We start from the raw sequence: 230,686 nt of genomic DNA, 5'->3' as shown, positions 1-230,686 counted from the left end.
ACCAAAGGGATACATAAAATCAGATCCTTTCCTATGTGGCTTTTATCATTGCTCTTAGTATGCCAAAGGAATGTGAAAAACCTATGAAGTACCCTTATCTTTTTTATGAAAGAATCAAGAAAAAAATGTGAAATTGATGGAAAAAATCTGAAATGAACTAAAAATAGTTTAAATGCGGGCCACATTGGTACGTCGAGCGGCCTCGGCTACGGCTTTCGCAACCTCCGGCGCGACGCGTTTATCTAGAGGAGACGGGATGATATATTCTGCGGAAAGCTGCTCGTCGGCAATCATAGATGCAATGGCATACGCTGCCGCAAGCTTCATTTCATCGTTAATATCCTTTGCACGCACGTCCAACGCTCCACGAAAAATCCCCGGGAAAGCCAGCAAATTATTAATTTGGTTCGGGTAATCAGAGCGCCCGGTACCAACTACAGCAGCACCCGCAGCCAATGCCTCATCAGGAAATATTTCGGGCACAGGGTTTGCCATAGCAAATACAATCGGCTGCTGTGCCATGCTTTTTACCATCTCTGCACTCACGCAGTTGGGAGCGGAGACCCCTAAAAAGAAATCAGCATCTTTCATAACATCGGCAAGAGTTCCTTTTCTATGGTCGCGGTTCGTAACCTTTGCCATTTCAGCCTGTGCCGGATTCAGCCACTCTTCGCCCTCACAGACGGCACCATTGCGATCGCATAGAGTCAAATTTTTCACACCAAGAGACAATAGGAGCTTTGCACAGGCAATCCCTGCGGAACCAGCACCATTTACTACACCGCGCACATTCGCAATGTCTTTTTTCACTACCTTTAACGCATTAATTAGCGCAGCGCCCACTACAATTGCTGTTCCATGCTGATCATCATGAAAAACGGGAATATCCAGTGACTCTTTTAAACGGCGCTCAATTTCAAAACAACGGGGAGCGGCAATATCTTCTAAATTAATACCGCCAAAGGAGCCCGCCAAAAGCTCCACTGTGCGCACAATTTCGTCCGTATCCTTTGAACGAATGCAGAGCGGAATCGCATCCACATCTCCAAACGCTTTAAATAAAACCGCTTTGCCTTCCATAACGGGCATTCCGGCCTCCGGACCAATGTCACCCAGCCCAAGCACAGCGGTACCATCTGTAACAACAGCTACAATATTGCCACGGCGCGTATATTCGTAAGACTTCTCCACGTCCTTGCTAATTTCTTTGCATGGCTCTGCCACGCCGGGCGTATATGCTATGGAAAGGTCATCTTTGGTTTCTACCGGGCAATTTACCTTTATTTCTATTTTTCCTTTCCATTCTTTATGCTTTTTTAATGCCTCTAATGCATAATCCATTTCCATTTCCTCCAATTTATGCGCATTTCGTTTAGTATAACATATTTTCTGCAACTTTCAAGAATAGTTCTTGCAAATCATTGCAAAACGGAGCGAAATATGGTTAGATAGATATTGTAAGCAATATTTCAGATACCATAAAGAAAGGAGATTGCTTATCATGTACCAAGCATGTATTTTTGACTTGGATGGGACCTTAGCCGATACGCTGGATTCCATTGCGTATTTCGGCAATTCTGCACTGGAGGAATGCAGATACCCGGCAATTGACCGCGAGAAGTACCGTTACCTAGTTGGGAAAGGCTCGGAGCGTCTCATGCGCGGAATGCTGCAAGAGGTTTCTCCGAAAGGATACACCGAAGATGACGTGATGATGCTTCGTAAAATTTACGAAAATCTCTACGAGCAAGACCCCATGCACTTTGTAGACCAATACACCGGAATGGAAGAAGTGCTGCGGGAATTGAAGGAACACGGAATGAAGCTGGCGGTGCTTTCCAACAAACCTCATAATATTACCTCTCGCCTGATTACCATGTTGTATTCACCCGATATGTTCGACATTTGCTATGGTCAACGTTTCAATGTGGAACGCAAACCATCCCCCGTAGGTGCATTGCAGATTGCAAAAGAGCTTGGGGTAGAGCCGAAGGATTGTCTTTATATTGGTGACACCGACATAGATATGCAAACCGGTGAAGCCGCCGGAATGGATACGGTAGGCGTGTTGTGGGGATTCCGATGCCGCAATGAGTTAGAGCAGAGCCATGCAAAACACATTGTGCGCGACCCGAAAGAGATACTGCCCATTGCAATGGGAAAAACCGTGGCAGTTTAAGTAGGGGTAACATAGTAAATTGACTGTAAAAAAAGAGAACAGGTGCCGCAGCGCAATGCTGCGGCACCTGTTTTGTCATTATTTGTTAAAATGTGAAAATATAGTTGGTTTTCTTGACGCAACTAATTTATAATGAATATACCCAAAGGAGTGATAAATAGTGTTAATATGCGGTATGGCCATACAAAACGATGAAGATCGTTGCGTCGTAGAAAGATTATACAATGACTACCACCGTTTAATGCTCTACATAGCCAAAGGAATTTTGAACGACCAAGAGAAAGCAGAGGATGCCGTTTCTCAAACGTTTCTAAAAATAATTGATAATTTACAAAAATTTTCTTTTGAAGACTGTAACAAAACGAAGGGTTTAATCGGTATATTAATTAGGAATATATGTTTTGATATGATAAGAAAAGAAAATCGCAGTGCTACAATCCCCTTGGAGGACATTGAACTAAGTTACGATATTACCGATCTTCCTTATGAGGCTTTCGCATCGGATGAGAGCTACCAGGCAATTCTGAACGATATTTCGGATTTAAACGATAAATCTGCCAGTGTACTAAAGCTAAAGTATGTTTTCGATTATTCCGATCATGAAATTGCAGATTTATTAAACATTTCTCACGATAACGTGCGTGTGAGGCTCCACAGAGCCAAATCCGCTTTGATGAAAAAGCTGAAAGAGAGGGGCGACAGCAATGAGTAATCAAGAAATGAAAAATCAAATTTTCGAAGTGATGCTTCAGGCAGCTATAAAAGAAAGCTTTGAGAAAGAAGTACGAGCATACCCCTCAGCAGATATTTTAACACAAGAATACGATTTATCACTAACTACCCATCGAAAAATAGAAAGAATGATTCGGAATTCTCAACATAAACTAGCACAGCTTCATATTCAAAAAGCTGCAAAAAAAGCAGCTGTTATTGCGGCTATTACCATTCCTGTTTCTATTTTCGGCCTATTTAGTGTAGATGCGTCGCGCAATGCAATCTTCAATGCTCTTTTAGAATGGAAGTCAGATCATATCGACATTAAGTATCAGGATAATAATCATCCAGATGACAAAAAACCATTAAACATACCTATTAATTTAAAACCCAAATATCTTCCAAAAGGTTTTGTAGAGAACGAGAATTTAAATATTGAAAATAGGATAATTATAAAATATCAAAATGATAAAGATGATATTATTCTATTAGAATTAACACCTATTTCAGATGAGGGAATTAATTCATTAGATATAGAACGTACTACAAAGAAAGAAATTAGTATAAAAGGAAAAAATGCTATATTGTTTTCAGCCAAAGATTTAGGTGATAAATCTTATCTTGCATGGAATAATAAAGATTTTCACATCTTGCTAAATTCAAAAATTCGACCAGAAGAATTAGTTAAAATTGCAGAAAGTATGCAATAATAAAATAATTTGGAAAATATTGTAACAAAAGGGACAGGCTAAACGTTTTATTATATAGAATATAAAATAGAGGAGAATAGAATATGAAGAAAAAAATTGTTGCTTCACTCTTAGCACTGTCTATGATGATTTCCGTAAGTGCTCCTGCTTTTGCTGTAGAACAGATGGATGCCCCTAAACTAAATTCTAACTATCATGTTATGTGGACCAATACGGATCGAGTAAATTCAACAATTAATATTAACAGCAATGGTCGTGCTGGTTGCGTTGGTATTATTGAAGCAAGAGAAGGTACCACAAAAATACAAGCAACCTTTTTACTAAAACAAGTAAAGTCGAATGGTACGGGTACTAAAACTGTTAAGTCATGGACTAAAACTGTATCTGGCGATTACCTTTTATTTGATGGTGCTTATTATGTATCCAAAGGATACGAGTATGAATTTGAAGTATATGCCAATGTGTATCGTGATGGCATTGTGGAAAACGTCAGTGTCAGTGACTATGAATATTTCGGCTAATCCCTACATAGCGTAACAACTCACTTAACAAGCCTCCCATTTTAATTCCCTCCATACCATAATATAACCCCCACACACCCACAATCACAATTCCTCCATACCATATTATAACCCACACACAAACCATTTGTTTCGGTTTACCATCCGTTTGATTCACGGATGGTAAACTGACTCAAAGGTACTGTCTCGAAATTTAAAGAATTAATCTTAAAAACTTATTTACTATAATGATGGACAAGGGGAGATTGTGTGCAAATACATTTGTATAAAGAAACCAGTCCCGCCTTAAAGATTGCGCTCATCTGTCTTGTTGCTCTCCTTTTTTCACTCAGCAGCTGTGCGCCAATGAGCAGTTCATCTGCATTATCCGATAAAAACACGGTAGAAAAACAATTAACGGTTGTACTCGATAATACCTTTTCGAACGGCTGGCTCGATAAATGCTCTTCTCTACATAGAATTGCAGAAATTGCAACCAGCAAAGAAAACAGCAAAACTTCTCCCGATTATCTTCTCGGGTATGTAGAAGGGAGTGCTGCCGACCGGGTTGGCTACTTTCTTCAAAATATATATTCCAATCAATCTGAACTGGAAGAACCACTGATTACACGAGAAGTAAAGCAGTCATTAAATACCTTCGCTTCTGCGGAATCCGATTATTTGCAGCAGCTCCAATATAGGCTGAAAACAGATCGGAAAATTCCGCAAGAAAAAGCATTCCAAAACAATACCAAACAATTAGCCGAGCTAATTGTTCCACTGAGCATCCAAGCCAGTGATTTAAAAAAGGAAGCAGAAACAAAAGCCTTTCAGCAAAATTTACAAACCGCAACCCAGCTGATGAAAACTGCTTTCCCAGAATCGAAATCAACTGGAGCTTTTGCTCCTTCTGATAATATTATTATTTTACCAGGTTAACTCCTACTCATTTTCTATGCTTTCATGTTAGATTCTACCCTATCTAATCTATTCTATTTATCCCGAAAAAGGCAAACGCCCTTGTGTTTATAACACAAGGGCGTTTGCCTTTCTATGCTCGATTAAATTAAGCCTAAATTTTTCAAAAATGCTGGTATCTCCATCTCAAAGTTTACTCCAAAGCGAATGTCCGTTTTCGCCATCTTGGTTCTGCGAATCGCACCACACGTAAAATCAACCGCAAGCTGCATGGCTTTCTGCAACTCAAATCCATTTAGTAAACCTGCAAGCAAAGCACTGCCATAAACATCGCCAGTACCGTGGTAAGAGCCTTCAATGCGTTCTGAAAACGCATAGCTAATCTCACCCGTAGTGCTGTCATAACCGGCGGAGCCAAGCTCACTTTCCTCAAACCACACTCCGGTAAGCACCACTTTTTTGGGGCCAAGCTCCGCGAGAGCTTTGAGCAGTTCCTCAATCTCTTGCTTTTCATAAGGTCCCTCTTTATACTCTCTTCCTAATAAGAAAGCGGCTTCCGTAAGGTTTGGCACAACCAAATCTGCACTCTTACACAGGCGTGCCATCCCCTTTGCCATTTCAGGAGTATAGATGGAGTAAAGCTGACCATTGTCCGCCATAACAGGGTCAACCATAATAAGGTTGCTCTCTGTTTTAAACTGGCGGAAAATATCTTCTACCATATCAATCTGCTCAAAGGAGCCCAAAAAACCGCTGTACAATGCATCAAACTGAAGGTCAAGACTCTTCCAGTGCGCTGCAATCGGCGGAAGATCCTCCGTTAAATCACGGTAGGTAAAGCCGGTAAACCCACCCGTATGGGTGGAAAGCACTGCTGTGGGTATCACACTGGTTTCAATACCAGCGGCCGAAATAATTGGCAGTGCCACGGTAAGGGAACACTTTCCGAACCCAGAAATATCATGAATTGCCGCTACTCTTTTTTGTCGCTCCATACGAAAGACTCCTCTATTTCTTATCTGCAATTTCACCGGCACATTTGTAAATGCTTTTGGGCGGTATGACTCCACGCACCATGGAGAGCGGGTATACCGTGCTTTCAGCCCCTATCACCGTACCGGGGTTTAAAACGGAGTTACACCCAACCTCAACCGAATCTCCCAAAACAGCTCCAAATTTTTTCAGCCCTGTTTCCAGGACACCATTTTCACCGCGTACGGTTACCAAGGTTTTATCGGACTTCACATTAGACGTAATCGAACCAGCCCCCATATGGGAACGGTAGCCCAAAATAGAATCTCCCACATAATTGTAATGTGGAACCTGTACGTTATCAAACAGAATTACATTTTTTAGTTCGGTGGAATTACCCACCACACAGTCGGCTCCCACTAATACACTGCCACGAATAAACGCGCAGTGGCGCACCTCGGTACCAGGCCCAATAATGGCAGGCCCCGCAATAAACGCCGTAGGGGCAACCTTTGCACTGCGAGCAACCCATATATCTTCCCCACGCTGCTCGTATTCATCCTTCGAGAGTGCTGCACCCAGCTCGCGAATCCATCCGCTAATTTGAGGAAACGCTTGCCACGGGTACTGGCAGTTCCGTAAATACGGCGCCGCCAACGTATGCGATAAGTCAAATAAATCGTTCGTTTCAATTGTTAACATACTGCTGATCTCCTGAACGTTAGCAAAATAATATTTTGTAACCTCATTGAAAACAGAAGTTTATTGCGTAAAAAACTACTTAATAAAGCCCAATAATAGTTTTCTTCTATTTTCAACTGTACCTTCTATTTTTATCTTATTCCCAGCAAATGTCAAGAAGATTTTTTAAGCTCCTTCTTTAAAATGAGTAAGTCCGCTGTTGTTATTTTGCCATCGCCGTCCATATCTGCCGCCGCAAAGGAGGCTTCCTCCAATTCTGCAGTACCGCTAAGTACTCGGTAGAGCAATTTGCTGTCTGTTTGTGTTAAGCGACCCGTACCGCTCAAATCCCCTTGCACCACCACGGTAAGGCTATCGCTGATTTCACCCTCATCGTTTTGTGCAAGCAGAACCGCACCTGTCATCACATACCCGCTTACAAAAGCCACTCCATTGGGCTTTTGTGCCTCCAAAGTTCCCTCTTGTACACGTATCACATTTTTGAGTGCCGCATAGGTAGTATTGGCGGGTAAATAGATTTTTTGCGCACTTCGATCAATTCGAGCCGATTGACTCAAAGATATAATTTCTACCTTTTCGGGCATTTGGGAGGAATTATCATCGGGATGAGACGACTCTTCATTTTTAGAGGATTCTCCCGGTTCAGATGAAACTTCCTCGCTGCTCTCCTCCTGTGAGGAAGAGGTCTCATCCTCTAAAAGCTCCTGAGTAATTGGCAGAAAAATCCAATCCTCTTCCCGCTGTACAATCGCTGCTGCACGGTCCCCATTTGCAGCAATTGAAATCAAATCACCAGGTACACGATATGCCCCCGTATTCTCATCGTCTACATACTCTAATAGTCGCGAATCATCTGTTTTCACCAGAACTTTACTGGAGGATAGCGCAGCGGCACACTCCATATCTCCGCCAGTTTCTGTATAGCGGTGTAACAAACCCGAGTCTTGCTGCACACGGTACAAATTTCCACTTTCGTCCATTACCATATTTTTATTTAAGAAGCGGTATCCATCCTGCGGAATATCACTATCAAACAGCGGTGGTTCTTCTAGCGTCGTTTCCTCTCGAATGGAATCGGGCATCGCTTTTATGCCAAGCTTACTCTCCCCATCGTACTGTGTGTACAACACGTTGTTTGGTGAAAGCGCCACGGAGGTAACCGGACCTCGGGTAGATGCAATTTGGTTAAGCAACCAACCGGAGGGTTCAAAAATTAAAATAGAATCCTCCATTGGTGTATGTATGGCGTAAAACCGCCCTTTGGAATCCATTGCAAAATCGTTTTTTCCTTCTACATAAATCTGCGGAAGATCAATAGATTGATTTGTATCAATTTCATCCCGGCGAACCGTATAGGTATATACACTTACCCCAAACTCCTCTTGATTGCTACTGCGGTACGGGCATACCAAAGCAAGCCTCCCATCCTGATACAAGGGAAACTGCATGTGTAACGAGAGCACCTGTTTATCCAATAGCTGTCCATTTTCATCCAATAGCAAAACAAAAGAACGATTATCCTGTGTTCCACAAAGCAGGTAATGGTTGTCACCTGCTGGCAGAAGCTCTACCCCCTGGGGGTCATCAAAACCGGAGGGAAACTCCAACGAAACCGCCACATAAGATGTACCTGCAAGAATAGAACGTGTACCTATTATTGTTAATAACAGTACCGAAAATAGCATAAGTATGCCCATAGCACTGTTTTTTCGACTTAATTCCAAGTTTTTCCCCTCCTTTTTTATTATTATAATCAAGGAAAGGAAATATGTACCAAATATGTGAAAAAAGACCATGCTAATTAGAAGAACCAGTGCATTCAAAATGCACTGGTTCTTCTAATTTAGGAGGAATTTATCACGTAAAAAAGTGTTAAAAACAATATTCTTCTACTTCTTGTAAAACAGGAATTGACGGAGCGGCACCGTGGCTCGTAACCGCAATGGCAGAGGCCTTTGAAGCCAGCTCCAACGACTGTGGCACACTAAGCCCACGGGCTACACCAGCCAAGAAATACCCGGTAAACGTATCACCTGCCGCAGTGGTGTCTACCACGGGAACGGTATAAATGCCATGAGTATGGCGTTCGTTTTTATCACGGTAAATAACACCCTTACTCCCCAAAGTTAATACGACGGCTAGGTCTGGGTATCGTTTGGCAAGAGCATTTAATATATTGTCGGGTTCTTTCTCCCCGGTAATTTGCCAGCCTTCAATTTCATTTACTAGTAATATCGAAACTTTGGTAAGGTCGCATTCTTCCATTACCGCATGGTAGGGTGATGGATTTAACACAATTTGCATTCCACGCGAGTCGGCTTCTTCAATTAAGCGGGGAACTCCGTTGATTTCATTCTGCAATAGGAGCATATCCCCTTTGCCAAAAGAAGAAAGCACCTTACTCGCATATTCCTCTGGTATGCTTTGATTCGCACCACCAAATAGCAGTATACTGTTCTGACCATGCTTTTCCACCTGAATGACCGTGTGCCCGCTTTTTCCGGTTACCGTGCGAATCCAATCGGTATTTACCCCGTTGTCGCGGCATATTTGCAGCAGCTGCTCGCCCTCTTCTCCCACTTGGCCGGCATGCCAAACCTCTGCTCCTGCACGTGCAAGGGCAATGGATTGATTGAGACCTTTCCCGCCAATATAGGTATCCATACGCAAGGCGGCGTTGGTTTCTCCCGGTAAGCCAATATGGTCAACGGTGTAAACGTAATCGTAATTCAGGGAACCAAAATTCAGAATCTTCATAACAAACTCCTATTCATTGGAGAAAGCCACTCCGGCTTGCAAAATCACATTGGCATACGGTGTGAATTCACCGGTTCGTATCGCAAATTTTACGTTCTCCGTCTGCTGCTTGAGTTCTGTATGGGGAACCTCTTGTACCGGTAACCACGCAAGCTTACTATGAAGGTACCTTGCCATTCTTGGGTTTTCTTGCTGCATTTCTTTGGCAACAACATACCCCTCCACAACCGTCTCCTCTAGCACGGCATCCACTACTTGCTGAAAGCTTGGAATTCCGCCGCACAGAACCAGGTCAACAATGGGAATTCCTTTCGGCACGGGCATTCCTGCATCTCCGATTAAAAATTGCTCCTTATGTCCCAGCCCAGCTATATACCCTGCCAGCTGCGCGTTCAGAATACCAGTCTTTTTCATGCCATATTCCCTCCCGGATTCGAAGCCGCCGCTTCTTTTTCTTCTCCACGTGCCTGAAGTGCCATTTTAGCTTGCAGGTTTCTTTGGAACTGGTCAATAACAACTGCAAAGACAATGACGAGTCCTTTAATTACCATCTGCCAAAACTCCGAAACACCGCACATAACCATGCCGTCGTTAATAACACCAATCACAAATGCACCCACAATGGTACCGCCGATGGTTCCAATGCCGCCCGCCATTGAGGTTCCGCCCAAAACAGCCGCTGCAATGGCGTTCATTTCCCAAGATTCGCCGGAGGCCGGGTGGGCAGCCACCAACTGCGCTGAGTTAATAATGCCAACAATTGCAGCGCAGACGCCGGAGAGTATGTATACCATAATTTTCACTTTGTTTACTTTGATGCCGGAAAGCTTTGCGGCTTTCTCGTTACCGCCAATGGCGAACACATGCCAGCCAAAGGGGGTAAATTTGAGCAGTATCGCGGTAATGACCGCAATCACCAGAAGAATAACCGCACCAACCGGAATCCCCAAAATACTACTGCCAAAGAAATCATACCCTGTGTTACCAAGTGCCGGTTTTCCTACAATGTTTGAGTAGGTTGCACCGTTCGAGTGCAGCATGGCAAGGCCTCGCGCTACATACATCATACCCAGTGTAGCAATAAACGGCGCTACGTTAAATCTTGTAATTACCAAACCGTTTACCCAGCCAACCAACGCACCCACCAGAATGGTAATGAGTACAATAAGCGGAACATCAAAGTATAGGGTAACGCCGAACATTGGTAAGGTAAGGCCCTTGTTTATCAGGCCGCCCGCCACCATTCCGGAAAGGCCAACCACAGCACCAACCGAAAGGTCGATTCCGCCTGTAATAATAACGTAAGTCATGCCAATTGCAAGAATCCCATAGAGTGCCACATGCTTAGCAATTAACAGCATTGTGTTTTGCGAAAAAAAGTTGGGTGCCGCAAAGCTGAAAAAAATCAGCAGTACAATCAGTACAATGAAGGTTCTTCCCTTTAGGAGCGTCATGGCAAGCCCATGATTTGATTGATTCAGTTTCATACCTGCATTCTCCCCTTTAAATTCCCGATGCCTGCAAATGATGCCCCTGGTAGGACGCCATTACTAGGTTATCTTCTGTAATTTCATCCCCTGCCAGCTCCGCCGTTTTCTTCCCGTTTGAGAGAACCACAATTCGGTCGGCGATTGCCAGTATTTCTTTCAGCTCTGAAGAAATTACGAGGATGGTCAGCCCCTGCTCTGCGTACTGATTGATAATATCAAATACTTCCGCTTTTGCTCCAACATCAATTCCACGGCTTGGTTCATCCAACAGCAGAATTTTGGGATTTGTTAGTATTCCCTTGCCAATAACAACCTTTTGCTGGTTGCCACCGGACAAAGATAAAATCGGCAGGCGTTTATCTGCAACCTTAATATGAATGTCTGAAATTTGCCGCTCCACCTGCTCGTCTTCTGTTTTCTTATCAATAAAAATCCCTTTAACGCAGTTCTTCAGGTTCGAAAGGGAGATGTTTTTGGCAATATTTAAAGTTTGCACCAGTCCCTCACGCTGCCGGTCCTCCGGCACCAAAGCGAACCCACGCTGAATTTGTCCGGCTACACTATCGATTGGAATCTCTTGCCCATCAAGCAAAACCTTGCCGGTGTGCTCGGGGTGAAGGCCCATAATGCACTCGAATAGCTCCGTGCGTCCCGCTCCCAGTAAGCCATAAATACCGAGGATTTCCCCCTTTTTCACCTGAAAGCTCACTTTGTCGAGCAAATACCCGCCGCCGCTTCTGGGCAGCGAGATGTCGCTTACCTCCAGCACAGTAGGGGTGCTTTCCCAATCGACATTACGCTCCCGGTGGGCATAGCCCTTTTCTTCACCCACCATTTGCTTTACAATCCACGGAACATTAATATTCGAGACCTCTTCGTCTGCAACGTATTTCCCATCTCGCAGAATTGTAACATGGTCGCCAATCTGCATAATTTCTTCCAAACGGTGCGATATGTAAACAATAGAGATACCCGCCGCTGTAAGCTCACGCATTATTTTAAATAAAATTTTTACTTCCTGAGCGGAAAGAGAGGAGGTCGGTTCATCCATAATCAAAATCTTTAAATCATCTTGAATTAAGTTGCGAGCAATTTCAATAATCTGCTGTTGGCCAACACGAAGGTTACTAACCAAGGTCTCCGGAGGAATTGGGTGCTCCAATCGCTTGAGCACTTTATCGGTAAGCTCTGCGTGCTGTGCATTATCCAACCCAATTTTATGCTTTGTCTTTTCCCGTGCCATAAAGACGTTTTGATATATATTCAGGTTCGGGAATAAGCTTAACTCCTGGTGTATAATTCCAATTCCATGCGAGCGTGCCTCCGTTGTATCGCGAAAAGAGACCTCCTTGTCATCCATGAATAGCTGGCCGGAGCTAGGCTGCTCAATACCCGCTATAATCTTCATTAGTGTCGATTTTCCCGCTCCGTTTTCTCCAATTAAAACATTCACCTTACCCCGCAGAACCTGGAACGAAACATCGTCCAGTGCCTTGGTGCCGGGGTAAATCTTACAGATATGCTCCGCCCGAAGGCAAACCTCTTGATTTTCCATAAGCAACCCCCTATTTTACTGTTAATTGCACCGGGGTTATGAGCAGCTTGTCGTTGCCATCTACGGTAAAGCATCCAACAAACTCCACGGTTTTACCGGTAAGGGACGAAACGTTCAGCGGGTCGATTACCTGCTTTTGAATAATCGTGTGAATACTTTGAGACACATTTGCCCACTGCACCTGATTTTTATAATCTTCATATTTAATAAAGCTGATTGAGTCACGAACGGCGGAACCCCGGAAAACCGAGCCAATTTGAAGCTGAATGCTTTCAGGACCCTCATAGCCTTGTAATTTCAGTTCCATTACGCCATTTTTCTTAGTTGTGTCTACCTTTGTAATCTCTGCAGTACCTTTTACCACATAGTTCAGCTCACCGGTGGAGCCCATGGAATATTTTCCGTATTTTTCCGCCAATGTTTTTAAATTCCCCTTTGATTCGGTCAGGAACATATTCAGGTCTTTTGCTTTTTCGGTTAAATCTGGTACTGCGTTAGACTGCCAAATGGTTTCTACATTACTGTCTGCATTAAAAGCAATCTCTCCGGTTATTTTTCCTTCTTCCCCAATCTTCACTACTTTTACGCAGCCGGTTAGGGAGGAGGCGGTAAACGCCAAAACCAGAAGCAGTGCGGCGAATTTTCTTTTCAACTTGCACTCCCCATTTCTCAAACCCCTCGGGCTCTAAATTGAATTTACTCTATGTATACCAAACGTATTTGGTATCTCTGTCAGGCACTACTGCCCTCATAAGCCTATTTTATATGTACGCTTTTAAAGCAATGAGGATAAGGGAAAGTGTTTTCATTCCTCTTTCTCCTTACCCTCACTCTCCATCTTTTATAACGAACTCACACAGTATTGTTTGCTGTTATGAACGGTCTTCTGAATGATTAACCTGCGTATACAAAGTTCTTCAGCTTGCTTACATTTTCCTTTGTAATTGCAATGCAGTCTACCAGCTGCTTTTCATCCTTGCCGGTGGTACCATTCTTCAGGTACTGGTCTGCCTGCTCTACGCCCATCTGTGCCATCAAAGCTGCCTGCTGCAGTGCCGTGCCAACCATGTTGCCAGCTTTAATTTGCTCTGCTGCTTCGTCGGAGCCGTCAACGCCAACAATGGCAATGTCTTTCAGGCCAGCTGCTTTAATTGCTGCAGCAGCGCCAACTGCCATGGTGTCGTTACCGCATACGATACCCTTAATTTTGGGGTTCGATTGCAGGATGGTCTCAACCTTCTGGTACGCTTCGGTCTGCTCCCAGTTTGCGGTCTGCTGAGCAACCATCTTCATTTCGGGGTACTGGCCAATAATCTCATGGAATGCAGCGGAACGCACACCTGCGTTGGTGTCGGACTCTTTACCGAGCAGCTCAGCATATTCGCCTTTCTCACCCATTGCTTCCACAAACTTTTCAGCAATGGCTTTTGCGCCCTGGTAATTGTTTGCTACGATTTGAGAAATCGCCACACCAGATTCGTTGATTTCACGGTCAATGAGGAAGGTAGGAATGTTATTGTCGCGTGCTTTTTTCACAGCCGCAACGGTTGCATCCGCACCGGCATTGTCGCAAACAATGGCAGCTGCCTTGTCGGCGATTGCATTGTCAAAAAGGTCTGCCTGCTTTGCCGCGTCATCATCATGAGAAACAAGTTTTACTTCATAGCCAAGCTCCTTAGCCTTTGCAGATGCAGCCTCTGCCTCCGTTTTAAAGAAAGGATTGGAATGCGAAGGAGTAATGATGTACATAATTTTGGAGCCGCCACCAGTAAGGGGCTTCGCTGCCGCTGCCGCAGAAGAGGCTTCTTCTGCTTTGCTGGGTGTTTGCGCTGCCGAGCTGTTCGAGGTATTCCCTCCGCAACCCGCCATGCTCGCTGCCATTGCGAATGCTAAAAGACCTGCTGCCAGTTTTTTGCTGTGCTTCATTTTGTTTCCTCCCAATTTGTATTTTATTCGAGGCCGCCCTAGCTTATTTTAAGGCTGGCCCCAATAGAGACCCGCAGAACCCCAAATTTTCCTGCGTGCCTACTATTCGTGGTTTAGTGCCGTTTTTACGGCTTGCTTCCAACCATTGTACAACTCTCGGCTTTCTTCCTGCGGCATGTTGCAACGGTAATCGGTTCGTTCCACGCAGGAAAAAATGGTTTCTGGTTCGTAAATCCCCGCCGATATTCCGGCGGCATACGCAACGCCCATACCAGAAAGCTCCTGCCACTGGGGCACGCATACCGGTATACCCAGAATGTCGCTTTGGCGCTGCATTAAATACGTGCTTTCGGTTGGCCCACCGTCTACCCGCAGCTCACGAATGGCAAGGCCAGACTCCTCTCGCATTAGGTTTACAATGTCGGCTACCTGGTAGGCAATGCAATCTACCCCTGCCTTTACCAGCTCTGCACGGCCGGTAAGGCGGGTAATACCGGTAAACAAACCGGTTGCGGCACTGTCCCAATACGGTGCACCAAGCCCTGTAAACGCGGGTACAAAATAGGTTTTATCCAGCGGATTCGCAGCTGCGGCAAGCTCATGTGCCTCCTGTACCGTTTGTACAAACTGCAAATCATTTTTTAGCCAGCCAATTACCGAACCCGTATAATTAATATTTCCCTCCAAAACGTACTGCACCTTCCCCCCCATACACCACGCAAGGGACGTAACCAGCCCGTTTTGACTCATAATTCGCTCATCGCCCGTGTTGAGCATCACCGAAGAACCCGTGCCATAGGTCGCTTTTACCAGCCCCGGTTCTCGGCAGTTCTGCCCAAACAGTGCCCCGTGGGAATCTCCCATTACCGCATGAATGGGGATTGGAGATTCAAAATAACCATCAAAGTCGGTTTCCCCAAAATAATCATCTGAGCTTCGCACCTGTGCCAAACAATCCAGCGGAATCCCAAACAGCTTGCAAAGCTCGGGGTCCCAAGAAAGTGCCGCAATATGGAACAGCTGTGTGCGAGACGCATTGGAGTAATCCGTTGCAAAGGTTTTCCCTTTGGTCAAGCGGTATAAAAGCCAAGTGTCGATTGTGCCACAGCAAATACTACCGGCTCTTGCAAGCTCTTTTACACCGTCTACATTGCGAAACACCCACGCAATTTTCGCCGCCGAAAAGTAAGGAGAAAGCGGTAACCCAGTGCTCTCACGAACACTCTCCGCATAGCCTGCCTTACGAATCTCTTCGCAGATTTGCTTTCCACGTGCACACTGCCACACAATTGCATTGTACACTGGCTTCGCGCTTTCCCGCTCCCATACAACGGCTGTTTCGCGCTGATTGCTGATGCCAACTGCCGCAATCTGATTTTTATCGATACCAGCTTTTTCAACCACATCTCTTACCACGGCAATGGTGTTGGCGTAAATTTCTTCTGGGTCGTGTTCCACCCAGCCTTGCTCATCGATAAGCTGCGCGTGGGAGCGGTCACAACGGGCGGTCAGCCGTCCCTCTTGGTCAAACAGCATCCCTTTGGTTCCCTGTGTGCTTTGGTCTATTGCAAGCAAATAGGTTTGCCGCATTATTGAATCAACTCCATTGCCGTCTTTACAATGCCCTCGGCATTCAGGCCGTAATAATCGAATACCTGCTGTGATTTACCCGTAATCACCGGTTCATCCGGCAATGTAAGGCTTTTCACCCGTGTGGGGTGCTCCGCACACACAATTTGGCTTACTTGTGCACCAAGCCCGCCATATGCGGTATGCTCCTCTATGGTTACTATCCCCTTTGTTTCGCGAGCGGCCTTTCGAACGGCTTCCCGGTCAATGGGTTTGATGCAATACATATCAAGCACACGAGCGGAAATGCCTTTCTGCTCCAACAACTCACCCGCCTCTTTGGCGGCAGACACCATTTCCCCGCACGCGATGATGGTTACATCCGTACCATTACGTAATAACGTCGCTTTATTCAGTACAAAGGGGACATTCCCCTCTTCGTAAACATCTACAACCGCATTTCTGCCTACCCGAATATAAGCAGGCTCTTCATCCTTGAGCAGTTCCCCAATCAGGCTCTCCGTCTGCAATCGGTCACTGGGCAAGTACACCCGCATATTTACAATGGATGCCATCGCCGCTATATCATTCGTCGAGTGGTGAGTCAATCCTAGAGCACCATAACTTACTCCTCCAGAGATACCGATCAGCTTTACATTGGCGTGATTATACGCTACATCTACTTTTGCCTGTTCAAAGCTGCGAGTTGAAAGGAAACATGCCGGAGAAACTGCAAATGCCTTTTTCCCGCATTTGGCGAGCCCCGCACTGATGGTAACTAGATTTTGCTCGGCAATGCCAGTTTCCACAAATTGTTCGGGTCTCTGCTCCGCAAAGGGAGTCATGGAGCCGGAGCCGCGGGAGTCACTGCATAGCACGACAATATCCCGGTCGTGCTCCGATTCCTTGAGCAGCACGTCGCAAATGACCTGCTTATTCGCAATTTTGTTCATATGCTGCCGCCCTCCTTTGTTCTAGCTCACGAATCGCAACTTCAAAATGCTCGTCGTCTAAAGCCTTATGATGCCAAGAGACTTGGTTCTCCATAAAAGAGACCCCACAGCCCTTGGTTGTGTTAGCAATAATCATGGTCGGCTTGCCTTTAATCTGCTTTGCCTCCTGTATGGCAAAATCAAGCGCTTTGGTGCTGTTGCCGTCTATTGAAATAACATGCCAGCCAAACGCACGCCAGCGCTCTTCTTGGCTGTCTTGTGCCATTACGAATTCTGTGGAGCCGGAGATTTGCAGGCGGTTGCGGTCTATAAAAGCGGTAAGATTATCGAGTTTATAATGTGCCGCCGCCATGGCGCCTTCCCAAACAGAGCCCTCTGCCAGCTCACCGTCACCCATCACGGTGTATACACGGTAAGGTGCGGCGTCCATTTTACCTGCGAGTGCCATCCCCACGCTGTATGGTAACCCATGCCCCAAAGAACCGGAGCCAATCTCCACACCGTTTACCTTTGCGCTGGGGTGACCTATGTATGGGGAGAGGTATCCCGAATAATTATCAAGCTCCGATTTTGGAAAGTACCCTTTGTCTGCCAGTATGCAGTACAATGACTCTACGCAATGCCCCTTGCTCAAAATAAAGCGGTCGCGGTTTGGGTCATTCTGATTTTCAGGCGAACAGTTCATGTGCTTGTAATACAGCGTTACCAGAATATCGGTCACGCTCATATCTCCTCCAATGTGGCCGCTGCCCGCTGTATAAATGAGCGTTACAATGTCTTTTCGTATCTGCCATGCCTTTTCCTGCAAATGTACCATTTCTATTCCCCCCTGAGATAGGCGCGCACCTGCTCCTCAATCGGGTCATAAAAATCGGGCGTTACATGAATGTATTTGCACGCCTCATACAATACCGGAACCACATTTTTGTGGATGCCCACACAGTGGTGGATATACGGGCCGCATACGATTTTTTCTTCCAGGCGCTTTATGTTTTCCACTTCAATCCAAAGGTAGGTTCCCATACAATTCGGGCCTTCCACACCTTTTGCATTGCCTAATAGCATTGAGTATTCACCGTTGTCGCCGTCGAATCGGCACAAAGTCAGCTCGCCGTGCTTTGCTTCGGCAGTCAGGCTCCCCGGGTGTTTAAAGGCTAGCGGATAGCCCAAAATTGGTTTTTGCTGGGCAACAGAAATCGGCCATGGGCCGCAATGCTGTAATAGTTCTCCATTTTCAATATCCGGGTGTCGCACCGTCCAATCTGCAAAGAACGAGCGAGTTTCTCCCATACCGGAGGCCTCTACCAAAAGGGCAGTAATGGCACCGTGAATATCGGTTTCACACACTACGGGAATTCCCTCGTCATTCATGAGTGCATTTGCCGCGCAGGGCATAATTCCAATCTCCTGCTGCAAGGCGTTCCAACACTGAATTGCCACCGCGTTGCATCCATATTTTTGTACCAGATGTTTCATTGCAACCTTGAGAGCCGCCACATTTTCGAGCGCCTCCTCCGCAATGCGAACATCCATGTTTTCTTTTATGTATTCGAGTACCTGCTGTACCTCTTGTGGGGCTTTCTCTTTTGCCAGCCGCATTTCCTGCGTTAGCTCTGGCATTGGGATGGGAGAAAGCTGAATGTTAAAGCGCTCGAGCAGCTCGCCCTCATTGCACATTGTCGTCCAAAAATCAAACGGGCGGGTGGAGATTTGCAAAATTCGAATATGGCGAAATGTTTTTACTACATTACACACTGCCATAAAGTCTCGCAGGCCTCGCTCAAATACGGGGTCATTGAGCCGACAGTTTGTCATGTACGTAAATGGAACCTGAAAGCGCCGCAGTACCTTGCCAGTTGCAAACAGGCCACACTGGGTGTCGCGCAAACGCACACCGTTTGGCTCTGGGCGTTCATCGAGGGGGCCCCAAAGCAGCACCGGAACATTTAGCTCCTTGGCAAGCCTAGCACACACATATTCGGTACCAAAATTACAGTGCGGCAAAAACAAACCGTCTATTTTCTCCGCTCTGAATTTCTCAGCTATTTTCTGCATATCCGTGTCATCAAACAACAGTCCCTCGTCGTTGATGTCCGTAATATCCACAAAATCTACATCCAGCTCACGCAGGCGATCTGCCGTGAGATTCCGGTACTTCAGTGCATCCGGTGCACTGAAAATGCTTCTTCTGGTCGGCGCAAACCCCAGCTTGATTTTCTCCATACATTACCCTCCCTATTTATGTTGCATTCAAATCCCGAACACTCTCACGTTCCACAAATTCCGTACAAACCTGTATCTTTGTTTTCACTTTACTCTCCTGGCGAATATGGTCATTTAAGCGGCGAACCGCAATCTCACCCATCTCTTGCTTAAACACATGGATGGTACTCAGACGCGGAGTAGAAATCTCACAATATGGGATATTGTCAAATCCGATAATAGAAACATCCTCTGGTATACGGTAGCCTTTTTCTTGTAGCGCGCGCATCGCACCAAGAGCAATGACATCGTTATCCGCAAAAAAAGCAGTAGGAATATCGTTTTTCTTCTCCAAAAACTCCACCATATCTCGGTAAGCAGATTCTGTGGTGGTTCCCAGTGTAACAGTATACTGCGGCTCAATTGCCAGCCCGGCTTTGGTAAGTGCCCTCCTATAACCAATGCCACGGTAAGAAAACGCTTTAATGCGGAACCTGCCTTTTAGGTAACCGATTTTTCTGTGCCCCTTTTCAATTAGGTATTCCACCGCGTGGAAAGCGGAATCGGTATTGCTGATTAAAACACTGTCAAAAGTAATGCTGTCACACCAGCCATCGAGCAAAATCAAATGGCATTTATGGTTGCGAAAGAGCTGAAAATCCTGCTCTGTCATCTCCGTACCCAGAAGAATTACTGCCGCACTGGCATCCTCCAAAATCGTATGTACCTGCTCTGCACAGTCTTGGCTGCTGCTGTCTATATTGCAAAACATCGTTTCAAACTGTAAATTTTTTGCTTGGCGTTCCACACCCTCTATCACTGCCGGAAAAAACGGACTGTCGTTAATAATCAGGCCATTTTTCTTATAGATTACGAACTTAATTTTTGATATTCTGGGTTTTATAGAATACCCAATTTCCTCTGCCACCTGCATCACACGCTCCACCGTCAGCTTACTGACCCCACGTTTGTGGTTAAGCGCATTTGATACGGTTGCAGGAGAAAATCCGGTTATTTCGCTAATCATTTTAATGGTTCCCTTCAATGGAATCCCCCGTTTCTTTCCTGTTGTTCACCATTATACACATCAATTAAACATTTACAACCAAATTTTTAGCTATTTTTATAACAACTCCTATTTTTATGCTATCATACTAAATTTGCAGTCTTTGATTTAGATAATAAAGCAATGAATTGTTTAAAAATAAACGATAATTTCAATTTTTATATCGATATTTATATAAATATTTATATAAATGTTTATCACTATTTTTGATTTTATATTAGAAATTACTATGTAAACTAGCAATATACAAGTCCAAATTAAATAATGAACTGCTTTTTTTAAAACCAATTATTCTCCAAAATCAAATTTGAACATACCATTTGATTTGAAAGCGATTAGACATGGTGTTATAATATTTATCGTGCTGTAAACGCACCTAAACTTTAGTTTGCAGTGTAAAATATAGAATTTAACGCGACCCTCCGGGTCGCATTTTTCTGAACGGGAGCTGTATTTCACTTGGAAAAAGCAAAAACCAGAATCTATCGTATTCTTTCTGGAATGAACCAGCTTAAATGGAGTCTAACCCTAAAAGGAATTGGAGTTGGGGTACTGGCAGGCTTTCTCTCCATCTTTTATCGAATGGGCATTGAACACGGAGTAGACCTCTCTATTAAAATATACGCCTACCTAAAAACACATACCCTGCTACTGCTGCCATGGCTTGCCTTGATTGTGGGAGTCGGTTTTCTTCTAAATTGGATGATAAAGCTAGAACCAATGGCTTCTGGCAGCGGTATACCACAGGTGAAGGGTGTCGTGCTGTTCGGTTTGAAAATGAAGTGGAAATCGATCTTGGCCATACGGTTCATCGGCGGCATTCTGTGCTCCCTTTTTGGCCTCTCTCTAGGGCGGGAAGGTCCCTCGATTCAAATAGGTGCGGCGGCAGGGCAAGCTGTGGCAGAACGCTGCGGCCGTCATGGTACACTGGAGGACGACTACCTGATTACCGGAGGCGCAGCGGCGGGACTTTCGGCAGCATTCAGCGCTCCTCTTTCTGGTATGGTTTTCGCACTGGAAGAAATCCACCGCAGTTTTTCTCCGCTTATTTTGATTTGTGCAACTGCTGCCTCTCTTACTGCGGACTTTTTATCGAAAAACTTTTTCGGACTAAGACCTGTTCTTGATTTTACTGATGTACCTGTCTTGCCCATCCCTTTTTATGGATGGCTGCTGCCACTTGGTATTGTTGCGGGGCTGATTGGTTCTCTTCTTAACCGTACACTACTTGATTTTCAGCAGTTATATAAGAAGCTTCCCGCATCTGCGCGTCCTTGTGTGGCGCTGTTAATTGCTCTGCCCTGCGGACTGTTTCTACCGCTGACGCTGGGCGGCGGGCGTGATTTAATCCGCCTTTCCGAAGGTACACAGCTCGGTCTTGGTATGCTATTTGTTTATCTAATCGTCAAGCTGCTGTTTACTGGCGCCAGTTTTGGCAGTGGCGTGCCCGGGGGAATCTTCTTCCCCATTCTCACTATAGGAGCACTCTCTGGCAGCATTGTAGCCCACATTGCTGACGGAATGGGTCTGCCGCCGCAGTATAGTTCAAACTTTGCCATCTGTGCAATGGCCGGCGCGCTTGCAGCCTCTGTAAAAGCACCTGTTACCAGTATTCTGCTTACGGCAGAGATGTCTGGCTCACTGGTACATCTTCTGCCGGTGGCAGCCTGTGCATTTATTGCACTTCTGGTTTCGGATATGCTGAAAATCGAGCCAATCTACGATTCCCTGCTGGAGCGTTATATGGAAAAGAGCGGAAGTTCCTCCCCTCATCCCGAACAAGGCGGCCTGATTGAATTCCCTGTGGAATATGGCAGCACAGCCGCAAATCGTACGGTAAAAGAAATTCAGTGGCCACAGGGGCTTCTGATTGTGGGCCTGCGACGCGGAACCAAGGAACTGATTCCCAGCGGTAAAACACGGATTCTTCCCGGAGATTACCTGGTCATTCTTTCTTCAGAAACGCAAGAGAGTACCATTCGTGAGCAGATACGTTACCTGTGCCAAGCGATACAGGAACAAACCCAAACATAAAGTAGAAAGCCACCGGTAAACCGGTGGCTTTCTACTTTCGCTCCATAAAAGGTGATTCCCTAAGCTTTTCGTATTCTATTATTATTTCACAATGTTTACGAAGGGTTTAAATAGTTCGCCCTCCGCTGATCGCATCATTTCAAAGAGTGCCATTTCTGTGCTGGTAATGACTGCACCCATTTCACGCATACGCTCTAGGCCAATCCCTCTGTTCCATTCGGTGCGGGAGGAAGTTGCATCAGATGCTACATAAAGCTCATAGGGCTGCTTTAGTAAATCTCTCACGGTTTGGTATACACAAACATGCGTCTCCACACCGGCGACCAAAAGCTGGCTTCGCCCTGCTTCGCTCAGTTTTTGCTGGAACTCCTCGTTGTCACAGGCACTAAAAGAGATTTTCTCTATCGCTTTCTGTTCACCTAGCAGCTCACGCAAGGTAGGGGCAGTTGCGTCAAGTCCCTTTGGGTATTGCTCCAAATACAGAATTGGCATATGAAATAGCTTTGCCGCCTGAACTAGCTTTTCGCAGTTTTTAAGTACCTGCTCAGCATCGTGTACACTTTCCGCCAGCTTCCCCTGCATATCTATCAGCAGCAACGCTGCATTACCCTTAACCAACATAGACAAATTCCTCCTTATGGCTTTTCCTCCTATTCTATTGGAATCTAATGTTGAAATCAAGCAGCATGACCATTTTGGTACAAACGTTTTTTCTTTTTTACTAAGTAGATTGCATTATTTTCGTTTATTTGCATGAATTTGTATCTATAATACATTTGCACTCTATACTTTTTGTGCTTGCTCTGATATAGTATGTGACAAGCACTTGATTCCTTTATTAAGCTACCACTCTATAACATTAGGAGGATGCCGAATGAAACTAAAAGATAAAGTTTGTATTGTGACCGGTGCAAGTTCTGGTATGGGACGCGCAATTGCAAGATTATTTGCGGCTGAAGGCGCAACCGTGATTGCAGTGGCACGCAGAAAAAATCGTCTCGATGAATTAGCTGCTGAAAACTCGAACATCCATCCTCTCGCTGCAGATATGATGGAAAAGAATCAGGTCATCGCGATGGTGAGCGACACCATTAAAACCTATGGTAAGCTCGACGTATTAGTAAACAACGCTGGTATCATGGATGACTTTACCATGATGGCCGATATATCGGATGACTTGTGGGACAAGGTAATGCGTGTAAACGTAAACGCACCTATGTATGCCATTCGTCAGGCACTGCCTACTATGGTTGAGCAGGGCGGCGGCGTTATTTTGAATATTTCTTCCATTGGTGGTTTGCAGGGAGGAAGGGCGGGTACCGCTTACACTGCCTCCAAGCATGCACTTAACGGTATTACCAAAAGCGTAGCGTTCCAGTACGCACCAAAGAAAATTCGCTGCAACGCAATTTGCCCCGGTGGAGTAGATACCGAAATCATCAGCGACCCCTCTCACCTCCATAAAGAGGGGATGGAACGTGCCATGGCCGGAACCGGTGCAAACTACCGCAGCGGCAGTCCGGAAGAAATTGCAGCCGCGGCACTCTTTTTAGCCAGTGACGACTCCAGCCTGATTAACGGCGCCTTATTGGTAGCTGATGCAGGCTTTACCGCTTATTGAACACACACAATCATTGCGCGTCTTCCCATCACACACGGAAGATGCCAAGAAAAAGGGCAAGCCATTACGGCTTGCCCTTCTTCATCCTGTTTTTTTGTTTTCACCCGGCAGGTTTTCCACCTGCACCTTTAGGTACGAAATCATTTTCTCCAGAAACGGCGGTAGCTGTACTCCGGTTTGCGAAATATTCTCTAGCACCGATAGCAATTCATTACAAATAAGCCATATAGCCGCCAGTGACGCCGCAGCGTAACCAAATGGCAGTGTAATTCCCGCCTGTTCGGCAGTGTAAGCGGCTAAAATATCAATAATCGCTCCAACCGCAACTAATAGCCACATGCACACCTTCTTTATAATTCCACGTATGCCCCGGCAAGAACTAACTGCTTCTTTTCGGCACACCGAGGCCGCAATGCCGGTGGCATAATCGATTACATTGGTTACAACCAGCAAATAAACCGGTACTGCTAAAACTCCCATCCATGCAGAAAGCACGGTAAAGCCTGCAATCGCCGCCGCCTTGATTCTTTCCATACTTTACTCTCCCTTCCGAATTTTATTTTATGTGGCAACCACTCTCCCCCGTATTTCTTGCAATAAGAGAGAAAATCCCCTCTCTTCTATAAGCAAGTGATGAGCCTTAAGGGAGCTATTGTTAAACCACAAAACACCTTCATACACCCTACCAAAAAAGCCGGAACTTTCCCTTTAATAGGAAAGTTCCGGCTTTTCTTTTTTCTGCCTATGTTAGCCCTCTTCCTCCGGGCAAATGTAATTGAGCTGACCAACCGGCTTGCCGCTGCGCAAGAACACGCGCGGCACTCGTTTACCTACCAAGCAAATCATTTCATAGTGAATGGTTCCATCCAGCTTGGCAATTTCGTCTACGCTTACTTCGTCCTCGCCGTCGCGACCCCATATGGTAACCGTCATTCCCGTGTGCACACCGGGAATATCCGTTACATCCAGAATCACTTGATCCATGCAAACTCGGCCTACCACACGGGCACGTTTCCCGCATACGAGCATATCTGCTTTATCGTGCAAACGGCGCGGGTAACCGTCAGCATAGCCAATTGGCACAGTGGCCAAAATGGTTTTCCGTTCTGTTACGAATTCTCTGCCATAGCTAACGCTGGTCCCCGGTTCCACAGTTTTCAGCTGCGATATTACGGTTTTCAGTTCCATCGCCGGGTGTAAATCCAAACTGCGCTGCATTTGGTCAGACGGCAACAGACCATATAAAATCACACCCGGGCGCACCATGTCTAAATCAAGCTGCGGGTAATCCACAACGGCACCACTGTTCGAGCAATGGCGAATTTCAAAGGTGATGCCACGCCGCTGCAATTCTTTCACCGCACCATCGAAGCAGGTGTACTGCTGCATGGTGAAATCTTCCCCGGGTTGCCCGTCATCCGCAACGGAAAAATGCGTAAAAATCCCTTCGGGAATCAAGCCGGGTTCCTTACAAACCGCTTCTATTTCAGCGAGCGATTCGCTGTCTCTCTCCGGGTTCTGGTATAAAAAGCCGATGCGGCTCATGCCGCTGTCCAGCTTCACGTGAATACGAACACGAACTCCGGCGGCAATGGCGCAATCGGAAAGCTCTTTGGCATATTCCGTAGAAAATACAGACTGCGAAATGGAAAGCTCCTGAAGCCGCTCTGCCATTTGGGGTGGTGTATACCCTAATATTAAAATAGGGCGCAAAATTCCGGTACGGCGAAGCTGAATCGCTTCTTCTAAATTGGATACCGCAAACCAGTCGGCGCCTTTTTTTTGGAACTCACGCGACACATACGACGCACCATGGCCGTACGCATCTGCCTTAACCACACAGCATATTTTGGTTTTGGGGCTTACTGCAGCACGGATCACATCGTAATTATGATCCAGAGCATTCAGGTTTACCTCTGCCCAAGTACGTTTTAAAAAATCATTCATGAAACACCGGTTCCTTACTTTAAAATAAATGATTGCTCCAATAATATAGAAAAGAGCGCAGGCCGCTGTAAAATGCAAACCGGCGCAATGTTTAAAATAATACTCTCCTCACCGAGAAAATTACTCGGTGTTTATTATACGAATATGGCTTCTATTATAGTACCGCACCATAAAATAATCAACTCTGTGAAAAAAGTTAATATTTAGGATAGAACTAAAAGGATTGATTTTAAATATTGATGTTTTATTCGTCAATCTTCCGGAATTTTTTTAAGTGTTAGGGCATATACTGGTAGAACACTTTTTAAAACAGAAGAGATTGGGGAGGCGATGACATGGAACAGACCATGCAGCTAAATCGCCCTGAAAATCTGGATGATGAATTATACCGTTGCTTGTTCAGCGGGCTAACCTCCGGTATCGACCTGGATGATCTGATTTTCAATGGCGAAGAATGGTACGAGAGTGAACGATAGGCCTATTGAGTAGTAAGCTGCGTTTTAAAGTTAAATTGTGCCGGGTTATGAAAAACACAAATTTCTGTTTCTGAATACGGCGCAATTTTAACTCAAACCAATTCTATTCAAGCAACAAACAAAAATATAATATGGAAAACATACAAAATGGCTGCCGCTAAGCCCCTATGGGAAGCTTGCGGCAGCCGTAGTTGTGTGGAAATTTATTTAAAATAAGCGACCCCAGACTCAAAGATACGCTGATCTTTTGCACCTGGAACATTTTTATACAAAAACTCACCCTTACGCTCTGAGTGGCCCATTTTACCCAAAATACGTCCATCAGGGCTGGTAATGCCCTCCACCGCCCAAATAGAACCATTGGGGTTCCACTGGGTTTCGCCGCTAGGAACACCGGCGGGTGTTGTGTACTGGGTAGCAATCTGGCCATTTTCCATCAGCTGGCGCAGTGTCTGCTCATCCGCTACAAAGCGGCCCTCACCATGAGAAACTGGCACACAGAACACTTCTCCGGCCTGAACGCCAGCAAACCAAGGCGATTTTACAGAAGTAACACGTGTGTATGCCATGCGCGAAACGTGGCGGCCCAGCTCGTTAAAGGTTAAGGTAGGCGCTGTCTCCTCTGTGGTGACAATATGCCCAAACGGTACAAGCCCCAGCTTGATCAGAGCCTGGAAGCCATTGCAAATACCGAGCATCAAGCCATCGCGGTGATATAGCAGTTCCTCCACCGCCTGTGAAAGACGTGGATTGCGAAACGTAGTCGCAATAAACTTGCCGGAGCCATCTGGCTCGTCACCGCCCGAAAAACCACCGGGAAGCATAATAATCTGCGCGTTTTGAATGGCCTTCTCCAACCGCTCAATGGTTTCTTCGATAGCAGAGGCAGTCAGATTGCGCACGATGAGAACCTCCGGCTCTGCACCTGCTATTTCAAACGCCCTCGCCGTATCGTACTCACAGTTCGTACCCGGGAATACCGGAATCACCACACGCGGTTTCGCCGCCTTAATGGCAGGAGCCGCGGTAAAGCGCTCTGTAAATAGCGGTACTTCCTCTAGGGGCGCCTCTTTTGTTTGTGTTGGGAATATCTTTTCCAGCGTCCCAGTCCAAACAGAAAGCAGATGCTCCAAAGAAAGTGTGTCGCTGCCGAGTACAACCTCCGGCTCCTTTGCAATGCTGCCTAACAGTGCAGCACGCAGTTCCTTCGGTAATTGTGCATTGGGAGTAAGCTCTAGCACCAGTGCGCCGGACTGCGGCGCAAACAGCAGTTTTTCATCCAAAGCGCCATCTTCAAAATGAAAGCCAACGTGGTTGCCAAAGCACATCCGTGCAATTGCGGCGGCAGCACCGCCCTCTCGTACAACAGAAGCAGAGGCAACATCGCCCTGTTCCATCATTGCATGAATAGAACGGTAGAACTCTTGCAAGGCGGGGTAATCCGGTAATCCAGTCTCTTTTTGCTCTGGCAGCGGCAGCAAATACACCTTATTGCCTGAAGCGGAAAACGCAGCCGAAATCGTACGGCTCGCCTTGGTCATTGCCACAGCAAAGCTGACAAGTGTAGGGGGAACATCCAGCTCTTCAAAGGAGCCAGACATACTGTCTTTTCCGCCGATGGCGGCAACACCCATGCCAAGCTGCGCAGAAAAGGCACCAAGCAAAGCAGCAGCAGGCTTGCCCCAGCGTTCCGGGTCTTTGCGCAGGCGTTCGAAATATTCTTGGAAGGTCAATCTAGCACTTAGCGGGTTTGCACCAACGGCAGCCAGCTTAGAAAGGCTTTCTACTACTGCCCATGCGGCACCGTGGAACGGGCTAAAGCGTGAAATGCCGGGTATAAACCCATAGCTCATTGCGGTGGCATCATCCGTTTTGCCGTTCAAGACCGGCAGCTTTGCAACCATTGCTTCTTCGGGGGTACGCTGGTATTTACCTGCAAAGGGCATGAGCACCGTAGCGGCACCGACGCTGGCGTCAAACCGCTCCGCCAAGCCCTGCTGGGAACTCACAGACAAACGCGACAAATTCTGCTCAAATGCCTTTGCAATCGGCTGCCCCTCCAGCTCAGCGGGAAGAAGCTCGCGATAGTTCTGAGAAAGATCCGGTGCCGAAATGCTTGCCTTTGCGGTCAGTGTCACACCGTTTGTATCTAAGAACGCACGGCTGAGGTCCACAATTGTGTCGCCCCTCCACTCCATGCGCAGGCGGGGCAGTTCGGTAACCCCCGCCACAACAACAGCCTGCAGGTTTTCTTCCTCAGCAAGTGCACAGAAACGCTCTACATCTTCAGCGGCGAGTACAACCGCCATACGCTCCTGCGACTCTGAAATGGCAAGCTCTGTGCCATCAAGACCTTCGTATTTCTTCGGCACAGCATCCAATTGAATTTCGAGCCCGGCAGCAAGCTCACCGATGGCAACGCAAACACCGCCTGCACCAAAATCGTTGCAGCGCTTAATCAGCTTTGCAGCCTCGGGGTTGCGGAACAAACGCTGTACCTTACGCTCGGTAGGTGCATTACCCTTTTGTACCTCTGCTCCCGCCTCCTTTACGGATTCGAGAGTATGTGCCTTGGATGAGCCTGTTGCTCCACCACAGCCATCGCGCCCGGTACTGCCGCCCAAAAGAACAATTTTATCCCCTGCAGCAGGAACATCACGCACCACATTCTCTTTGGGGGAAGCGCCAATTACCGCGCCAATTTCCATACGCTTTGCAACATACCCGGGGTCATACAGCTCGGTTACCTGACCCGTAGCAAGGCCCACCTGATTCCCGTAGGAGCTGTAACCCTGCGCCGCACCTACCGTAATTTTACGGGTGGGCAGCTTACCCGGCAGTGTATTCGTATTGCGCGGGTCACCAGAACCGGTTACTCGCATTGCCTGGTACACATAAGCGCGGCCGGAGAGCGGGTCGCGAATGGCACCGCCAAGGCATGTGGCTGCACCGCCGAACGGTTCAATCTCCGTTGGGTGGTTGTGTGTTTCGTTTTTAAACTGTACCAGCCATTTTTCGGTCTTTCCGTCAATCTCAACGGGAACCTCAATGGAGCAAGCGTTGATCTCTTCGCTAACATCCAAATCGGGCAAACGGCCGCGGCGGCGAAGCAATTTCATTCCCATAACCGCAATATCCATTAGGCAAATGGGCTTGGTTGTGCCTGCAATCTCCACGCGGGCGTCATAGTAATCCTTTAACGCTTTATCAATTGCCGGGGCACCCGGCTCTACCCGAATCTCTTCCAAACGAGTAGCAAAGGTGGTATGGCGGCAGTGATCCGACCAATAGGTATCGATGACCCGCAGCTCCGTAATGGAGGGGTCACGATGCTCCGTATCTCGAAAATAGTCACGGCAGAACAGTAAGTCTTCCAGACTCATGGCAAAGCCCATGGAGTCGTAGTATTCAGCTAACTTCGTGTTATCCCAAGTAATAAGTCCCTCTACCCGCTCCACCGCAGCAGGCTCCTGAACCATCAACTCCAATGACTCTGGCTTGTCCAAAGAAGCTTCGCGAGATTCCACTGGGTTAATTAGGTAACGCTTTATTTCAGAAAGCTCTTTCTTGCTTACGCTTCCCTGCAATACAATCATTTTTGCCGTTGCTACCTGCGGGCGTTCACCTTGGGTTAGCAACTGCACACATTGAGCCGCCGAGTCAGCACGCTGGTCGTACTGGCCAGGCAAAAATTCCATTGCAAAAACCAGAGCACCTTTCGGTACCGGGTATTGCTCATCGTATATATTGTCTGCATTAGGCTCTGAAAAAATCGTTCCCCGTGCCGCCTCGAATTCCTCCGGTGTAAGGCCAGAAATATCGTACCGGTTCACAATACGAACCTCTTGCAAACCAGTGATTCCCAAATTCCGCTGTAAATCCTCTTTTAGATGCTGTGCTTCCACATGAAAGCCCGGTTTTTTCTCCACAAACACCCTGATTACCGCCATTGAATCCCCCGTTCCGGCCGCCCGAGCGGCCTTTCATAATTCCTGTTCTATTCTAACATAGTTTATCACCGGATAAAATAGAAAAATCCCCTAAAAAACGAGCCGGCATCGATTCGCTTTCCGCATAATATGCCCCTCTTCCTTTTTCTTTTTTAGAATAAGCAAAAAAGAAAATAAAATTGTTGATTACTTAACGATATTTTTGTAACAAAAATCGACTGCTTACCCCCAATTTCTTGCCATTTTGCGTTTAACATGTTATACTAATATCTAGCTAAATCAAGCTCCTTACCGTATTTGGAGGAGGTTACACACTCAGTGGCACAAACAAAACCCGAGAGCGAAACAATATGGATTCAAACACTTGGCAAATTTAGTATTCAGCGTGGCAAACATGTTCTAACACAGTCGAACGGAAAGCCGAAACAGGTATGGCTGTTAATTGAATACTTAATTGCCAACCGCAGTGACGGCCCGAAAATTGAGCAGTTAATAAATGCTCTGTGGGCGGATTCTCGCGCCAGCACTGACCCCATGAATGCCCTAAAAAACCTGGTGTACCGCGCCAGAGATTTATTAAAAAAGGGATTACAGGACAGCGACACCGAATATATTATTTATTCGCACGGCTCGTATCTTTGGAACCCCAATTTGACTTGCGTGGTAGATGAAGAGGAGCTTCGGCATTTATCTTCCCTAGCCGATTTGCCCGGACAAAAGCCAGCGCGGCAAGTCGCACTACTCCAGCAGGCCATATCGCACTACAAAGGCGATTATCTTCCAAACTCGAGCTATTCTACTTGGGTGCTTGCCTACCGAAAAGAACTCGCTGCTTTGTACCTGCGTTGTGTACACAGCCTTTGTTTTCTGTTGGAAGAGGCACAAGAGTACGGGGAAATTATTACCCTTTGCGAATCCGCTATTGCGCTGGCTCCCTTTGAAGAAACGCTGCACAAGAACTTAACAAGCGCTTACCTGTGTACGGGGCAAAACAATAAAGCTTTGCTACATTACCATTATGTAACAGAGCTGTTTTACCGTGAGCTTGGCGTGAATATATCGGAAAATCTTCGCGATTTATACCGCCAAATAACCAAAACAGTTCACAAGTCTGAGCTGGATCTCACCGTAATTAAAGAGAGCCTTCGTGAAGAGCCCGACAATGCGGGCGCATATTACTGCGATTACGAAATCTTTAAAAATTTATACCGTATTCAGGCCAGGTGTATGAAACGAACGGGGCAATCCATTATAGTTGCACTTATGACTCTAATGAATGAAAAAGGAACCATTGTAGATGGAGCAAAGGCCGTTTCCTCTGTAAACCTATTTCGGGAGGTCATTGTGCAGAGCCTTCGAAAGGGTGACGCTGTTTCTGCGTACAGTTCCTCCCAGTTCATACTAATGCTTCCTCTTACAAACATAGAAAATGCCGAGAGAGTGATGCAGCGCATCACCCGTAAATTCGAGGCATTTTATAAAAAGAAAGACTTACAAATTTTATTTACTCTGCGGCCAATAGAACCTTTGGAAAAGTAACCGTTTATTCGAAATCCGTGCTTTTTCATGGCATTAGTAAGGTTATAGAGCCGAGAAGGGATATATCTACATGATTCGATTGCAGGAAATACTTTCTGCACAAAATGAGATTCATTGTTACGAAATAAATTATATTCACATTGCATCATACCGCAACCGCACCTTACAGGGAGCCTTTTATAATCCCTACTTACAAAAAACTGCTCTATTTTTCAGTGAGTTAGAGCTAATAAAACTGCTAAGCATATGGATGGACGCAAAGGACATTCCGCAGTGTACTACTCGGCTTCGCAGATTCAACAAAAAAACGATCGGTGAGCGGGCAAGAGGGGGTTCCGCAATGAAACATTCAACCCAGCAGCCTTGTGAGATTTTTAAAAAGGAAGATAATTGGAACCTGCAAGAAACAACGGAGGATGGCGCAACCTTTATTGTGCAAATTACTATGCGGCAAAACTCTACCTGGCAGGGTCAAATACAACGAACCGACACAAACCAGGTTTGTTCGTTTCAAAGCACGCTTGAGCTGCTCCTACTTCTAACGAGCGCTCTGGATGACCCAATGTCTTCCGCTTGGGCAAATGTTCAGAATGAAATTGTAGAAGCGCGATAAGCTTTTCTTCTTTTCATTTTTACAAACTACATACCACTTCTACAATCAAATGTTGTGCCCGGTTACAGGAACCTCCTGCAACCGGGCACTTTTAATGATAGCTAGTTTCTTTTCCAACAAAGCTTTTCCTATGCAAACTTGTATTACACTCTTCACTTGCTGGATGCCACAGAAGAATTCTCTGTGAGGGACTTGCCTCCCTGTGATGGCGGCGAAGCTCCAGCTGCATTGCCAGAAGCATCAGGTGCTTTCTCGGTATTCCGGTTGGGTCTGCCTCCGCCTTGCCCCCCTCTGCCTCCTATAGTAGCAGCTTCCCCATTGCTAGAGATAACCGTTTGCACACCCGAAAGAGTTACATCGGTTAACTGAGTGCCACCAGAATAACTTTCGGCACTGCTAAATCCGTCTTCATTCACATCACTACTCCCCCCTGTATTAATGGTATAGGTACTGCCTTGCTTTAGGTTTGGCGCGCTCACGACTATCGACTGAAATTTCTTACTGGGAACAAATGTAAGAATCGATTTTCCGGTAGAATCCGTAACATTTACCGGCGTATTTGCTTCCTGCGTATCGTCAAATAAGACTGTGAGTGAATTTTGTTTTGAATCAGAATCGGGAGCCTGTGCCATCCCTGAACTTCCTGCGGCTACTAGAATTCCTCCAGAAATTTGATAGCTGCCATTAAAGTCTAACGCTCCATTTCCAGAGCTCACTGGGCCATTTACTAAAACCGCACCTCCCGCTTGTACTACATTTCCGTTGGAATCAATACCGTCACCCGAGGCATTAATTACAACATATCCGCCGGAAAAACGTATCTCATTATTCTCGTTTGCCTGAAACATGTCTCTTGAAGCAGTGTCATCGTCGCTTCCTCCTGCGGCATTGATTCCGTCATCACTCGAGGTAATATGAATGGTTCCTCCGCTGATAGAGACCGTAGAGCCTTCCAGCCCTTCGTAGCTCTTGCTTATGGTGATTGTTCCATCCTGTACGACTAAGTCTGCATCCGCATGCATTCCATCGTCTCCGGTTGAGATATTTAGTTCGCCACCCGTTACAATTACAGAACCATTCGAATGTACGGCATCATCGGCTGAATCGATTTGGAACTTACCGCCACTAAGAAATACCCTACTTCCCCCTTTCAGAGCTTTGGTGCTAACTGTTTCTGTATTCTCTTCTGTGGCGGCTGAACTACTCTCACTTTTTGTATCTGCTTGATTTTGAATGATACTTGAACTGGAGTTTGTTTTATTGTCTGATTCCTTCTGATTGTCGGCAGGAGGCGTGCCATCGGGTCGTTGTGGCCGACCATTTCCTTTTTGCTCTATATTGGAAGAAGTATTGTCTGTACCCCCGTTGGCAGGAAATCCACCAGCTCCTTCCATTCTTCCCCAGGGCCCGCCTGGCTCATCTTGGCGTATTGGTGCATTTGCGCTCCCTCCACCAGAAACAATCTGGAATGTGCCGCCTGTTACTTGTAAAATAGTTTCGGCCTGCACGGCGTCCTGCTCGCTCGTTATGGTAAAGTTTCCTCCCTCAATGGCAATCCAGCCCTTGGCTGTATCCTCATCGTTATTTGAGCGAATGGCATCCCCTTTCGACACTACCGTAATCGTGCCGTCCTTAATTGCTACTGCATCTCGTCCCTTAATTCCGTCATTGGCGGCGGTAACATCAACACTGCCGCTTACAATTTTTAATGTATCTTTACAGCCAATTCCATTTTCAAAATTCCCGATTACGGTTAATGAGCCAGTCCCATTAATTGTCATGTCTCCCTTACTGAAAATAGCTGCATTGGGTTCGTCTGTATCCGCACTATCGAATTGATAATTTGCAGCATCTGTAACTGTATTTTTGCTTCCCTCTGCCAGCACAATTACTGTTTTACCCGCTTGCATGGAGTAAATAGGAGCGCTTACTGAGCTAGAAAGCGACACACCATCTAAAACCAAACGAACCAAATCCTCTTTTCCTGCATTTACTAGGATTTGTCCTTTTGTCAGCTTGCCACGAAGCAAATAGGTTCCCGCTGCATTTATGGTTACAGTGCTATCCTTTACCGCTGCTCCGCTGCCCTGAACGGTTGCGGTAGCATCACTTAGCGTAATTGTGGTGGCGGCAGCTTCGCTCCATGCCGCATCCAAATCGTCCTTTGCGTATTCCACAGTAATTGGTTTTTCTGTGGAAACATCTCCCACTGCACTGCTGGTAGTATTGTTTTGCGAGGAACAACCAACCACTATATTGAGCAGCAATATGGCAGATAAAATTGCTGCCCAAAGTGCTTTCCTCTTTTTTCTCATAATTATTCCCCCATTACAGCTCATCACGAAGATTTGAAACCTGCCCGCAAGAGATACTAAGGTTACCGTTGCGGCAGCGGAGCGCATCCATAAATTCTTTCTCTACAACGGGAGAGGGTAAAATCACATGGTATCGCAGTTCATAAAGGCTTCCCATATTTACCGTTTTCACCTGTATCAGTTCTGCTCCCTTGGTATATTTATCAAATAAATCGTCAAATACCCCGCTGTAATCACGATCTTCAGGTAATGCAATTTTTAGCTCTTTGCGAATTTGCTTCGGCGCAGCAAAGGAAGTTGAATATAAAACGATTGTAATAACCCCCACCAAAACAAGGAATACCGTGGCAAACACTAGGTACCCCGTACCGGTTGCAAGGCCAATTGCCATTGCTAAGAATATGCTGCCTATCTCTCTGGCACTGCCAGGAATTGAACGGAACCGTACCAAATTAAACGCTCCCATTACAGCAATTCCCGTTCCTAAATTTCCATTTACCAGAATAATAACGGTTTGAACAATCACAGGCATTAGCACGAGAGTGACCACAAAGCTTTTGCTGTACGTATTTCGGAACATATAGCACAACGCGACTCCCAACCCCAGTAGAATGGATGCCAGCGTGCAATAAAATAATTCAGTCATTCCAACCGTGGTGGTAGTAGCTGCGGAAGACAATAAAATACTGTTAAGCACAAATGATTCCTCCTAATTTCTTTTCATATGCTTCTCTTTTGGGCGAATTACTACAATGGGGTAAAAACGTACCCGAACAAGCCAAAAAATCTTTATAGCAGCTCCCATACTTTGAAAAGGAAACCGGGTAAATCTCCAGCTCCGAAAGCAGGTGGCAAAGCCACAAGGGCATGGCACCGGGTGCTTTAATTTCCAGCAAAATCTGCTCTGGTTTAATTATATAAGAACCATAGTCACCGCTGCTTAAATCTAAAAAAGAATCTCGCCAGCGTAAATTCCGGTCAAAGGTCATCCGCAGTTCCGCATCTTCACGGCCAAACAATGCGGTTCGGTCATACCCAATAAAAACCTTTGGCTTTGGCTGGTAATTCTCTAAAAACCACTGAATCTCTTTTACGATTTGAGAATTCTCCTGCGGTTGTACCCCATTATCCAAAAAGCGCATTGCATCTGTTAACGGCAGAGAAACTCTCCGTTTATAAACCACACCCTTGTACTTCTTTTTCAACTCTAAAAATACGGTATCATCCTGCTGTGGCACACCATAGCTGCGAACGCGTATCTTTTCTTTATATAGTGGCTTTTCTAAAGAAGTACGAATCAGCTGGTAATCGTCGGTATCCAAATACAGGTTGCAAATGGTATGCTGGCCATATTGGTCTTGCTTCATATAAGGTGTCAGCCCCGCTTCCAGTGCAGCGTACTGCATTTGGCTGAGCAAATACTTTTTTTCGTAACGCTTAAACACATTTTGGTACTGGTTCATAATCACTTTCCTCCATCCAATTGTTTTTTCAATACACAAGCATCTTTAACTAGAACAATTTATTTTGATATGCTACACTGAGCAAAACGCTTGAAGTAATTGCTGTGCAACCAGAATATAACAAAAGGCTGAAATTACTCTGAAAGTGCTGCTTCAGAGTAATTTCAGCCTTACCGATTACAATAAATAACGGTACGATTATCATTATTTAAATCATTTGCAATAAGTGTGGGGAGGGGTAACTGTGAACGTATTAATTGTAGAAGATGAGGTTCGCTTAGCGGAAGCACTCGCTCAAATTATGACCGAACAAAAATATACGGTAGATGTGGTTCATGACGGAGAAGACGGCCTTGCATATGCAGAAATGGGAGATTACGATGTAATCGTATTGGATGTTATGTTGCCGAAGCGAAACGGCTTTGAAGTGGTTCGCGCTTTGCGTGCCAAAAAAATAGCAACCCCCGTTCTTCTGCTCACGGCTCGCGATGAAATAACGGACAAGGTGACTGGGCTGGACTGCGGGGCAGATGATTACATGACGAAACCATTTTCACCCGAGGAGCTCTTTGCCCGAGTACGTGCGCTTACCCGCCGCCAAGGTGATGTTATATTAGAAGAAATGAAATTTTCAGATGTTACACTGAATTTATCCTCCTATACCCTGCAAAGCAATTCGAAATCGGTACACCTTGGTTTTAAGGAATTTGAAGTGATGCGGCTGCTTCTCAACAACCCTTCCATGATCATGCCGAAAGAAGAGCTGATAACAAAGGTATGGGGTACGGAATCCGGTGCAGAAGACAATAACGTAGAAGCATATATTTCCTTTTTAAGAAAGAAACTAGCTTTTATCGGCTCAAAGGTTACTATTGGTACGGTACGCAAAGTAGGCTACCGTTTGGAGGAGACTATTTTATGATTCAGAAGCTGCGGCGAAAATTTATACTGATTAATATGTCTCTTGTGTTTTCGGTTCTTCTTATTGTTTTTTCTGTTTTACTCTATACCAGCTTTCAGCGTCTGGAAAACAACAGCATAAACGACATGAAGATGGCACTATTCCGTTCTTCAGAAAAAGTACCGCCTAAATTTGAAATTGGAGCAGGAAAACCCCAAAACCTTCCTCCCGCTACACCCATTGTTTGCGTAATTCTTGACAGTGATTCAGAAATTCAAAAGACAGTGGGGCAAAACACAGAAATTTCAGAGCAAATATTAGAGCAGGCAGTACAGCAGGCTCTACAAGCAAATTCACAAGAAGGAACCATTTCGTCGCTTGACCTGCGTTTTTTAAAACAGAATACGCTAAGCGGTACCAAAATCGCCTTTGCAGACCGAGGTCACGAGCGCGATTCCATCCGCAGTCTTTTAGTAACGGCCTTGCTTGTGGGGCTAGGCGGATTACTGGCCTTTTTCCTGATAAGCGTTTATCTTTCACGCTGGGCGCTGCGACCGGTGGAGCACGCATGGAAGCAACAGCGACAGTTTGTGGCGGACGCCTCCCACGAGCTGAAAACCCCGCTAACCGTTATTTTAGCAAATATCGGAATTCTACTTTCCCACCGTGACAGCACAATTGAGCAACAGCTTAAATGGGTGCAGTACACCCATACAGAGGCAACACGTATGAAAGATTTGGTTGATGACCTGTTGTTTCTTGCGAAATCCGATTCCAAACGCCTTCCCGCACCACAAACTCCCGTGGACTTCAGCAATATTGCTTGGAGCAGTCTCTTGCCTTATGAGTCTGTTGCGTTTGAGCAGGGTGTTACACTCAACAGCAACATTACACCAAACCTGATCGTATTGGGGGATTCCGCCCGTTTGCAGCAGCTTATGGTGATATTATTGGATAACGCTTGCAAATATGCAGGCGAGCGGGGAGTCGTTACGGTAACCCTTGAGCAAGCACAGGGAAAAGCAAGGCTGTTGGTGCATAACACCGGCGAGATTATCCCCACCGAACAACTGGAGCATATTTTCGAGCGATTTTATCGGGTAGACCAATCTCGCGCACGAAAAACCGAGGGCTATGGCCTAGGGCTTTCCATAGCCAAAACAATTGCAGAAGCACATGGTGCAAAAATTAGCGCGATAAGCACCACAGGTTCCGGCACCACATTTCTTGTTTCGTTTCCTCTTCAAGTATAAACCGCTATCTTCTACCCAGTAATCATTTGCAATAATAAGCAAATTCTTATGTTTATATGCAAATTGCATTATTCCCCCTTTTAAAACCGCATGTTTTTTAGGATAAAATTGACTTTTTGCCCAAAATTAATTATGATAGAAGAAGTCAATAGTGCCTTTAATAATTGCGGTTAGGTAAGTGAGGGTAAACATGCAATTCCAATATTTGAACAACCCGGCGTATACCACCATCAAGAATTATATCATCTATGAAAATTGCAAACCGGGAGAGGCCATTAGCGAAGCTCAGGTTCGAAGTAAGTACCCAGATTTCAGCCAAAAGATTATTCGGGAAGCTTTTCTTATTTTAGAGTATGAAAAGCTGATTGTGAGGGAATTTCGCAAGGGTCACCGAATTGCCCATATTTCCCCAAGGCGCCTGCAAGATGTATACGAACTGCGGCAAATACTGGAACCGCACGCACTGGAAAAGGGAATGCAAAACATTGACCGCAGCTGGCTTTTGGAAACACGCAATAAGTTTATCACCATTTGCACTTCTCCCACACAGGAATCTCGTGAGCTCGTGCAGCTCGATAATGAATTCCATATGGTATTGATGTTAAGTGTAAACAATCAATATGCAGCCAGGCTGCTGGAATGTTGCCTGGACTATTTAACGCTGATTCGAGTGTTTATGCTGGAACAAAATAAAAAATGCAGACCACGCTACCAAGAACATACGGAATTAATCGATGTCATATTGAAAAATGATCGTCAAAAAGCGGTCAAGCTGATGAGCGAACACCTAGATGCCTCTTACCAGCAGGTTTTACGGCTAGTGTTGGCGGTTCTATAAATCTTACTTAAAAATTAATTAAAAAGGGAGCTGAATAAATTCAGCTCCCTTTTTCCATTCTTATAATACTTTTTAAAGCGCGCTTACAGAACACTATCTATCACACGCAAAGCATTCTTCCAACAAATTTTTTCGATTTCTTCGTCTGTAAATTTCGCGGCAGTCAAAGCGTCTGTCAGCTTGCCGAATTGGGTGCAATCGCGAACTTCACATGGGCCGGAGAAACCGTCAAAATCACTACCCAGTGCAATTACATCAATTCCCGCAACCTTGCGAATATGCTCGATATGGCGAACCATATCGGCTACACTGCCTTGTCCGTCCTCTCCTAAAAACTTATGATAAAAATTAATCCCAGTCACTCCGCCCCGCTCCGCGAGGGCACGTAGCATATCATCCGAAAGATTCCGGCGAAAATCACGTACGGCTCTGGCGTTGGAATGAGATGCCACAAAGGGCCCCTTTGTAAGCTCCATTACATCCCAAAACCCACCGTCAGACAAGTGAGAAACATCCACCAGCATATGCAGCTCATTCATCCGCTCCACAATCTCTTTGCCAAAGGGCTTTAATCCGGCATTCATAACCGTGGGGTCGTCTGAATTAGGGTACCCCAGTGCGTTTTCGTAGTTCCATGTGAGTGTAATGAGCCGCACACCCATGTCGTGCAGCTCCTCCAGGCGCTCGAGTTTCTCCCCTATCACACCGCCCTCTTCCACTGTAAGAATGGAAGAAATCTTCTTCTCTGCCCTGTTTTTATGTAAATCCTGTGCACATAAGGCCGGGCGAATAAACTCTTTATTTTCTTCCAGTTCCCACAGGTAATGAGCATGCATTTTCTTTAGGTAATCATACGCGCCATCCACATCCTCAAAGTTGGTTAAACAAATGTACATGGCAAAGAATTGGCACAATACATCTGCAGATCGCATTTTTTCTATACTTACATTTCGGTCGCTGGAGAGGAGCGGTTCTTTGCTCTCCAGTAAAACGGAAATGGTGTCGCAGTGCAAATCGATGATAGACATACTTCTCCTTCTTTCCGGTCAGCTTCCCCGCCCCTCATCCTTTTTGGAGCGGGGAGCCTCTTTTCTCACAACTGCGGAACGCAAATTTAAACAGCACCGCAGTGTACATAACCTTCTTCCCAAAATAAATAAATCGAAATCTTAGTCCCTTGGTATGCCAATATGAATCGTTATTTTACTTTCTTTTCGCTCTTTATGCCGGTGTGCCAATCTCTTTTGCTTTGGTTAAAGAATCAAGCCAAGAGGTACCATTTGCCCGGCGAACCGTAAGGTCGTTGAGCACGACACTGCGAATTCGAGTGGTGGGTGTAGCACCGGTACCCTCGGGGGCAAAGCCTCCCGTAGAGTTTATCACATAATAACGGCCATCCACTTTTCCTAAATAGAGCGTAATGTGCCCAGGCTGCTGCAAAATAGAACCGGGTTTTAGTTGGTCTAATATTTGTTTGCGCTGGGCAGTCGATTTACCCGCAAAATCATACGTTAAGCATGGTATCTTCGCTTGATCGCCAGAGTTGCGGGGAAGCTGGAAACCAAAGCAGCGGTAAACCTCGTAGGTTAAGGAAGAGCAATCTCTTGCGTTGAGCATCCCTCCCCACCCGTAAGTATCGCCTAGCATTTTAAAGCTTTGCACTATTACATTTGCCCGGGTATAAGGCAGGTACCCTACGCTGACATCGCGATTCACAGGGAGAAGCGCATATTCGTACTTCACCATACCGTCAGCTTGCCGAACCGGAAGCTTAACCACATAATTGTTCATTGGTTTGCGCTCCGCTACCTTAGCCGGTATTTCCTCTTTGTTAACCAGATCAATGATGGTACCCATAGAGAGCTCTAGCTCAGACAACGCTTGTGAGTAAGGCGTTTGCTCCAAACGAACCCGATTGCCTGTTACTACTAGAAAATCTTTGTGAACACGAGCCTGCTCCCATTGCATTTTGTTTTCAAAGAGGGCAATATCCGAAACGGGAATCCACCCCCGGTAATAAGCAGATACTACATAGTACCACAGCCTGTTTGTGGATTCATGAAGAACAACCACCGGCTCATTGCACAGCACTGCCGTCTCCTGAAGAATATCGTACGCTAAATCCGTCGCTTCATCTGTAACAACGGATTTGCTGGGAAAACTGCGAATGCTGGAGCGGAGAACCGTAACCCCAAAACGAACTGGGTTTGCAGTGGCAATGCTTTCCGTATTCGTCTGTTCCTTCAGGCCTTGCCAGTCGGAGGGCTCCAGCTTTCTGCCATCTACAAACCAATCGCCAGAAGGGACAGAAGCCTGCGACTCAATCAGCTTTTTGAGTTCTGAACCGGCAAAAGTGTCTCCATACGAACTTAAATCATATAAAACTCCGGTACCGAGTGTTTCCCGTGCGGTACTATTGAACGTCCGGATTTGATCTTGAGACAGAACCACTGCGTTGGCATTTGGTATACGGTTAATCCAATAGGAAGCCTGCTGCATCTCGGCAGTTACGTTTTGCGCAGTAGGCACTTGCAGCAGATTCTGTGCTGCATCCTTGGGGGTGACTGCAAACGCAGTGGTAGCAGGGTATGCAATAACTGTACATGCCATCATTGCACTCATGGTAAGGGCGCACAACTTTTTCATAGAACCGGTATCCCCTTTCCTATATAAAAGCTTCTGGCTCAATTCCGGGTAGGCTTTCGTTGCCTTAATTAAAGTTATTTTTGATATAATATAGTATTAATTTTTTCAAAATAATTCTTCTGCGGAACAGGAGTCCATGCCAAAACCGTCGGCTACATTAAAGCAGGTACAAGTACCATTATAGGTATTTACCGACGAGTATAGAACCGAATTCTTTCGGCATGCCTGCTCCAAACCATATTCTGCAATTTGCAAGCCATAACGCAACGTTGCATTGGTCAGCGCGATGGTAGAGGTTCTGGGAACGGCACCCGGCATGTTACCAACACAATAATGCACCACGCCGTCTACGGTATACACCGGGTCATCGTGGTAGGTAACATGTGTAGTTTCGCAGCAACCACCCTGATCCACCGCTACATCTACAATCACACTACCGGGGCGCATGTTCTGAAGATAAGAGCGCCGTATAATTTTCGGTGCCTTTTTTCCCGGAATCAATACCGAGCCAATCACGAGGTCTGCTTTGGCAAGCTCGTTTTCCACTGCGGTATCAGTACTGTAAATGGTTTGTATCCGCGCACCAAACACGTCGTCTAAGTAAGCAAGGCGCGGTAGGCTAACGTCGGTTATTGTTACATCGGCTCCCATGCCCACCGCAATTTTACAGGCATTGGTTCCAACCGTTCCCGCACCAAGAATAACCACCTTTGCTTTTGGTGTGCCGGGAACACCGGAGAGTAAAACGCCAGAGCCACCCATCGGCTTCTCCAGGTACTTTGCTCCCTCCTGAACACTCAGGCGGCCAGCAATTTGGCTCATAGGTGCCAACAGGGGAATGCTGCCGTCCCGCTCAATTAGCGTTTCATATGCCACACCCTTTACGCCCGCGTTTAAAAGAGCATCTGTTAAAGCACGGTCAGCCGCAAGGTGCAGGTACGTATATAAAATCAAATCTTTGTGAAAAAATCCGTATTCCGCTTCCAGCGGCTCCTTAACTTTCACCATCATATGGGAGGCGTCCCACACTTCTTTAGCCGTATCTAAAATTGCAGCTCCTGCACGGGTGTATTCCTCATTTGAAAAACCAGAGCCGATTCCGGCATCCCTTTCAACATATACGGTATGCCCCGCACAACTATATGCTTTTACATGGTCGGGAGTAAGCCCTACTCGGAATTCATTATTTTTTATTTCTTTCACAGTTCCAATTATCATAAAAGCAATGCCTCCTGATTTTGTGTTCTACCCATTTACTTGCTGGGTAGACAAAATATCTCGCAGTCTTCCGTTTGCGTCACGCAGAGCTGCTACCAAGGCTTTTTGTGAGGAACCAAAATACCGGCTTCGCACCCGGTGTATTGCCTCATCAAGCCCATCCAGAAGGTCACAGCCAACAAGCATGCTACGAATAAAATCTCTGCTGATATCCAGAATTGCATTACAAGATACATCTATAATCTGGTGGGTATGCAAATCCACAACAAAAGGCAGAAAGAAAATTCCATAGGAAATGCTAATTGGATTATCGCTGGCCACCTTCGCGTGACCAACCAGATACACTGTGTTCTCGGGATATTCCATACCCAAGCCCCTTTCATATGCCCCGGTCTTTTCCAGCAATTGCAACACTCTGCGGACGTTGAATGATTACAGCGGCCTTTGCCTGCCACTGTATGGGGACTCGTTGTTTACTTCGTCCCTTATTTCACTCATATTAAGCCAAAGCTCCCTTTGGCTAAGCACACGCAACGGGCTCCCACTTTCTACTGCAATGCAGGTTTGCTGCCTTACTGAAAATAAAACCGTTGTTTATCATCCCGAAAAGTACCCGCAGCACATCGGCACTCCTTGCGGCAATACCAGAACGTGCTGCGAACGTACATTTCGGTACATTCTTATCTTTACAATATCACATTAGTATCATTGGCCCAATGAGTGCCCAAATGACTACAAAAGCGATAGCGGAACCGCTGGCAATCCAGTTTGCCTCCAGCATTTCACGGGTATTTTCGCTATGCGCAATACCGAGCTGACCCATCATATTGCTGGTGGGGTAAATGCCGCCGGTCAAACGAGTTGCCGACAAAATCGCGATAGCAAACATCGTCATGGGAAGACCACTCGTAATGGCCGCTGCACCGAACATTTCAGAAATGATCTTAATTTCGGCAACTGCCGCCGCTTCAATTCCAAAGCCGCCCACTACGGAAGCAATTAGCATAACTGCCGTAGCGCTGGAACCTGCTACACCGCCCAAAAGGTTCGAAATCGCATCAAAGCCGCCGCCAAGGGTAACCAAATTGAGCAGAACGTCGATCGTTACAAATACTACAAACATTTTTGCCTGCGACGCAATACCCTTCGACATGGATTCGACCACATGGTCTATGTTCATGCGGCTCAAAATGCCAACCACCGCAGAAAGAATAATCATAACAATTAGCGCATAGCTTGTGCCCTGCTTTGTCATAATCCCGTACGCAATTAGAAGCAAGAATGCAGCCAAAAATGCAATGGTCGTTGTACGCTCTCTGGGCGTTACAACAATCTCATTAATGTCCTGCATATCATCCAGCTTATAGAATTCCTTGCCCTCGGTACGCTTCTGGGTGCGTTTTACAGCAAACCACATGCCACCCAGCCAGAACACTGAAAACGGAATAACGGCACCAACCATGAGCTGACCATAGGAAAGTCCAGTCACCTCCATGGTAATTAGCGTAACACCAGTTAGGGGGCCTACCATCAAGCCCACTTCACCAGATACCTTAAACAGTGCGGCAACCACAGTAGGCGTTACACCTAGTGCTGCCATCAAGGGAATTAGAATGGGGGCAATTACCGCATTGCCGCCGCCCAGAGTACCAAGCAAACCGCACACCAAAATGGAACAGATGATGAGCGTAACCTTGGCTTTTGTTTGAGTGTTTACTCCAATCCTCTTTACAATCCAATATACGAGCGTATGTGTGACCCTTGCCTCCGTCATCAGAACGCCAAGGCCAGCACCCGTCATAATAATTACACCGATGAGGGCAGTACTTGAGCCAAGGCTTGCTGCAAATGCAGATGCAAGCATTTTTAGGTTTTGGCCCATCATCAGCGCGCCAATGGCGATACCGACAATGATACCGGATGTATTGTCTTTTCCCCTAAACACCATGATGATGTATACTGCGAGCGGAATTAATGCCAGCAACGAAGGGGCCTGAATAATCGACCAGCTACCAAGTTCCATAAAATAACCTCCTCAGTTTCATTTTCCGTTGATTCCGTTGTTCGCGACCCGTACCACAATGAAAGCAAACGGCAGTGCCGCTTGGCGCCGCTCCCATTCATACCGTGGCACTAGAATATACTTCTACCGATTCACCCCCCCTTTTAAATTGCATAGATTCCACTCTTTCAACACATTGCTTTTGCAAGATTTTTCTCTGCATGATTCATATGCTTTGGGGTACGATTTTTATTTCACTCTGCTTAGAAAAACACAAAGGGAACCCACTGAATTGCACTTCACCATGCAAAACAACGGATTCCCTTTACAGACAGAGCCGGAGAACGTCCGACCCCCAATAAATAAAATCGTGTATTATGTTCCCATTACCGCTTTTTAATTGCCAGTATCTTTGAGCAAAAAGGTTCCCGGCAAACCATTGGCAGTTCTGCAGAAAATCCCACAAAGGCAATTTGTTGATTTCTGCAATTATTATAATTGAATCCTGCACAAGTTGTCAATGCGTTTTTCGGGTATAAATACAGATTTGTTTGAAATGACGACTGAATCACTCAAAAAACTTCAAAAATATATCGATTTGCGAACTTGTCCCACCACATATGGATTAGAAGCTGCCGTTCCCCTTTGCCTTATTCATAAAGCGGAAGCGCTCAAACAGCTTGAGCAGGGAATACAGGAGCACAGTATCGATGGGGAACATGATAATATTCTTAATGATGCGTGCACCGAGCAATACAATAAAGCCATTGCCGTACATCAGTGAAAGCCATACGGTATTGAGCAGCCAATTAACCAAAACCGTGTTTAGCACACTAACCATCACAACACGCTTTACGGTAACCTGCTTACGGTATAATAGCATGCCATAAATAACACCGGTTGCAATTGCGCTTATGGTAAAGCCGGGAAAGAAGGGACCCGAGGGGCGAATTACAAAGCCCGCAACGTCACTAACGGCACCAATTACACCACCGACTACCGGCCCAAACAGCATTCCGCCGCCTGCAATCGGTAAAAATGCAAAGCTAACTTGGAGTGTTTGCGTTAAAGCAAGCTTAAAAAAGGTTAAAACAACACTGATTGCCACCAATAATCCGGCAACCGAAATGGTAGATACTTGTTTCATTTCATTTGCGGAAGACTTAAATTGTTCCATCCAGTTTTTCAAGAAAATGCCCCTCTCGTGCCACGCTGCTTGTTTGGAAAACGCGCGGTCTCATTAGTTTCAAAAATTGTCTTTTCTCTTCCACTATTATAATGGAGAAAACCTTCTGTCGCAATTAAAAGTAACACAAACGCGTCGATTTTTCGTCTTACTAGCATGTTATAAGTACTCATTTATCGTCGCTTTTCCATTTTGAAACCTCTTTTTCCTTCTATTTCCGTTTTAATTTCATCGAATACCGTCTAATAGAACTCCCATTTCGCAACAAAAAAAGTTTTGCAAAATAGTTCAGATATGCTATACTAGTGCCGCAATACGCGTGGAACGCCGGAGGAAAATACCCCCGGGTATCGGAACAGGAACTAAGGGGAGGAATTTCAACCGTGTATCTTTTTTTAACACATGTTGTTGGGGGCGTCGGAGGTTATTGGGGAAACAAGAAGAAAATCCCCGCAGGAGTAATGATTGGCGCTTTGCTCGCTATCACACTAATGAACACAATAGTTGGGTATGCGGCGGAATACCCGCCGAACCTACGGGTGATGGTTCAAATATTATCTGGCCTCGTAATTGGGAGCCGCTTTCGTAAAGAAGACATAAATGAACTTCGTAAAATGGGAAAACCGATTTTAATTCTTCTCATCATGATGTTTACATTCACCATTGTTTTTTCGTTTCTGATGCACGCTATCTCCGGTTTATCCTTCATGACTTCTCTGTTTGCCTGTGCGCCCGGAGGAATGTCTGATTTAACGCTGATTGCGGTCGATTTCGGCGCTAGTACAGACAAAGTAATGCTTCTGCAATTGTTCCGCTTTTTGGTTGTGGTTGTGTTTTTCCCCAATATTATCAAAAAGCTTTATTTAAAACAGCCTGCTGTTTCTCTCTCAATAAACGAAAGTGAAGTGGAGGATGAAAAAGAAAAACCCGCTTCCCCACCTATGACCAAAGATAAGCTCACAAAATTTGCAATCTCTCTGGCTGCGTCTACCGCAGGAGCGTTGTTGCTACGCACACTAGGGGTTCCAGCAGGTGCCATTATCGGCGCCATATTGGGAACGATTGTATTAAGCGTTGCTACCGATTTGCTCTCTTACCCATCCTTTGTAAAGATTCTTTCCCGTGTTCTGGCAGGCTGTTATATCGGCAGCCAAATCAACAGAGCCACTTGGGCAGCTCTGGGGGAACTCATAGTGCCAATGCTGATTATGGCAGTTGAGGTTTTTGTTATGTCGTTTGCAACGGCATACCTCTTAAGCAAATTTACAGGTATGAACAAGGCCACCGCGCTGTTCTGCTGCACCCCCGGCGGTATTACAGAAATGGGGCTGATTGCCGATGAGCTGGGACTTGATACTCCCAAAATTGTGCTCATGCACTCGTTTCGCTTGATTTCTGTTATTTGCCTAATTCCTATTCTTGCTCATCTTTTCATCTAATTCAAAACATAAATTGATTATAAAGTTATAAAAGCGTGTTTCCATCACTCCTACTGAGCGAAATGGAAAACACGCTTTTTTAATTAAAAATAATTTAATTACTAGAATTACAACTCGGAAGTTGAGAGAAACCGGTCTGGGAACTCCTGCTCCAGCCAATGCGCTAAAAACACAATGGAAAGCATGTCCGCCGCACCGCCCGGACTCATGTATTTGTTTATAAATTCCTGATCCATCCGGCTAGATTCATTTAAGACCAGCTCCGGTGTTAACGCAGGGCTTTGCAGTAAAGCAGTAAGTTGCTCGCGCACCTGTTCCTGTGTTTGCAAGTCGGAGCGGCTGATTAAGTTGGTATCCTCCAAATGCGCCATAATGTGAAACAGAGCATATACGCCAGCCGCGTCTGTGCTCCACCCCATCGCCTCTGCTTTACGCAGAGCGGGCAAGCCATGCAGCCGCGCAGAGGGGAACCCATTGGCCGCCTCCCCGCGCACTCCTTGAATTTGATATTGGCGGTATAAACGCTCGCCGTTTGTATCGGCTTTTTCTTTTGGGGGATGGTCACCACGGGCGATTTTGGCGCACAAAGAAAATATCCGCTCCACCGGTACACGACGCAGCTGAAAAAACAAAAGACCGCATGCAGCGCAGAAAATACCCATGGAATACACAATCCCTTTGTGGGTATTCACGCCACCTGTGGCAAGAAACATCTCTTTTTCTGCTCGAATACCTGGCTTGCGTAAATAGGGCAAAAGGCGCTCCGCCGGTATTCGCCGAAGCCGCATTGCCTGTGCGGTAATCTCCCGAAAATAGCTGGACAGCGCACAAGCGCTGTCCAAAAACATAAATAAATCCATATCTCGGTGAGCACCGTTATTAAAACGGTCTACCAAACCGGGCTTGGGCGCAATGCACACCTCATACAGCAATGCACGAACCGCCAGCTTTGCAATTTGGTCGCAGTATTCCATTTGAGCCGCTTGCAACCCGGTGCGCCGGGCAAGTACAACTCTTTTTGTGCGAATTCGATTTTGCCGTGTCATTCCATCCTCCGGTACAGGTCTTTTAAATCGTCCTGCATATTTTCTTGCGAACGAATAATTTCACGCATCACGAATTCCTTTGCATGGTTTACATGCTCTCTTACAATCAGCGTAATCAGTTCTTTGTCCTTTGTTTGCATGCTGCGGTATATCAAATTGTGTTCTTTGATTGCCAAAGCACGCCTTTCTTCATCATAGAGCGAAATATCGCGGAAACGCGATACATATTCCAGCATATTACTGACAACGTTTTCCAGTCTTTGCATACGGGAAAAACGGTATATCAGCGCACTGAAATCGGTAAAATACTGAATAACCACTCTTACCTCGCCCTTTTCGTTGGCTTCATCGGTCTTTGATAGCAAATCCCGCATCTCCTGGTGGTTTTCCGGTGTCATACGATTCATGGCCGCAATGGTTGCCATTGTCTCCAACGCAATGCGAATTTGATAAATCTCCTCCGCATCTTCGAGTGTGACCCGTTTTACCACAACACCATATTTGGGGATGTACTCCACCAAATCTTCTTCCGTAAGCCGTTTGATTGCATTTCGAATGGGAGTACGGCTTATGTTCATGTAGTCTGACAAAACCTTTTCGTTGAGCCTTTCCCCAACTGGAATCACACCTTGAATAATCGCTTTTCGCAAACCCTCATATACCATGTCGTTGAGCGGTCTGTTCTGCGATAAATTGATGATCTGCACTAACTTGCTTAAATACTCATGCACAAAACCACCGTCCTTTATATGCTAATCATTATAAATGGATTTGACATTGTTTGTCAATTTTATTTGCGAAGGGAAAGTGCAGCAAAAAAACACCGAGGACATCAAAAGCACACCTATCCTGCGATATATTCATGTATAATATACACAGACAAAGCAAAACAGCGTAAAAAACCTTTGACTAATTCAGATAAACTCTTTTTAAATTCGCGTGAAATTTGCAAGATTTTCACGAGACATGGTAAATTGAGTTTTTGTTCTGATGTAGGAGCAAAATGATGGAGTATGAAATCAGGCGTTTGTGGATCGACCGTGACCCCCGCCAAAAACAACTTTGGCTTGATCTGCTGAACAAAGGCGGTATTCGCCCGGAGGCCGCCGTTTCTTACTGTGCAGGCCTGTTTTTTCATGACGAGCTTGCAGCAACTGGCTCACTATACCAGAACATCATCAAGTGCGTGGCGGTAAGCCCGGAACACCAGGGCGGTAAAGCAGTAAGCATTTTGCTTTCGCACCTGCTGAGCACTGTGATGGAAAATGGCAGCTCCTCCTGTTATGTGTATACCAAGCCTCAGGCAGCCCGCTCCTTTGGGGAGCTAGGCTTTCGTGAGCTGGCTCGTGTAAACGACCAATTGGTATTTATGGAAAAAGCCATCTACGGCTTCCCCCAATACTTAAAGGAGCTGGAGCAGCAGCGCACACCCGGCGAAGCGGCAGGTATTGTAATGAATGCAAACCCGTTTACACTTGGGCACCGTTACTTGGCGGAAACAGCCGCCAAACAAAACGATACGCTGCATTTGTTCGTATTGTCGGAGGATTTATCCGCGTTCCCAGCCAATACAAGGCTGGAGCTTGTCCGGCGCGGCGTTCAGCACTTGCCGAACGTTCGGGTTCACCCCACAGGGGATTATATGGTTTCTGCCAAAACGTTCCCCTCCTATTTTTTGAAGGAGGACGTTCAGGTGGCAAAGGTTCAAGCCACACTCGACGCGATCCTGTTCCGGGATCATATCGCCCCCGCCGCGGGTATTACCCGCAGGTTTGTTGGCGAAGAGCCCTTATCTCCAGTGACACAACTCTACAATGATTCTATGAAAGAGGTGTTTCACGGGGTAATTGACTTAGTCATCATCCCCAGAAAGGAACAAGGGGGAAACGTGATCAGCGCTTCTCGCGTAAGAGACCTTCTTAAGCGAGGGAAAACAGAAGAAACAAAGAGCCTTGTGCCGGAAAGCACCTACGACTACTTTTTTTCTGCTGAAGGAAAAGCACTGATACAAAAAATGCAGCAGGAGGGATAACACAATGCCGCTTTATCAAATTCAAAAACCGGCTATCGCCGGAACGCTGGAATCTTCCGACATTCAAATCATGATCGATAAGAACGACAGCGAGGGAATCGACATTAATCTAACCAGCAGTGTCGCACACCAGTACGGCAGGCAGATTCGTGACACGATTCAAAAAACCCTTTCAAACATGGGGGTTGCCAACGCGAAGTTAACCGTTGTGGATAAAGGCGCGCTGGACTGTACCATTGTTGCCCGCACCATTGCGGCGGTACATCGGTCGTGCGGAATTACCGAGCACTATGATTGGGAGGCGATCGATTCATGGAACGTTTAAGAAGAACAATGATGTTTTTGCCTGCGAGCAACCCCGGCATGCTGAAGGACGCGATTATTTACGGTGCGGACTCCATTATGTTTGACCTGGAAGACTCGATCTCCCTGGCGGAGAAGGATACTTCCCGTTTTCTTGTTTTTCAGGCGGTAAAAACCTTTGATTTTTCCTCTACGGAAACCGTAGTCCGCATCAACTCGCTGGACGCTGGCGGCGTAGATGACGTGCACGCGATGGTTCGTGCCGGCATCGATGTCATCCGTTTGCCCAAAACAACCTGTGCGCAAGATGTTCTTGATACAGAGGCTGTTATTTTGGAAGCGGAAAAGGCTTGCGGCCGCGAACCCGGCTCCACCCGGATGATGGCGGCAATCGAAGACCCCCAAGGCGTTTTGAACGCGCTTTCCATTGCAAACTCCAGCAAGCGCCTGATTGGTATTGCTCTTGGATCGGAAGACTATGTAACTGCAATGAAAACCAAGCGTTACGCTGACCGAAACAGTGAAGAAATTTTCTTTGCCCGTTCTATGATCGTTCACGCCGCCCGTGCAGCCGGAATCGCCGCGCTAGACACCGTATTTGCAGACGTGAATGACTCTGAGACCCTGCGTAAGGAGACCGAGTTTGTTCGTCAAATCGGTTTTGACGGAAAATCCGTCATTCATCCCCGCCAGATTGCAGTGGTCAATTCGGTTTATACTCCGAATCAAAAAGAAATTGATAAGGCACTCGATGTTATCCGCGCCATTGAAGAGGCCAATGCCAAAGGCTCCGGTGTTATCGCCCTGAACGGCAAAATGATCGATAAGCCCATTGTAGAACGTGCGGAGCGCGTAATTGCGCTGGCAAAAGCCGCCGGCGTTTATTCCGGGCCGGAAGGACAGGAGGGTTAAACAATGGAAACGGTTAAAAATGCAGTGGGTCGTGAAATCCCGAAGGAGTACGCTGATCAATACGGCGTATTTGAGGGGCAGTACGCCCGCAAAAATGAATACACAAGAGCAGCCGGCAAGGTGGTTCCCGCTCTCCCCGGTGAGACAAAGCTCCTTTCTTCTATTCAAGAAGCAATTGAGAAATGCGGCCTGAAGGACGGCATGACCATCTCCTTCCACCATCACTTTCGTGAGGGTGACTATGTTTTGAACATGGTAATTGATGAGATTGCAAAAATGGGTATTAAAAACCTAAAGCTTGCTGCAAGCTCCATCGCCAATGTTCATGAACCGCTCATTGAGCATATTAAAAACGGTGTAATTACCGAAATCACCAGCAGCGGTCTGCGCGACAAGGTCGGCTCCGCCATCTCTCATGGATTGATGGAAAAGCCGGTTGTTATCCGTTCCCACGGCGGTCGTGCCCGTGCAATTGAAGCTGGCGATATTCATATAGACGTTGCCTTCCTCGGCGCTTCCAGTGCTGACCCCTACGGCAACGCAAACGGCTCCCACGGCAAAGCTACCTGCGGCTCTTTGGGCTATGCAAAAGTTGACGCCGAGTATGCCGACAAGGTAGTTATTATTACCGACAATTTGGTAGACTACCCCAACACGCCAATCAGCATCCCGCAAAATCATGTGGACTACGTTGTAGTAGTAGATGCGATTGGTAACCCCGACGGGATTGCAAAGGGTGCAACCCGCTTTACTTCAGACCCCAAGGAGCTTTTGATTGCGGCAAATGCCTGCAAAGTCATTACTGCCTCTCCTTATTTTAAAGATGGTATGTCCCTGCAGTCCGGCTCTGGCGGCTCAACCTTGGCCGTTACCCGTTTCTTGGCAGAAAAGATGCGTGAAACCGGCATTACCGCTGGCTTCCTGCTCGGCGGAATTACCAGCAACATGGTAGAACTGCTGGAAGAAGGCCTCGCCAAGAAGATTTTGGACACCCAAACCTTTGACCGCGGTGCAGCGGATTCTATCTCTCGCAACGAAGACCATTATGAAATTTCGGCTTCTTTCTACGCAAACCCAGGCAATAAGGGTGCTGCTGTGAACCAGCTGGATGTTGTAATGCTCTCCGCTCTTGAGGTTGATACCGACTACAACGTAAACGTAATGACCGGTTCCGACGGTGTTATTCGCGGCGCTTCCGGCGGCCACAGTGATACAGCGGCTGGCGCAAAGCTAAGCCTGATTCTGTGCCCCCTACTGCGCGGTCGTATTCCCACCATCGTTGAGCAGGTTAATACAGTGATTACCCCCGGTGAGGGAATCGACGTTGTTGTTACAGAGGTCGGCATTGCTGTGAACCCCCTCAGGAAAGACCTGATGGAGGCTATGAAAAATGCCGGAGTAAAAATCTTTACTATGGAGGAGCTGAAAAACAAAGCCTACGCATTGGCCGGTACTCCCGACCCCATTGAGTATGGCGACAAGGTTGTGGCACTCATTGAGTACCGCGACGGCAGCTTAATCGACGTGGTAAAGCAGGTAAAGCGCTGAGATGAACGCGGCTGAAATGTTTGCACATGGGGAAACCCCTACGCTCGATGAGGTTCTTCTGAACCGCGAGCGGCGGGTACACTTTATTGAGGAACTGCTTCATCGCTTTCCACAATGCTGTGTTATTTCTTTAAAGTGCAACATTCCCGGTCCTATCAAAAGCAATGGGGAAATTCTGGCCTTGTTTGAATATGGAGAAAACCGAATGCAGGAGCTCCTGGTTCATTGCGGCTGGAAAGCGGATTACCATAAGCGGATGAACCTGCGAACAGGTCCGGAAGCTTTTTGGGTCATCTCAGGGGATTCCCTTGAGGTGAAACAACAAATGATTCTATTTGAGGAAGAAACACTGGGCAGATTGTTCGATGCTGATGTGTTGGTACAAAAGGAAGGGCTTGTGCAAACCCGTAGCAGAGTAGAGCTCGGGTATGAGCCGCGGCGGTGCCTTATTTGTAATGAGGACGCCCGAACCTGTGCAAGCAGACGTATACACCCGGTTCCTGCATTGCAGCAAAAGCTGGTTGAGCGAATGCTGGAATATGCGGATGAGCTGGAAAAGTGTATATCCTTGCCGCAATAAAAGAATAATAGCGCAGTAAGCGGACTCATTTTACTTTGGGAGGTCTCCCGGCAACGGGAGCTTCCGCTTACATATTACAGTCGGCATGCGATAATTATTTAAATCAACATATCCGTTAAGAGCACGCCTAAAAATGAGGAGGATTGCTTATGTTTTTAACAATTTTAGCCTGGACGATGATCATTGTGTTCCTTGCATTGGTTATTTCCAAAAAAATGCAGCCATTTACCGCATTGGTACTGGTACCTATCGTTTTTACCGTAGTCGGTGCTCTGGGTAACCAATACGTCGCAAAAGTTGCTAAGGCAAACGAAATTGCTGCGGAAAGCGTTACCATTTGGGATCAAGTTCAAATTATTGGTAAATGGACAGTAGCCGGTCTTACTAAGACCTCCACAACAGCCATCATGCTGCTGTTCGCTATTCTGTTCTTCTCCATCATGCTGAATGTGGGTCTGTTTGATCCCGTCACCAAGTTCATCATTCGTGCTGCTGGTGGCGACCCAATGAAGGTTTTAATCGGTACCGCTGCTGTTTCCGCTGCTGTTTCTTTGAATGGTGACGGAACCACTACCACACTGATTGTTTGCACCGCTTTTATCCCGATTTACAAGAAGCTGAACCTAAAGATAATGAACCTCGCTGTTCTACTAATTTTGATGAACACGATTATGAACCTGTTGCCTTGGGGCGGCCCCACCGCACGTGTAATCTCAGTCTTGGGCGATGTTTCAGAGCAAAGCATTTTGAACGCACTGTTACCCGGCATGGGTGTTGCCATTATCTATGTTCTGTTTGTTGCCTACTATCTCGGCCTCAAAGAGCGCAAAAGAGTTGGTATTCAGCACCTGAGCCTGGCTGAGATTGATGCTCTTACCAAGCCTGCTTCCGAAGAAGAAGAGGCTCTTAAGCGCCCGAAGCTCATTTGGATCAACGCAATTATGACCATTGGCGCAGTTATCATGCTCGTTCTCGGCACATTCCCCTCCGTATTCATTTTCCTTGTTGGTACTGCTTTGGCAGTTCTTATCAACTACCGTTCTCTCAAAGACCAGAAAGCTCGTATTTCTGACAACGCCGGCGACGCTTTGCAGGTATCCATCCTGGTTATGGCAGCTGGTATCTTCATGGGTCTGTTTACAAACTCCGGTATGTCCGACGCTTTGGCTTCCAGCATGATCTACATGATTCCCGATCAGCTTGGCCGCTTCTGGGGTCTGGTTACCGCAGTTATCTCTGCACCCGGTACCTTCTTCCTGTCGAACGATGCTTTCTACTACGGCGTTCTGCCCGTATTTGCTGAGGCAGGCTACCGTTACGGCTATACCGCTCTTGAGTTGGGTACTGCGTCCCTCTTGGGCCAGGCATTCCACCTTTTGAGCCCCCTGGTTGCTTTCATTTATCTGTTGCTGAACCTGACCGGTCTAGACATGGGCGAGTGGCAGAAAGAGTCTGCAAAATGGGCTATTGGTATTTTCGTAATCTTTATTGCTATGGCTGCAATTACCGGCTCTGTACCACTATTTAAATAACTCTCCCTACAACAATTTTTATATTACCTCACGAAAGGAGCGGTGCGAAAGCACCGCTCCTTTCTATTGCTGTGGGTTGCAATCGCCAGAAAGACATGCTATTCTAAAGCAGGCGAGCCTATGGGCACGCTTTTAGTATTAAAGGAGGTTTCCTATGTCTGTACCAGAGGAAAAGAAAAAACTGCGCAATGAACTAAAAGAACGGATTGCCGCACTGCCTTTGGAGTATATTCAGGAATCGGATCAGGGCATTGTAACGAACATACTTGCTCACCCATGCTACCAAAAGGCGAACACCATTTTTTGCTTTGTTGGCACTCCCAGTGAAATTAACACCAGCCTTGTAATAGAGCAGGCGTTCGCAGACGGTAAACGCGTTGCGATTCCCCTTTGCCTTGGTAAAGGCATAATGGAAGCAAGAGAGATTCATTCTCTCTCAGAGCTGCACAGCGGGATGATGGGCATTTTAGAGCCTGCCGCAGAAAGCAAGCTCGTTTACCCAGATGAAATCGATTTTGCTATTTTGCCCTGCGTTTCGTGTGACCGCAAAGGCAACCGGCTTGGTTACGGCGGCGGCTATTACGACCGCTTTTTAGAGCAGGCAACCTTCTGCTCGATTCTGATTTGCCGCGAACGCCTGCTGTGTGAGAAAATTCCCACGGAGCCGCACGATATTGCCGTTCGAACCGTAATTACGGAGGCCGGCTGCTTTAACAGCTAAACATACTATAATGAATGCAGGCAGCCTTTTGGCTGCCTGTTTTATATATAAGTAATTACTAATCTATTTGATAAAATAAATATATTTTACTTATATATTAATTGGGGTTATAATAAGCAGGCTTAAGAAAACACATGTGTTTCCATACAAGTTTTGTTTAACATCAATTGAGGAGTGGTATCTCATGGAATCCATACGAAAAAAGCTGCCGGGCATCTCTCTGGCGGCAATCATAGCTGTGCCTGCGTGGATCATCGGCCAGCAATTTCCGGTAATCGGTAGCCCGGTACTTGGCATTTTATTTGGAATGCTGTTGGCTTTTTGGAAGCGCCCGGCATCCTTTCAGCCCGGCATCACCTATACTTCAAAAAAGCTGCTGCAATACTCAATTATTTTACTGGGGTTCGACATGAACCTGTTTCAAATCTTCAAGGCTGGCAGCCAAACGCTATTGCTGATGGCATTTACCCTCACGGCTACCTTTGTAGGGGCATACCTAGTGGGAAAAGCATTGAAGGTAGACCGCGACACCAACATCCTAATTGGTGTGGGCACCGCAATTTGCGGCGGCTCTGCCATTGCGGCTACTGCCCCAGTGATTGGGGCAAAGGATGAAGACGTGGCGCGCTCCATTTCTACCATCTTCTTTTTTAATGTAATTGCCGCATTTCTGTTCCCGTTTTTGGGTCACGCCATGCAAATGTCCGATTTTCATTTCGGGCTTTGGGCAGGAACCGCAATTAACGACACTTCATCGGTTGTTGCGGCGGGTTATACCTTTAGTGATACTGCAGGCAATTTAGCTGTTATCGTAAAGCTAACACGCACCCTCATGATTATCCCGGTTACTCTGGTACTTGCATTCTATACCGCAAAGCGGCAGTCTCGCGCGGGGAATGCCGACTACAGCTTTGCTAAAATCTTCCCTTGGTTTGTGTTAGGGTTTGTTGCTGCGGCGGTGATCAATACCTTTCTTCCTCTTCCAGTGGGTGCTGGTAAGGCACTTGCTACCTTTGGCAAATTTGTTATCGTCATGGCGATGGCAGCAATTGGTCTGAATACCAATTTAGTAGACCTTGTAAAACACGGCTGGCGCCCCATTGCTCTGGGTCTTTCCTGCTGGGCGATTCTCGCCCTTACCTCGCTGGCAGTGCAATACAGCCTGCTCAATACCATCTTCTCATAAAGAAGGAGCGTACAGCCATGTGCTGTACGCTCCTTCTTTATGAAGCTACCCCAAACATATTTGTTAATTCATCATTCTGTTTAGTGACAGCAAGAGTCACCATGACAAGAATGTTCTTCCCCTTCATGGTGCTCATGGTGATGATTGCAAGTTGCACCTTCCGTGACCACCAAACGGTCTGCAAGGTAATCCTGCGTCACTTGCTTTACCTCACCCTGCACTCCTGCAAATACGCGAATCCCCCACTGAGAAAGTGCCTGCTTGGCTCCGTCGCCAATTCCGCCGCATAGGAGTACCGTCACCCCTTGCTTCCCCAAAAGGTCCGCCAGGGCGCTATGCCCACTCCCTTCATTTGAAAGGATTCGCTCCGCTTGAATTACTCCGTTTTCAATCTCAAATAGCTGAAACTCCTTGCTTTTCCCAAAGTGCTGAAACACTTCTCCGTTTTCATATGGAATTGCTAGAATCATGCTCGTTTCCTCCTGTTTTCATTTTATGACACGGCTTTTGGGCATGGCAGCAACCACAGCCACAGGCAGATGCCCCACCGTAAATGACAAAATCGCCACCCTCAATTTGCAGTTTTTTTCCGTTTACAATACAATCGGCTAACTTTTCACGTGCACTGGCATAAATCGCCTGGGCCGTAGTTCGAGCAACACCCATTTGTTTGGCACATTCCTCCTGCGTCATTCCCGCCAAATCGATAAGCCGAATACATTCAAATTCATCCACGGAAAGTATCACCAGTGGGCTTTCATTCGCGGTTCCATCCAACGGCCCAAAGCTTTGCCGCGCCGGCATGGTACATACTCGCCTGCACTTTCTGGGTCTTGGCATAGTTCTGCCTCCCTCTTTACCCGATTCTATTATTGGCATATGTCAATTACATCATACTCTTTTTTCGGCATATGTCAATATAAATTTAAAATAAAAAGCCTTGACATTTTGCCTTTAATTCAGTATATTAGTATTTACTAATATACTGATAGGTGGTATTGTATGGGTAAAAGCAAAAAAACAGCTACCATTCTCCCCGACTGCGTGGCCTGCGGCTGCTGCGTTAAGGTTTGCCCACTAGGAGCCATAACCGTTTGGAACGGAATCCGCGCTCAGGTAAATCCCTTGCGCTGCGTGGGGTGCGGGAAGTGCGCACAAGCCTGCCCTGCCGACGTAATCGTAATTACCAATAAGGAGGAGAATCATGAAGAAGCAAAAGCGGTGGTATGAATTTCTTTGGATTTTTTCCGCACTCTACCTTACATTGGGTATTTTTAATATTCTGTTTGCTTGGCTGGGCTTACTTTGTTTCTTTATCCCTCTGGCAATTTCTATTATTGGGGGGAATAAGGCCTACTGCAATAAATACTGTGGGCGTGGGCAGTTGTTTGAGCTACTGGGTGGCAGATTTGGTTTTTCGCGTAAAAAAGCGCCGCCTAAATTCTTGCGCTCCAAGTGGTTTCGCTATGGCTTTCTCACATTTTTCATGACGATGTTTGGCCTGATGATATATTCCACTTGGCTTGTTTTTTCCGGTGCAACCTTGCAGCAGGCTGTTACGCTGCTATGGGTTTTCCGCCTGCCTTGGAACTGGGTGAACACCTCTTTTGTAGCCCCTGCTGTTGCACAATTTGCATTCGGATTTTACAGCGTAATGCTTACCTCAACGGTACTTGGGCTTGTAACCATGATTTTGTTTAAACCGCGCTCTTGGTGTGTTTATTGCCCCATGGGTACCATGACACAAGGAATTTGCCAAATAAAGCACAGAAAGGACGTTTTGTATGGAGGAGAAAGCCAAAAAACTGGCGGAGCTGCTGAAGGTACTTGCCAATGAAAACCGCCTTTTAATTTTATGCCAATTAATAGAAGGGCCTAAAACGGTAAGCCGCATTGCTGAGCATATACCCAACATCACGCAATCTGCCTTATCACAGCATTTGGGGATACTCAAGGCACACGGAATTTTGGACTGCACGAAAAACGGCCAAAACATTACCTATCGCCTGGAAGACGAACGAGTTGAAAAAGTAATTGAGGTATTAAAAATTTATTACTGCAAAGAGGAATCCGCATGAAAATCATCATTTATGCCACTCTTCTAATCGGTGCTATGCTCGCCGCCATTCTCTATTTGGGAGAAAGGCGTTCTCAAAAGGGCGGTACATCCGCTTACCATCGAATCACCGCGGAAGAAGCAAAAAAACAAATGGAGAATACCGCAGAATTTATTTTGCTGGATGTTCGCACACAAGATGAATTTTTCGAGCAGCATATTCCCGGTGCTGTTTTAATACCGGATTTTCAAATATCGGCTCAGGCCGAGAAAACGCTTCCAAAAAAAGATACTCCTATATTGGTATACTGCCGAAGCGGACGGCGCAGTGCCGGTGCGGCAAAACAGTTGGTTCGAATGGGCTACACGCAGGTATACGATTTTGGCGGTATCCTAAGCTGGCCTTATGAAACAACAAGTGGGAGTGGAACCGTATCACCGTAAAGAAAATAAAGATGGATAGCAATAAATAAGGAGTGGAGATTATGATTGAAAAGCTGGAACGCAAAGGGCGAATAGAAGAGCTTAGTCCACCCCAAACACTTCAAAAAATTGGGTTTACCGCGCGGGAATCTATTTGTGATATTGGCGCAGGAACAGGAATCTTTACCTTTGCGGCGGCATCTTTTACAAAAGAAAGCGTTTACGCAGTCGAAATATCGAACCAGCTATTGGAGCATTTGCAGAAGAGAAAGCAAGAGCTAGGCGCCGATAATGTTACGATAGAAAATAACATCTCCCATGTACCCAGTGCATCCTGCGACAAGGCATTGCTTTGCACGGTTTTTCACGAATTAGAGGACACCGGTGAAATGCTTGAGGATATTTGGCGTGTCCTGCGGCCATGCGGCACCCTCGCCATCATCGAGTTTTTACCGAGGAAAACGCCTTACGGCCCTCCCGTAGAACACCGGTGGAGCCCGCAGGCAGTGGCAGAACAGCTTACTACCCACCGGTTCGAGCAATCGGATGTATTCGATTTGGGCGAGAATTTCTATGTTTTACTTGCAACAAAACGTTAAAAACGTTTAAAAAGCGTCGAAAAAGGTCGACTCGAAATCGGTTTTTTCGGGTCGACCTACTTTATTATTCTTTCAAACTATTAAAATGGGTTTTTCTTTCTTTTTTGTACATTATACTGTCTTGTGACTTTTTTTTGATTCTTCTATAATGAAGATTTGAAAAGGGTGGCTGCAAAATCGGCCCACAACGGCAAACCACAGCGCAACAGGAGGAAACCCAATGGCTCGAATCATCGCAGGAAAAGAAATCGTTACATCTATGAACGGCACTCTGAAGCAAGAAACCGCTTTGTTAAAGGAGAAGGGCTGTACCCCCACTCTGGCCATTGTGCGTGTGGGTGATCAACCGGAATCTGCTGCGTACCAAGCGGGCGCAACCAAGCGTTGCGAAAAGCTTGGAATTGCAGTGCAGGCACTTATACTGCCGCAGAGCAGCTCGTTAAACGAGGTGCTTGAGGTTATTGAAGCACTCAATCACGCGCCCAGTGTGCATGGCGTTCTACTCCTAAGGCCATTCCCAGCACATTTGGATGACCGTGCGATTCGCGACACATTGTGCTGTGAAAAGGATGTTGACGGTGTAACGAGCCTTTCGTTGTACGGTGTCTTTACCGGTGTTGCGCAAGGGTTCCCACCCTGCACGGCCCAAGCCTGCATCGATATTCTCGATTATTGCGGGATTCCCCTACGGGGAAAACGAGCGGTTGTGGTAGGTGCCAGCCTTGTGATTGGCCGCCCCGTGGCCATGATGCTACTGGCGCGAGGCGCTACGGTGACCCTCTGCCACATAGATACCGTAGACCTGCCATCAGAATGCCGCCGGGCCGAGATTATTATTGCAGCGGCAGGGGCGCGTTCCCTTATTAATGAAAGCTGCCTTTCTCCCGGGCAGGTAATCTTAGATGTTGGCGTAACCGTTGGTGCTGACGGTCGCCTTTACGGCGATGTAGATTTTGAAGCGGCAAACGCAGTGGCTGCAGCACTTTCTCCGGTACCGGGCGGGGTAGGCACCGTTACCACTACCATATTGGCAAAGCATGTGATTGAAGCAGCCAAACGAACCATGCCGCTCATTTAAAAACAGCCTCTAAACCGAAGGAAAAACAATTCCCGGTATTAGAGGCTGTTCTTTTTATAGAATGACAATAGAGTTACCCGTCTGCTCCTTACTTTTCTTTTTTGCAAGTGCAACAGTATTGGATAAAAGCTCTGTATTTGAAAAATTGATTTCTGAATTGGTCACCGCAGCGATTGAAATGGTTACAATGGGGAAGTTTTCGGAAAATCCATTCCGGTTTTTCGCAACAATATACCCACGTTCCCAATCCTCCCTAGAGTAAAGGGGCTGTATTTCTTTTGAGAAAGTGAAAATAATACGATTACACAGCTCTTTGACCTTTTCCGTATTGTGGGTAAGAATCATAAAGTCATCTCCCCCAATATGTCCCTTAAAGTCGGCTGCTGAGCAGCATCGGTTCATGGTTTGAGCCATCAGCCGAAGCATATCATCTCCACAAGAAAAGCCGTACGCATCATTATATGCCTTAAAATGATTCAAATCCAAATAGATAATGGCACAGGGTCGCTCATCCGTTATCAGCTCTTCCATTGCGCTGTAAATGGCATTGCTGCCCGGCAGGCCCGTAAGGGGATTCGCTTCCGCTGCGTTTTTTACCCGTATTTGAATTGCCGTGTTCAGTAAATCCCGAACCGTTACAATACCAAGGTACTGCTTGCCTTCAGTAATGACCACTGCATCATACACATTCTTCTGTTCCCGCTCCATCGCCTGTGCCGCCACATCGTCTATGGGGGTTGCGGAATCTACCGATAAAAAATCATCGCGTATTAGCTCCTTCACTGTTTTGCGGTAATACATATTGTAGCCGTACTGGCCACTGAATTTTCCCAGCAAATACTGGCGAGTTAAAAGCCCGCACACAGTACCATCATGGTTTAAAATACAAACCTCTGTTAATGCGGGATCTGCGCACATATCACGGTAAACAGTAAGAGCGGGAGTATCTTCCGGCAAGCCCTTTTTTTTATTGCAGATTGTACCCACGTGCCCAAGCACCAGCCCTTTGTTGCGAAGGCTAAAGGAATCGGCTCTTGTTTGCTTTATCAGTACTTTTATTTCACCGCTTAACCGCTGAAATTTCTCATTTGGTCTTGCGAGGAAGAAACCCTGCCCGTAATCAACACCAATTTGTATTAACGTGGCGAGCTCTTCTCTGTTTTCAATTCCCTCTGCAATAACACGAATGCCGGCCTCTTTGCAGAACTTTACAATTCCAAGCATCACCGATTTTTTTCTGCTATCTTTATGAATATCTCTCACAATGCCCATATCAACTTTTAAGTAATTGGGTGAGAAAGAGCAAATACGCACTAACCCTGAATATCCAGAGCCAAAATCATCAATAGCTATTTGAAACTTTTGTTTTTGATAGTGTTCTATTGAGGATATAAATATTGGAATGGTGCTTACCGCACTTTTTTCTGTAATTTCAAAAATGACTTCTTCGGGGTTAATGCCAAACCTTAGCAGTGTTTGGCTGGTAAAGCCACGTATAAATTCTGAGTCATATATTATATTGGGATCTACATTTAAAAAAAGCCGAGTGCCAACCGGTTTGTCTACGGCATTTTTGAGTGCCTGAACGCGGCAAAGGCGCTCTAACTCCCACTGCCTTTGTGTAGATGTTGCTATGTCAAACAGTTCTTCTATATTTACTTCACAACCGGGGAGAGAAATGCGACTAAGCGCTTCATACCCCAAAATACTGCCATCCTTTAAAGAGGCAATCGGCTGATAAACCGGCTTAATATATCCTCCCCTGAGTATTTCAAGCAAAGAATTATCCGACTTCATCCATTCCGTCACTCCTCGTTGCCCATTTCCATAGATTATATCATTAGAATTGAAAAACATCTACGCTTTACCAGAAAATGTATATAGAATTATATATATCTTCCACCATTAAGAGTGAATATCAGGTTTTAAATCCTATTCAAAATATCTGAAAAACCGAACATTTTATCTAGTAGCTACTACTTATTTATAAGAGAAAGAACCCCTCCAATATTACACAAACTGAAAGGGTTCTTTGCTTATTATTTCTGCTATTTGCGGATCCTTTTTCTCTCTTATAGGAACGAGTTAGAATTACTATGCAACCCCTAGTGCCTATTAAAGAGCACTAATTTCTTTCCATGTTCCGTAATCCGCGCCAATTTCTTCTGCACTGGATTTCCCGTTTATAAGAACCTGTGCGCTGCAATCTTTTACAACTGCATTATTGTGTACGTATCCGGCGACCGTACCTACATATTTACCGCCGTCTATTTTACCAGAGACGGTGCAGCCTATTACGTCGTACATGGTGGGCTCTGCGTAATACTTACTGTAAGCATTTAGATAAAACCCACCGCCAACGATACCGCCAATTCGGTTTGCCGTCTCTGCTGCATGAATGGTAAAATCCTTTGCTTTGCAGTTGGTAATTTGAGTCGCTGCGCCGTTCGTTGTTCCGGCATGCCCTGTTAGTCCACCGATTAACGAACTTTTTTCACCGGCAATAATTGTAACGGAATCCACTGAGCAATTTTTTGCATACTCACTGTTGTGAAAGCACCCAGCTAACCCGCCAATGCTATAACAACCCGTACCCTTAGCTTCTACTGTTCCGGTAGCTTCGCAGTTTTCTACATTGCAATCCTCTGCTCCACCAACGATTAAGCCCGCCCCCTGTGTGTTATCTCCGCTGAGGATTACCGTACCGCTTGCCTTGCAGTCTTTAATGCCCGCATGGCTTGCACCAACGATACCGCCCACCAAAAAGTGACCGGTCACACGGCTATCTCCACGAAGATTCAAACCGTTTAGCTCTTTTCCGTTTGCATAGCCAACCAAGCCGCCTACATACATTTGAGATGCCGGAACAACTATGTTCTCAACTGTTACATTCTTTAGCTGTGCATTCTCACCGCTAATGCAACCAAACAGGCCAACCCCATTTTCGTACTTGTCGCTAATCGTTACGTTTGAGATTTTATACCCCGCTCCATCAAACGTACCACTAAACGCTGCAGCATCGTTTGGGGTCTCCGCATCCTCTTCTTTGTCCGATTTGGGTGCAAAAGTACCAATGGGGTCAAAGCTTTTTATGGATGACAAATCAATATCTGCTGCCAGCACATAGCTGCTGGTAAGCGATTCCTTTACCAGATTCAATTGCTCTGCCGTCTTAATTATCCATGGGTCACTTACCGTTCCGCTTCCACCGGCAAAGCCCTCCGCTTTTGTGGTAGTTGACGACGTTTGTACCGATTTCACCTGGTTTTGCTGCTGGCCCTGGCAGCCGGTAAACATAGAAATAGATAGCATTAACGCGCAGGCAAGTGCAAGACTTCTCTTCTTAAGGTTAGGTGTCACCCTCATCTGTGTTTCTTTATTCATAATCTTCCTCCATCTTTCTAGATTCTCATCTCTAAAGTTAGGTTAAACTAACTCGCGAGGTAAGAAATGGCACGCAATATGCGCGCAACTCTTTCAGAAGATGATTATACTCTGCAAAACTAGCTTGTTCTACTCCACATAGACAATTTTTGCTCCATAAAGTCGGTGTTTTTTTCGGTATTCCATAGGGGAGGAACCCATCTCCTTTTTAAATGCCGAGGCGAATTTACTTGCGTTTACATACCCAAGCCTCCATGCTACGGAAGAAACACTCTCGTTGCCCTGGCACAACAAAACAGCCGCGCGCTGCATGCGATAAGAACGCATATACGCATAAATTGAGGTACCATATACCCCCTTAAAGCACTGCTTCATGGTGGTTAAAGGCAGCTCAAATTGCTCGGAGAGCTCTACTAAAGTGAAGTGGGACTCTGGGTGGCAAACCATGTGATTTTTAATGCGCTTCACACATTCCACTTGTTTTTTCTCAAAGTATCGAGGAGTATCCAAGTGCTCCTCCGGGTTAAGTACACTGAGAAACAGCAAAAGCTCCAATACCTTGAGCTTAAAATAACCAAATTTTACGGAATCCTGCACGGTATACAGCTCCGAGAAAATATGCTGAATGGAATCGGTGGCACGCATAATAAAGCACCGATATCCATTGCCATTGCACAGCTTTTCTCGCAATGAATATAAATCGATAGATATATCTTTAAGAACCTGTGAGATAGAGTGCTCCGCGCGAACAAGGTCAATCATAATAGATACCCCATTGTAGCGCTCCAACGGGAAACAAGGATTTTTTGTTTGATTGGCTAGCATATTAACCGACAAATCCCCCTCTTCCAGGTAAACGCAGGTTCCATCCATTAAATCACATTCAAAACGACCCATTCGGCAATGGTTTATCTCCATTAAATGGGAGGAAACACCTTTTCCAGAAACACAATAGGGTGAATGAAAGTCGTTATAAATCAGCTCCACACCCTCAAATACCTCATAGCTTGTCATGGTGCCCACGCCGCCGATATTACTCATGCGGTAAACGGTGCAATCCGGCTCGTAATCCACCGTGATGTAATCTGGGTGAGCCAATTCGAATTCTTCCATACTACGCAAGAAAATCCCCTCCTATCTTACGAGACCACGCTATGTTGCTTATAAAGTGTAAGAGCAAAACATCTCTTAACATGTTAGCTTAATCTAACCCAAAGCGTAACAAATCCGAAAGGGAATGTCAAGCTCTCTTCAAATTCCATATATAAAGAAAAAAGACGAGAAAACAGAACCGTTCTTCTCGTCTTTTCATTAGTATTATAGGGAAGGGAAAGCACTTTTGCAGTCGTCGCCAAACTTGATTTGCAGCGCCTGTACAATTAGCTCTACACATTGGTCGATACTCCACCGTCCGCTGTTGAGCGTTAAATCATAATTCACCGGATTCGTCCAATAATTACCACCTGTGTAATACTTGTAATATTCGGCGCGATATTTATCCGTTTTGGCAATTAGGCTATGTGCCTCTGCCTCGGTTACATTCATGGTTTTCATTACGCGGTCTACACAATATAACCGGCGAGCCTCCACATACACACTTAGCACATGATCATAATCGCGCAGAACATAGTCCGCACATTTCCCAACGATTACACAGCTTTCCGTACGTGCCAGCTCTTGAATGATTTTACTTTGAAACTCAAACAGGCGGTCATCTGACTCAAACGGATGAGTATACGGCAATGGAGTCAGCCGCTTTTGCAGAGACATCAATTGTTGGCGCAGGTAACCATACCGCAGGCGTTCATCTACCTCAACAAAATCGTGCTCATCTCTGCCGCTGTACTGGGACGCAAGCGTTAAAATACGGTTGGCGTAGCTGTGAATCCCCAAACGGTCAGCCAGTCTTGCGGCCATTTCGCGCCCACCCGTTCCAAAACCGCGGGCAACCGTAATAACAATAGGCTTCATTAGCCACTCCCTCTTTCCTCCATAACTTCTCTCGAAATACCACAAAAACACTCCAAAGTGCTTGGTACTTTCTAGCTTCACAAATCACCGAGCAATTACACCATGGTTCTAAGTGGAGCCGGATGTATCTCTTCCGGAATGGGAATATACGTTTTTCCTTGTAGGGCAAGTGCGTGTTCCTCTTTTGCCTGCGCGAGCAGCTCGGGCTGCTGCATCAGTCGCATAGCAGAAAGCGCAACGACTCTGCCAGCCAAAAGCATTGCCTTTTTTGCCTGCGTCGATTTCCCCTGCGCAACTACCTGCCACGAATGCCCCGGTGTTCCGGCCGCCCATGCGGCGGCGTAGAGCTGTGCCGTCGGGCACATCCAGCTTACATCGCCTACATCGGTGGAACCGGCCTCCACCCGCACCAAATGCAACGGCTCGTAAGGCGTGATAAAATCATAGATTGCATTTGATTTGCGCTCCAGTAAAAAGCGCTTGTTCTTGGGGTCCATCCGCTCCTGAACGGCTTCTAAATATTTGCGGTCTGCACCTTCCGGAGCGGTTTCAACATAACGCTGTGCCAGCTCATATTCCTCCGGTGTATATTCCGGCGCGCCGATGTCGGTAAATGCATCAAATAAAACCTGCTCGAGTACTTGATTCGATACAAAGTTGGCGCAAGACTTAATAAATTGGTACTCAACTGTGGTTTCCGTCATCATTGCCGCACCTTCCGCAATTTTCTTAACACGGTTGAGCAGCTCATACGCCTGCTCTTGCTCGGGTGCACGTACCAAATAAATCGCTTTTGCCAGGTTCTGTACCACGTTGGGCGAATAACCCCCAGTGTTGGTAATTGCATAATGGATTCGTGCTTTTTCAACCATGTGCTCCCGCAAAAAGTTCGAGCCCACATTCATTAGCTCCAGAGCATCCAGTGCGCTGCGCCCCATTTCAGGGCTGCCGGCAGCGTGGGCACTAATTCCGTGAAAGGTAAACTGTACCTGAAAATTAGCCAGAGAAGTATTTTGGCACACCATATTTACACTCGCCGGGTGCCATGTCAGTGCGCAATCCAGCGTTGAAAAAGCACCGGCTCTTGCCATGTACGCCTTACCGGAGCCGCCCTCTTCACCGGGGCAGCCAAAGTATGTTATTGTTCCGGGGAAGCCATCTTCCAAATATTTTTTTACTGCCAGTGCCGCTGCAACAGAACCAACACCGAGCAAGTTATGGCCGCAGCCATGTCCGTTTGCATCGGGGTTATCTGTCTCTTTGCTGACAACGCCTGCCCTTTGGTTCAGTCCGGAGAGCGCGTCGAACTCTCCCAGAATACCAATGTGAGGGCTTCCCGAACCATAGCTAGCGGTAAAAGCGGTCTTTATTTCGAACGCTCCACGCTGTACCACAAAGCCCTCTTTCTCTAAAAAATCAGTGAGTGCCTGAGCGGATTGGAACTCTTCAAACTGCGTTTCTGCGTATTCCCATATTTGATCGCTCAAGGTACCGAGCGAGATTGCTTTCTCATCAATTTCTGCAAGATAACGATGCAGATTTAATTCTTGTTTCATTTCGTCATCTCCCGGTTCTACAAAAAATAGTCCAGCACGCTTTCCATTACAACCCGATACCCAAGCGGCAAAGAATCGATTTCTACATATTCTTCTCTGGTATGTGCACCGCTCCCGTAGTACGCCCCATAGCAAATACTGGGAATCCCCTGTGATAAGGGGATGTTGCAGTCAGTGGAAGAGGAAGCGGCGCTGGGTCGCTTGCCCGTAACCTGCTCAATAATATCTGCCGCCCTTTTTACCATTCGGTCGCGTTCTGCGGAAGCAGATTCCGTTAGAGCCTCACCCGGTCGGCTCCCGACCTGTTCCAAGGTAAGCTCCACTCCCTTTTTGCGGTGTGAGGTGAAAATTCGTTCGAACTCTTCTCTCATATATTGCAGCCCGCGGGCATCGTCTGACCGGTACTCGCACAGCATTTCTGCATTCTGTGCAATGGTATTTACCGAGGTTCCTCCGGTTATTGTTCCCACATTGCAGGTTGTTTTGCCATATAGAGGAACCTTTACCTGGTACAGGTCGCACACAACAGCCGCCAGCTGTGCAATGGCATTGGGCCGACCAAAATCCATATAGGAGTGCCCACCCTTAGTTGTCACACTTACCCGAAAGCGCTCCGAACCCACAGATCGGTTCACCACATGTGTCATGGTGCCGTCAAAGCTATAAAACGCTTGAATACGCCCCTCATATTCTTCGCAGAGCTTGCGGGAGCCTTTCAGGTTGCCCATCCCCTCTTCGCCGGAATTACAAACAAACAGTACCCCTACCCCGTTTAAAGGGGTAAGCCTCTCGGTAATAACATATTTTGCGGTTAGCATCAGCGCCGCCAAATTCGCCGTGTCGTCTCCCACACCCGGCGCCCATAGCCGACCAGAATGCTCCCGTACGGGGAGGGGGTCGGTATCCGGGAAGACCACATCGGTATGGGCGCAAAAAATAACCACCGGATTCTCTTTGGTTACTCCAACAGGGCAAATTACATTGAGTGCGCTGTCGGTATATACCCCTTGTGCCCCGCAGGCTTCTAGCCAATGCCTGCAAAACTCCATTCTTTGTTCTTCCTGGTTGGAGGGAGAAGGGATTGCCGCCAGCGTTTTCAGCAGTTCGTACGCCTCTTTTTCATGAGCGGTTAAAAAATCCTGAGCCTTTTGTGTCAATCATTAACACCTCCATATTCTAATTTTTACTCTTGGGAAGCGTTCATTTCTGTGCCCGACCAGCCCTGCTCATACATTAGGCAAGCAACCCGATGCCCCGGGGCTACCAGCTTTAGCTGGGGCGTTTGCAATGAACACTGCTCCGTTGCATAGGGGCAGCGTGTATGGAACACACAGCCGGACGGCAGGTTAATGGGGGAAGGAAGATCTCCTTTTAATACAATTCTCTCTTTTTTCGTATGGGGTGAGGGATTGGGTACGGCGGAAAGCAAAGCCTTTGCATAAGGGTGCAAAGTATTTTGGAATAACTCTTCTGTATCGGCTTCTTCCATCATGTGCCCCAAATACATAACACCAACTCTGTCTGATACATATTTTACCACACTCATGTCGTGAGCGATGAACAAAAATGAAATGTGGTCTTTTTCTCTCAAATCTTGCAGTAAATTAATGATTTGTGCCTGAATCGAAACATCGAGTGCAGAGACCGGCTCATCACAAATAATAATCTTGGGGTTTAGAATGAGCGCCCTGGCAAGGCCGACTCTCTGGCGCTGACCGCCAGAAAACTCATGCGGATAGCGATAGTAATGCTCGAGCCGTAGACCAACCTTTTCCATGATTTCTACTGCGGTATCCATTCTGGATTCTTTGGTGCCAATGTTATGGATTTTCAATGCTTCGGTCAAAATATCACCCACCCTCTGCTTGGGGTCCAATGAGGTATACGGGTCCTGAAACACCATTTGAATGTTGCGCCGCATTTCAATCAACTGCTGGCGCTTCATCTGCGTAATATCCTGATCCAGCACTTCAATGGAGCCGCCGGTAGGCTCGGTTAAATACGCCAGAGTACGTCCAAGCGTGCTTTTGCCACACCCAGTTTCCCCTACTAGGCCGTAAATCTCACCCTCGTGTAGGGCAATATCTACACCATCCACCGCTTTAACATCCTTTTTTTCTCGGTTCATCACAGAGCCGCGTACGGGGAAATATTTCTTCACCCCGGTTCCGCGTAAAACCACTCTTGCGGTATTTGTCATCTCGTTCCCTCCTAACCTGCCTCATAGTTAAAGGACGTTTGCTCTAACTCGCTACTTCTTTCATTCTGGTAATGGCAGCGCACGCCCTGCGTTTCCGAAACCGAACGAAGCTCTGGCATTTCTTCAAGGCACCGCTCCGTAGCATAAGGGCAGCGAGGGGCAAACCGACAGCCTGACGGAATCTGACTTAACAGCGGCACAGTACCACTGATTTGGTATAGACGTGTTGCCTTGGTTGTTTCAAGCTTAGGGATGGAATTCATGAGTCCCACGGTATATGGGTGCATGGGGTGATCAAAAATATCCTCTACCCGCCCCTCTTCTACAATTTGACCAAGGTACATTACAATCACTCGGTCGCAGGTTTCGGCAACCACTGCCAAATCATGTGTAATGAGCATGACGGCCATACCGAGCTTCTTGTTCATCTCCACAATCAAATCCATTATCTGTGCCTGTATCGTTACATCGAGTGCGGTTGTAGGCTCATCGGCAATTAAAAGCTGTGGGTGGCAGGCCAGCGCAACCGCGATCATCACCCTCTGCCGCATTCCGCCGGAAAGCTCAAACGGGTACTGGTAAAACCGCCGGGCGGGGTCTGGTATACCTACCAAATCCAGCATTTCAATAGCCTGCTCCTTAGCCTGCGCTTTGGTTTTTTTCTGGTGAATCAGAATGGCTTCCACAATTTGATCCCCCACGGTAAAAACCGGATTCAGTGAGCTGAGCGCATCCTGAAACACCATGGAGATTTTTGCCCCGCGCACGCTTTCCATCTGCCTTTCCGGAAGAGAGAGCAGGCTTTCTTGATGAAACAGGATGTCCCCGGAGTACCGCACAAACGACTTTTCATCATAGAGCCGTAAAATTGACTGTGAGGTAACACTTTTTCCGCACCCAGATTCCCCCACGATACCAAGCATTTCTCCCTCGTGAACCTCAAAACTTACGCCGTCTACTGCTTTAAGCATTCCGCGCTCGGTTTTAAACTCCGTACACAAATTTGCAACCTGTAATACCGTTTCCATGTTGCTGCCCTCCTTTCTTAATTGCTCTTTGGGTCGAGCAGGTCTCGAATGCCGTCACCCAAAAGGTTCAGCCCCAAAACCGTCATCGCGGTAAAGATACCGGGGTACAAAATCATCCACCAAGCAGTATAGATAACATCCTTACCCTCTTTTAAAATATTGCCCCAGCTCGGTGCAGGAGCAGGAACCCCGGCGCCAAGGAAGCTTAAAGCTGCCTCGGTAATAATGGCACTGGCGAATACAAAGGTCATTTGAACAATCATTGGCGACAGGATATTGGGTACAATGTGTGCCCAGAGGATTCGCTTCTGCGAAGAGCCAAGGCATCGCATTGCCTCAATATACGTCTGCTCCCGCACCACCATCGCCTGGCTGCGTGCAAGACGTGCCATGTTCGGAATATTGACCACCGTAAGACTAATGATTACATTTTTAATGTCCGCACCCAAAACCGCCATCATGGTAATTGCGAGAAGCGTGCTAGGGATTGCTTTCAGACCATCACAAACGCGCATTAAAATGTTATCAGCGAACTTATTCGTGCTAGCGTAAAGCCCTATTACAAGACCAAGAAAACCGGAAATAAGACCAACCGTAAACCCGACGAGAAGTGAAATTCGTGCGCCGTAGAGAACACGGGCAAATACATCGCGCCCCATATTATCGGTGCCAAACCAATGCTGGGCACTCATTCCCATCAGGCGATCTGCGGTATTCATCGCCAGTGGGTCATGCATAGCAATCAGCGGTGCAAACACTGCTAAGACGATTACCAAAATAACAACGGAAAGCCCGAACACCGAAGCACGGTTGTGTGTAAACTTTTTCAGCCGGATTTCAAGCTGCTCCTGCGCCAGCTTTTTCTTCTGCATACTCAGGTCGTTCTGAGCAGCTGTATAGGTTAAAGTACCTTCTGAACCATTTGTTTGAAGCATAGGTTGCCCTCCTCTCAGGCCGCTCGAACCCTGGGGTCTGCAACCCCGTACAACAAATCTACCAGCATGTTAATGAGTACATTAAACAATGCAATGAGCAGTACAATTGCCTGAATTACGTAATAATCACGCCGACCAATGGAATTGACCATGAGCTGCCCTAAACCGGGAATGGAAAACAGGCTTTCAATGACTGCCGCGCCTGCCAGCATTTGAACTGCACTCTGCCCAATCATGGTAATAATGGTCACTAGCGAATTGCGCAGAGCATGCTTTGCAATAATCACTACATTCCGTACACCCTTTGCCTTTGCCATCTTAATGTAATCGCTTCCCAAAACCTCAAGCATGGCGGAACGGGTCATACGCATCATCAGTGCTGCGTTCATAAAACCAAGCGCAATTGCTGGGAGAGTAAGTGACCGAACATGCGGCCAAAGCCCACGGCTCATTTCCACATAGCCAGAAACCGGGAAGAAATGCAGCTTTACCGCAAAAATTAACATCAGGAACAAACCAAACAAAAAGCTAGGTAACGAAATTCCCATCAGTGAGAGCACGGTTACTCCGTGGTCAATCCCATTGCCCTTATTTTTAGCGGCCAGCATGCCCATGGGAATCGCAATCACACTTGCAATGCACAAGGCATACAGCGCGAGCGAAACTGTGGGTTTTACGTGGCTGAACACCACTGCCGCCACGGATTCTCCACCCGCGGTGCTAATCCCAAAATCGCCGTGGAACATGTTCCCAATCCAGATAAAATACTGTTCCACCACGGGGCGATCAAGCCCCATTTTCGATTCTAGCTTTGCAATGTCATCCGCCGTTGCTAAATCACCCAGCATTGCTGCGGCCGGGCTGCCCGGTACCATTTTCAGCAAGGTAAATATTACAACAGATACCACAAACAAAACTGGAATTACAGACAGTAGTCTTCGAACAATAAATTTCTGCATCGCTTTCCCTCCTCAGCCTACAATCATGGGACATTTTACTTTGAATTTTTCTCTGCTCCCACTTCTCAGCGGGGGCAGATACGTATTTACTTACAAAATACTTTTATTTGTCAAATTACAATTCAAGATTCCACAACACCAGCGTTCCAGAATCGTGGACCACCGCTATACATGTTGATACCAACTACATTTTTCTGCCACGCAAACATTCCCATATAATGGCCGGGGCAAATGATGGGCAGGTATTCCCAAGAGTAACCCTGCAGCTCGCTCCACTTGGCTTTTGCTTCCTCTAAAGTAGGAGCTGAGGTCATCTCTTTAAATAGCTTCTGGAGTTTCGCATCATCTGACCAGCCGGGGTATTTTGCACCGAAATAAAGCTTGAGTGATGGCACAGGAACCTCCGCAAAAGAGGTAATGTACAAATCGAATTTTGCGGCATCCTTACGGTATTCGGTCAAGGTAGCCCAATCAACCACCGTTAGCTTTACAGGAATACCAATTTTCTCAAGCTGTGCTTTGATAGCAATTCCCATGTTATCCATCTTGTTGAGAGTAGAAACTAAAATGGTGAAGGTTTCGCCCTTATACCCATTCTCTGCAAGAATTTTCTTGGCTTTCTCTCCGTCCTTCTGGTTGTAATTTTTTTTTCCTGCATCCGAATTCCAGAAGGGCTGGCCGGCGTCCATATATGAGGAACCCAGCTCGTAGCCTTTTCCGTAGCTTGCTGTTAACAGCTCATCGAAATCAAGGGCTGTGTTAACAGCAGTGCGGAAATACTGCTTCGAGGCAATTCCCTGCTTGTGGTTAAATACCAATGCAATTGAGCCCATCTGCGAGCTTACGGTTTTTAGATTCGGGTTGCTTTCCAATCGGGCGTAATCATCGTAAGAAATGTTATACCCTACATCATACTGCCCAGCCTCCAGCCCGGCTGACTGTGTTGCCTGGTCTGCCACTAAATCAAACTGAAGCGTTTTTGTAGGTGCTGCTTTGTAGCCGCTCCAGCCATCCATTTCAGCTCCCTTTGTGCCGTAGGGTACATAGTCTGCAAAACGCTCAAGCTTAATGTACTGGTCCTGCTTCCATTCTGCAAATTTATAGGGGCCGGTACCAATGTAATCTTTTAAAAAGCCATTGCTGTCTTCATTTTTGCACGCGGCTGCCGTTGTAATAGAAGCAGGCTGTGCCGCACCCGCTATCATAGCGGGAAGTAAAATCAGTGAAGATTTACCATCGATTTTCACGGTGTAATCATCCACCTTTAAGAACCGGGCATCGCCTACCATTGTACCCGCCGAGCTAAAGCCTTCAATCCAGCGGTTCATAGAAGCAACTACATCATCTGCTTTCATTTCACTGCCATCGTGGAATTTTACTCCCTTGCGAAGAACAAACGTAAGCGTTTTACCTTCATTCGTTGCTTCAAATTTTTCAGCAAGCTCTGGCACGGCTTCTGCCTTTGCGTTGAGAGTGACGAGCTTTTCCCAAACGGTACCATCGCAAATTTGCCTTGCAACCAGTGAGCTGTTTTTATGCAAATCCAAAGACGGTGCCTGCTGGGTTACTGCAATATGAAGCGTTTCTCTGTACTTCGCATTCTCTGGTACAGTGCCCGCTCCAGATTCCGCTGCACTTTGTGTTCCCGTAGAGCCGGAACAGGCCGAAAGCGACATTGCAGCCGCTAATACCAAAGCAAGGAATCGTTTTAGCTTCTTCGATTTCATGTGATAGTACCCTCCTAACAAATGTTTGAAATACACCCATAACAAAAGGGCACACGAATTTTGTAAAATCCGCGTGCCCCATTGCAAGCTGTTTATTGCCTGTATTTTAGAATGTTTTATGAATTATACGTCCGGGAAAAACATTTTGTCAATAGCAGAAAAACGCAATTTGCAAGTTTGTATTTTATTAAAATCATTTTATGCAAATTATTATTTAAAAAACGCTCTTTAAATAAACGGTTTTCGCTTTAAATATAGGCAATAGACCTATATTATCTCAACGTATTAAACAGATAAGGTCAATTATCACAAAATTTAAAAAGAATTATATCAAATATAAACTTGCACAAACGCTCATCGTGCTTAGAAACGAGTCACTGGGCAAAATGCACAAACTACAAATTACCTCTTAAAAAATCAAATTTAATCAAAAGAAAACAACCTCTTTATTTTTCTCATTCACTACTCAAATTGCAATTCAAGAAGATTATGATTGCGCCAGAATGGAAGGTATATGGTTAGAATAAAAACAAAACATTTACTTATTTTTATTAATACTGTATATTATTAACAAAAGAATTGCCACATTACGGTAATTTCAATTTGCTTAACGCATCGCTTTAATAGGTTAGGAAATCAAACTGTTTTGAACAGTCTTGTAAACCATAAGAGCCAATTTGCACATGGGGGGATTTTAAAAATGTACCGTGTTTTTTTAGTAGAGGATGAGCAACTCATCCGTATTGGAATAAAAGAGCTAATACAGTGGGAAGAGTATGGCTTTAAATTTGTAGGAGAAGCCGCAGATGGCGAGCTCGCCTGGCCGTTAATTCAAAAAGAAAAGCCAGACATTGTCATTACCGATATTCGCATGCCGTTTATGGACGGCCTTTCCCTGAGTCGCCTCATAAAAAAAGAGCTGCCAGATACTCTCATCATCATATTAAGCGGGTACGACGATTTTAACTACGCAAAAAAAGCAATCGAAATCGGTGTAAGCCAATACCTGCTAAAGCCTCTTTCCAAAGACCAGTTGGTTGAGGTTTTACTCGATTTGAAAAAGAAAAAGGACAAGCTTCAACAATCGGAGCAGTACCGTAATCAGTTCAGTAAAGAGGTGCAGGAATACCTTTCATCCTCTCGCCGCTCTCTGTTTGACCTGCTGGTTTCGGGTAAAACTCCAATTCCGCAAATATTGGAGCGTGCTGAAATAATAGGCATCAATCTCACTGCCATGACGTATAATCTGGTATTGCTTATGCTGGAAGAGGATTTGCTGCATAGCAATTACACCGCATCCTCTGCTACCATTCAAGACCAAATTGAGCAGATATTTGCAGGTGAACCAAATATCATCCCCTTTGGCGCAGGCATCGAGTTAACCGCATTCCTCATTCAATCGGATGACGACAGCATTGAGCAAACCACCCAGCGCTGTGCGCAGGCGCTTGAGCAGCTTTGCCACTCGGCAGAGCAGGCACCACAATGGACCGTAGTAACCGGCAACCCTGTACCGCGGCTAAGCAGCATTCCCGAGTGCTACCGCTTGGCTCGTAAAAAGCTGTATCGAACGCTTACATACCCTACCTCGAGCCCACAGACCCACACCCAGACAAAATCTGTTTTAGATTTTAATTTAAATGATTTAGACGCCAGCAAAATGGATCAACAGATTATCCGTAAGTTTTTGACAAACGGTGTTTTGGAGGACGCGGAGGCTTTTACGGAAGACTACTTTAATAGCATCGGTTCCACCGGCCTGAACTCCACTTTATTCCGTCATTATGTATTGCTAAACATCCAGTTCACCGTCAACGCATTTTGGGACGGCCTCAGCCTAGAGGGGCACACCCCCGGCGGCTTACCCCAGTTGCAGCAAAAGCTAGAGACGGCGATTTCATCTCTGCCCAACATGCAGCAGTACGTGGTAGAGCTCTTTCAAGAAACCATTCGATACCGCGACAGTGTTGTAACCGACCGTTACCGCGAAATGATGGCAAAGGTGCTCGATTACATAGAAGAAAACTACTCTGATCCCGAAATTGGCCTGAATAAGGTCGCTCGGGTTGCGAATGTAAGTGCCACACATTTCAGCACTATTTTCAGCCAGCAAACGGGAAAAACCTTTGTGGAGTACTTAACGGAGACCCGCATGAAAAATGCGCGGGAGCTGCTGCGCTGTACTGGCAAAAGCAGCAGTGAAATCGCCCGTGCCGTAGGCTACAACGACCCGCACTATTTTAGTTTTCTATTTAAAAAGGTGAATGGTCTTTCCCCCAGAGATTACCGGAACGGGAAGGGGGAGAAATAATGCCCCTCCCTTGGTCTTTTCCCTCAAAATACACCGGGCTGCCCGTCAGCCTGAAAACACAGCTTAAGCGGCTGTTAACGGGAGTTGTTATTGGTTTTCTCTTTGTTATTGCCGTTCTTTTCGGCATGCTCTTATTTTTTAATCAAGAGTATAAGGAATCTTTGCAAAACGCCAACACAGCCGCCCAATTTAATAATGAGTTTAAGAAAAAGTTAGACCTTGAAATGTACTATTACGTGGTCGGTCCCAGCCAAAAGCCCGACTTACCACTTAAAGATGTAAAGGAAGCCGAAACCATCCTCCAGCAACTTATGGAGACCACCACGGAGCCAAACGACCGCTGGCGGCTCAATTCCATGCTGAACATGTGTAAACGTTTAGAGGAATGTATGGTTTCCATCTCAAATACCAAAGGGTATAACGACCGAATGGATCAGCTGGAAAACAACATTTACATTATTACTGCTCTTATTGAACGGTACATGCACGACTATATCTATAATGAAATTCAGCTTCTTTCCCAATTACAGCAAGAAATTAATTCGCGTGTGTTCACGGCTATTTTGGGAACAAGCGTTTTTTCCATATTAATTGTTACCATGATTGTGCTGTCCTCCGTGCGCTTTTCTCGGCGGATTATAAACCCCATTGACCAGCTCTGTAAAAAAGCCAAATGCCTCGGCGATGGAGAGTTCCATGTGGAGCCGATTGAAACACGAACCATTGAAATCAAAACGCTGGATGAAGGCTTTAATGATATGGCAGAGCGAATACAGTCCTTACTGGTTCATATAAAAAACGAGCAAATGACTCTGCGTCGCACCGAGCTAGAGCTTTTACAAGCGCAAATGAACCCACATTTTCTATACAATACTTTCGATTCGATTATTTGGCTGGCAGAATCACAGCGTAACCGCGAGGTGATTCAAATGGTTACGAGTCTTTCCAGCCTGTTTCGCAATTCATTAAGCAAGGGCAAAGACATTATTACGATTGAAACCGAGCAAAAACAAATTCGCAGCTACCTCGAGATTCAAAAAATACGCTACAACGACATTATGGATTATGAAATAGACCTGCCCGCCTCTCTATTTCCTTACGCGATTCCCAAGCTTACGCTCCAGCCTCTTGTGGAAAACGCTATCTATCATGGAATCAAGCACAAGCGTTCCAAAGGAAAAATCACCATACACGCTTGGGAAGAACAGGATGACATTATCATCTGTGTGGAAGACAACGGCATTGGAATGTCGCAGCAGGAGTTGACCGCACTGCAAAGCCGGCTATTGGAAAACCGCGCAAAGGGGTTTGGCCTTTCCAACGTTCAGCAGCGGCTTCGTCTTTATTGCGGTGAGCCTTATGGGCTACTTTTTGAATCTGAAAAAAATGTCGGAACTAGGGTAATGGCAAAAATTCCCAAACGAAATCAACTTGAATAAGAAAATAATCAACTTTTTAAAAAATCCATTTTATAAACCTAAAATTTATAACTAACACCCAAAATATATCCATGGTCTTCCATCAAGTTGCCGAGTATAATGCAAATAACGGCAACAGATAAACAGTCATTTTAATTTCGCGATCCTTTTTCAAAACAATTTAGGAGGAGAAAATGTATGAAAAAGTTGTTATCTGTTCTTCTGGCCATGACCATGGCCCTCAGCTTCGCAGCCTGTGGCGGTACCACCTCCAACAGCTCTGCGGCAGCTCCAGCAGCATCATCCGAAAGCAAAGCAACCGGTGGAGATTCCAACAAACTAACCGTAGTTGGTTTTTCACAGGTTGGTGCAGAATCTGACTGGCGTACTGCCAACACCGCCTCCATGAAAGAGGTTTTCACTGAGGCTAACGGCTACAAGCTGATTTTTGACGACGCACAGCAAAAACAAGAAAACCAGATTACTGCAATCCGTAACTTCATACAGCAGGAAGTCGATTTCATCGTTCTAGCCCCCGTTACTCAAACCGGTTGGGACACCGTACTCAAAGAGGCAAAGGATGCCAGCATCCCGGTTATCATCGTTGACCGTATGATCGACGTTTCTGATGACTCTCTCTTTACTTGCTGGGTCGGCTCCGACTTCCGCAAGGAAGGTGACACCGCTGTGAAATGGATGGCAGACAGCCTGAAAGACAAGAAAGCGCTCAACATCGTTCACCTACAGGGAACCATCGGCTCTTCCGCTCAAATCGGACGTACCGAAGGTCTTGAGGCTGGCGTGAAAGCAAACTCCGGCTGGAAGCTGATTGCTCAGCAGACCGGTGAGTTTACACAGGCTAAGGGTCAGGAAGTCATGGAGAGCATCCTCAAGCAAAACGATAAGATTGACGTTGTATACTGCGAGAACGACAACATGGCATTCGGCGCAATTGATGCGATTGAAGCAGCCGGCAAAAAAGCTGGTAAGGGCGGCGACATCACCGTTATCTCCTTCGACGCAACAAAAGCTGGTTTAGAGGCAACCCTAAAGGGCAAAATCAACTACAACGTAGAATGCAACCCGCTACATGGCCCCCGTGTAGAAGCGATCATCAAAGACCTGAAAGCCGGCAAGACCCCTCAAAAACTTGCTTATGTAAATGAAGAAGCATTCGATGCAAACACCATTACACAAGAAGTTATTAATGCACGTGCCTATTAATTAATCACTTATCCCCCATAACAAAGATATGTTCCAGGTGGTGCGGAGCATCCGGATAATGTTCCGGAGCTTCGCACCACTATTTTTATCCCTTTATATTCCGAAAGCAGGTGGCGACCCATGGAAGAAAACATTGTTTTAACAATGCGTGGAATCACAAAACTCTTCCCCGGAGTCAGGGCACTCCAAAATGTAGATTTTACCTTGCGAAAGGCAGAAATTCATGCCCTTATGGGTGAGAATGGCGCAGGAAAATCAACTCTAATAAAGGTATTGACCGGCGTTTACTCAATGGATAACGGAGAAGTACGCCTGAACGGCGGCGAGCCGGCATTAATCCGCTCCCCGCAGGAGGCGCAGCGCAAGGGAATTAGTACTGTTTACCAAGAAATTAATTTATGCCCAAACCTAACTGTGGCGGAAAACCTGTTTATTGACCGTGAGCCCCGCAGAATGGGTTTGATTGATTGGAAAGAAATGAACCGGCGCTCCAGCGAACTGCTGGAACACCTGGATATTGAAGTAGAACCCTCACGGCAATTAAGTGACTGTTCCATTGCGGTTCAGCAAATGGTCGCCATTGCTCGAGCGGTTGATATGCAGTGCAAGGTATTGATTTTGGATGAGCCAACCTCCTCTCTGGATGATGGAGAGGTAGAAAAGCTCTTCGAATTAATGCGGCGACTGAAAGAACAGGATGTAGGAATTATTTTTGTTACGCATTTTCTGGAGCAGGTATATGCCGTATGCGACCGCATTACTGTGTTGCGTAACGGAGAGTTGGTGGGAGAATACCTTGTCTCTGAACTTCCGCGGTTACAACTGGTAGCTAAAATGATGGGTAAGGATTTTGATGACCTCGCCCAAATAAAATCCCTGAAAGAAACCGAAAAGAGCGTTCAGGAGCAAGACCCATTGCTGCAAGCGGAAGAGTTATACAGCCAAGGGCACATTCGACCCTTTGACTTATGCTGCTATCCGGGAGAAGTCGTTGGCCTTACCGGTCTTTTGGGCTCAGGTCGCAGCGAATTGGTGCGAACTATTTATGGAGCTGACAAACCCGACGGCGGTTCGTTAAAAATAAAGGGAAAGCCTGTAAAAATTGATTCTCCGCTTCAGGCAATGATGCACGGCATGGCATATCTTCCCGAAGACCGTAAGCGTGACGGTATTTTTTCAGACCTCTCGGTACGAGAAAATATTATTATTGCACTGCAAACCAAGCGCGGCATCTTTCACCCGATTAGTCGCAAAGACATGGAGGACTTTGCAGACAAATACATTGAGCTTTTGCAAATAAAAACAGCCAGCCGCGAAACGCCCATTCGCAGCCTTTCAGGCGGTAACCAGCAAAAGGTGATTATCGGCCGCTGGCTGCTGACAAACCCTGAATTTCTAATTCTAGATGAACCCACACGCGGTATTGACATTGGCACCAAGACGGAAATTCAAAAGCTGATACTTCAGCTTGCCGAACAGGGAATGAGCATTACCTTTATTTCTTCTGAAATTGAAGAAATGCTGCGTACTTGCTCTCGCATGGTGGTAATGCGTGACCGCGAAAAGGTGGGAGAACTGACCGGCAACGATTTATCGCAAGACAAAATCATGCACACCATTGCAGGGGGGGATTCGGCAGTATGAGCAATCAGAAAAAAACACGTTCTGAAACAATTCACAGCATAACCGGTCACCACCTGTTTTTGCCAATTGTTTTTCTAGTCATAGTACTATTAGCAAACGTAATTAAAACACCCAACTTTTTTAACATCTCCGTAAATGAAGGCGTTCTGTATGGTTATGTGGTCGATGTTATCAATCGAGCCTCCGAGCTTGTGATTCTCGCCATTGGCATGACGCTCGTTACAGCTGCCTCCGGTGGGCAAGACATTAGCGTAGGTGCCGTTATGGCGGTATCCGCAGCCGTATGCTGCCAGATTCTTTCAGGCGGCGATGTTTCTACTACTATTTTCCGCAATCCATTAATATTAGCTATTGCCGCGGCTCTTTTTGCCTCAATGCTGTGCGGTGCTTTTAATGGCATACTGGTCGCAAGACTGAATATTCAACCCATGGTAGCAACCCTAATCCTGTTCACGGCGGGGCGCGGCATTGCACAGCTCGTTACCCGTGGACAAATCACTTATATTCGTGTAGAAGAATACAAAATTGCCGGTGGTTACATCCCCGGTTGCCCCATTCCCACTCCTATTTTCTTTGCCATCGGAACGGTCGCATTGGTGGCAATCGCACTTAAATTCACTACGCTTGGCCTGTACATAGAAAGCGTTGGTATCAATAGTAGTGCTGCACGCATTGTTGGCCTGAATGCCACCCGCATTAAATTTATTACCTATGTTATCTGCGGGCTCTTAGCGGGATTAGCTGGATTTGTTGCATCCAGCCGCATCTATTCCGCAGATGCGAATAACATTGGTCTGAATTTGGAGATGGATGCGATCTTGGCAGTCGCGCTCGGTGGGAATCTTCTCTCCGGTGGTAAATTCAGCTTAATGGGCTCCGTAATTGGTGCATATACCATACAGGCGCTTACCACAACGCTCTACGCCATGAAGATTTCTTCCGACCAATTGCCGGTTTACAAGGCGATTGTTGTTATTCTTATCGTGGTCTTTCAAAGCCCGGTATTCCAGCAAAAATTCCATGCCTTCCAGGCAAAGCTGCGGCAAAATGCAGCCGCTGGTCGAAAGGAGGGTGCGGCATCATGAGAAAAAAGCTCCATTTAAACGATACCGGCTTTCTGCTGTTTGTAACCATCGCTTTATTTGTAGTTATGTACGCAGCAGGTGCCGTTTATTTTGCAGATGCCGGCTTTGCTAAGCCGCAAATGTTCTTGAATCTGTTCATTTCAAATGCCGGCCTAATTGTTATTTCTTTGGGACTGACGCTCGTTATGATTACGGGTGGTATCGATATTTCAGTCGGCTCCGTTACGGCGCTCGTTGCCATGGCCTCCGCCTACCTGATGGAAATTGCCGGAGCGAGCGCCTATACAGCCTTATTTGTTTCTCTATTAATCGGCATCGGCTTTGGTTTAGTACAGGGTTATTTAATCTCGTACCTCGACATTCAACCGTTTATCGTTACCCTTGCCGGCTTGTTCTTTGGCCGCGGTATGACGGCGGTCATCAGCAAGCAAATGATTTCCATTAAAAATGAAACCTTTCTTGCTTGGGCGAACTATAAAATTTATTTACCCATTGGTACTCACAATAAAAAAGGAGTTTTTCAGCCCGCCTATATTTACCCCACCGTTATTATTGCCATATTAGCCCTTGTGCTCATCGCCATCACACTCAAATACACCAAGTTTGGGCGTAGGCTGTATGCCATCGGCGGCAGCCAGCAAAGCTCTTTGATGATGGGGCTCAATGTGCGCCGCACAAAGTTTCAGGCGTACCTGCTCAATGGTTTTCTGGTTGGTCTAGGTGGCTTTTTATTCACCCTCAATAGCTGCGCCGGCTTTGTAGAGCAGGCAAAGGGTCTTGAAATGGACGCCATCTCTGCCTCGGTTATAGGCGGCACCCTGCTTTCCGGCGGTGTGGGCAACCCGGTTGGAACGCTGTTTGGTGTATTGATTAAGGGGACCATCTCAAGTCTGATTACCACACAGGGTACTCTCTCAAGCTGGTGGGTTCGTATTGCTCTTTCTTCCCTGCTTTGCTTCTTTATTGTTTTACAGAGTATCATCTTCTCTCGCAAAAAGAAAAATATCTAAGTATGCTCATCTAATTTTATATACGAGCTCAGCCTGTGCCCCTCCGGTTTATCCCCCCGCGCAGCGGGCACAGGCCTCTGCACTTTAGGAGGTACTTTATGAAACAACCAGCCTCTGCTGCGCACTCCCCTCAGCAATGGATTACCGAGGGAAACACCGCGCTTGGCATAGAGCTTGGCTCTACACGTATTAAAGCAGTGCTAATCGGCCCTGACCACGCACCACTCGCGTCTGGCGGGTACGACTGGCAGAACCGGTTTGAAAATGGCATATGGACTTACCCGCTCGACGACGTTTGGAAAGGGCTTCAGGCAAGCTTTTCCAGCCTTTCGGTACAAGTGCAGGAACAATACGGCGTGCCCCTTGTCAAAATTGGTGCACTTGGTATTTCTGCCATGATGCACGGCTACCTTGCTTTTGATTCGAACGGTGAACAGCTTGTTCCCTTCCGCACGTGGCGCAACGTGATTACCGAGCAGGCGGCAGCCATACTTACTGAAAAATTTGACTTTAACATACCGCAGCGGTGGAGCATTGCTCACCTCTACCAAGCCATCTTAAACAAAGAGCCCCATATAAGCCAAATTGCATTCCTCACCACATTGGCAGGATATGTTCACTGGAAATTGACCGGAGTAAAGGTTCTTGGCGTTGGAGATGCCTCCGGTGTATTCCCGATTCACAGTGAAACCGGAGATTACGACGAACTCCGCATCCGCCAGTTTGAAGAGCTTGCTCGAAAGGATGGTTTTACTCAGCGCTTAAGCGACCTACTCCCCCAAGTGCTCACCGCCGGTGATGCAGCGGGAGTTCTCACCCCAGAGGGGGCAAAGCTTCTTGACCCAAGCGGTCAGCTTTTACCCGGAGTTCCGCTCTGCCCTCCCGAGGGCGACGCAGGCACGGGTATGACGGCTACCAACAGCGTAGCTGAAAAAACCGGTAATATTTCTGCTGGGACCTCCATCTTCGCCATGATTGTTTTGGAACGCCCGCTCTCGCGCGTATACCCGGAGATTGACATGGTGACCACCCCCACCGGCAAACCGACGGCTATGGTGCATTGCAACAACTGCACGTCGGATTTGGACGCTTGGGTTCGTGTGTTCTCGCAGGCAATGATTGCACTCGGCATTCAAAAGAGCAAGGCAGAGCTTTATGATGCCTTTTATTATGAGGCGCTTAAGGGCTCTCCCGATTGTGCCGGACTCTTATCGTATAATTACTACTCCGGTGAACCCATCACCGGCTTGGAGGAAGGCCGCCCACTGTTTGTTCGCACGCCGGGCAGCGACCTTACCTTCGCAAACTTTGCCCGCACTCTGCTCTACGCTACCATTGCCACCCTAAAAATAGGAATGGACCTATTAGCAGAGGAGCAGGTTCACGTTACCACATTGCTTGGTCACGGCGGTTTATTCAAAACAAAGGGCGTTGGTCAGGCTCTAATGGCATCTGCTCTGCACACACCCGTAGCCGTAATGGAAACTGCCGGAGAAGGTGGCGCTTGGGGCATTGCACTGCTAGCCGCATACCTGCGGGAAAAGCAGAAGAATCAAACACTCGAACAGTTTTTAAGTGACTGTGTATTCTCCTCTATGAACAGCGAAAGTATCTCGCCCGACCCAGAAGCCGAAGCCGGCTTTGCTGAATATATGAAACGTTACCACGCGGGCTTAGCCATTGAGCGTGCCGCGGTAGAATACTTAAAATGAATTTGTGAAATGAGGGATTTGCATGCAAAAGATGGAATACAAATTCTGGTTTGTAGTAGGCAGCCAGTTTTTATATGGGCCCGAAACACTGGCGCAGGTAGAAAAAGACTGCCGGACTATGGTTGATAGCATGAACCAAAGCGGCAATCTGCCGTTCCCAGTGATTTACAAAGAGATTATTAAAACCAACGAGACAGCCGTTCAAGTAATCAAAGAAGCCAACTACGACGATTCCTGCGCGGGTATTATTACCTTTTGCCACACCTTTAGCCCCTCCAAGCTGTGGATTAACGGGCTAAATCTGCTGCAAAAGCCTTGGCTTCATTTTCACACACAGTTTAACCGCACCATACCAAATGAAGAAATCGACATGGATTACATGAACCTGCACCAAAGTGCCCATGGCGACCGAGAGCATGGCTTCATCGGTGCGCGCATGCGCTCCCCCCGTAAGGTGGTAACCGGCTATTGGCAGGATGACGACGTTCAGCAAAGCATTGGAAGCTGGATGCGCGCCGCAGCCGGTGTGCAGGAAAGCCGAAACCTGCGAGTCATGCGTTTTGGCGATAATATGCGCAGTGTAGCCGTTACCGAGGGCGACAAGGTTGAGGCACAAATTAAATTCGGCTGGCAGGTAAACACCTGGCCGGTGGGCGAACTCGCAGAGCAAATAGCAGCTGTGAACGATGCAGAGGTAGACGCACTGCTGCGGGAATACGAAGAGAAATACACCATCGCGACAAGTGATTTAGAGTCGATTCGCTACCAGGCACGGGAGGAAATTGCAATCAAGCAGATGCTCGACCGTGAGGGCTGCACCGCTTATTCCAATACCTTTGAAGACCTATATGGAATGCGCCAGCTGCCCGGCCTTGCGTCGCAGCGGCTGATGGAGCAGGGCTACGGCTACGGTGGGGAGGGCGACTGGAAGGTAGCCGCTATGACCCGCATATGCAAGGTGATCGGCAGTGGCATGAGTGGCGGTACCACCTTTATGGAAGACTACACCTACGATTTAACCCGCGGAAAAGAACTTTCGCTTGGTTCGCATATGCTTGAGGTTTGCCCTAGCGTAGCACTGGAAAAGCCACGAATTGAAGTGCACCCGCTTGGCATAGGCGGTAAGGAGCCCCCCGCACGCCTTGTATTTGAGGGTCACCCCGGCAACGCAGTGGTTGCCTGCCTAATCGATATGGGCGGTCGCTTCCGTTTGCTAGTGCAGGACATTGAGTGCATTCAGCCTACGCAGAGTATGCCGAACCTCCCGGTAGCCCGCGTGATGTGGAAACCCATGCCCGACTTAAAAACCGGGGCAAAGTGCTGGATTATTGCAGGCGGCGCCCACCACACCACCCTCAGCTACGATGTTACCGCAGATCAGCTCCGTGACTTCGCACGCATGATGGAAATGGAGTTTGTTCACATCACAAAAGACACAGTGCCAGAGGAGCTGGAAGAAAAATTGCTTCTCTCTGACTATGTATGGCGCGCTAGGCTAAAATAAGGCGACCCATTCCTTCTGGAGGTAAAAATTTATGCTGGAACAACTAAAAGAACAGGTTTACAAGGCAAACCAGCTGCTGCCGGAGCACCACTTAGTCACCTTTACGTGGGGAAACGTGAGCGGTATCGACCGCGAACAGGGTCTAATGGTGATTAAGCCCAGCGGCGTGGAATATGCCGATATGAAGCCGGAGGACATGGTGGTTATGCGCCTGAGTGACGGTGAAGTTGTAGAGGGAGCTTTGCATCCATCGTCCGACGCTCCAACGCATTTAGAGCTATACCGCAGCTTTCCCTCTATTGGCGGTGTGGTACATACGCACAGCCGGTGGGCAACGATATTTGCGCAATCCAACCGAGGGATCCCCGCACTGGGCACCACGCAGGGAGATTACTTTTACGGTGAAATTCCCTGCACCCGACTCATGACTCCGGCTGAAATCAAAGGCAAATATGAACTGGAAACCGGAAAAGTCATTGTGGAAACCTTCCAGAACCATGACCCCAGTGAAATGCCAGGGGTTCTGGTTGCCAGCCACGGCCCATTTGCTTGGGGCTCCTCCCCAATGGACGCAGTACACAACGCCGTTGTACTGGAAGAGGTTGCCTTTATGGCGTGGCACAACTTAGCCCTTTGCCCAGACATTCCACCCATGCAGCAGGATTTACTCGATAAGCACTACCTGCGTAAGCATGGCCCGGCCGCCTATTACGGCCAAAACAATTAACTTGATTACAAGATACTTTTTCTTTTCTCATTCCTCCTAATTATCCAGAAAAGACCCCGAAAGCCTTTTGGGCTTTCGGGGTCTTTTCTATACTCTCTTCTGTTTATGAAGAGATTGGATATATAAAACGATTCCGCCAACAGTAAACAGGCTGCCAACAAACCAATATACGTTCACAAGCGGAGCCGTAGTTCCATAAATATCGAATACTCCGGTCAGCAAACTTCCTGTTGTGAGTGTTGCCAAGCCCGAGTGATATGTGTAACGAGACATTGTACTCGGCGGTTTTTTTACTCGTTTTGAACTTAATATGAGAAATGGGAAAAAACCACCCAACAGTGGGAATAAAAATAGCAGACCCATAAAAGGAGAGAACACGCCATGGCTGTACTGCTCATAAACAATTCCAAATACTCCACAGAAAATCGTTATTACTCCATACATTTTAGCCGTTCTTCTCAATATAGAATCACTGAATATAGACAATGTCGCTCACCTTCCTTTCGCTAATTTTATTCCCTCCCGTAGTTGGTTGATTGATTATTTTCCCATTGAAAACCATGGTGGAGGAACCACCGCCATCCAGATTATACGCTGTTTTTACACCAAGGCTCGTCATAAATTGCGCTAATTGATATAAAGATAGCCCCACACTTTCGTCTGTGCGGCCATCCGCCACAACCATTACATAATGCAGGTCATCCACTTGGCCGATTGCGGTACGGGGATTACTCGCCATTGCTTTGCCAACCTCTTCATCTTCAGTGACCGCTATTTCTTCCCCCTCAACCAAAGCGGGGCCAAACGACAGCACCTGTCGTGCGCCGTTCTCCAGAAGCTGTTTGGCAGTTACCGTGCCTTCAGTAATAATTTCAAAGGAGCCGTCCTGCTTTATTACCAAATCCTGTTGAGAAGAATCTGACGAGGTCTCTCGGTATAACACCCCATCCCGAATCACATAGCCGCTTCGAGCACTGTAATAATCTCCGTTTATAGCAAGTACAGCATTATTCTGCTCTGCTATAACAGACGTTTTCTGTGTAATATTCTTGCCATAAGTATTATTTGCAAGTGCCGCTTTAAGCCCACTGCTTTCTGTTAGTGCAATATCTGCAACATAAATGTTGGTATCATTCTCACGATATTGCTTGAGCTCAATGCTCGTTTTACTATCTTTATATGTGGTGTCTGATACCACGGCAGACGTTGCAGACTCGGAATTATTTAACCCGGAGCTTACCAAAGAAGATGTGCTCTTTTCTCCCAAAACACCCGGTGTTTGCGTATAGCTGCGAGGAATAACAAATGCGTCCAACAACACATAAGCAGTAAAAATGGCGAGGCAAAGCCCGTAACACAGTGGCCACAAAAATCGTACTTTCTTTTTCATACAATTCCCCTTAGTCTTTTGTTTTCTTGGTGAAGCTGCACTCATACTCACTCTGACGCCGAAAAACCCAGAATCTCTGCCCTACCCAGCTCACCATAAAGAAAGTTAGCTCTGTAAATAGCTTAGCGGCAAACGGGTTTACCCCCCATTGATTCACAAGAAAACTGAGTAACACGGTGTTGCCAAGCAAAATGCTTACTGCCAACAATATATACTGAGCTCCGGTTTTAAGGGTATTAGCGGAGCTATGAAAAACAAAACGCTTATTCATCGCATAATTTGCACTGGCACTTACAGCTCTTGCAGTAATATTAGCAAGTGGAATACCAACGTTCATCCCCAACCCAGCCATGCTTACTGCCAGAGCGCTGTACACCCCATAATCAATGCAAAAAGAAAGTAATGAGGAAGCTGCAAATTTTAAAATGTGTTTATAAATACGGAAGGAATCTTGTAAGGTATTAAAATGGGAACCCTTGTTTCCATTCATATAGATTGTTTGAATTGGAACCTCTAGAATGCCAATATTCTGTTGGGCGCACTGTAGCAATACGTTCATTTCATATTCATAGCGGCTGCCCGGCACACCCACCAAAAACGGAATCATAGACACACAAAAACCACGCAATCCCGTTTGTGTATCACTCACCCGAATACCGGTAGAAAGAGAAAAAACTGCTCTTGTTATGCTATTGCCTAGTTGGCTGCGCAGCGGAGTTCCCTCTCCAAAGGTACGCACACCCAAAATGAGAGAGCTGGGGTGTGCTGCAACTTTTTCCGCAACTTTTACAGCATCTTCGATTGCATGCTGACCGTCTGAATCAACCGTAACGACAATACTCTTTTTTTCATAATGCTCTTTAATATACTGGCAACCAGTTTTTAGCGCATGGCCTTTTCCTTGGTTTCCCTCATAAGCAAGCACTTGTGCATAAGGTCTACACTGATGAAAAATTCGTTTATAATTTATGCCACTTCCATCATCTACTACCACGACTGTAAAGCCGGAATCAAATAGCCTTCTCGTTAAATCAATTAAAATATCTGTCGGTTCATACGCCGGGATTAAAGCAATTATTTGCATATTGCACACCTCCAAAGCAACGGGATTTTGTAGCTGCTCGGGTAATAAAATCTGTCATCTGTGTTTAGATACAGAAGATTTACAACCCTTTTCGTGCCCACAGTATAATCCCAGAACCTGAAAGTACCCTGAAAAAATATAATTTCTATATTTCCCAATAAAAAAAGACCGGTTTTGTTTTAACAACAAACCAGTCTTTTACTATTTTAATTATTATCTATGATTAATCGGAATTTTTATTGGAAGCTGTATTTTCGGATGCCTTTTTCGCAGCTGCCTTTGCAGCTTCATCCTTATATTTCTCATAGAAGGTTGCTGTTAGGGTAACCGTTACTTTTCGTTTTGCAATACTACCTTGGGCGGAATCGTCTGAACTCGTTGCCACCGTAATTTTACTGAGCGAACAGCGGTAGGGACACCCATATAGATTCGCTAAAATTTGCTTGGCCGCCGCATAATTGCTCGCCGTAAAGCTCATTTGAATGGGGCGCAGCACCATATCATCGCCATACGTTACATTGGAAAACGTAAGGTGATATTCCCCCGCGGCGCTCAATATAGCATCCAGCTGAACAATTACATTATCGATGTTATCGTAATTGGGGATTCCAGTCGACAAATATTCTTGGCTATTTTTGAGCTTTTCGAGCTTTGCCTGCATCTTCTGCATTTGCTGCAGCTTAGAGGCCTCTTCTACTTCGGCATCCTGCGCTTGAACAAGCCGCTCCTGCGCCTGCGCTTTTCTCGACTCAACCGGAGCAAGAAACAACTGAAAATACCCGGCAAAGAGCGCCACAACCACAAGCACAGCCAGCAATACCAATTCCCGCTTGCTTAAGGGCCTTTTCATGAAGATGCCCCCTTCCCAGAGGAGGTAATTACAGGCTCTTCAACGACAAGAGTGATTGTCATAGCGGCAGTCACTGTTTTCGCCTTTTCATCGGTAGCTGCCGTGTATACCTGAACATTCTGTACCATCCCGCTCGTCATCAGGCTTTGGTAAATGGATGAAATATGATTGAGCGTTACGCCAGACAGTTTTACCGTAATGACCGGAGAAGATATGGTAAACGAAGATACCTCCGCACTGCTTAACAGCTCATCCTCAATAAGGCGCAGGCACTTCATGGGGTCTGCCTGCCCGTTTAGGCTGGGCTGTGTTTGCATTTCAAGCTGAAATTTCTCTAAAACCTTACTGTAATTTTCTGTCTTTTCTTTTAGATTACCAAGCTTTTCTTCTTGAAGCTGTGCCTGTTTTTCCGTTCGGTCCAAAGCCGTTAGGGGGGCTATTATCCCCAATTGAACAAACAGCACTACCATAACCAGCAACGCGGCAGTAATGGGAACCAGATAGCCTACACCTCGCAGCCTATAATCGCGCTGTGCTAAGTTAATGGTCGTTTTCACAGGTTGTTTCATTCTTCCACCCAACTGCCGTCACCTCCCGCTCATTTCGAGTGCTGCACCTACCGCCTCTGGGCAAAGCTCAGCCGCCGCGGCATCGTCATTCGGCACCAATTCTGCAACGGAGTGGATGTTCAGCCGCAGTGTATCTTGTAAAATCTGCATGAGTTCCCGCGAAGAGGCCAGCCTGCCACAGAAATAAATATCCTTTAAATCGGAATCTGGAGTGTTAAACCCATAAAAATTTACCGCACGGAGAATCTCTACCGCTATTTGCGAATAATGCTCCCTTACCGATAGTCTGTTCGCATCCTCCTGTGGGCCCATCGCCAATTGGCGAACCGATACATCGCTGTATTCAATCACACGGGTGGTTTCGTACGCACAGCCGCGGTACATGTGAACGCGTATGGAGCGATACCCCAAATCTGCAATGCAGTATTCCTTTGGGTGATCCTCTGAGTTTGCCTGCTCAAATACACGAATTAAATTACGGTAGGCAAGGTATTCTGGCACGGCAACCGAAAGACGCAAGCCAGCCCTGCGCAGCATTGCACGCCATTGCCGAATCACACGCTTGGGCGTTGCCGCAACTAAAAGATCCAGCTTTGGGGCGTCATTGCCGGTGGGGTCTTCTAGGGTATCTACCACCGCATAATCGTAAAAGTACTCTTCTTTGCCCTGCTGTATGTAATCGTGGAATTCATAGGGAAGATTTACTTTCATCTGCTTTGCCGTCATAACCGGAACCGTCACACGACGTACAAAGGCAGCTTCTGGAGGGAGTACCAGAGCGCAGCTTTTTACATTGATATTTTCTCGTTTTATTAATTCACGGAGCTCTTTTGCGAGTGCATCTGAACAAGCAACACGCTGCCCCTCACGCGGCAGCTCCGCCGTTAACATGGAACAACATAGTTTTTGTACAGCGGTACCCTTTACCACCGCAAGCTTTACGGTTCCGGTTCCAACGTCCAGTCCCAAATAGGCCATGGTTTTCCTCCCTGTTGATGGGCTGACTCATCCGCACGCCTTTCGGCAAAGCGGCATACAATCCAATTCTTTTTCAGTAAGAACCAAAAGTGGCTCAAAAAAACAAACTTATGTAATAGGCAACTGCTGGTTTAGCCGCCAGTAGCGAAACATATGCTCCCGCCGCAATGGCAGGGCCAAACGGAAAAGCCTCCGGATTTTCTGGGTCACCCGTCTTTTTCTGCGTTAGAACTGCAAATAGTAAGCCAAATATGCAGGAGACAATGAGTAAGAATAACACTTCCTGCATGGCAAGGTACAAGCCGCACACAAAAAACAGCTTAATGTCTCCACCACCCATGCTTTCCCTACGCAGAATACGATCCATAAAAAGTGACAACAGCAGTAAAGGAATTGAAGCACAAAGCGCGCTGATGATGCCAACGGTTAGATTCGTCAAAAATGCAGATTGGTTTAGAAAAGGAGTGAAAACAGCCCAATTTATGATAATTGCAAGCAGTAGCCCGTTGGGTATGAGTCCGGTATCGTAATCTACCAAGGCAACTGCTAGCAGAAGAACAGTCAAAATCAAATATTGTAGAGCTTGGGCAGTTACCCCATACCCTACGACGATGCCCACAAAAGCCGCCGCACACAGCAGCTCGGTAAACGGACAGCGAACCGAAATTTTACTGCCGCACCAGCGGCAGCGCCCACGCTGAACCAGCCAGGAGAACACAGGAACCAGCTCTTTGGCAGTTAGCTCGTGGCCACATTCGTCACAGTGACTGCGACCTCGAAGAAAATCCTCTCCCTGCGCAATGCGCCACGCCATACAAGAGGCAAAGCTGCCCATTGTAAGACCAAGAAGAACGGTACAAAACAGCAGGTAAGCCGCCAGCGCCGAGGTTAATTCATATAATAGCACAGACGGCTCCTCCTGTCTTTCAATATTTAATAAATTCTTTTATCAGTCCCAAGAATAACTAAATACTCCACTGGTATTAATCGATAGTTTAATAACTTGATCTTTATGGTTTCCTTCTTTTCCAGCCGATGTTCCTTGACCATAACCTTTGGAAGGTTTAGTTGTGACAATTTTTCCATTTTCAGCATCATAATAAGCGTCAGTATATGTTGTTGCATCTGTTAAATACTCTGTAACAGCAATTGCTTTTGCTGCGCGCACATTCGCAGTATCCGTATTTTCACGAGCGGTTTCAAGTTGAGCATTAAAGACTGGAATAGATATTGCCACCAAAATAGCAATAATGGCGACGACGATCAGCATTTCCATCAGGGTGAAGCCTTTTTTGGATTTTCTCTTTTTTTGCAGGGTTTGCAATGTGTTGTTCATAGGGATTTTTCCTCCTTCAATTTTCTCGCCCTGGCTAAATCAAATTATCTCATTTGAGCGAATGTGTTAAATATGTAATCAGCCGGTGAACCGGCGAAATACCTCGTTAAAATCAGCCTATATTGGCATATAAGCTAAACATCGGCAGGTAAACAGAAAGCAGTACCAAAAGCACCACCAGAGCCAAAATACAAATAATAATTGGCTCTAAAAGGCTAAGTGCCTTGCGTGTTGCCAAATCCGTTTCGTTATCGTAATACGCACTTACCATCTCCAGGGTATGCTCGAGCGAGCCGGTTTCTTCACCGATTTTCACCATTTCAGATACCAAATCTGGCAGTGCCGTCGCGGTATCCAAACAAGAACCGAGCGTTTTGCCCTCTTCCAAATCGGGGAGTCTTTCTTTTAAGCGATAACCAATCCATGCGTTATCCAAAACAGAAGCAGTAACCGATACCGCCTGAATCATCGGCAATCCGGCAGAAAGCAGGGTCGATAATGTTCCCGCAAATTGCGCCGATGCCTTCATCAGGCTGATTTTCCCGAGCACTGGCAGCTTTAACAGCAAACGCGCACGAAACAGCTTGCCCTTCTCTGTGCGTACATACATTTGATATGCGAAAATAACCCCGCCAATGACTAATGCCAAAAGAGGCCAAAAGGTGACTAAAAAACCGCTGAGGGCAATGAGTCCTCGGGTAATCCATGGCAGCTCAACACCCATGGAAGAAAAGCTGGAGGTAAAGGCCGGTACTGCCACTACCATAATGATAACGACAACCACAGCAGCCACAAACAACGTAAACACCGGGTAAGTCATCGCCGCTTTTACCTTGCTTTTGCTTTGGAACGACTTATCATAATAGGTTTGCAGGCGTTTGAACGCTACGTCCAGCGTGCCGGATTCCTCCCCCGAGCGCACCATTTCCACAAAGGTAGCAGGCAGGTTTTTGCCGCGGTTGCGCAGGCTTTGTGCCAGGCTCATTCCGGAGGCTACATCCCCGGCAGACTGCTGCAATATTTGCCGCAGTACTTTATCTGCCGTTTGGCCTGCAATCAGCTCTACCGCACGCACAATCGGCATACCTGAGCTAAGAATTACCGCAAACTGAGAACACATAACAGCGAGCGCACGCTCACTGACCTTACCCGTCGCAACCTCAGCCCGCCTTTGCTTGCGTTCTTTTACCGGTGTTATTTTTGTAATAGCCGCGTCCATTTCTCGCAGCCTTGCCACAGCGGCGTATTCATCCTGCGCTTCAATGGTACCGGTAATCTTTTTCCCATCTGGTGAAATCGCCTCGTACTTAAAGCTCTGCAACGGGTATCACCTTGCTTTCATCATATCACAATTCAAAAAATATAAAAATAGTTATGGATATTAAATTCTCTTTTTGTTCCAGGTAAATGCTGGGGCTTCCATATATTTACTTAAGAACATTTAGATTGCGTTCCACGTAATCAATATCGTGAGCCGCAAGCTTTGCAGTATCGGCACGAATTTTACCCTCGCGGTACAGCTTTAAAATTGCATTGTCCATCGTGATAGCACCCTCCCGTGCGGAGGTAGCCACTGCGTTGGCAATCTGCGGGGTTTTCCCCTCCCGAATCAGGTTTCGAATCGCATTGTTTACAATCATCAATTCACAAGCACACACACGGCTGGTTCCCTCCTTGTTGGGAAGAAGTTGTTGTGCCAATACCGCCCGCAACGTCATGGAAAGCTGCATGCGAATTTGCTGCTGCCGCTCCTCCGGGAATACCCCTACTATACGGTCAATGGAATCTGCGGCACTGCCCGTGTGCAGGGTGGTGAGCACCAAGTGCCCCGTTTCCGCCGCAGTAAGCGCCGTTTCAACGGTAAATAAATCGCGCATTTCTCCAATGAGAATAATGTCGGGGTCTTCTCGCAAAGCGGCACGTAGACCAGCTGCATAGCTTTTGGTATCTCTACCGATTTCTCGCTGGTTAAAAATAGAATGGTCAGGCTTGTAAATATATTCAATTGGGTCTTCTAGGGTAATGATATGCCGTGCTTGGCGGTGATTGATTTCATCGATCATCGCAGCCAATGTGGTCGATTTACCGCTGCCAGTTTCACCTGTAACCAATACAATGCCCCGCTGTAAATCGGTAAGCTGCTCCACCATGGGGGGAAGCCCCAAATTTCTTAACTCCGGAATACGGTCGCTTAACAAACGGAGTGCCGCTGAATAAGAGTTCTGCTGGCGAAAGAGGTTGATACGAAAGCGCACGCCTTGAATCGTTGCGGCGGCATCCAGTTCACCTATCTCGCAAAGCTGCTCAAACTCAGCACCAGCCAGCACACGCGCAAGCTCCTCGCAATCCGTTCGAGTGAGCACTTCCTCCCGCATAGACAACAGTCTGCCCGCTACACGGTATTTTGGCGTCAGGCCGCAAATGAGGTGTATGTCTGAAGCATTCGCCTCTGCCGCCTGCCGAATGAGTTCTTCTATAGTCATAGCTCCTCCACCGCAACGACGATACGTCGTGCTTCTTCAATGGTAGTTATCCCCTGCAATACCAAACGGCGGATGCTTTCTGCCAACGGCACAAAGCTACGCTCCGTGCCAACAATGATTTCCAATTCCTCTCGTCTCGCGCCCCGATTCACTGCCATGCGAAGTGCGTGGCTCACAACGAGGATTTCAAAAGCCGCTGTACGTCCACGGTAACCAGTGCCAAAGCAAGAGGGGCAGCCTGCACCTTGGTACAGCTTGTGCCCGCTGTTTGGGTCAAGCCCAATACTCATCAAATCATCTGCACTGGGGGTGTACGTCTGCCGGCAGTGTGGGCAAATCCGCCGCAATAACCGCTGCGAGATAATCCCATTGAGTGCTCCCGAAATGATGTACGGCTCTACCCCAATATCAACTAAGCGGTCGATGGTTGCTAGAGCATCGTTTGTATGTACCGTAGAAAGAACCAAGTGCCCCGTAATTGCCGCTCGCATGGCGATTTGTGCTGTTTCGCCGTCACGGATTTCACCCACCGCAATAATGTCGGGGTCCTGGCGAAGAATAGAGCGCAAACCACTGGCAAAGGTAAGGCCTGTTTTTTCATTGATTTGTACCTGATTGATTCCATCAATGTTATACTCCACCGGGTCTTCCAGAGTCACCAAATTCACCTGGTCGGTATTCAGTTCCCGAATCATGGTGTACATGGTAGAAGATTTACCGCTTCCGGTTGGGCCTACAATAAGCACCATTCCAGATGGCCGGGAAATCAAGCTCAAGTATTGATTCATCTCATCCTGATTTAGTCCAATTTTTTCTTTACTAAGCAGTTGAGAGTCCTTATCCAGCAAACGGATTACCACTTTTTCCCCATAAATGGTAGGGAGTGTGGAAAGTCGCAGGTCTATGTCTCGCCGCTGTACCCGCACTGCCGCACGGCCATCCTGCGGAATGCGGCGTTCGGTTACATCCATACCACCCATGATTTTAATACGTGAAATGACTGAGCCCTGTAAATCCTTAGGCACACTCATTACACTGCGCATCACGCCGTCTACCCGCATACGAACCAATAACTCTCGCTCATGCGGTTCAATATGTACGTCACTGGCGGCATCCAAAACCGCACGCTCAATAATAGAGTTCACCAGCCGAATGGTAGGCGCGGAGGCAGTGTCCTCCTCTTCCCCTAGAACACTTGCGGTAAAGTTGTCCGCAAAGCGGTACTGGGCGCCCTCTCCCATTTCACGCTTCATATCTGCTATGGCGCGGGCAGCACCCTCACTGCCATAAAGCTTTGATATGGCATGCTCAATTGAATCTGCCGTGGCAATCATCGGGATTACCCGCTTGCGGGTAGAGGCTTTTACCTCTTCAATCGCCACAAAATTCATGGGGTCGCTCATGGCGATATACAACGAGTCCTTTTCTAAACGAACCGGCACAACACCGTATTTTTGAGCCATCTTCTTGGGGAGCAGCTCGGCTAGCTGAGGCTGAACCGGCGTACTGCTTAAATCTACAAATTCCACACCGAGCTGTACGCGAAGTGCTTCAATCAATTGTTGTTCGGTGATAATGCGTTCTTCAATTAGTTCTTGCCCCAAGCGGTTTTTGGTCTTCTTCTGCTCTTTTAACGCGTGCTCCAATTGCTCCTGCGTAATGAGTCCTACGGAAAGCAACAAGTCGCCCAAGCGAGTATATGTCATAATGGGCCTCCTCTCTTACTGCGGCTTATTTGCCGTTTACAGCCCGAAATGTAAATGTATATGGCTCTGTTACCAGTTGCCGTTCTGAATTGTACAGGCAATAGCTGCCCGTAAACACACCGTCTTTATAGCGCAGGTCAAACCGACTGTCAAGGCTTGAGCCAACTGTAAAGTCTGCGGGAACTACCTTTAAATTGGAATAGCTTAAATTGCTCAGCAAAGGGATTTTCCCGGTATCTTCGCTTGCATAAACCAAATAAATATGCCCGGCGTCATTTGTGCCTGTACCAACGCGAAGTATTCCGTCCGAAACCCCATAGGCCGCATTGGAATATGAGGTTACCCTTGAGTCATCATCGGTCGTTATATTTTGTGCATAACGCAAAACATCCGATAGTGCCCGGTTAATCGTATCTGCAACAGACTGGCTCTCCGCCACAAAGGTTTCCTGATAGGTTACCCGCATGGCCGCTTGCGTGCCAATTAATATGGTTGAAGTAAGCAGTGCAATGATTAACACTGCCATTAAGGTTTCTACGATCGTCATGCCAGAGCGGCTGCGCAGCTTGCGCTTTGGCATGCTCATCCCCCATCACTTTGCGCATAGGAATATAGCATTTCGGACGAAGTTCCACTGGAGTATGCGTAGTAGTTTACGTCATAGTCTCTGCCGCCTATCTCAATACTGCCGGAGGAAACGGGAGAGGCACCCTGCTTCTCTGCCGCTGCTAGCACCCTTTGGTACAGCGCGTCCAGCTCTTTGGATTGCGTACTTAAATTGGTGGAAGCCATGGTCATCTGCAAAAAGAGCAGGCCGGAAAGCACAACCAAAAGTAGCGCCGCCAGAGTCTCAACCAGTGTTTCACCGGAAGAATTTCTTTTTCTGCGCATCTTAACCCGCTCCCTTCGTTATTTTGGCACCGCCCCATGAGGTTTTGTAATAATCATACGTTTTATGATCTGTTACGTGCGATGTGCGGCAGGTATACGAAACCGTCATGCTATAATTCCCCGCTGTAAACTCCAGAGTGGCGTCACCGCCCGCTTTCATCTTGAATTCTGCAGTTACATCCGGCATTTCGTCTGCACGAATCATAAAGTTATCCGAATAATCCGCTGTACTGCCTGTATCTATATACGCATCGGTAAGAATATCTCCTTGTTTATCCGAAGAAAGAAACGGAGTTATGTTCCTCCAGCCACTTTCCATAATTGGCAAACCGGTCGCCGGGTCGATTCCCGTCTGCCAAGACTGCCATGTTTTCCCCTCCGTGTAAACGTATTTACCAAGGGAATCCTTCGCCAACCGGGCGGCAGAGGCTACCGCTAGGTAATCCTGCTGTTCCTTATAGCGGTCTTTTACCTTTACCGCATTAGCGGTAGCGGCTGTTAAAATCAGTGAACCCATTGTAATACAAATTAAAAAGAATAAGAGGGCAATTATGAACGATGCACCGCGCTCACTTTTCAGTTTATTACGAATAGAACGCATAGCCACCCTCCTGTTTCAATTTAGCCTACCGGTTAGCTTACCGGCCAATCGCCGTAGTAATCGAGCCCTTTCATGCGTGGGTAGGGGTAGGCTTGCCCCTTTTGTGCATCCGTAGCGGGGTGAGTTTGCGCAGGGGTGGTCGCCAAAGTCCAGCTTTGGTCTCCATTATCCCAACCCCAGCCCGTTGCGTACAGTGGCATCTGCCGCAGTGTATTGAACGATATGCTGGTAATTCTGCCCGGCTGGTTCCACAAGGTATCTACACCTGAATTAAAGCCGCCAAACTGCCTTACCCAGTAGCAATCGGTAGCACTTGCCACAGAATTGGTAAACCCAACGCCAGTGCGCCCAAAGGTGAGTGCAACCGCGGCATAGCTGTTCTTCACAAAGCCGTTGTATTGGGTAATCTCTTGCAGAAAGCCCGCGGCATCGCCACTTGCTGAAACCGCAGAGCCGACCGAAAAGCAATTGGAGACCGTTCCCTGCCTCAGGGCTCGGCCAAAACCAGAGGCAGTTCCATTACCCACAGCAGAAATGTTACCCGTGCGGTAGGAGTAACTCATCTCTCCTCCCTCCATACTATCGAAGAAACCGGAGGAATTTCCACCATTCTGTGCGGTAACCAAACCGCTTGCATAAGAAAGCCGAACGACGCCGCCTGCGTTCTGTAAAACAAAGCCTGCCGCTCCGCCGCTTTGCAGCGAGGTAACCGTTGCCGCTGTACTGCTGTTTTGGATGGTAGCATTCCATGCGTTTTGCCCCACAAAGCCCGCCGCACTTGCACCTGTTACCGTTACGCTCTGGCTTACCGTATTATTAGAGACACTGCCTGTGCTCAAATTGCTTGCAGAACCAACCAAACCTGCCGCTAAACCATTGGGGTTGCTTACTTCCGTATTGGTCACCCGACAATTTAAAATTCCCGGCCCGCCTCCGCCAATAGTACTTATCATACCGGCGGCATATTGCCCGCCGCCCGTTACGGTAACGCTTGTACTCTCTGTTCCTACGGCACAATCTATAATAGTACCGCCGTTGGAGGTGTGAATCAAGCCTGAGGCAGAGCCAGATGTACTTACAATGCTGCCGGAACGCACCGTACAATTCGATACAACGTTCTGATTGGTTTGAACAAGTGCCGCTGTATCGCCAGACTTACGAATCGATACCTGAATCAAATCCAAGTTCTTCAGCGGCCCCATATTTGTGCTTACCAACGGCTGTTGAAGCCCGCTGATGAGATTTCCGCCGCCATCGTATGTGCAGCCGGTGTTATTTACAAACCCGCCGGTATCCGCTTTTGTAACGGTTATGTTATGTGTCTGTTTAAAATACCATCCACTGTCCGAAATTCGATTGCGTTCACGAAGCTGTTCCTCTGTGCGAATCTGCATTGGCTGCGTTTCATTCACTTGTAACACATTCAGAGAAAGCGCCGCGCCAAAAAAAGGATTGATGTAAATGGAACGACCCGACTGCAAATCCTTTACACTGCGGTCACGCTGATTCACATGTGTTTGCAGGTCTATGGCAGCATTAGGCAGTGGGTATAAATCTCTTTGGAGCGAGGGTATCGCTATTTTCTCTCCCAAGGTAGCATTTGGTCCCCAGCCAATGTTTGGCCCTACAACATTTTGAGTTCCAGCCGGAACAAGTATCCCGTAGCCAGTGGCGGCAATCAAGGAATCGTTTTTATAATCGAGCGTATCTGCCAGCACCCCGTTCGAGTCGAACCCGTAAAAGCCCCAAGTTCCATTTGTGTACCGCTCATAATAGCATAAGCTATACGGTGGTTTCCCTTTTGATGGCACAATTACCTCCGGCCAATCGCCATAGTATTCCTCGGTGACCATACGGAACGGGTAAGCTTTGTCTTTTAACGCCTCTGCATATGGGTGACATTTCTGCACGCTGTTTTGGATGGCGTGACCCGTGCTGTCTTTCGCCAGTGCATCATACTCCAAAGCCGTTACACCCGCAGGAGCCGAGCCACTGTACGCATCCGAAGCCTCACTGTCGCCAGACTGCAAAAGATAATTGCTGTCTGTATAGGCGATTGTACCTCCAAAGGCAAGCGGGCCATATGCAGTCATACTATTGGTTGTTACAAGCCCACAGGCATAGCTGGTTAACACAGACAGGTTGCCCGTATTTATGCCAACCAGAGCACCGGCGTTTTCAGAAGCGAAAACGTCTGCCGTTGAGTAGCTGCCTGTAATGCGGGCATACCCAGCCGTAGAACCGACCAAGCCCCCTGCTGTTTTGTAATATGCGCCAGATTGCCCAGAAATGACAGTTACGGACGAGTAACTGTTCTCAATTTCAACCGGAGCAGAAGAGCTCCCTCCTCGTACACTCCCGATGAGCCCCCCAGTTTGACTGGCGGAATTGCTTACCGGCAAGGCGGCAAACGAGCTTTTTATAATGACTGCATTCGAGTTTTTTGCCTCTATTAAGCCAATGAGCCCGCCGGTCGGTCTCTCCGAACCCGAGCTGCTGCCGCGCCCGCCGGTAACAAAGCCCTTACCCGCGCTCGATTGATACGCCCCGCAGTTTGAAACAGTAACATTCCCGCCATCACCACTTAATTTACCAATCAGCGAGCCCGCAACCTGCTCGCCGGAGCTTCGAATATCTAACAAGCGTAAATTTTGAAAATCTGCAGAAACCGTGCAGGCCCCAAATAATGCAGAAATCGAACTCTGTATTTGAAAATTCGAGAGGACATAAGCGGTTCCATTTCCGTCTTTTCCGTCTACAATAATGCCATCCTGCTTGGCTGCATCCGTGAGGCTAATGGGAGCAAACCAAGCGGGTGCGGTATTCACATGCTCCGTTACTGGCATCATCGTCGTTTGACGAACCGAGCGAGTAAAATCAATATCCCCCGTTTGTGAGGCGAAACCAAACCCCATAGAATAATACCTAAGGTTGCTTAGGTGGCGAACACGGGAGAACTCCACTCCCATTTTATGGAAGATGCCCTCCACGGTATCATTTGTTTCATACTTTGCACCATACAGGCTGTTTACCTTGCCCACCATAGCATTTTGGTACAGGCTTTTCCCGTTGTAAGAGAGAGACACCTGCACGGTAATATCGTCACCTGCATGTAAAGAGGGAAACAGTGTGGAGAAGGATTTTCCATCAACCAAACTGTCTAGCAATACATATAAGGTATAGTCGTTGCCGGTGTTTACTTCGGGGTAGATACTCGATTTCCATCGGCTAAATTCCGCATCGCTTTCCTCTTTGGCTTTTACAGCAGAGGTGCCGTCTGCACTGCGCGTGATAGAAGCTCCGCTTTCATCGGTAATTTGAATCGAAGCCAGAACCTTTTCTGGGTTTCGCATTGCCTCACCCAGCTCTGGGTATACAAGCTTTACATATAAATCTTCGCCGTTAATCAGCTCCAACGTTTCGGGTAGGTGATTGGGCTCTTCCGGCTTGCCTGGCGTTTGAGACGACGTGACGAGCCCACCGTAATACCCAATGCCCTTTTGGGCACGTAGGTCACGGTTGTCCGTATCCCCTAGCTCATTGCGCAATTCTGCAACCTCTGAATGAGTGAGGGGGTTTTTCGAGTAGTATACATCCGTCACATCACCGGTTCGTGGGTTTACATATAGTACTGAGCCGCCGGGTAGAGTAGAAAACAGCGCCTTTAAACGACCCAGGGAATCCCCGATTTCTTCGGAGGTTATGTAGTGCAGTGTTTTGGTTACACCGCCTTCAGTTGTAGTCTCTTGCTGAACCACGCTACTGTCATCCGCAAGCTTTTGTAATGCGTCAGAGGTTTTTTTCTCCGTCAGTTCGTTTTGCGCGGTTAGAAAAATTTCGCGGGCGGTTCCGTCCAGCTCCGTTATTTGAAGTCCCTTCCAGCTTTGAATCAAATTAGGCGCTGCCAATGCCAGCAGGATGGTAAGAATCGCAACCACTGCAAGCAGTTCCACTGTAGTGAACCCACGTTTGCTTCGTTTGTTTTTCCCACTGTGCCACACCACGCGTTTCACCACCCGTTCCTTTATCTTCCCACAAAGAAAGCCGCCGTTACAAAACGACAGCTTCAAAACATAATGCCTTTGGGCAGTTAACTGCGGAAGAGCACCATGCGGCACATCGCTTAAAACTACCATATTAGTTATAAAATTATGCTATCATATTTTCCGTAGTTTGACAAGAAAATTATTCTCATTTTTCTGTTGGTTTTTGACGAAAAATGGAAGATTATTCTATCTAACAAATTGTATAAATCTTCTTGTTTTCTAACTCTTTCATGATTATGATATGCTTTTTTTGCTGAATTTTACCAGACTTATCTCATTAGATTCTATTGATTTCTATTTTCGCTTTTATATCTTACTGAATCGGTAAAACAAAAAAGATGCTTCCACATCTCGTGAAAGCATCTTTTAAAACTACATTTACATAGTTCTCTTTTATTCCCGAACCATAACCGAAATACCATTGGGGATGACGACTAGGTGGGCATTCTCCCCCTTGATTTCTCTCGCCTTTTGCAGAGCGGCATCCACATCCGGTGCCCACATAATTTTCATATCCTCTACAATCTGCTTTTGAGCGGGGTCTGTCACATAAATCACTTTGTGTTTATTCAGCACTCGGCATAGAATCTGGAACTCCCATTGGTCGGGCAGAGTTTGATCCTGCGGGGTGTTTAATATTTGCTCGGTTAACTTCTGAGTAGACTCGCAGTCTCGTAAAGCGCGGTAGAAGCTATCTCCACCATGACCATCACTGCATGAGCTAACCATGATTAATACTGCCTCCGGTGCAGCGGCAGCTTCAGCGGCAGTAAGGCCCTTTACGCTTTGGTAAATGTTTTGGTCAAGCGGATAGCCCCCGTTGCTGGAGATGACAATATCGCCCCGCTTTTCCGGCTTTACCTGGCAATAATTTAGTAGAAGCTCACACCCCTTGCGGTGGGCGGTAATGGCATTGCCGGCAAACGCCGCAACCACACGCTTCTCTTCATCAATAATCACATTTACAATATAAGCCAGCTTTGCAAACTCACATGCGGCAAGCATATCTTTATGAAGCGGGTTACCGTCCAGCACACCGGTTCGCGCATAAGGGGAATCTATAAACTTCGAGCAATGATTGCCCAGCACCGTTACCTGATCGCACACGCCCGGCAGTACACTCTTTCTTCCGCCCGAAAAACCAGCGAAGAAATGTGGCTCAATAAATCCCTCCGCAATGAGCAGGTCTGTTTGCACCGCCAGCTTATCAATGACGCAAGCAGCACCAGAGGGCAAAGTGCCAATATTCACATTACTCTCTGCATCGCGGCTGTCATGAATGACTATCGTCTCATTCTCAACAATATCTTCTCCCAGCTTTGTGACAAGCTCTCGCTTATCCGTTGGGCGGTGAAATCCCGTTGCAACCAACAGAGTTATGTCTATATCAGGGCTACCCTCCCGCAGCTCCTTTAGCATGAAGGGGATAATATGCTTACTCGGTACCGGTCGCGTATGGTCGCTTATGATTATGGTGCAGGTCTTTTTACCTACAGCAAGCTCCCTCAGCTTGGGAGAATCAATGGGATTTGCCATCGCAGCCAATACCAAACCATCCTCCGTATTGGCAGCTTTCAATTCCCCAATATGAGATTCCAGAATTTCAGCTTCGCTAAGGTCTGAACGAAGCTCTATTTGAGATGTGCCAAAAGGGATTAAAACAGACACAAAAACACCCCACTTTATAAATTCTTCTTTAAAATTGGTCACTCCAAAATACCGTTACTCACCTTTACTTTACCATAAAAACGAATAAAAACAATGCTTTTTTATTCATTTTTATTATTATTTTAAATTATTTTTTCTATTTGCATTAAATTCATTTAGCATCAAATTGCTATTTACCTATGTTTTTACAGAATAATTTAAAATTAGAGTAAAAACAGGTTCTTATGAAAAAGACAAACGCCAAACCTATATTGGTAGAACCAAATTCAAAAACTGCTTATTAATACGACAAAAACAATGTTTTCAAACCATTCTCTTTCTATATGGTCGAGAAGGCAGCACGAGTTTTTCAAACTACGTTTGATTTCCGCCCGTCAGTATTGCAATCTTCAATTGGTTTATTTCCAATTGAATAGGAAAAGGAGAAAGGAAGCACTTCCTTTCTCCTTTTCCCTTTTTTATAGAGGGTTTGTTTATGGGCTTGTTTTAATATAAAAGATAAATACAAGGTATTGAACACACAGAACGACTAGCAAAAAGATTCGCAAAGCAACACTCACCGTTGAAAAGAAAACACTCATAATGCAAACGGAAGAAAAGGCTAAAATAGAGACCTTTGTTCTTCTGGTCATGCTTTTGCTTTCTACCGACTTTGCAAGATGCTTTTGGTAAAACCGATTATTTACAATATAAGAATGGAATTTGGGAGAGCTGCGCGCAAAGCAATAAGTGGAAGCCAAAACAAATGGAGTGGTTGGCAGCACCGGCAATACAGCACCCAAGGCGCCCAAAATAAGCATCAAAATACCAATTACAAAATGAAGTGTTTTCAATCAAACGTCCTCTACTCTTTCTTTACCTGTTATAGACAGTATAGCGGCAAAGTGGTACAGTGTATATATCCAATCTTGTTGATTTTATAGGATACAGTTTGAGTGACTAATAATCTGTAAACAGGAGTTATAACATGCTGCAAATTAATCCCGCCAGCGCACAGCCAATCTACCAGCAGATATACGAGCAAATCCGTGCCGACATACTAAACGGCAGCCTTGTTGAGGGCAAAAGAATTACCTCAACAAGAGCTTTGGCAAAGGAGCTGCAAATTGGAAGAAATACCGTAGAGAGTGCTTACGCACAGCTCGTGCTGGAAGGCTACCTTACGAACCAACCAAGCTCTGGTTATGTTGTAAACAGCCTTCAATTTAACCTGAACCAAAGAGTAGAGCTGCCCAGGCGCCAGCAAAATGCCGTAACCGCTCCTGATGAAGACAAAGTAACGATTCGCTACAGCTTCCAGTACGGAAGCTTGAGTGCCAACGCATTTCCAGATAAGCTTTGGAGAAAGTATACAAACGATTTGCTTGGCAGTACCGACCTGCAAAAAATTCAGAGCTATGGTGATGGAAAAGGAGATTTTAGCCTACGGGTGCAGCTAAAAGACTATTTGTACCACAGCCGGGGTGTCAACTGCGAAGCCGACCAAATCATTCTATGCAGCGGCACACAATCCGCGCTGGAAATCCTCATTCAACTGCGCCCGTACGAAAACAAACAGGTCGCCATGGAAGAACCCTGCTACAACGGTGCCAGTATTGTGTTTCGTAGCAATGGATATGAGATTCTGCCAGTCCCAGTTCATCATGATGGCATTTGCCTTGCAGACCTCACTTCCTCTTCTGCCAGAATGGTGCACATTACGCCCTCTCACCAGTTCCCAACCGGAGTTGTATTGCCGATACACAAAAGAATTCAACTTTTAAACTGGGCAAAGGAGCACGATGCCATTTTAATAGAAGATGATTACGACAGCGAGTTTCGCTACCACGGCAGGCCTATTCCCTCCCTGCAATCCATTGATACCGATGGGCGGGTTGTTTATATTGGAACTTTTTCAAAATCTCTATCCCCCGGACTGCGCATGGCATACATAATTCTCCCAAAATGGCTGCTGCCAAAATACGAGGAACGGTTTTCCGGGTACCAATGTACCGTTCCGCTCATGGAACAAATTGTGATGGCTCGCCTGATTGCCGACGGGCATTGGGAAAAGCACAACCGAAAAATCTGCCTGGCTCACAAGAAAAAGCACGATATTTTATTGCAGGCACTGGAGGCTTACATGGGCAATCGAGTGAATATCCATGGGCAACAGGCTGGGCTGCATTTGATGCTGGAGTTTTTGGAGGGGCAGCAGGAATCCGTACTCATTGAACAAGCTTTGGAGCAGCAAGTAAAAGTATGCCCGGTTTCTCCGTTTTGGCTCAATGCGCAGAACTATAAAAAAAATTGCGTAATCTTAGGCTATGGCATGATTTCTGAGAATGATATTCCCAACGCTGTGAAGCTTTTGGCTCGGGCTTGGTTTGATTAACTGTATCCTAAAAATATTAAGAAACCGGCTCTTTAGCAAGAGCCGGTTTTATTGTACAATCAGGTTAAAAGAGAATTGTACAAGGAGGAAGTAACCATGCAATACCGCATGAAAACCCACCCTTTAACAGATGAGCTTATTTGCAGCTTGCTAGAACACACCCAAACCGGCAGCTTAGCTACAATAAATCCTGACGGTACACCCTATGTAACGCCCATGCACTTTGTTTATGAGCAAAACACACTCTATGCACACGGCTTACCCAAGGGGCAGAAGATTAGCAATCTTACAAACGACCCAAGAGTTTGCTTTTGCGCTTATGAGATGGACCAGCTTTTATTAGACCCAAACGAAAAGCCCTGCGACACCAACACCAAGTATGAAAGCGTAATCATCTCTGGCAGCGCCACACTTGTAAAGGACATTGATAAAAAAGAAATGGTGTTAAAAAAGATAGTAAAGAAGTACACCCCCCACCTAGCCGACCGCCAATTACCCGCAAACATGGTAAAAGGCACCGCCGTAATACAAATTGATATTACGGAAATAACCGGAAAATATTACGACTAAAAAAGCAGCTCCCCGAAATATTCATTGGGAGCTGCTTCAATTATTCTTGTAGCTTTAGTAATCGTTAAATTACGTTTTGATTATCTATTACGCGGGGGCCGAGTTAGTTGTTTCGCCTTAAGAAGTATACACACCCAATTGACGACGCATTGTATTGGTGCTAGTATTAAGCTTTAGAAGTAAACATAAAAAGGTGATTACTATGAATAAAGCTAGCCCGCAGTTACCCGAGGAGTTTATACGAACAAATAACTTTTCTGCTTATGCGAAAGAGTTTCTTGAGTCCGAGCTGCCCATTTCCGCAATAAAAAGCAATGAGACCGTTATTCAAGGCGAAGATTTTTACAGTATCGAAATTAAAGAGAGTGTTTTTGATAATTGTACCTTTCATGCCTGTAAGTTCCAAAAAGCCAGTTTTACTGATGTTATATTTCAATCCTGCGACTTCTCGAACACCGAATTTACGGATGCCTATTTTGAGAGGTGCATCTTTGTTTCTTGTAAATGTATGGGATTGGATATGAGCGAAACGGTGATAAAGAAGACTGTTTTTAAAGATACCAACCTGCAATACGCTTGCTTTGACAGGAGTAAATTGACAGATGTTCTGTTTGAAGAAGTTGATTTCACCGAATCATCCATGGCGGAAGCTAAGCTAAAGAATTTTGAAGCGAGTAAATCCAAATTCTTAAAGAACAACTTTTATAAAACGTTACTGGCGAACATTGACTTTACAGACAGCGATTTGGCCGCACCCACTGTGTCCTCCCCTCCAATTGAGTTAAAAGGAGCGAAAATCAATATGCTCCAGGCAGCGGATTTAATCCGCCTTTGGGGTATTGTTGTTAAAGTATAGCCTGTCTTAGTTGCTCCTACCATTAGTCATTCCTGAATTTTAGACTTTTTTACAACATACATTGTTTCAATTAGTATTGATAACTTAACTATAAAAAATTAAACCATGTGAACGCTAACGTTCACATGGTTTTTCTTTGTAGTATAAATGTTTTAAATACGCTCATAGTTCATAGAATACATATAAATAAGAAAAGAGGATATTTCATTCTATCTCTTCATTCAAATTATCTACATATTGTTTTGCTTCAAGTAAATCCATTTGCGTGTGCTCACGAACCTTTTTAACGGCTTCCACATTTTTACCGTCCCGCTTTAGCTGAATAATCTGCTCTTTTATTTCATCAGATACCCAGTGGGAAGATAAATCCTCATGGCCTGTCAGCTTCGCTAATTGATTGAGTCGCTTTTCTTGGCTCGCAATCACTTTCTTTAAGGCCGAAATTTCGTTATAAGCCAATAATCCGGCAATGAATACTAACGCAACGGCTGAATATTCCACGCCCTGTGCCCTCCTAAGGTTAATTCTAGTTGATTTCTCTCATTGTAGCATAAAAATTAAGCTGAAGCAGTTACAAAATTGTATCTGCTTCAGCTTAATTCATTATGGAGCTGGTGGTCGGAATCGAACCGACAACCTGCTCATTACGAATGAGCTGCTCTGCCATTGAGCCACACCAGCATATTATTCTTTTATTCAGCCAATATAGTATACAAAAAAGAAACGAGTTCGTCAAGTGGACTTGCTCAGTTTTTTATTCCATGCACTTCTGTATTCTATTATCGAAAAAATAAAAATTCCTTGTCTTGAATAAGTGAAAGAAAATCACATAACTATATGTTTAATTCTGGGATAACATATAATTAATATATTAAGCTCCCAAGAAAGAGTGATACTATGTCACTGAGTACCATTGGTAAAAACTTGCGGATTTTCAGGGAAAAGTGCGGTTACACGCAGCAACACCTTGCAAATGTGCTCAATATTGATCGTTCCACCTACTCCTACTATGAATCGGGTAAAACAACACCAGACATTTCGTCACTTATCCTACTGTCTCAGGTGTTTTGCATCAGCTTACCGGAGCTATTGGGGCAGGAGGATTTATCTCTCATGCTCAATGATTCTTCATCCTGGGGGAAAGTGAGCGCAAAACGAATTACAGACAATAACAGCCACATTTACGATTTGAAAAAAGATGAATTGCAGCTCATAGCATTTTTTCGTGCCTGTTCCTCCACGCAAAAGGAAGAACTGCTTCGAAAAGCGAGCGAAATACTCAGCAAAAATAATAAGAAAGAATTGGACTGAGCCTTTGCGGATTTTCTCTTTTCATGATATACTAAATTAGTAGATTATTGATTGCCGGAGGTGCCGCATGAAATTTGACGCATTTGCCGCGGGAATTGAGCCGGGCGGCCTGAGAAACACCAAGGAAATCCGCATTTTAATTTGTTACCTTCTGGTCAGCGTAGATTCACCGTTCCGCAAAGAAGATATTATCGACATTTTGCAGGAGAACGGGCTGGCCAATTATTTTGAAATTACGACTGCGCTTTCCGATTTAATCGACAAAGGCAGCATTGTAATAAAAAACGGGCTCTGCACTCCCGGGGAATCAGCTCGGGTCATTGCAAACCAGCTGGATGCCACTATTCCGACAGCAGTTCGCCAGCGTACCCTTACCGCGGCGCTCCAGCTTTTATCCCGCATGAAGCGGGAAGAAGAAAACGCCGTAGAAATTACCCACACAAATAACGGCTACCAGGTAAACTGCCATATTTCTGGCGGCGATATGGAGCTTATGTCGCTCTCGCTTTACGTTCCTGATTTACAGCAGGCGAATCTGGTTAAGCTCAATTTTCAACAAGACCCAGATATTATCTACCGCGCTATGCTAGCAGCGGTTACCAAAGACCAAAAGATGATGGCTGAAACACTCACTGAAATGGGTATGAAAAAACAGCCAAAAGAATAAATTACTCGCCGTCCATTGCTGCGCGCATGGCGGCGATTTTTTGTGTATCTGTTTGCCAAACCATGTAGTCCTGTGCACTTGTCGGTTGCTCACAGCGTTGTTTTTTACGGTACTGCATTGCACTCTCTGTCTTTTTAAGCCAAGCACCTTGATAAACAGATGCCGCTGTAACCCGCCGGAACGCCGCAAATTCCTGCGGCTCCATGTCGCCCGCTACCACAATCTCCATATCATTTGCATTGAGGAGTAAGCGTGCTATTAGGCTACGGCCATCATAGCTGCGGCGGCACTGGCCGGAGGTGACAAGGCCACCAAAGCCCATCATCCTCGCCCGCTGAAAGGCTTCTTCCGGTTCGCGGCACTCGTCAAACGCACGGCCTAATACCATCTTCATATCTTTTGCTTGAACGATTAGCTCATCCATTCGAAGTACATCCAGAGAGCCATCGGGCAGAAGTATTCCGGTTTGAACGGCGTCTGCACCTGCATCCCGATACAGAGCAATATCATCCTTCATCATTTCAAACTCCGCTGGGGAACAGCAGTAGTCACCAAAATGCGGCCTCACCAAAACAGAGATTGGCAAATCCAGCCGATTGCGTACCTCATAGAAGAAATTAATATTTGGTGTAATTCCGCCAAGCTGGAGCCCGGAGCAGAGAAGAAGCCGATCCGCTCCGGCACGCTGTGCCTCAAATGCAGAGTCCACTGTATCAACGCATACTTCCAAAACCGCTTTCATACGTTCCCTCCTACAGAATAACGACCATTTTATTATGTTGTGAACACAAGCTGCACCAATACCATATACAAAACTGTTCCGCCCGCAATGCTCAGCAGGGTGTTGCGCTTCCACAAGTGCAACAGAACCACCGTAAGCAGTGCAGCCCCCTCTGGAATGCCATAGGGGAACGAAAGAGGGGTTGCCCCACGCAGGCAGTAAATAATCAGCATACCGATCACTGCGGATGGAAGCACCCTGCCCAAATAAATCACCCACCCGGGTGTACCCTGGTCAGCCGGAAAAAGCAAAAACGGTGCAGAACGAGTGAGTAGCGTAACTACCGCAACCACCCCTACCAAAAGCAGCCCATGAATTGCTGTCATTGTGCACCCTCCTTCTTTTCCAGCCTGCCACGCAGCAGTAAGAAAACCGCGGCAATGGAGAGCATGGCCGGAATAACAAAGCCGGAGGAGCCAAACACCAACAGGCAAACGAGCGATATTATAATTCCTAGAATAGACGCTGTGTGGTCTTCCTCGGTTTTCCAACGCTCAAGGAAGATAACCGTGAACAGCGCAGTCATCACAAAATCTATCCCCTTGGAGGGAATGTGCCAGATGGATCCAAACACCGAACCTGCCACACTGCCAAGCACCCAGTACATTTGATCCAGTATGGCTATGTAAAATAGCAAGCGCTTTCTGTCTGGCCCTGGCGGCTCTTTGAGCCCGCAGAACAGAGAAAATGTTTCGTCGGTAAGTGAAAAAATGAGATATGGTTTTTTACGACCCATTTCACGGAACTCACTGAGCATTGCGATTCCGTAAAATAAATGCCTTGCATTTACCATAAAAGTCATAATTGCTGCACTCACTAGAGAAGCCGCTCCCGCTAATAAATCAACCGTAACAAACTGCATGGAGCCAGCGTAGATAAACACACTCATGAGCAGCGCCCACGGTAGCCCATAGCCCTTGCTCTGCAAAAACACACCAAATGCAAAGCCTAGAAAAAGATAACCGGTCATAACCGGCACAGTATGCGTAAACGCTTCTCGCAAAAGATGCCGCTTTTCCTTCAATCGTAGCCCTCCCAAAGAGAAAAAGCGACCTTTGCTCGCTTTATTCGCCAATCTATTTTTCACAATTATACCATAACTTTTGGAATAATAACAAGGCAACACCGGGAAAAGCATTCACATACATTTTTACTTTTTATGTGAATTTAAGGTAACGTTCTCATTATTTTTTCTACTCTTACAAAAGCTATTTGAAAGGCAATATAAAGAGAATCAAATAAGATGATGTTTACATTTTAAACAATTTACTCCCAATAGATTACATAAAAAAACCAGCGGTGGGAATCCCCAACCGCCGGTCTTTTATAGAAATATAAGGTTTAGCAAAAGCAGCAGTGTAACCCCCGGTATTCCGCCTGCGGCGGAAACACCGAGACTGAACAAACTAACCGGAATACTTACTCCCGTAAATAACCCGGTAAGATTCACCACTGCCAACGTGCCAACACCGATAATAATACCGCCTGCCGCACGCTGCATTGGTCGCCTGGAGCCCAACAGCGCTTGAAGCGCCGCGAGGAGTAAAAAGATACCTACTGCTACCAAAATGGTCGTCATGCTTGGCACCAGACCGCCTCCTTTTTCTTTGCGTTCCTGCTTTTCATTGAGCTATGCTCAGCGAAAAAGCAAAACCAGGCGGTGGATGACCGCCGGGTTTATTCCAAATTTGAAAAAGGAGAAGCTGAAATTCCCTGCCGTTTTGCCTCCTGCAATAGATGACGATAACGCGCCAGAAGCTCAATGCGTTGGTGCACACAGGCATCAATCAAGTCTTCATTGCACTCCATTTGAAACCATCTTTCATTGCAGGCCATCAGCCTTGAAACTTCCCTCAACTCTTGTAAAATTCCAGAATCCTGCCTTACTGCCTCCATCGGCTTTACCGTCTGCTGGATCATCTTGAGTACAGTTTCCATATTAGCTCCGCCTTTCGGTTTATCATATGCTAATATGTTGGACTTTTATACCCAATTTATACCGTTTGGTTGGAATTTATTTCTTGTCCCGCAGGCATAAAATCAATACGACCAGTGGGAATATCGGACGCTGCAACCACGATTCTCATTGGCGTTCCAATGGTAATGCGGTTACCGGTGCGCTCGTCTACCTGTGTTACGACGCCGTCGAACTTGTAGTTCGCGTTAGGGAATGCGCCAATGGGCACAAAGCCCTCTACGCTGCTCTCAAGCCTTACAAATACACCGCGCTGTGTAACACCGCTTACAACCCCATTAAACTCTTCGCCAATATGCGCTTTCATAAACTCTGCTTTATAGCAATCTTCCGCACTGCGCTCAGCAGTCATGGCGCGAACCTCACTCTTTGAGGATTCAGATGCCGCAGCCGCCGCAAACGACGCAAATCGGAGGGACAATTCAATTTGCCCTAAGGTTTTCGACTGTGACAAAATCCGGTGAATTGCCAGGTCGGGGTAACGGCGAATTGGTGAAGTAAAGTGGCAATAATCGGCTAGCGATAAGCCGAAATGACCAATCGGCTCCGTAGAATATTTTGCTTTTTCCATGGTACGCAGTACTTGGTGAGAGACTACCTGCTCTGCAGGTGTTCCCCTTACCTGATCCAGCAGTTCTGAAAAATCGGCAGGGGATGGCTTTTCGGAACGAAGACGCTGGGTTGAAAACCCAAGTGCCGCCGCTAAGCTCACAAGCGCCTTAATGCGCTCGGGATCTGGGTTTTCATGAATGCGGTACACAAAAGGAAGCTGTTCTTCTTTTGCAAGCTTTGCCGCCGCCTGATTGGCGGTAATCATTAACTGTTCAATTACTTTTTCCGCTTCACCCTGTACACGAGGTTTTATATCAATGCACACACCGTTTTTATCGAGTATAAACATTGATTCTCCACTGTCAAAATCCATAGAACCTTTTTGGCGGGAACGGTTCTCTAGTATTTTTGCCAGTTCTCTTGCCGCACTGAGTGAATCTAAAACGGGGGCGTATTTGTCTAGCAAGGGTTGTTCTGCTTCACCGCTATAAATGCGGTTCACCTCAGAATACACACCGCGCACCTTGGAGTGAATCACTGTCTTTTGAAAACGATAGCTAACAATCCCACCGGTTTCGTCCAAACGGATGAGAGCGGAGAACGTGAGCTTGTCTTCGCCTGCATTCAAAGAACAGGCACCATTTGAGAGCTCTTTAGGCAGCATAGGAATCACTCGGTCTGCAAAGTAAACCGAGGTGCCACGCTGGAAGGCCTCTTCATCAATTGCACTGTCTTCCACAACATAGTGAGAAACGTCTGCGATATGCACGCCCAATTCAAAGCCGCGCTCGGTACGGCGTACGCTGATTGCATCATCGAGGTCTTTGGCATCCGCACCATCAATAGTGCAAATCATTTCCTCACGCAAATCAAGCCTGTTATTGATTTCTTCCTGTGTGATTGGCTGCTGTGCCGCACGTGCGGCCTCGTCGAGTACCGCATCCGGGAATACCGTAGCAATGCCATTCTGGTCTATAATCGCATCCGCACAAATCTTTGCGCTTTCTGCCGTGCCGTATATTTTCACTACGCGGGCAGACAGTTTTTCACGCCGTGGTACACGAACCAATTCTACCTGAACCTTATCACCGGGGCGAGCTCCCTTTAAATCCACCTTTGGGGTGGGCAGATTATAACGAATTGCAACATCTGGTACAATTTCAAACCCACTGTACGATTTACGCACTGTTCCGGTGGTAATCCGCTGACGCCGTTTTGTAACAGAGGCAACTTCTGCTTTTTTGCCACGAGCCGTTTCCGTTACGTTTTTCAACAGTACGGTATCACCAACAATTGCACCCTTTAGGCGGTCGCTGGATACATACAAATCTTCGCCACCACTCTCTGGGCGAATGAACGCAAAGCCCTCTGAGAGTGATAAAACAGTACCCGTAAGGTTGGTTTTACCGACTCTGCCAAATACCTGATGCCGCTTATTCACGTAAATATCGCCGCTCTCCTGCATTTGGTGGAGGGTATCGTAAAAGACATTCTTGTCTTTAATTCCTGTTTTCTTAAGAAGCTCTTTTGAGGATATGGCATGACGAAGCTTCGAAAGCGCTTTTAAAATGGATTCAGCCGGTGTTTTTTCCTTCTTTTTTAACATGTTTCCCCTTTCCTTTCAAAAAAAAGCCCCGCTTTTCAGCGGAGCTTTTCGGCTGCATTCTTATTTCCCGGCGAAGAACATAATCGCATTTATGGCAATTACCATTACGAAAAAGCCTACCGCTATCACTTTTGTCCAGCGTGACAAAAACGCATCGATGGAACGTGCTTTGTTTTTAGACAAAAATGTATCTGCGCCGCCAGTTATTGCGCCTAAATTTTGCTGCTGGCCTTCCTGCAGAAGGATAATCACTATAATAGCGATGGAGAATAACAGCAAAACTACTCCAAAGAAAATTTCAAGTCCAGTCATAGCGTACCTCCGAACGTACAATAAACACTTGTGATTATGATACCACAAAGATTTTTGTTTAGCAATCTTTTTTCAAAATATTCTAGGACATCCACACATTCCCTGCCAGCCTTCGAACCATCCTAAAAACACGAATCAAAAAAAGATTCGCTTTTACTTTTTCTTCCAAAAAAAGCCGTACATAACTTACGGATAATAGGGACATAGTAAGAACAAGCAATTGAGAGTTTCGCGTGCGTTTGCATTTTCAATTGCCGGAACCGCCGCCGGTTTGCTATTGGCATTCCGTGCGGCGATTCTCTTTTTTATAAGGACATTTGACCTCGCATTGCATCTGCCTGGCTCGGTACAGCACCGGTTGAGGGAACATTTTTACGGTAGCGGTCCGGTGTTTCTAGCATTCCCTCTACATAAGGCTCTACACTTTGCAGGTGGTGCTTTGCCGCCGTAAATGTCATGACAAATACACCTTGCGTGGTACGAGTAGCTTTGTCCGCAATCGCACCGGTATGAACCAGAAGCAAGCGCCCATTGGTGCCTGTGAGTAGAATATCGCGGTCTTCTTTGAGGTACATGATTGCCACAAGGGGAGATTTATCGCTATACGCTCCAACTAGCTTACGGCGGTTGGTCTTGGTCGCGTAGGCAGAAAGTTCAACTTTAGCCGCCTTTCCGTTTTCAAACAAGAATAGCATGTAGCCTTGATAATTGTTGGTTGGCACCATGAAAATGGCATTCTCGCCGTCATCCATCCCTGCCTTTGCTGGAATGTATTCGCCCAGTACACTGGCTTTGCCATCACTTAAATCTGCCGTACGCATTTTATAAACCTGGCTGCGGTCGGTAAAGAACAGCAGGTCGCAAGCATTGGAGCCTTCCTCTGTTTGCGTTACCGCATCCCCCTCTTTGAGCTTTTGCTCGCCGCTCATGCGCAGAGACTGCGGTGTAATCTTTTTAAAATAGCCCGCTCGGGTAAAGAAAAGATGTACCGGGTAATCATCAATCTCCTGCTCGGGAACATACTCCTCTAAATCAGAGGCATACACAAGCTGCGTATGGCGTGGCTGACCGTATTTTTTCTCTACCTCTTTGAGCTCGGCAACAATCACACCCTGAAGCTTTGCACGGCTTTCCATCAATTCCTGTAAATGAATGATTTCTTTTTCTAGCTCACTGGTTTCTTGTGTACGCTTTAAGATATATTCACGGTTTAAGTGCCTCAGCTTAATTTCAGCTACATATTCCGCCTGAATTTCGTCAATCCCAAAGCCAATCATCAGGTTGGTTACAACCTCGGCTTCTTCTTCCGTTTCACGTACAATTCGAATCGCCTTATCAATATCCAGTAAAATGGCCTGCAGGCCGCGCAGCAGGAGCAGCTTTTCTTTTTTCTTACGCAAATCAAAATGAGTGCGACGGCGCACACATTCTACACGGAAGGCAACCCACTCAAGAAGTAGATTACGCACACCCATTACTTGGGGGACACCGCTGATTAATACGTTAAAGTTACAGGAGAAGCTGTCTTCCAGCGGGGTCATTTTAAATAGACGCTGCATGAGCCGCTCCGGGTCAACCCCACGCTTTAAATCGATGGTAATTTTCAGGCCGCTCAAGCCGGTTTCGTCTCGAATGTCCGAAATCTCTTTGAGCTTACCTTGGCGCACCAAATCGACTACCTTTTCTACAATTGCTTCAATCGTAGTGGTGGGTGGAATCTGCGTAACATCAATGCAATTTGCCGATTTATCGTACGAATAGCGGCAGCGAATTTTCACGCCGCCACGGCCAGTACGGTAAATCTCTTCCATTGCAGCTCGATCATAAACCACCTGCCCGCCACTGGGGAAATCCGGAGCCTGCAGTGTGGATGCAATATCAAACTCCGGGTCACGAATCAGGCCAATGGTAGTTTGGCAAACCTCCGCCAAGTTGAACGGACAAATATTACTTGCCATGCCAACTGCAATACCGGTATTTGCATTCACCAAAATCGATGGAAATGCCGCCGGCAGCAAAGTTGGTTCTTTCATGGTATTGTCGTAGTTGTCTACAAAATCGACTGTATCTCGATCAATATCGCGAAAAAGCTCTTGGCAGATATTGTCGAGCTTTGCCTCGGTATAACGGGATGCCGCCCAAGCCATATCTCGCGAATAGAATTTACCGAAATTCCCCTTGGAATCGACATAAGCGTGCAAAAGTGCCTCATATCCGCGACTTAGGCGCACCATCGTTTCGTAAATAGCGGCATCACCATGCGGATTCAGCTTCATGGTTTGTCCAACAATATTCGCACTTTTCGTTCTGGAGCCTGTAAGAAGCCCCATTTTATACATTGTGTATAATATCTTTCGGTGCGATGGCTTAAAGCCGTCAATCTCGGGGATAGCGCGCGACATAATAACGCTCATTGCATAGGGCATATAGTTTTTTTCCAGAGTTGCCGTAATGGGCTGTGTTACCACAAGCCCTGCGCCTTCAATTACACCCTTACCCTTGGGGGGCGCTGTATTCGCTTCTTTTTTTCTGTGTGCCAATTTATTCCCCCCTTAGCTTACGTCGGCAGCATCCAGGTAATCGTGGCCGCTTCGGGCAATAAAATCTTTTCGCCCCATTAGGTTATCCCCCAAAAGCAGGTCAAATACCTCTGCCGTTCTGCCCGCATCTTCGGGCATTACCTGAATCAGCCGCCGCGTAGCGGGATTCATTGTAGTTAAGTTCATCATATCCGGTTCATTTTCACCCAAACCCTTGGAGCGTTGAATCACATATTTTGTGCCCTCCAAGCGCTGCAATATCTTTGCTTTTTCTTGCTCGGTGTAAGCAAAATAAGTTTGGTCCTTTGCGGTAATCTCAAAAAGCGGTGATTCTGCGATGAACACCTTGCCCTCCTCAATTAGCGTAGGAGTAAGGCGATAGAGCATGGTAAGCAGCAGGGTACGAATCTGAAAGCCGTCTACGTCCGCATCTGTACATAAAATGATTTTGTTCCAACGCAGCAGCGATAAATCAAACGAAGATAAATCTTTATTTGCTTTCGATTTTACTTCAACACCACAGCCCAGCACTTTAATTAAATCGGTAATAATATCACTTTTGAAGATACGGTCGTAATCCGCTTTCAAGCAATTCAATATTTTACCACGGATTGGCATAATCGCCTGAAAATCGGGGTCGCGGGCCTGCTTACAGGCGCCCAAAGCGGAGTCTCCCTCCACGATGAAGATTTCACGTTCTTCTGTTTTTCGGCTGCGGCAATCTACAAATTTTGCAACACGGTTGGTGACATCCATGGTGGAGGTAAGCTTCTTTTTCAGGTTTAGGCGAGTTTTTTCCGCATCCTCACGGCTGCGCTTATTAATGAGCACCTGCGCCGCAACCTTTTCAGCCTCCACGGGGTTTTCCAGGAAGAAAACCTCCAAGTGATGCCGCAGAAGCTCGGTCATTGCTTCCTGAATACCCTTATTGGTGATTGCTTTTTTGGTCTGGTTCTCGTAAGAGGTTCGGTTTGAGAAGGAGGAGATGACCAGAATTAAGCAGTCCTCTACATCGGTGTAAGTAATTTTACTCTCATTTTTATTGTATTTACTGGTTTGCTTTAAATACGCATCAATTTGCGCAACAAAGGCACTGCGCACCGCTTTATCCGGTGCACCGCCATGCTCCAGCCAGCTGGAGTTATGGTAATACTCGGTTGCACGCACACGGTTTGAAAACGCAAGTGCTACATTGATTTTTGTCTTATATTCCGGCTTGTCCGCACGGTCACGCACGCGGCGCTCTGCCTGCCAGCTCTGCACGGAGGTAAGAGCGTCCTCTCCGGCCAGCTCGCGAACATGGTCCAGAATACCTTCCTGGTAGCAAAACTCCGTCGTTTCAAAGCCGGAATCCGTTTCATAGCGAAGCAGAAAACGAATCCCCTCATTTACGATTGCCTGGCGGCGAATCATATCGAGATAATATTCCTGCGGTACGGCAATATCCGTAAATACCTGCAAATCAGGCCTCCAGCGGATTTTGGTACCCGTATCCTTCTTGCTGTATACATCCTTTTGCAAGCCGCCTACGTTCTCGCCATGTTCAAAGTGCAGCGTATAGCGTGTACCGTCGCGGCGAATGTCAACATCCATATACTCAGCGGCATACTGCGTGGAGCAAAGGCCCAGGCCATTGAGACCCAGCGAATACTCATAGCTTTCGTCCGAATCGTTGTTGTATTTACCGCCCGCGTACAGCTCGCAAAAAACAAGCTCCCAGTTAAAGCGTTCTTCTTTGGGATTATAATCCACGGGGATTCCTCGCCCGTGGTCTTCCACCTCTACCGAATGGTCACGGAAGCACGTAATTGTAATTTCGTGGCCAAAGCCCTCTCTTGCCTCATCAATTGAGTTTGATAATATTTCAAAAATGGAATGCTCGCAGCCCTCAATACCGTCCGAACCGAATATAACCGCCGGGCGGCGGCGCACACGGTCGGCACCCTTAAGTGACGAGATGCTGTCGTTTCCATATGCCGTCTTTTTAGCCATAGCTTCCCTCCTGCCTCCAGCCCCACAAATGGGGCTCTGGCATTTTGAATTCTTCCCGGGCAACACCCGTGGTATACCATTGTACATGTAAAATATGCTTCTATTTTCTTATGTGCAGAAAAAATGATTGCTGCCAAACTTACCGTAAGTGCAATTATTTCCCGGAAAACGACCGTACAACAGTTCTTTGTTCCTTTTCATACGGTAACCATTTTAGATTATAAACAATGGTGACCGCCGCTTTCTGTCGAAGACGGGCAGTATGCGCCGCCCAACTGGATTTACAACAAAACTGCAAAGAAAAAAGACCTATTGAGAACTGCAACAACAGAGCGGCACACGCAGCAAAGGAGTCCTATTCGACAGGATTCTACCTTGCAGATGCAGCCAACGCCGTTTGCAAAACAGCATGATTTGCAGTTGCGCAACGCTCAAAGGCCTGTTTTTTTCGGACAAGGAAAGGGGGAAATATAACATTTCCCCTTTTCAATCAATCATTCAGCTGTTTCGTCTTCCGGTTTTGAATCTGCCAGAGTACGCTCTTCGCTTGTTTCAAGCACCGGTACTTGATCCGTAGCACCTGGTAATGCAGCACCACTCATCAACTTCTGGAAATCCTCACCGCTCATCTTCTCGTTCTGATACAGATATTTTGCAACCATGTGCAGCTTATCCATATGGTCAGACAGAATCTTAGCCGCTTTATCGTAAGCGTTGGTTAGAATGTCTTTAATCTCACCATCGATTGCAGCCGCGGTGCTTTCGGAATAGTTACGCACATGACCCATATCACGGCCTAGGAAGGGCTCGCTACTGTCGGAGCCATACGCTACCGTTCCCAGCATGTCGCTCATGCCGTATTTGGTAATCATGGCACGTGCTGTTTTTGTGGCACGCTCAATATCGTTCGATGCACCGGTAGAAATATCATCCAGCACAAGCGATTCCGCTACACGGCCACCCATGAGCACCATCAAATCCTCGAGCATTTCCTTTTTGCATTTGTAGGAACGATCCTCAGAGGGAAGCTGCATGGTATAACCACCCGCCATACCGCGGGGAATAATTGAGATTTGGTGAACGGGGTCTTGCGTGGAGCAGAAATAGGTTACGACCGCATGCCCGCCCTCATGGTAGGCAGTAAGGGTCTTCTCTTTTTCTGTCATCACACGGCTCTTCTTCTCGGTACCCACAACCACCTTAATGGTTGCCTCCTCGATTTCTTCCATGGTAATGGCACGCAGGTTCTTTCTTGCGGAAAGAAGCGCCGCTTCATTGAGCAGGTTTTCAAGGTCTGCACCGGTAAACCCGGCAGTGGATTTTGCAATGGTCTTCAGGCTTACATCTGGCGCAATGGGCTTGCCCCTTGCGTGTACCTTCAGAATCTCTTCACGACCCTTAATGTCAGGGTAACCAACCATTACCTGGCGGTCAAAACGACCGGGACGCATGAGTGCGGGGTCTAGAATGTCAGGGCGGTTGGTTGCGGCAATCATGATAACGCCTTCGTTTGCACCGAAACCGTCCATCTCAACAAGCAACTGGTTTAGGGTCTGCTCGCGCTCATCATGCCCGCCGCCTAGACCGGCACCGCGCTGGCGACCTACCGCATCAATTTCATCAATAAAGATAATGCAGGGAGAGTTTTTCTTCGCTTGGTCAAACAAATCGCGAACACGCGAAGCACCCACACCAACAAACATCTCTACGAAATCGGAACCGGAAATAGAGAAGAACGGAACCCCCGCTTCGCCCGCCACAGCGCGAGCCAAAAGGGTTTTACCGGTACCGGGAGGGCCCACAAGCAGTACGCCCTTAGGGATACGTGCGCCCAGCTCATTATATTTTTTGGGGTTTTTTAGGAATTCAACGATTTCGCGCAGCTCTTCCTTCTCTTCGTCAGCACCTGCTACGTCAGCAAAGGTTGTTTTGCGCTTTTCGTCTGCCATTTGCTTTACTTTGGCCTTGCCAAAGTTCATTTGCTTGCCTGCGTCACCCATGCTGGTATTCAGGCGCTTCATCATGAACCACCAGAAAACAAGCATACCTGCCAGAAGCAGAATGGTCGGTATCAGGCTTGCAAGCCAAGAGGTCTCCGCCGGGCGCTTTAAGTCGTACTCCATGTTTTTGGCCGGGTTAGCCTCGTTATACTGCTCAATATACGGGCGAATCTCTTCGTACATGATTCCCACGTTTGGTGCGGTATACGTTACCTTTGTGTTGTCTTTGAGCGAAATCTGCATTTCACCGCTACCCAAGTCCATGGAGTAATCGGTGACCTGCTGCGCTTTAAAGTAGCCGACTATTTCGGAATATTTATGGGCTTTCTGCGGCTTTACATTGCCATAGATGCTGGCCATGATAATAATAATCAGGATTGGGGCGCCTAAATAAATGATTAGATTCCGCAGATTTTTTTTATTATCCAAAATGAGTTCACTCCTCTCCTTTTATGCAATATCCGGAACTTAGCCTCCGTATATGTGGGGCTTTAAAATTCCCACATAAGGAAGATTCCGGTAGGTTTCATCATAATCAAGACCATAACCAACAATAAATTCATCTGGAACCCTGGTGCCAATATAATCTGCAGTAATTTGTGCGGTGCGGCGCTCGGGCTTGTCAAACAGAGTACAAATTTTAATACTCTTCGGGCCACGCGGCTGTAAAAGCTCCAGTATGTAGCTCAGTGTTACGCCGCTGTCCAAAATATCTTCTACAACCAGCAGGTCGTAGCCTGCAAGCGGCAAATCCAAATCCTTTGTAATTTTAACAACGCCGGAAGACCTTGTCCCAGAACCGTAGCTTGAAACCGACATAAAGTCGATACGGCAGGGAATGTCGATAGCGCGGGTCAAATCTGCCATAAAAATAAAGGAACCTTTCAGCACGCTTACCATCAAAAGATTTTTTCCCTTATAATCCTCGCTGATGCGCTTGCCCAGATCGCGGACAATTTCCGCCAGTTTTTCTTCGCTGAATAGAACCTCTTTGATATCGTTGGTCATGAATTGCACTCCTTAACGCTAATGTATGCGATTTGTTTGGTACCTGGCTGAACGCGGGCCTGCTCGGCAACGCCGATGGATTCAACCCAAAGAATCTGCCCGTTGTTCTCCAGCAGCAAAAGCCCATCCCTGCGAAAAACTTGGATTTTCTCCTCATTCATCAGCTTTTTCAGGCTTTTGGTAACGCCACGGCCTTGCGGCGAAAAGGAATCACCCGGCCGGCGGCCTCTTAAAATGGAATTATTCTTTATTGTATCATAATCCAGCGCGTTATGAAATAACAAATTATGAAATTTTAAAGCCATATTTTCGTATTCTGCGCGGGTTAGTGTTCTTATTATGACCTCTCTGCCCGTCGGTGTCAAGGTTTTCGGCACCTGCAAGGGGGTGCACCAGCCAATTTCGTATTTTTCAGGCAAAACAACACGTAATAGGCCACCGCCCAGTACAAAATAATACCCGCCGCCTGCATCGATTTTACCAGAGCCCGAATGTAGAAGCCGCGCGGCGGCCTCTGTACGCTCCCGGCTGAGAGAGTTTAGACCAGCTTGCTGCACAATTTGCCGCAAAGCACGCGACAAAACCGGCCGAGGTAAACCGACGAGTGGTTCCATTTGCCAGCCGTCACCCGAGCGGGACTTTGCAACCGCCTGTGAGGCAAGCTGCGAAAGGCATGCTTCATCCTCAGTCAGCAAATGGGTCATTCGCTCCACCGCCTGCTCAAAGGAGGGGTTGAGCTGTTTTAGAGCAGGAATAATATCGAGCCGGACACGGTTACGGGCATATTCCCGGCTAAAATTGCTTTTATCCGTCACATACCGCAAAGAATAATGCTCGCAATATTCCTCAACCTGCGCCCTGGTAATACCAATTAAAGGACGAATGATGTTACCACGTACCGGCGGAATGCCACATAATCCCTTGGTACCTGTGCCACGAGTTAAGTGCAGTAGAACAGTCTCGGTTTGGTCGGACAGTGTGTGTGCCGTGGCGATTTTATCTCCCGGCCTACAAATGGACTGAAAAAAAGCATAGCGTATGCGCCGCCCAGCCTCTTCCAATCCCTCACCGTGCTCCGCCGCCTGCGCCGCCACATCCACACGTTTTACTTGCAATGGGATTTTGTATTCCTTACAGAACTGGCGCACAAATGCCTCGTCTGCATCCGATTCGTTTCCCCGCAGGCCGTGGTTTACGTGCGCGGCGAGCAAGGGAATCCCGCTCTGCCATAAAAAATGGACCAGCGCCATGGAATCCGCGCCGCCGGAAAAACCAGCCACCACGCGCTCCGCGCCGGTCAGCATCGAATAGCGTTTGACCGTCTGTCGGATTCGCTCCTCTGCCGGAACACCATTCTCCTTATTCACTGCGTACAACCTCCTGAGAAGTAAATCGCATAAACTCGCCCTGCCAATGCAGAGGAACGGTTTTTAGTTCGCCATGGCGGTTTTTTGCAACAATACACTCGCCGCTGTTGCGGTCCGCATCCTCATCCGGTGCACCGGGGCCTTGGTAGTAATCTTCACGGTACAAGAACAGAACAACGTCTGCATCCTGCTCAATAGAACCGGAATCACGTAGGTCGGAGAGTACCGGACGGTGCTCGGTACGCTTTTCACTGGCACGCGCCAACTGCGACAGCGTTAAAACCGGAACATTTAACTCTTTTGCCATAATTTTTAGGTTACGGGTAATCTCAGAGATTTCCTGCACACGGTTATCAATGCGGCGTGAGCTGTTCATGAGCTGCAAGTAGTCAATCACAATCATGTCAACGTCTTTCAGGCGGCGTACCTTGGCTTTCATCTCCGGTACGGTAATGCCGGAGCTGTCGTCAAAATACATCTGCGCGTGAGAGAGAATGTCTCCCGCTTCAATCAGGCGCATCCATTCCCCTTCGCTGAGCTGGCCAGTACGCAGCTTGGTTCCGCCAACAAGCGCTTCTGTTGAGAGCAAACGCGACGCAAGCTGCTCCTTGCTCATTTCAAGCGAGAAGAAAGCAACTTTTTTATTCGCAACTACCGCTGCATGGCGAGCGATATTCAGCGCAAAGCTGGTTTTACCCATACCGGGTCGAGCAGCCAAAATCAAAAGGTCGGAACGATTCAGACCGGTGATGGTATCATCCAGCCCCTTAATACCCGTTGAAATGCCCTGATACATGTCTTTATCCGGGCCGTTGAGTAAATCGAGACGGTCAAACGTGTCAAGAATAATCTCGTTCACACGTTGGAGCCCTTGCATATTTTTACCACGTCGAATGTCAAATATGCGCTGTTCTGCGGAATCGAGCAAGGAAGAAGCATCTGCCCCATTCTCACGCGCATCATCCAGAATACCACGCGCCGTTTGAATAAGCGAACGAACGTCGTATTTATCGCGAACAATCTTCGCATAGGTTTCAACATTTGAAATGGAGGGAACCATTTGCGCCAGCTGCATCAAATACGATTTGCCTGCGGATTCATCAAAACGGGGAGTTTCTTTGAGGCGTTCGAGCACCGTAACAAAATCGACGGGCTGGCCGAGCGTGAACATCTCGAGCATGACTCCGTAAATCAAAGAATGATTTACCTGATGAAAATAATCGGGACGCGGAAGGAATTCCGCGACCCGGTCAAGACAGGTGGAATCGAGCAGAACGGCACCTAAAACAGATTGCTCTGCTTCAGGGCTGAACGGCAGGTCCATCCCATCGTATCCAATTGTCAGATTTTCACGATCCATCCCGAATCCTCCTGACAGTCTTATTCTGTGCGGTACTTATTCCGCCTTTTCGCCAACCACAGCGAATACCTTGGCGGTAACACTCTGGTGCAAGCGAATTTCGCACTCATATGTTCCAAATGCCTTAATGTCGCCAGGCATTTCAATTTTACGCTTGTCCACATTCACACCGTACTGCTGTTTTAATGCTTCAGCAATTTCTTTTGCGGTTACCGAACCAAACAGCTTGCCACCTTGGCCCGCCGTTGCGGTAAGCTTTACGCTTTTGCCTTCAATCGTCTGCGCAGTTTTCTGCGCATTTTCCAGTTCGGTTTTTAGGCGGAACTCTTTGGCTTCTTCCGCATTTTTCAGTTCATTCATTGCCTGTGCGTTTGCCTCTTTAGCAAGCTTTCTGGGCAAAAGAAAGTTTCTGGCGTAGCCGTCGGATACTTCCACAAGCTCACCCTTTTTACCGTTTCCCTTTACGTCCTGCAGCAAAACAACTTTCATGAAACATTCCTCCGTTTTTCTATAATCCTTCGCTTTCAGCCGATTCCCAATGGAATATCGCTTTTCAAATTGTTAAGCGGGCACAAAGCTTGAATACGAATTAACTTTTAGCACCACCCTGCGCCGGCAAATTGAGCTTGCTTGCCTTTGCAAGGTTGTTATTGATGACGGAAATTAAGGTGTCTCGCGCCTGTTGAAGCGTTGTGTTCTTCATTTGCACTGCCGCCATAGTGAGGTGGCCACCGCCGCCCATAACTTCCATAATCACCTGCACGTTTACATCTCCCAGTGAGCGGGCAGAAATCTGCACACCACCGGGCGTAGGATAAATGACAAACGATGCGTTTACTCCTTGAATGGAGAGTAATTCATCCGCGGCCTGGGCCGCCGCAACGCGAATGTCTGGCGTTTCTTCGTCTGCGCTTACAATGGCGCAGTTGTTATAAATTTCAGCAGAAGATACCATTTGGTACTTCGCTTTGTAGGTATCAATCGTATTCGAGAATAGCCGCTTTACCTCTACTGTGTCGGCACCTCTGCGCCGCAGGTAAGCTGCCGCTTCAAAGGTTCGTACTCCAGTTTTCAGTACAAAATTCTTTGTGTCGAGCATAATGCCCGCCAAAAGTGCTTCCGCTTCCACACGGGAAAGAGACTTTTCGCTAATATACTGCACAAGCTCGGTTACCAGCTCCGCCGCGGAGCTTGCATAAGGCTCATGGTAGAACACAATTGCGTTGCTGATATGCTTTACCATCATACGATGATGATCGATAACAACAATTTTGGAGGTTTGGCGAAGCAGCTCTTCACTCTCCACAAAATCCTGTGAATGGGTGTCTACCACAATGACTAGGCTCTTTTGTGTAACCAGATCGAGTGCTGCATCCGGCGTAATAAATATTTTTTCCTCTGGCAGAGACTGTTCCATGCTCTCAATAATGGGAACCGCCATGCTTTGCCCTCGGTTCACAACTATAAATGCCTTTTTGTTCAGGCCCTTGTGAACCGCGCTCCACATGCCGACTGCTGCACCGATTGCATCCAAATCGGAATACTTATGACCCATAATGAATACGGTGTCGCATTCCTTTATATGGTCACTGAGCGTCGCCGCAATAACACGGGTACGCACCTTATCGCGTTTTTCTACGCCCTTTGAAAGGCCGCCGAAGAACTCATAGGTACCATCCTCCTGCTTCACCGCAACCTGGTCGCCACCACGTCCGAGTGCCATATCGAGCGCCTGACGCGCCCAAAGCTCACCCTCTGCAAAATTAGCAGCGCCGCGACCTACACCAATGGAAATGGTAGCACTCCGGTTATCAGCACTTTTTACGGTGCGAACCGCATCAATGACCTCAAAGCGCTTCTTTACATCCTCACGAATGTGCGCTTCATCCGTCATAATCAAATACCGGCCGCCGGCTAAACGCTCTAAAAAGCTACCGGTATCCTTTGTCCACCCTCGAAGCACCTCTTCTACCGCGGCAGAAATGCGTGCATCTTCACTGCTGGCACTGTCGCGAATCAATTCTTCGCGGTTATCAAACAAAACCAACGCCACTACCGGTTTTTGGTCGCTGTATTTTCGGCTGATTTCTTTGTAGTATGTATTATCTACAAAGTACAGCACATAGCCATTTCTTGTAGACATGGAATACACTGTATACTGGTGGTCTCCCACTTGTGTGTCAATACCTTCCCCGCCTACCGCTTGCTCAAGCGTATGGGGAGAAAGAAAACGAGCCACATTTTCGCCGCGGCAGTCAAAACCAGAGCTAACCTCGCCGGAAAAGCGGTTGTTGTACCAAATTACATCGCCCATTTTCCCTACCAGCACTGCCGGTATGGAAAACTCATGCAACGCACGGTAGTCGGAGGCAGAAAGAATTTTTTCCGCACTTTTCACAGCCGTACCCACATAAAGCTTAAAATGGTGATTTGCCATAGCAACTGCGGCAAAGGCTAGAACAGCCAAAACCACTTCTGCATAGAAAATTCGGGCATCCCAGAATCTACTGAGCAGTGCCATCAGCAGCATCACAGCAGCGATGCCATAAAACACGGGTGAGGTAGCCCATATTTTCCGCTTCAATCTAATTTCTCCTTTTATTGCAGTTTTACTTGAACAAATTCTCCCATTCCTCCCCCTGCCGTGGCAAGAGGAGGAGCAGAAGATGAATATTCTATACAATTCAAGTAATTGGTGATTCAACTTCGATTAAATATCTATTTTAAATTTCCATAATAATCGGAAGAATCATCGGGCTGCGTCTGGTTTTGTCGTACAGCATGCGGGACAAATCATCTTTAATTCGGGTTTTGAGCATCCCCCAATCGTGAACCTTGCCCTGCGCACTGGTATCAAGAACATTATATACTAATTTTTTCGCATCGTCCATCAAACTTTCGGATTCACGAACATAAACAAAACCACGAGAAACAATGTCCGGGCCAGATATAACGTGGCCGTCCGTTGCATCGATGGTGCACACAACCACAATCAGGCCATCTTCACCAAGGTGCTTTCTGTCGCGCAGAACAATGCTGCCAACATCACCAACGCCAAGGCCATCCACTAGCACTCGGCCGGCAGCAACACTGGGCAGCTGGCGCATATAGTTCTGGTTAATCTCCAGCACGTCGCCAATATTCCCAATATAAATGTTCGAGCGGCTAAGACCCATTGCCTGTGCCAGCTCTGCATGCTTTTGCAGGTGCTTTTGTTCACCGTGAACGGGAATAAAGAATTTCGGCTGTGTAATCCCCTGAATAATCTTTAGTTCCTCTTGGCAAGCGTGACCAGATACATGCACCTCGTACATCGATTCGTACACAACCTCGCAGCCGCGCTTCATCAGCTCATCAATCACATTACCCACGGTTTTCTCGTTGCCGGGAATCGGTCTGGCAGAAATAATGATGAAATCCCCCGGGCCAACCTCCACCTTGCGGTGGTCAGCAAATGCCATACGAGTTAGAGCAGACATTGGCTCTCCTTGGCTGCCGGTGGTAATTAGAACAATCTGCTCTTTGGGGTAACGGCGAATCATATCAATGTCGATCAGTACACCATCGGGAATATCGAGGTAGCCAAGCTCCTGCGCGATCCCCATCACATTGAGCATACTGCGGCCAGAGAGAGCTACTTTTCTGCCATATTTTACGGCGCAGTTAATAATTTGCTGCACACGACTAATGTTCGATGCAAAGGTTGCTATGATAATGCGGCTTTTCTCTGCACGCAAAAATAAATTTTCGAAAGACTGGCTTACTTTGCGCTCGGTCATGGTAAAGCCGGGGCGTTCTGCGTTGGTAGAATCGGCAAAGAGAGCCAAAACGCCCTCTTTCCCCAATTGGGCAAACCGACCAAGGTCAATCATTTTCCCTTGTGTGGGGGTGCAGTCAATTTTAAAGTCGCCGGTATGCACGATTGTTCCAGCGGGGGAATGAATCGCTACACTAACTGCGTCAGAAATGGAGTGGTTTACATGGATAAACTCACACGCCATGCTGCCCAGCTTAATCGTATCGCCGGGGCGAATCACATTCATTTTTACTTTATTGGCAAGGCCATGCTCTTTTAGCTTACCACCAACCAGCCCTAGTGTAAGCGCGGTGCCGTAAAGCGGCAAATTGACTCGTTTAAGCAAATAAGGCAACGAACCAATATGGTCCTCATGGCCGTGGGTTAGCACGATTCCACGAATTTTATCAATATTACGCTCTACAAACGTAAAGTCTGGAATCACAAGATCCACACCAAGCATATCGCCATCCGGGAATGCCATACCGCAATCCACAATCAGCATGTCACCTTCGCACTCAAACAATGTCATGTTTTTGCCGATTTCATTCAGGCCGCCCAGAAAATACACCTTAATCGAGGGCTTTTCCTGCACATTCTCTTTCTTCGGCCTGCGGCGAGTTTGCTTTTTGGCCTGCTTTTGCACCTGCGCCAACACCTCTGGCAGAAGAACACTTTTCTCTACCTTGCGGGGCGCGTTTTTCGGTGCTTCCTTCGCACGCGGCTGTTGTTGCTGCTTGTTACCCGGAGCACCCTTTTTCTGCCCTTTGGGTGCATTTTTGGGCGCAGACTTAACGGCGGCTGCTTTCTCTGTTTTCTCAACCGTCTTTTCCGCCTTCGCCGGCCTTTTATCCTCCGCAATCGCGGCCTTCTCCGGCTGCTTGCGGGCCACCACTTTTCCGTACAAGGTGCCCTGCTTCTTCTCAGCGTCGGCAGGCGAGCTCATATTCATTTTTTCAGTCACAAAATAACCTCCAATTTAATTTGAGGACACAACCACTATAGCCTGCGCACAAACGGTGCCGCAAGCGTGTATGCATTACGCATAATGGGAAATATCCGATTGTCTATATCCATCGCGGGGCTACCGCGAAAATGAACGATACACTGCGGATGATAACCGTCTCCATTGGAAAAATAGGTATAATCCGCTTAATATGATAGGTTTTATTTTACCTTGATTACCACATGATGTCAAGCGGGGTGCAAAGCCATGGTGAGCGCAAACCTGAGGTTGCGGCACACGTAAAAGGTTGGTATAATAAAACCATACGTTCTGCCAAATGGCAAAAATCCATTTTTATTATAGTTTAAGGCACTAACCTTATAACAAGACTCGAATCATCTCTTTTACTTTTTTTATATTTGTTTCCATAAAACAGCAATTCAATGGCTGTTTTTCAAGTAAACCAAAATAACTATTGCATATAGTATGCCATCCTCACAGGAAAAAAAACAAAGAACGGAGATACCTTACGTGAAACAAATAGAAATTTTTACTGACGGTGCTTGTCAGGGGAACCCAGGCCCGGGAGGTTGGGGTGCTATTCTGCGCTACCAAGGCAGAGAAAAAGAAATTAGCGGCGGAGAAGCTCACACGACCAATAACCGGATGGAGCTCAGCGCTGTAATTGAAGCACTGGCCCTTTTAAAAGAGCCCTGTGAGGTTACTCTTTGGAGCGACTCCAAATATGTTTGTGACGCAATTGAAAAAGGGTGGGCTAAATCCTGGAGAAAAAACGGCTGGAAAAAAGCCGATAAAAAGCCTGCCCTTAATATCGATTTATGGGAACGCCTGCTCAATTTACTCGAGCCGCACCATGTGAAAATTTGCTGGGTAAAGGGACATGCCGGGCACCCGGAAAACGAACGCTGCGACCGCCTTGCGGTTGCCGCGGCAGAACAGTATAAGAAGTAACCGATTCACGTTCTTTTTACTTTGCAGCACCATGAGACTGCGCCTTCTATGGCGCACGGAGGAATTCAAATGAGCCGATTTGTTTATGCCGATAACGCGGCAACCACCCCTATAACCGAACCGGTACTGCGCGCCATGATGCCTTACCTGACAGAATGTTATGGGAATCCATCCAGCATGTATTCGAAAGGGCGCGAAGCGAAACGCGCGCTCGAGCTGGCACGGGAAAGCATAGCGGAATGGATTGGCGCACGACCCGGCGAATTATACTTTACGGCGGGCGGCAGCGAATCGGACAATTGGGCACTCAAGGGAATTGCACGAGAACTCGCACTGCAAGGCAAAAAGCACCTGATTACCACCTGCTTTGAGCACCACGCCGTGCTACATGCCGCTCAGGCGTTAGAACGTGAGGGCTTTTCCGTCACCTATCTTCCCGTTCATGAAAACGGATTGGTTCGACCAGAAGAGGTTGCAAATGCAATACGGGAGGATACCGCACTTGTTTCTGTCATGTATGCCAATAATGAAATCGGTACGATTCAGCCGATTGCGGAGATTGGTGCCATCTGCCGGGAACGTGGTGTGATTTTTCATACGGATGCCGTTCAGGCAGTGGGTACGTTGCCAATTGATGTTGCGGAGCAGAATATTGACCTGCTCTCCCTTTCTGGCCACAAGCTGCATGCGCCTAAAGGGATTGGAGCACTGTATGTACGCCGGGGAATTACCATACAAAATCTAGTAGATGGCGGAGCGCAGGAGCGAGGCCGAAGAGCCGGAACAGAAAACATTGCCGCGATTGTGGGGCTAGCCGCCGCACTGCGTGACGCATGCTCTACCATGAAAGAACGAGCGGAGCGACTGTGTGCACTGCGTGACCGTTTGATTGAGGGTGCCTTACAAATACCGGGCAGCTCTTTAAACGGAGACGCCCAACACCGACTACCCGGTAATGTAAATCTCTGTTTGGAAGGAGTCGACGGCGAAGCGATGCTTCTTCTTCTCGACCGTCAGGGTATTTGTGCTTCCTCCGGCTCGGCATGTACCGCAGGTTCTTTAGAGGCCAGCCACGTTCTGTTGGCAATCGGAATTCCTCCCGAGCTTGCAAAAAGCTCCTTACGGCTAACGCTTGGTGACCAAAATACCGAAGAGGACGTAGAGTATATTCTTAGCGTACTTCCGGCAGTGATTGAGCGACTGAGAACAAGCTAAGTTTAATCTCTAAAACTGAAATAATTTTCAAAAAAAAGTATCGTAGACTATATTTTGCTTAACTAATTGTAAAAACAATCTAACTTTCAACAATCAGTAGACATATTGTTGAAAGTTAGATTGTTTTGGAGGATAAATAATCCACCCATTGACAAATTAAGCTCCATCGGTTATCCTGAAAGCAATCCGTAGAAAGGGATAGGTATTAAAAAGCCATGCGCAATTGCTAATCTGACAAAGCCATAAAATAGCAATGGATAACGGGTGAAGTGCGCCCGTTTGTGTCGGATTAGCGTATCAAAATAAAATCAGCGCAGGGGTTTGTTCCGCTTGGAGCAGGCTGTCTGTGTGTATTTTTGTTATGATCTTTCCGACACATCCAAGGATGTAAGGAGAGATTTTTTTGATTTTACTTGAAGTTATAAACATTAAAAAACATTATGGTGACCGTTTGATTCTCAATTTGCCGCACCTAACCATCTACACAGGTGACAAAATCGGGATTGTTGGTGATAATGGAGCCGGTAAAACAACGCTAATGGAGTTGCTCGCCGGGGCTTATGAACCAGAAGAAGGTACGATTCGACGCTTGTGCCCCATTTCTTATATACGCCAATTCTCACAGGAAAGTACTTTACCCAAAACAGAGCATTACTTTTTACCAGCCGATCGCCTCGAGCACGAAAAACTGAGCGGCGGTGAGCAAACCAGACTAAAAATTGACAATGCGCTATCCCGTCAGCATGAGATTTTGATGGCAGATGAGCCAACCAGCAACCTTGACCACGCGGGGATTAAGCTACTCACAAAACAACTGAAAACAGCTGAAACATTGGTACTCATCAGTCATGACCGCTGCCTGCTGGATGTAATTTGTAACCGTATTTTCGAAATTCATAACGGAATCGTAACGGAGTACCCCGGTAATTACACTTCCTATGCTCAGCAGAAACAGGCGCTCAGCATACGGGCGGAATTTGAATACCGGCAATATGCAGATGAACGGACGAGACTGCAAAAATCGATTATTGGGTCTCGAGAGCATGCAAAAGGGATTCGCAAAGCACCAAAACGCATGGGGAATTCCGAAGCACGCCTGCACAAACGAGAATCCACAGAGATTGCGAAAAAGCTGCATAAAAGTACACAGGCTTTGCAATCTCGTTTGGAGAGACTCGAAGAAAAAGAAAAGCCACGAGAATTGCCCCGTATTCAGCTTGATTTTTCGCTGACCCAGCCACCGCAGAACAAAATTGTGATTACCTGCCAAGGGCTACAGTTTGGGTATGGAAAAAACACTCTGTTTGAAAATGCAAGCTTTGAAATTTCCAACCGAACACGCACAGCTCTGATTGGGAATAATGGTACGGGAAAAACCACTCTGTTCCAACTAATTACGCAGGGGAACTCGGCAATTCGGTGTGCTCCCAAAGTGCGATTGGGGTATTTTCGTCAAGACTTTGAGAACTTAGATGAAAGTAAAACCGTACTTGAAAATGCTTTGGCGCGCAGCGTTCAATCTGAGATTACGGTTCGAACCATCTTGGCTCGCCTGTTATTTCGTGGGGACACCGTACAGAAAAAAGCTGCTGTTCTCAGCGGCGGAGAAAAAATAAAGCTTTCGTTGGCACAGCTTTTGACATCGGATGCAAACGTACTCTTATTAGATGAACCAACCAATTACTTGGATGTGCAATCCATTGAAGCAGTTCAAGAAATATTATCCGATTACCCCGGCGTATTGCTTTTTGTCTCCCATGACGAGTCTTTTGTGAATGCGGTTGCGACACGTTTGCTGCTGATTGAAAAGAAGCAAATTCGTTCATTTACCGGAACTCTATCCGATTACCAGACACAAATGCGAGCTCCCCGCCCCAAGCCAGACGACGCACTTCGCATGGTGCTGGATACACGCCTCACACGCATTCTCTCGGAGCTCTCTTTGCCGGGAGCAAACCGTGAGGCTTTGGATGAAGAATATCGCTGTGTTTTGGAAGAGCTAAGGAATCTTCCCAATTGACTTCGTATTATTATATAGCATTATTCTGAGTAAAAATCTTCTGCACAATGGCACAGGGCTTGTCACTTGCACATTTTGCTATCTTCTGGGTAGCATCTGCGAGCAGACGAGAGCGCTCTAAAAATGACTGCCGACGGATGGGTTCCCCATTTGATTTCTTTATCGTAGCTAGGAGAGTGGGCATTTTTAATGGAGCGCCTTACCAGTAGCTTTCGTTTTCTGGCTTGGGGTCGTTCCCCAAACGGATTCCAAAGGCAGAGCTTTTGGTGAGTCTTTCCTCCTTTTCTTCTCATCAAGAAAAGGAGAGCCTGCCCCGGCTTGAGGGGCGAATGAAAAGAAAGAAGAAGCTCCCTGCGGTTATAACCGCTTTAAAAGTTTATATGTAAATAAGAAGTGTTGCGCTACGGCGTAAGCCATCTGCTGCCGCAGTATTTTTCCCCTCATGCTATGTGCTTTCTCTTGCTTTAGTAAAGATATTGTTATATAAGAAGTTTTGCGCTCTGGCGCAAGGCTTCTGCTGGCGCAGGACTTGCCCCTCATGCCGGGGCGGGCACCTACTTTCACGGAAGGGCGAAAGTAGGCAAAGGCCTTCCAAAGGGAGAGTATCGATTCTCTGCCTTTGGAATCCGAGTGAGCTCCCGCTCTGCTTCTGTTTTCCGCACAGGAAACAAGCCTGTGCGTTGCAGCTTATGTGTAAGGTTTTTTGTAACTGCTTATAAATTTAGAAAAAGAAATGTTGCGATACAGGTTTCTTCGGGCTGACGAGAGCGCTCTAAAAATGACCGCCGACCGATGGGTTCTCCATTTGATTTCTTTATCATAGCTAGGAGAGTGGGCATTTTTAATGGAGCGCCTTACCAGTAGCTTTTGTTTAACCGCTTGGGGGTCGTTCCCCAAGCGGAATCCAAAGGCAGAGCCTTTGGTGAGTCTTTTCGCCTTTTTTCCTCATCGAGAAAAGGAGAGCCTGCCCCGGCTTGAGGGGAATATCTCTGTGGCGGCAGAAGCTATAATATCTCTCAATTAATATCTATTAAAGTATTGCGATATGCACAGGGTTCCTGCTATGAACACAACTACCCATGGCTACCAATATAAGTCATCATCAAACACCGGCGGGGGCGTTAAAATATTCCAATGTGTTACCTTCCATGAATCATCTTCAACTGGTTTATTTTGATCATCTACCCAACCAAGTCCGGTCTCATACCTCGCCGTCATAGGTTTAATCTCTTTTAATTGGGAATTGTACAGGCAAACCAATACCCATACAAAAGCAAGGGAACCATCTTCATTATAGCGTTTTGGTGGCCTTTTTCCGCTTTTCCAGTGAAAAGGATTCTTGGGCATTTCGTGATAGGTTGCAGTTACACCATCGCTTACTCCAAGAATGTTCTCCATCTCTTCCTCGTCCATTTTCACACTCTCCATAATTATATTTTTATATTAATTATAAATTATTTATTGTCGAAAATCAACACAACAGATACTCGGAGATTACTAGGGTTTAGAAATGCAAAAAAGCCCTCCCGAATGGGAGGGCTTCTTCTATTACGAATCGAAACAGTTCGATTAGATCAACTCAATGATTGCCATTTCAGCTGCGTCGCCGCGGCGCGGGCCAATCTTTGTGATGCGGGTATATCCGCCCTTACGGTCGGCATATTTGGGGGCAATCTCAGTAAACAGCTTGTGGGTCACGTCTTCTTTCGTAATGAAAGAAAGTGCCATACGCTGGTTATGCAGATTGTTCTCCTGAGCCAGGGTAATCATTTTCTCAGTGAGAGAACGAACCTCTTTGGCGCGGGTTACAGTGGTCTCAATTTTGCCATTCTCAAGCAAAAAGGTAACCATGCCTCTCAGCATCGCAGTTCTATGAGCAGTATCTCTTCCGAGCTTTCTGGTTCCAGGCATCGAAATATCACTCCTTTTACCTTAGGTTGCAAGTTATTTGCTATCCGTTATTCGTCTTCCTTACGCAGGCTGAAGCCGAGGGAAGCCATCTTCCACACAACTTCTTCTAAAGACTTGCGGCCAAGGTTGCGAACCTTCATCATGTCTTCTTCAGACTTGTTAATGAGGTCTTCAACCGTATTAATGCCGGCGCGCTTGAGGCAGTTAAAGGAACGTACGGAAAGATCCAGCTCTTCGATGGTCATCTCCAGTACTTTTTCCTTACCCTTCTCATCCTTCTCCACCATAATCTCTGTGCTGCTGCCCTTGTCAGACAGGTCCACAAACAGATTCAGGTGTTCAGTCAGCACTTTAGCAGCCAAAGAGACCGCCTCCTGTGCGCTGATTACGCCGTTGGTCCACACGTCCATCGTCAGTTTATCGTAATCGATACTCTGGCCAACGCGGGTATTTGCGACATTGTAATTCACTTTTAAAACCGGGGTATAAATAGAATCGATCGGAAGTTCACCAATCACGCTGCTGTTGCTGCCGCCACGCATGTTTGCCTTGTTTTTCTCGGCAGGAACATAGCCGCGGCCTTTATCCAGAGTAAGCTCCATATAAAGCTTGGCGCCATCGGACAGAGTGGCGATATGCATATCGGGATTCAGAATCTCCACTTCACTGTCGCATTTAATGGAATTCGCTGTCACTTCGCCGGGGCCCTCTGCGCTGATTTCAACGGTTTTGGGGCCGTCGCAGTGCAGCTTTGCAGTTAATCCCTTAATATTCAGTACGATCTCGGTGACATCCTCTTTCACGCCGGGAATTGTGGAAAACTCGTGCAGAACACCGTCTATTTTAATAGAGGTAACAGCTACACCCGGAAGGCTGGAAAGCAGCACACGGCGCAGGCTATTGCCCAGCGTAGTGCCAAATCCCCTTTCGAGCGGCTCCACAACAAATATGCCATGGGTTCCGTCACTGGATAACTCTTCTGTTTCGATTTTTGGCTTTTCGATCTCAATCATCAGCGAACCTCCTTCACACATAAGCAAATTGCTTTGCCGTCATGTACACTAGCCTTGCGCAAAGGCATTACTTGGAGTACAACTCAACGATGAGAGTCTCGTCAACTGCCAGCTCAATGTCCTCACGCTCGGGGAATGCCAGAACTTTGGATTCCAGAGTGTTGCGGTTGAGTTCCAACCACTTGGGTACAGGGCGGGAAGCGTTCGCCTCCAGCACAGCCTTGATTTTCTCGCTGCTGCGGCTGGACTCTTTAATGGAAATAACCTCACCCGGTTTTGTCAGGTAAGAGGGAATATCTACACGCTTGCCATTGATGGTGAAGTGACCGTGAACGACCAGCTGGCGTGCTTCTGCACGAGAGCTGCCCCAGCCCGAACGGTACACAACGTTGTCAAGGCGGCTCTCAAGAATTCCGAGCAGAGCATCGCCGGTCTTGCCTTCCATGCGGGTAGCCATATCATAGTAGCCTCTGAACTGGCTCTCCAAAACACCATAAAAGCGCTTTGTCATCTGCTTTGCACGCAGCTGCAGGCCATACTCAGAAGTCTTCTTGCGGCCCTGACCATGCTGGCCGGGGGCATAAGCTCTACGGCTTACTCCGCACTTTTCTGTGTAGCAGCGCTCGCCCTTCAAAAAGAGCTTCTGGCCTTCGCGGCGGCACAGCTTGCACACAGCCTCTGTATATCTTGCCATAATAAGGTTGCACCTCCTAAAAAATCGGTTTTAAACTAAACGCGTCTTCTCTTGGGCGGGCGGCATCCGTTGTGGGGGATGGGGGTAACATCTTTAATCATGCTAACCTCAAGCCCGGCACCCTGGAGCGCGCGAATTGCGGCTTCACGGCCAGCGCCCGGTCCCTTTACGAAAACCTCTACCGATTTCATACCATGCTCCATCGCAATTTTAGCAGCGGTTTCTGCTGCAGACTGCGCGGCAAAGGGAGTGGACTTTCTGGAGCCTCTAAAGCCCAGCTCACCAGAGCTGGCCCAGGAGATTGCATTTCCCTGCACATCGGTAATGGTAACAATTGTATTGTTGAAAGTAGACTGAATGTGAGCAGCACCGCGCTCGATGTTCTTGCGTTCGCGGCGTCTGCGGACTGCGGTAGTTTTCTTACCGCCTTTTTGTGCTGCCATCTGAGTAATCCCTCCTGACTTCGCTTATTTCTTCTTGTTTGCCATTGTTTTTCTCGGGCCCTTGCGAGTGCGGGCATTCGTCTTAGAACGCTGGCCACGAACGGGCAGGCCCTTGCGATGACGGATTCCGCGGTAGCAGCCGATTTCAATCAATCGTTTAATATCAAATGCCACGTCGCGGCGAAGGTCGCCTTCTACACGGCAGTTGTGGTCAATATATTCTCTCAGCTTTGCGGTGTCGTCTTCAGACAAATCGCGAACGCGGGTGTCGGGGTTAACACCGGTTGCCTTCAGAATATCTTTGGCTGTTTTGTTGCCAATTCCAAAAATATAGGTAAGCCCAATTTCAATACGTTTGTCTCTGGGCAAATCGATACCTGATATACGCGCCATACTGGTTGCACCTCCATAAGATCAAATTACGCCATCAGCCCTGGCGCTGTTTATGCTTGGGATTCTCACAAATAACCATGATCTTTCCCTTGCGCTTAATGATTTTGCACTTCTCGCAAATTTTCTTTACAGAAGGTCTGACTTTCATTCTGTGCGCCCTCCTTGACGAAGTCGTTTCAACAAATCGGATTTCACTGGTTTTATTTCGAACGCCAAGTAATACGTCCACGCGTTAGGTCATAGGGAGAAAGCTCCAATGTAACCTTATCGCCAGGCAGAATGCGGATGAAATTCATACGCAGCTTACCAGAAATATGCGCTAGTATTATATGACCGTTCGGCAGCTCCACATTAAACATCGCGTTCGGCAGAGCCTCTGTTACGGTACCCTCAATTTCGATAACATCTTGTTTTGACATAAATCAGCATAACCTCCTCTTGCAGAAATCAGCTGTCCTGCGAAAAGCGCCGCAGGGCGCAGCGGATTTCACGGTTGGTGTTCATCGAGCTAAGCAGGGTGTTTGTCGCGGCAAGGTGAATCAGGTTCTTGCGCTTGGGTTTTTCCAGCGGGCGGCGTTTGCCATCGCAGAGAATAACCTCTTTGCCACAAACCTCCAGCACCACTAAAAACTCACCCTTGTCGCGCCCTCGCAATGACCGGACAACAAGCCCTCTAACAAAATCCATCCTGATTCCCCTTAATCCGGTAAGGTCAAAATGACAGGACCATCGGCTGTAACGGCAATGGAATGCTCATAGTGAGCAGCCAGCTTACCATCTGTTGTAACGGTGGTCCAGCCGTCAGATAATGTTTTGACGGTATGCACTCCGGCATTCACCATTGGCTCAATGGCTATTGTCATGCCAGGTAACAATCGCACGCCCCGGCCGGGTGTGCCAAAATTCGGTACGCTAGGATCTTCGTGCAGCTTCGCGCCTACTCCGTGGCCGACAAAATCGCGTACCACCGAGTAACCGCGTGCTTCGACATACGTTTGCACCGCATGGCCAATATCGCCAACCCGGTTACCGGCCTTCGCGGCCTTTATTCCTTCGTAAAGGCTTTCCCGGGTGGTATCCATCAGGCGCTGTGCTTCAGGGGAAACGTCTCCGCACGCAAATGTGTAGGCGTTGTCACCGGTAAAGCCTTCATAAAAAGCGCCGATGTCGATGCTGACAATATCACCTTGCTTCAGAATTACATCCTTGCTTGGTATGCCATGGATAACCACATTATTTACCGAAATGCAGGCGCTGGCCGGAAACCCGCCGTATCCCAGAAAAGAAGGCGTTGCACCCTCGCTCTCGATATAACGGCGGACTACGCGGTCGATTTCCCAGGTTGAAACACCGGGTTCGACCGCCTGGCCTGCCAGTTTTAAAGCATTGGCTGAAATTTTACCGGCTACTCGCATTGCTGCAAGCTCACGGCTGGTTTTAAGCACAATCATGATTGCGCCTCTTCCAGCAAAGAAAGTATTTTACGGGTTGTATCCGCAATACCTTCTCCTCCTTCAACAATCAACAGCTTACCTTGCTTCTGGTAGTACTCCTTCAGCGGTTCTGTCTGATCATGGTAAACCTTCAACCGTTTAATTACCGTTTCGGTCTGGTCATCCTGACGCTGAGAAAGGGTGCCTGCACACTTATCGCAAACGCCATCTACCTTGCTCGGCTTATGCTGAACGTGGTAGATTGCGCCGCATTTATCGCATACACGGCGTCCGGATATTCTGGCAACGATGTCTTCATCAGTCACTTCAATATCGATGACCTTGTCAATCGCAAACCCCATTTTATCCAGAGCCTCGGCCTGAACGATGGTTCTCGGGAAACCGTCCAGGATAAATCCATTTTCACAGTCGCCCTTGGCCAATCTCTCCTCGATGATACCAATTACAATCTCATCTGGTACTAACTGACCTGCTTCCATGTAGGACTTTGCTTTCCGGCCCATTTCAGTGCCGCTTTTCAGCGCTTCTCGAATTATCGTTCCCGTAGAAATGGCGGGAATAGACAAACGCTCGCAGATTACCTCAGCCTGCGTGCCCTTGCCGGCGCCCGGAGCGCCAAGAAGTATGATTTTCATAATCCTTTTCCCTCTCTCCCCATGTTGTTTTCAAAAGCCTACCTGTCAATCAAGAAAGCCCTTGTAATGGCGCATCATCATCTGAGACTCCATCTGTTTGACTGTATCCAGAGCGACGCCTACCAAAATGATAAGAGAGGTACCGCCCAGAGACATGTTATGCATACCTGTTGCCGCACCATAAATGATGGGCATTAGGGCAATGACAGCCAGGAACAAAGCGCCAATCAGGGTAAGCTTGGAAAGGATTCTAGAAATAAAATCGGAGGTCGGCTTGCCGGGGCGTACGCCCGGAATCGTACCGTTGCTTTGACGAAGATTATTGGCCATTTCAATCGGATTATACTGAATGGTAACATAGAAATACGCAAACATTACAATCAAAATGAAATACACAACCGAATACATCCAGCCGGTAGAGGAGAAAGCATCCAGAAAACCTTTCCAGAAGCCGCTCTTCGGGTTTGTGAACAGCTGAATGGTGCTGGGAATGGCCAAGATTGAGCTTGCGAAGATGATTGGCATAACGCCGGACATCGCAACCTTAATCGGAATATGGCTGGACTGACCGCCGTACATTTTGCGACCCACCATGCGCTTTGCATATTGAATCGGAATCCGGCGCTCGGAGTTGTTCATAAGAACAATGAACCAAATAACCGCCAGGAACAAAAGAACGAAAATCGGTACAAACGCATAATACTTGCCATATGTGGAAGGATCCTGATTTGCAATTTGCAGGTATTTGCCCAGTGTACTAATGGTATGCGGCATACGAGCCACAATGCCAGAGAACAACAGAATGGAGATACCATTGCCAATACCGTACTTATTCACCTGCTCACCCATCCACATCATCAACGCCGTACCGGCAGTGAAGGTGAAGATGATAACCACAGCGGAGAAGGTCTGCTCCCAACCCTTGTTAAACATGGTAATGGGGGTGCCCTCAAAAGAGCTGTTATGCAGATAGAAGTAGTAAGCGGTACCTTGAATCAGGCCCAGCACAACGGTTACATAACGGGTAATGGCGGCAATCTTCTTGCGGCCCTCTTCACCCTCCTTAGCCAGGCGCTCCAAGGGAGGCAGGGCTACCGTCAACAGCTGCAAAATAATGGAGCTGTTAATGTAGGGTGTAACGCTCATGGCAAACAGGGTGGCATTCGCAAAGGCACCGCCAGAGAGCATATCTAAATACCCCAGCGCATTGCCCGACTCGCCAACCTGGCCCATTAAACCCTGAAGGGCTTCTACGTTCAGGAAGGGCACCGTAATAACGGCGCCAAACCGGAACACAACGATTATGAACAGTGTAAACAGAATTTTTTTACGCAGATCGGGAATTGCCCAGGCGTTCTTCATTGTGGAAAACAACTCAGATCACCTCTGCCTTCCCACCGGCAGCCTCAATCTTCTGCTTTGCCGCTTCAGAGAAGGACGTTGCCTTTACTGTCAAGCTCTTCGTGAGCTTGCCGTTTGATAGAATCTTCACTCCGTCAAAGGAATTTCTCACGATGCCGGCATCCAGCAATGCCTGAATGTCTACAACAGCGCCATTGTCAAAGGACTCAAGCGTACCAACGTTGATTGCAACGATGTCCTTTGCAAAAATATTGACAAAGCCTCTTTTCGGGATTCTTCTCTGCAAAGGCATTTGACCGCCTTCAAAACCAGCTCTGAATCCACGGCCGGATCTAGCCTTCTGGCCTTTGTGACCCTTGCCGGAGGTTTTGCCCCAACCGGAGCCATGTCCTCTGCCGATTCTACGGGCCTTTTGGGTGGACCCGGGTACTGCAGATAAGTCATGCAACTTCATTTACTCGCACCTCCTTGCTTACGCTTTGCTTACCTCGATGAGGTGGATAATTTTTGCCACCTTGCCTTTGGTCTGAGGATTATCGGGCTGCGAAGTGCAGTCGCCGATTTTATGCAAACCAAGGGACTGAGCGGTCGCAATCTGGTCCTTGTGGCTGCCAATGAGGCTCTTAACCAACTTGATATGAATCTGTGCCATATTGCTGCCCCCCTTGTTACAGAATCTCTTTTGCAGATTTACCGCGAATCGCAGCAACCTCTTCAGCAGTGCGCAGTTCAGCAAGACCTTCGATGGTCGCACGAACTACGTTGCAAGGGTTGTTGGAGCGCAGTGCTTTTGTACGAATATCTTTAATACCAGCAGATTCTACCACTGCACGAACCGCGCCACCAGCGATAACACCGGTACCGGGTGCGGCGGGCTTCATCAGCACACGGCCTGCACCGTATGCGCCGATAACTTCGTGAGGAATTGTGCTGCCACGCAGAGAAACCTTAATCAGGTTCTTCTTGGCGTCCTCAATTCCCTTACGGATGGAATCCGGAACTTCGCCTGCTTTACCAATACCGAAACCTACTGTTCCGTTGCCGTCACCAACAACTACCAAAGCAGCGAATTTGAAAATACGGCCGCCCTTTACGGTTTTAGATACGCGGTTAATAGCAACAACACGCTCTTTTAAATCCAGAGTAGATGCGTCAATTCTAGCCAAAAGTATTCCTCCTTCTCTTAGAACTTGAGGCCGCCCTCGCGGGCGCCTTCGGCCAGCTCTTTGACACGGCCGTGGAAAATATAACCGCCGCGGTCAAATACGACCTCGGTGATCCCCTTCTCAGCCGCGCGCTTAGCAATCAGCTCGCCAACCTTCTTTGCGGCTTCTTTGTTTCCGCCATTGCCAGTAAACTCTTTGTCCAGTGTGGAAGCTGCTGCGAGAGTAACCCCCGCAACATCGTCGATAATCTGGGCATAGATGTTCTTGGCGGAGCGGAATACATTCAGGCGTGGGCGCTCTGCAGTGCCCGAAACCTTGCCGCGCACACGACGGTGGCGGTTCAGCCTGGCTTTATTTGTATCAGCCTTGTTCACCATTTTGATTCACTCTCCTTCAGTTACTTCTTAGAGCCCTTACCGGCCTTGCCTTCCTTACGGCGGACATATTCACCAACATAACGAATACCCTTGCCCTTATACGGCTCCGGCGGACGTTTCTCGCGGACTTCCGCGGCAAACTGGCCAACCTTCTGCTTGTCAATACCATGAATGATAATCTTGTTGGGCGTAGGAGCTTCAATTTGAATCTCGTCATTTTCAGACACGATTACCTGATGGGAATAACCCAGGTTCATAACCAGGTCCTTACCCTGCTTTTGTACACGGTAACCAACACCCAAAACGTCGAGCTCCTTCTTAAAGCCCTCCGTTACGCCAACTACCATGTTGTGCAGCAGCGTACGGGTCAGGCCGTGCAAAGCACGGTTATCCTTATCATCGTTCGGGCGGGTTACGAGAAGCTCGTTGCCCTCCTGAGATATCGTCATGTTCGGGTGGAACTGCTGAGTCAGCGTTCCCTTAGCACCCTTAACAGTAACAACGTTGCCATCGATTTTCACATCGACACCAGCGGGAATATTTATGGGTTTTCTTCCAATTCGCGACATAGTTGCACCCCCTTGTTTACCAAATAAACGCTAGAACTTCGCCGCCAACGTTTTCTTTACGAGCCTGACGATCTGTCATAATGCCCTTAGAAGTTGAGATGACCGCGATGCCAAGGCCCTTGAGAACCTTTGGCAGATCTTCTGCGTTGGAATAGATGCGCAGGCCGGGTTTCGACACTCTGCGCAAGCCTTTAATGACGGGGGTTTTGCCCTCGCCGTACTTCAGATTCACTTTCAGAATCCCCTGTTTGCCGTCCTCGATCACCGTGTAGTTCTTTACATATCCCTCTTCAACTAGAATCTTGATAATAGATTCTTTCATGTTGCTCTTGGGAATCTGAACGGAATCGTGTTTCGCAGCATTCGCGTTGCGAATACGGGTGAGCAAATCAGCAATTGTATCTGTAATCTGCATACCGTTCCCTCCTTTGCTTTACCAGCTGGCTTTTTTCACGCCCGGGATCTCACCCTTATGGGCAAGCTCACGGAAGCATATGCGGCAAATCCCGAATTTACGGAGATAAGCATGCGGCCGACCGCAAATTTTGCAGCGGTTATGCTCCCTGGAGGAAAATTTCGCCGTCCTCTGTTGTTTGATAATCATCGATGTTTTGGCCACAATAATCCCTCCTTATCTCGCAAACGGAGCACCCATAAGCGTTAATAGCTCGCGGGACTCTTCGTCGGTTTTTGCGGTGGTTACGAAGCAGATATCCATTCCACGTACCTTGTCGATTTTATCATACTCGATTTCGGGGAAAATCAACTGCTCCTTAATGCCCATGTTGTAGTTGCCGCGTCCGTCAAAGGAATTCGGGTTAATGCCTCTAAAGTCTCTAACGCGAGGCAATGCGACGTTGAAGAAACGGTCGAGGAACTCATACATGTTCTCGCCTCTAAGCGTAACCTTAACACCGATATTCATGCCTTCACGCAACTTAAAGTTTGCAACAGATTTCTTTGCTTTGCAAACCTGAGGCCGCTGGCCGGTAATCGCTGCAATGTCAGTCATAATGGCGTCGATTACCTTAGAATTGTCACGGGCCTCACCGGCGCCTACATTAATGACTATTTTGTCGAGCTTGGGGATCTCCATCACACTCTTGTAGCTGAATTTCTTCATGAGCGCGGGCGAGACCTCCTGCTTGTAAAACTCCTTCAGTCTGGCCATGTCCTATCTTTCCTCCCTTACAGCGACTCGCCGCATTTTACGCAAACGCGGTCTTTGGTGCCGTCCTCATAGAGCTTATGCGCAACACGAGTGGGCTTTCCGCAGCGAGGGCAAACGATCTGAACCTTGCAGGCGTACAGAGCGCCCTCGGCCTTTACGAGTCCACCCGGGGCACCCATTTTGCGGGGCTTTACATGCTTGGTTACCATGTTGCGGCCCTCAACGATTACTTTACCCTCTTTGGGGCTAACCGCTAGAACCTTTCCCTGCTTGCCGCGCTCTTTGCCGCTCAAAATGATGACGGTGTCACCAGTTTTTACATGAACTTTGTTATTCATTAGTGAACACCTCCATTACAGTACTTCCGGGGCAAGGCTTAAGATTTTCAGGTAATCTTTATCGCGCAATTCTCTGGCAACAGGCCCAAAGATACGCGTGCCCCTGGGGTTTTTATCATCTTTAATCAGAACCGCCGCATTCTCGTCGAAGCGGATATAGGTTCCGTCTTGGCGGCGAACGCCAAAAGCGGTACGAACAATAACCGCTTTAACAACGTCGCCTTTTTTAACAACGCCGCCGGGTGCTGCTTTTTTAACGGAAGCCACCACAACGTCGCCAATATTGGCATACCTTCTGCCGGTGCCGCCCAGCACGCGAATGCACATAAGCTCTTTCGCGCCGGTGTTATCGGCAACCTTGAGGTAAGTCTGCTGTTGTATCACAGTGCGTTCCTCCTTCGCTCAAAGCTACTTATTTGGCTTTCTCAATAATTTCAACAAGACGCCATCTTTTTTCTTTGGAAAGGGGACGGGTCTCCATCACACGCACACGGTCACCGATGTTGCACTCATTGTTCTCATCATGTGCCTTCAGTTTTACGGTACGCTTGATAATCTTATTGTAAAGCGGATGCTTCACGCTGTCTTGGATAGCGACAACGACGGTTTTGTCCATCTTATTGCTGACGACCTTTCCGACGTTGGTTTTTCTCATATTTCTGTCACTCACAGCTTAATCCTCCCTTCCCATTACGCTTTCGCGCTGTCCTTCAGCTCATTGTCACGCAGAATTGTCTTAATGCGGGCAATGTCCTTTTTGACAGCGGAAATTCGCATCGGGTTGTCAAGCTGATTAATGGCAAGCTGAAAACGCAGGTTGAAAAGCTCTTCTTTGAGATCCTTCAGCTTGCTTTGCAGCTCTTCGGTTGTCAACTCTCTAATCTCTGCGGCCTTCATGATTGCTCACCACCCGTTTCTTCCTTCTTGACAAACTTGCACTTAATCGGCAGCTTGTTTGCAGCAAGGCGCATTGCCTCTCTAGCGGTTTCTTCAGCTACGCCGCCAATTTCAAACATAACTCTGCCGGGCTTAACAACAGCCACCCAATACTCAGGTGCGCCTTTACCGGAACCCATGCGGGTCTCTGCCGGCTTCTTGGTAACAGGCTTATCCGGGAAAATCTTGATCCAGACTTTACCGAATCTCTTTGTGTAACGGGTCATTGCAATACGGGCAGCCTCAATCTGGTTCGAGGTGATCCAGGCGGGCTCAGTAGCCTGCAGGCCGAAATCGCCGTATGCGACCTTGCTTCCGCGATATGCTTTACCGGTCATACGACCACGGTGCACTCTGCGGTATTTCACACGTTTAGGCAGCAACATTATTTATTGCCTCCTTCCCTCTTGGGCTTGCGGTTATCATGAAGAACCTCGCCTCTGTAGATCCACACCTTTACGCCAATACGGCCATAGGTGGTAGCAGCCTCGGCAAAACCGTAGTCGATGTCTGCACGGATGGTCTGCAGCGGGATAGTACCCTCATGGTAGTGCTCAGTACGGGCAATTTCAGCACCGCCCAAACGGCCGGAAACCTGAGTTTTAATACCCTTTGCGCCGAGCTTCATAGCGCGGCCCATGCACTGCTTCATTGCACGGCGGAACGAAATTCTCTTTTCGAGCTGCTGAGCAATGTTTTCAGCAACGAGCTGTGCGTTCAAATCGGGGGATTTCACCTCAACGATATTGATGGATACCGGCTTACCCAGCATCGCTTCGCACTGTACACGCAGCTTTTCAATCTCTGCGCCGCCCTTGCCAATGACCATGCCGGGCTTTGCGCAATGGATGTGAACGCGAACCTTAGAAGCGTCACGCTCAATCTCAATTTTCGGAACACCCGCGGAAGCGAGCTGCTTCTTCAGTGTTTTACGCAGCTTGTAATCCTCGACCAGGGTGTCGCCAAAGACATTGTCCTTCGCGAACCAGCGGGAATCCCAATCTTTAATTACGCCCACACGAAAGCCGTGTGGATTGATTTTCTGGCCCATAGTTTACCTCCTCCGCTATTCTTTTTCCTTGAGCACGAGGGTAACGTGCGAAGTTCTTTTCAAAATTCTGAACGCGCGACCCTGCGCTCTGGGGCGAATGCGCTTGAGGATCGGGCCAGGGCTGACGAAGCACTGTGCAACGTACAGTCTGGTAACGTCCATGTTATGGTTATTCTCAGCATTAGCAATGGCCGACTTCAGCAACTTCTGAAGGTCTTCAGTTGCGGCCTTTGGGGTATGCTTCAGGATAGCCATTGCAAGCTCTGTATCCTTGCCCCGGATCAAATCCAGCACAATTGACACTTTGCGGGGAGAAATACGGGCGTATTTCAAATAAGCCCTTGCTTCCATTGTATACACTCCTTTCGGCCTTATCGGGTAGTTTTGGATCCGGCGTGACCTTTAAAGGTTCTGGTGGGGGCAAACTCACCGAGCTTGTGCCCAACCATATCTTCGGTAACATAAACCGGAACATGCTTGCGGCCGTCATGGACGGCAATGGTATGACCGACGAAATCCGGGAAAATAATCGAAGCTCTGCTCCAGCTTTTGATGATCTTCTTTTCACCGGCGGCGTTCATCTCTTGAATCCTTTTCAGCAGGATAGGCTGAACATAAGGACCCTTTTTCACACTTCTGCTCATCAGTTAAGCTCCTTTCTGTCCGCCTTACTTACTGTTTCTGCGCTTCACGATAAACTTATCGGAGCGGTTCTTCTTAGAACGAGTCTTGTAACCCAGTGCAGGTTTACCCCAGGGGGTAACAGGGCCGGGACGACCAACGGGAGATTTACCTTCACCACCACCGTGGGGGTGATCGTTCGGGTTCATAACAGATCCGCGAACGGTGGGACGCCAACCCATGTGACGCTTACGACCGGCTTTACCGATCTTTACGTTCTCGTGGTCGAGGTTGCTGACCTGGCCAATGGTAGCCATGCACAGCTGAGAAACGTTGCGAAGCTCGCCGGAAGGCAAACGAAGCAGCGCCATCCCATTTTCCTTTGCCATAAGCTGAGCCTGGTTACCAGCAGAACGAGCCAGCTGGCCGCCCTTGCCGGGGTAAAGCTCAACGTTGTGGATAAAGGTACCAGTGGGGATATTTGCAAGCGGCAATGCATTGCCGGGCTTAATATCTGCACCTGCACCGGAAACGATTGTGTCGCCAACTTTCAGACCGTGGGGAGCAATGATATAGCTCTTCTGGCCATCCTCGTACTGAACGAGTGCAATGAAAGCGGAACGGTTCGGATCATACTCTAAAGTAAGAACCGTGGCCGGAATGTCTGCTTTCTGGCGCTTAAAATCGATTACGCGGTACTTCTTGCGGTTTCCGCCTCCGCGATGGCGAACCGTAATTCTGCCATAGCTGTTACGGCCGGACTTTTTATTCAGCGGCTCCAACAGGCTCTTCTCGGGGCCCTTCTTGGAGAGCTTAGAATAATCTGTTACCGACATATTGCGGCGACCCGCGGTCGTCGGTTTATAGTTAATAATAGGCATTCGGTTTCACACTCCTTGTTGTGGCTTTGCGGGGATTCGCAAAATCCCCATACGTTGCCCCTGCCTCAGGATAGGCAGGATTCTGTATTCTAGCGACAATATCGAAAAACGATATTACATCATACCCTCGAAGAATTCGATCGGCTTGCTGTCTTCGGTTAGAGCAACAACTGCTTTCTTCCAAGCAGCGGTGTAGCCCTGGGTTCTGCCCTGGCGGCGCAGATGCCCGCGAACATGCAATGTGTTCACTTTAGCAACCTTGACTTTAAAAAGCTCCTCGACAGCGCGCGCAATATCAATTTTAGTAGCATTGCGGGCAACCTCGAAGGTGTACTTCTTATCGCTAATGGTGCTCATGCTTTTTTCTGTAATGATCGGGCGGATGACAATCTCATGTGCAGTCATTACGCATACACCTCCTCGATCTTGGCCACAGCATCCTTGAGCACGATGAACTTATCGGCATTGAGGATGTCATAGACATTCAGAGTATTTACGGTGGCTGTTTTCACGCCCTGCAGGTTTGCTGCGGATGCAATGACCTTCTTATTCTCTTCAGGGAGAACAATCAAAGCCTTCTTGTCAGCGCCGAGCGCCTGAAGCATGGAAACGATCACCTTTGTTTTGTATTCATCCATTGCAATTTGGTCAAGAACAATGATCTCATTGTCAATCACCTTGCTGGAGAAAGCAGATTTCATGGCAAGACGGCGAACCTTCTTGTTCACGGTATATCTGTAGTCGCGGGGCTTCGGTGCAAATACGACACCGCCGTGTCTCCACTGAGGAGCGCGGATGGAGCCCTGTCTTGCGTGGCCGGTACCCTTCTGGCGCCAGGGTTTTCTGCCGCCGCCGGCAACCTCCGCGCGAGTCAGCGCAGACTGTGTGCCTTGGCGTTGATTTGCCAGATAGTTTTTCACCAGCTGATGCATTACTGCGACATTGGGTTCAATTCCGAATATAGCTTCAGAAAGCTCGATTTGTCCAACTTCCTTACCAGCCATATCAAGTACTGCTACTTTCGGCATTCTAATTCCTCCTTCCCTTACGCCTTCACGCTGTCGCGGATGACAACAACGCCGCCGTTAGGACCAGGGATAGCCCCTTTAATAGCGATCAAATTGTTTTCGGCATCTACCTTGACAACGGTCAAATTCTGAACGGTAACCTTTTCCGCACCCATGTGTCCAGCAGCCTTCAGGCCCTTAAACACTCTGGAGGGGCTGGAGTTGGCACCCAGAGAACCGCGGTGTCTGGCAACAGGGCCGGTACCGTGGGTTTCTTTCAGTCTCTGGAAGTTCCAGCGCTTAATCGCACCGGCGTAACCCTTACCCTTGCTTGTGCCGGAAACATCAACCTTGTCCCCTTTTTCGAAGACATCGGCCTTGATCAGGTCGCCTACGTTATAGGCGTCTGTGTTGGAGAGTCTGAACTCTTTCAGAGTTCTTTTGGGAGCTACGTCCGCTTTCGCGAAGTGGCCCTTCAGGGGCTTATTCAAACGGTTCAGCTTTCTGTCGCCAAAACCGACCTGAATTGCCGCGTAACCATCGTTATCTACTGTCTTTTTCTGCGAAACAACGCAGGGACCAGCTTCAACAACAGTGACGGGAACAACATTCCCCTTTTCATCGAAGATTTGCGTCATGCCAATCTTCTTGCCAATGATTGCTTTTTGCATGTTTTTACCTCCTATGCAGGTTATTGGTTGGTATTTCACCAACGTGACCCCAGCCGCTCGGTTGGTCGATTAGAGCTTAATCTCAATCTCGACGCCCGCGGGAAGTTCCAGGCTCATCATTGCCTCTACTGTTTTGTTAGAGGGTCTGAGGATGTCGATCAGTCTCTTATGGGTTCTCATCTCAAACTGCTCACGGCTGTCTTTGTACTTATGAACAGCACGCAGGATGGTGACAACCTGTTTCTCTGTCGGCAGCGGAACGGGGCCGGAAACTCTGGCGCCTGTACGCTTAGCCGTTGCCACGATCTTCTCTGCAGACTGGTCTACCAGCTGATGATCGTAACCCTTAATTCTGATCCTGATTTTTTCTTTGACTGCCACTTGAATCGCCTCCTTGTTAATAGTTGGCGGGCGGCGTTTTTAAAACCTAACACTGCTCCGGGTGTTTCACCCTTACACATTAAAAACCGGATTGACTTCTAAAAGCGAAGTTAATCCGGGAAAGGCACAAAAAACGTCTGGGCAAAACGGCGCACGAATGGCCTGTTCTGTCCCAAAATATCTGTCGCCCGGTTTAAAATCGGACATACTCCACGGAAAAACCGGCAAATCTGCCGCAACCTCCCGCTTCATCGCATATCTGTCGCAGTCACGCTCAATTATAATACCATATGGGAAAACAGATTGCAAGAATTTTTTTCTCTTTTGTGCAAGAAATTTCATTGTAATATTTGTTCATATTTACTAAATCGCTTTTGATTCAGGCGAGTCCTCTTCCAATTGCTTGCGGAACTGATGGAGCGCATGCTCATCTGGATTTACATCCACCTTTAAAAAAGGTTTCATCTCAAAATAAGGCACTACAATCTGGTATACATCCCCCAGCGCGTACGGCAAGGGGAGTGAAAAGCCGATTCCGTCCGGAGTCATATAAACCGATGTTTCTTGAAAATTTTGCGCAATTACAGAAGAAGGGAGCGCCTCGGCGATTTCAGGCGGGGCATTGTCGCGTACTGCTTCCCAAACCACCTCATACAAATCTTCCTCTTGCTTTAGCAAATCAGAAGAAGAGAGGGCTTTTCCCGTTTGAAGGTCAAAATTTACAGAACGAGTATATTTGCTGGGGTGCGCGGCATCGGAGCGACCAAACATCACTGTAAACAGTACGCTCACGTAATTGCCACTTTGCCGGGTCAACTCATAGTCTGTGCGGATGGTGACCTGCACGGTTTGCTTGGAAGAAGCGTCTTGTTCTTCTGCATACCCGCCAACCTCAGCATCGCGGAGCGCTGCCTCTTTTACAGCCGCATTAAGCGCCTCTGAATGCTTCATCCCCAAAAACACAGGATAGGCAATCGTATAGTTCTTCCCATTGCTTTGAAAACGAAACAACTCGCGGCGTACCGCAGCAGTGGAAACCTGCTCTGAGCTATCCGACTCAGACGACTCTGCGCCAGAGGATACTGAGGATTGCTCTGGCATTGAAGATTCCGGCATCGAGAGCTCTTCGGAAGAAGACGGAGCAGAGCTTTGAGCACCGCGTTGTGCGCAACCCGTGAGCAGGGAAAATAACAGCGCAATGGCTGCCCCTACCGCAATTAGTTGTTTCATTTCATCTTCCCCTTTTTGTAGAAGTCTCCAGCTTGCTTTTCACAGCCATTGCCCGAGCAGAAATCATATGGTTGCAAAAGAAAAGAGCCATCTTATTCCAAATACCTTTTAATCCCCGGAGCATATCGTCGCTGAGTATAACAGAAGTCGGACCATCCAAAAGGTCGTAATCTTCCTCTGATTCTATTTTCTTTGCAAATAAAACCGGGTGAGGATACAACTCCTTGTAAAAACGCCAGCCCTGTACCGATGCGGCAAAAACGACAACCGCCACACAACGAACAAATCGATTCCTCATAGTTGTTTTCTCTTTCTAGCAATATACCGTTTTACTTGTTGCTTCTTCGCTAGAAGCTTAATGGGAGAATATAAATTCGCGAAGAAAAGGGATGAGTGAAAAAATCCGTATGTCCAGCCCCGCAGCTTCCCCTTTTTATTTACTATAATAGAAGTAGGGCCATCCGATGAGCCGATGATTCCAATCGCCATTGCGTCGTCGCCAATCTTTTGTTGCAGCTTCCAGCCAGCTAGTGCCGTAGCGCCAAGCCATAAAACAGATGAAATCAGTAAACTTTTCCAGACCTTTTTCATAGGTTTCTCTTTTCCTCCTCTCTTATTCTTCATAAAAGGAAAAAAGGGAAAGGGATGACAGACATCCTCTTTCCCCTCTAAACGTCATTTCCATTGGTTTAAACCAGGTTACAGTAAAGCCTTAATACGCCTTGCCCCAATAAACCATGGCTTTGGCTTTTTGCCCACAGCAGACACAGGTCTCCGTAATCTGTTCCTGCTCAAAAGGCATACAACGGGAGGTTACTCCAGCCAATTCCTTTAGTTTATCTTCACACTCGGTACTGCCGCACCACATTGCTTTTACAAAGCCAGGCTTTTCATCCGCAACTTGGCGGAATTCATCCAATGTCTTTACGGTGTAGGTCATGCTTTCACGGCGGTTAAGAGCCGCTTCATACATTCCCTTACGAACCGTTTCGAGTTGATCCAACACAGCCTGCTCCAATTCAGCCAGAGAGACGAACGTCTTCTCACGGTCTGTTCTGCGAACCAGCACACATTGGTCCTTCTCTATATCCTTGGGCCCGATCTCCAAACGGATCGGAACCCCTTTCATTTCGTACTGGGCAAACTTCCAGCCGGGCGATTGATCACTGTCGTCCACCAGAACACGGCAAACCTTTTTTAGCCTTTGCTCCAGCTCCCTAGCTTTCTCCAGAACGCCTTCCTTATGCTGTGCCACCGGTACAATCACAACCTGAATGGGTGCAACCGCCGGGGGCAGAACCAAACCGCTGTTATCACCGTGGGTCATAATGATTCCACCGATGATACGAGTGCTAAGACCCCATGAGGTTTGGTAAGGGTGGCAAACAGAGTTATCTCTGCCTTGGAAGGTGATGTCAAAAGCCTTTGCAAATCCGTCGCCAAAATAATGGCTCGTGCCGGACTGCAACGCTTTGCCGTCATGCATCATGGCCTCAATGGTATAAGTCATTTCCGCGCCGGCAAACTTTTCCTTGTCGGTCTTTCTTCCCTTAATAACAGGAATGGAAAGCTCATTCTCACAAAGCTCTGCATACACTCGCAGCATCTGCTCGGTTTCAGCCTTAGCTTCTTCCGGCGTTTCGTGCATGGTGTGCCCCTCCTGCCAGTGGAATTCCACCGAACGAAGGAACGGGCGAGTGGTTTTCTCCCACCGCACCACAGAACACCATTGGTTGTAAAGCTTCGGCAGGTCACGCCAAGATTGAATTTTACGCGCGTAATAATCACAGAACAAGGTTTCAGAAGTAGGGCGAACGCAAAGGCGTTCCGGGAGCTCCTCGCAGCCGCCATGGGTTACCCATGCAACCTCGGGTGCAAACCCCTCTACATGATCCTTTTCCTTTTGAAGCAGGCTTTCCGGAATAAACATCGGCATCGAAACGTTCTGGTGCCCAAGCTCCTTAAAGCGCTTATCCAAAAGATCGCGGATATTTTCCCAAATGGCGAAACCATATGGTTCAATCACCATACAGCCGCGCACACTGGAATAGTCCATCAATTCTGCTTTCTTAACAATGTCGGTATACCATCTGGCAAAGTCCTCCTCCATGGGAGTAATGGCCTCTACCAATTTCTTTTTTTCGGCCATGTGTATCTTTGCTCCTTATTACTTCTTCTCTTTCTTGCCGCCTGTGAATTTCTCCAAGCTAACAATCAGAACGTAAATCAAAATCATAACGATGAAAATGCCCAACATTCCCTTGCCCATCAGCTCAAGAGAATGGTCAATTGCGCTAGACTCAACAGGGCCCATAACGCTTTGAAAGGCAATAGCCAACATAGTCAAATTCATAATAGAAGCCCTCCTTAAGCCAAGAATACTTTAGCAAGTGACAGAATGATACCGCCGGCAACAACGGAACCGATCTGACCAGCAACGTTTGCACCAACTGCATGCATCAGCAGGTGGTTCTGGTTGTCCTCTTTGAGTGCCATCTTCTGAATAACACGAGCGGACATCGGGAATGCAGAGATACCTGCACCACCAACCATGGGGTTGATCTTCTTACCCTGGGGCAGGAAGACATTCAAAATCTTTGCGAATACAACACCACCAATGGTGTCGAAAACAAACGCAAACAGACCCAGTGCCATAACGATTAATGTACCCATGTTCAGGAAGCGATCTGCCTGCATGGTAAACGCAATGGTAATACCGAGGAAAATGGTAATCAGGTTTGCCAGCGGGCCCTGTGCTGTCTGAGACAGGCTCTCGAGGCGGCCGCTTTCGCGAATCAGGTTACCAAACATCAAGAATCCTACCAGTGCTACGGAATCGGGAGCAATCATGCCCGCGATCAATGTAACAATGATGGGGAACAAAATCTTAGTGGTCTTGGTAACAGACTTCGGGTTGTAGGGCATACGAATCATACGCTCTTTCTTTGTTGTTACCATTTTAATAGCCATAGGCTGAATTACCGGCACCAAAGCCATGTACGAGTACGCCGCAACCGCGATTGCACCCATATATGCGCTACCCAGCTGCTGTGAAACGAGAATGGAGGTCGGGCCGTCAGCGGCACCGATAACACCGATGCTCATTGCATCCTTGAGCGGGAAGCCAAGCAGTACTGCCAGCACAACAGTCAGGAAGATACCAAACTGAGCTGCACCACCGAACAGAAGCATCCGGGGGTTGGAAAGCAGGGGTCCGAAGTCGATCATTGCACCAATACCTACAAACAACAGAAGCGGGAATGCTTCGGATGTTTCAATACCGGTCTGGAACAGCCAAGTAACAATACCAGGTGCTCCCTCAACAGTGGTATGTCCGGCAGCATCAACAACAATGTTGCCAAGTACGCCCGGCATAGGTAAGTTAACGAGTATTGCACCAAAGCCCATAGGGAGCAACAGTGCGGGTTCAAAATCCTTTTCGATTGCAAGCCAAATGAGAAGCGCTCCAACTGCCCACATGACCAGCATTTTCGGGTTGGCGGCCATAGTCTGCACGCCGTCAACTAAAAAGCTGAATTCATTCAACGATTTTTACTCTCCTTTTGAAAATATTTTATTTTCCATGCTAACTCCATACATTATATCGGCTTCCCTTGTGATTTTCAAGTCAAAAGGCTAAAAAATCACAAAAAAACCGCTGTGCTAGGCACAACGGCTTCCTTTTTTTGTAGAATATACAGTTTTAACCATATTTATGCTAGTTTTATACAATTTTAAACATGGCCTTCAATGTATTTCACAAGTTCCCCAACCGTTTTAATGTTATCGACCTCCGTGTCGGGAATCTCGATTTCAAATTCATCTTCAATCGACATCAACAAATCGACCACATCCAAAGAATCTGCGCCCAGGTCATCCACAACGGATGTGTCTAAAGTAATGGAGTCCTCCTCAACATCAAACTGTTCGCTGAGGATCGCCTTCACCTTCTCAAAAACCATCCTTTTTCCTCCTTACCGAATGTAATAAAAAATGATCGCACACGAGCAATCTAGAATATTGTATTGTATCCTACAATTTCCCTACCCACATATTATTAGCAAACTTTCTCTTTGTCAATAGAAATTATCACATTCCTGATTATTTCTTTTTTGGGAACTTTTCAAATGAGAAATCCATTTTTTATTCAGCCAAACTTTCTATGCCCCTGTTTAAATTATCTCCTTTTCTCCATACCATAAATTTACTTTAAAAAAATCTTGACAATCTTTTTTAGATTGTTTATGATGAACGCAAGTCAAAAAGAACACCGGAGGGTTTTCATTTATGGACGCAATTCGAAACAGTGTGCGATTTACAAGCTTTAGCTATCCCCGCTTTTATTTTGCGTGGGATTTTTTCGCATGCTCCAATTGCTGCCATGACTGTTTTCACCCATCTGAATTTACTACTGGCGCCGGGCGTACCAAACGCCGATGAATTTGCCAAAGTAATGTTTAGTAAGGGACGAAGCTGCATAGCAGCCTCGTCCCTTTTTTGTGGTTTGGGAAGAGTGCCGCTATGTATGGAATAATCGGGTATGCGAAGAATAATGCTCTATTTGTGTTTCGGCACACAGCCAATTTGCATTTTAGAGCAACTTGCCCTTTCCAGAACCTCAGTCAAAAATCCTTTGGCCGTCACCGAGGAGGTACACCTATGAAACAATACCATTTTGGCCTGATTGGCTACCCCGTTGGCCATACCATGTCACCATTCATCCACAAAGAGCTGTTTCGCATTTCAGGCATTGAAGCGGACTACACCGTATTTTCCGTTCCGCCGGAAATGCTCACAAACCCGGCACAAAAATTGCAGTTGCTGCAATTGGATGGCTTTAACGTTACCATCCCGCACAAGCAGGCTGTAATGGCACTGCTTGATAAAACAGACGAAACGGCAGCGGCATTTTCCTCCGTTAATACGATTAAAAATGAGAACGGCCGCCTTTGTGGCTTTACGACGGACGGCATTGGCTTTCAAAAATCTTTGCGCTCAGCCGGAATTGCCATGGGAAGCAAAAATTTAATCCTCGGCAGCGGAGGCGTATCTCGCGTTATTGCCTTTGAGCTGGCTGATGCGTCCTATTTCCCAGATATTACAATTTGCGTTCGGGAAAGTGGGCTTTCCTCTGCGGCTTTGCTAGCAGAAGCGCTGCGAAAACGCATGCAGAAACAGCAAAAAGATACGATTGTGCGCATCTGCCAGTACAATGAGCTTGACCCCAACGAAGCCTATGGCCTAATTGCAAACGGCACTCCACTTGGCATGTACCCAAGCAACCATACTATTCCCCAGCTACCGGAAGAATTATACCGAAATGCAGCTGCTGTATTTGACGCAGTTTATAACCCGGAAGAAACCGAGTTCTTAAAAAAAGCCCGCCATGCTGGAACAAAAGCCATTGGCGGAATGGATATGCTTGTTTGGCAGGCTGCTGCGGCACAAAGCATTTGGTATGGTGCGGAATTTGACCCCGAGCAGATTTCTCAGATCAGCCAAAGTGCTACAATAGAAATGAACCGCATGTTTTGCGGGAAAGGGAAGTGATTGCAATGTGCAGCAATATTGTGCTATGTGGATTCATGGGCAGCGGTAAAACCACTGTTGGGCAGGTGCTTGCCCAAAAAAGTGGCAGGCGCTTCTTTGACCTTGACCAATATATTGAGCAGCAGAAGGGTAAAACCGTTACTCAAATTTTTGCCGAGCAAGGGGAAGAAGGCTTTCGAAAGCTTGAAACCGAGGCTGCACGTGAACTCTCTGCCCTCAAAGGCCTTGTCATTGCAACAGGCGGCGGTGCTGTTTTGAGTGAAGAAAATGTATCTATTTTAAGCAAAAATGGTGTCATCATTCATATGGAAGCATCCCTCGGCGCAGTCGAAAGCCGCCTAAACGGCGTAAATGACCGCCCTTTATTACAAAGGGATGACCGGCAGGAGTTTTTGCGCATACTATATGCAAAACGTATTCCGCTATACCGTGCGGCATCCCACCTGAGTGTGGATGCGAACCTGAAACCAGACTCCGTAGCGGAACAAATAATACAAAAAGCGAATTCTTTTTTTAGTAAAAGCACTTGACAAACAAATTTAGATATTTTATTATGAACGCAAGTTTAAAACGAATCACCGGAGGAATCATTCTCATGAACGTTATTCAGAACAGTGTGCGATTTACAAGCTTTGGCTATCCCCGCTATTTTTTTGCGTGGGATTATTTTGCATGCTCTGAATACTGCCGTGACTGTTTCCATCGGTCTGAATTTACTTCTTGCACAGCGCGTACCGAACGCCGCTGACTTTTTGCAAAGTAATATTTGGTAAGGGACGAAGCTGCCTGGCAGCCTCGTCCCTTATTTTTTTATTTAAAACCATTTTTAGGAGGGCACTAACATGATTATCGTATTAAAACCGGATTGCACGAAAGAACAGCTTGGCCAATTCATTGAGAGGATAACAAGCGAATACGAGCTTCAGGTAAACACATGGGTCGGTGCACAGAGAACCGTTCTCGGCCTGATTGGAGATACCTCAAGTGTAGATATGGATAATATAGCGGCACAGGATTGGGTGGAAAGCGTGAAACGGGTACAGGAGCCCTACAAAAAGTCCAACCGTAAGTTCCACCCGGACAATACCGTAATCACACTTCCCGGCGGGCAAAAAATTGGTGATGGATCTCTTACCCTTATTGCAGGCCCCTGCTCCGTAGAGGGCGAAGATCAAATTTGCGGTATTGCGGAGCGGGTAAAAGCAGCAGGCGCTAAATTCCTGCGAGGCGGTGCATTTAAGCCCCGCACCTCCCCCTACTCCTTCCAAGGCATGAAAGCAGAAGGCCTCGAGCTTCTAAGCGAGGCAAAGAAAAAAACTGGCCTGCCCATCATTACCGAAATCATGCGTGTTTCACACCTCGAGCTATTTGATGATGTAGACATTATTCAGGTAGGTGCACGCAACATGCAGAACTTTGAGCTGCTCAAAGAGCTTGGCAAAATCAATAAACCCATTCTCCTCAAGCGTGGGCTTTCCAGTACGATTGAAGAGCTATTGATGAGCGCAGAATACATTATGGCGGGCGGCAACGAGCAGGTTATTCTCTGCGAACGCGGAATTCGCACCTTCGAGCCGTACACCCGTAACACACTAGACATTTCAGCCATTCCGGTTTTGAAAAAGCTTTCTCACCTGCCGGTTATTGTAGACCCCAGCCACGCTGGCGGAATCGCATGGTTGGTTGAACCACTGGCGATGGCGGCCGTTGCAGCTGGTGCAGATGGATTAATCATCGAAGTGCACAACGACCCGCCCCACGCTCTTTCGGATGGAGCACAGTCCTTAACACCCAACCAGTTCGATAAGGTCGCCTCCCGTTTGTTCGAGGTTGGCGAGGTTTTCGGTAAAACCCGGTAAACAACGAAATCTTAGTTGGAACAAATTTGGTAAGGAGAGTGCTCAATCTTGCAACCAATACACCAAGCTGGCAGGCGCAAGCCAAACGAGCGAAATCCGGATGAACTTCATATTACCATTGTTGGCCTTGGGCTGATTGGCGGCTCTATGGCGAAAGCGCTTTCGCAGCAAAACCATTGTGTCTCTGGTATTGACCATAACCCAGAGGTTCTGGAGCAGGCGCTGGAGTGTGGTGCCATCCACAGTATTGCAGATGATGCCACACTGCAAAGTGCCGACCTCATTCTTTTGTGCTGCTACCCACAAGCCTGCATCGACTTTATAAAGGAAAAAGGCCATCTTCTTGCCGGTGTATTGGTAAGTGATACCTGCGGGGTAAAGGGAGCCATCTGCCCCGAGCTGACTCAGCTCTCCCAAACTTATGGGTTTACCTTCGTTGGAGGACACCCAATGGCTGGAAAAGAACAAAATGGGTTTGCCGCCAGTGAAAGCGGATTGTTTTTGGGAGCGAGCTACCTGCTCCTTCCTTGCGAAGCACCGGAAGAGGATGTGGCACTGATGAAACACTTGGCGCATTCTATTGGTACAAAACAGACCATCCTCACCACGCCAGAGCACCACGACGAAATGATCGCGTTTACCTCACAGCTCCCCCACGTGCTCGCCTGCGCTTACGTAATGAGCCCCCTATGCCCGGAGCACCGCGGCTACTCCGCAGGGAGCTACCGAGATGTTTCCCGCGTGGCACGCATTAACGAAAACCTATGGAGCGAACTGTTCCTCGAAAACCGCGAGCCTTTAACCCGCGAAATCGACACCCTGCTTTCGCACCTTACCAATATCCGCAATGCCGTTGAGGGAAATAACCGAGAAAAACTTCGCTGCCTGCTTCGGCAAGGGCGGGAGATAAAAGAAAGGCTGGGTGAATAAAATGGAGCTTAACATACAAACCTCCAGACCCTACCAAATTTTGATTCAGCGCGGTTGTCTGAACCAATTAGGCGAACAAGCAAGCACACTGTTCCGTGCTGGCGGGCGAGCGATGATTATTACCGACAGCAACGTTGGCCCTTTGTACGCACGCCGTGCGGCAGATTCTTTGGCAATGGCGGGCTTTGTGCCGGATGTTTTCACATTCCCTGCCGGGGAAGAAAGCAAACGCCTTTCTACCATTGAACGAATCTACACCGCTATGGCGGAACAGAAAATGACGAGAACCGATTTCATCGTCGCGCTCGGCGGCGGTGTAACGGGTGATATGGCTGGCTTTGCTGCCGCCACATTCCTGCGCGGCATTGGATTTATACAAATACCAACCTCCCTGCTCTCACAAATCGATTCTTCCGTTGGGGGGAAAACCGGAGTAGATTTGCCGCAGGGCAAAAATTTGGTTGGTGCTTTTCACCAGCCTCGGCTGGTATTGATTGACCCCGATATTCTCGCCACATTACCCCAACGATTTTTTGCTGATGGTATGGCAGAAGCCATTAAATATGGCTGTATTAAAAGCCGACCATTGTTTGAATTAATTCGCGGCAACGATGTAGCCAATAATCCAAAAATATTGGAGCAAATGATTTACGAATGCGTTGATTGCAAACGTATTGTCGTAGAAGCCGACGAATTTGATACCGGCGAGCGAATGCTCCTGAACTTTGGTCATACGCTCGGTCACGCTCTTGAAAAATACTACGACTTTGGCAAGCTGACTCACGGCGAAGCGGTTGGAATTGGAATGGTGAAAATTGCCCATGCCGGTGAGGCGCTCGGCTTAACCAAACTCGGTACAGCCGATGAAATTGCCGCACTGCTCACACAGTACCACCTGCCCATCGATGATTCTGCACCGGCAGAGAGCTTGGCGAAAGCCGCTGCTTTTGATAAAAAAGGAATGGGAGGCACATTACATTTGATTTTACTGCGTGAAGTCGGGCATTCGTTTGTGCACCCGATTCCAAAGCAAGAGCTCCTTCCTATTATAATGAAAGAAAAGGGGGGCAATATATGAGCCAAGCAATCGTAGCTCCATCCAAGCTTTGCGGCTCGGTAACCGTACCACCCTCCAAGAGTGTTGCACACCGTGCCATCCTATGTGCTGCGCTCGCACGTGGTATCAGCCGCATTACCCACGTTGCAGATTCCGAAGATATGCGTGCCACCCTTGGTGCTTTGGAGGAATTAGGGGTTCAGGTACAACGAGAAGAGAATGTCATCCTCATTGACAGCAGTGGAAAATGGGAGGATGAAGCGGAAATTGATTGCCTGGAGTCCGGCTCTACCCTACGCTTTCTCATTCCAGTACTGGCGGCACTCGGCATCAGTGCGAAGCTGACTGGTCAAGGTCGCCTGCCCTACCGCCCGCTGAATACCTATTTAGAGTGTCTTCCCCCTCACGGCGCCATTTTAAAAACCCACGGAGGGCTCCCGCTAGAAATTGACGGCGGGTTGATTCCCGGTGAGTACGAATTACCGGGAAATATCAGTTCTCAGTTCATTACTGGGCTATTATTAGCACTCCCTCTTTTACCGGGAGACAGCCGCATTCGGCTTACCACTCCTTTGGAATCCGCCGGGTACATCGATTTAACACTTTCCGTTCTGCATGATTTTGGCATCCATATTCGTTCGGTGGAAGGTGGGTGGGAGGTGCCCGGTTGGCAGCAATACCAGCCACGCGACTACACCGTGGAGGGCGATTGGTCGCAGGCCGCCTTTTTCCTAGCCGCAGGGGCGCTTGGCGGTGATATTTCCATTCACGGCCTACGCAGAGACTCCGCGCAGGGAGACCGGGAATCTGCCGCGCTTTACAAGCGCTTCGGCGCGCAAGTTGAGTGGCAGGGAGAGGTTCTTACCGTTTCCGGCGCGCCGCTCTGCGGCATTGAAATTGATGCCGCTCAGATTCCCGATTTGGTGCCAGTACTCGCCGCAACTGCAGCACTGGCGAAAGGCCGAACGGTGATAACCGGCGCCGCCCGCCTTAGGCTGAAAGAAAGCGACCGTTTAGAAGCAATGACCAAAGCGCTTACAACGCTTGGTGTCGCAATTACCCAAAAGCCAGATGGACTCGTGATAGACGGAGTGCCCAAGCTTTCGCCCGGCACGGTAGACGGCTATAACGACCACCGAGTAGTCATGGCTTTAGCAATTGCCGCATTGCGGGGTAGTCATTCCACCGTTATTACAGATGCAATCAGCGTCGCAAAATCATACCCTGATTTTTTTAAGGAATATAACCGGATAGGGGGAAAAGCCAATGTCATCTAGTGTTGGAGAGATGATACGAATCAGCATCTTTGGGGAAAGCCATGGCGAGGCTATTGGTGTGGTGTTGGATAACCTGCCCGCAGGCTGCTCCATTGATGAAGAACAGCTCGCCTTGCAAATGGCACGCCGTGCCCCAGGGCGCGATGCAACCTCCACCCCTCGCCGTGAGGGTGACAACGTACGCATTGTAAGCGGACTGCTCAATGGCAAAACAACCGGCGCCCCTCTGTGCGGAATGATTGAAAATACTAACACCCGCTCCTCCGATTACGAGAGTCTGCGGGTACTGCCGCGCCCTGGTCACGCGGATTACACCGGAGCGGTTCGCTACAATGGCGCAAACGATGTGCGCGGAGGCGGTCATTTTTCTGGTCGGCTCACTGCTCCGCTTACCTTTGCCGGTGCAATCTGCCGTCAAATATTATCTCTGCACGGAATTCGCATTGGTGCACACGCTCTGCAAATCGCATCCGTAAAGGATGCCGCTTTTGACTCAGTGGATATTCCCGATGCTCTTCTGGAGCGCCTTTCTTCGGAGTACTTTTCTTTGATTGACCGCTCCGTACAACCTGCTATGGTGCAAGAGATCGAAAGCGCACGGCTTCAATTCGATAGCGTGGGCGGTGTTGTTGAGTGCGCCGTAACCGGCCTGCCTGCCGGTATTGGCTCACCGATGTTCTATGGGGTAGAAAACGTGCTGTCCTCCATTCTATTTGGTATCCCCGCCGTGAAGGGGGTTGAATTTGGAGATGGATTTGCCGCCGCGTCATTGCGGGGCAGTGAAAATAACGACGCATTTACAGCGGAAAGCAATCAGGTGAAAACCGTTACAAACCATTCCGGAGGAATATTGGGGGGCATTACCACCGGTATGCCCGTTATTGTACGGGCGGCGTTTAAGCCCACCCCCTCCATTGGGCGTGAGCAGGCGACCGTAAACCTCACCACTTTACAAAACGAGCCACTGGTGATACATGGCCGCCACGATCCCTGCATCGTTCCCCGGGCAATACCAGTGGTAGAGGCCGCCGTCGCGGTTGGCCTGATTAATTTAATGGCGGAAAGGGGTAAGCTGGTATGACACTCGAGGAGATTCGAAACAGAATTAATCAAATTGACGATCAACTTCTTCCCCTACTCATAGAACGCCTGGAATGCGGGCGAGAAGTCGCAAAGGTAAAACAACAAACAGGCGGCGCCATATTAAACCCCGAACGGGAGCGCGAGGTTTTAAACCGTATGGAAAGCCGAGCGGGAGAACATGGCAGAGAGATTCGAGTGATTTACGCCGCGTGTATGGAGGCAAGTCGTGCGTTACAGCACCGCTTACTCAGCAGCGGCAAAGAATTGCGTTCCCTAATACTGGGTGCCCAAGAGCACCTGCCTACCAGTGGGCGCATTGCCTGCCAAGGGACAGAGGGTGCCTATTCGCACCAAGCGGCACTGCGCTTATTCCCAGAGGGCGAGTTGGCCTTTTCCCCCACATTTCAAGATGTGTTTGAGTCTCTCAAAAATGGCGCTGCCGATTTTGGCATTCTACCGGTCGAAAATTCATCCGCAGGCTCCGTAACGGATGTATACGACCTTATTTTAAAATACCGTTTCTTTATTGCGGCAGCAGCTACAGTTAAAATTGAGCATTGCCTTGCCGCCCCTCAGGGAACTAACCGCAGTGAAATGAAAACGGTATACTCTCACCCGCAGGCCTTGGCTCAATGTACAGACTACCTGAATCAAAACAAGCTTAACGCAGAACCATTCAGCAATACAGCCGCCGCTGCCAAAATGGCAGCTAAGCAAGGCGGCAGCATTGGTGTTATTTGTTCCCAGCAGGCGGCAGAGACTTATGGCCTAGCGATTCTCGACCGCAACATTCAAAATTCCCGCAGTAACTGCACTCGCTTTGTTGCTGTATGCCGTGAACCGATCATTCCGCAGGATGCACAGAAAATCAGCCTGTGTTTTTCCCTGCCGCACACCACCGGTTCCCTCTCCTCCATTTTGTCCCGCTTTTCTTTGCATGGATTAAATCTTACAAAAATTGAATCTCGCCCCTTGGCGGACAAAAACTTTGAGTACGATTTTTATCTGGATTTCACTGGAAATGTACGAGAAACCGATACTCTCGATCTAATTTCCGCTCTATATGAAGAGCTTCCTCGATTTTCTTTCCTCGGAAATTACCTGGATGCAAACTAATAACTTTGGAAGCTTTGTCACAGCCTTTATACTATATAATGAAAAGGACAATTCTTCCCCAAAAGAGAAGAATTGTCCTTTTTTAATGTAATAATTATTTCTTTACGCCTTGGTAGGAATGCTTGCATCCTTTAAGCGAACCACCAATTCAATTTCACAGGGAGCATTGCCTGGCAGAGAGCTTACGCCTACTGCGCTGCGTGCCGCACAGCCATGCTGACCAAAAATGGATACGAAAAGGTCGGAAGCACCGTTGCCAATTTTGGCGTGGTTCTCAAATCCATCTTCGGTGTTAAGGAATACCGTAATTTTTACAATCTCTGCAATGTTATCCAGCCCACCGGCATAGTAATCTAAAATGGTCAGGCAGTTCATCGCGCAGGTTTTAACGGCTTCATATGCCTGCTCTTCGCTTACCTCAACACCAATTTTGCCCGTTAAAATCAGCTTTCCTCCCTGCTTGGGGGTTTGTCCAGCTGTGAAAATAAATTCTCCGGCACGAACGGCAGGGGAATAGTTTGCGGCGGGCGGGTTAAACCCCGGCAGCTCTATGCCCAGCTCTTTTAATTTCTCAGTAACACTCATTGTTATGTTATTCTCCTATTCTAATGGTAAAAATCGTTTTAATCATACAATACGCTGTATTAGAGTGACGCCAAAAGGGACGGCTCAATATTGCCGCCAGAAAGCACAAAGCAAACCTTCTCCTGCGCATCAAAACGGAGGTTTCCTTCCAGAACCGCACCCATTGGGAGAGATGAGGAAGGCTCTGCAAGAATTTTGCCTTCGACACTGAGCAAGCGTGCCGCTTTGGCAATGTATTCCTCGCTAGTTGTTACCACTTGATCCACATATTTTTGTACCAGAGGGAAGTTGAGCTGGCCCGGCTGAATTGCAGGGAGGGCATCTGCCAAAGAAATGGCCTTTGGTAGAATCACTCGCTCGCCTGCCACAAGACTTTTCGTGTAGCGAGGAAGCACGGCGGGCTCCGCACCGATTACCCGAACCGAAGACTTCTCCCCTTTCGCCCCTACCGCCACACCGGAAAGCAGCCCTCCGCCGCTCACAGGTGTAACAATGGCATCCACTTCCGGCAGCTGGCGAACTATCTCCATTCCGCAAGTCCCCTGCCCTGCAATAATCATTTCATCATCATAGGGCGGCACCAATACATAGCCATACTTCTCAATTAGGCCCTGCGCCACGTTCTGGCGTTGTACCACATCGCATAGTACTACCTCGGCTCCCAGGCTTTTTATCTCTTTGATTTTACTCTCCAGAGCGGTGTCACCCAGTACAACGGTTGCTTTCGCTCCGAGCATTTTTGCAGCGTAGGCAACGCCAATGCCATGGTTACCAGAAGAAATGGCAACTATGCCTTTGGATAATTCCTCTTGGGTAAACGACAGAATCTTATTCATGGCTCCCCTGAGCTTAAAGGAATGGGTTCTTTGCATGTTTTCTGCTTTCACATATACTTGGCAGCCTAGATATTCATCTAAATTTTGCAAGCGGATTACTGGAGTTTCATAAAGGTATTTTCCAATTCGTTCTTTTGCCAAAGCGACTTCTTGTGCTGTTACCATATGGAATCTCTCCTTTTATTTGTTGCGTTCCGTTGTTCTTGAAATTTTTCTTTATCTTAAATTACCACAAAAACAGGGCATCCTGCAAATGCGAATTTAAGTAAGTATGTATTCACTTTTTTGTATTTCTTTTGTCGACAATACACCTAAGTATTAAAAAAACGGACTACCCGTACGGATAGCCCGTTTTCTTCTATAAACGGAGCGACAACGACTTAGTTTAAAATCGCAAGCTCGGTCTCTTTATCAAAGATATGGCACTTCATCATATCCAACGCAATGTTGGCTTTGTCGCCAGGCTTCGCAGAGGAAGCAGGGTCAACACGAGCCGTAATAGAATTACCCTCGCAGCTTAGGTACAAATAAATTTCTGCACCCATCAGCTCGGTAACCTCAACGTCTGCCGTTGCTAGGCTATCGGGAGACTTTGCCAGGAAAGAGGGTTCATCGTGAACATCCTCAGGGCGAATGCCAAAGCTAACGGTTTTGCCAACATACGCATCCAAAGAAGTTCCCTCTGTTTTTTCCTGCGGAATCTTCACGGTAGTGTTACCAAAGGTAAGCGTATACTGAGCTCCGTCTTTGCCCATAACGGCATCGAGGAAGTTCATTTGCGGGGAACCCATAAAGCCGGCAACAAACTCATTTACCGGGTTCTCATACAGGTTCTGGGGGCTATCTACCTGCTGAATAAAGCCGTCCTTCATAACAACGATACGGTCCGCCATCGTCATTGCTTCGGTCTGGTCATGGGTAACATAAATGAATGTGGTGCCAAGGCGCTTATGAAGCTTTGCAATCTCGGTTCTCATCTGCGCACGCAGCTTTGCGTCCAAGTTGGAAAGCGGTTCATCCAGCAGGAAGACCTTCGGGTCACGCACAATCGCACGCCCCAAAGCAACACGCTGGCGCTGACCACCAGAAAGAGCCTTCGGCTTTCTTTCCAGCAGGTGAGAGATGTCGAGACTACGCGCAGCTTCTTCGACGCGGCGCTTAATTTCATCTTTCGGTGTTTTACGAAGCTTAAGGCCGAATGCCATGTTATCAAACACGGTCATATGGGGGTACAGCGCATAGTTCTGGAACACCATTGCAATATCACGGTCTTTGGGGGCAACGTCGTTCGCTAGCTTGTCCCCGATGTACAGCTCACCCTTCGAAATTTCCTCCAGTCCGGCGATCATACGGAGCGTGGTGGATTTTCCGCATCCAGAGGGGCCAACCAAAATTATGAATTCCTTGTCTTCAATCTCCAGGCAAAAATCCGTAACTGCTGTTACACCGCCTGAATAAATCTTGTAGATGTTCTTAAGTGATAAACTCGCCATAAAATAAACCTCCTGAGCATATGGATCAATCTGAAAGCACGGCGCCGAAATCCGACGCCCAAAACCTGATGGAAACAGCAAGATTTGATATTATTAATATAGCAGAAGAACCCTCATTTTAACAGACCTTTTTTACCCAAACTTTGCATGGAGCGTTTAGGTAAATCCCATAAAGAAGATGAAGATGTGATAAAAACCAACCTGCATTTCAGGTGAAAACCGCCAGAATTTCTTTTTCACCCATTTGTCGAACTTCACCAGGAGCCAAATTGGGGTCTAGTTTTAACGAACCAATCTGCACTCGACGCAGTGCCTGTACGGTTTTTCCACGAGCCATAAACATTCGCTTAACCTGGTGGTATTTTCCCTCATGGATTATTACGCGAACCTGTCGCTCTAGCGGGAGCGTATTTTCATCTGCCAATTCGTGGGGCATTACAGATAATTTTGCAGGAAGCGCATCGAAATCTTTCATTTTTACTCCGACAGAAAACGCCAAAATATCCTCTGAATCGATTGGATTATCCAAAACCGCTTCGTATATTTTTTCAACTTTCTTTTTGGGAGAGAGCATTTTGTGTGCATATTCTCCATCATTTGTTAAGATTAATAAGCCTACGGTGTCTTTATCGAGTCTTCCTGCTGGGAAAAGCCCTCTTCTCTGCCATTCCTGAGGCACCAAATCGACCACCGTTTTTGCCCTTGAATCTCGTGATGCCGAAAGTACCCCCTGCGGTTTATTCATCATCAAATAAATCATTCGAGAAGATGCAATCTCCCGACCATCAACGGCAATGGCATCACACTCTACATCTGCCTTTTGCTCCGACTTAACTACCACAACGCCATTCACGGTCACCCGCCCTTTTCGAATCATGTAGCCTACATCTTTACGGCTACCAATATTTTGGGAGGCCAGTATTTTATCGAGCCGCTCCAAAGCCATTTTATTTTCCCTGCCTTTTTCATTATTATCTCAAATCATAGCGAACATACTCGGCCTTGCCTGCTCGCCAGCCCTCGCTGAAGATGGCTCTTTAGGTATTTGTATATTCTCGCAATTCTATTGTACTGTGCGGGGAGAGAAAACGTCAAGGTAAAAAGCGTACAGAGGAAAAACCTCTGCACGCTTTTCTATGAATGGAGTTATGCGATTATGAATTGTTGTTGTGTTAATCGGTAGGCCACGCATTGGTAGGAATCTCGCTTACATTGGTCTGCTTAGCGGATTCCGCCGATGAAGTAAGCTGCTTTGCCGTGTTGCCGGGCATAATGCGGTCACTGCCCGCAAATCCACACATGAAGCCGTCTATTGGGGTAGAGCTAATGTCTCCTCCAATTACCTTACCGCCAAGCACCAGCATGGTAGCACGCACGGGGGCTCCTTGGTCGGTTGCGTTATTTACCTCATATACCCACTGTTTGCATATCTTACCTGCATAGCGTGTCAAATCCAGCCCTTGCTCTTTTTGCATGCTATTGTACTTTTCGTACACCTCATTAAAGGTTGCAGGTATGGTTATCTCGCGTATTTCAATGGGCTCACTCGAAACCTCCCAACCAAATTGGGATAAGAACGCAATGCGGTCTTCGTTACTATCGGCTTTTACATTATATTTTTGGTTGCCCATGGTTGCTTCGCTACCCGACCCACGAACCACCATCGCAGTAATTGCAACCAGTACCAGCACTAAAATAAGAAATACAACCAATAGAATGTTTTTACGTTTTGCTTTCACAGATACGACGAACATTGCTCTCTCCCCCTTAATTCATACCAATACATATGCTCTTTCACGCCCACTCATGCAAGCATTTTTCGATTTATTGCCTGTTATATAGATTGCTGAACTAGCACAGTACATTAATACACCAAATAACAAAAGGCTGATAAAATACATCAATTAAAAACGCGCCTACAATGGGAACAATAATAAGCGCTTTGCGTGACTCGCCATATTTTGCCTGAATGGTAGTCATGTTGGCTACCGCAGTGGGGGTAGAGCCTATGTCGTGCCCAATTAAACCAGCACACATCACCGCCGCATCGTAATTTTTGCCGAGGATGCGGAAAATAATAAAATAAGTAAGCAACACTAAAACGACCGTTTGCGTAACAAGAACAACCAACAGAGGAAGAGCAAGCTCTGCCAGCTCCCAAAGCTTGAGCGTGAGAAGAGCCATAGAAAGGTACAGCCCTAACGTTACATCTCCCACCTTATCGTTAAAGTCCATGCGAAACTCGTAGAAATGGTATTTTTCATTCAGGTTTCGTACCAGTACCGCAAAAAACATTGCACCTACATAGGTGGGTATCGACATGTGAATCAGCTGCCCCAAATAACCAACTATGACAGATCCAAGTGTCATGCAGAGCATGAGAGTTGTCAGGTTTTTCATGGTGCAGGCGTAGTCCATCTCCTTTTGTTCCTGCGGCTGTTCTTCATAGCCTCTTACATCAATCTGAAATTCCTCATCGGGCTTTGGCTCAAGCCGGTAGCGAATAATCAAACGGCGACCCAACGGCCCGCCAATCAGGCTTGCTACAATAAGGCCAAACGTAGCTGCGGCAAGACCCACCAGGCTTGCGCCGGGGTACCCCATCGCTTCCAGCGTTTGCCCGTATGCCGCCGCGCCACCGTGGCCGCCTACCAGCGCCACCGGGCCAGAGACGATTCCATATGCGGCATGCAGCCCCACCATTGGCCCAAGGCCAACACCAATTCCGGTTTGCATTACAGTAACAACTACATTGACCAACCAGTAAACAACCAGCAGCTTACCGCCGGTTAGCAAAACACGCAGGCTGGCACCAAGCCCTACCGTGGTGAAAAAGGCGAGCATAAAAACTGCTTGAAGTGAAGAATCAAATTTAAAATGAATCACGCCGCTTAAATAAAAACCAAAATTAATAAAAACGAACAGGAATCCTCCCACTACGGGAGCCGGGATGCAAAACTTTTCAAGAAACGGTACTTTACTCTTTAACCAGTAACCAATTAACAGAAAAATTGCCGCTAAGGTCATCGTACCAATGTTATCAAATGAAAAGGTCAATACCGAGTCTATCCATTCCGCACGCATACAAAATCCCCCTCAAAATATCTGTATTCTTGGTGCAGTGTTGCACCGGCATTAAGTGCTACCCCCATTCATTTAAACCGCTTATGCCCGCAACTCTTGCCTGAATAGATATGATGAACCATCACTCAATATGAGCTTTGGTTTGATTTTATAAAACAAAGAGAATGCAAATCCATAACACCCCTTCTGATTTTAGTAATTCAATTTAGAATGCAAAAAGCCCCTGCTGCTCGTAGGCAACAGGGGCTTACAGATATTCAATTGAACATGCGGGTTACCCGGCACTTTTAAAATAGCAGATAAAATTAGGCTTTGCCTGCACAACCCAAAACCGTATTGATCTTATGCTCAACCATCTCTTTAATAGCAGTACGGGCAGGAGTGAGATACTGGCGAGGATCAAAATGAGAGGGATTTTCCGCTAAGTATTTACGAACGCTTGCAGTCATCGCAAGGCGCAGGTCAGAATCGATGTTGATTTTGCACACTGCCATTGTAGCGGCTTGGCGAAGCATTTCTTCCGGAATACCAATTGCGTCTGGCATACTTCCGCCAAAGCGGTTAATTTCCTCCACAAACTGCGGAACAACCGAAGAGGCTCCATGCAGTACAATGGGGAATCCGGGCAAGCGGCGAGAAACCTCTTCCAGAATATCAAAACGGAGCTGGGGCTTTTGGCCAGGTTTAAATTTAAATGCACCATGGCTGGTTCCGATGGCAATCGCCAGTGAATCCACTCCGGTTCTCTTAACAAAATCTTCAACCTGATTCGGGTCTGTGAAATGCGCAGCATCTTCATCTACGCTCACATCGTCTTCAATACCGGCAAGCTGACCAAGCTCTGCTTCCACCGTTACATTGTATTTATGGGCATACTCTGCTACGCGGCGAGCTTCCTCTACGTTCTCTTCATAAGACTTTGAGGAGCCGTCGAACATAACAGAAGAGAAACCACCGTCAATGCACTCTTTGCAAAGCTCAAAGGAAGGGCCATGATCCAGATGCAGAGCGATAGGCAGCTCAGGGTTCAACTGAACCGCTGCTTCTACCAGCTTTGTAAGATACGTGTGATTCGCATATTTGCGTGCTCCTGCGGAAACCTGTAGGATTACGGGAGCTTTCAGCTCATGGCAAGCCTCTGTGATTCCCTGAATAATCTCCATGTTGTTAACGTTGAATGCGCCGATGGCGTATCCGCCTTCGTAGGCTTTCTTGAACATTTCCGTCGTATTTACCAATGGCATTTGGATCACACTCCTGAATGATTTTTTTATAGTTGGTTTTGATACAACAACGACTGTGCTGTTGAGGCTATTATACCATAAATCAGCAGAAAAGACAGGCTTGTTAAAAAAACAACTATAAAATCTTAGGAAGAAATTTTGTATCTTTCAGGCAGTAAACAGTTCTGCGTTACACCGGCTATAATGAAAAAGGTACTGCTGGGCAACTCCTGCATAGGGGCCAAGCTGCTCAGGTGAATAGCCGGGTAGCAGCACCGCCATGGCACGTTTCATCCAAACATCCATTGGGAATGCCTCTAGCCGGTGGAACCCATACAGCAAAGCGCATTCGGCAACCTTGTCTCCCACACCGTAAATTTGCGTGAGGCTTTGCCGAGCCTGATCCATTGGCAAATGATAGAGTGCGTTTAAATTCACCGTGCCATCTACTACCTTCTGGGCGGCGTCAATCAAATATTTGGCTCGAAAACCACTGCGTACGGGTGCAAGAGTATCTATGGTTTGCTCTGCCAAACGCTCCGCAGTGGGAAAATCATAAAAACCATCGCGCTGTTCACCCAGCAATTGGCAGAGCCTGTCAACAAGGCCTTTAATGCGCGGAATGTTATTGTTTTGAGACAGAATAAACGAGCAAAGTGCTTCCCATGGGTCTTGCTGCAATAAGCGGATACCCGGTGCAAACCTTGCTGCTTCTTTTAAAGCAGGGTGCATTTCTGCAAAGGATTCCCGTACCGTTGCATAGTCGAAATCAAGGTCAAAGTAAGGAATCCAAATCGATTCGAATTCCGTAGCGGTTACCCCGTGAAATAACACCGTGCCGTTTTGCTCGGTAATTGTCAGTTTTTGTCCGAAAGCAATTCCTCGGTATTCTCCGCCCGGCAGCACCTGCCAACGAAAGCATTGGCCGCAATCCAGCGTTTGCTGTAAATCCAATTCTGGCGAGGATGAAAACTCGATACCACGCGAACTCTCTATGTATTTCATAAGCTGCCTCCTTTTCCGCGTTCTCTTTAGCGGAATACACATTGCTATTCGTTATAGCATACTTTTAAAGAAACGTAAATGGATTTTTACGAAACTACGTAAAGGGAAAAATACTATCTGTTATTTGATAATTTGTATGAGTGCGTCGGAATTGGTTGACATAACAGGTTTTTTAACCAACCTTTAAAAAAAGTTAATATGACGGTATACCGTCACTTATCAACACTTTCAACAGAGTTATCCACAGCGTCTTCCCAGGTTATCCACATAGTTTATGTAAACTGATAAATTTTACATATGGTATAACATGTATTTATACAATCCTTTTCCTCACCTATTCCGTATAAACGATTTGCTTTGGCCTAAAATAAAGGTATTAAAACAGCAGGAGGCTCATTATGATCCGCGGAATTAGCAGACAAATCATTGAGGTAAAGGAAACCGGAAATATGTACTACGAAAGCGCCTATTTGGTGGTAAAGCCAGAATACGCAAGCGCTGAACGCGAGCTTTTAGAACGAGAAGCCCGCAAAATACTACGAAGCTTAGACGCACCCTCTGGCATGAAGCGCGCAAAGGGAATGTCTTTTTGGGTCACACGCGTTCTCCCTCCTGCGGCTGTTGCCGCAGTGGCAACCATCCTTTATTTTGCCACAATTTAGGCCGATACACAATCCGCCTTTTTTTAACAAATTCTTTTCCTTTCCGTTACCTTTTGTGTTATAATAACCTCACGGTGCAGGCCGAAGCGTAGCTTCGGGCACCTGAGAGAACATTGAATCATCTGCCTTACTCCAATCTAAAGTTTAGAGCTAATTATTTTGGTGTTTATTATTTATGACGATTGAATAACCTCACCGTGCAGGCCGAAGCGTAGCTTCGGGCACCTGAGAGAACATTGAATCATCTACCTTACTCCAATCTAAAGTTTAGAGCTAATTATTTTGGTGTTCTTTATTTTGACGATTGAATAACCTCACGGTGCAGGAAGCGTAGCTTCGGGCACCTGAGAGAAAATTGAATCATCTGCCTTACTCCAATCTAAAGTTTAGAGCTAATTATTTTGGTGTTCTTTATTTAGATGATTGAGTAACCTCACGGTGCAGGCCAAAGCATAGCTTCGGGCACCTGAGAGAACATTGAATCATCTACCTTACTCCAATCTAAAGTTTAGAGCTAATTATTTTGGTGTTCTTTATTTTGACGATTGAATAACCTCACGGTGCAGGAAGCGTAGCTTCGGGCACCTGAGAGAACATTGAATCATCTGCCTTACTCCAATCTCAAGTTTAGAGCTAATTATTTTGGTGTTTATTATTTAGATGATTGAGTAACCTCACGGTGCAGGCCGAAGCGTAGCTTTCTAGAACTGTTATCAAAATTGAGAATAAGCTATTTTTTGCTTTTGCAATTATAATAGCTAGCAATACTATTTTTTCTGTACAAACCACAGTCTCTTGCTGGCACAGGGTTTGCTCTCAAGCCCTGCGCCAGCAAGAGTAATCCAATAAATAATACATCTGCATTGCGGCGCTGCCGCAGCAGCACTTAATTAATAAAAAGTAAGACCGTAAAGAGGAGTCAAAACATATGGAAGAAAACAAAACCACCGGGCGCGGTGACGATATTATTGCGGGCAGAAATGCCGTTAGCGAAGCACTGAAATCCGGGCGCACCATCGACAGCATCTACATGGCTCGGGGCAACCGCACAGGCTCCATCGGCGGAATTATTGCAAAAGCCAAGCAGGCTGGTATTCCCATTAAGGAAGCTGACCCCAAAAAGCTTGATTACATGTGCGGGCACGCAAACCACCAAGGTGTGGTAGCCGTGGCGGCAGTAAAAGAATATGCCACTCTAGAAGATTTGTTCCGGGTAGCGGAAGAGCGTGGCGAACCGCCTTTCTTTATAGTTGCGGACGAGCTGGAAGACCCACATAATTTGGGAGCGATTCTTCGTACGGCAGAGTGCTCCGGAGCGCACGGTGTTATTGTTCCGCGCCGCAGAGCCGCGGGGCTCACTTTTGCCGTAGGCAAAGCATCCGCAGGTGCGGTGGAATACGTTCCGGTTGCAAGAGTAACCAATTTAGCCAACACTTTAGATGAACTGAAAAAACGCGGCTTATGGATTTATGCCGCTGATATGGATGGGCAAGACTGGTGTGCTGTGGATTACCGCAGTCCCGCTGCCATTGTAATTGGTTCGGAAGGGTTCGGCGTCAGCCGGCTCGTTCGAGAAAAATCAGATTTTATCATATCTTTACCGATGCTGGGAAAGATAAACTCGTTGAATGCTTCTGTGGCATGCGGCGTGATTTGCTATGAAGTCGTACGGCAGCGCAGGGGGATTCAGGCTAAATAAGCAAAAGGACGGGAGCGTGTAGCCTACCATGGAAAACAAGAAGGGGAAAAACTCTCCGGAATACTCGGTGGATGATATTCTGGCGGAGGCGAAAGACCGTTTGAGCAGTAAGGCGTTTGAAACGCTAACCGGCGAAGACGAAAAAAGCGCACCGCGAATTCAACCACCTGAGACTCAGCCGAAGCCGGAACAGCCGGCACCGCCTGAGCGCGGGCCAGAGATTCCGGCCCCTATTTCTCAGCCCCCACAGGAGATGCCGGCACAGCCGATGACTCCTGGGCAAAGCGGCGAAATCCGCTTTACTGCAGCAACTAATACAATCAGCCCCGAAGAATCCAAAGAGGAACAGCCCGCACCCCGCGGGCTGAAGGGCTTTTTTGCACGCAGACGCAATCGGAAAGCAGAAAAAGCGTGTGAGTTTGATGACGAAGAGGATATTTATTACGGTCTTCAGTTAAAACCGGTAGAAGAGTATAAAAAAGGGTATGACGACCCAATCCATACGGAGAAGGGCCCCACACCCGCTTTTCGCTATTTATTTGATGAGACACCGGAAGACGAGATGGAGAAAGAAATCTCCGCCCGCTTTCAGCCAAAAGAACCGGAATCGCCGGTACACCTTGTGCGTGAATCACAGCAAAGGCCGCTTGGCCCTACCGCACCACAAAAAGAGACTGCGGCAAAGCAAGAAGCGGTTCAGCCAAAACAGAAAAGCGAGCCCGTAAAAAAAGAGTCTACCCAAGAGTTCCGCTTACCCGAGCTTCTCACCGGCAGCCACTTGCGCTTAGAGCCGCTCCCCTTCCCAAAAGAGAGCGACAGCGGATTTATGGATTTGGAAGAGGCAGCTCGCCTGGTTCAAAAATCTCAGGGTGATGCTTCGCCCCCCGTTAAACAGCCGACCAAGCCGCAGCGCCCTGCTCGAGAAGTACTCACAGCGCAACCATCGATTTCAAAAAAAGAAGTTACAAAAGAAATGGATGTTGTAACGCCGGAATCGGAGCCTCGGCGTGCTCCCTCAGAACGCAAAGAGCAGTCGGGAGTACAAGCTCCCGCACCGGAACCGGTAAACCCGAATGCAGATTCACCATCTGCTCCTAGCGCGGTTCCGCAGGAGCCCACGAAGCAGCTGGCAACAGAACCCACTGTTTCTCCCTTAAGCTCACCTTCAGAACAACCCGAACCGGTTGAGGCGCAAACGGTGTTGTCGCAATCGGAGGAAGAAAAACGGGCGCGAGCCGCACTGGAACAGCTTCAGGCACAGGCCGCCATACGCAAAGCGGAGCAGCAGAAAAAGGAGCAAATTCGTTCCTTGGTTCGAAGCTCTCGCAAATATCTGCCGAACACCCTGCCCGTTCACATTTTAGAATTTAACCGTTTGGAAGCGGCACTTACCCGTGTGGAAGAATGCTACCAACCCACGCCGGAGGAACAACTGGAAGAGCCAGCACGCAAACAGCCACGCCACCGTAAAAAAAGAGCTACCACCTCTTCCAACGTACATAGCTTTCACTTCCTTGGTGAAATAGAGGAAGACAACGACCCAGGTGACGAACCGGCTCCAAAGCCTGAACCAGAAAATTTAGATGACTTTACCGCTCCGGAGGATGCACCCTCCATTCTGCATGAACTTGGAGCAGAGCACCGTGCACTCGCTTTGCGTGTGTCGGTCACGGGAATCCTGCTGATGGTCATGCTCTTTTGGGGCTTTGTGAGTGAGCGCTCCGGCATGCTGCCCGCCTTTTTAAGGGCAGATGTTCTACCTCTCGCGTACCTAATTACAAATTTAAGTTTATTTACCATTGCCGTAATATTCTGCCGCAAAACCGTGTTTGGTGGTATCCGTGCATTGGTAAGCCTGAAAGCCAATGCAGACAGCGGCGTGGCAGTTGCCGCCGTTGCCGCTTGGATACAAGGCGCGGTCATGCTCTTTCAAACACATGAGGTTGAAAATGGACAGCTTCATTTGTATGCGGTACTTGCTGCACTAGGTCTATTCCTCAACTCTGCCGGTAAACTCTCTATGGTGAGGCGCATCCGTGCAAACTTCCGCTTTTTAGCCTCGCCAGAGCCAAAAATGGCTGTTGAGCTGTATGACGATTACAACACCGCGTTGCAGCTGGCAAAGGGCTGTGTGATAGGCGAGCCACTCATTGCTTACCAACGGAAAACTGGCTTCTTCCGCAATTATTTGCGCAACTCCTACGACTCTGACCCCAGCGAGCAGGCATCGCAGTCTATGGCTCCTCTGCTATTCCTCGGTAGCATATTGCTGTGCGCAGTAAGCCTTATTCTTACCCACAGCGCTTCCGCCGCAGTAACATCCTTTGCCGCAGCTGCTTGCGTGAGTGCTCCCATTACCAGTATGCTGTGTGTTAATATGCCCATTAGCCGTCTTTCTGCTTTGGCAAGAAGGTGTGGCACTATGCTGGTGGGAAATACCGCTGTGGAGTATTTCTGTAACACCAATGCTTTAATGACAGATGCCAAAGAACTATTCCCCAAGGGAACTGTCATTTTAAATGGCATTAAAACCTTTGGCGGCCAGCGGATTGACGAAGTGATTATGGATGCCAGCGCCGTCATGTGCACATTGGGCGGGCCACTTAGTGACCTGTTTGAGCAGATTATTCAAAACAGACGCGATATATTGCCCAAAGCTGAAAACATTACGTATGAAGATGACCGCGGTGTTACCGGGTGGGTAAACGGGCGGCGCACCTTAGTTGGCACACGCGAGCTTTTAGAGCAGCACGGTCTTACCCCTCCCTCCAGAGATTATGAAAATAAATATCTGCTTGGCGGGAAAAAGGTGGTTTATTTGGCTTCGCAAGGCGAACTAGTTGCCATGTTTGTCATTTCGTATAACTCAGACAAACGGCGGGCTCAGGAGCTTCGCCGCATGGAGAAAAATGGAATCAGCCTAATACTGCGCACAACAGACCCGAATATGACCCCCGAATTTGTGGCGCAATGCTTCGGGCTTGACCCTCACTCCGTACGGGTTTTGCCGGAATCCCTCGGCTCGTTGTACCAGAACAATATTACAAGGGAATGTGACCGCTCCGACGCATTGTTTGTCTCAAAAGGCCGCCCCGCCTCTATGATGCGGATACTGACCGCCTGTGTAAGGGAGAAAAGCAATGTAACCATGGCTACCATGCTGCAAACCGTCGGTGTCATTCTCGGCTTCCTATTTGTAGCATTTTTAATCTTTTTCTCTGGGCTTGAGCAGCTTTCTACCATGGCTCTCCTTTTGTACCAGCTTTTTTGGGCTGCCGCAGTTCTTCTTATTCCACGTTTGCGAAAACCATAAAATGCTATTTTTATTCTCGACCATATTCGACGGACAGTCCCTTATTCACAGGGCCTGTCCGTTTTTTTGCAAGTCAAGCAAAAACAGGGGAAACATCTGGCAGAAAACGAATTCGTGAAATTGTATAGTTTCCATAAAATCCTCTTATTTAAAGCGTATAATTTATTAGAAAGCATTGCTTCCTATGTGAAAACAGGATATAATTGTAAATAATAACTGGGAATGGATTGTATGGAATATCCAAATGACTCCTGTTTTTACAGAACAGTCTCCCGGCAATACCCTACTGCCCCGGCTGGGGCATCTTGAAAGGAGTTTTACCAAGTGAAGCAGTATCATGCGAAAAATATTCTGAACATTGCGATCGCGGGCCACAGTGGCTCGGGAAAGACCACGCTGGCAGAGGCATTGCTGTTTTTGTCCGGCGCGTCTGACCGGTTGGGAAAGGTAGGGGAAGGAAATACGGTTTGCGATTACGACCCAGAAGAAATCCGCCGTAAAGCATCCGTGGGAGCAGCGGTTGCTCCGCTAGAGTGGAAGAACCATAAGATTAATTTGATCGATACTCCCGGCCTGTTTGACTTTGAAGGCGGGCTTTATGAAGCGGTTCGTGCCGCGGATTCTGTTTTGATTACCGTTTCCGGTAAATCTGGTGTACTGGTTGGAACCGAAAAAGCCAGCCAAGCGGCCGCAGCTCGCGGGCTTTCCAAAATCTTTTTTGTCAACGGCCTCTGCGATGAAAGCGCACGCTTTTACCGTGTGTTTGAAGATTTAAAAGCCAGCTTTGGGCCATCTGTGTGCCCGGTGGTTGTTCCGTACATTGTAAACGGCAATGCCGACTGCTATGTGAACATATTGGAGTACAAAGCCTATCAATACCAAAACGGAACGCCGGTTGAGGTGCCGATGCCCGACATGGGCGACCGTTTGGATGGCCTGCGCACGGCAATTTATGAAGCCGTTGCGGAGACCAGCGATGAAATGTTTGAAAAATATTTCTCCGGCGAGCAGTTTACACCAGAAGAAGTGATTGTTGGCGTTAGCAAGGGCGTAAAAAGCGGAACCATCAGCCCCGTTTTCTGCGGTGATGCTCAACTTACTTATGGAATCGAACAACTACTCAACGGGCTTATTTGGCTGGCGCCCTCCGCAGAAGAAAAGAGCGGAGAGCTGGGGATGGATGTTGACGGCAACCCCGTGGAGCTTTCTCCAAATGAGGATGGTGCCGCGGCTGCTATCGTCTTTAAAACAATTGCTGACCCATTCATCGGCAGACTATCCTATCTGAAAGTCATCTCCGGAAAAATCACTACGGAAACTCCGTTGGTTAATATGAGAACTGGAAATCCCGAGCGCATTGGTAAGGTGATTACCATTCGGGGTAAAAAACAGGAGGACGCACAGGTACTTGTCGCCGGTGACATTGGCGCAGTACCAAAGCTGCAAAGCACCGGTACGGGAGATACCCTTTGCTCCCCTGCACGCAAAGTCGTACTCGACGGCGTTGATTATCCCGCTCCCACGCTTTCTATGGCGATTGTGCCGAAAGCCAAGGGCGACGAAGATAAAATTGCACAGGGCATCCTGCGTCTATTGGAAGAAGACCCCACTCTTCGGTTTGTAAACAATCCGGAAATTCGCCAGATGATTCTCACCGGCCTCGGCGAACAGCATTTGGATGTGGTTGTTTCGAAGCTAAAGAGCAAATTCGGGGTCGAGATTACCTTAACAGAACCACGCGTACCGTTCCGCGAAACTATTCGCAAAAAGGTACAGGTTCAGGGTCGCCATAAGAAGCAAACCGGCGGTCACGGCCAATTTGGTGACGTTTGGATTGAGTTTGCACCTTGCGACAGCGACGGCCTAGAGTTTGGCGAGCGCGTGGTTGGCGGCTCTGTGCCAAAGGGTTTCTTCCCTGCGGTTGAAAAGGGCCTGCGTGAGTGCATTTTAAAAGGCCCATTGGCGGGGTACCCCGTGGTTGGCCTGAAAGCCACCCTGTATGATGGCTCATACCACCCGGTTGATTCCTCCGAAATGGCATTTAAACTGGCAGCAGCCGTTGCCTATAAAACCGGAATGCCACAGGCATCCCCCGTTTTATTAGAACCCATTGGTACCTTAAACGCTACCGTGCCGGATTCCAACACAGGCGATATAATGGGTGAGGTAAACAAACGCCGCGGACGCATTATGGGTATGAACCCCGGTGCAGACGGAATGCAGGTGGTAGAGGCAGAAGTACCTATGGCAGAAATGCATGACTTTACCACATTTATTCGCCAGGTAACGCAAGGGCGTGGCAGCTTCACCTTTGCCTTTGTCCGTTATGAAGAAGCACCAGCACAGATGGCTCAGAAAGTAATAGATGCCGCGAAAGCAGCAGAGAAAGCTGAATAAAATACAATAAAGCAAACTGCCGGAGAATCCCCCGCAAAGGTGATTCTCCGGCAGTTTTATGTTTTTTTGCTATATTGAGCTTTATTTGCTTTTAGCGAATAAATTCTTAGATTTAGTTGCAATATGCAAATGAAAACGATATACTTGATGATATATATTATGATTGTGATAAAAGGAGGTACATATGCTGAAAATTTGGACGAAAGCGCTTAGCCTGCTATTAAGTTCCCTATTATCCATATTTCTATATATACCTGCTTATCTGGCAGATTCCATCCACTCTGCAATAGGCAACGGATTGCACATTGAGTTCAATGAACTCTTTCTTCATTCCCCATTTGATTTATCTCAAATACGATTGGGGCAAAAGAATGGTACCGGTGAGGTGTTAATTGCAAATACTGAAGAAGCCATCGGAAAAACGTTAAATACAGTGGGCGGGAGTACTTCTAGCAAGAATAACGCAGATCAGGGTCGTATAATCACCCGAAAGATATATAAAGACGTTGTAGAGGGTGACAAGGAAGCCAGGCTCTACGCAATTGTAGAAATCTATTATTGGGATTCCTTTGCGCAGATAAATACCGTGAAAAAGATGGGCTGGGAACGGCTTAGCGGAGGTGAATGGTCTTTGGAAGATCAAAGTACCGATTGGTGGTTGCCAAACGCCACTCCCGATACGGTTGTGAATTTTATGGGCTCTGCTGTTATTACCATACCCTCTGAAATAAAGAGAACGGAACGATTCCCCAAATGGCTTAAAACAACCTATACCCAAACTTATTACGAAAGGCACCCCGTTTCTGCTGAGTTTGGTCTTTGTGTGATGTAGCTCTGCACTAGCAATTTATGAGCAATTCCAACCATCTGTATTTAACCCCTGGTTGTGAAACGAGAACGGCTAGACATAACGCTAAAAATTGATTTTACTTTATATTGCATTACACAAAGCACTGTGTTCGAACCCTTTTCTTAAATCGGTCAGAATCTAGTTTGTTAAGCGCAAAAAGCAGGGGCGGGATTAGTTGAATCCCGCCCCTGCTTTTGCTTTGTAAAAGATGCTCTCTCTTACGGATTTGTAATACTGTTGAGCAGCCCGCCCTTTGAAATGATGTTTTGAATGAACGGCGGAAACGGCTGTGCCTGATATGTTTTGCCAGTGGTAAGGTCGCGGATAACGCCAGTGTCAAAATCCACACTAACCTCATCCCCCGCCTGAATCTCACGCGCCGCCTCTTCGCATTCGAGTATGGGCAAGCCGATGTTAATTGCATTGCGGTAGAAAATCCTGGCATAGGTTGCAGCAATTACACAGGAAATTCCGCTGGCCTTAATTGCAATGGGAGCATGTTCACGGGAAGAACCACACCCAAAGTTTTTATTCGCCACCATAATATCTCCCGGTTTTACCCGGTTTACAAAATCTGCGTCAATGTCTACCATGCAGTGCTGCGCCAGCTCCTGATGAGAAGAAGTATTCAGGTAACGGGCAGGAATAATCACATCGGTATCTACATTATCGCCATACTTGTGTACGGTACCTTGTGCATTCATTGTGCATCCTCCTTTCCGGTAAACAGCGCGGCGGGGTCTGTGAGTACACCGGTAACCGCACTGGCTGCCGCCACAGCAGGGCTAGCCAAGTAAACTTCAGACTCAATATGACCCATTCTCCCTACAAAGTTGCGATTCGTAGTGGAAACCGAACGCTCACCTTTGCCGAGAATGCCCATATGTCCGCCAAGGCACGGCCCACAGGTTGGCGTTGAGAACACCGCCCCAGCCTCTACAAAAATTTCTGCCAAGCCTTCTCGAATTGCTTGAAGATAAATACTCTGTGTTCCGGGAATAATAATGCAGCGCACACGCTTGTTGACCTTACGTCCCTTTAATATCTCTGCGGCGGCACGCAGGTCTTCCATGCGTCCGTTGGTGCAGGAGCCAATCACGGCTTGGTCTATCTTCACCGTACCCGCCTCATCAATGGTGCGGGTATTCTCCGGCAGGTGAGGGAATGCAATCGTTGGGCGTAAATCCGAAAGGTTAATGACAATCTCGCTATCGTATTTTGCGTCTTCATCTGCCGTATAAATAACCGGAGCGCGCTGAAAACGATTCTTACAGTAAGCAAGTGTGACTTCATCCACCGGGAAGATTCCATTTTTGGCACCCGCTTCAATTGCCATGTTTGCAATACACAAGCGGTCGTCTATCGAGAGCGATTTTACGCCCTCACCGGTAAACTCCAAAGATTGGTACAAGGCTCCATCCACACCAATTTTTCCAATGAGGTGCAAAATCACATCTTTTCCAGACACCCATTTGGGACACTGCCCCTTGAGCACCACGCGAATGGCTCCTGGCACTTTAAACCATGCCTTACCGGTAATCATGCCCGCTGCCATATCCGTTGAGCCTACTCCGGTAGAGAAAGCACCTAAGGCGCCATATGTGCAGGTGTGAGAATCTGCCCCAATGACACAATCTCCCGGACCCACAAGGCCTTGCTCCGGCAGAAGCGCATGCTCAATCCCCATTTGACCAACATCGAAGAAATTGGTGATGTCGTATTGGTCAGCAAAGTTGCGCGTTTGGCGACACTGCTCCGCCGCTTTAATGTCTTTGTTTGGTGTAAAATGGTCGAGCACCAATGCAATTTTATCCTTGTGAAACACTCCTGAGGCTCCACTTTTTTCAAATTCATTAATCGCCACCGGGCTGGTGATGTCGTTCCCCAAAACCAAATCCAGCGTTGCTTCTACCAATTGCCCGGCAGTCACCTGCGGCAAAGCGGCCTTAGCTGCCAAAATCTTTTGCGTCATCGTCATTCCCATCGGTTCAAAACCTCCCCTGCTGTGTTAAAAACCATCGGCATGTCATTTCACGCCTTTGGCTTTGTTTTCTCTATTATCGCATTCCTCTTGCGCGAAGAATGTAAATCATGTTACAATCTAAAAAATTTATAAATAATATATAGTACACATTTAAATACATAAGTTGGTTTATGGGAGTGAATGAAATTGGAACAGCCAAACCACTCAGCAAAGAGTTTATGGGAGGTTCTAGAACAAATAGAGACCCCACGGCTATACCCGGGAAATCAAATGATTTACCGGCAGGGGGAGGTCGCCGAACGTTTTTATTACCTGAAAAGTGGCAAGGTGCGAATTTCGATAAGCTCAGAAAACGGGCAGGAAAAAACACTAGCTCTACTTACGCCCGGCAATATTTTTGGGGAAGCCGCCTTTTTTGATGGCCTGCCCCGTGTATCTTCGGCACGAACGCTTGAAAAATCGCAGATAATCCCCGTAAGCCGTGAGCTTCTTCTCCATTGCTTTCGTGAAGAACCGATGCTTGCTTTTCAATTACTGCATTTATTTTCAAAAACAGTTCGAATGCTCTCAAACCAAGTAGACCACATGACCTTTTTACAGGCCGACCGCCGTATTGCCAAAATACTCACCGAGCTTAGTGGAGGACTACATGGCCAGACCATTGCGTGTTCACATGAGGATTTGGCAAGCATGGCTGGGGTCTCTCGAGTTACAGTAAGCCGTGTATTGGGAGAGCTAACGCGGAACGGTTGGGTTCGCACACACTACCGCAGCATTGAAATACGAAATCCAGAGGCATTATTGCAATACGCTTTGTCTCCCACTGCCAATTAATCTTATAGAATCCGCAAATTTTGGGAACAATACTACCGCCCATTCTTCTCTTCAAAATCATTGTGAACCAGCGCAGATAGAATGGATTTTTAAACGGAGTGATTGCTTTGAAATTTGGTCTGGGAAAAAAGAGTATCTGCCTATGGCGTATTCAAGGAACACTCGCAGCACTGCTTTTCTGTTTTTTAAGTGGAGCGGTTGCGGTACTTCTCCCCATTGCAGGTATTACTATTTGTATAGTCGTAATCACAATATACTTATTGTATTTCTTTTGGTATACTCCCCGCCTGTTTCAAACGGCATATGTATCTCTGGAAGATGGGCGCCTTACTTGGAAAATCGGCTTGCTCTTTACGGTAAAAACCTCACTTCGGTTAGAGAGCATCCTCACAGCGACCATTTCGCATACCCCACTGCAAAGTGCACTGGGGCTATGTACGCTTTCCGTGCGGCCAGTGGGTGCGCCTATTAAATTGCGCCAGCTTGCTGAAAAAGATGCACGAACGCTAATGCAATGGATTGAGGAGGCCGCCGATGACTAAACGACCCCATATTGTTACCTTATGGACGTATCTGTCGCGCTTCTTCTTCCTTTTGATTTTCCCAATATTGCAAGCTATTTTTCTGGCACCGTTTTCGGAGGTGGCCTGGAGCAGCCTACCCAGCGTAGTAGGGATTGTAGGGATTGCTTATTTTCAATACCTAAGCTGCGGTTACGGAGTAACGGCCGTAGAAGAAAACGGGCGCAGCCTCTCCATATTGTATTGGAAAAGCGGGTTGTTTTTCCAGAAGCAAAAAATACTCCCGGCAGATTGTGTTGCTTCGGTTTTTCTTCGTCTTAATCCGATATTAGATCTCTTTGGAGCGGCGCAGGTGATGCTCGATAGCCCTGCCGCCAATGCAAAAAAGCCAAGCCTTACCTTGTTGCTGCCTAAGAAAGCACCGTTACTTTGGTGGCAGCAATTGCGCGAAGAGATTTCACACCGATATGCTGCCAGCTCAATTCGTGTGGTTCTTATGGCAATATCATGGTCAAACCCGGCATCCGGCTTATTATTAATCGGTATCTTATTTAACCGGGCAAGCAAGATTTTAGGGGATGAGCTCACACAGCGGCTTTACGGTATTTACGATAATGTAAACCAAACGGAGCGGCTTATGGCTTGGGGGCTACCTCCTACGGTTGCAATTGTTGGTTGGCTAATGGCATTGGGGTGGTTCTGCGCTTTTCTTGTTCAATTTTTTCGTTATGCCTTCTTTACCGCAGGGGTATGTCCCACTGGAACGATGATCTCACGGGGGATGATTTTTCGCAGCCGCCAACTGCTCACCAACCAGGCCATACGAGCCGTTGCAATACGGCAAACCCTTATGATGCGCCTGTTTCACCTATCCTCCGTATACCTGCACACCATTGGTTCCGGCAAAGAAAAGGGAGACCGAAGCCTGCTAATGGCTGCGGCTACCACGCCTGAGTTACGGCATCACCTTGCTCGCTTTTACCCAAAGGAATCCCCTTATTTTTTCTCAAGAGAAGGAATGAGCGTGATTCGGCCTTCCAAAAATTCATTGTTTAGCTTTCTGCTTTCTCCTCTGCTAAATGCTGGGGGCATTTTGGTTCTGTATTTATTATTTGTTCGCTATCTACCCTTGTTTTCACCACTCATTTTGTTCTTGTTCGCTTTCCCACTTTATTATCTGCTGCTCCGCCTTGCCGCATACCGCAATACCTTTTTGGCGGAAGATAGCACACACATTACTGCTTGCGGCTATATTAAAGATCAATTGTTTACCGCGGTGGTTCCCAAACGCGCGGTACAAATTGTTGTGATACGCCAAAACCCTTTCCAAAAACGAAGCGGGCGCTGCCAAGTGCGGCTATGTATTGGTACGGAAAAGGGAGCCTGCTTTGATTTACGCCATTTTCGCCTGAGCGATATTGAGAAGTTTCGTTTTGTACCTGAGGAAAGTGAAAGCAAGCAGTTATAAAAGCAAAGATATTACTGAAGATGGATAAAAAAATACCAAGGCGCCGCTAAGCGGCGCCTTGGTATTAAAAAAGAGAGAGTAATCAAACGAAGACCGGTGGGTATTCCAACTAGAGGGGGCTGGAATAGAAAGCATCCCTTATCCGGTATCTATTATAAATTATACTGATAAATAAAAATAATGCAATAGTTTTTGTGCTTTATATGAAAAAATTTCAAAATAATTCAAAATCGCACGTTATAAAACGAACATTACTCTTTATGTCCGTAACGAAGTATGGCTATTATTTTTCATAATTGATTTCTTGAATTCCTCTTTCTGTTTGTTGATTCAATTCATACCATTTATGAATCGTAGAGTTGGGAGCAGCATGTTTGCGATTATAAAAAAGACTTGCCAGAAAGGCAAGTCTTTTTTAGTGGCTGTTTGTAAATCCAGAAAGTATTCTTTCGAATTATTCGTCTTTCCCACAGCACTTTTTATACTTTTTACCGCTTCCGCAGGGGCAGGGGTCGTTTCTGCCGACCTTACTGCCGTTTACGACGGGGTGATTCTCTTCACTGCCGTCACCCGCACCGGTCGCCATGGTGGGCTTTGCCACCTCTTCGCGTTTCGGCTCTTCCTGTGTTTGCAGGCGTACGGTCAGCATCATGCGAGCCGTATTTTCACGAATTTGTGAAATCATCGCATCGAACATATCGAAGCCTTCCATACGGTACTCAACAACCGGGTCACGCTGAGCATACGCACGCAAGCGAATACCACGCTGCAGCTCTTCCATGGCATCAATATGATCCATCCAGAGAACGTCTACGTTCTTGAGCAGAATTACACGCTCCAGTTCGCGCACAATTTCAGGGCTATATTCTTTTTCACGCTGCTCGTACATGCGGTTTGCAATTTGCAGCAGCTCGTTCTTTACATATTCGGGGTCCAAATCCTCTAGCTCTTCCGGGGAGAAATCCAAGTCCTCTGGCTTTAGGAGCCAACCCATATAGTGGTCGCGCAGTCCCTTGAAATCCCAATCGTCATGCAGCTGGTCTTCTGGCAGGTAACGCTTAATATTGGTATCAATCGCTTGCTCAATCATGGTAATGATTTGGCCGCGAATGTTCTCACCATCCAGTACTTGGTCACGTTGCTTGTAGATAACCTCACGCTGACGGTTCATAACATCGTCGTATTGCAGAACGTTTTTACGAATACCAAAGTTACGGCCTTCCACCTTGCGCTGGGCGCTTTCAATGGTTTTTGAGAGCATGCCCGCTTCAATAGGCATATCCTCTTCCACCTTGAGGGAATCCATCAGGTTCGAGATACGCTCACCGCCGAACAAACGCATTAAATCGTCTTCCAGCGAGATGAAGAACCGGCTTTTACCGGGGTCTCCCTGACGACCGGCACGACCACGCAGCTGGTTATCAATACGGCGGGATTCATGGCGCTCGGTACCAATGATATACAGGCCGCCCAAGGAACGAACCTCTTCGGCAATTGGGCGAATCTGCTCTTTGTATTTTTCATTCAGCTCCACATAGGTTTTGCGAGCCTCTAAAATCTCGGGATCCTGAGTATCGGAATATGCGGTGGATTCACTAATCAGTTCTTCTGAGAAGCCCATGCGGCGCATTTCAGACTTTGCCATATACTCGGCGTTACCACCAAGCATAATATCGGTACCACGACCAGCCATGTTGGTTGCGATAGTTACCGCACCCTTTTTACCGGCCTGCGCAACAATCTCTGCTTCCTTTTCATGGTACTTCGCATTAAGAACCTCGTGCTTTACGCCGCGTCGCTTAAGCATACCGCTAAGAATTTCAGATTTTTCAATGGAGATGGTACCAACCAAAACAGGTTGTCCCTTTTTGTAGTGCTCCTCCACATCTTCAATCACGGCATCGAACTTAGCCTTTTCTGTTTTATACACAACATCCGGCAAATCCTCACGAGCAAGAGAACGGTTTGTGGGAATCTCCACAACGTCCAGCTTATAAATCTCACGGAATTCCTCTTCCTCGGTCATCGCCGTACCGGTCATACCGGAGAGCTTTGTGTACAAGCGGAAGTAGTTCTGGAATGTGATAGTAGCCAGTGTTTTGCTTTCTCTAGCAACCTCCACGCCCTCTTTTGCTTCAATCGCCTGGTGTAAGCCCTCGTTGTAACGGCGACCATTCATCAAACGTCCGGTAAATTCATCAACAATAATGACCTCGCCGTCTTTGACAACGTAGTCAATATCGCTACGCATAACACCGTTTGCCTTTATTGCCTGATTAATGTGGTGCTGAATTGTAAGGTTATCCGCATCGGTTAAATTTTCAATACTAAAGAACTGCTCCGCTTTTTTCACACCCTCAGGGGTAAGGGAGGCTGTTTTCAGCTTTTCATTTACAATGTAATCGTATTCCTTATACAGCTCATCGTTATCCTCTTTTTCGTCCAGCTCGGCTACACGAATCATTTTAAGCTTTTTCGCAAAACGGTCCGCATGTGTGTAAAGATCCGTTGATTTATCCCCTTGACCAGAGATAATTAAGGGCGTGCGGGCTTCATCAATGAGGATGGAGTCCACCTCATCGACGATGGCGTAGTTATGGCCGCGCTGAACCTTATTCTCTTTATAAATGACCATGTTATCGCGTAGGTAATCAAAGCCCATCTCGTTGTTGGTGCCATACGTGATGTCTGCCTCATAGGCAGCCTTGCGCTGATCATTGTCCATATCGTGAACAATGAGCCCGACGGTAAGACCTAGGAAACGGAATACCTTGCCCATCCATTCTGAGTCACGGCGAGCCAAGTAATCGTTGACGGTAACTACATGCACACCCTTGCCGGACAGTGCATTCAGGTAAGCCGGTAGCGTTGCCACCAAGGTTTTACCCTCACCGGTTTTCATTTCACTAATGCGCCCTTGGTGCAGCACGATGCCGCCAATAATCTGTACCGGGAAGTGCCGCATCTCTAGAATACGGGCAGAACCCTCTCGGCAAACGGCAAACGCATCAGGTAGGATATCGTCCAGCGTTTCGCCATTTGCAAGCCTTTCTTTCAGCGCAGCGGTCTGCGCTTTGAGTTCGGCGTCTGACATGGCTTTATATTTTTCCTCTAACGCCAGAACAGCATCGCAAAGGGGCTGAATTCGTTTCAGCTCGCGCTTGCTGTAATTACCAAAGAACTTGGCCAAAATATTCATCGTCTTCACCTCAACACAATTTAAAGCGAAACGGCACCTGTTTCGCATGATGATCTTCGCATTTATACGGTTCATATTATAGCATAGAGCGCGCTAAAAAAAAAGAAGATTGTGTAAACAAACAGTTTCTGCCAGCTAGAGAGCCATTTCCTTTTTCCTCCACTGGTTTATTTTACCTTTTTTAGCGTTGTGTTTTTCTCTTTAAAATGGTATATATAATGCAAAAGTATTCTGTTATTTAACATGGAATGGGAGGTTTTACTATGAATTCGATTTTATGGATATCTTCTTTGGCGGGAATCGAATCGTTTCTCCGCATCTTCCTTTACCTTACGGCAATTGGCTTTGGACTAAGAGGGATAAAGGCACTCAATATTTACATTGATAAAAATAAGTAATTTGCTTAAAAGAAGAAAGATACCCGGCTTATATCCGCTAAAACACACGGATACAGGCCGGGTTTTGAATGTTTTACAGGATGCCATAAATAGAGATGCCAGCTCCTATCAAAAACATAATAATATAGGATAATATTTCTCGGTTCTGTTTTGGTGACCTTTCCTTCTTGCATACATGCCATATCACTGCCAAAAAAACCAATGATAAAATAGAGAAGGCCAGAGGTAGTAAATAATAAAATACTGCACCGTAACGTGGGTCACCCCGTATAGCAAAGCAAACGATAAATATAAAAAACCATAGTTTGTAAATTCCCTTTTCTTCCAATATTTCATTTTGTATTCCAAGCCAATACTCTTTTTTCAAAACAATATTCCCTCCTACCGTAAGTAAAGTGGGCATACACTGAGCATATACTGTTGAATTCTATACCAAAATTCCTTTTTCATAACATTTCCCTTCTTTCATTAATAGCAGAGACTCTTTTTACATGTACTGCCGAGTCATAAACCATAATGCAAGCAATATAGGTAACAGGTTCATTACTGCGCTATCCATTTTTTTCTCGCGAAAAGATTTTACTGCATTGACTGCTAGAATTACGATCAAATACAGATAAAGAAAAGTTTTAGCCGTTTGCAAGCTAACATGAAATACAGGATAAGAAAGCCCAATGAGTATACCGAGTATCACCATGACGCCTAGAAAAATATATTTCTTTTTCATATTTCATCTCTCTTTCTCATTTAAACTTGTTTGATGTATCAAACTGGTTACACAAATAAAAACAATGGTGTAGAAATAAACCCGATGCAAACTAATATGAAAAATATAGCAATACGCCCTTTAACAATTCTTTATTTCGCAACGCCAATTAAGCTAAATAAAATAATCTGCAATTATTCCGCTAACAAACGCCAAGCCTAAGCCAATCATAAAGAAAAGCTGAACAAACCGTTTTTCTTGCGTATACTTTTTCCAGTCGGGTCCGCTCTTCTTTGTAAGCCATAAGAAAAAAATAAGAATTGCACAGAGCAAAATGATTGGCGGCCATAACAAAAATGTCTTTAAAATCGCCAAGTTAACCACAGCCATCGCTTTTAAGATGCGATATGTGCTGGAGAGTACCGCATAGATAATAAAAAGATATGCTAACAGATGCCATTGCTTTTGCAAGGTTTTATCCATGAATTAACCACTCCTTTAGTACTATAAAGTAGAATCACAATATTATAGTTTATAATAATTATATAACAGATTTACATATATATCAATATTTTTAGTTTAATACTTCTTTTGGGTAATGAGTTTATATATAGAAATCAAAAAGGCTTCGCCTGCGCGAAGCCTTTTTATGTTTTCACAAACTTAATTCGATTGAGCTAACAGCAACAGTAGCTTAATCTTAAGCCAAATTAACCTCCTTTTCCAAAACATAATTATCAAATCTTTGCCAATAATGCCTTCACTTTATATAACGATTTTCGTACCTGTTTTGTTACAGAATTTTCCTATATTGCATTAAAATTACTCTATTTTACGACTTGCCTTTTTCTTTTCCCATACGATATGTGATTATTCCAACAACAATCGGTGCAGCTAACAGAATCACAACACCCAATGGAACGGAAAAATCAAAACGGAGTAAATCCTGAAAAATCGGGGCTCCGTTGGCAGTTAAAATAGAGGTAGGGCCGTCCATTAAACTGAAGAAAACATCTTTCAAAAAATAGTGAGAATAAATCAGGAATGCAGCAGAAAATATAGAAAGTGCCGCAACAAAAAATAATAGAATTTTAAATAACAAACTTTTTTTCATAGTTTTATACTGTCGTTTCCCACATTTGATTATAAGCCTTTACAGTTCCTTTATAGTTATGAAATGTCATATTAAAATTACTAATTCCGTAGATGACGTTTGTGGAATTCAGCACTCCAAATGTATCAGTGTATCCACTTACTTCTGTACTAGTTACTCCCTTTCCCTTTTTACTATTTTCTTTATTATAGTAAGTTTGTCCTCCAAAGCCACTCTTTTTGCATAATAATTTAACTTTCGCTTCCTTAATAAAGTAGCCACCATAGCTATAAGCATCCCAACTCATATAGCATTTTCCGCTTTCTCTTCTTGTAATAGTTACAGTAGCAGATCCAAGCACTTCATTTAATTTTCCTGCTTGTGCTACAACAAAATTTTTATTATTGCCTTGCTTATTATCTTGTTTAATTGTAGATCCATCTTTATAAAAGTATACTGTAAAAGATTGTGTATGCAACTCCTCTTTTCCGTCTTGATTTGCCGTAGTCGTAGCAAAAGCGGGCATGGCAAATAAACTCATCATCATGGTAAGTGCTAGTGCAAAACTCATTAACTTTTTCATTTTACAAACTCCTTTACATTCTAAGTCTCTATTTTCATATTATGAAAGCGCCTTAGATTAAACTTCCCCCTTCCATTATTCTTAAAAAATTAAACTAAATATAAAAGATGCTTTCATATATATAACGTTTTAATAATATATTTTGTTACATATAATTAAATTTTAATATATGTTTATATCTAATAGAAACAATAGAATTTCTGTAAATGGTATGAAAAAGGACTCCGCGAAAGCGGAGTCCTTTTTATAAACTACCATAACAGATTATTTTTCTGCATCGAATAAGTTTTTAATCTTATCGAAGAAGGTTTTGCGCTTTTGGTAGTTGCGCTCGTCGCCCGTGCTGTCGAACTCCCGTAGAATCTCTTTCTGGCGTTCCGTCAGGTTCTTCGGCACTTCAATCGTTACGCGCACATACTGGTCGCCGCGTCCGCGGCCATGAATGTTCGAGATTCCCTTGCCGCGCAGCTTAAATACATCGCCCGGCTGTGTGCCGTCATGCACTTGGTAGCTTACCTTACCATCCAAAGTAGGCACAATGACCTCTGCGCCCAAGGTTGCCTGCGTAAATGTAATGGGCATTTCGCACCAAACATCGTTCCCACGGCGCTCAAAAATGGCATGGGGACGAACGGTGACATACACGTGCAAATCGCCCGAGGGTCCGCCGTTTGTTCCGGCATCGCCATGGCCGCCCACGTTTAAGGTCTGCCCATCATCAATACCGGCAGGTATGGTGATTTCGAGCGTTTTTGTTTTTCTAACTCTCCCCGTGCCGCTGCAAGAATGGCATGGGTGGTCAATAATTTTACCCTTACCGCCGCATCGGTCACACCCGCGGCTGGTTTGCACTACGCCGAACGGAGTGCGCTGGCTAACCCGCACTTGACCAGTGCCACTGCACTGTGGGCAGGTTTTTGTCTCGGTACCGCTCTCTGCGCCGGAACCGCCGCAAGACTGGCACGATTCAATTCTTTGATAAGAAACTTGCTTTTTAACGCCTTTCGCGGCCTCTTCAAACGAGATGGTAACGGATGCCTGTGCATCACGCCCGCGCCGTGGCGCATTGGGGTTTGCACTGCGCCCTGCACCAAAACCACCGCCAAAAAAGCTGTTGAAAATATCGCCCAAATCAATGTCGCCATCAAAGGGGCTGCCACCGGGGCCTCCGCCAAAGTTCGGGTCTACACCCGCATGGCCAAACTGGTCGTACCGCGCTTTTTTCTCTTTATCAGACAAAACCTCGTAGGCCTCATTAACCTCTTTAAAGTTTGCCTCCGCAGCCTTATCCCCCGGGTTTAAATCGGGGTGGTACTGCTTTGCCAGTTTGCGGTACGCTTTTTTTATTTCATCATCTGAGGCATTTTTGGGTACCCCCATCACCTCATAGTAATCCCTTTTATCCGCCAAGCCAAGTCACTCCCACATGGTGCGGCAAGCGGAGCATCACACACCCCGCTTGCCCTCGATTTTCTGCGCCGGGCAATTACCACGGCATACCTCACAAAGGGCGGCCGAGGCCACCCTTTGCTGTATTGCTTCTATGGTGCCGCGGCACCCGTTTCGTTGTATAACAAATGCACTGGGCATATAATACCACAAAATGCACCAAGTTGAAAATACCGGAATTATTTCTGGCTGTCGTCTACGTCCTTAAAGTCCGCATCGTACACCGTCTGTCCGCCATCTTCTGCCGGGCCCTGCTGGGGCTGGCCGCCCATGTCGGGAGCTGCTTCACCGCCCTGCGGTGCATTGGCTTTGTAAAGTTTTTCAGACACAGCGTACAGGCTCTTCTGCACGTCTTCTGTTTTCAGCTTCAGCTCTTCCACTGTTGCAGTGGTAAGCATGCCCTTCAGCTCAGCAACCTTCTGGTTCAGCTCGTTTTTGTCCGCTTCGTCAATCTTATCGCCGCTGTCACTAATCAGCTTTTCAACGGAATAGCAAAGGTTCTCCGCTTCGTTCTTTGCGTCAACCTCTTCACGGCGCTTTTTATCTTCCGCAGCAAACTGCTCTGCTTCTTTCACTGCCTTATCAATATCGTCCTTGTTCATGTTTGTGCTGGAGGTAATGGTGATATGCTGTTCCTTGCCGGTGCCAAGGTCTTTTGCAGAAACATTTACAATGCCGTTGGCATCCAAATCAAAGGTAACCTCAATCTGGGGGATTCCACGAGGAGCGGGAGCAATGCCGTCGAGCTTAAACAGAGCAAGCTGCTTATTGTCGCGGGCAAATTCACGCTCACCTTGCAACACGTTAACCTCAACCTGAGTCTGGCCATCTGCTGCGGTGGAGAAAATCTGGCTCTTCTTGGTGGGGATAGTGGTATTGCGCTCAATGATTTTGGTCATGACGCCACCCATGGTTTCAACACCAAGGGAAAGAGGAGTAACATCCAACAGCAGCAAGCCCTGAACCTCACCGCCCAGAACACCTGCCTGCAAGGCAGCGCCGATGGCAACGCACTCGTCGGGGTTAATGCCCTTAAAGGGGTCTTTTCCGGTCAGGTTCTTAACCGCATCCTGAACCGCAGGAATACGGGAGGAACCACCAACCATCAGCACCTTGCTGATATCAGAAATCTGGAGGCCGGAATCCTGAAGAGCCTGGCGAACCGGGCTCATGGTCTTCTCAACCAAGTCAGCAGTCAGCTCATTAAACTTTGCACGAGTAAGAGTAAGGTCTAAGTGCTTGGGGCCAGTTGCATCTGCGGTAATGAAAGGCAGATTAATGGAAGCGGTGGTCATGCCGGAAAGCTCAATCTTTGCCTTTTCTGCGGCTTCCTTGAGGCGCTGCATCGCCATTTTGTCGCCGCTCAGGTCAATACCGGCTTCTCTCTTAAATGCGTCAACCATCCAGTCCATCACGCGCTTATCGAAGTCGTCGCCGCCTAAACGGTTGTTACCGGCAGTAGCAAGAACCTCCTGCACACCGTCGCCCATTTCAATAATGGAAACGTCGAATGTACCGCCGCCCAAATCGTAAACCATAATCTTCTGGTCGTCGCCCTTATCGATGCCATAGGACAATGCCGCAGCAGTCGGCTCATTGATGATTCTCTTTACATCCAAACCAGCAATTTTACCGGCATCCTTTGTTGCCTGACGCTGTGCGTCCGTAAAGTAAGCAGGTACGGTAATAACCGCGGAGGTTACAGGCTCACCCAAATAGGCTTCTGCATCTGCCTTCAGCTTTTGCAGAATCATTGCAGAAATCTCTTGAGGAGTAAAGCTCTTATCGTCAATATTCACCTTAAAGCCGGTACCCATTTCTCTTTTAATCGAAGCGATGGTGCGCTCGGGGTTTGTGATTGCCTGGCGTTTTGCCACCTGACCAACCATACGCTCACCGGTTTTAGAAAATGCAACAACAGAGGGAGTGGTGCGAGCGCCTTCTGCGTTCGAAATAACGACCGGCTCGCCGCCCTCAATAACTGCTACGCAGGAGTTTGTTGTACCTAAGTCGATACCAATTGTTTTTGCCATACGATTTACCTCCAAAAATTTAGGTTAAATTATTTATTTATATTTATCTAGCCGACAAATCGGCAACCGCCGTTTCACAAAAGGCGGATTCTTAAATTCAGGCCAATTTAGTTGGCCACTTGAACCATTGCGTGGCGAATGATTTTGTCGCCGATTTTGTAGCCCTTTTGCAGAACCACGGCAATTACATTTTCGCCAAGTGAATCATCTTCAATATGAGATACGGCGTTGTGTACTTCGGGGTCGAACGGTTCGCCCGGCTCCCCAATTGCGGTAACACCCATTTTTTCAAGTGCGGCGGTTAACTGGTTAAATACCATTTCAACGCCCTTGCGTAGGTCTTCCACAGAGCCGCCCTGCTGTGCAAGTGCACGCTCCAAATTATCACAAACGGGAAGAACCTTTTCAATTGCATCTGCCGTAGCGTCGGTATAAACCATGGTTTTCTCACGGTCTGTACGCTTGCGGTAGTTATCGTATTCTGCGGCAGTGCGCAGCAGCAGTTCTTTCTGCTTTGCTAGCTCTGCGGCAGTTTGCTCTAGCTGCTCCTGAAGCTGGTTGATTTCAGCGTTGGAACTGCCTCCCGGTGTTTCTGTCTGCGGCTGCTCCGCTGTGTTTACTTCATTCTCCAATTCAGCCTGATTCGCTGCATCCTTTTTACTCAAGGAGATTGCCCCTTTCTGCTGCCGTCACGCGGCAGCCTGTCATTCTATATTTTCATTACATTGTTCCCTATTCTTCCTGACGAAGCTCTGTCAGGAGCCGCCCCACGGTTTGAGACAAATAATCTAGCTTGCCAATTAGCCCTGCATAATCCATTCGGGTTGGGCCAATTACGCCAATTGCGCCGGCTCGCTGGCCATCAATGGCATATTGCGCCACGATGATGCTCGAATCGCGCAGCTCGGGGTGTTTTGTTTCATCCCCAATCATCACGCGAACTTCCTTTTGCGGTTGCAAAAGCAGCTCTGCCAAATCCTGAGGGCGTTCTAAAAAATCCATCACCCGGCGGGCGTTTCCACGCTCAAACTCGGGGTAAAACAGCAAATTCATTTGCCCGTTGAGGCGAACCTCTGGTTCAACGGATTCTTGTGCGGCCTCCATGAGCGCCATCAGCGCGGAGGACATCATCACCGTTAAATCGCCAAGAGAAGCGGCGAGCGTTTGAATATATGCGGGGGTGACTGCCGCCACAGGAACACCAGCCAGCCGCTCGTTGAGCACTCGGAAAAACACCCTTAAAATTTCAGGGGATAAGTCGAACTCACAGCGGAAGATTTGGTGCTTCATCGTGCCTGCCGAGGTAAGCAGAATCAGCATAGCGGTTCTGCGGCTCGTTTGTACAAACTGCAATGCGCGAATATCTGCCCGTTTGCCCGAGGGAGCGGTTGAAACCGCCGCAAAACGGGTAAGCCCCGCCAGCATTTGCGAAACACCCTCCAGCAGCTTTTGCTGGTCGTATGCACTGGAGAACAGCATGCCATCTAAAAAGCGCTGTTCTTCCTGTGTAACGGGTTTTCGGTTCATCACCCGGTCAATATAAATACGGTAGCCCTTTTGCGAGGGAATTCGCCCTGCGGAGGTATGCGGCTGTTCCAGCAAACCAATTTCTGCTAAGTCAGCCATTTCATTTCGAATGGTGGCAGAGGAAACGCCTAAGTCGGCCGCCAGCGTTTTTGAGCCTACCGGCTCGCCGGTTCTTACATAAGCATCTACAATCGCTGCCAGCACCTTAAGTTTTCTGTCGCTAAGCTCCATTCCTCTCACCTCTTTTTTCAGTTTTAGCACTCTATGAGTTCGAGTGCTAACTCCTATTTAATAATTTATCATTCCCCGCCGTTATTGTCAAGATTTCAAATGTAAATTAATTATTAATGTGTACCGCAAAAGCGGCAACATTCCCAATTTGGTGCGAAAATGCAAATTTCATACCATTCTTGATTTCTTTTCAATGTTCCGCTTTTTCTATTCGGCTTTTTCTATACGTACAAAAAAAGAACGCCAAGGGCTAAACCCGGCGTTTTTTGATAAAAATATGCTTTATGTGATATTTTTTCCCATAATACAAATATATCTTGCAATTAATGGTAAATAATGTTAATATTTACATTGTAAGGTAATTTAAAAAGCAAAGCAGGAATGAGTGCCTAGGAACACCCACCCCCTGCTACGGAGCCAACACCTCCATAACAACAGTTTTCACTGCGCTTTGCCACACAATTATAACCCATTATTTCCCTTTTGTATAGAGGGGACAGAAATGGGGCCTTTGGAATTATGATTGCGAAGCTTGGCAAGGTGGGACTGAAACCGATATGCAATGTATCGCTTGTTGTGGAGTACCCTTTTCGATGAGGGTTTCCGTGACAAGCGCTTTTTTATTGCCTTGCAGACAAAGGCAACGCGAGGCTGGGAATGGGTTGTTCATTTGGTGAAACGAAATCACCTAGATTAGATAGTGGGATAATTATTAAGTTCTATCGCAGTTTTTGAATCAGCAGATTTCCATTCCCCTGGAGAAAAGCAAAATTGCGAAAGAGTTCTCTTGAGCATATGGAGGATAGAACCCAGCTTCGCCGCGCTAATGTCTGTAAGCAAGCAACGCCGCACCATCGCCCGTGCGGCTCACGCCGTTCCTTTACTGGAACGGCGTTCTTTTTTGCTCTTTTTAAACGCACACATCCCCTCGCAGAACGGTGCAACGTGACCGTAGCGCAAAACTTTAATATAATAACTTATTTAAAATAGGAGATTTTAAAGCGGCTAGTGCCACAAATAATTTCTTCTTTCTTTTCATTCGCCCCTCAAGCCGGGGCAGGCTCGCCTTTTCTCGATGAGGAGAAAAGGCGGAAAGACTCACCAAAGGCTCTGCCTTTGGATTCCGTTTGGGAAACGACCCCAAACTAGAAAACAAAAGCTACTGTAAAGGCGCTCCATTAAAAATGCCCACTCTCCTAGCTTTCTAAAAAAACAACATTCAGATTTCATCCGTCGGCGGTCATTTTTAGAGCGCTCTCGTCCCCTCGCTGAAACAGGCTCGGTAGCTGATACTTCTTTTATTTAGAGCAGCAAGGCTGAACCTTACGCACAATCTGCAGCGCACAGGCTTGTTCCTGTGCGGAAAACAGATGCAGAGCGGGAGCTCAGTCGGATTCCAAAGGCAGAGCCTTTGGTCGTTGAGAGGGAATCCAAAGGGAGAGAATCGATACTCTCCCTTTGGAAGGCCTTTGCCTACTTTCACCCTTTCGTGAAAGTAGGTGCCCGCCCCGGCATGAGGGGCAAAGCCCTGCGCCAGCAGAAGCCTTGCGTCAGAGCGCAAAACTTCTTATATAACAATATCTTTATTAAAGCAAGAGAAAGCACATAGCATGAGAGGCAAGCCCTGCGCCAGCAGAAACCTTTGCGCCCAAGCGCAACACTTCTTTTACTAGCCAAACAAAATTTTCTCTAAACTAAATGTGAAAGAGTCTAACAGATTTTAGAGCGGCTAGTGCCGCAAATAATTTCTTCTTTCTTTTCATTCGCCCCTCAAGCCGGGGCTAGGCTCGCCTTTTCTCGATGAGGAGAAAAGGCGGAAAGACTCACCAAAGGCTCTGCCTTTGGAATCCGTTTGGGAAACGACCCCAAACCACAAAACAAAGGCTACTGTAAAGGCGCTCCATTAAAAATGCCCACTCTCCTAGCCATGATAAAACAATATGCAAAGTGATTCTGTCCGTCGGCGGTCATTTTTAGAGCGCTCTCGTCCCCTCGCAGAAACATGCTCGGAAGCTAATTTCTTTCTTCATTTATAAGCGGTAAATCAAAACGTAATTTGCAATCTGCAACGCACAGGCTTGTTCCTGTGCGGAAGCAAGATGCAGAGCGGGAGCTCACTCGGATTCCAACGGCAGAGCCTTTGGTCGTTGAGAGGGGATTCAAGGGGAGAGAATCGATACTCTCCCCTTGAAAGGCCTTTGCAACCTTTCACCCTTTCGTGAAAGGTTGTGCCCGGCCCGGCATGAGGGGCAAAGCCCTGCGCCAGCAGAAGCCTTGCGCCAGAGCGCAAAACTTCTTATATAACAATATCTTTATTAAAGCAAGAGAAAGCACATAGCATGAGAGGCAAGCCCTGCGCCAGCAGAAACCCTTGCGCCCAAGCGCAACACTTCTTTTACTAGCCAAACAAAATTTTCTCTAAACTAAATGTGAAAGAGTCTAACAGATTTTAGAGCGGCTAGTGCCGCAAATAATTTCTTCTTTCTTTTCATTCGCCCCTCAAGCCGGGGCAGGCTCACCTTTTCTCGATGAGGAGAAAAGGCGGAAAGACTCACCAAAGGCTCTGCCTTTGGAATCCGTTTGGGAAACGACCCCAAACCGCAAAACAAAAGCTACTGTAAAGGCGCTCCATTAAAAATGCCCACTCTCCTAGCCATGATAAAACAATATGCAAAGTGATTCTGTCCGTCGGCGGTCATTTTTAGAGCGCTCTCGTCCCCTCGCAGAAACATGCTCGGAAGCTAATTTCTTTCTTCATTTATAAGCGGTAAATCAAAACGTAATTTGCAATCTGCAACGCACAGGCTTGTTCCTGTGCGGAAATGAGATGCAGAGCGGGAGCTCACTCGGATTCCAAAGGCAGAGCCTTTGGTCGTTGAGAGGGGATTCAAGGGGAGAGAATCGATTCTCTCCCCTTGAAAGGCCTTTGCAACCTTTCACCCTTTCGTGAAAGGTTGTGCCCGCCCCGGCATGAGGGGCAAAGTCCTGCGCCAGCAGAATTCCCTTGTGCCTAAGCACAAAACTTCTTTTACCATTAAAGCGATAACTTGAGTTCAACTTATAAGAAAAAGCCCCCAGCATGGGGGCAAGAGCCAAAAAGAGGTCTGCATATAGCAGGCCTCTCAATTATTTATGAATTCTCTTTGATTGCTTTCTCAAGCTGTTCCAATGCCTTTTGCAGTACCGACCGCGGGCACGCAATATTAATACGCTGGAAGCCCTCACCCTCTTCACCGAACATGGAACCATGATCAAGCCAAAGCCCAGCTTTTTCAAGAATGAGTTTATTGAGCACATCATCCTCCAGCCCTAAGCCAGTGCAATCAAGCCAAACAAGGTAGGTACCCTGCGGTTCAACCAACCGGATGCCAGGAAGACGCTCCTCCAAAAACTTCCGTACAAAATTCTGATTCCCCACAAGGTATTCTTTGAGCTCATCGAGCCACTCTGCACCGCCCTCATACGCGGCACGGCAGGCAATCAGCCCCATCACATTGGCTTGGCTGTACCCGGCACGGTTCATTTCGGCACGAAAAGCACGGCGAAGCTCTGCGTTTTGTACAAAGATGTTCGAAATCTGAAGTCCCGCTAAGTTAAAGGTTTTGGTGGGAGCTGTGCAGGTAACGGTAATCTCTGCAAACTCCGGTCGCAGAGAAGCAAATACCAAATGCCGATTACCAGAAAAGGCAAAATCAGCGTGTATTTCATCCGATACTACCGTAACGCCGTGACGCAAGCAAATTTCACCGAGTTGTACAAGCTCCTGCTCTGACCACACTCTTCCAACTGGATTATGTGGATTGCACAGCAGAAAAAGCTTGACCTTTTCTTGCTTAATTTTCTCCTCAAAATCCGCAAAATCGATGCTGTATTCGCCGTTCTGGTAAACCAGTGAATTCATCACCAGCCGCCTGTCGTTCTCTAGGATGGACTCGGAGAAAGGGTAGTAAACGGGTGGCTGAATTAAAACCGCATCGCCCGGCTCGGTATAAGCGCGAATGGCTGTACAAAGTGCAAACACAACGCCGGGGGTTTTTAAAAGCCAATTGTTTTCCACAGTCCAGCCGTGTCGTGTGGAAAACCAGTTCTTCAACGCGTTAAAATAGCGCTCATCCGGCTCAGTATAGCCATAAATTCCATGTTCACAGCGCTCGGCGAGCGCTTTGTTCACACATTGCGGCGCAGGGAAATCCATATCGGCTACCCATAGCGGAACAAGCCCTTCCGGTTTGCCATAGCGGGCGGCGCAATCATATTTTAAAGACCCGGTATTCTTCCGGTCGTATATTGTATCAAAAGACATTTGGTTCCTCCTGTCTGGTAACGGGTAACAAAGCGATGGTTAGTCCACTTTTAGGGCATACGTTAAATCGGCGATCAGGTCATTCGCATCCTCAATTCCAACGGAAAGGCGCAAGAGCTTGTCCGTAATGCCCTTGGCTTCCCGCTCCTCAGCGGGAATTTCTGCATGGGTTTGCAGCATGGGGTAAGTAATCAGTGTTTCTACCCCGCCAAGGCTTTCTGCGAAGTGAATTAAATTCACACGATTCAACATCCGCTCTGCGGTTTCTGCACTGTCTACCTCGAACGAAATCATCGAGCCAAACCCGCTCGCTTGCTGTTTGGAGAGCTCATAGTCTGGGTGCTCTGGCAAACCGGTGTAGTACACCTGCTTGATTTTATCTTGCTTTGTGAGCCACTCGGCAATTTTCAGGGCATTTTGCTCTTGGCGATCCATCCGCAAGGGCAGTGTTTTCAAACCGCGAATTAAGAGCCAGCTATCAAACGGAGAGAGACATGCTCCTGTGTTTTTATATACAAAGCGTAGCCGCTCAATAATTTTCTCATCCTTAGCAATGGCAAAGCCCGCTAAAACATCGTTATGCCCACCAAGGTATTTGGTGCCGCTGTGTACAACAATATCCGCTCCTAACGTTAAGGGGCGCTGCAAATACGGCGTTAAAAAGGTATTGTCTACAATGAGAAGTAAACCGTGTTCGTGCGCAAGCTCTGCCGTTTTTTTCAGGTCGGTCACCTGCATCATGGGGTTAGAGGGGGTTTCGACAAATATTGCCTTGGTTTCAGGGCGGATTGCCGCTTTTATCTGCTCGGTGTAAGAGGTATTCACCGCCGTAAACGAAAGACCGTTCTTTGCGTTGATATGATGGAACAAACGGTGGGAGCCACCGTATAAGTCATCAGACGTTATAAAGTGGTCACCGGGGGAAAACAGCTCCATCACGGCTGAAATTGCCGCCATACCAGAGGAAAAGGCCAATGCGCCGTTGCCCTGCTCCAGCTTTGCAATCGTTTCTTCCAAATACTCTCTGGTGGGGTTCTGAACACGCGAATAATCATACCCGGTGCTCTGCCCAACACCGGGGTGAGCAAAGGTAGCGGTTTGAAAAATTGGTACGGAAATGGAACCGGTATTGTCATAAGACCGGGTTGAGCCATGCACACAAATCGTATTAAATTCCATAAAAATGCCCCTGCTTTCAGAAGAGGCCCTGCCTTATGGCAGAGCCGCGGTGTGTTTTGCTTATTAATCCAATTCTTTTTCTCCGACAGGAAAAACGAAACTACCAAAAAAACTAAATATAAAACATAAAGGAGTTTTCTTCCCTGTGGCGCTCGGCCTCGGTTGCCAAATCTTCCAGCGTAACCGCAGTAAGAGAATCCAAGACAGCCTTGTCCAGTTTTTCGAACGCACTCAGGCGCATCGCCTTTTCAATGTCCGGTGCCTTTTGGTCAACAGTATCTTCTGCCGGTTCAAACAGCGAAAGCTCCACAGCAGATAAAACCTGGTACACGGTAATTAGCCTTGGCATTCGTGAAAGCTGGTAGCCGCCCTGCGCGCCTTTAATGGAGTTAACCAGTGCTCCTCTCTTTAACAGAGAGAAAACCTGCTCTAAATAAATTTTAGAGATTCCCAACTTTTCTGAAATGCTGATAACGGTTATATATTCTCCGCTCGCATAAGACTCAGACATGCTGACCATTGCGGCAAGGGCATAACGACCCTTTGCAGAAATCCTCATGAAGCAAACCCTCATTTCATACTTTTACTATATGATTTTAATGATATAAAAAATCAAGCAAAATGTCAATACCCGGTTCCGAAAAGATAATGCCCTAAAAAATCCTTTTAAAACATGCAAATATTACTTGCTTCTATTTTACAAACACACCACTATAGCTTTTATATAATTTGCAATTGTTAGCTGAACGCTTTTTGCGTAAAGAAAAGTCTTTCCGCACAGGCAGCACCCGGCGGAAAGACTTTTGGAGGAACATGCGAAAAACTGAGGCGAATCATCCCAAAGTGGTTTAAGAATCATTTTTTGCGGCTTCTTCAATAAGCTGCAGGTTATTATGCAGGCGTTCATTGTTCGGGCTTTGCTCTACTGCACGGCGTGCATGCTCCAAAGCTTCGCTATAAAGCTTTAGGTTCCAGCAGGCGATTGCACATAGATCCTCCGGTGTTTCGTTCCAGGCATAACCCATATTGGCAAAAGCCAACGACTTTTGTGTAATGGATAACGCGTGCCGAGTGAGGCAATACACCAAGGGCCAGTTTCCTTGCTTATAAGCGAACTGAGCAAACTCCACGTAAGGGTCACGCATGGTTGGTGCCTCTGCAATTGCACGCAGGTACCACCGTGCAGATTCCTGCAGATTCCCCATCATACTATAAGAGTAAGCACTCCAGCGCATTGCTGCACTGCGTTCTTCCTCCCAATGGGAGAGGGCGAGATACCTCTTCATTGTATCAATGCAGTCTTGCCACTGTGCTTTAAACATATATTCGCGGCCAAGGTAATACATCATACGGGAATCTGTGGGGTTTTCTTCTACGGCGGTTTCCAGCAAAGGCAGGTATGAACCTCTCGATTTTGTATTGTCTGGGTAATGGTCAAGTACCATGTCTTGCACAAAAACTGTTTGCTCCGGCACATGGCCCGTATAAGTTAAATACTCGTGCACGGGGAAGCTCCATTGGAACCATTTCCGGGAATGGATTTTTGTGTAAAACAGCTGAAGATCGGGAGTACCATCTTCATGGTGACTCCAGTTAAACAGGTATTGAGCACGTGTGGTATCTTTCTGCCAAGCCTTTTCTAGAGCGGCACGCCAACCCGGCGAGAGCACCTCGTCTAGGTCGGTACAAACACAAATATCTACCTCCTCCGGCACATGAGAAAGCGAGAGATTACGCGCATGGTCAAACCGCCAAGGCTTTACCTCTTCCTCATAAACCGTCGCACCTCTTTCGCGTAAGCGTTTTACGGTGCCGTCAGTAGACCCAGTATCCGTTACGATGATTTGATCCGCCTCTTGCATAGAATCCATCCAACGGTCAACAAACTGTTCCTCGTTTTTACATATTGCATACACGCAGATCAAGTAAGACGTTAAGCAACTCCCCCTTTGCTGTGGTATGAAACGCGCTCCGGTAACATCGTATGTAAGTTCCTTTGTCCATTATGCCTACGGGAGCTTGCTGCTTAAATCTTTCCAGTTGCGTATAAAAAAAGAGGCCCGGAAAAACCGAGCCTCCCTTCCATTCATTGGGGCGCTTATTGAATTGCAAGACCGGCACTGGTAAAACCAGTAATGGTTGTAGCAATATCAATACCTGCTGTTACCGCTGCAGAGAATACCAGCATGAGGCGAGTACCAGCTGTTACCGGTATTGCAAGACCTGTTGTAATACCACTGCTGGTAGTGCCAATCGCTAAAATTCCTGTTAGAGCGGGTGCTAGGGTAACGAGTGCACCTGCTACCGGCGAGAACACGTTGCTCAGCGCGGGCGCAGAGTATAATTGTGCTGTAACTGTAACGGTAGTGCCTACTAAGGCTGCCGCTACGGAAAGGCTCAGTTCTGCTGCGATGGAGGTAATGGTACCGTCACGCGGGGCAGAGAAGGCCATGTTGGTTGTACCCGTTGTATCAATTGTACCACCTACAACGGTCAAACCTGCAACCGAGTTACCAAAACCAACGGCTGTCGTTGTTCCTGCCAACCCACCCAATACTGTAGTTAGTACGGCGGGAGCGCCGGAGGCAAATGGAACAATTGCTGCCGCACCAGTAGGACCTGTAGCTCCGGTCGGGCCAGTAGGACCTGTGGGACCTGTGGGGCCTGTTACACCTGCTACACCAGTCGGGCCGGTAGGACCTGTTGGGCCGGTTGCTCCGGTTAGACCAGCAATACCGGTTGGACCGGTGGGGCCGGTTGGGCCAGTTACACCTGCTACACCAGTGGGGCCTGTCGGGCCTGTCGGGCCGGTTAAACCAATAATGCCAGTTGGGCCTGTGGGACCCGTTGCACCGGTTAGACCAGCGATACCAGTGGGACCTGTGGGGCCTGTAGCACCGGTTACACCAACAGCACCGGTTGGTCCAGTAGGACCAGTTGGGCCTGTGGGGCCCGTAGCTCCTGTTACGCCGGTTACACCAATGGCACCAGTAGGACCAGTTGGGCCTGTGGGGCCCGTTGCGCCTGTTAAGCCGGTTACACCAATGGCACCGGTTGGACCAGTTGGGCCTGTGGGGCCCGTTGCGCCTGTTAAGCCGGTCACACCAATGGCACCGGTTGGACCAGTTGGGCCTGTAGGGCCCGTTGCTCCTGTTAACCCTACTGCGCCCGTTGCGCCGGTAGGACCAACAACACCTTGTATACCCTGCTGGCCTTGTGGGCCTTCAACACCCTGCGGTCCTTGCGGACCTACAGGCCCTTGAACACCTTGCGCACCGGCAGGGCCGGCTGCACCCGTTGCACCAGTTGGGCCTACTGAACCCGTACGGCCTGTGGGGCCTGTAGGGCCGGTTGGACCCGTTGGGCCGGGGCACGGAATGGGGCAAGGCGGGCATGTTGGGCATGTCGGGCACGTTGGGCTGGGGCATGGGCATGGACCCGGGCATGGACTTGGGGTCGGGCAAGCTGGGCAGCCGCTGTCAGAGCCGCTGCTGTAAACCTTCATATTTGGGGAAAAAGAATCCCCCCAACCATATGAGGATCTTTTGTCAAAAGACATATGCAAATCTCCTATCCTATTATAATAGGTCTCTCATGAAAGGATGGCACCCTTTAGTATAGTATGAAGCATTCTAATACTTGTTGCAAAAGGATAAGCTTAATTTCGAACCTTAATCAATCGGCGCGTTCAAAATGCCACCGTTATTTAAATCACAGCCAGTTTCCTCTTCATTTTTAAACGAAGAATTTGAAAAAAATCATCATTAACTAAGTAATAATAATTATTCTGAACAGTTCAAAGTATTACTTATAATAGGAAAAGAACAGGGCTAGCTCTTTTTCCCTGTTCTTTTCCTCTACTTTTTTCTGTTCCTTTAACCTTACTCCAAGGCGGCGAGCCATGGTGTTATTCTCAAGTTAACATCACTGGTACCCAGGCTTTGACCAACAAAAAACCCAGAAGGTATATTTTGCGTTCTAAAGTTGATGGGTGGTGCCGCTTGAACCGTGCCAAGCCCTGCTGTAAGCCCGCCAATTCGAGAAGCATTTACCTGATTGTATACGGCAAGGTAATATAAATTTCCCGGAAAAAGCTGATATGGCGCGGTAAGAGGGAGAATAAATAACCCCGGTGTGATAAAGGTGGCTCTTGTTGTAACTGCTACCACAATTGCCGTAGAGGTGGTGGTCGGCCGCAGAATCGCCATTTGAAACGTTCCGAATCCCGCTCCGGTTTGCACGATATAGGCAGCCATCTCCGTTACCGTTCGGGTTAACCCACCATCAAACACCAAGGCACCCAGCGCCTGATTATTACCCCCACCCTGATTTGGGCTTATTTCTACATTTATATTTCCGATTTGAGTCGTTACAATATCAAAATCCTGGTCACCCACCGGGCCGGTAGCACCAGTTGCTCCGGTAGGGCCGGTTATCCCCGCCGGCCCTACCGCGCCTGTGGCGCCCGTTGGACCAGCCGCACCAATAGGGCCTTGCGGTCCCTGCGGACCTTGAGGACCCTGAGGGCCTTGCGGCCCCATAGCACCCTGTAAGCCTTGCGGGCCCTGAGGGCCAGGAACTCCGGTTGCGCCTTGTGAGCCAGCAGGGCCAGTCGGCCCCTGTGCTCCAGTTGGGCCAAAGAACCCTTGCACGCCCTGTGGGCCGGTCGGCCCCGCAGGACCAACCGAACCGGTAGCGCCAACAGAGCCAGTGGGACCCGTCGCCCCGGAAGGACCAGTTGGGCCTATGGCGCCCTGTGGGCCTGCGGGACCCACGGTTCCCTGAAAGCCTTGCAACCCGACTGGTCCGGAATTTCCAGGAATACCCGCTGGGCCATTTGGCCCCGTTGCTCCCGTAGCACCGGTCGCGCCCGTTAACCCTTGAAGCCCTTGAGGACCCGTGGGGCCAGTAGGGCCGATAGAGCCGGGTAATCCTGTTGGGCCGGTTGAACCCTGAGCTCCCGTGATACCCACAGCACCGGTGGGTCCCGTTGGGCCGATAGCGCCTGCCGCACCTTGTATTCCTTGCGGTCCGGTTGCTCCGGTGGCACCCGTAGCACCTGCAACGCCTTGCGGACCCTGCGCACCCTGCGGACCAAGATTACCTTGTTGCCCCTGTGCTCCGGTTGGGCCTGCAATACCCGCCGGACCGATGGCACCTGTTGGGCCGGTTGCACCGATTAATCCCATCGCACCGGTTGCACCGGTCGCTCCTATGGGTCCTGTTGCACCAACTGTACCAGAAGCTCCCGTCGGACCGGTAGGGCCGGCAACACCCACTGCACCGGTTGCACCGGTCGCACCCGTGGGGCCAATCACACCGGCTGAGCCTGCCGCTCCCGTTGGGCCAGTGGGACCAGGAATACCTGCCGCGCCTACCGCACCCGTTGCGCCCGTTGGCCCTGTTGCTCCAATTGCACCCACTGCTCCGGTGGGGCCGGTCGGGCCTAGCGCACCGGTGGCACCCGTTGCGCCTCTGATACCCTGAGCACCCTGCGGGCCTACAAAACCCTGAGGACCTTGTGCACCTTCAATACCTTGCAAGCCTTGTGGACCTTGCGGGCCAATATTACCTTGGGGACCCTGCGCTCCGGTTGGGCCTGCGATACCTGCGGGACCAATAGCACCCGTTGAGCCGGTCGCGCCCATCAAACCCATTGCGCCGGTGGAGCCGGTGGCACCTGTGGGACCCGTTGCGCCAACGATACCAGAGGCACCCGTTGGGCCGGTGGGGCCTGCAATACCCGCTGTACCAGTGGCCCCCGTAGCACCCGTGGGGCCAATCGCACCAGTTGAGCCTGCGGCTCCAGTGGGTCCAGTCGGGCCTGCAACTCCTGCCGTACCAGTTGCTCCCGTAGCACCCGTTGCGCCGGTGGCACCAATAATACCAGCGGCTCCCGTAGCTCCGGTTGGGCCGATAACACCCGTTGGGCCAGTTTCACCTTGTATTCCTTGTGCACCCTGCGGACCTACGATTCCCTGTGGCCCCTGTGCTCCCGCAGGACCAGCTACGCCTTGTAAACCCTGCGCGCCTTGCGGGCCTATATTTCCTTGCGGCCCCTGTGCCCCAGTGGGACCAGCAATACCTGCCGGACCGACTGCACCGGTAGGGCCGGTTGCTCCAGTGAAGCCCATTGCGCCAGTAGCACCTGTCGCGCCGGTGGGGCCCGTTGCGCCTACAATACCTGCCGCTCCCGTAGGACCGGTAGGGCCTGCGGTACCTGCTGAACCAGTGGCACCCGTAGCGCCAGTGGGGCCTATGGCACCTGTTGGACCTACAGCTCCTGTGGGTCCGATAGGACCCGAAAGACCGGTAGCACCTGTCAAACCCGTTGCACCCGTAGGGCCGGTTGCACCAATGGCACCAACCGCTCCTATGGGGCCTGTGGGGCCTACGGCACCGGTCGGGCCAGTATCTCCCTGTATTCCCTGCGCGCCTTGAGGGCCAACAATACCCTGCGCCCCTTGTGGGCCAGCTACACCTTGTATTCCCTGTAACCCTTGCGGGCCTACATCGCCTCGTGGCCCCTGCTCTCCGGTTGGACCCGCTACTCCTGCTGGACCAATGGCTCCGGTTGGGCCTGTGGCGCCCATAGCACCCTCTAAACCAGTGGCACCCGTAGCTCCCGTGGGGCCAATTTCGCCTTGATTTCCCTGAGGGCCTTGTGGCCCAACAATACCCTGTATGCCTCGTGCTCCAATCCCTTGTATTCCCTGAGGACCCTGTGGACCAACAATCCCCTGTGGTCCCTGAGCGCCGGTTGGGCCAATCGCGCCAGCGGGGCCCATTGCTCCCGTAGCGCCGGTAGCGCCTATTAGCCCCGTAGCACCTGTGGCGCCGGTTGCGCCAGCAGGACCCGTTGCACCCACAATACCTGCCGCTCCAGTTGGACCAGTAGGACCAGCAATACCCGTTTCACCAGAGGCGCCGGTTGCACCAGTCGGGCCAATGGCTCCCGTTGAACCCACGGCTCCGGTGGGCCCCGTAGGGCCTGCAATACCCGCCGCGCCTGTCGAACCCGTTGCACCAGTGGGGCCAGTTGCTCCGATAATACCAGCGGCTCCCGTAGCTCCGGTTGGGCCTACTGCTCCAGTGGCTCCTGTTTCTCCTTGTATTCCTTGTGCCCCCTGCGGACCTACGATTCCCTGTGGTCCCTGTGCACCAACAGGACCCGCAACACCTTGTAAGCCTTGTGCACCTTGCGGTCCAATATTTCCCTGAGGCCCCTGTGCTCCTGTGGGGCCGACTGCACCGGTTGCACCAACGGCTCCGGCGGGACCGGTGGCTCCCGTGAAACCAATCAAACCAGTGGCACCCGTTGCGCCGGTGGGTCCGGTTGCTCCTACAACACCGGCTGCGCCCGTGGGTCCGGTAGGACCTGCGATACCTGCTGCTCCAGCGGCACCCGTTGCACCAGTCGGGCCAATAGCTCCCGTAGAACCTGCCGCTCCAGTTGGACCAGTAGCACCCGCAATACCCGTCGCACCGGTTGCACCAATGGCTCCGGTGGGACCAGTCGCACCAATGGCACCAATCGCGCCGGTAGGACCCGTGGAACCAATCCCTCCAGTGGGCCCGGTATCCCCTTGTATTCCCTGCGCACCCTGCGGGCCGGCAATGCCTTGCGGACCTCTTGCTCCTGCAATTCCCTGCAGGCCCTGTGCACCTTGTGGGCCAATATTTCCCTGAGGACCTTGCACTCCGGTTGGGCCAACCGCGCCTGCCGGTCCTGCCGCACCGGTTGGGCCAGTCGCTCCGATAAAACCCATTGCGCCCGTTGCACCGGTCGCTCCGGTGGGTCCGGTAGCTCCCACAACTCCGGATTCACCCGTGGGACCGGTGGGTCCTGCAACACCCGCTGCCCCCGTGGTACCAGTAGCGCCGGTTGGGCCAATGGCTCCCATTGCACCTGTGGCACCGGTTGGGCCAGTAGGACCAGCAATACCAATCGCTCCCGTAGCGCCAGTAGGACCCGTTGCACCCACAGCGCCCACTGCACCCGTAGGGCCGGTCGGGCCAACACTTCCTGTCGCACCAACATTTCCCTGAATTCCTTGTGCGCCCTGCGGACCTTGAGAGCCTTGCAGCCCCTGCATCCCCATGGGTCCCACCGGACCGGTAGCGCCAACCATTCCTGCCGGGCCGGTTGGCCCGGTTAAGCCCATCATACCAACAGCTCCCGTTGGACCTGTTGGGCCGGTTGCTCCGGTAATTCCTATGCTTCCGGTAGGTCCGGTTGGACCAATGGCCCCTGTAACGCCCGTAGCGCCCGTAGGCCCTGTTGCACCGGTTAAACCTACGGCTCCCGCCATGCCGGTTGCACCCGTGGGACCAGTTGCACCAATGGCACCGGTTGGGCCGGGAAAGCCTTGGCTACCCTGCTGGCCTTGCGGCCCCACCGTACCCTGAGGGCCTTGGGGACCTGCCGACCCAGGCGTACCCGGAGCACCTGCTGTTCCGGTGGGTCCTACCGGCCCAGTGGGGCCAACAGCACCGGTGGCTCCTGTAAACCCGGTAGGCCCAGTAGGCCCCGCCACTCCTTGTATTCCAGCCGCACCAGTGGGACCAATAGCACCCATAGGGCCTATTGGCCCTATGGGGCCCTGTACTCCCTGAGGCCCCTGCGGACCTATAGAGCCTTGAAGACCCTGCATTCCCGCAGGGCCTGATGTACCTGTTTCTCCAGTTGTACCCACTGGCCCAGTAGGGCCGGTGGGGCCGAGGCTCCCCGTAGGACCCGTAAGACCCGTTGCGCCCGCCGGACCGGTTGGACCAATTGCACCGGTGGCACCAGTTGGCCCCGGGAAACCGCTCCCCGTTTCACCCGTAGGGCCGGTTGGCCCAGTGGGGCCCGTCGCGCCAGTTGGGCAGGGGTATGGCGGCGGGCATGGTGTTGGGCACGGAGCAGGGCAGGGAACGGGACACGACGGACACCCCGCACCATTGTTTGTGTTATTTTCCTTGGCATAAAAGAACGGCATTTTATCCCCTCTGCCAAAAGGGTATCTACTATCAGCTGACATATGCAAATCTCCTATCTGTCACAGAGGCCTATGATCAGAGTTAATTTCTGTTAGCATATTATGGAGATTTACAGTCCTTGTTTCCGAAGAAAAATTTATTTTAAGAATTTTGTGCTGCCGTTTTGTGAAAAGACATTTTTTTCGCGCGAGATTTCCACTCAGCTGCCAACCAAATAAGAACCGGAAGACCTACTTGAAACGGAATGGAGTACAGGGGATAAATATCGAGAAAATCAAACATCTGCACTGCGTCACTGTAAGAAATCGCACAAAGCATTAACGCAAACATGCAAACCGGCATAATAATCAAATCCAGCTTATTGGGTATATTAAGCAGCTTTGCGGCACCTAACGTTCCAGAATAAATGCAAAGGGTTGCTTTGGTTACCCCCGCAACAATAAAATTGACTGAAATTGTGCCCTCAATTCGTGAAAGGAAGCTTCCAATCTCCATAATTCTTGCGCAGGAATAGGAGGGAAAATATTCTGCTTCCATTAAATACGACCCAATACATAAAATATTCCTTAAAACAATTAACAGCAAAATGACCGTAGACATTCCTAATCCTTTTAGAAAAATTTTATAAGGGTTTGCGTTTTTTACCGCTGAAATAAGCGGCAAAATCACCACACACTCCGCATATGGGAATGCAAAAACTTGCAAAGAGCTTTTTGTTATTTCCGCACGAGAGTGTTCCATAACCGGCAGCAGGTAATCTATTTGCATATGCGAAACCGTGGCAAGAAGGGTTAAAAGCACAATGCCCATGGTTACATAAATGCCTACAACCGCCCATTGCGCAATTACCTGAATTCTGCTTTTGCATAGGTATGCCATTACAAGAACCAAGGCAATCATCATTGGTATTTGGGGCGTTTCAGGCATAGCCACAATTTCCATGAACTCCGAAAAGTTACGAAGTACAATTGCGGCTAAATACAGATAATACCAAACCAGCAATGCAATTACAATTCGCCCAAGAACTTCCCCAAGCCAATTGATAATGCAGGTAAAAAAATCGTCGTCACCCATTAACTTTACAATTCTGGCATACAGCAAAAACACAGGAATACACAGAGCGGCCCCTATTAATAGGCAAATCCACGAGTCTTGCCGTGTGTCTGAGTTTACGCCCATTACCACGCTGCTTCCGAACACAAACAATACAATCATTAAAATCATTTCCCGTGAGGAAACCGGGCAATCGTGTATGGTTTTCATCATATCAATTTTCCCACCTTAAATCCCGTATATCTTTTCAACCATCCAAGTTAATAGTGTTGAAACTCTGGGAATCGGCATATTTGCCTGTTCCAGCATGAGCACTGTAAAACTAATGAAACATATTCCTACATAAAACCAGCGTATCGGCCGGGAAAGCAGCTTTCTTTTCGGCAGGTAATCGATGAGGATGACCCCCACAAACAAAGCAATTATTATAACGTATACCAAAAGAAGACCCTCCTACGACTCACGCATCATAGCGGTATTGGTGATATGCAATTTCACGGTGACCTCTACTGGTACGGTACGGTACATTTCATCCCACTGACCCGAAATCTGCCTCCATAGAGAAAGGTTTTTGCGGTAAATAAGGCTGCCTATCCCTAAAACATCCGATTGATATTGTGTTTGCAGTTTTTTAATAACGTCTTGAATCTGGTTTTGTAGCATCTTTTCTGTAGCAGCAGTAACTGGGTCAATGACTACAATATCCTCTTTGCTATTATTGTGGGGGAACTCCCCCAAATAGGCTTGTATATTTGTTTTTAGTGTCACATTAATTTTTTGATCGGTTGCTTCATAGCGCATGTCGGAATCCACGTTCTTTAATTCGAGTGTGATGTTATTTGGAGTAATTGACGGCATGTAAACCGTTACAAGTCCCCCTTTTAAAGCATTGTTAGCCATAAGCAGCACTTTGGTTTCTTCGGCAGAGAGGAACCCTGCCAGCTTGTCCTTCCGAAACACCGCACTTCCATAGGTTTCAATATGCTTTTTGCCGGTTCCCGGTTCTTCCGCAACATAAAAAGCTGGGAGAGCCACGTCTACTCCCGGTGTTTTTAACTTATTATATATTCGGTAAATTTGCGCGCTGGGAACCGAACCGGTCACGTTTAAATCTTCTCGGATGATACGTATCATGTCATAAGATACCGCTCCGGTGTCTTTCTTACTACCCATGAGCAGTTCACGCGCCGTTTCTTCGCGAGAAACAACCATCTCTGTTGTTTCTCGCATTTCAGCGTCCCGCAGAATAAAATCCAATAATGAATTAATGCCGTTCTCTTCCGCTATTTTACTGCTGATAATTATAATCTGCATGTTTCCGAAATAAAGCTTACTGGCTAATTGCCGCTTTGAATTGCGAATTGCCTCAAAAATAGACGGGCCCTTTGAAAACACAAGTTCCGAGGAAGGTCCCTCCGTTTTTGTGGATCGTTGCATATCCATCACTTCAAACGTAATTAAATACTGCCCGTCTACACTGTCTACAGCCATTCCGGCCACAATGGCCATCTCGTTTAATCCCCGGTAGTTCCAGCAGCCTGCCAAGGGGAGCATAAGGCAGATGACGAGCAGAGTGCATAATGCTTTTTTCATTCTTTTGCCTTTGGGTACGTTTTTTGGCGTACCGTATCCTGTCCTATTTTTGCGGGGCGACGAATCATCGTCCACCACGGTGCACGAATCATCTTATCCTTCACATCTTGAAACTGCAGCTTTGCGGAAGGTGTAAGTTGCGACACTCCGAAGGAGTCTAAATTCAACATGTGTATAAACAAAGCACTAAGCGTTAACACCATACCAAACAGCCCCATAACAGAAGCTCCCATTAAAATAAACATACGAACAAAAATGATGGGTGCATTCATTTTTGGTACCAGTAATGCTGTAATGCCGGTTAAACCCACAATAATGATCATTGGTGCCGCTACCAGCTTTGCTTCCACGGCGGCCTGCCCAATTACAAGGGCACCCACTATGCTAAGCGCCTGGCCAATATTAGAGGGCATTCGTACACCGGTTTCTCGTAAAATATCAAAAACGATCAGCATTATAAACGCCTCGGCGGCAGCCGGTAAGGGCACTCCTTGCCGCTCATTTGCAATATTAATAAGCAGCGGCGTTGGCAGCATCTCGTGGTGAAAAGCAACAATAGCAATATAAAAGCCTGGCACCGTAATGGTAAGAAAAAAGCCCAGTATACGCAACATGCGGGAAAATGAAGTATAAGAGAAATTGAGGTAATAGTCCTCACTGCTCTGAAAATTCTCAATAAATAAATAGGGAACGGTTAGCACTACAGGAGTTCCATCTAAAAAAATGGCAATTCTACCTTCGAGCATTTTTGCCGCAACCACATCCGGTCGTTCTGTATAACCGGTACTGCGAAACGGGGAGGTAGAGGAATCGCGAATCAGCTCAGAAATATAGTTGGTGTCTAATACTGCATCAATATCTATTTTTTTGAGCCTCTCGTTTAATAGCTTTAATATTCTTTTGTTTACCAAGCTATCTAAATAACAAATACAGCCTTTTGTTTGGGTACGGCGGCCAAATGTGTAATATTTTAGTTTCAAATCTTCAGTACGCAGCTTGCGTCGCAGTAGGGTAAGGTTAACGATAAGGCTTTCATTAAACCCCTCACGTGGGCCTGAAATTATTTTTTCAGCGTCCGGTTCCTCAACGGAACGTAATTCAAATTTTTTCGCGGGCAGAATAATTGCATGTGCGCAATTTGATACAAACATTACGGCATCCCCATATGTGATTGCATCTATAATTTCTTCCCAGCTATCGGTTATTTGCATTTCAACTGCCGTAAGAACCCGCTTTACCAGGCCTTCTATCGGGTCGTTCACCCCAACCCGCTCCGGTGACTGAATCAAAGGCCGCATCACGCTGTTTTCCAGCTTTGTGGTATCTACCATTCCCTCACTGTAATACATGCGAAACTGCAAATTCGAATGGTGTGCATTCTGCATGTCTCTTACAATAATGGTATCGTTATCTTTAAATAAATCTTCAAAGTGCTGGCAGTTGTCTTCAAGCGAAGCACTCATTTTTTCTTTCTCACTGGTTGAATCTGCTTCCTTCTGCTTTTGCTGCTTCTTAATGGCTTTATCTATCTGGTTTTGCTTTTGATTTTGATTGGGAAAAGGACTCCACAAAACCCATCATCTCCGTTTCACACTCTTTTATTTCTATACCGTTGTTTGAATGAAGATTCATACAACAACATGAATTGTTGTTTATTATAAGCAAAGCCCTAAAATCTATACCCCAGTTACCAGTTCTTTCGCCGTTTTCTTCCACCATTTTCCCGCACCGGCTCTACATTTTCCTTTTCATTCTACGGTGTTTATGGTATAATACTGTATTACATAATTACAGTATGTTCGCAGGAAAAGCACATAGAATTTGAACAGTTGGGAGAATCAGGTGACAGTATGTCGATTCCAAGAGACAGAATCAGAAATTTCAGTATTATCGCCCATATAGACCATGGTAAAAGCACATTGGCTGACCGTATTTTAGAGCAAACAAAGGCAGTTGCTCTGCGAGACATGGAAAATCAATTGTTAGACAACATGGATTTGGAGCGGGAACGCGGCATTACAATTAAAGCGCACGCGGTCACGCTGGTTTACCGAGCCAACGATGGGGAGGATTATATCTTTAATCTTATTGATACCCCTGGCCATGTTGACTTTAACTACGAGGTATCGCGCTCATTGGCAGCCTGTGAGGGTGCGATTCTCATTGTGGATGCTTCACAGGGAATTGAAGCGCAAACATTGGCAAACACTTACCTCGCGTTGGATGCTGGGCTAGAAATTGTGCCCGTAATTAACAAGATAGATTTGCCTAGTGCCGACCCTGACCGTGTAAAAAATGAGGTTGAGGATATTATTGGTCTTCCTGCGCAGGATGCACCGTGTATTTCTGCTAAGGTGGGGCTAAATATTGACCAAGTTATGGAGCGTGTGGTAAAGGATATTCCTCCGCCACAAGGCGATGAAAACGCACCGCTTCAGGCTTTGATTTTCGACTCCTATTACGATTCCTACCGCGGTGTTATTGTATATGTACGTGTAAAAGAGGGAACCGTGCACGCCGGTGACCAAATTAAGATGATGGCGTCTGGCAGTGAATTTACCGTAGTGGAAGTAGGTTACCTGCGTGCCACCGGCATGGAGCCAGCCTCTAGTCTTTGCGCTGGAGAGGTTGGGTATATTTCTGCATCCATCAAGGCGGTAAAGGATGCTCGCGTGGGTGATACCGTTACCCTAACCAGCCAACCGGCAAAAGAGCCCCTGCCCGGTTACCGTACCGCACAGCCTATGGTATTCTGCGGTGTGTACCCGGCGGATGGCGCTCACTATTCCGACCTGCGTGAGGCATTGGAGCGATTGCAGCTAAACGACGCATCACTATCTTTTGAGCCTGAAACCTCCATCGCACTCGGCTTTGGTTTCCGCTGTGGCTTTTTGGGGCTGCTGCATATGGAAATTATTCAGGAGCGCTTGGAACGCGAATACGACCTCGATATTATTACTACTGCACCAAGCGTTGTGTACCGCATTACCAAAACAGGCGGCGAAGTGGTGTATGTGGACAACCCCACAAACTACCCAGACCCCACCTTGATTATGTTGGCAGAAGAGCCCATGACGAACTCTCACATCTATTCTCCCTCGGAGTATGTGGGTAATATTATGGAGCTTTGCCAGGAGCGGCGCGGTGTTTTTCAGGATATGAAATACATTGACACCGACCGTGTAGACATTCATTACACCTTACCGCTCAATGAGATTGTGTACGACTTCTTCGACGCACTCAAGAGCCGCACCCGCGGCTACGCATCGTTTGACTACGAGCTGATTGGGTATGAAAAATCAAACCTCGTAAAGCTAGATATTCTTCTCAACGGAGAAACCGTAGACGCCTTGTCGTTTATCATTCATGCAGATAAGGCTTATGCACGCGGGCGTAAAATGGCGGAGAAGCTTGTAGAGAAAATCCCGCGCCAGCTATTTGAAATCCCCATTCAGGCTTGTATCGGCGGTCGTATTATCGCTCGCGAAACGGTGCGTGCCATGCGTAAGGATGTTCTTGCAAAATGCTACGGCGGCGATATTTCAAGAAAGAGAAAGCTGCTTGAGAAGCAAAAGGAAGGTAAGAAACGCATGCGCCAGCTCGGCTCCGTAGAAGTGCCGCAGGAGGCTTTCATGAGCGTTTTAAAGCTGGATGAATAAAAGAACCGTAGCAGAAACGGAGGGATTATGAACCGCGAACCAATTGGCCTATACCTGCATGTACCATTCTGCAAAATGAAATGCCCCTACTGCGATTTTTATTCTACACCGGGCAATGAAGAGATTAAGGACGCTTACACCGAGCAAATGAGGCGCTTACTGCAAAAAACTGCCTTGCAGCTTGGCCGCAAGGCAGATACCCTCTATTTTGGAGGCGGAACCCCTTCTATTCTAGGTGCAAACCGAATCGCTTCGCTTTTGAATGCCGCCAAAAAAAACTGGGGGCTACACAATGCCGAAATTACGGTGGAGGTAAACCCGGGTGAATACGAACCTGGTTTTTTTGAAACTTTGCGGGAAGCTGGCGCAAACCGTATTTCAATGGGGTTACAGTCTGCGAATGAAGAAGAACTCGCACTTTTAGGGCGACGCCATTCGGTGAGCCAAGTTCGGGAAGCTGTAAAAGAGGCACAGCGAGCCGGGTTTAAGAATATTTCTTTAGACCTCATGCTGGCAGTGCAACAGCAAACAGCCGAAAGCCTAAAGCACTCCATTGCCTTTTGTGCCGATTGCGGGGTACAGCATATCTCTTCCTACCTGCTCAAAATAGAGCCGGGCACACCCTACTATATGCGTAAGGACACTATGAATTTGCCGGATGAAGATGAAACTGCCGAGCTATACTTGCTGGCATGTGAAGAGCTAGGGAAAGCAGGGTACCACCAGTATGAGGTTTCGAATTTTGCGCTTCTAGGCTTTGAGAGCCGCCATAACCTAAAATACTGGAACGCAGAAGAATATTGTGGGATAGGACCATCTGCTCATTCCTTTCTTGATGGACAACGCTATTATTACCCCAGCGATTTAAGGAGCTTTTTAATAGAGCCCAGCAACAGCTGTGAGAGTGATGGCGGTACCCCAGAGGAATACGCCATGCTGCGTTTGCGCTTGTGCGAGGGGCTTCGCCAAACGGATTACCAAAAGCGTTTTGGCAAACCTCTGCCCGAAGATTATTTCCAGCGTGCAAGCCGCTATACGCAAAGTGGTTTGGTGCACTGCGATGAAGAATCCATTCGGTTTTCACCTAAGGGATTCTTGGTTTCGAATTCACTCATTGCGGATATTTTGCTAGGATAAATAGCATAAAGCAATAGAATAAGCAGGCTTCGTACGGATAACACCCTACGGAGCCTGCTCTTGCTTTATATTTGTATTCGATTAAAATTATTTATCTCTTTTGGTCGCTCTTTGCGTAAGGCTTTTTTTCATCTGTTTGCTCCCAAATATGATCAACGCTTGTATCATATAGCTTCGACAGTTCAATTAGAATCATACTGGGTATATCGAGCGCGCTGCTTTCATATCGAAAATACGTAGCCTGACTTATCTTTAAAAATTGTGCGAGTTTCTGTTGTGTAGAATCGCAATCTTCTCTTAAGTCCTTTAGCCTTCGATACATTTCCCTCACCTCATAAGCATTTTCTTTCTACATTAACTCATATTCATTTTAATGCAGAAATTGAATTAAATAAGATAGAGAGGAGAAAATTTCCAACAATAAAGCGATGTATTACTCTTTGGCGGCTCAGGTTGCAAACGCAATTGAGCTACTCATAAATAAGGCGAAAACGCCTTCCTGGAAGATTCCCCTGCCCTACTTGCCCTCGAAAGTAAGGAGGAGACGAAAAAAGAACATCCCGGTCCATTTCGACCGGGATGTTCTGAAAGATGTAACCAAATTTTATGTTGCGCAAGAATTATGCATTGGCAAGTGCCTTACCCAAATCCTTGCAGTTTTCTGATGCCTCCTCGTCGGGAGCTTCGTTAGCAATGAGAGTGCCAATAACCGGAACACCAGCGCCTTGCAGGTCGCTGTCCCAAGTTCTCATCCACTCGCCGTCGCCCCAGCCATAAGAGCCAAACAGAGCTACTTTTTTAGAGGTAAGTTTGTCTTTTATGGAATCCAGCATGGGCTCGAACTCGCTTTCTTCCAGCTGTTCTGCTCCCATTGAGGGGCAACCAAATGCGATGTGCTCAAACTCATCTGCCAACTCAGGAGTAAACTCTGCAGAAGTATAAACCGAAACATCCGCTCCAGCTTCTCGTGCACCATCCGCCACAAGGTTTGCCATCGCTTCTGTATTACCTGTACCACTCCAATAGACTACTGCCAATTTTGCCATTTTCCTTCACTGCCTTTCTGTTTTTCAAAGTTGAATCAATCGAAGAAGATTTCTCTCTATTCAAGAAATAAACCATTCTTTTCCCGATTCGTTATTATTAAGCAGCGATAGTCAGTTGTAGCACTGACCGTCCGCCGCAAAACAGCTTCGTATAAACTTCTCTGCATTTATCAATCTTCGCAAAGAAGCGCTTTGCCTCTAGCTCATTGTGGTAAACTTTCCAAATACCGCAGCACTTGCAATTGCGGCCGCGATTTTTAATAAACTCTGCTACGTCTTCCACCGGGTAGCCCAAAAACAACCCGATTTCATGAGGGAACGATTGTGTCAGCGCAATTCGCTGCCGTAAATAATCCAAGCAGTTGCTTAAACTGCCAACGGGGTAACCATATTGATTTAAAAAATGGGACGCCTCCGGACGGCTTAAGTCCGCCACCAAAGCAGAGGCACGGTATACATAAATAAGGTCTCGCGTATTGCTGCTGTGCAGCAGCTCTAAATAAACACCACGCGGGTTCAAAATTTGATTCAGGCAATCTATCTCAACGCGAACAATATCTTTTTCTTCACCAGTGTAGCTAAAAAGACTTGCCGTTTTTAACCCAGCTAATGTGGAAGCGCAATATTCCACCAAATAACGTTCCAGCATATGCTCTTACCCTTCATATCAAATTCGGCGTGTTAAAAACTCGGTTAGCAGCAATGCTCGGCAAGAATATTCTTGAGCGCACAGGAGCTGCTGCTGTGTGAACGCACAACCGCCGTTCCAGTATTTTTTGTCATCTGGAGTGCACTATACACCATTTGGTGTGAGACGGTACTGGTAAACAAAACCAGAAGATCTGGGCAGCCTATTTGAGTTTTTAAATTGGCGGGCTGCTGTGTAAATACTTTTGCTTTGCACTTAAATTGCTTACAAATATCTTTGTAGGTACATACCATTCGGTCATGGCCTCCAATAATGACAACGCTCATACTTTTCTTACCATCCTTTCTCTTTAAAAACATTTCATGTTGATTGATTTTCTGGTTAGTTGTATCTAACTAGCGGTTTAAACAATAGAGTTAGCGGTATTGCTAACTCTATTGTCAACCGGCTAAGTCGCCAGTTAAATCCTAAAAATAATGCACTTTATTTTTTATGGTGTGCCTGCTCCTGCTGTGAGGGGCATCCACCGCAGCTACCACTGCATCCGCTGCATCCACCCGATTTATGGGTACGGTAGGTCTGGTAAGCTGCAAAAGCAATTCCGCCAAACACTATAATTGAAATTATAACAGTAGCCATAGTTTACACAGACACCTTTCTGTTTAAACGCTTGCCAGTAGAATTTGTGCCAGCCGGCTTACGAACCAAAAGGTACAGAAGTGCGGCAATCAGCACAAACGCCACCGCGGTCCAGAATCCAAAGCCGCCGCCCATAATGAGGCTGCCGGTTTGGTAAATAATAAGAGAGATAATATAAGCGAACAAGGTTTGGTAACCAACGGAGAACATCGTCCACTTTGCGGAGCCAAGCTCAGAACGAGCCGCACCAATCGCAGCAAAGCATGGAGCGCAAAGAAGGTTGAATGCGAGGAATGCATAAGCAGCCAACGGCGACACAGCCGCCTGCAGGTTGCTCCAAACCTCTGCGCCATCCTCTGCAACCTCGGCAAAACCAAACAGGATGCCGAAGGTGCCAACCACGTTTTCTTTTGCAATCAAACCGGTAATGGTTGCAACGGCGAACTTCCAGTTATCAAAGCCTAACGGTGCAAACAACGGTGCAATGAAATTACCCAGGGTCGCAAGAATGGAATCTTCTACGTCTACCATTTCCATATTCCAGCCGAAGGAGCTGAGGAACCAAATGAAAACGGTTGCCAGCAGGATGATGGTACCAGCCTTTTTAATAAATGCCTTTCCACGATCCCACATGTGAATGAGAACGCCCTTCGCACCCGGCACATGGTAAGCCGGAAGCTCCATAACAAACGGAGCCGGGTCGCCAGTAAATATGCTAGTCTTTTTCAGGATAATACCCGAAACTATAATTGCAAAAATGCCAAGGAAGTAAGCAGAGGGCCCTACCCAAGTAGAATCCGGGAACATGGCACCCGCAATCAAGGCAATAATCGGCAGCTTTGCACTGCACGGAATAAACGTAGTGGTTATTACGGTAAGCTTTCGGTCATGGTCATTTTCAATGGTACGGGAAGCCATGATACCGGGAACTCCGCAGCCGGTTCCGATTAGAATCGGGATAAAGGATTTACCCGAGAGACCAAAACGGCGGAAAATACGGTCCATAATAAATGCAATACGAGCCATGTAGCCACAGTCCTCCAAAATAGCGAGGAACAGGAACATGGTCAGCATCTGTGGCAAGAAGCCCAAAACGGCACCAACACCAGCAATAATACCATCCAAAATCAGTGAATTCAGCCAGTCTGCGCTTCCAACGGAAACGAGGAACGCTTCAATCTTCGGCGGAACAATATCGCCAAAAAGAACATCGTTTACCCAGTCGGTCATCGCGGTACCTACTGTTGAGATGGACACATAGTAAACAAACCACATAATCAAAGCGAAAATGGGCAGAGCCAAAATTCGGTTGGTTACGATTCGGTCAATTTTATCGGAGGTGGTAAGGCCAGTTACCTTCTTTTTATAGCTCTTATGAATGACCTTGGCAATGTACTCGTAGCGCTCATTGGTGATAATGGACTCGGTATCATCATCAAGTTCGTTTTCACACTTCACAATAATCTCTTCGAGTTTCGCACGCTCTTTTTCGGAATAGCCCGCTTCTGCAAGCATTTTCTCATCGCGCTCAAAGAGCTTAATGGCAAGCCAACGCTGGTGGCGGTTCTTCATACTGTTTGGCAGCATTTGCACAACCTGCTGTAATGCCACTTCTACCGAATCGCTAAAGGTAGCCGCAATCGCATGCGGCTTTTGCTGAGCCGCGCTAAGCGCCGCAGCAATAAGCTCTTGTGTGCCCTCCGATTTCAGTGCAGAAATCTCAACCACCGGGCAGCCAAGCGTTTCGCCGATTTTTTTGGAATCAATGGTATCGCCGTTTTTACGAACAATATCCATCATGTTTAGTACCAGAACCACCGGCAGACCCATTTCTACCAATTGGGTGGTCAGGTAGAGGTTGCGCTCCAAGTTAGAGGCATCCACCAGGTTTACAATTACATCCGGATTTTCATGGATTAAGTAATTGCGGGTTACCACTTCTTCCAATGTATAGGGAGAAAGAGAATAAATACCGGGCAGGTCTGTTACAATAACATCCTTATGTCCTTTCAGCTTTCCTTCCTTTTTCTCCACAGTAACTCCGGGCCAGTTACCCACATATTGAGACGAGCCGGTCAACTCGTTAAATAAAGTGGTTTTACCACAGTTCGGGTTGCCCGCAAGCGCTAATTTTATAGACATGTTTCGTTCCTCCTCGTTTTTTGCGGAAGTCTTGACTAACACAGTGCCGCCAGAGTGCCCTTAGCAGGGGCAATCATTCCACTTCAATCAATTCCGCGTCCGCTTTGCGCAGGCTCAGCTCATAATCGCGAACCTTCACTTCAATCGGATCCCCCAGCGGGGCAACTTTACGTACGAACACTTGAGCGCCTTTTGTGATGCCCATGTCCATAATCCTGCGTTTTACAGCTCCCACTCCGTGGAGCTTTACCACAGTAACGGTTTCCCCGAGCTGAACCTCCTTAAGAGTCTTCATCAAGCCTCAACCTCTTTTCTTATATTCATATCATAATCCGATTTGCCATGGTTTTATCCAGTGCTACTCGGGTATCCTTGATATTCAAAATCATATTGCCAGCAATTTCACTGACTACCGTAACACTTTCACCCTCAACAAAACCCAAAGAGGCGAGAAAACGGCGAACTTCATCTTTGCCGGTTACTTTCTTAATTAAGTTTCTTTCTCCAGCTTTTGCCATTGTAAGCGGCATATCGTTACCTCCTAGGCAAATTGTATTTTGCCAGCATCGGTTTTATGATTAATCGAACAAAGTTAGCGCATGCTAACCTTTTGCTTATTTAGTTTATCATAGCTAACGGAACAAGTCAACAACCTATCCCTTGTTTTTTTACAAAAAAGTTAACAAATTCCGGCTTTTTGGAGCGTTGTAAAAAGTGCACGTTTATGGTATGATAAGAAATAACAATTTTGAAGGGGGGAGTATGCGTGAAAATACAGGAATCCGCAGAAAATTATTTGGAAACGATTCTGGTTTTAAAGAGTAGCAAGGGAGAAGTTCGCTCCATTGACATTGCGAACGAGATGAGTTTTTCCAGGCCCAGCGTAAGCCATGCAATGAAGCAGTTCCGTGAAAACGGCCTAATTACAATGGATGACAACGGGTATATTGAGCTTACGGATAGTGGGCGGGAAATTGCGGAGAGAATCTACGAAAGGCACACCCTTTTGTCGGAATTGTTGATGAAGCTTGGCGTGGAAGAATCGATCGCCAAAGAGGATGCTTGCCGTTTGGAGCATGCCATTAGCGCTGAGAGTTTTCAGAAGCTTCGGGAATATTGGCAGAGCCGCCAGCAGCCTAGTGAATCGTAGTTAATCTTACCGGAATTCTATTATTACAAATATAATATGAGAAAACTCTCTACTTTGTCCGCTAGAGAGTTTTTTGTTTATTACTCCATTTTCATACGCTATAACACTTCGCTAAAAGCAAGAATAACCACCGGCGTAGCCGGTGGTTATTCTTTATGGAGTTCTTGTATCCTGTAATATCACTATCAGTAATATAGCAATGGCTTTTTTTGAAACAAAGCAAAGCGGCAGGCTCCTTATTTTGGAGCCTGCCGTATTTCATTTATTTAAACACCTGCACCTTGCAGCTTTTGCATGGTCTGCCAATTTTCCAGAACCAACTCAGCCACAACCGGGTCGTACATAACCCCTATGTTCTTTTCAATCTCATTTTGACACGTTTTGTCTGGCAGAGAATCACGGTATGCTCGTTTGCTCTTCATTGCATCGAAAGAATCACACACCGCAATAATGCGTGACTCCAGTGGAATTTGCTCGCCAGTTAATCTATTGGGGTAGCCAGTCCCATCAAAACGCTCATGGTGGCACCACACAATATAAGCGACTCCAGACATTGGCTCAGACTGCATCAGCATTCCCGCACCCAGCGCCGAATGCTGCTTCATAATAATCCATTCATCCGCAGTTAAACTTCCTCTTTTATGAAGAATTTCATCTGGTATTCCTATTTTGCCAATATCGTGCGCATTGGCGGCGTAATACACTCGCCTGCATTGCTCAGAAGTAAGCCCCAAAAGATGCGCAATAAAATAACTGGTACGGGCAACACGAAGAGAATGGCAGACCGTGTACAAATCGTGATCCCCAAGCATTCGCGATTGCCTCTTTACCATATCGTAGTAATCTTGAGCAGGTGTTGAGAAATTTGCTTTCATGCTGAAAACCTCATATTTCTAGAGTATTTCATTGGTTAGAAAACAATCTCGAACAAAAGTGTAGAAAAGCCCCACAAGGGGCATTTTCTATTCATGATTCCTAGTTTTAACGTGCAACTAAGGCAATACAGCAACCTATATTCTAAATATAGAACACCGAATGTGAAAAAAATGTCTAATCTTGCTGGAATAAATGCAATTGTTAAAAACGGCCCGCTCCGCCTCCGCTGGAACCACCGCCACCGCCGCTAAAGCCACCGCCTCCACCAAAGCCGCCGCCTCCGCCGCCGAACCAACCGCTGCCGCCTCCGCTGGAACCACCGCCACCGCCGCCAAACCAACCACCGTGGTTATCGTCATCATCGTCGTGGCGGTTGTTTCTGTAGCCTCTTGAGCGACTAGAGCCCCACATGCTGCCCCATAGGAACGGCCAAAACCAAGAGCCACCGCCCTGGTTATATCCGCCTCCATAATACCCCCCACCGCCGTACGGTCCTCTGTACCGCCTGCGGGAGAAAAGGGACCGAAATACAAAAAATAGGATTAACATAAAAAAGAATGAGCCGAATACATTTCTGGAACCACTGGAACGTTGGCTTGTATTGCGGTAGCTTCCACCACCACCTGAGATGCTTTGCCCTTGGTAATTCGATGTTTTTCCGGTAATGGTCACATTGTAGTGATTATCGTACCACTGAATCAGTGCTTCAAACGTTTTACGCACTCCGGCATCGTAGTTTTTTGCGGCAAAATCCGGCTCCAAATATTTGTTTAGCATCTGTTTGAGGTCGCCAGATGAAAGGTCATTTTCAATTCCATAGCCGGGTACTACACGGTAGTTATCGTCACCAATGGCCAACAGTAATAAAACACCGTTATTTTTTTCTTTGGAACCGATTTGCCACTCACTAAACATTCGATAGGCATAATCGTTAATATCGGCCCCATCCAAAAAATCCACGGTTGTTACCACAATCTGCGCACCTGTTTTTTGTTGAAGCTCAATATTGGCGTTCATAATTCCATTTTTTGTTTCATTGTTGAGAACACCAGCAAAATCATTCACGTAAAACTGTGTTGTGTGTTCCGGTATCTTCACTTCTGCTGAAACAGGCAGAGCAAACCATACAGATAGCAATAGGGTTACTGCTAAAAGCACACTTACGCGCTTTTTCATTTGTTTCCTCCCGTCATCGAATACAGCTCAAGGGGGCGAACACCAAAAATGGATGCCAATCCACCGCCGGGTGATGCCCTTAACACCTGATCATTAAAGTTCTGTGCCAATTTGTTGTACCCATCGTAACGGATGGAATCATCGCGCGATTTAAAATCTGCCAAGAGCCGAACGCGGTAATCTTCATCCTTTTGCGAGAGATACAAGCCCTCCATGGCATCGTAAACCGATTGGAAGGCAGGCTGCAAGGTTTGATTCGCCTGGTATTTGGCGGGCAGTGTTTGTGCCTGCGCTAAATTGTCTGCCGCTTGCCGCAGCGCCGTGACGCGCGCGTCGTTTCCATCCAAATACCGAACGGCAACTGTTATTAGATTACCCGATAGAGAGACCCTTGATTCTAAATAATGAGAAATCCCCAAGCCGTCCCCACGTGTGCCCTGTGTAAAAGCCTGGTCTGCCTGCTGGCGCAGCGAGGATACAGAACGCACCGACCCCAACAGTACCGACAAGACAACCACTACGACCAAAACTGCCCACGCCGTTTTCCGGCTTTTTAGCAAATCCATGATTCCCTCCTGAGATAATGATTAATCCTTTAATTCCAACAGCTTTTGTTTTAGCTCGCCTTCAATACGACCCAGCTCTACCTCAGCGGCACGGCGTTTTTGTGCACCATCCGATTGAATGCGGCGAACCTCTTCCAATGTAGAGATGAGCGCTTGGTTGGTTTGCTGAAGCGTTTCAATATCCACAATACCGCGTTCCGATTCCTTTGCGGTTTCGATGGTACCCATTTTCAGCATTTCAGCATTTTTGCGGAGCATCTGGTTGGTCATATCCGTTACGCTGCGCTGTGCCTCCAAAGC

At 47.3% G+C, this 230,686-nt stretch carries 227 protein-coding genes and 1 tRNA gene (2 of these 228 running past the window's edge); 67 read left to right on the top strand and 161 right to left on the bottom strand.

Annotated elements, in window-relative coordinates; translation table 11 throughout:
- Both CAN90_RS01705 and CAN90_RS01700 read right to left on the bottom strand, forming a co-directional pair.
- On the bottom strand, positions 1-15 hold the 5' end (the start) of the coding sequence (locus CAN90_RS01705) for a S1C family serine protease (RefSeq protein ID WP_085832105.1). The gene continues 1,329 nt to the left of window position 1, outside the view; 15 of the gene's 1,344 nt are visible here — the first part of the coding sequence; it begins with the start codon at positions 13-15; the stop codon falls past the left edge of the window.
- Between the two features lie 153 nt (positions 16-168).
- On the bottom strand, positions 169-1,341 hold the full coding sequence (locus CAN90_RS01700) for an NAD(P)-dependent malic enzyme (RefSeq protein WP_085832104.1): 1,173 nt from the start codon (positions 1,339-1,341) through the stop codon (positions 169-171).
- Between the two features lie 160 nt (positions 1,342-1,501).
- Between CAN90_RS01700 and CAN90_RS01695 the strand changes: the two genes are divergently transcribed.
- The 5 genes from CAN90_RS01695 (at position 1,502) to CAN90_RS01675 (ending at position 5,042) form a co-directional block, all read left to right on the top strand.
- Positions 1,502-2,179 (top strand): HAD family hydrolase, encoded by a 678-nt coding sequence (locus tag CAN90_RS01695; RefSeq protein WP_085832103.1) that lies wholly within the window; start codon positions 1,502-1,504, stop codon positions 2,177-2,179.
- Positions 2,180-2,339: 160 nt separating this feature from the next.
- Entirely contained in the window at positions 2,340-2,891 is a 552-nt protein-coding gene (locus tag CAN90_RS01690; RefSeq protein WP_085832102.1) for an RNA polymerase sigma factor, read from the top strand.
- Positions 2,884-3,603: a DUF4367 domain-containing protein gene (locus CAN90_RS01685; protein WP_085832101.1), complete on the top strand. Its 720-nt coding sequence runs from the start codon at positions 2,884-2,886 to the stop codon at positions 3,601-3,603. Before CAN90_RS01690 ends, CAN90_RS01685 begins: the two co-directional genes overlap by 8 nt.
- 83 nt (positions 3,604-3,686) lie before the next feature.
- The gene (locus tag CAN90_RS01680) at positions 3,687-4,124 is read left to right on the top strand and encodes a hypothetical protein (RefSeq protein ID WP_085832100.1); all 438 of its coding nucleotides are present in this window, start codon (positions 3,687-3,689) and stop codon (positions 4,122-4,124) included.
- A gap of 345 nt (positions 4,125-4,469) precedes the next feature.
- Entirely contained in the window at positions 4,470-5,042 is a 573-nt protein-coding gene (locus CAN90_RS01675) for a hypothetical protein (RefSeq protein ID WP_143750778.1), read from the top strand.
- A gap of 122 nt (positions 5,043-5,164) precedes the next feature.
- Here CAN90_RS01675 and CAN90_RS01670 read toward each other — a convergent pair whose 3' ends face one another.
- The 14 genes from CAN90_RS01670 to CAN90_RS01605 form a co-directional block, all read right to left on the bottom strand.
- Positions 5,165-6,016: a pyridoxamine kinase gene (locus CAN90_RS01670; RefSeq protein ID WP_085832098.1), complete on the bottom strand. Its 852-nt coding sequence runs from the start codon at positions 6,014-6,016 to the stop codon at positions 5,165-5,167.
- Between the two features lie 13 nt (positions 6,017-6,029).
- Positions 6,030-6,695 (bottom strand): acyltransferase, encoded by a 666-nt coding sequence (locus CAN90_RS01665; RefSeq protein ID WP_085832097.1) that lies wholly within the window; start codon positions 6,693-6,695, stop codon positions 6,030-6,032.
- Positions 6,696-6,847: 152 nt separating this feature from the next.
- The gene (locus CAN90_RS01660) at positions 6,848-8,419 is read right to left on the bottom strand and encodes a dockerin type I repeat-containing protein (RefSeq protein ID WP_085832096.1); all 1,572 of its coding nucleotides are present in this window, start codon (positions 8,417-8,419) and stop codon (positions 6,848-6,850) included.
- A gap of 148 nt (positions 8,420-8,567) precedes the next feature.
- Positions 8,568-9,452 (bottom strand): ribokinase, encoded by an 885-nt coding sequence (locus CAN90_RS01655; RefSeq protein ID WP_085832095.1) that lies wholly within the window; start codon positions 9,450-9,452, stop codon positions 8,568-8,570.
- Between the two features lie 9 nt (positions 9,453-9,461).
- Positions 9,462-9,866: a D-ribose pyranase gene (gene rbsD, locus CAN90_RS01650; protein WP_085832094.1), complete on the bottom strand. Its 405-nt coding sequence runs from the start codon at positions 9,864-9,866 to the stop codon at positions 9,462-9,464.
- Entirely contained in the window at positions 9,863-10,939 is a 1,077-nt protein-coding gene (locus CAN90_RS01645) for an ABC transporter permease (RefSeq protein WP_085832093.1), read from the bottom strand. Before CAN90_RS01645 ends, rbsD begins: the two co-directional genes overlap by 4 nt.
- Before the next feature lie 16 nt (positions 10,940-10,955).
- Positions 10,956-12,497, bottom strand: a complete 1,542-nt coding sequence (locus CAN90_RS01640; protein ID WP_085832092.1) for a sugar ABC transporter ATP-binding protein — start codon at positions 12,495-12,497, stop codon at positions 10,956-10,958.
- Between the two features lie 10 nt (positions 12,498-12,507).
- Positions 12,508-13,149 (bottom strand): DUF2291 domain-containing protein, encoded by a 642-nt coding sequence (locus CAN90_RS01635; protein WP_085832091.1) that lies wholly within the window; start codon positions 13,147-13,149, stop codon positions 12,508-12,510.
- Positions 13,150-13,391: 242 nt separating this feature from the next.
- Positions 13,392-14,423: a D-ribose ABC transporter substrate-binding protein gene (locus tag CAN90_RS01630; RefSeq protein ID WP_085832090.1), complete on the bottom strand. Its 1,032-nt coding sequence runs from the start codon at positions 14,421-14,423 to the stop codon at positions 13,392-13,394.
- A 102-nt stretch (positions 14,424-14,525) separates the two neighbouring features.
- The gene (locus CAN90_RS01625; protein WP_085832089.1) at positions 14,526-16,013 is read right to left on the bottom strand and encodes an FGGY-family carbohydrate kinase; all 1,488 of its coding nucleotides are present in this window, start codon (positions 16,011-16,013) and stop codon (positions 14,526-14,528) included.
- Positions 16,013-16,945: a transketolase family protein gene (locus CAN90_RS01620; RefSeq protein ID WP_085832088.1), complete on the bottom strand. Its 933-nt coding sequence runs from the start codon at positions 16,943-16,945 to the stop codon at positions 16,013-16,015. The genes CAN90_RS01625 and CAN90_RS01620 overlap by 1 nt, the downstream gene beginning before the upstream one ends.
- Positions 16,926-17,762: a transketolase gene (locus CAN90_RS01615; RefSeq protein WP_085832087.1), complete on the bottom strand. Its 837-nt coding sequence runs from the start codon at positions 17,760-17,762 to the stop codon at positions 16,926-16,928. The genes CAN90_RS01620 and CAN90_RS01615 overlap by 20 nt, the downstream gene beginning before the upstream one ends.
- Before the next feature lie 2 nt (positions 17,763-17,764).
- On the bottom strand, positions 17,765-19,168 hold the full coding sequence (locus tag CAN90_RS01610; RefSeq protein ID WP_085832086.1) for an L-fucose/L-arabinose isomerase family protein: 1,404 nt from the start codon (positions 19,166-19,168) through the stop codon (positions 17,765-17,767).
- Between the two features lie 16 nt (positions 19,169-19,184).
- Positions 19,185-20,174 (bottom strand): LacI family DNA-binding transcriptional regulator, encoded by a 990-nt coding sequence (locus tag CAN90_RS01605; RefSeq protein ID WP_341456292.1) that lies wholly within the window; start codon positions 20,172-20,174, stop codon positions 19,185-19,187.
- Between the two features lie 498 nt (positions 20,175-20,672).
- On the opposite strand from CAN90_RS01605, the gene CAN90_RS01600 reads away from it, so the two are divergent.
- Positions 20,673-22,247, top strand: a complete 1,575-nt coding sequence (locus CAN90_RS01600; protein ID WP_143750777.1) for a ClC family H(+)/Cl(-) exchange transporter — start codon at positions 20,673-20,675, stop codon at positions 22,245-22,247.
- 81 nt (positions 22,248-22,328) lie between these two features.
- Here CAN90_RS01600 and CAN90_RS01595 read toward each other — a convergent pair whose 3' ends face one another.
- Positions 22,329-22,868 (bottom strand): hydrolase, encoded by a 540-nt coding sequence (locus tag CAN90_RS01595; protein WP_085832084.1) that lies wholly within the window; start codon positions 22,866-22,868, stop codon positions 22,329-22,331.
- A 253-nt stretch (positions 22,869-23,121) separates the two neighbouring features.
- Between CAN90_RS01595 and CAN90_RS01590 the strand changes: the two genes are divergently transcribed.
- Positions 23,122-23,868: a glucose 1-dehydrogenase gene (locus CAN90_RS01590; RefSeq protein WP_085832083.1), complete on the top strand. Its 747-nt coding sequence runs from the start codon at positions 23,122-23,124 to the stop codon at positions 23,866-23,868.
- 81 nt (positions 23,869-23,949) lie between these two features.
- Here the strand turns inward: CAN90_RS01590 and CAN90_RS01585 are convergent, their stop codons facing one another.
- Positions 23,950-24,402, bottom strand: coding sequence for a phage holin family protein (locus tag CAN90_RS01585; RefSeq protein ID WP_085832082.1), 453 nt, complete (start codon positions 24,400-24,402; stop codon positions 23,950-23,952).
- 213 nt (positions 24,403-24,615) lie between these two features.
- Complete coding sequence (alr, locus tag CAN90_RS01580; protein ID WP_085832081.1) at positions 24,616-25,815, bottom strand: alanine racemase; 1,200 nt, start codon at positions 25,813-25,815, stop codon at positions 24,616-24,618.
- A gap of 335 nt (positions 25,816-26,150) precedes the next feature.
- Between alr and CAN90_RS13650 the strand changes: the two genes are divergently transcribed.
- Positions 26,151-26,291: a hypothetical protein gene (locus tag CAN90_RS13650; RefSeq protein ID WP_187138274.1), complete on the top strand. Its 141-nt coding sequence runs from the start codon at positions 26,151-26,153 to the stop codon at positions 26,289-26,291.
- A gap of 203 nt (positions 26,292-26,494) precedes the next feature.
- Here the strand turns inward: CAN90_RS13650 and CAN90_RS01575 are convergent, their stop codons facing one another.
- Positions 26,495-30,241: a phosphoribosylformylglycinamidine synthase gene (locus CAN90_RS01575; protein WP_085832080.1), complete on the bottom strand. Its 3,747-nt coding sequence runs from the start codon at positions 30,239-30,241 to the stop codon at positions 26,495-26,497.
- Positions 30,242-30,559: 318 nt separating this feature from the next.
- Here CAN90_RS01575 and CAN90_RS01570 point away from each other — a divergent pair, with 318 nt between their 5' ends.
- Both CAN90_RS01570 and CAN90_RS13780 read left to right on the top strand, forming a co-directional pair.
- The gene (locus CAN90_RS01570) at positions 30,560-31,780 is read left to right on the top strand and encodes an AfsR/SARP family transcriptional regulator (RefSeq protein ID WP_085832079.1); all 1,221 of its coding nucleotides are present in this window, start codon (positions 30,560-30,562) and stop codon (positions 31,778-31,780) included.
- Between the two features lie 340 nt (positions 31,781-32,120).
- Entirely contained in the window at positions 32,121-32,393 is a 273-nt protein-coding gene (locus tag CAN90_RS13780; RefSeq protein WP_242953539.1) for a hypothetical protein, read from the top strand.
- 152 nt (positions 32,394-32,545) lie between these two features.
- On the opposite strand, the gene CAN90_RS01560 is transcribed toward CAN90_RS13780, so the two are convergent.
- From CAN90_RS01560 to CAN90_RS01550, 3 genes are read right to left on the bottom strand one after another with little or no spacing between them, the layout of a single operon-like run.
- Positions 32,546-34,708 (bottom strand): carbohydrate-binding domain-containing protein, encoded by a 2,163-nt coding sequence (locus CAN90_RS01560; protein WP_143750776.1) that lies wholly within the window; start codon positions 34,706-34,708, stop codon positions 32,546-32,548.
- Positions 34,709-34,721: 13 nt separating this feature from the next.
- The gene (locus CAN90_RS01555) at positions 34,722-35,405 is read right to left on the bottom strand and encodes a DUF4956 domain-containing protein (protein WP_085832076.1); all 684 of its coding nucleotides are present in this window, start codon (positions 35,403-35,405) and stop codon (positions 34,722-34,724) included.
- Positions 35,398-36,171, bottom strand: coding sequence for a polyphosphate polymerase domain-containing protein (locus tag CAN90_RS01550; RefSeq protein WP_085832075.1), 774 nt, complete (start codon positions 36,169-36,171; stop codon positions 35,398-35,400). The genes CAN90_RS01555 and CAN90_RS01550 overlap by 8 nt, the downstream gene beginning before the upstream one ends.
- A 244-nt stretch (positions 36,172-36,415) precedes the next feature.
- Between CAN90_RS01550 and CAN90_RS01545 the strand changes: the two genes are divergently transcribed.
- From CAN90_RS01545 to CAN90_RS01535, 3 genes are all read left to right on the top strand, one after another.
- Positions 36,416-37,093 (top strand): response regulator transcription factor, encoded by a 678-nt coding sequence (locus tag CAN90_RS01545; protein WP_085832074.1) that lies wholly within the window; start codon positions 36,416-36,418, stop codon positions 37,091-37,093.
- Positions 37,090-38,325 (top strand): sensor histidine kinase, encoded by a 1,236-nt coding sequence (locus CAN90_RS01540; RefSeq protein ID WP_085832073.1) that lies wholly within the window; start codon positions 37,090-37,092, stop codon positions 38,323-38,325. Before CAN90_RS01545 ends, CAN90_RS01540 begins: the two co-directional genes overlap by 4 nt.
- Positions 38,326-38,515: 190 nt before the next feature.
- Positions 38,516-39,163, top strand: a complete 648-nt coding sequence (locus tag CAN90_RS01535; protein ID WP_085832072.1) for a GntR family transcriptional regulator — start codon at positions 38,516-38,518, stop codon at positions 39,161-39,163.
- An 83-nt stretch (positions 39,164-39,246) separates the two neighbouring features.
- On the opposite strand, the gene CAN90_RS01530 is transcribed toward CAN90_RS01535, so the two are convergent.
- From CAN90_RS01530 to CAN90_RS01505, 6 genes are all read right to left on the bottom strand, one after another.
- Complete coding sequence (locus tag CAN90_RS01530; protein WP_085832071.1) at positions 39,247-40,191, bottom strand: dipeptidase; 945 nt, start codon at positions 40,189-40,191, stop codon at positions 39,247-39,249.
- A gap of 193 nt (positions 40,192-40,384) precedes the next feature.
- Positions 40,385-41,809 (bottom strand): SH3 domain-containing protein, encoded by a 1,425-nt coding sequence (locus CAN90_RS01525; protein ID WP_085832070.1) that lies wholly within the window; start codon positions 41,807-41,809, stop codon positions 40,385-40,387.
- A 105-nt stretch (positions 41,810-41,914) separates the two neighbouring features.
- Positions 41,915-43,027, bottom strand: a complete 1,113-nt coding sequence (gene ald / locus CAN90_RS01520) for an alanine dehydrogenase (RefSeq protein ID WP_085832069.1) — start codon at positions 43,025-43,027, stop codon at positions 41,915-41,917.
- A gap of 27 nt (positions 43,028-43,054) precedes the next feature.
- Entirely contained in the window at positions 43,055-43,393 is a 339-nt protein-coding gene (locus tag CAN90_RS01515) for a DUF3870 domain-containing protein (protein WP_085832068.1), read from the bottom strand.
- Between the two features lie 328 nt (positions 43,394-43,721).
- Positions 43,722-45,050, bottom strand: a complete 1,329-nt coding sequence (locus tag CAN90_RS01510) for a TRAP transporter large permease subunit (RefSeq protein ID WP_085832067.1) — start codon at positions 45,048-45,050, stop codon at positions 43,722-43,724.
- A gap of 604 nt (positions 45,051-45,654) precedes the next feature.
- The gene (locus CAN90_RS01505; protein ID WP_085832066.1) at positions 45,655-46,218 is read right to left on the bottom strand and encodes a folate family ECF transporter S component; all 564 of its coding nucleotides are present in this window, start codon (positions 46,216-46,218) and stop codon (positions 45,655-45,657) included.
- Positions 46,219-46,520: 302 nt separating this feature from the next.
- On the opposite strand from CAN90_RS01505, the gene CAN90_RS01500 reads away from it, so the two are divergent.
- Complete coding sequence (locus CAN90_RS01500) at positions 46,521-47,654, top strand: AbrB family transcriptional regulator (RefSeq protein ID WP_278335029.1); 1,134 nt, start codon at positions 46,521-46,523, stop codon at positions 47,652-47,654.
- Between the two features lie 107 nt (positions 47,655-47,761).
- Here the strand turns inward: CAN90_RS01500 and CAN90_RS01495 are convergent, their stop codons facing one another.
- Positions 47,762-48,700: a triphosphoribosyl-dephospho-CoA synthase gene (locus tag CAN90_RS01495; RefSeq protein ID WP_085832064.1), complete on the bottom strand. Its 939-nt coding sequence runs from the start codon at positions 48,698-48,700 to the stop codon at positions 47,762-47,764.
- Complete coding sequence (locus CAN90_RS01490) at positions 48,697-49,431, bottom strand: GntR family transcriptional regulator (RefSeq protein ID WP_242953538.1); 735 nt, start codon at positions 49,429-49,431, stop codon at positions 48,697-48,699. Before CAN90_RS01490 ends, CAN90_RS01495 begins: the two co-directional genes overlap by 4 nt.
- A gap of 272 nt (positions 49,432-49,703) precedes the next feature.
- On the opposite strand from CAN90_RS01490, the gene citC reads away from it, so the two are divergent.
- The 8 genes from citC (at position 49,704) to CAN90_RS01450 (ending at position 57,514) form a co-directional block, all read left to right on the top strand.
- Positions 49,704-50,732, top strand: coding sequence for a [citrate (pro-3S)-lyase] ligase (gene citC / locus CAN90_RS01485; protein WP_242953537.1), 1,029 nt, complete (start codon positions 49,704-49,706; stop codon positions 50,730-50,732).
- 4 nt (positions 50,733-50,736) lie between these two features.
- On the top strand, positions 50,737-51,057 hold the full coding sequence (citD, locus tag CAN90_RS01480) for a citrate lyase acyl carrier protein (RefSeq protein ID WP_085832062.1): 321 nt from the start codon (positions 50,737-50,739) through the stop codon (positions 51,055-51,057).
- Positions 51,045-51,947 (top strand): aldolase/citrate lyase family protein, encoded by a 903-nt coding sequence (locus tag CAN90_RS01475; RefSeq protein ID WP_085832061.1) that lies wholly within the window; start codon positions 51,045-51,047, stop codon positions 51,945-51,947. The genes citD and CAN90_RS01475 overlap by 13 nt, the downstream gene beginning before the upstream one ends.
- Positions 51,948-51,950: 3 nt before the next feature.
- Positions 51,951-53,495, top strand: a complete 1,545-nt coding sequence (citF, locus tag CAN90_RS01470) for a citrate lyase subunit alpha (protein ID WP_085832060.1) — start codon at positions 51,951-51,953, stop codon at positions 53,493-53,495.
- Between the two features lies 1 nt (position 53,496).
- Positions 53,497-54,075 (top strand): citrate lyase holo-[acyl-carrier protein] synthase, encoded by a 579-nt coding sequence (gene citX, locus CAN90_RS01465; protein ID WP_085832059.1) that lies wholly within the window; start codon positions 53,497-53,499, stop codon positions 54,073-54,075.
- A 149-nt stretch (positions 54,076-54,224) separates the two neighbouring features.
- A complete protein-coding gene (locus tag CAN90_RS01460; RefSeq protein WP_085832058.1) occupies positions 54,225-55,607 on the top strand; it encodes a CitMHS family transporter in 1,383 nt (460 codons plus the stop codon).
- A 154-nt stretch (positions 55,608-55,761) separates the two neighbouring features.
- The gene (locus CAN90_RS01455; RefSeq protein WP_085832057.1) at positions 55,762-56,328 is read left to right on the top strand and encodes a 5-formyltetrahydrofolate cyclo-ligase; all 567 of its coding nucleotides are present in this window, start codon (positions 55,762-55,764) and stop codon (positions 56,326-56,328) included.
- 184 nt (positions 56,329-56,512) lie between these two features.
- On the top strand, positions 56,513-57,514 hold the full coding sequence (locus tag CAN90_RS01450) for a YeiH family protein (RefSeq protein ID WP_085832056.1): 1,002 nt from the start codon (positions 56,513-56,515) through the stop codon (positions 57,512-57,514).
- 80 nt (positions 57,515-57,594) lie between these two features.
- On the opposite strand, the gene CAN90_RS01445 is transcribed toward CAN90_RS01450, so the two are convergent.
- Together CAN90_RS01445 and CAN90_RS01440 are read right to left on the bottom strand one after the other, a co-directional pair.
- Positions 57,595-57,984 carry a NifB/NifX family molybdenum-iron cluster-binding protein gene (locus tag CAN90_RS01445; protein WP_085832055.1) on the bottom strand — a complete coding sequence of 130 codons (390 nt, stop codon included), beginning with the start codon at positions 57,982-57,984 and terminating at the stop codon, positions 57,595-57,597.
- On the bottom strand, positions 57,962-58,354 hold the full coding sequence (locus tag CAN90_RS01440) for a DUF134 domain-containing protein (RefSeq protein ID WP_085832054.1): 393 nt from the start codon (positions 58,352-58,354) through the stop codon (positions 57,962-57,964). Before CAN90_RS01440 ends, CAN90_RS01445 begins: the two co-directional genes overlap by 23 nt.
- A 162-nt stretch (positions 58,355-58,516) precedes the next feature.
- Here CAN90_RS01440 and CAN90_RS01435 point away from each other — a divergent pair, with 162 nt between their 5' ends.
- The 6 genes from CAN90_RS01435 (at position 58,517) to CAN90_RS01410 (ending at position 61,670) form a co-directional block, all read left to right on the top strand.
- A complete protein-coding gene (locus CAN90_RS01435) occupies positions 58,517-58,744 on the top strand; it encodes a 4Fe-4S dicluster domain-containing protein (RefSeq protein WP_085832053.1) in 228 nt (75 codons plus the stop codon).
- A complete protein-coding gene (locus CAN90_RS01430) occupies positions 58,719-59,351 on the top strand; it encodes a 4Fe-4S binding protein (RefSeq protein ID WP_085832052.1) in 633 nt (210 codons plus the stop codon). The genes CAN90_RS01435 and CAN90_RS01430 overlap by 26 nt, the downstream gene beginning before the upstream one ends.
- Positions 59,299-59,592 carry an ArsR/SmtB family transcription factor gene (locus CAN90_RS01425; RefSeq protein WP_085832051.1) on the top strand — a complete coding sequence of 98 codons (294 nt, stop codon included), beginning with the start codon at positions 59,299-59,301 and terminating at the stop codon, positions 59,590-59,592. Before CAN90_RS01430 ends, CAN90_RS01425 begins: the two co-directional genes overlap by 53 nt.
- Positions 59,589-60,014, top strand: a complete 426-nt coding sequence (locus CAN90_RS01420; RefSeq protein WP_085832050.1) for a rhodanese-like domain-containing protein — start codon at positions 59,589-59,591, stop codon at positions 60,012-60,014. Before CAN90_RS01425 ends, CAN90_RS01420 begins: the two co-directional genes overlap by 4 nt.
- Before the next feature lie 41 nt (positions 60,015-60,055).
- Complete coding sequence (locus CAN90_RS01415) at positions 60,056-60,592, top strand: class I SAM-dependent methyltransferase (protein WP_085832049.1); 537 nt, start codon at positions 60,056-60,058, stop codon at positions 60,590-60,592.
- Between the two features lie 220 nt (positions 60,593-60,812).
- Entirely contained in the window at positions 60,813-61,670 is an 858-nt protein-coding gene (locus tag CAN90_RS01410) for a bifunctional 5,10-methylenetetrahydrofolate dehydrogenase/5,10-methenyltetrahydrofolate cyclohydrolase (RefSeq protein WP_085832048.1), read from the top strand.
- Between the two features lie 54 nt (positions 61,671-61,724).
- Here CAN90_RS01410 and CAN90_RS01405 read toward each other — a convergent pair whose 3' ends face one another.
- The 11 genes from CAN90_RS01405 to CAN90_RS01355 form a co-directional block, all read right to left on the bottom strand.
- Entirely contained in the window at positions 61,725-63,467 is a 1,743-nt protein-coding gene (locus tag CAN90_RS01405) for a GGDEF domain-containing protein (protein WP_085832047.1), read from the bottom strand.
- A 318-nt stretch (positions 63,468-63,785) separates the two neighbouring features.
- On the bottom strand, positions 63,786-65,054 hold the full coding sequence (locus CAN90_RS01400; RefSeq protein WP_085832046.1) for a GLUG motif-containing protein: 1,269 nt from the start codon (positions 65,052-65,054) through the stop codon (positions 63,786-63,788).
- A 129-nt stretch (positions 65,055-65,183) separates the two neighbouring features.
- A complete protein-coding gene (locus CAN90_RS01395) occupies positions 65,184-66,167 on the bottom strand; it encodes a helix-turn-helix domain-containing protein (RefSeq protein WP_242953547.1) in 984 nt (327 codons plus the stop codon).
- A 204-nt stretch (positions 66,168-66,371) separates the two neighbouring features.
- Entirely contained in the window at positions 66,372-67,025 is a 654-nt protein-coding gene (locus CAN90_RS01390; RefSeq protein ID WP_085832044.1) for a cytidylate kinase-like family protein, read from the bottom strand.
- Between the two features lie 95 nt (positions 67,026-67,120).
- Positions 67,121-68,581 (bottom strand): M20 family metallopeptidase, encoded by a 1,461-nt coding sequence (locus CAN90_RS01385; protein WP_085832043.1) that lies wholly within the window; start codon positions 68,579-68,581, stop codon positions 67,121-67,123.
- A gap of 17 nt (positions 68,582-68,598) precedes the next feature.
- Positions 68,599-69,738, bottom strand: coding sequence for a M20/M25/M40 family metallo-hydrolase (locus tag CAN90_RS01380; protein ID WP_085832042.1), 1,140 nt, complete (start codon positions 69,736-69,738; stop codon positions 68,599-68,601).
- A 26-nt stretch (positions 69,739-69,764) separates the two neighbouring features.
- Entirely contained in the window at positions 69,765-70,781 is a 1,017-nt protein-coding gene (locus tag CAN90_RS01375; RefSeq protein WP_085832041.1) for an ABC transporter ATP-binding protein, read from the bottom strand.
- 11 nt (positions 70,782-70,792) lie between these two features.
- Positions 70,793-71,809, bottom strand: a complete 1,017-nt coding sequence (locus CAN90_RS01370) for an ABC transporter ATP-binding protein (RefSeq protein ID WP_085832040.1) — start codon at positions 71,807-71,809, stop codon at positions 70,793-70,795.
- 17 nt (positions 71,810-71,826) lie between these two features.
- Positions 71,827-72,744, bottom strand: coding sequence for an ABC transporter permease (locus CAN90_RS01365; RefSeq protein WP_085832039.1), 918 nt, complete (start codon positions 72,742-72,744; stop codon positions 71,827-71,829).
- A 14-nt stretch (positions 72,745-72,758) separates the two neighbouring features.
- Positions 72,759-73,703 carry an ABC transporter permease gene (locus CAN90_RS01360; RefSeq protein WP_085832038.1) on the bottom strand — a complete coding sequence of 315 codons (945 nt, stop codon included), beginning with the start codon at positions 73,701-73,703 and terminating at the stop codon, positions 72,759-72,761.
- A 122-nt stretch (positions 73,704-73,825) separates the two neighbouring features.
- Positions 73,826-75,430: an ABC transporter substrate-binding protein gene (locus tag CAN90_RS01355; protein WP_085832037.1), complete on the bottom strand. Its 1,605-nt coding sequence runs from the start codon at positions 75,428-75,430 to the stop codon at positions 73,826-73,828.
- Between the two features lie 700 nt (positions 75,431-76,130).
- Here CAN90_RS01355 and CAN90_RS01350 point away from each other — a divergent pair.
- The 9 genes from CAN90_RS01350 (at position 76,131) to araD (ending at position 88,065) form a co-directional block, all read left to right on the top strand.
- The gene (locus tag CAN90_RS01350) at positions 76,131-77,741 is read left to right on the top strand and encodes a response regulator (protein ID WP_085832036.1); all 1,611 of its coding nucleotides are present in this window, start codon (positions 76,131-76,133) and stop codon (positions 77,739-77,741) included.
- Positions 77,741-79,180: a sensor histidine kinase gene (locus CAN90_RS01345; RefSeq protein WP_085832035.1), complete on the top strand. Its 1,440-nt coding sequence runs from the start codon at positions 77,741-77,743 to the stop codon at positions 79,178-79,180. Before CAN90_RS01350 ends, CAN90_RS01345 begins: the two co-directional genes overlap by 1 nt.
- Positions 79,181-79,357: 177 nt before the next feature.
- The gene (locus CAN90_RS01340) at positions 79,358-80,383 is read left to right on the top strand and encodes an ABC transporter substrate-binding protein (protein WP_085832034.1); all 1,026 of its coding nucleotides are present in this window, start codon (positions 79,358-79,360) and stop codon (positions 80,381-80,383) included.
- 120 nt (positions 80,384-80,503) lie between these two features.
- Positions 80,504-82,027 (top strand): sugar ABC transporter ATP-binding protein, encoded by a 1,524-nt coding sequence (locus tag CAN90_RS01335; RefSeq protein ID WP_085832033.1) that lies wholly within the window; start codon positions 80,504-80,506, stop codon positions 82,025-82,027.
- Positions 82,024-83,112 carry an ABC transporter permease gene (locus tag CAN90_RS01330; RefSeq protein ID WP_085832032.1) on the top strand — a complete coding sequence of 363 codons (1,089 nt, stop codon included), beginning with the start codon at positions 82,024-82,026 and terminating at the stop codon, positions 83,110-83,112. Before CAN90_RS01335 ends, CAN90_RS01330 begins: the two co-directional genes overlap by 4 nt.
- On the top strand, positions 83,109-84,122 hold the full coding sequence (locus CAN90_RS01325) for an ABC transporter permease subunit (protein WP_085832031.1): 1,014 nt from the start codon (positions 83,109-83,111) through the stop codon (positions 84,120-84,122). Before CAN90_RS01330 ends, CAN90_RS01325 begins: the two co-directional genes overlap by 4 nt.
- Before the next feature lie 98 nt (positions 84,123-84,220).
- Positions 84,221-85,834: a xylulokinase gene (locus CAN90_RS01320; protein WP_085832030.1), complete on the top strand. Its 1,614-nt coding sequence runs from the start codon at positions 84,221-84,223 to the stop codon at positions 85,832-85,834.
- A gap of 22 nt (positions 85,835-85,856) precedes the next feature.
- On the top strand, positions 85,857-87,338 hold the full coding sequence (araA, locus tag CAN90_RS01315; RefSeq protein WP_085832029.1) for an L-arabinose isomerase: 1,482 nt from the start codon (positions 85,857-85,859) through the stop codon (positions 87,336-87,338).
- 31 nt (positions 87,339-87,369) lie between these two features.
- Entirely contained in the window at positions 87,370-88,065 is a 696-nt protein-coding gene (gene araD, locus CAN90_RS01310; RefSeq protein ID WP_085832028.1) for an L-ribulose-5-phosphate 4-epimerase, read from the top strand.
- Positions 88,066-88,152: 87 nt separating this feature from the next.
- On the opposite strand, the gene CAN90_RS01305 is transcribed toward araD, so the two are convergent.
- The 17 genes from CAN90_RS01305 to CAN90_RS01225 form a co-directional block, all read right to left on the bottom strand.
- Entirely contained in the window at positions 88,153-88,509 is a 357-nt protein-coding gene (locus CAN90_RS01305) for a hypothetical protein (RefSeq protein ID WP_085832027.1), read from the bottom strand.
- Between the two features lie 25 nt (positions 88,510-88,534).
- Positions 88,535-89,455, bottom strand: a complete 921-nt coding sequence (locus CAN90_RS01300; protein WP_085832026.1) for a phosphodiester glycosidase family protein — start codon at positions 89,453-89,455, stop codon at positions 88,535-88,537.
- 10 nt (positions 89,456-89,465) lie between these two features.
- Positions 89,466-90,539, bottom strand: coding sequence for a bifunctional glycosyltransferase family 2/GtrA family protein (locus CAN90_RS01295; protein WP_085832025.1), 1,074 nt, complete (start codon positions 90,537-90,539; stop codon positions 89,466-89,468).
- A gap of 223 nt (positions 90,540-90,762) precedes the next feature.
- On the bottom strand, positions 90,763-91,389 hold the full coding sequence (locus CAN90_RS01290) for a hypothetical protein (RefSeq protein ID WP_085832024.1): 627 nt from the start codon (positions 91,387-91,389) through the stop codon (positions 90,763-90,765).
- Positions 91,386-91,958: a hypothetical protein gene (locus CAN90_RS01285; protein ID WP_143750775.1), complete on the bottom strand. Its 573-nt coding sequence runs from the start codon at positions 91,956-91,958 to the stop codon at positions 91,386-91,388. Before CAN90_RS01285 ends, CAN90_RS01290 begins: the two co-directional genes overlap by 4 nt.
- Positions 91,959-91,976: 18 nt before the next feature.
- Positions 91,977-92,936 (bottom strand): pilus assembly protein PilM, encoded by a 960-nt coding sequence (gene pilM / locus CAN90_RS01280; RefSeq protein ID WP_085832022.1) that lies wholly within the window; start codon positions 92,934-92,936, stop codon positions 91,977-91,979.
- A 94-nt stretch (positions 92,937-93,030) separates the two neighbouring features.
- On the bottom strand, positions 93,031-93,843 hold the full coding sequence (locus CAN90_RS01275; RefSeq protein WP_085832021.1) for a prepilin peptidase: 813 nt from the start codon (positions 93,841-93,843) through the stop codon (positions 93,031-93,033).
- A gap of 42 nt (positions 93,844-93,885) precedes the next feature.
- Positions 93,886-94,272 carry a type II secretion system protein gene (locus CAN90_RS01270; RefSeq protein ID WP_085832020.1) on the bottom strand — a complete coding sequence of 129 codons (387 nt, stop codon included), beginning with the start codon at positions 94,270-94,272 and terminating at the stop codon, positions 93,886-93,888.
- A gap of 112 nt (positions 94,273-94,384) precedes the next feature.
- Complete coding sequence (locus CAN90_RS01265) at positions 94,385-95,593, bottom strand: type II secretion system F family protein (RefSeq protein WP_085832019.1); 1,209 nt, start codon at positions 95,591-95,593, stop codon at positions 94,385-94,387.
- A 106-nt stretch (positions 95,594-95,699) separates the two neighbouring features.
- Positions 95,700-96,755 carry a type IV pilus twitching motility protein PilT gene (locus tag CAN90_RS01260; RefSeq protein WP_085832018.1) on the bottom strand — a complete coding sequence of 352 codons (1,056 nt, stop codon included), beginning with the start codon at positions 96,753-96,755 and terminating at the stop codon, positions 95,700-95,702.
- The gene (locus CAN90_RS01255; RefSeq protein ID WP_085832017.1) at positions 96,752-98,461 is read right to left on the bottom strand and encodes a GspE/PulE family protein; all 1,710 of its coding nucleotides are present in this window, start codon (positions 98,459-98,461) and stop codon (positions 96,752-96,754) included. Before CAN90_RS01255 ends, CAN90_RS01260 begins: the two co-directional genes overlap by 4 nt.
- A 25-nt stretch (positions 98,462-98,486) precedes the next feature.
- On the bottom strand, positions 98,487-99,041 hold the full coding sequence (locus CAN90_RS01250) for a type II secretion system protein (protein ID WP_085832016.1): 555 nt from the start codon (positions 99,039-99,041) through the stop codon (positions 98,487-98,489).
- A gap of 2 nt (positions 99,042-99,043) precedes the next feature.
- Positions 99,044-99,352 (bottom strand): hypothetical protein, encoded by a 309-nt coding sequence (locus CAN90_RS01245; RefSeq protein ID WP_085832015.1) that lies wholly within the window; start codon positions 99,350-99,352, stop codon positions 99,044-99,046.
- Position 99,353: 1 nt separating this feature from the next.
- A complete protein-coding gene (locus CAN90_RS01240; protein WP_085832014.1) occupies positions 99,354-99,953 on the bottom strand; it encodes a hypothetical protein in 600 nt (199 codons plus the stop codon).
- Between the two features lie 32 nt (positions 99,954-99,985).
- Positions 99,986-104,089 carry a prepilin-type N-terminal cleavage/methylation domain-containing protein gene (locus CAN90_RS01235; protein WP_085832013.1) on the bottom strand — a complete coding sequence of 1,368 codons (4,104 nt, stop codon included), beginning with the start codon at positions 104,087-104,089 and terminating at the stop codon, positions 99,986-99,988.
- 303 nt (positions 104,090-104,392) lie between these two features.
- Positions 104,393-105,667 (bottom strand): nickel-dependent lactate racemase, encoded by a 1,275-nt coding sequence (larA, locus tag CAN90_RS01230; protein WP_085832159.1) that lies wholly within the window; start codon positions 105,665-105,667, stop codon positions 104,393-104,395.
- A 473-nt stretch (positions 105,668-106,140) separates the two neighbouring features.
- The gene (locus CAN90_RS01225; protein ID WP_085832012.1) at positions 106,141-106,500 is read right to left on the bottom strand and encodes a YbaN family protein; all 360 of its coding nucleotides are present in this window, start codon (positions 106,498-106,500) and stop codon (positions 106,141-106,143) included.
- Positions 106,501-106,634: 134 nt separating this feature from the next.
- Between CAN90_RS01225 and pdxR the strand changes: the two genes are divergently transcribed.
- The 3 genes from pdxR (at position 106,635) to CAN90_RS01210 (ending at position 109,467) form a co-directional block, all read left to right on the top strand.
- The gene (gene pdxR / locus CAN90_RS01220; protein WP_085832011.1) at positions 106,635-108,041 is read left to right on the top strand and encodes a MocR-like pyridoxine biosynthesis transcription factor PdxR; all 1,407 of its coding nucleotides are present in this window, start codon (positions 106,635-106,637) and stop codon (positions 108,039-108,041) included.
- A gap of 96 nt (positions 108,042-108,137) precedes the next feature.
- Complete coding sequence (locus CAN90_RS01215) at positions 108,138-108,611, top strand: pyridoxamine 5'-phosphate oxidase family protein (RefSeq protein WP_085832010.1); 474 nt, start codon at positions 108,138-108,140, stop codon at positions 108,609-108,611.
- A 202-nt stretch (positions 108,612-108,813) separates the two neighbouring features.
- A complete protein-coding gene (locus CAN90_RS01210; RefSeq protein WP_085832009.1) occupies positions 108,814-109,467 on the top strand; it encodes a pentapeptide repeat-containing protein in 654 nt (217 codons plus the stop codon).
- A 204-nt stretch (positions 109,468-109,671) separates the two neighbouring features.
- Here the strand turns inward: CAN90_RS01210 and CAN90_RS01205 are convergent, their stop codons facing one another.
- Together CAN90_RS01205 and CAN90_RS01200 are read right to left on the bottom strand one after the other, a co-directional pair.
- Positions 109,672-109,968 carry a 50S ribosomal protein L7/L12 gene (locus CAN90_RS01205; RefSeq protein ID WP_085832008.1) on the bottom strand — a complete coding sequence of 99 codons (297 nt, stop codon included), beginning with the start codon at positions 109,966-109,968 and terminating at the stop codon, positions 109,672-109,674.
- A gap of 105 nt (positions 109,969-110,073) precedes the next feature.
- Positions 110,074-110,148, bottom strand: a tRNA-Thr gene (locus CAN90_RS01200).
- Positions 110,149-110,364: 216 nt separating this feature from the next.
- Between CAN90_RS01200 and CAN90_RS01195 the strand changes: the two genes are divergently transcribed.
- Together CAN90_RS01195 and CAN90_RS01190 are read left to right on the top strand one after the other, a co-directional pair.
- Positions 110,365-110,778 (top strand): helix-turn-helix domain-containing protein, encoded by a 414-nt coding sequence (locus CAN90_RS01195; RefSeq protein ID WP_085832007.1) that lies wholly within the window; start codon positions 110,365-110,367, stop codon positions 110,776-110,778.
- Positions 110,779-110,845: 67 nt separating this feature from the next.
- Complete coding sequence (locus tag CAN90_RS01190) at positions 110,846-111,445, top strand: DUF4364 family protein (RefSeq protein WP_085832006.1); 600 nt, start codon at positions 110,846-110,848, stop codon at positions 111,443-111,445.
- Position 111,446: 1 nt separating this feature from the next.
- Here CAN90_RS01190 and CAN90_RS01185 read toward each other — a convergent pair whose 3' ends face one another.
- From CAN90_RS01185 to CAN90_RS01110, 16 genes are all read right to left on the bottom strand, one after another.
- Entirely contained in the window at positions 111,447-112,187 is a 741-nt protein-coding gene (locus CAN90_RS01185; RefSeq protein WP_085832005.1) for a copper homeostasis protein CutC, read from the bottom strand.
- Positions 112,188-112,219: 32 nt separating this feature from the next.
- Positions 112,220-112,552: a branched-chain amino acid transporter permease gene (locus tag CAN90_RS01180; RefSeq protein ID WP_085832004.1), complete on the bottom strand. Its 333-nt coding sequence runs from the start codon at positions 112,550-112,552 to the stop codon at positions 112,220-112,222.
- The gene (locus CAN90_RS01175) at positions 112,549-113,250 is read right to left on the bottom strand and encodes an AzlC family ABC transporter permease (RefSeq protein WP_085832003.1); all 702 of its coding nucleotides are present in this window, start codon (positions 113,248-113,250) and stop codon (positions 112,549-112,551) included. Before CAN90_RS01175 ends, CAN90_RS01180 begins: the two co-directional genes overlap by 4 nt.
- A 300-nt stretch (positions 113,251-113,550) precedes the next feature.
- The gene (locus CAN90_RS01170) at positions 113,551-113,805 is read right to left on the bottom strand and encodes a pro-sigmaK processing inhibitor BofA family protein (RefSeq protein ID WP_085832158.1); all 255 of its coding nucleotides are present in this window, start codon (positions 113,803-113,805) and stop codon (positions 113,551-113,553) included.
- 98 nt (positions 113,806-113,903) lie between these two features.
- Positions 113,904-114,164 (bottom strand): hypothetical protein, encoded by a 261-nt coding sequence (locus tag CAN90_RS01165; RefSeq protein WP_085832002.1) that lies wholly within the window; start codon positions 114,162-114,164, stop codon positions 113,904-113,906.
- A gap of 56 nt (positions 114,165-114,220) precedes the next feature.
- Positions 114,221-116,359 (bottom strand): ribonuclease R, encoded by a 2,139-nt coding sequence (gene rnr, locus CAN90_RS01160; RefSeq protein WP_085832001.1) that lies wholly within the window; start codon positions 116,357-116,359, stop codon positions 114,221-114,223.
- A 60-nt stretch (positions 116,360-116,419) separates the two neighbouring features.
- On the bottom strand, positions 116,420-116,671 hold the full coding sequence (gene secG, locus CAN90_RS01155) for a preprotein translocase subunit SecG (RefSeq protein WP_085832000.1): 252 nt from the start codon (positions 116,669-116,671) through the stop codon (positions 116,420-116,422).
- 305 nt (positions 116,672-116,976) lie between these two features.
- A complete protein-coding gene (locus CAN90_RS01150) occupies positions 116,977-119,211 on the bottom strand; it encodes a DNA gyrase/topoisomerase IV subunit A (protein ID WP_085831999.1) in 2,235 nt (744 codons plus the stop codon).
- Positions 119,212-119,223: 12 nt separating this feature from the next.
- Positions 119,224-121,203 carry a DNA gyrase/topoisomerase IV subunit B gene (locus tag CAN90_RS01145; protein ID WP_085831998.1) on the bottom strand — a complete coding sequence of 660 codons (1,980 nt, stop codon included), beginning with the start codon at positions 121,201-121,203 and terminating at the stop codon, positions 119,224-119,226.
- A gap of 494 nt (positions 121,204-121,697) precedes the next feature.
- On the bottom strand, positions 121,698-123,632 hold the full coding sequence (ftsH, locus tag CAN90_RS01140) for an ATP-dependent zinc metalloprotease FtsH (protein WP_085831997.1): 1,935 nt from the start codon (positions 123,630-123,632) through the stop codon (positions 121,698-121,700).
- A gap of 39 nt (positions 123,633-123,671) precedes the next feature.
- Positions 123,672-124,211 (bottom strand): hypoxanthine phosphoribosyltransferase, encoded by a 540-nt coding sequence (gene hpt / locus CAN90_RS01135; RefSeq protein WP_085831996.1) that lies wholly within the window; start codon positions 124,209-124,211, stop codon positions 123,672-123,674.
- Positions 124,208-125,578, bottom strand: a complete 1,371-nt coding sequence (gene tilS / locus CAN90_RS01130) for a tRNA lysidine(34) synthetase TilS (protein ID WP_242953536.1) — start codon at positions 125,576-125,578, stop codon at positions 124,208-124,210. The genes hpt and tilS overlap by 4 nt, the downstream gene beginning before the upstream one ends.
- Positions 125,571-126,938: a replicative DNA helicase gene (dnaB, locus tag CAN90_RS01125; RefSeq protein WP_085831995.1), complete on the bottom strand. Its 1,368-nt coding sequence runs from the start codon at positions 126,936-126,938 to the stop codon at positions 125,571-125,573. Before dnaB ends, tilS begins: the two co-directional genes overlap by 8 nt.
- A 36-nt stretch (positions 126,939-126,974) precedes the next feature.
- Positions 126,975-127,427, bottom strand: coding sequence for a 50S ribosomal protein L9 (gene rplI, locus CAN90_RS01120; protein ID WP_085831994.1), 453 nt, complete (start codon positions 127,425-127,427; stop codon positions 126,975-126,977).
- Between the two features lie 100 nt (positions 127,428-127,527).
- Positions 127,528-129,522 (bottom strand): DHH family phosphoesterase, encoded by a 1,995-nt coding sequence (locus CAN90_RS01115; protein WP_085831993.1) that lies wholly within the window; start codon positions 129,520-129,522, stop codon positions 127,528-127,530.
- 139 nt (positions 129,523-129,661) lie between these two features.
- Entirely contained in the window at positions 129,662-131,698 is a 2,037-nt protein-coding gene (locus tag CAN90_RS01110; RefSeq protein WP_085831992.1) for a ribonuclease J, read from the bottom strand.
- A gap of 513 nt (positions 131,699-132,211) precedes the next feature.
- On the opposite strand from CAN90_RS01110, the gene rnhA reads away from it, so the two are divergent.
- The 3 genes from rnhA to abc-f all read left to right on the top strand — a co-directional run bounded on the left by rnhA (position 132,212) and on the right by abc-f (position 135,887).
- Positions 132,212-132,652, top strand: a complete 441-nt coding sequence (gene rnhA / locus CAN90_RS01105) for a ribonuclease HI (protein ID WP_187138273.1) — start codon at positions 132,212-132,214, stop codon at positions 132,650-132,652.
- 69 nt (positions 132,653-132,721) lie between these two features.
- Positions 132,722-133,867: a cysteine desulfurase NifS gene (nifS, locus tag CAN90_RS01100; RefSeq protein WP_085831990.1), complete on the top strand. Its 1,146-nt coding sequence runs from the start codon at positions 132,722-132,724 to the stop codon at positions 133,865-133,867.
- Between the two features lie 403 nt (positions 133,868-134,270).
- Complete coding sequence (gene abc-f, locus CAN90_RS01095; protein WP_085831989.1) at positions 134,271-135,887, top strand: ribosomal protection-like ABC-F family protein; 1,617 nt, start codon at positions 134,271-134,273, stop codon at positions 135,885-135,887.
- Positions 135,888-136,970: 1,083 nt separating this feature from the next.
- On the opposite strand, the gene CAN90_RS01085 is transcribed toward abc-f, so the two are convergent.
- The 41 genes from CAN90_RS01085 to acpP all read right to left on the bottom strand — a co-directional run bounded on the left by CAN90_RS01085 (position 136,971) and on the right by acpP (position 158,153).
- On the bottom strand, positions 136,971-137,300 hold the full coding sequence (locus tag CAN90_RS01085) for a hypothetical protein (protein ID WP_085831987.1): 330 nt from the start codon (positions 137,298-137,300) through the stop codon (positions 136,971-136,973).
- Positions 137,301-137,456: 156 nt separating this feature from the next.
- Positions 137,457-137,798: a 50S ribosomal protein L17 gene (rplQ, locus tag CAN90_RS01080; protein ID WP_085831986.1), complete on the bottom strand. Its 342-nt coding sequence runs from the start codon at positions 137,796-137,798 to the stop codon at positions 137,457-137,459.
- A 47-nt stretch (positions 137,799-137,845) separates the two neighbouring features.
- Positions 137,846-138,811, bottom strand: a complete 966-nt coding sequence (locus tag CAN90_RS01075) for a DNA-directed RNA polymerase subunit alpha (protein WP_085831985.1) — start codon at positions 138,809-138,811, stop codon at positions 137,846-137,848.
- 67 nt (positions 138,812-138,878) lie between these two features.
- Positions 138,879-139,505 carry a 30S ribosomal protein S4 gene (gene rpsD / locus CAN90_RS01070; protein WP_085831984.1) on the bottom strand — a complete coding sequence of 209 codons (627 nt, stop codon included), beginning with the start codon at positions 139,503-139,505 and terminating at the stop codon, positions 138,879-138,881.
- A 35-nt stretch (positions 139,506-139,540) separates the two neighbouring features.
- Positions 139,541-139,948 carry a 30S ribosomal protein S11 gene (rpsK, locus tag CAN90_RS01065; RefSeq protein ID WP_009065718.1) on the bottom strand — a complete coding sequence of 136 codons (408 nt, stop codon included), beginning with the start codon at positions 139,946-139,948 and terminating at the stop codon, positions 139,541-139,543.
- A 24-nt stretch (positions 139,949-139,972) separates the two neighbouring features.
- A complete protein-coding gene (gene rpsM, locus CAN90_RS01060; RefSeq protein WP_085831983.1) occupies positions 139,973-140,341 on the bottom strand; it encodes a 30S ribosomal protein S13 in 369 nt (122 codons plus the stop codon).
- Between the two features lie 34 nt (positions 140,342-140,375).
- The gene (gene rpmJ, locus CAN90_RS01055) at positions 140,376-140,489 is read right to left on the bottom strand and encodes a 50S ribosomal protein L36 (RefSeq protein WP_009065749.1); all 114 of its coding nucleotides are present in this window, start codon (positions 140,487-140,489) and stop codon (positions 140,376-140,378) included.
- Positions 140,490-140,541: 52 nt separating this feature from the next.
- A complete protein-coding gene (gene infA / locus CAN90_RS01050; RefSeq protein WP_085831982.1) occupies positions 140,542-140,760 on the bottom strand; it encodes a translation initiation factor IF-1 in 219 nt (72 codons plus the stop codon).
- Positions 140,761-140,788: 28 nt separating this feature from the next.
- Positions 140,789-141,028 (bottom strand): KOW domain-containing RNA-binding protein, encoded by a 240-nt coding sequence (locus CAN90_RS01045; RefSeq protein WP_085831981.1) that lies wholly within the window; start codon positions 141,026-141,028, stop codon positions 140,789-140,791.
- An 11-nt stretch (positions 141,029-141,039) separates the two neighbouring features.
- The gene (gene map, locus CAN90_RS01040) at positions 141,040-141,792 is read right to left on the bottom strand and encodes a type I methionyl aminopeptidase (RefSeq protein ID WP_085831980.1); all 753 of its coding nucleotides are present in this window, start codon (positions 141,790-141,792) and stop codon (positions 141,040-141,042) included.
- Positions 141,789-142,430: an adenylate kinase gene (locus tag CAN90_RS01035; RefSeq protein WP_085831979.1), complete on the bottom strand. Its 642-nt coding sequence runs from the start codon at positions 142,428-142,430 to the stop codon at positions 141,789-141,791. Before CAN90_RS01035 ends, map begins: the two co-directional genes overlap by 4 nt.
- Positions 142,431-142,475: 45 nt before the next feature.
- A complete protein-coding gene (gene secY, locus CAN90_RS01030; RefSeq protein WP_242953535.1) occupies positions 142,476-143,804 on the bottom strand; it encodes a preprotein translocase subunit SecY in 1,329 nt (442 codons plus the stop codon).
- A 1-nt stretch (position 143,805) separates the two neighbouring features.
- Positions 143,806-144,246: a 50S ribosomal protein L15 gene (gene rplO / locus CAN90_RS01025; protein ID WP_085831978.1), complete on the bottom strand. Its 441-nt coding sequence runs from the start codon at positions 144,244-144,246 to the stop codon at positions 143,806-143,808.
- Positions 144,247-144,264: 18 nt separating this feature from the next.
- The gene (gene rpmD / locus CAN90_RS01020; protein WP_085831977.1) at positions 144,265-144,444 is read right to left on the bottom strand and encodes a 50S ribosomal protein L30; all 180 of its coding nucleotides are present in this window, start codon (positions 144,442-144,444) and stop codon (positions 144,265-144,267) included.
- A gap of 16 nt (positions 144,445-144,460) precedes the next feature.
- A complete protein-coding gene (gene rpsE, locus CAN90_RS01015; RefSeq protein ID WP_085831976.1) occupies positions 144,461-144,958 on the bottom strand; it encodes a 30S ribosomal protein S5 in 498 nt (165 codons plus the stop codon).
- Between the two features lie 17 nt (positions 144,959-144,975).
- Positions 144,976-145,335, bottom strand: a complete 360-nt coding sequence (rplR, locus tag CAN90_RS01010) for a 50S ribosomal protein L18 (protein WP_085831975.1) — start codon at positions 145,333-145,335, stop codon at positions 144,976-144,978.
- Between the two features lie 20 nt (positions 145,336-145,355).
- Positions 145,356-145,904, bottom strand: a complete 549-nt coding sequence (gene rplF / locus CAN90_RS01005; protein ID WP_085831974.1) for a 50S ribosomal protein L6 — start codon at positions 145,902-145,904, stop codon at positions 145,356-145,358.
- Positions 145,905-145,920: 16 nt separating this feature from the next.
- Complete coding sequence (gene rpsH / locus CAN90_RS01000; RefSeq protein ID WP_085831973.1) at positions 145,921-146,319, bottom strand: 30S ribosomal protein S8; 399 nt, start codon at positions 146,317-146,319, stop codon at positions 145,921-145,923.
- A gap of 18 nt (positions 146,320-146,337) precedes the next feature.
- On the bottom strand, positions 146,338-146,523 hold the full coding sequence (locus CAN90_RS00995; RefSeq protein ID WP_085831972.1) for a type Z 30S ribosomal protein S14: 186 nt from the start codon (positions 146,521-146,523) through the stop codon (positions 146,338-146,340).
- Between the two features lie 12 nt (positions 146,524-146,535).
- Positions 146,536-147,075: a 50S ribosomal protein L5 gene (rplE, locus tag CAN90_RS00990; protein WP_085831971.1), complete on the bottom strand. Its 540-nt coding sequence runs from the start codon at positions 147,073-147,075 to the stop codon at positions 146,536-146,538.
- Positions 147,076-147,092: 17 nt separating this feature from the next.
- Entirely contained in the window at positions 147,093-147,413 is a 321-nt protein-coding gene (gene rplX, locus CAN90_RS00985; RefSeq protein WP_009065525.1) for a 50S ribosomal protein L24, read from the bottom strand.
- 15 nt (positions 147,414-147,428) lie between these two features.
- Positions 147,429-147,797 carry a 50S ribosomal protein L14 gene (gene rplN / locus CAN90_RS00980; RefSeq protein ID WP_085831970.1) on the bottom strand — a complete coding sequence of 123 codons (369 nt, stop codon included), beginning with the start codon at positions 147,795-147,797 and terminating at the stop codon, positions 147,429-147,431.
- Between the two features lie 28 nt (positions 147,798-147,825).
- A complete protein-coding gene (gene rpsQ / locus CAN90_RS00975; protein ID WP_187138272.1) occupies positions 147,826-148,083 on the bottom strand; it encodes a 30S ribosomal protein S17 in 258 nt (85 codons plus the stop codon).
- 20 nt (positions 148,084-148,103) lie between these two features.
- Positions 148,104-148,310 (bottom strand): 50S ribosomal protein L29, encoded by a 207-nt coding sequence (gene rpmC / locus CAN90_RS00970; protein WP_085831969.1) that lies wholly within the window; start codon positions 148,308-148,310, stop codon positions 148,104-148,106.
- A complete protein-coding gene (gene rplP, locus CAN90_RS00965) occupies positions 148,307-148,735 on the bottom strand; it encodes a 50S ribosomal protein L16 (RefSeq protein ID WP_085831968.1) in 429 nt (142 codons plus the stop codon). Before rplP ends, rpmC begins: the two co-directional genes overlap by 4 nt.
- Entirely contained in the window at positions 148,735-149,400 is a 666-nt protein-coding gene (gene rpsC, locus CAN90_RS00960; RefSeq protein ID WP_009065761.1) for a 30S ribosomal protein S3, read from the bottom strand. The genes rplP and rpsC overlap by 1 nt, the downstream gene beginning before the upstream one ends.
- Before the next feature lie 15 nt (positions 149,401-149,415).
- Positions 149,416-149,751: a 50S ribosomal protein L22 gene (gene rplV, locus CAN90_RS00955; RefSeq protein WP_085831967.1), complete on the bottom strand. Its 336-nt coding sequence runs from the start codon at positions 149,749-149,751 to the stop codon at positions 149,416-149,418.
- A gap of 20 nt (positions 149,752-149,771) precedes the next feature.
- Positions 149,772-150,044, bottom strand: a complete 273-nt coding sequence (rpsS, locus tag CAN90_RS00950; protein ID WP_085831966.1) for a 30S ribosomal protein S19 — start codon at positions 150,042-150,044, stop codon at positions 149,772-149,774.
- Positions 150,045-150,068: 24 nt separating this feature from the next.
- Positions 150,069-150,902, bottom strand: a complete 834-nt coding sequence (rplB, locus tag CAN90_RS00945) for a 50S ribosomal protein L2 (RefSeq protein WP_085831965.1) — start codon at positions 150,900-150,902, stop codon at positions 150,069-150,071.
- 114 nt (positions 150,903-151,016) lie between these two features.
- Positions 151,017-151,307 carry a 50S ribosomal protein L23 gene (gene rplW / locus CAN90_RS00940; protein ID WP_085831964.1) on the bottom strand — a complete coding sequence of 97 codons (291 nt, stop codon included), beginning with the start codon at positions 151,305-151,307 and terminating at the stop codon, positions 151,017-151,019.
- Entirely contained in the window at positions 151,307-151,930 is a 624-nt protein-coding gene (gene rplD / locus CAN90_RS00935) for a 50S ribosomal protein L4 (protein WP_085831963.1), read from the bottom strand. The genes rplW and rplD overlap by 1 nt, the downstream gene beginning before the upstream one ends.
- Before the next feature lie 17 nt (positions 151,931-151,947).
- Positions 151,948-152,580 (bottom strand): 50S ribosomal protein L3, encoded by a 633-nt coding sequence (gene rplC, locus CAN90_RS00930; protein ID WP_085831962.1) that lies wholly within the window; start codon positions 152,578-152,580, stop codon positions 151,948-151,950.
- A gap of 69 nt (positions 152,581-152,649) precedes the next feature.
- A complete protein-coding gene (rpsJ, locus tag CAN90_RS00925; protein ID WP_085831961.1) occupies positions 152,650-152,961 on the bottom strand; it encodes a 30S ribosomal protein S10 in 312 nt (103 codons plus the stop codon).
- 72 nt (positions 152,962-153,033) lie between these two features.
- Positions 153,034-153,270: a hypothetical protein gene (locus tag CAN90_RS00920; protein ID WP_143750774.1), complete on the bottom strand. Its 237-nt coding sequence runs from the start codon at positions 153,268-153,270 to the stop codon at positions 153,034-153,036.
- Positions 153,271-153,324: 54 nt separating this feature from the next.
- Positions 153,325-154,191 carry a polysaccharide deacetylase family protein gene (locus CAN90_RS00915; RefSeq protein WP_085831959.1) on the bottom strand — a complete coding sequence of 289 codons (867 nt, stop codon included), beginning with the start codon at positions 154,189-154,191 and terminating at the stop codon, positions 153,325-153,327.
- 1 nt (position 154,192) lies between these two features.
- The gene (locus CAN90_RS00910) at positions 154,193-154,489 is read right to left on the bottom strand and encodes a hypothetical protein (protein ID WP_085831958.1); all 297 of its coding nucleotides are present in this window, start codon (positions 154,487-154,489) and stop codon (positions 154,193-154,195) included.
- The gene (locus CAN90_RS00905) at positions 154,486-154,782 is read right to left on the bottom strand and encodes a hypothetical protein (RefSeq protein WP_085831957.1); all 297 of its coding nucleotides are present in this window, start codon (positions 154,780-154,782) and stop codon (positions 154,486-154,488) included. Before CAN90_RS00905 ends, CAN90_RS00910 begins: the two co-directional genes overlap by 4 nt.
- Before the next feature lie 121 nt (positions 154,783-154,903).
- Complete coding sequence (gene proS / locus CAN90_RS00900; RefSeq protein WP_085831956.1) at positions 154,904-156,340, bottom strand: proline--tRNA ligase; 1,437 nt, start codon at positions 156,338-156,340, stop codon at positions 154,904-154,906.
- Between the two features lie 18 nt (positions 156,341-156,358).
- Positions 156,359-156,544: an OadG-related small transporter subunit gene (locus tag CAN90_RS00895; protein ID WP_085831955.1), complete on the bottom strand. Its 186-nt coding sequence runs from the start codon at positions 156,542-156,544 to the stop codon at positions 156,359-156,361.
- Positions 156,545-156,558: 14 nt separating this feature from the next.
- Positions 156,559-157,680: a sodium ion-translocating decarboxylase subunit beta gene (locus CAN90_RS00890; RefSeq protein ID WP_085832154.1), complete on the bottom strand. Its 1,122-nt coding sequence runs from the start codon at positions 157,678-157,680 to the stop codon at positions 156,559-156,561.
- Between the two features lie 245 nt (positions 157,681-157,925).
- On the bottom strand, positions 157,926-158,153 hold the full coding sequence (acpP, locus tag CAN90_RS00885) for an acyl carrier protein (protein ID WP_085831954.1): 228 nt from the start codon (positions 158,151-158,153) through the stop codon (positions 157,926-157,928).
- A gap of 697 nt (positions 158,154-158,850) precedes the next feature.
- On the opposite strand from acpP, the gene aroE reads away from it, so the two are divergent.
- The 8 genes from aroE (at position 158,851) to CAN90_RS00845 (ending at position 167,063) form a co-directional block, all read left to right on the top strand.
- Positions 158,851-159,741, top strand: a complete 891-nt coding sequence (gene aroE, locus CAN90_RS00880; RefSeq protein ID WP_085831953.1) for a shikimate dehydrogenase — start codon at positions 158,851-158,853, stop codon at positions 159,739-159,741.
- A 5-nt stretch (positions 159,742-159,746) separates the two neighbouring features.
- Positions 159,747-160,271 (top strand): shikimate kinase, encoded by a 525-nt coding sequence (locus tag CAN90_RS00875; RefSeq protein WP_085831952.1) that lies wholly within the window; start codon positions 159,747-159,749, stop codon positions 160,269-160,271.
- Positions 160,272-160,583: 312 nt separating this feature from the next.
- Positions 160,584-161,600, top strand: a complete 1,017-nt coding sequence (gene aroF, locus CAN90_RS00870; protein ID WP_085831951.1) for a 3-deoxy-7-phosphoheptulonate synthase — start codon at positions 160,584-160,586, stop codon at positions 161,598-161,600.
- Between the two features lie 48 nt (positions 161,601-161,648).
- Positions 161,649-162,530 (top strand): prephenate dehydrogenase, encoded by an 882-nt coding sequence (locus CAN90_RS00865; RefSeq protein WP_085831950.1) that lies wholly within the window; start codon positions 161,649-161,651, stop codon positions 162,528-162,530.
- Between the two features lies 1 nt (position 162,531).
- Positions 162,532-163,608, top strand: a complete 1,077-nt coding sequence (gene aroB / locus CAN90_RS00860; protein ID WP_085831949.1) for a 3-dehydroquinate synthase — start codon at positions 162,532-162,534, stop codon at positions 163,606-163,608.
- Complete coding sequence (aroA, locus tag CAN90_RS00855; protein WP_085831948.1) at positions 163,605-164,864, top strand: 3-phosphoshikimate 1-carboxyvinyltransferase; 1,260 nt, start codon at positions 163,605-163,607, stop codon at positions 164,862-164,864. The genes aroB and aroA overlap by 4 nt, the downstream gene beginning before the upstream one ends.
- On the top strand, positions 164,854-165,945 hold the full coding sequence (gene aroC, locus CAN90_RS00850; RefSeq protein ID WP_085831947.1) for a chorismate synthase: 1,092 nt from the start codon (positions 164,854-164,856) through the stop codon (positions 165,943-165,945). Before aroA ends, aroC begins: the two co-directional genes overlap by 11 nt.
- Positions 165,942-167,063, top strand: coding sequence for a bifunctional chorismate mutase/prephenate dehydratase (locus CAN90_RS00845; RefSeq protein WP_085831946.1), 1,122 nt, complete (start codon positions 165,942-165,944; stop codon positions 167,061-167,063). Before aroC ends, CAN90_RS00845 begins: the two co-directional genes overlap by 4 nt.
- A gap of 102 nt (positions 167,064-167,165) precedes the next feature.
- Here the strand turns inward: CAN90_RS00845 and CAN90_RS00840 are convergent, their stop codons facing one another.
- The 8 genes from CAN90_RS00840 to CAN90_RS00805 form a co-directional block, all read right to left on the bottom strand.
- Positions 167,166-167,648 carry a RidA family protein gene (locus CAN90_RS00840; RefSeq protein ID WP_085831945.1) on the bottom strand — a complete coding sequence of 161 codons (483 nt, stop codon included), beginning with the start codon at positions 167,646-167,648 and terminating at the stop codon, positions 167,166-167,168.
- Between the two features lie 59 nt (positions 167,649-167,707).
- Positions 167,708-168,649, bottom strand: coding sequence for a threonine ammonia-lyase (locus CAN90_RS00835; RefSeq protein WP_085831944.1), 942 nt, complete (start codon positions 168,647-168,649; stop codon positions 167,708-167,710).
- Positions 168,650-168,864: 215 nt separating this feature from the next.
- A complete protein-coding gene (locus CAN90_RS00830) occupies positions 168,865-169,977 on the bottom strand; it encodes an ABC transporter ATP-binding protein (protein WP_085831943.1) in 1,113 nt (370 codons plus the stop codon).
- A gap of 208 nt (positions 169,978-170,185) precedes the next feature.
- Complete coding sequence (locus CAN90_RS00825) at positions 170,186-170,923, bottom strand: 16S rRNA pseudouridine(516) synthase (protein WP_085831942.1); 738 nt, start codon at positions 170,921-170,923, stop codon at positions 170,186-170,188.
- A 226-nt stretch (positions 170,924-171,149) separates the two neighbouring features.
- A complete protein-coding gene (locus CAN90_RS00820; RefSeq protein ID WP_085831941.1) occupies positions 171,150-171,731 on the bottom strand; it encodes a DUF4830 domain-containing protein in 582 nt (193 codons plus the stop codon).
- A 97-nt stretch (positions 171,732-171,828) separates the two neighbouring features.
- The gene (gltS, locus tag CAN90_RS00815) at positions 171,829-173,061 is read right to left on the bottom strand and encodes a sodium/glutamate symporter (protein ID WP_085831940.1); all 1,233 of its coding nucleotides are present in this window, start codon (positions 173,059-173,061) and stop codon (positions 171,829-171,831) included.
- Positions 173,062-173,366: 305 nt separating this feature from the next.
- A complete protein-coding gene (fba, locus tag CAN90_RS00810; protein ID WP_085831939.1) occupies positions 173,367-174,305 on the bottom strand; it encodes a class II fructose-1,6-bisphosphate aldolase in 939 nt (312 codons plus the stop codon).
- Between the two features lie 147 nt (positions 174,306-174,452).
- Entirely contained in the window at positions 174,453-175,289 is an 837-nt protein-coding gene (locus tag CAN90_RS00805; protein ID WP_085831938.1) for a DNA-3-methyladenine glycosylase family protein, read from the bottom strand.
- Positions 175,290-175,687: 398 nt separating this feature from the next.
- On the opposite strand from CAN90_RS00805, the gene CAN90_RS00800 reads away from it, so the two are divergent.
- The 5 genes from CAN90_RS00800 to CAN90_RS00780 all read left to right on the top strand — a co-directional run bounded on the left by CAN90_RS00800 (position 175,688) and on the right by CAN90_RS00780 (position 184,192).
- On the top strand, positions 175,688-175,951 hold the full coding sequence (locus tag CAN90_RS00800) for a hypothetical protein (RefSeq protein ID WP_085831937.1): 264 nt from the start codon (positions 175,688-175,690) through the stop codon (positions 175,949-175,951).
- A gap of 928 nt (positions 175,952-176,879) precedes the next feature.
- Positions 176,880-177,650, top strand: a complete 771-nt coding sequence (gene rlmB, locus CAN90_RS00795) for a 23S rRNA (guanosine(2251)-2'-O)-methyltransferase RlmB (protein ID WP_085831936.1) — start codon at positions 176,880-176,882, stop codon at positions 177,648-177,650.
- Positions 177,651-177,678: 28 nt separating this feature from the next.
- Positions 177,679-180,963, top strand: coding sequence for a hypothetical protein (locus CAN90_RS00790; protein WP_085831935.1), 3,285 nt, complete (start codon positions 177,679-177,681; stop codon positions 180,961-180,963).
- 324 nt (positions 180,964-181,287) lie between these two features.
- On the top strand, positions 181,288-183,360 hold the full coding sequence (locus CAN90_RS00785; RefSeq protein ID WP_085831934.1) for an elongation factor G: 2,073 nt from the start codon (positions 181,288-181,290) through the stop codon (positions 183,358-183,360).
- A gap of 184 nt (positions 183,361-183,544) precedes the next feature.
- Entirely contained in the window at positions 183,545-184,192 is a 648-nt protein-coding gene (locus CAN90_RS00780) for a hypothetical protein (protein WP_085831933.1), read from the top strand.
- Positions 184,193-184,428: 236 nt separating this feature from the next.
- Here CAN90_RS00780 and leuD read toward each other — a convergent pair whose 3' ends face one another.
- Both leuD and leuC read right to left on the bottom strand, forming a co-directional pair.
- Positions 184,429-184,914: a 3-isopropylmalate dehydratase small subunit gene (leuD, locus tag CAN90_RS00775; protein ID WP_085831932.1), complete on the bottom strand. Its 486-nt coding sequence runs from the start codon at positions 184,912-184,914 to the stop codon at positions 184,429-184,431.
- On the bottom strand, positions 184,911-186,194 hold the full coding sequence (gene leuC, locus CAN90_RS00770; protein ID WP_085831931.1) for a 3-isopropylmalate dehydratase large subunit: 1,284 nt from the start codon (positions 186,192-186,194) through the stop codon (positions 184,911-184,913). Before leuC ends, leuD begins: the two co-directional genes overlap by 4 nt.
- 186 nt (positions 186,195-186,380) lie before the next feature.
- Between leuC and CAN90_RS00765 the strand changes: the two genes are divergently transcribed.
- The 3 genes from CAN90_RS00765 to CAN90_RS00755 all read left to right on the top strand — a co-directional run bounded on the left by CAN90_RS00765 (position 186,381) and on the right by CAN90_RS00755 (position 189,017).
- Positions 186,381-187,028, top strand: a complete 648-nt coding sequence (locus CAN90_RS00765) for a Crp/Fnr family transcriptional regulator (protein WP_085831930.1) — start codon at positions 186,381-186,383, stop codon at positions 187,026-187,028.
- A 107-nt stretch (positions 187,029-187,135) separates the two neighbouring features.
- A complete protein-coding gene (locus CAN90_RS00760) occupies positions 187,136-187,570 on the top strand; it encodes a PH domain-containing protein (RefSeq protein ID WP_085831929.1) in 435 nt (144 codons plus the stop codon).
- Positions 187,563-189,017, top strand: coding sequence for a YdbT family protein (locus CAN90_RS00755; RefSeq protein WP_085831928.1), 1,455 nt, complete (start codon positions 187,563-187,565; stop codon positions 189,015-189,017). Before CAN90_RS00760 ends, CAN90_RS00755 begins: the two co-directional genes overlap by 8 nt.
- 454 nt (positions 189,018-189,471) lie before the next feature.
- Here the strand turns inward: CAN90_RS00755 and secA are convergent, their stop codons facing one another.
- Positions 189,472-192,216: a preprotein translocase subunit SecA gene (gene secA, locus CAN90_RS00750; RefSeq protein WP_085831927.1), complete on the bottom strand. Its 2,745-nt coding sequence runs from the start codon at positions 192,214-192,216 to the stop codon at positions 189,472-189,474.
- A 263-nt stretch (positions 192,217-192,479) separates the two neighbouring features.
- Between secA and CAN90_RS13850 the strand changes: the two genes are divergently transcribed.
- Positions 192,480-192,614 carry a hypothetical protein gene (locus tag CAN90_RS13850; RefSeq protein ID WP_278335028.1) on the top strand — a complete coding sequence of 45 codons (135 nt, stop codon included), beginning with the start codon at positions 192,480-192,482 and terminating at the stop codon, positions 192,612-192,614.
- A gap of 73 nt (positions 192,615-192,687) precedes the next feature.
- Here CAN90_RS13850 and CAN90_RS00745 read toward each other — a convergent pair whose 3' ends face one another.
- The 8 genes from CAN90_RS00745 to hrcA form a co-directional block, all read right to left on the bottom strand.
- Positions 192,688-192,981 (bottom strand): hypothetical protein, encoded by a 294-nt coding sequence (locus CAN90_RS00745; protein WP_085831926.1) that lies wholly within the window; start codon positions 192,979-192,981, stop codon positions 192,688-192,690.
- A gap of 513 nt (positions 192,982-193,494) precedes the next feature.
- Complete coding sequence (locus CAN90_RS00735; RefSeq protein ID WP_085831924.1) at positions 193,495-193,803, bottom strand: hypothetical protein; 309 nt, start codon at positions 193,801-193,803, stop codon at positions 193,495-193,497.
- A 349-nt stretch (positions 193,804-194,152) separates the two neighbouring features.
- Positions 194,153-194,434, bottom strand: a complete 282-nt coding sequence (locus CAN90_RS00730; RefSeq protein ID WP_085831923.1) for a hypothetical protein — start codon at positions 194,432-194,434, stop codon at positions 194,153-194,155.
- 4 nt (positions 194,435-194,438) lie between these two features.
- Positions 194,439-194,996, bottom strand: a complete 558-nt coding sequence (locus CAN90_RS00725) for a hypothetical protein (protein ID WP_085831922.1) — start codon at positions 194,994-194,996, stop codon at positions 194,439-194,441.
- 264 nt (positions 194,997-195,260) lie between these two features.
- A complete protein-coding gene (gene dnaJ / locus CAN90_RS00720; protein WP_085831921.1) occupies positions 195,261-196,406 on the bottom strand; it encodes a molecular chaperone DnaJ in 1,146 nt (381 codons plus the stop codon).
- 218 nt (positions 196,407-196,624) lie between these two features.
- A complete protein-coding gene (gene dnaK, locus CAN90_RS00715) occupies positions 196,625-198,478 on the bottom strand; it encodes a molecular chaperone DnaK (protein WP_085831920.1) in 1,854 nt (617 codons plus the stop codon).
- A gap of 107 nt (positions 198,479-198,585) precedes the next feature.
- Positions 198,586-199,143: a nucleotide exchange factor GrpE gene (gene grpE / locus CAN90_RS00710; RefSeq protein WP_085831919.1), complete on the bottom strand. Its 558-nt coding sequence runs from the start codon at positions 199,141-199,143 to the stop codon at positions 198,586-198,588.
- 67 nt (positions 199,144-199,210) lie between these two features.
- Positions 199,211-200,236, bottom strand: a complete 1,026-nt coding sequence (hrcA, locus tag CAN90_RS00705) for a heat-inducible transcriptional repressor HrcA (protein WP_085831918.1) — start codon at positions 200,234-200,236, stop codon at positions 199,211-199,213.
- A gap of 787 nt (positions 200,237-201,023) precedes the next feature.
- Between hrcA and CAN90_RS13555 the strand changes: the two genes are divergently transcribed.
- The gene (locus tag CAN90_RS13555) at positions 201,024-201,185 is read left to right on the top strand and encodes a hypothetical protein (RefSeq protein ID WP_159450345.1); all 162 of its coding nucleotides are present in this window, start codon (positions 201,024-201,026) and stop codon (positions 201,183-201,185) included.
- Positions 201,186-201,593: 408 nt separating this feature from the next.
- A complete protein-coding gene (locus tag CAN90_RS13425) occupies positions 201,594-201,845 on the top strand; it encodes a hypothetical protein (RefSeq protein ID WP_143750772.1) in 252 nt (83 codons plus the stop codon).
- 1,521 nt (positions 201,846-203,366) lie between these two features.
- On the opposite strand, the gene CAN90_RS00695 is transcribed toward CAN90_RS13425, so the two are convergent.
- From CAN90_RS00695 to CAN90_RS00650, 10 genes are all read right to left on the bottom strand, one after another.
- Positions 203,367-204,539, bottom strand: a complete 1,173-nt coding sequence (locus tag CAN90_RS00695; protein ID WP_085831916.1) for a MalY/PatB family protein — start codon at positions 204,537-204,539, stop codon at positions 203,367-203,369.
- A 39-nt stretch (positions 204,540-204,578) separates the two neighbouring features.
- A complete protein-coding gene (locus tag CAN90_RS00690; RefSeq protein WP_085831915.1) occupies positions 204,579-205,718 on the bottom strand; it encodes a trans-sulfuration enzyme family protein in 1,140 nt (379 codons plus the stop codon).
- Positions 205,719-205,830: 112 nt separating this feature from the next.
- Positions 205,831-206,277 (bottom strand): RrF2 family transcriptional regulator, encoded by a 447-nt coding sequence (locus tag CAN90_RS00685; protein ID WP_085831914.1) that lies wholly within the window; start codon positions 206,275-206,277, stop codon positions 205,831-205,833.
- A gap of 289 nt (positions 206,278-206,566) precedes the next feature.
- Positions 206,567-207,634 carry a tetratricopeptide repeat-containing glycosyltransferase gene (locus CAN90_RS00680; protein WP_341456293.1) on the bottom strand — a complete coding sequence of 356 codons (1,068 nt, stop codon included), beginning with the start codon at positions 207,632-207,634 and terminating at the stop codon, positions 206,567-206,569.
- 182 nt (positions 207,635-207,816) lie between these two features.
- The gene (locus tag CAN90_RS00675) at positions 207,817-209,277 is read right to left on the bottom strand and encodes an exosporium glycoprotein BclB-related protein (RefSeq protein ID WP_085831912.1); all 1,461 of its coding nucleotides are present in this window, start codon (positions 209,275-209,277) and stop codon (positions 207,817-207,819) included.
- 322 nt (positions 209,278-209,599) lie between these two features.
- The gene (locus CAN90_RS00670; protein WP_242953533.1) at positions 209,600-214,741 is read right to left on the bottom strand and encodes a beta strand repeat-containing protein; all 5,142 of its coding nucleotides are present in this window, start codon (positions 214,739-214,741) and stop codon (positions 209,600-209,602) included.
- A gap of 100 nt (positions 214,742-214,841) precedes the next feature.
- Positions 214,842-215,966, bottom strand: a complete 1,125-nt coding sequence (locus CAN90_RS00665; RefSeq protein WP_242953532.1) for a GerAB/ArcD/ProY family transporter — start codon at positions 215,964-215,966, stop codon at positions 214,842-214,844.
- A gap of 15 nt (positions 215,967-215,981) precedes the next feature.
- On the bottom strand, positions 215,982-216,194 hold the full coding sequence (locus tag CAN90_RS00660; RefSeq protein ID WP_085831911.1) for a hypothetical protein: 213 nt from the start codon (positions 216,192-216,194) through the stop codon (positions 215,982-215,984).
- A 12-nt stretch (positions 216,195-216,206) separates the two neighbouring features.
- Complete coding sequence (locus tag CAN90_RS00655) at positions 216,207-217,346, bottom strand: Ger(x)C family spore germination protein (protein ID WP_085831910.1); 1,140 nt, start codon at positions 217,344-217,346, stop codon at positions 216,207-216,209.
- Entirely contained in the window at positions 217,343-218,917 is a 1,575-nt protein-coding gene (locus CAN90_RS00650; RefSeq protein WP_085831909.1) for a spore germination protein, read from the bottom strand. The genes CAN90_RS00655 and CAN90_RS00650 overlap by 4 nt, the downstream gene beginning before the upstream one ends.
- 279 nt (positions 218,918-219,196) lie before the next feature.
- Between CAN90_RS00650 and lepA the strand changes: the two genes are divergently transcribed.
- Positions 219,197-221,005 carry a translation elongation factor 4 gene (gene lepA / locus CAN90_RS00645; protein ID WP_085831908.1) on the top strand — a complete coding sequence of 603 codons (1,809 nt, stop codon included), beginning with the start codon at positions 219,197-219,199 and terminating at the stop codon, positions 221,003-221,005.
- A 27-nt stretch (positions 221,006-221,032) separates the two neighbouring features.
- Positions 221,033-222,142, top strand: coding sequence for a radical SAM family heme chaperone HemW (hemW, locus tag CAN90_RS00640; RefSeq protein WP_085831907.1), 1,110 nt, complete (start codon positions 221,033-221,035; stop codon positions 222,140-222,142).
- A gap of 91 nt (positions 222,143-222,233) precedes the next feature.
- On the opposite strand, the gene CAN90_RS00635 is transcribed toward hemW, so the two are convergent.
- From CAN90_RS00635 to CAN90_RS00600, 8 genes are all read right to left on the bottom strand, one after another.
- Positions 222,234-222,464: a helix-turn-helix domain-containing protein gene (locus CAN90_RS00635; protein WP_085831906.1), complete on the bottom strand. Its 231-nt coding sequence runs from the start codon at positions 222,462-222,464 to the stop codon at positions 222,234-222,236.
- Positions 222,465-222,762: 298 nt separating this feature from the next.
- On the bottom strand, positions 222,763-223,188 hold the full coding sequence (locus CAN90_RS00630) for a flavodoxin (RefSeq protein ID WP_085831905.1): 426 nt from the start codon (positions 223,186-223,188) through the stop codon (positions 222,763-222,765).
- 97 nt (positions 223,189-223,285) lie between these two features.
- Positions 223,286-223,837 (bottom strand): DUF3793 family protein, encoded by a 552-nt coding sequence (locus CAN90_RS00625; protein ID WP_085831904.1) that lies wholly within the window; start codon positions 223,835-223,837, stop codon positions 223,286-223,288.
- Between the two features lie 44 nt (positions 223,838-223,881).
- Entirely contained in the window at positions 223,882-224,163 is a 282-nt protein-coding gene (locus CAN90_RS00620) for a DUF2325 domain-containing protein (RefSeq protein WP_085831903.1), read from the bottom strand.
- A 157-nt stretch (positions 224,164-224,320) separates the two neighbouring features.
- Positions 224,321-224,476: a FeoB-associated Cys-rich membrane protein gene (locus CAN90_RS00615; protein WP_085831902.1), complete on the bottom strand. Its 156-nt coding sequence runs from the start codon at positions 224,474-224,476 to the stop codon at positions 224,321-224,323.
- Positions 224,477-224,479: 3 nt separating this feature from the next.
- Positions 224,480-226,618 (bottom strand): ferrous iron transport protein B, encoded by a 2,139-nt coding sequence (feoB, locus tag CAN90_RS00610; RefSeq protein WP_085831901.1) that lies wholly within the window; start codon positions 226,616-226,618, stop codon positions 224,480-224,482.
- A gap of 73 nt (positions 226,619-226,691) precedes the next feature.
- Positions 226,692-226,913 (bottom strand): FeoA family protein, encoded by a 222-nt coding sequence (locus CAN90_RS00605; RefSeq protein WP_085831900.1) that lies wholly within the window; start codon positions 226,911-226,913, stop codon positions 226,692-226,694.
- Positions 226,914-226,938: 25 nt separating this feature from the next.
- Positions 226,939-227,148 (bottom strand): FeoA family protein, encoded by a 210-nt coding sequence (locus CAN90_RS00600; protein ID WP_085831899.1) that lies wholly within the window; start codon positions 227,146-227,148, stop codon positions 226,939-226,941.
- Positions 227,149-227,384: 236 nt separating this feature from the next.
- On the opposite strand from CAN90_RS00600, the gene CAN90_RS00595 reads away from it, so the two are divergent.
- Positions 227,385-227,768, top strand: a complete 384-nt coding sequence (locus CAN90_RS00595) for a metal-dependent transcriptional regulator (protein ID WP_085831898.1) — start codon at positions 227,385-227,387, stop codon at positions 227,766-227,768.
- 266 nt (positions 227,769-228,034) lie between these two features.
- Here CAN90_RS00595 and CAN90_RS00590 read toward each other — a convergent pair whose 3' ends face one another.
- The 4 genes from CAN90_RS00590 to CAN90_RS00575 all read right to left on the bottom strand — a co-directional run.
- Positions 228,035-228,643, bottom strand: a complete 609-nt coding sequence (locus CAN90_RS00590; protein ID WP_085831897.1) for an HD-GYP domain-containing protein — start codon at positions 228,641-228,643, stop codon at positions 228,035-228,037.
- A gap of 202 nt (positions 228,644-228,845) precedes the next feature.
- The gene (locus CAN90_RS00585; protein WP_085831896.1) at positions 228,846-229,820 is read right to left on the bottom strand and encodes a TPM domain-containing protein; all 975 of its coding nucleotides are present in this window, start codon (positions 229,818-229,820) and stop codon (positions 228,846-228,848) included.
- A complete protein-coding gene (locus CAN90_RS00580; protein ID WP_085831895.1) occupies positions 229,817-230,386 on the bottom strand; it encodes a hypothetical protein in 570 nt (189 codons plus the stop codon). The genes CAN90_RS00585 and CAN90_RS00580 overlap by 4 nt, the downstream gene beginning before the upstream one ends.
- A gap of 21 nt (positions 230,387-230,407) precedes the next feature.
- Positions 230,408-230,686 carry the 3' end of a toxic anion resistance protein gene (locus CAN90_RS00575; protein ID WP_085831894.1) on the bottom strand. Its footprint extends 855 nt past the window's final position, so the window shows 279 of its 1,134 coding nt (coding positions 856-1,134); the start codon falls outside the window, past its right edge; the stop codon is at positions 230,408-230,410.

Origin of the sequence: Clostridium merdae (assembly GCF_900176635.1) — a bacterium.
Lineage (GTDB): Bacteria > Bacillota > Clostridia > Oscillospirales > Acutalibacteraceae > Faecalispora > Faecalispora merdae.
Note: the sequence above shows the minus strand (reverse complement) of the source record. Positions and strands in the feature narration are given on the sequence as shown.

What these genes read in the sequence shown, in the direction of transcription:
- CAN90_RS01375 (WP_085832041.1), bottom strand. Translation starts at nt 70,781, where the DNA reads ATGACAAATACCGCAAGAGTGGTTTTACGCGGAACCGGGGTGAAGAAA.
- rplE (WP_085831971.1), bottom strand. Translation starts at nt 147,075, where the DNA reads ATGGCCAGACTGAAGGAGTTTTACAAGCAGGAGGTCTCGCCCGCGCTC.
- CAN90_RS00840 (WP_085831945.1), bottom strand. Translation starts at nt 167,648, where the DNA reads ATGAGTGTTACTGAGAAATTAAAAGAGCTGGGCATAGAGCTGCCGGGG.
- CAN90_RS01445 (WP_085832055.1), bottom strand. Translation starts at nt 57,984, where the DNA reads ATGATTCTAGCAATTCCATATGAAAACGGAGAAGTGTTTCAGCACTTT.
- rnr (WP_085832001.1), bottom strand. Translation starts at nt 116,359, where the DNA reads ATGTTAAAAAAGAAGGAAAAAACACCGGCTGAATCCATTTTAAAAGCG.
- CAN90_RS01510 (WP_085832067.1), bottom strand. Translation starts at nt 45,050, where the DNA reads ATGGAACTTGGTAGCTGGTCGATTATTCAGGCCCCTTCGTTGCTGGCA.
- CAN90_RS01450 (WP_085832056.1), top strand. Translation starts at nt 56,513, where the DNA reads ATGGAATCCATACGAAAAAAGCTGCCGGGCATCTCTCTGGCGGCAATC.
- rlmB (WP_085831936.1), top strand. Translation starts at nt 176,880, where the DNA reads ATGGAAGAAAACAAAACCACCGGGCGCGGTGACGATATTATTGCGGGC.
- rplB (WP_085831965.1), bottom strand. Translation starts at nt 150,902, where the DNA reads ATGCCTATTATTAACTATAAACCGACGACCGCGGGTCGCCGCAATATG.
- pilM (WP_085832022.1), bottom strand. Translation starts at nt 92,936, where the DNA reads ATGGCCTATTTGGGACTGGACGTTGGAACCGGAACCGTAAAGCTTGCG.
- CAN90_RS01255 (WP_085832017.1), bottom strand. Translation starts at nt 98,461, where the DNA reads ATGACATATACTCGCTTGGGCGACTTGTTGCTTTCCGTAGGACTCATT.
- CAN90_RS01675 (WP_143750778.1), top strand. Translation starts at nt 4,470, where the DNA reads ATGAGCAGTTCATCTGCATTATCCGATAAAAACACGGTAGAAAAACAA.
- CAN90_RS01245 (WP_085832015.1), bottom strand. Translation starts at nt 99,352, where the DNA reads ATGCGCAGAAAAAGAAATTCTTCCGGTGAAACACTGGTTGAGACTCTG.
- secG (WP_085832000.1), bottom strand. Translation starts at nt 116,671, where the DNA reads ATGACTGGACTTGAAATTTTCTTTGGAGTAGTTTTGCTGTTATTCTCC.
- CAN90_RS00620 (WP_085831903.1), bottom strand. Translation starts at nt 224,163, where the DNA reads ATGAGCGTTGTCATTATTGGAGGCCATGACCGAATGGTATGTACCTAC.
- CAN90_RS01210 (WP_085832009.1), top strand. Translation starts at nt 108,814, where the DNA reads ATGAATAAAGCTAGCCCGCAGTTACCCGAGGAGTTTATACGAACAAAT.
- CAN90_RS01665 (WP_085832097.1), bottom strand. Translation starts at nt 6,695, where the DNA reads ATGTTAACAATTGAAACGAACGATTTATTTGACTTATCGCATACGTTG.
- alr (WP_085832081.1), bottom strand. Translation starts at nt 25,815, where the DNA reads ATGAATGATTTTTTAAAACGTACTTGGGCAGAGGTAAACCTGAATGCT.
- CAN90_RS01640 (WP_085832092.1), bottom strand. Translation starts at nt 12,497, where the DNA reads ATGGAAAATCAAGAGGTTTGCCTTCGGGCGGAGCATATCTGTAAGATT.
- rplD (WP_085831963.1), bottom strand. Translation starts at nt 151,930, where the DNA reads ATGCCGAAAGTAGCAGTACTTGATATGGCTGGTAAGGAAGTTGGACAA.
- CAN90_RS01630 (WP_085832090.1), bottom strand. Translation starts at nt 14,423, where the DNA reads ATGAAGCACAGCAAAAAACTGGCAGCAGGTCTTTTAGCATTCGCAATG.
- CAN90_RS01330 (WP_085832032.1), top strand. Translation starts at nt 82,024, where the DNA reads ATGAGCAATCAGAAAAAAACACGTTCTGAAACAATTCACAGCATAACC.
- CAN90_RS00825 (WP_085831942.1), bottom strand. Translation starts at nt 170,923, where the DNA reads ATGGCTTTGGAGCGGCTCGATAAAATACTGGCCTCCCAAAATATTGGT.
- CAN90_RS00780 (WP_085831933.1), top strand. Translation starts at nt 183,545, where the DNA reads ATGCTGAAAATTTGGACGAAAGCGCTTAGCCTGCTATTAAGTTCCCTA.
- CAN90_RS01435 (WP_085832053.1), top strand. Translation starts at nt 58,517, where the DNA reads ATGGGTAAAAGCAAAAAAACAGCTACCATTCTCCCCGACTGCGTGGCC.
- rplW (WP_085831964.1), bottom strand. Translation starts at nt 151,307, where the DNA reads ATGACTGCACATGAGATTGTCATCCGCCCGATCATTACAGAAAAAAGC.
- CAN90_RS01700 (WP_085832104.1), bottom strand. Translation starts at nt 1,341, where the DNA reads ATGGATTATGCATTAGAGGCATTAAAAAAGCATAAAGAATGGAAAGGA.
- CAN90_RS01525 (WP_085832070.1), bottom strand. Translation starts at nt 41,809, where the DNA reads ATGAAAAAGTTGTGCGCCCTTACCATGAGTGCAATGATGGCATGTACA.
- rpmD (WP_085831977.1), bottom strand. Translation starts at nt 144,444, where the DNA reads ATGGCACAGATTCATATCAAGTTGGTTAAGAGCCTCATTGGCAGCCAC.
- CAN90_RS00905 (WP_085831957.1), bottom strand. Translation starts at nt 154,782, where the DNA reads ATGAAAAAGGTCTGGAAAAGTTTACTGATTTCATCTGTTTTATGGCTT.
- CAN90_RS00830 (WP_085831943.1), bottom strand. Translation starts at nt 169,977, where the DNA reads ATGGCGAGTTTATCACTTAAGAACATCTACAAGATTTATTCAGGCGGT.
- CAN90_RS13850 (WP_278335028.1), top strand. Translation starts at nt 192,480, where the DNA reads ATGAATTCGATTTTATGGATATCTTCTTTGGCGGGAATCGAATCGTTT.
- CAN90_RS01620 (WP_085832088.1), bottom strand. Translation starts at nt 16,945, where the DNA reads ATGAACAAAATTGCGAATAAGCAGGTCATTTGCGACGTGCTGCTCAAG.
- rpsD (WP_085831984.1), bottom strand. Translation starts at nt 139,505, where the DNA reads ATGGCAAGATATACAGAGGCTGTGTGCAAGCTGTGCCGCCGCGAAGGC.
- lepA (WP_085831908.1), top strand. Translation starts at nt 219,197, where the DNA reads ATGTCGATTCCAAGAGACAGAATCAGAAATTTCAGTATTATCGCCCAT.
- CAN90_RS01170 (WP_085832158.1), bottom strand. Translation starts at nt 113,805, where the DNA reads ATGACGACCATTTTGGTAGCAGTAGGTATCTTTTTACTCCTCGCGGCG.
- araD (WP_085832028.1), top strand. Translation starts at nt 87,370, where the DNA reads ATGCTGGAACAACTAAAAGAACAGGTTTACAAGGCAAACCAGCTGCTG.
- CAN90_RS00600 (WP_085831899.1), bottom strand. Translation starts at nt 227,148, where the DNA reads ATGCCGCTTACAATGGCAAAAGCTGGAGAAAGAAACTTAATTAAGAAA.
- CAN90_RS01405 (WP_085832047.1), bottom strand. Translation starts at nt 63,467, where the DNA reads ATGAAGTCGGATAATTCTTTGCTTGAAATACTCAGGGGAGGATATATT.
- rplQ (WP_085831986.1), bottom strand. Translation starts at nt 137,798, where the DNA reads ATGCCTGGAACCAGAAAGCTCGGAAGAGATACTGCTCATAGAACTGCG.
- CAN90_RS01530 (WP_085832071.1), bottom strand. Translation starts at nt 40,191, where the DNA reads ATGTCTATCATCGATTTGCACTGCGACACCATTTCCGTTTTACTGGAG.
- CAN90_RS01560 (WP_143750776.1), bottom strand. Translation starts at nt 34,708, where the DNA reads ATGAGAAAAAAGAGGAAAGCACTTTGGGCAGCAATTTTATCTGCCATA.
- CAN90_RS00690 (WP_085831915.1), bottom strand. Translation starts at nt 205,718, where the DNA reads ATGGAATTTAATACGATTTGTGTGCATGGCTCAACCCGGTCTTATGAC.
- gltS (WP_085831940.1), bottom strand. Translation starts at nt 173,061, where the DNA reads ATGCGTGCGGAATGGATAGACTCGGTATTGACCTTTTCATTTGATAAC.
- CAN90_RS01540 (WP_085832073.1), top strand. Translation starts at nt 37,090, where the DNA reads ATGATTCAGAAGCTGCGGCGAAAATTTATACTGATTAATATGTCTCTT.
- CAN90_RS01365 (WP_085832039.1), bottom strand. Translation starts at nt 72,744, where the DNA reads ATGCTTCAAACAAATGGTTCAGAAGGTACTTTAACCTATACAGCTGCT.
- CAN90_RS00790 (WP_085831935.1), top strand. Translation starts at nt 177,679, where the DNA reads ATGGAAAACAAGAAGGGGAAAAACTCTCCGGAATACTCGGTGGATGAT.
- CAN90_RS01370 (WP_085832040.1), bottom strand. Translation starts at nt 71,809, where the DNA reads ATGGAAACGGTATTACAGGTTGCAAATTTGTGTACGGAGTTTAAAACC.
- CAN90_RS13780 (WP_242953539.1), top strand. Translation starts at nt 32,121, where the DNA reads ATGAAACATTCAACCCAGCAGCCTTGTGAGATTTTTAAAAAGGAAGAT.
- CAN90_RS01645 (WP_085832093.1), bottom strand. Translation starts at nt 10,939, where the DNA reads ATGAAACTGAATCAATCAAATCATGGGCTTGCCATGACGCTCCTAAAG.
- rbsD (WP_085832094.1), bottom strand. Translation starts at nt 9,866, where the DNA reads ATGAAAAAGACTGGTATTCTGAACGCGCAGCTGGCAGGGTATATAGCT.
- CAN90_RS01350 (WP_085832036.1), top strand. Translation starts at nt 76,131, where the DNA reads ATGTACCGTGTTTTTTTAGTAGAGGATGAGCAACTCATCCGTATTGGA.
- CAN90_RS00845 (WP_085831946.1), top strand. Translation starts at nt 165,942, where the DNA reads ATGACACTCGAGGAGATTCGAAACAGAATTAATCAAATTGACGATCAA.
- CAN90_RS01235 (WP_085832013.1), bottom strand. Translation starts at nt 104,089, where the DNA reads ATGGTAGTTTTAAGCGATGTGCCGCATGGTGCTCTTCCGCAGTTAACT.
- infA (WP_085831982.1), bottom strand. Translation starts at nt 140,760, where the DNA reads ATGTCAAAACAAGATGTTATCGAAATTGAGGGTACCGTAACAGAGGCT.
- ald (WP_085832069.1), bottom strand. Translation starts at nt 43,027, where the DNA reads ATGATAATTGGAACTGTGAAAGAAATAAAAAATAATGAATTCCGAGTA.
- CAN90_RS01240 (WP_085832014.1), bottom strand. Translation starts at nt 99,953, where the DNA reads ATGCGTTCTATTCGTAATAAACTGAAAAGTGAGCGCGGTGCATCGTTC.
- CAN90_RS00915 (WP_085831959.1), bottom strand. Translation starts at nt 154,191, where the DNA reads ATGAAACAACTAATTGCGGTAGGGGCAGCCATTGCGCTGTTATTTTCC.
- CAN90_RS01575 (WP_085832080.1), bottom strand. Translation starts at nt 30,241, where the DNA reads ATGGCGGTAATCAGGGTGTTTGTGGAGAAAAAACCGGGCTTTCATGTG.
- CAN90_RS01075 (WP_085831985.1), bottom strand. Translation starts at nt 138,811, where the DNA reads ATGATTGAGATCGAAAAGCCAAAAATCGAAACAGAAGAGTTATCCAGT.
- nifS (WP_085831990.1), top strand. Translation starts at nt 132,722, where the DNA reads ATGAGCCGATTTGTTTATGCCGATAACGCGGCAACCACCCCTATAACC.
- CAN90_RS01440 (WP_085832054.1), bottom strand. Translation starts at nt 58,354, where the DNA reads ATGCCAAGACCCAGAAAGTGCAGGCGAGTATGTACCATGCCGGCGCGG.
- leuD (WP_085831932.1), bottom strand. Translation starts at nt 184,914, where the DNA reads ATGAATGCACAAGGTACCGTACACAAGTATGGCGATAATGTAGATACC.
- CAN90_RS01425 (WP_085832051.1), top strand. Translation starts at nt 59,299, where the DNA reads ATGGAGGAGAAAGCCAAAAAACTGGCGGAGCTGCTGAAGGTACTTGCC.
- CAN90_RS00800 (WP_085831937.1), top strand. Translation starts at nt 175,688, where the DNA reads ATGATCCGCGGAATTAGCAGACAAATCATTGAGGTAAAGGAAACCGGA.
- CAN90_RS01085 (WP_085831987.1), bottom strand. Translation starts at nt 137,300, where the DNA reads ATGGACGAGGAAGAGATGGAGAACATTCTTGGAGTAAGCGATGGTGTA.
- rpmJ (WP_009065749.1), bottom strand. Translation starts at nt 140,489, where the DNA reads ATGAAAGTCAGACCTTCTGTAAAGAAAATTTGCGAGAAGTGCAAAATC.
- CAN90_RS00895 (WP_085831955.1), bottom strand. Translation starts at nt 156,544, where the DNA reads ATGAATTTGACTATGTTGGCTATTGCCTTTCAAAGCGTTATGGGCCCT.
- CAN90_RS01595 (WP_085832084.1), bottom strand. Translation starts at nt 22,868, where the DNA reads ATGTTGGTTAAGGGTAATGCAGCGTTGCTGCTGATAGATATGCAGGGG.
- CAN90_RS01145 (WP_085831998.1), bottom strand. Translation starts at nt 121,203, where the DNA reads ATGGCTAAAAAGACGGCATATGGAAACGACAGCATCTCGTCACTTAAG.
- rpmC (WP_085831969.1), bottom strand. Translation starts at nt 148,310, where the DNA reads ATGAAGGCCGCAGAGATTAGAGAGTTGACAACCGAAGAGCTGCAAAGC.
- CAN90_RS01165 (WP_085832002.1), bottom strand. Translation starts at nt 114,164, where the DNA reads ATGGAAACTGTACTCAAGATGATCCAGCAGACGGTAAAGCCGATGGAG.
- CAN90_RS01680 (WP_085832100.1), top strand. Translation starts at nt 3,687, where the DNA reads ATGAAGAAAAAAATTGTTGCTTCACTCTTAGCACTGTCTATGATGATT.
- CAN90_RS01390 (WP_085832044.1), bottom strand. Translation starts at nt 67,025, where the DNA reads ATGAAGCCTATTGTTATTACGGTTGCCCGCGGTTTTGGAACGGGTGGG.
- CAN90_RS01360 (WP_085832038.1), bottom strand. Translation starts at nt 73,703, where the DNA reads ATGCAGAAATTTATTGTTCGAAGACTACTGTCTGTAATTCCAGTTTTG.
- CAN90_RS00735 (WP_085831924.1), bottom strand. Translation starts at nt 193,803, where the DNA reads ATGGATAAAACCTTGCAAAAGCAATGGCATCTGTTAGCATATCTTTTT.
- CAN90_RS01410 (WP_085832048.1), top strand. Translation starts at nt 60,813, where the DNA reads ATGGCTCGAATCATCGCAGGAAAAGAAATCGTTACATCTATGAACGGC.
- CAN90_RS01495 (WP_085832064.1), bottom strand. Translation starts at nt 48,700, where the DNA reads ATGACACGGCAAAATCGAATTCGCACAAAAAGAGTTGTACTTGCCCGG.
- rplI (WP_085831994.1), bottom strand. Translation starts at nt 127,427, where the DNA reads ATGAAAGTTGTTTTGCTGCAGGACGTAAAGGGAAACGGTAAAAAGGGT.
- CAN90_RS01625 (WP_085832089.1), bottom strand. Translation starts at nt 16,013, where the DNA reads ATGCGGCAAACCTATTTGCTTGCAATAGACCAAAGCACACAGGGAACC.
- CAN90_RS01180 (WP_085832004.1), bottom strand. Translation starts at nt 112,552, where the DNA reads ATGACAGCAATTCATGGGCTGCTTTTGGTAGGGGTGGTTGCGGTAGTT.
- CAN90_RS01300 (WP_085832026.1), bottom strand. Translation starts at nt 89,455, where the DNA reads ATGAAAAAGAAAGTACGATTTTTGTGGCCACTGTGTTACGGGCTTTGC.
- rplP (WP_085831968.1), bottom strand. Translation starts at nt 148,735, where the DNA reads ATGTTGCTGCCTAAACGTGTGAAATACCGCAGAGTGCACCGTGGTCGT.
- CAN90_RS01695 (WP_085832103.1), top strand. Translation starts at nt 1,502, where the DNA reads ATGTACCAAGCATGTATTTTTGACTTGGATGGGACCTTAGCCGATACG.
- rpsC (WP_009065761.1), bottom strand. Translation starts at nt 149,400, where the DNA reads ATGGGCCAGAAAATCAATCCACACGGCTTTCGTGTGGGCGTAATTAAA.
- dnaK (WP_085831920.1), bottom strand. Translation starts at nt 198,478, where the DNA reads ATGGCAAAAACAATTGGTATCGACTTAGGTACAACAAACTCCTGCGTA.
- CAN90_RS01515 (WP_085832068.1), bottom strand. Translation starts at nt 43,393, where the DNA reads ATGGAATATCCCGAGAACACAGTGTATCTGGTTGGTCACGCGAAGGTG.
- CAN90_RS00805 (WP_085831938.1), bottom strand. Translation starts at nt 175,289, where the DNA reads ATGAAATACATAGAGAGTTCGCGTGGTATCGAGTTTTCATCCTCGCCA.
- rpsH (WP_085831973.1), bottom strand. Translation starts at nt 146,319, where the DNA reads ATGCAGATTACAGATACAATTGCTGATTTGCTCACCCGTATTCGCAAC.
- CAN90_RS00835 (WP_085831944.1), bottom strand. Translation starts at nt 168,649, where the DNA reads ATGGTAACAGCACAAGAAGTCGCTTTGGCAAAAGAACGAATTGGAAAA.
- fba (WP_085831939.1), bottom strand. Translation starts at nt 174,305, where the DNA reads ATGCCATTGGTAAATACGACGGAAATGTTCAAGAAAGCCTACGAAGGC.
- CAN90_RS01260 (WP_085832018.1), bottom strand. Translation starts at nt 96,755, where the DNA reads ATGACTATAGAAGAACTCATTCGGCAGGCGGCAGAGGCGAATGCTTCA.
- CAN90_RS01420 (WP_085832050.1), top strand. Translation starts at nt 59,589, where the DNA reads ATGAAAATCATCATTTATGCCACTCTTCTAATCGGTGCTATGCTCGCC.
- rpsK (WP_009065718.1), bottom strand. Translation starts at nt 139,948, where the DNA reads ATGGCAGCACAAAAAGGCGGTAAGAAAACTACCGCAGTCCGCAGACGC.
- rplF (WP_085831974.1), bottom strand. Translation starts at nt 145,904, where the DNA reads ATGTCGCGAATTGGAAGAAAACCCATAAATATTCCCGCTGGTGTCGAT.
- CAN90_RS01685 (WP_085832101.1), top strand. Translation starts at nt 2,884, where the DNA reads ATGAGTAATCAAGAAATGAAAAATCAAATTTTCGAAGTGATGCTTCAG.
- CAN90_RS01400 (WP_085832046.1), bottom strand. Translation starts at nt 65,054, where the DNA reads ATGAATAAAGAAACACAGATGAGGGTGACACCTAACCTTAAGAAGAGA.
- CAN90_RS00655 (WP_085831910.1), bottom strand. Translation starts at nt 217,346, where the DNA reads ATGAAAAAAGCATTATGCACTCTGCTCGTCATCTGCCTTATGCTCCCC.
- CAN90_RS01045 (WP_085831981.1), bottom strand. Translation starts at nt 141,028, where the DNA reads ATGGATTTTGTTAGAGGGCTTGTTGTCCGGTCATTGCGAGGGCGCGAC.
- CAN90_RS00675 (WP_085831912.1), bottom strand. Translation starts at nt 209,277, where the DNA reads ATGTCTTTTGACAAAAGATCCTCATATGGTTGGGGGGATTCTTTTTCC.
- CAN90_RS01415 (WP_085832049.1), top strand. Translation starts at nt 60,056, where the DNA reads ATGATTGAAAAGCTGGAACGCAAAGGGCGAATAGAAGAGCTTAGTCCA.
- aroF (WP_085831951.1), top strand. Translation starts at nt 160,584, where the DNA reads ATGATTATCGTATTAAAACCGGATTGCACGAAAGAACAGCTTGGCCAA.
- CAN90_RS01655 (WP_085832095.1), bottom strand. Translation starts at nt 9,452, where the DNA reads ATGAAGATTCTGAATTTTGGTTCCCTGAATTACGATTACGTTTACACC.
- CAN90_RS01345 (WP_085832035.1), top strand. Translation starts at nt 77,741, where the DNA reads ATGCCCCTCCCTTGGTCTTTTCCCTCAAAATACACCGGGCTGCCCGTC.
- CAN90_RS01250 (WP_085832016.1), bottom strand. Translation starts at nt 99,041, where the DNA reads ATGCCAAAGCGCAAGCTGCGCAGCCGCTCTGGCATGACGATCGTAGAA.
- rplO (WP_085831978.1), bottom strand. Translation starts at nt 144,246, where the DNA reads ATGAAGTTGCATGACTTATCTGCAGTACCCGGGTCCACCCAAAAGGCC.
- CAN90_RS00605 (WP_085831900.1), bottom strand. Translation starts at nt 226,913, where the DNA reads ATGAAGACTCTTAAGGAGGTTCAGCTCGGGGAAACCGTTACTGTGGTA.
- araA (WP_085832029.1), top strand. Translation starts at nt 85,857, where the DNA reads ATGCAAAAGATGGAATACAAATTCTGGTTTGTAGTAGGCAGCCAGTTT.
- CAN90_RS01430 (WP_085832052.1), top strand. Translation starts at nt 58,719, where the DNA reads ATGAAGAAGCAAAAGCGGTGGTATGAATTTCTTTGGATTTTTTCCGCA.
- CAN90_RS01035 (WP_085831979.1), bottom strand. Translation starts at nt 142,430, where the DNA reads ATGAAAATCATACTTCTTGGCGCTCCGGGCGCCGGCAAGGGCACGCAG.
- rplR (WP_085831975.1), bottom strand. Translation starts at nt 145,335, where the DNA reads ATGGTGAACAAGGCTGATACAAATAAAGCCAGGCTGAACCGCCACCGT.
- CAN90_RS00635 (WP_085831906.1), bottom strand. Translation starts at nt 222,464, where the DNA reads ATGTATCGAAGGCTAAAGGACTTAAGAGAAGATTGCGATTCTACACAA.
- CAN90_RS00580 (WP_085831895.1), bottom strand. Translation starts at nt 230,386, where the DNA reads ATGGATTTGCTAAAAAGCCGGAAAACGGCGTGGGCAGTTTTGGTCGTA.
- CAN90_RS01270 (WP_085832020.1), bottom strand. Translation starts at nt 94,272, where the DNA reads ATGAACAACACATTGCAAACCCTGCAAAAAAAGAGAAAATCCAAAAAA.
- CAN90_RS01590 (WP_085832083.1), top strand. Translation starts at nt 23,122, where the DNA reads ATGAAACTAAAAGATAAAGTTTGTATTGTGACCGGTGCAAGTTCTGGT.
- CAN90_RS01355 (WP_085832037.1), bottom strand. Translation starts at nt 75,430, where the DNA reads ATGAAATCGAAGAAGCTAAAACGATTCCTTGCTTTGGTATTAGCGGCT.
- map (WP_085831980.1), bottom strand. Translation starts at nt 141,792, where the DNA reads ATGATTGTGCTTAAAACCAGCCGTGAGCTTGCAGCAATGCGAGTAGCC.
- feoB (WP_085831901.1), bottom strand. Translation starts at nt 226,618, where the DNA reads ATGTCTATAAAATTAGCGCTTGCGGGCAACCCGAACTGTGGTAAAACC.
- CAN90_RS01285 (WP_143750775.1), bottom strand. Translation starts at nt 91,958, where the DNA reads ATGAAACAACCTGTGAAAACGACCATTAACTTAGCACAGCGCGATTAT.
- acpP (WP_085831954.1), bottom strand. Translation starts at nt 158,153, where the DNA reads ATGGTTTTTGAGAAGGTGAAGGCGATCCTCAGCGAACAGTTTGATGTT.
- CAN90_RS01550 (WP_085832075.1), bottom strand. Translation starts at nt 36,171, where the DNA reads ATGAACCAGTACCAAAATGTGTTTAAGCGTTACGAAAAAAAGTATTTG.
- CAN90_RS01535 (WP_085832072.1), top strand. Translation starts at nt 38,516, where the DNA reads ATGCAATTCCAATATTTGAACAACCCGGCGTATACCACCATCAAGAAT.
- CAN90_RS01195 (WP_085832007.1), top strand. Translation starts at nt 110,365, where the DNA reads ATGTCACTGAGTACCATTGGTAAAAACTTGCGGATTTTCAGGGAAAAG.
- CAN90_RS00630 (WP_085831905.1), bottom strand. Translation starts at nt 223,188, where the DNA reads ATGGCAAAATTGGCAGTAGTCTATTGGAGTGGTACAGGTAATACAGAA.
- hemW (WP_085831907.1), top strand. Translation starts at nt 221,033, where the DNA reads ATGAACCGCGAACCAATTGGCCTATACCTGCATGTACCATTCTGCAAA.
- CAN90_RS01320 (WP_085832030.1), top strand. Translation starts at nt 84,221, where the DNA reads ATGAAACAACCAGCCTCTGCTGCGCACTCCCCTCAGCAATGGATTACC.
- CAN90_RS00730 (WP_085831923.1), bottom strand. Translation starts at nt 194,434, where the DNA reads ATGAAAAAAAGTTTGTTATTTAAAATTCTATTATTTTTTGTTGCGGCA.
- aroE (WP_085831953.1), top strand. Translation starts at nt 158,851, where the DNA reads ATGAAACAATACCATTTTGGCCTGATTGGCTACCCCGTTGGCCATACC.
- CAN90_RS01190 (WP_085832006.1), top strand. Translation starts at nt 110,846, where the DNA reads ATGAAATTTGACGCATTTGCCGCGGGAATTGAGCCGGGCGGCCTGAGA.
- secA (WP_085831927.1), bottom strand. Translation starts at nt 192,216, where the DNA reads ATGAATATTTTGGCCAAGTTCTTTGGTAATTACAGCAAGCGCGAGCTG.
- CAN90_RS01385 (WP_085832043.1), bottom strand. Translation starts at nt 68,581, where the DNA reads ATGAAACAAGAATTAAATCTGCATCGTTATCTTGCAGAAATTGATGAG.
- CAN90_RS01670 (WP_085832098.1), bottom strand. Translation starts at nt 6,016, where the DNA reads ATGGAGCGACAAAAAAGAGTAGCGGCAATTCATGATATTTCTGGGTTC.
- CAN90_RS00890 (WP_085832154.1), bottom strand. Translation starts at nt 157,680, where the DNA reads ATGCTGGTCATGTGGGCAGTTGGAGCGCTTCTCATTTGGCTTGCAATC.
- CAN90_RS01605 (WP_341456292.1), bottom strand. Translation starts at nt 20,174, where the DNA reads ATGATTAGCGAAATAACCGGATTTTCTCCTGCAACCGTATCAAATGCG.
- CAN90_RS01610 (WP_085832086.1), bottom strand. Translation starts at nt 19,168, where the DNA reads ATGGAGAAAATCAAGCTGGGGTTTGCGCCGACCAGAAGAAGCATTTTC.
- CAN90_RS00875 (WP_085831952.1), top strand. Translation starts at nt 159,747, where the DNA reads ATGTGCAGCAATATTGTGCTATGTGGATTCATGGGCAGCGGTAAAACC.
- citD (WP_085832062.1), top strand. Translation starts at nt 50,737, where the DNA reads ATGCCGCTTTATCAAATTCAAAAACCGGCTATCGCCGGAACGCTGGAA.
- citX (WP_085832059.1), top strand. Translation starts at nt 53,497, where the DNA reads ATGAACGCGGCTGAAATGTTTGCACATGGGGAAACCCCTACGCTCGAT.
- CAN90_RS01585 (WP_085832082.1), bottom strand. Translation starts at nt 24,402, where the DNA reads ATGGAAAGAATCAAGGCGGCGGCGATTGCAGGCTTTACCGTGCTTTCT.
- rpsS (WP_085831966.1), bottom strand. Translation starts at nt 150,044, where the DNA reads ATGAGCAGAAGTGTGAAAAAGGGTCCTTATGTTCAGCCTATCCTGCTG.
- aroC (WP_085831947.1), top strand. Translation starts at nt 164,854, where the DNA reads ATGTCATCTAGTGTTGGAGAGATGATACGAATCAGCATCTTTGGGGAA.
- CAN90_RS01455 (WP_085832057.1), top strand. Translation starts at nt 55,762, where the DNA reads ATGTCTGTACCAGAGGAAAAGAAAAAACTGCGCAATGAACTAAAAGAA.
- CAN90_RS01475 (WP_085832061.1), top strand. Translation starts at nt 51,045, where the DNA reads ATGGAACGTTTAAGAAGAACAATGATGTTTTTGCCTGCGAGCAACCCC.
- CAN90_RS00670 (WP_242953533.1), bottom strand. Translation starts at nt 214,741, where the DNA reads ATGTCAGCTGATAGTAGATACCCTTTTGGCAGAGGGGATAAAATGCCG.
- leuC (WP_085831931.1), bottom strand. Translation starts at nt 186,194, where the DNA reads ATGGGAATGACGATGACGCAAAAGATTTTGGCAGCTAAGGCCGCTTTG.
- CAN90_RS00820 (WP_085831941.1), bottom strand. Translation starts at nt 171,731, where the DNA reads ATGTTCGTCGTATCTGTGAAAGCAAAACGTAAAAACATTCTATTGGTT.
- aroB (WP_085831949.1), top strand. Translation starts at nt 162,532, where the DNA reads ATGGAGCTTAACATACAAACCTCCAGACCCTACCAAATTTTGATTCAG.
- rpsM (WP_085831983.1), bottom strand. Translation starts at nt 140,341, where the DNA reads ATGGCGCGTATATCAGGTATCGATTTGCCCAGAGACAAACGTATTGAA.
- aroA (WP_085831948.1), top strand. Translation starts at nt 163,605, where the DNA reads ATGAGCCAAGCAATCGTAGCTCCATCCAAGCTTTGCGGCTCGGTAACC.
- CAN90_RS00910 (WP_085831958.1), bottom strand. Translation starts at nt 154,489, where the DNA reads ATGAGGAATCGATTTGTTCGTTGTGTGGCGGTTGTCGTTTTTGCCGCA.
- citF (WP_085832060.1), top strand. Translation starts at nt 51,951, where the DNA reads ATGGAAACGGTTAAAAATGCAGTGGGTCGTGAAATCCCGAAGGAGTAC.
- pdxR (WP_085832011.1), top strand. Translation starts at nt 106,635, where the DNA reads ATGCTGCAAATTAATCCCGCCAGCGCACAGCCAATCTACCAGCAGATA.
- CAN90_RS01305 (WP_085832027.1), bottom strand. Translation starts at nt 88,509, where the DNA reads ATGTATGGAGTAATAACGATTTTCTGTGGAGTATTTGGAATTGTTTAT.
- CAN90_RS00695 (WP_085831916.1), bottom strand. Translation starts at nt 204,539, where the DNA reads ATGTCTTTTGATACAATATACGACCGGAAGAATACCGGGTCTTTAAAA.
- CAN90_RS01325 (WP_085832031.1), top strand. Translation starts at nt 83,109, where the DNA reads ATGAGAAAAAAGCTCCATTTAAACGATACCGGCTTTCTGCTGTTTGTA.
- CAN90_RS00585 (WP_085831896.1), bottom strand. Translation starts at nt 229,820, where the DNA reads ATGAAAAAGCGCGTAAGTGTGCTTTTAGCAGTAACCCTATTGCTATCT.
- rplV (WP_085831967.1), bottom strand. Translation starts at nt 149,751, where the DNA reads ATGGAAGCAAGGGCTTATTTGAAATACGCCCGTATTTCTCCCCGCAAA.
- proS (WP_085831956.1), bottom strand. Translation starts at nt 156,340, where the DNA reads ATGGCCGAAAAAAAGAAATTGGTAGAGGCCATTACTCCCATGGAGGAG.
- CAN90_RS01460 (WP_085832058.1), top strand. Translation starts at nt 54,225, where the DNA reads ATGTTTTTAACAATTTTAGCCTGGACGATGATCATTGTGTTCCTTGCA.
- CAN90_RS00665 (WP_242953532.1), bottom strand. Translation starts at nt 215,966, where the DNA reads ATGATGAAAACCATACACGATTGCCCGGTTTCCTCACGGGAAATGATT.
- dnaB (WP_085831995.1), bottom strand. Translation starts at nt 126,938, where the DNA reads ATGGATCGTGAAAATCTGACAATTGGATACGATGGGATGGACCTGCCG.
- CAN90_RS00755 (WP_085831928.1), top strand. Translation starts at nt 187,563, where the DNA reads ATGACTAAACGACCCCATATTGTTACCTTATGGACGTATCTGTCGCGC.
- CAN90_RS00685 (WP_085831914.1), bottom strand. Translation starts at nt 206,277, where the DNA reads ATGAGGATTTCTGCAAAGGGTCGTTATGCCCTTGCCGCAATGGTCAGC.
- CAN90_RS00725 (WP_085831922.1), bottom strand. Translation starts at nt 194,996, where the DNA reads ATGAAAAAGTTAATGAGTTTTGCACTAGCACTTACCATGATGATGAGT.
- CAN90_RS01395 (WP_242953547.1), bottom strand. Translation starts at nt 66,167, where the DNA reads ATGGAAGAATTCGAATTGGCTCACCCAGATTACATCACGGTGGATTAC.
- CAN90_RS00615 (WP_085831902.1), bottom strand. Translation starts at nt 224,476, where the DNA reads ATGGCTACTGTTATAATTTCAATTATAGTGTTTGGCGGAATTGCTTTT.
- CAN90_RS00590 (WP_085831897.1), bottom strand. Translation starts at nt 228,643, where the DNA reads ATGAAAGCAAATTTCTCAACACCTGCTCAAGATTACTACGATATGGTA.
- CAN90_RS13650 (WP_187138274.1), top strand. Translation starts at nt 26,151, where the DNA reads ATGGAACAGACCATGCAGCTAAATCGCCCTGAAAATCTGGATGATGAA.
- CAN90_RS01615 (WP_085832087.1), bottom strand. Translation starts at nt 17,762, where the DNA reads ATGGTACATTTGCAGGAAAAGGCATGGCAGATACGAAAAGACATTGTA.
- CAN90_RS01185 (WP_085832005.1), bottom strand. Translation starts at nt 112,187, where the DNA reads ATGAAAGCGGTTTTGGAAGTATGCGTTGATACAGTGGACTCTGCATTT.
- CAN90_RS01290 (WP_085832024.1), bottom strand. Translation starts at nt 91,389, where the DNA reads ATGAAAAGGCCCTTAAGCAAGCGGGAATTGGTATTGCTGGCTGTGCTT.
- CAN90_RS00625 (WP_085831904.1), bottom strand. Translation starts at nt 223,837, where the DNA reads ATGCTGGAACGTTATTTGGTGGAATATTGCGCTTCCACATTAGCTGGG.
- rplX (WP_009065525.1), bottom strand. Translation starts at nt 147,413, where the DNA reads ATGAATAACAAAGTTCATGTAAAAACTGGTGACACCGTCATCATTTTG.
- CAN90_RS01215 (WP_085832010.1), top strand. Translation starts at nt 108,138, where the DNA reads ATGCAATACCGCATGAAAACCCACCCTTTAACAGATGAGCTTATTTGC.
- CAN90_RS01340 (WP_085832034.1), top strand. Translation starts at nt 79,358, where the DNA reads ATGAAAAAGTTGTTATCTGTTCTTCTGGCCATGACCATGGCCCTCAGC.
- citC (WP_242953537.1), top strand. Translation starts at nt 49,704, where the DNA reads ATGATGGAGTATGAAATCAGGCGTTTGTGGATCGACCGTGACCCCCGC.
- hrcA (WP_085831918.1), bottom strand. Translation starts at nt 200,236, where the DNA reads ATGGAGCTTAGCGACAGAAAACTTAAGGTGCTGGCAGCGATTGTAGAT.
- hpt (WP_085831996.1), bottom strand. Translation starts at nt 124,211, where the DNA reads ATGACCAACGATATCAAAGAGGTTCTATTCAGCGAAGAAAAACTGGCG.
- rplC (WP_085831962.1), bottom strand. Translation starts at nt 152,580, where the DNA reads ATGCAAAAAGCAATCATTGGCAAGAAGATTGGCATGACGCAAATCTTC.
- CAN90_RS01335 (WP_085832033.1), top strand. Translation starts at nt 80,504, where the DNA reads ATGGAAGAAAACATTGTTTTAACAATGCGTGGAATCACAAAACTCTTC.
- CAN90_RS01295 (WP_085832025.1), bottom strand. Translation starts at nt 90,539, where the DNA reads ATGCAAATAATTGCTTTAATCCCGGCGTATGAACCGACAGATATTTTA.